We start from the raw sequence: 230,686 nt of genomic DNA, 5'->3' as shown, positions 1-230,686 counted from the left end.
GCATATCTCATTTGGATTTATCCTCCAATTCTTTAACTCTTTTAAAGAGCAGAGCCATCTCCTTGTAATTTTCATTGCGCATCGGTACGAATTTAATTTTACCACGTGTAAACATGGCCAGACCGGTGTCCGCATCTCTTAAATAATTCTTTGATTTCAAATTAAAATTAAGCATCATGCCCAATTCATACAATCTTCCGTTATCTTTCACTGTATTTAAAAAGCTGTCATAAAATAAAGCTATATCTTTTGCTCTGCCCTCCAGCTTTATTCCTTGCCGTTTAGCCATCCCACGCAGGCAATCCATTATTTTAGCTATGTCAATGTTGCGCGGGCATCTGGATGTACAGGTGGAACAATAGGCGCAGATCCAAATAGACTGGCTCCTTAACGCTTCGTCTTTTAAGCCAAGTTGAACCATCCGAACAATACTGTTTGGTGAATAATCCATATCTAAGGCAACCGGACAACCCGCTGTGCATTTACCACATTGGTAGCACTGCTGCACGGGTTGTCCGCTTTCACCACTGACATATTTAATGAAATCCTGGTTATCCTTTATTATGGTTGTTAAATTTATAGCTGACATAGTAGTACTCCTTTTACTTTAAATCTCTTATGCCAGTACACTAGTTTATTATCGCATATTTCGCTATATTTAACAACTGGCATTGATTGTAGGCTTGCCCATAATACAAGCAAATTTTATGCCAGTTTTCAGACAAATCTATATATTCGTACGTTTTAAAGGAAAATATCAATATAATATCAAGAGTTCAATTATTATCAAAAGACCTTTTTTTTCTACATGATGTATCATAAGAATACACTTGTTGTATTTATGATCAGTTGTATTATCTAAATGCAACAGTAATAAAAAACCGGGGTATGCTTAGCGCATACCCCGGTTTTTTATTCTATAGCTTAACTGGCACTATCGTTAATCTCATAAAACATACCTTCAACCTTACCGATTAACTGAATATCTTTATAATGCTGCAATTGAATAGCCTTATTAGGACACTCTCCAACGCAGGTACCGCAACCCTGGCACTGTACCGATTCAATTTGCGCCCTATGCCGCTCATTAATCTTAGGTACACCAAACGGACAGGTACGGACACAAGTCAGGCAGGCAGCACACTTATCTTCATCAACTACAGCTACTACACCACCTACCATTAAGTTCTCTTTAGATAAAATGGTGCAAGCTCGTGCAACAGCACCTTGAGCCTGGGAAATAGCTTCGCCTACAAACTTCGGCGAGTGGGCTGTACCGCAAAGGAAAATACCCTGAGACGGGAAGTCCACCGGAGCTAATTTGGCGTGAGTCTCTACAAAGAAACCGTCCTCGTTTAAGGTAAGTTTCATTAAGTTAGCTATACCTTCCACTCCTTCTGAAGCCTCTGTTGAGGAGGCTAAAGACAGGATGTCCGGATTCAACTTCAATACAGTACGAGAAGCCGCATCCAGAACCTGCAAACTCAGCTTACCATCAGCAGCAGAATTAACCTTAATGTCCTTCTTGCTGTCATAAGGAACAAAGATAACACCAATTTCTCTGGCTTCCTTATAATATTTTTCCATATATCCATAGGTACGCATATCACGGTGCAGTATAAATACCTGGGTATTCGGATTTTGTTTCTTAATCTGCAATGCATTCTTGACAGACTGTCCGCAACAAGTTCTGCTGCAGTATTTTAAACCGTCAATTTCCGGTGTTGTAACACACTGAATAAAGACTACTTGCTTGGAGGCAGGATCAAACTTACCTGTATTAAGCAAACTCTCTAATTGCTGGTTGGTAATGACTTTGTCATTTGCACCATACAGAAACTCTTGCGGTGTTTTCTCCTTACCACCGGTAGCGACAACAGCCACACCATGACTTAAATCTATCTTGGCACCGGCTTGGTTAATGGTTGAAACAAAGTTACCTTTATGACCATGGAAATCATATAATTCCGCTTCGGTGTAAATCTCAATCAACGGATTATTCTTAACCTTGTTAATGGTTTCATTAAGGTGTTCCTGCATATTTTCACCGGTCAAATTAGTGTAAATATGCTTCATTGTGCCACCCAGTTCTTTTTCTTTCTCAATTAAATAGCAAGGATAGCCCTGCTCAGCAAAGGACAGAGCAGCAGTCATACCGGCTATACCACCGCCTACCACCAGTGCCTTTTGTACAACAGGTGACGGCTCTAAATACAGAGGATCATGATACTTAACTTTACCGATAGCGCCTTTAACTAAGTCAATGGCTTTCTCGGTTGCTCTTTCCGGATTATCACGGTGCACCCAGGAGCACTGATCCCGAATGTTAGCCATTTCAAAGTAGAACTGGTTCAAACCACCTAATTTCAAACCTTCTCTGAACAAGGCTTGGTGAGTACGCACCGTACAAGAGGCTACAACAATACGGTTTAAGCCCTTTTCCTTAATGAGATCTCCAATGCTCTTAACAGTATCCTCTGAGCAGGTATACAGGTAATTATTCGCAAACTCAACCCCGGGCATCTTTTTAGCTGCTTCTACAACCTTTTCAACATCAACTACACCGGCAATATTTATACCGCAGTGACAAACAAATACACCGATGCGCGGTTCCTGTCCCAAAACATCAATTTCAACCGGATAGTCTTTTCCTTTAACCATAGTGCCTCGGGCACTGGCTATCAGACCACCGGCACTACCGGCTGCAGCACTGGCATTAACAACTGTTTCCGGAATATCACGCGGACCCTGGAATGCACCTGCAACAAAAACACCGTCGCGGGTTGTCTTAGTGGGAGTAGCCATGTCTGTCTTGGCAAAACCGTATTCGTTCAACTCAAAACCTACAGTCTTGGACAGAAGCTGGGCTTCCTTCGGCGGCAATACACCTATAGCCAGTACAACCAGATCAAATTCTTCTTCCTTAATTTCCCCGTCTGCAATATATTTAATAAACAGATTATTAGTAGCGGGATCTTCCTTGATTTTAGAAATCATACTGCGAACATAGCGAACGCCTGATTCTTTAGCAGAATTAACGTATTTGTCAAAGTTTTTACCATAAGAGCGAATATCCAGATAGAAGATAGTCGCCTCAATACGATTGTCATGCTCTTTTGCAATAATAGCTTCTTTGGTCGAATACATGCAACAAATGGAAGAACAATACTCAGAGCCATTGTTGCAATCTCTGGAGCCAACGCACTGAATAAAGGCCACTCTAATCGGATCCTTATGATCAGACGGACGATAAATATGTCCGCCCTTCGGACCGGTTGGACTCATGAAACGCTCAAATTCAATACTCGTGATCACGTTTGGATAGATACCGTAGCCATATTCACCTTTAAGCTTGGCATCAAACAGATCAAAACCAGGCACCAGTACGATGGAACCTACATTCAAATCAACGATCTCTTCCCTTGCATTGTGGTCAATAGCATTCTTTTTACAAACATCCACACACTGCAGGCATTCGCAACAACCACCGCAATTTAAACAGCGCTCTGCTTCAGCCACAGCCATATCTTCAGTATAACCCAACTCAACCTCATCAAAATTAGTCTTTCTCTTCTCGGCAGAGATCATGGGCATTTTCGGACGATTTTCAAACGGTATATCTTCCGGCATAACAAAAGGATTTTCAGACGGAGGAACCTCCTGGAAGAACTCAAACTTAAATTCTTCCGGCTTGCCGCCCTCCAGATAGTAATCTATAGCGTTTGCAGCTTTATTACCGGCAGCAATTGCCTCAACAGCTGTGGCAGGACCGGTAACAACATCACCGCAAGCATACACACCCGCCATACCGGTAGCCATGGAGTTTTTATCAACTACAATCTTACCGGAACCTACGATACTGTCACTGACACCGTTCATATCGGCAGCCTGGCCAATAGCCATAATCACAGTATCAACATCCATCAGATACTCGGAACCTTCTACCGGAACAGGTCTGCGTCTGCCGGAAGCATCAGGTTCACCCAGCGCTTGCTTTTGCAATTCAATCTTAACTACGCTGCCTTTATCCCCAATAAGTTTTGTCGGGTTAGTAAGAATAGCAAGATTAATACCCTCTTCTAAGGCATGTTCAATTTCTTCATGATCAGCGGGCATTTCATCCTGAGAACGACGATAAACAATAGTAGCTTCCTCAGCTCCCAAACGAATAGCTGAGCGAACAACGTCCATAGCCACGTTACCGCCACCGACAACAACAACTTTTTTGCCAACAACAACCGGCTCGCCGAGGTTAACCTTACGAAGAAAGTCAACACCGTTCATAACACCGTTTAGATCAGTGCCTTCTATATTCATAGTGGTTCCTTTTTGGCAACCTATAGCCAGCAGAACCGCTTCATAACCCTGTTCTTTCAAACTTTCCAAAGTAAAGTCTTTGCCTAAAGCCTGGCCATACTTGATTTCCACACCCATCTTCTGAATGCGGGCAATCTCAGCTTCAATAATATCCTTGGTTAAGCGGTATTCGGGAATACCAACTCTTAACATACCGCCGCCAACCGGCAAAGCTTCAAATATAGTAACTTGATAGCCTTTTAAGGCCAGGAAATTAGCGCCTGCCAAACCACCGGGGCCAGCACCGATAATGGCAATCTTTTTATTTTTCTTAACGGTAATTTCAGGAGCGGGATTATCACCTAACAATATGCGGTCAGCTAAGAACCGCTTAATATTTTTAATGGCTACCGGATCGTCTGCTTTTCCTCTATTACAAGCAGACTCACAGGGACGTGTACAAATGCGTCCACAAATAGAAGCCAGGGGGTTCTTTTCATGTACCAGAGCCAGAGCCTCGTCAAACTTTCTAACCTTGGTTAATTGAACATAACCCTGCACATTAATTCCTGCCGGACAAGCTTCGCGGCAAGGAGGTGTACCTTTTTTATCAATTAAATATTTGTTTGGCACAGCCTGGGGGAATAACTTATAAACAGCTTTAACGGTACCAATCCCCTGATTGTACTTATTAGGAAGCTCCACGGGACAAACCTGTTCACAATCACTACAAGCTGTACACTCCTCAACATCAACATAGCGAGGTGCTTTCTTTATTTTTACCTGGAAATTGCCCGCTTCCCCTTCTACGTCTATTAACTTGGACACTGTATGAAGTTTAATATTTGGGTGAGACATTGTCTCATTCATTACAGGACCTAACATACACATAGCACATTCATTGGTAGGGAAGGTTTTATCAAGTTGGCCCATTTTACCGCCGACAGAGGGACTGTCTGTTACCAGGTGGACAAGATAGCCCGCGTTAGCTAAATCCTGGGCGGATTGCATTCCGGCAATACCAGCCCCAAGGACTAGAGCCGCGCCTACTGTTTTTTCTTCATTCTTCACGCTATCTCACTGCCTTTATTCAAAATTTTTGACAAGTCATATTTTACAATAAATTGGCTGACTCAAATACAGATACGCTTTCAACCAGGTGCGTCTTTAACCAGCCCTGGGCATCCTTGAGACCCATAGCAAGTCCCATAAGCTCAGTAAAATAAAGTATCGGCATCGGTTTCTCAACAATCTTTTCTTCTATGGCTTTCTGCTGCCTGGTATCCAGGTTGGTAAAACATAACGGACAGGCACAGGCTATCACATCAGCACCGGAAGCTTTGGCCGAAGCAATAATGTTCTTAACCAAGTCTAAAGCAACCTCGGTCTGTGATATTGAAGCGCTTCCGCTGCAGCATTCCGTTTGGGCAGACCATCTAACCGGCTCTGCACCTAATACAGTCATTAGCTTATTCATTTTCTTTGGCTGCTCTGGGTCGTCAATGGCAACCATTTTAGAAGGGCGCAGCAATAAGCAACCGTAATAACAGGCTACTTTTAAGCCTTTTAGAGGGTTAACTACTGTCTTTTTGATATTTGCCAGCATCTCATCAGTTGCAACTATTTCCAGGGCATGCTTGACATTAATAGTAGCTTGATAACTCTTTCCCAGAGTCCAGAGCATCTCACTGTTTATTTCTTTAGCTTGCTCATGACCGTTTCTAACCAGGTAATCAGTTATTTTAGTATTGTTATAGCAAGCGGCACAAGGTATAACCAGATCATTTTGTGCACTTTCCGCAATCGTCAGGTTGCGTAAATTTAAACCGATATTTAGACTTTCACTGGTAGAGTGAGCTGAAGTTGCTCCACAGCAGTTCCAATCAGGAACTTCCTCTAAGGTCAGCCCGAGGCTATTGAAAACTGCCTTAGTGGATAAATCAAATTCTAAAGCCGTGGCATGCAGTGAACATCCAGGATAGTAACTGTATTTCATGCATCCTTCTCCTTTGCCATTTCGAATATTTTCTTAATCTGTTTGGTGCCTCGTATTCTTTCCGGAAGTATTTTAAATTTGCCGCGTTTAAACATTTCTAAACCCATTTCCAGATCATCCGTGTAAGTTTTGGTTTTATGCTTGTACAGGCCGACCATCCCCAATTCATGTGTACGACCCAGCAATTTAACAGCGGTAAGGAAAGAATTATGGAAATGACAGATTTTATTTTCCTTCTTAACCCTGTTTTCTTTAATAGCGATGGCTTTTAAAGCATCCATTATGGCAGACGAATCAATATCATTGGGACAACGGTTTTTACAGGTTTTACAAGCCGTACATACCCAATAACTGTTAGCAGCTAAAAGTCTTTCCCGGTCACCCAGTTGAATGGCCCTAACAACTTCATTGACTTTTAAATCCATAACAAAATTTACACTACAACCGGCGCTGCACTTTTTGCACTGATAACACCTGCTGATATTCTGGTGCGTCATCTGTTGGATTTCCTGCAACAGGGACCCCGAAGGAGAGAATTCTGTTCCGGGGGCCGTACTGCAAATTTCATTTTCCATCAAAGCTTGCTCCCTCCAGTCCGTAAATATATTGGCTCAGCATATCATAAACTTAAATAAATTAAGTTATAATCACTCCCTTCAATTTTTTCATCTGGCAAAAAACTGATACTACAAATTAATTTTTTAAGATTAGTATAACATAAAGAGGATTATTGATTAACAATTGTTTTTGTTTTAAAAAGTTCAAAAATTCAGCCTATTGAAACTATAAACAAGTACTGACTAATTTCTTTTCTATATCGAGAGTTAAAATTCCTCTAAAATTGAGAAAGTTTTTAATAATTAAACTAAAAATAAAAACGGCAAGCCCTTGGCCTGCCAAAATCTATTCTACTTCCAAAACCTGAGTAAAAAAGTTCTTAAAAAAGACGGAAGTTTTACATAGTATACCTTCATGATGATAACCACCCCTTTTATCTATGATTAAATCCCTATATCCTATTAACCATACCACACAAATGTGCATAAGAAAGTCGCTGAAGCGACTTTCAAGCAGCCATAGGCACTCGTACTCGTCGGAAATTATGCATTGCTTACCTTACTAATCCACTGACTCAACATAAGCATAATTTCCTAGAGTATAAAATAACAGCTATCCTGATATCAGCCTTGTCAACATGATCACCGTCTCACGATACCACTTTTATATTTTCACCGTGCTCTTTTTTTTGCCCAACCAATCAGTCATCTGAGTCAGCAGGTTTTCCATATCCCCTCTCTGGTGGTGCTTCAAGGGAAGTGAATTAAGGAAATAACGCCCGTATTTCTTCTGTATAATTCTTTTATCAAGTACAATTACTGCTCCGTAGTCTCGACTGCTTCTAATTAATCTGCCAAAGCCCTGTTTAAAACGAATTACTGCTTGAGGCAGGCTGAATTCCCAAAAACCGTTTTTACCCTGCTTGATCAGGCTTTCCAACCTGGCTTCAATAATAGGGATACTGGGCGCCCAAAACGGCAGCTTAACTATGATCACAGAACTTAAACTGTCACCCGGGATATCAATCCCTTCCCAAAAGCTTGCGGTTCCAAATAAAACAGCTTTCTTGTTTCTAACAAACTCTTCAATTAAAGCTGAACGGGATCCGTCAATATTGTGGCCTAATAACAATATCTCCTTATCTTCCAATACCGGCTTTAGCCGTAAATATGTTTGTTTTAAGCTTCGGTGTGAAGTAAAAAGCACCAGGGTTTTCCCCTGCGAAACATTTACCAATTTCTCTATTATATTCGCCAGTTCCGTATGATAGAATTGCTCAGGCACTTCGTTTTGACTTGGCAAATCGGAAGTAAGAAAAAGTTTGGCCTGCTTTCCGTAATTAAAAGGGGAATCTATTTGCAATTCACTTATTTCTTCTGTGTACAAATTCAATCCTACGCGTTCTTTAAAATAATCAAAAGAACCGGCAATGGACAATGTGGCTGAAGTTAAAATTACCGCTTTTTTAGAAGCAAAGAGTTTTTCATAAAGCAGTTTTCCTATGTCAATGGGAGAAGAGCGCAGGGTTATATAAGTGTTGCTTTGAAAATAATTTTTTTCCATCCAATAAACAAAATTTGGATCACTGTGGGTTAGAATAAACTCTATGGAAGCAAAAAGCTGCGTTCCCAGGTTTAAATGCAGTGAAAATATTTTCGCCGTGTTAACCCACTTCTCATACTGTGCAGCCCAGATTTCAAGCTTCAACATTATTTTCTTCAGATTATCCATGAGAATTTTAAATCCGGTTAATAAGTTGTCCTCTTCGACTAACAATTGTTCTTGACCGGCTTCTTTATAAAGTCTGCTGACGCATAAACCGCCTGCATTTTGGTTTGCCGCTTCTACAGGTTCTTCAGCATAATCATTGATACTATGTTCGGTTCTTAATAAGTTAAAATATACTCCGGACGCATGACGGATATCCTCAACAGACTTACGAACAGCATAAATTTTCTGGTCGAAGTTATTATTTGCCTCCGCAGCCGGATTGTGAGAAAGCTTAATTGCCAGTTTATCTGTACTTTCCAGCCAGCGCTTGATACTGCTTTCGGAAATCATATAGCCAAAATGCTCTGTGGCAACATTCTCTAAGTGATGTGCCTCATCAATTACCAGCGGCCCATAAGACGGTAAAATTCGATTTTCCACCTGCAAATCAGAACATAGAAGAGAGTGATTGATAATTATCAGGTCCGAGTTTTCCGCTGTCTTTTTAGCTCTGCTGACAAAACAGGCTTTTTGAAACCAGTGACATTGATTGCCTTTACACCTGTCACTGTCAGCCGAAATTTTTGACCAGTAATCATATTCCGCACCGTTTAAATTAATCTCACTGCGATCTCCGGTCTGTGTTTTTGTCAACCAAACCAGAATACGGCTGTAAAACAAGGCTTCCCAGCGACTATGATTATCCGTGCTTGAAAATACTTCAGACCACCGGCTAAGACACAGGTAATTTTGTCTTCCCTTGACCAAGGCTGCCCGGAAGCTTTTCCCAAACATCTGTTGCAACATTGGAATATCCTTAAACCATAGCTGTTCCTGGAGGTTTATCGTGTGAGTTGAAACGACTACTCTCTCCCGGTTTTGTGCGGACCACAATACAGCGGGCACCAGGTAAGCCATTGATTTACCGGTACCGGTCCCTGCTTCGGTAAGCAGCAGGGACTGCTTGTTAAGTGTTTGGGCTACTGCCACAGACATTTGCAACTGTTGGGGACGGTGCTCATAATGAGGGTGCTGTTTGGCCAACTCCCCTTCCGGGCCCAGGATATCAACTACTTGTTTTTGATTCAAATTAGAGACATACACTTGTACAGTTTCATTTGAGGACTCAAAGAACGAGCTCTGTTCATCTTCAAGCACTGCGTTAGTCTGTAAATCAGTGCCGACCAACGGCCTGCCAGACAGGAAGTAGTTTTTTACTACACCGGCGGTTAGGCCTTGCATAAAGTTGATTAAAGGGCTTTCCGGAGTTTTATTTAAAATATTATTTAATTTTACTAACAGCTCAGGTTCCATTCCTCGAAAACCCTCACGGAGCTTTAGAAAAACCCTGGCCGTCAACAAAGCCATTTCTCCGGCCAAAATATTATCAGACGAAGATAAAATGTCATCCGTATTAAATAAATACTCATAGAGATTAGCCAGCCGGTAATTAATTAAAGTAGGGTATAATATCTGAGCCAATTGTACAACATCCAAACAAAGATTAGGCAGTGGGTAACCTGCCGCGGCCGAAAAAAAGATATATATTAAATCCGCTTCACAGCTGACCAGGGTTGAAGCTCCGATAAAACTCAGTATTTCCGGCAGCAGCTCGTTAAAAAAAGGTTTATCTGCCAGAGTCTCATCAGAAAGTCCGGTTATATTTTTAACCCTTACAGGCAGTTTACGGGCAGGCTTGCTGTAAAAAGAAATTGTTTCCGCTATTTGAGAGCCGCTGACTCTGACCAGGCTTGTTTCGATAACGTCTTCTTTTAGGGGGTCATTACCAGTGGTAATTATATGGGCTACGACAAAGTTTTCCAACAACTAATTTCACTCCATAAATATTACTTTCTATCAATATAATTATTCTGGTCGGAGAATACAATTCCTTTATATTTTTTTTAGTTGCAGGAACATAATAGTAAACAGCGAAAAATTAATAATATAGAACAATAAGAGCATAACGGGGGTTATATTTTGACCGTAAAACAAGAACAACTGGAAGATGTTTTAGCAAAAATAGAAGCTGCAGTCGGAACCGGCTGGCTGGAGAAATGGGTACATGAGATCAAGGAATTAGAATTTGCCTCTACACCTGTTAAAAGTTACCGGGAACTGGCGGAAAAAGTTCCGCCGCTGGCCGTAATTTGGTGCTTGGCAAGCGATGAGCTAATAATGATTGCTTTAACAGGGCTTGTAAAAATGACAGGCATACTAAGTGCCGCTTACGAAATCGGCATTAATATGCATGACTGTGCACATCTGGAGGGATTTGCCGAGCACTTAAAAATGTTAAAAAGCCGTAATCAGAGTATATTTCTACAAAGACGGTATTTACAAGCAATAGCCGCAGGTTATTCCAGATTGGGCTACCAACCTTTGCTGACAGACCAATTATCCTTAAAAGAGAAAGACACGCAGATAAATATTATCTGCCGGGTTATTGAGAGCAATCCAAATGATCAGGTAAAAACCGATCTCAGCGTCATATGTTCAGAAATAAATCTTATCAATAAACCTGCCATTCTCTATATTAATATTCCCCGGAAGGCAGGGGAAACCGGTGACCTGTTAACATGTTATACAAAGCATATTGCCTCTCTGGCCGCGGAATACAAAAATATTTGCCAATTCATATTGACAAGCGGCTATGATACGCCTGGCAAGAACAACCCGGTTTATTACAGTATCAGCATAGAAAATATAAATTCTACTTTAAAGTTGCCGGAGTGTTTTAAACTCTACCTTCCCGGTTAGTAGATTTGGGAGGCTAAAGATGGCTATTTTTGCAATCAGTGATTTACACCTTTCCTTTGATCGGCCTGTTAACCCCAGGGACTGGAACAGTGCTTCTCAGCATAAACCAATGGACATATTCGGCAAGGATTGGGCAGAACACTACCGAAAAATATATGAGAACTGGAATAAAACTGTAACTGACCAAGATACTGTTTTAGTGCCCGGAGATATTTCCTGGGCTATGCGCCTTACAGAGGCGGTACATGACTTTGAGTTTCTCGGTTTTTTACCCGGTAATATTATAGGTGTACAGGGAAACCATGATTACTGGTGGCAGAGTATCTCTAAAGTTCGCGCCGGGCTGCCGGTCAACACCCGGCTGCTGCAAAATGACCATATAATTATTGATAATATCGCCATATGCGGCACAAGAGGATGGATCTGTCCCAATGATTCATTTTTCGGAGAAAGTGATGAGAAAATTTTTCGCAGAGAACTAATGCGCCTGGATAATTCCTTAAAAAGCATAACATCCTCGGTGAAAGACATTATGGTTATGATGCATTACATGCCAACCAACGATAAGCATGATAAATCAGCTTTTATAGAATTATTGCAGCAATATGGAGTTAGTACGGTAGTTTACGGCCACTTGCACGCTAAAGCCAGCAAATATAGATTACCCGAGCAAAAATGGGGCTTAAATTTTCAACTTGTAAGCGCTGACTATCTAAACTTTACACCTCTGCTGATCAAATAAAAAATTACAACCGGCAACTTTTACCTGGCTTCAGAATTACCACCTGGGACATGGTTTCTTTTTCTACATTATTTTTGAAGAGACCGGCATCCTGTTCTATGAGAGGCCAGGTATTATAATGCATAGGTATAACAGTTTTAGGGTTTAAAAAGCGCACTGCCTCAAGAGCGTCTTCCGGGCCCATGGTAAAATTATCTCCAATAGGCAGTAATGCCAAGTCTAAATCATTAAATTTACCTATCAAACCCATATCGGAAAATAATCCTGTGTCACCGGAATGATAAATGGTCTTACCGTTCATGTTAATGATAAAACCACAGGGATTGCCCAATGTTTCAACCCTTCCGTCTTCAGTTACAACCGAACTCCCATGCAGGGCAGGAGTTAACTTAATTCTGATATCACCGAAGCGGTGACTGCCTCCTATATGCATAGCATGGGTTTTTGCACCGTGTCCGGAACAATAAGCGGCCACTTCATAAACCGAAACAATAACTGCTCCTGTTCTTTTCGCTATTTGCAGGGCGTCGCCCAGGTGGTCACCGTGAGCGTGGCTGAGCAAAATATAATCCACGTTAAATTCCTCTACTGACTGTACTGCTGCCGGATTACCTGATATAAAAGGATCAATTATTATTTTAGCCTGACCTTCCAAATAAAAGCAAGCGTGGCCAATAAAATGAATATGCATACTTATCACCTTTTTTAGAAAATTTTAATGCTTTTGAATTCACTCAAAAACCACTATTGTATCTCCTTGATTAACAAACTGCCCCTTGCTCACAGTTATATGATTGATTTTACCGCTTCGATGAGCTCTCAATTCATTCTCCATTTTCATTGCTTCTAATACGGCAACCAATTCCCCTTTTGCCACTTCCACCCCGACAGCTACAAACAAATCAACCACTATTCCAGCCATGGGTGCTTTAATCTTATTTCCGCTGTCTATTACCCAGCTATCTTGCCCTGAACAAACTTTCTGACTGTTTTCATCAATTGTTTTAACAGAACTTTCAGCTTCTTTATTTAAAGTTTCGTCTTCTAATTCTTCGACAGTCACTCTGTAATTTTTCCCGTTAATGATGACTTGAAATATTCTCGTTTTCGGTGCGTCAGTGAGTGTTTTATCATCGCTAAACAATATTTCTAATAACATTACTAATCACCTCGTTAAAGGGGAATATTGCCGTGTTTTTTGGAGTATCTGAGCTCCCGTTTATCCGATAATACCTCCAAACTCTTGGTAAGCTTTGCCCTGGTTTCACGCGGGTCAATTACCTCATCAACCAAACCGCGGGCACAGGCTATATAAGGATTAACAAATCTTTCCCGGTATTCTCTGGTTTTATCCAGCAAAATTGCATCAGGACTGGCAGAGTTTTTTATTTCCTCACGATAGATAATACTGGCGGCTGCTTCAGGTCCCATTACAGCTATCTCAGCAGTAGGCCAGGCATAAACCATATCCACACCAAGAGAGCGACCGGACATAGCCATATAACCGCCACCGTAAGCTTTACGCAGTATAACGGTGATTTTGGGTACAGTAGCTTCCGCATAGGCATATAGGATTTTTGCACCATGCCGAATAATACCGCCATGTTCCTGATCGGTTCCCGGTAGAAATCCAGGAACATCTACAAATGTAATCAAAGGTATGTTAAAGCAGTCACAAAACCTTACAAAACGCGCAATCTTATCCGATGCCTGAATATCTAAACAACCGGCCAAATAGCAGGGCTGGCTTGCTACGATGCCAACCGTTGCGCCGCTTAAACGGGTAAAACAAGTAATGACATTGGGAGCAAAGTAGCGGTGTATTTCCATTAACTCACTGTTGTCGGCAATGAGTTTTAACAGTCTGCGAACATCGTACTGTTTCTGGGATTGTATGGGAATTATTTTTAAGATTTCCTCCGGATTTCCTTGCGGTGTTTCCGGCGCGATGAGAGGTGGTTTTTCTCTGTTATTAAGAGGTAAATAACTGTATAGCGCTCTAACCATATCTAAACAAGCCTTTTCATCCGGCGCAAGAAAATGAGCCACTCCACTTGACTGGTTATGAGTCATAGCCCCACCCAATTCCTGGTGACTTACTTCTTCACCGGTAACACATTTTACTACCTGCGGACCGGTAATAAACATGCGGCTTTTTTCGGCAACCATAAAAACAAAATCAGTCAGGGCAGGCGAATAGACAGCCCCCCCGGCACAGGCACCCATAACTACCGATATTTGAGGCACAACACCCGAGGCCAGGGTATTTTTGTTTAATATATTGCCGTAACCAACTAACCCATAGATGCCTTCCTGTATCCTGGCACCACCTGATTCGTTTAAGCCTATAATTGGCGCGCCAGTTTTTAAAGCCAAATCCATTATATTACATATTTTTAAGGCCTGCAGTTCTCCCAGAGAACCACCGCGCACGGAAAAATCCTGAGAAAAAATATATACCGACCGGCCTCCTAATTTGCCTGTTCCGGTGATTACACCTTCTCTGCCTACTTTTTGGGCTTCTGACCGACAGTTTTCCCAGTCGGAGCTAACAAAGGTTCCAATTTCCATAAAACTTCCCTGATCCAGTAGATATTCAATGCGCTGTCTGGCAGAAAGAGAACCGTTTTTATCTTTGAATTCCTGATTCTCTGGCTTAAATTGTTTTCTATAGAATTCTAGTTCATCTAAATATTTTTGCATATCCACTAAACATTCTCCTGTATGTCAATGAGTTCGATAAGCACACCGCCCGCGCTTTTGGGGTGCATAAAAGCAATTTTGCTGCCATTTAAGCCGTAATGAGGATAATCAATTATACTATATCCTTGCTGCTGCAATTTTTTCACTGTTTTATCCAGATTCTTAACAGAAAAAGCCAGGTGATGAACTCCCTCCCCGTTATTGGCTATAAATTTAGCTACCGGCCCGCTGGAATCAAGCGACTCCATTAATTCCAGCGTTACACCACCGGTAGAGATATTAGCAACTTTTAAACCGTGATTTTCCAATAATTCCGCGGGAAGAATATCAAAACCCATATCCCGGTAGACAACTAAAGCTTTTTCTAAATTTTTTACTGCAATCCCAACATGATTTATTTTTGGCACATCAGGCAAAGAAAGAAACCCCCGTTCACTTATTACCCAATGAATCACAGTTCTTCCAAGTACTTTTCCGCAGCTACCGCGGCAATAGCACCGTCAGCCACTGCTGTAACCACTTGTCTTAAGGTTTTTTGCCGCACATCACCGACTGCAAATATTCCCGCGTGGGAGGTTTTCATATCCTCATCTGTCATAATATACCCCCGGCTGTCCAATTCAATCAAATCTTTAACCAGTTCGGAACTGGGCCTGGTTCCCACATAAACGAAAACCCCTCCGACCTCCAAATCAGAAAACTCTCCGGTACGAACATCCTTTAATTTTACAGCATCAACCGCAGATGAACCGCTAATTTCTTCAACCACTGAGTGCCAGATAAACTTTATTTTGGGATTATCTTTAGCTCTCTGCTGAATTATTTTAGCAGCACGCAGTTCACCGCGCCTGTGGATGATAAATACTTCCTCAGCAAACTTAGTTAAGAAGAGCGCCTCTTCGACCGCAGCGTCACCCCCCCCTACAACGGCTACTTTTTTACCTCTGAAAAAAGCACCGTCACAAGTAGCGCAATAAGATACACCCCTGCCGTGCAATGTGCTCTCACCCCTGACACCGAGCAGTTGCGGGCTGGCACCGGTAGCTAAAATTACAGCTCTGGCATATAATTCACCGCTGCCTGTTTTTACTGCAAAATTATTGTTCAAGGGTTTTAACTCTTCTACATAGTCATAAATTACTTCCAGGCCAAATCTTTTAGCCTGGCTTTCCATATTCATAGCCAATTCCGGACCACTGATACCCTCTGAAAAACCAGGGTAATTCTCAATAAACTCTGTAGTGGCAGCCAATCCGCCCGGTACACCTTTCTCGATTAAAACAGTTTTCAAATCAGCCCTGGCTGCATAAATACCGGCAGCCAAACCGCCGGGTCCTCCACCGATAATAATTAAATCTTTTAAATTGTCCATATATTATACACCTCACTGCCCTAATTATCTTAAGTTATTGATATTTAGTCAAGCAAATGTTTATAAATCAAACATTTAAAGCGTAAATTATTATACTATAAATGTTGCAATCTCTATGCCATCTTTTTTGCTACATAAAAATGTCTTCTGCTATCATACTTGATAGTCTCAATACTAAAAGCGTGATAGGCAGCCAACAGTTCCAGCCCGGCTTCTCTCAAAGCTGTTTCTATCTCTTGTGGCGTATAAGCCTTTTCACTATGTCGCTCCTGAAACTTACGATACAAGTCCCCTTCTCGAAAGAAACCTGTTAAATCTATTGTCCATATATCCTTTTCAGGCTCATAGGAAGTCTGCCAAATCAACGTCAGGTCGTCTTCCTGAACTACAGTGGTTTCCTGACTGCTGTCAGCTAGCCACCGAACAGCATTCAAATCAAAAATAAACAGCCCGCCAGAAAGCAAATTATCAAACACTTTTTTGAAGGTTAATTTGATATCTTCATAATTAAGCAGATAATTCAAGCCGTCATGAAAACAGGTTATCAGTTCCACCGGTTCAGGCAATTTCAAACAGCATATATCTTGAACAAAGAAATTTATGTTTAAATTCTCTTTTTCAGCTTTTTTTCTGGCAATATCTATCATTCTGGCAGATAAATCAACTCCGGCAACACGATATCCCCTACGGGCAAAAGGAAAAGCCGTATTTCCGGTACCACATGCCAGGTCAATAATTGTTTTTGGGCTATATTCAAACTTTACCAATAATTCTTCTATGTAATCAATCCAACCTTCAAAATCAACTCCCTGTACCAGATAGTCATATATTCCGGCTAATTCATGATATTGTGTCAAAATCGATCACCTCCCCTAAGCCGATTTGAAAAAGCCCCCCGTTAACCGGGAGGCTTTTTGTTATAGATTTACTTAACTGCAGCAAGAATATCAGCCAATACTTTCTTAATATCCTGATCCCCGTCGATATTTTTCAACAAACCTTGCTTGCCATAGTAATCAATCAGGGGCTGGGTCTGAGCTTCGTACACATCAAGCCTGTTGCCAACTGTTTCTTCATTGTCATCACTGCGCTGGTAGGTTTCGCCGCCACAGGAATTGCATTTATCAGCTTCTTTGGTCGGATTAAATATTACGTGATAACTGGCACCACAGTTACGGCAAACACGACGGCCGGTTAAACGGGCCATCAGCTTTTCCCTGGCTACTTCAACATTAATAACGCTGTCAATCTTAATGCCCATTGCACTTAATGTTTCGTCCAGAGCTTTAGCCTGATCAACTGTACGCGGAAAACCGTCTAACAGAAAACCCTTGGCACAGTCAGGCTGTGAAAGGCGGTCTTTAACCATACCGATTACGACTTCATCAGGAACAAGTTTACCTTGATCCATAAATTCCTTGGCCTTTTTACCCATTTCAGTGCCTTCCTTAATTGCGGCACGGAACATGTCACCTGTTGAAATATGAGTAATAGCCATTTCCTTAACCAAAACTTCCGCCTGAGTGCCTTTACCTGCACCCGGAGGCCCCATAATTAAAAGATTCACAAACTATCCCTCCTGCACTTGTCTTTATATAATAAGGCAATACTCCCATTAAATTTTATTATAACATATATTATCTGCCAGAGGAAGCAGAAATGATAGACATGCTAAATTTTAAAGCACTAAGAAGATCATATCCGGATTACATAATCAATCAATTTCATTCACTCATTACTTTTTCGTATAGGCATATAGATCATAGCCTTAAATAAATCTCCGTCTACTTGTACATCAAATTTTCCACCCTGAATATCAATCAAGCTTTTCGCAATCGATAGTCCCAGTCCACTGCCTTGACTGCTTCTGGATTCATCACCTCTTTTGAAACGCTCCATTAATTCATCTGCCGAGATATTTAACTCATAAGCTGATATGTTTTTAATGGTGAGCAGTATTTCGTTGCCTAAATCTTCGATATCTATATATACTCTCGACCCTTTAAGGGCATATTTAAATATATTGGATATTAAGTTCTCTATAGATCTCCATAATAACTTTCCATCGGCTGAAATATATATATTTTTTTGAGGATAGTTTATCTTAAATTCTAAATCTAAGACTTCAATTTTATCATTAAGTTCACCTAAACCCTGGTTTAGTAGAGATACAATATCTATTCGCTCAAGATTTACCGGAATATTCCCACTGGAGGCCTTTGCCGCTTCAAATAAATCATCTGTAAGTATTTTTAACCTTTGTGATTTTTGATCAAGTACTTCTATATATTTCTCCACCTTTGATGGGTTCTTTTCCTTTTTCAATAAATCTACATAGGTAATAATGGAGGTCAATGGTGTTCTTATATCATGAGACACATTTGTGATCAGCTCCGTTTTTAACCGCTCACTTTTGAGTTCGTTATGGACTGCGCTTTTTAAACCTTGTGTGATACTGTTTATATTAGCAGCAAGTCTTCTAAACTCTCCACTGCCATCTACATCTATGGTATGATGAATATCTCCACCTTTTATTCTCTCCACTCCTTCTTTGATTGCATTAAATGACTTGATCTGCTTAAAGGCAAACCAAGCAGCAATGCCCAGGGTTACCGGGAACATAAAAAACGTCATAGCAACCAATGCCGGATATGCGACTACAATTAATACTATCTTTACGCCAACGCTTCCGCTGTCATATACATCTCTTGCAAATTTGAACACCTTATATAGAATGCTATAGACCAAGGTATGCTTTATAATCGTTTTATTTTTAAAATGCCTTACCAGTGAAAGAACAAGCACTAATCCTACTGCAGCAACAGGGATAGTTACTGGAATTATCATTCTATGGATGTTTTGAGAATTTACCGCACTCAACAATCCAACCCACAGTATTATAAGTCCTATACACAACAATAAATTAATGTCATTATATAATCTATCTGCTACGTTTAATTGTACCTCTTGATCCTTAAATGATTTTCTCCCTACAACGAGAATCAGATATACAAATGACAGTGCTAATCCCAGTAAAAATCCCGCTAATCTATATAAACTATTAGTAGCTGTTACCTTGTCTTCCTTCCATTCCTTTATACTCGGATCTAAAAACTCTTTCGTATAAGCAATGTAAATAACATTGCTTGCCGGGTCAAAATCATTAACAATATTTGTGAATTGATATAAATACTGATTATCTTTTAATTCCGTTGGATAAAACTCTTTTTCATACTTATCAAATATAATAAAAGAAGGATAGCTTTTAAAATGCTCTTTTTTTAGCTCAGTACTATTGGTATATACATTTACACCATTACTGGCATAATATAAAACACCCTTGTGCTCTTTTAATCTTTGCAGCAGTAAATTATATTCCCTTAAATCATTCTTGATCACCCTATCCCTTGCTTGAGTGAGTTTATCTGCATATACTTCTTTAAATTTTTTATAGTTTTCCTCCTCATTTAAGTTTGGATTATAACTTCTGAAATTATATTGAAATTCTGAAAATAGTTTTTCTTCTTCTCTTCTCATTTCATCTTCAGTAACAGTCCCGCCATTTAATATCTGTTCTTCATTCTTATACTCGCCTATTAGTCTTGTTAGATCATTCAAGATATTCTCACTTTCCCGCATATATGACCTGCTAAGATAGTAGTTATCTTCATAAACGATACCAAAGTCACCATCATTTAGTACTGCTATATTCACAAATGCTGTAATAAATCCGGTAAAACATAGGATTACCAGGATAAAAACAATAGTTTTCGTTGTTATCAAATGGCTATAATTTTTCAACTTTGTATCCAATTCCCCACACCACCTTCAGATATTTTGGCTCTTTGGGATTTATCTCAATTTTTTCTCTGATTTTTCTTATATGTACTGCTACTGTATTTTCCGGACTAAAGGCTGTTTCATTCCAAACCTTCTCATAGATCTCATCTATGGAAAATACTCTCCCGGCGTTTGCAGTAAGAAGCTTTAATATCTTATATTGTACCGGCGTAAGATGAATCTCATCTCCGTCAACGGTTATGATTTTACTTTCATCATCGATCGCCAGTCCTCCTGTGCTATACACATTACTTTTGCTTTCCAGACTTCCTAATATTGTAAATCTCCTCAGTTGGGATTTAATCCTTGCAATTAACTCTAAGGGATTAAATGGCTTGGTTATATAATCATCCGCTCCTAAATTTAATCCTATTATTTTGTCCGTATCCTCAGATTTAGCTGAAAGCATTATTACCGGTATATTTTTCTCCTCTCTGATTTTCATGGTAGCTCTTAATCCATCCATTTTAGGCATCATAATATCCATGATAATAAGATGTATCTCATTTCCTTCAATTAGTTCCAAAGCTTCTATTCCATTAGAAGCTTTGAATATTTTATAGCCCTCGTTTTCCAAGTAGATTTCTATAGCTTCTACAATTGTCTTATCATCATCACAGACCAGTATATTCACAAAAATCACTCCTACATGTAAATTTGCACATATTATATCGCTCCTTTATTATCTGTTGTGAAGATAATGATATCAAACAAATCTTAACAAATTCTTTATACAAATCTTAAGATTTTCTTAGTGTTGTTATTGGTACACTTTTAGAGAATTTTCATAATACAAATATATTGTATAAAACCTTACAATAAGTTATAAATTACAAATAATAAGCTATTAAACCTCTGGGTATATATACCCAGAGGTTTAATAGCTTATTATTTATTCAGTTCCATCAAAACTACAAAACATAAGATAATACAACAATGAATAAAAATACAAATCTCATACCCTTAATATAAACGCTGATATCTCAAGATTCATTCTATATTTATTATGATCTTAACTCCTCGGTCGTAGAAGGTTTTCTAAAAGGTATGACCTTACCTTTATTCTTTTTAGTTGGCAACTTATTGCAGCAAGATTCACATCCTCCACCACAGCCGGTTTTATTGCCAACAAAAACCTTACGCCAAAGCACCTGCCATTTTCCTTCTACTTTCTCTATTTTTGTCTCCACTTCATACTGGGATCCACGTTGTTGATTAGCTAACCTTGCTTCTGTAGTGGCAACAATACTTGCAGTTAATTGGGCTTTCTCCTCAGAGTCATATAAAGTCTGTACCTTTACCCATTGCATAATGGATCACTCCCTTGGCAAATACTTCTATTTTTCTTTATGCTAATTATTTTACATTGTTAGGATATAATACCCTTATCTTGTTCTGTATTATTTTATCATTTCCTTTATTAAGCGTAAATATTTTTCTCATAATTAGAGTGACTGAAATTTCATATTCAATTACCTCACTACTGGCTAAATACCATCCACCTTTTTGATACTCTACCCCATCATTCGCCTCTATGTGAATGACATTCCTACAATTCCCAAAATAATCATACTCTAGCTATCCGCCTAAAAGCTTCAGAATTTTGACCTGGCACTTAGAAAAGAATAATTTCAGAATATCTACCCCGACATTAATTAACCCTTAAGTCCTACAGGACGATTAATTCATAATCTCGGCTGCCCATACCGATTTCTTCACCATGACGCATTTGGATAGTACCGTCTATATAAGAGCGCAAACCTTTAAACTTATCCGCACCGGACTCATGATTGCAAGAAAGAAAAGACTCAGAGAACCCACACTGTTTATTTACCAGATCATAACTTGCCTGATCAATAGCTACAGGATCAGTAGATGCCAAAAAACCGATATCAGGAACAATAGGTGCATCGCTCCACGAAGCGCAATCACAATCAGGCGTAATATTTATTAGAAAGTTTATATAACCGATACGTTTCTCATGTGCCTTGGCAAAGCCATATCCGTATTCGGCCATCCGTTCAAGAAAAGCTTCTAAGTCTGTCTGCCAGTCGATCCCGTTAGCCTTTACTGGACAAACGGTTAGGCACTCACCACAGCCGATACATTTATCCAAGTCAATATTTGCCTTCATTTCACTCATAGTTATAGCCTGTTCTGGACAAACTTCGCTGCACCCACCACAACCAATACATTTATCTTCATCAACTACAATCTTAGTACCATGCTGCTCCTTTTTACCAATGGCTGGTGCTCCACCCATGGCAAGATTTTTTATTGCCCCACCGAAGCCACCCATCTCATGCCCCTTAAAGTGAGATAATACAATTACGCTGTCAGCATTAACAATATCTTTAGCCAGTTTCACTTTCTTAAAGTGTTTTTTATCAATCTCTATTTCAGTAATATTATCACTGCGTAGTCCATCGGCAATGATAATTGGCGCACCTGTAACCGTATAATCAAAACCATGCTCCAATGCAGTCAGTAAATGGTCAACCGAATTATGCCGACTTCCAGAGTAGAGCGTATTAGTATCGGTTAGAAAAGGTTTAGCACCCTTTTCCTTAATTTTATCCACCACTTGCCGAACAAAAAGAGGGCTAATAAAGCCATCACTTCCACGTTCACCGAAGTGCAATTTAATAGCTGTAATATCATCTTTCTTAATAAGCTCATTAAAACCAGCCTGATCAAATAAGTTTCTTATTTTGCTAATTTTATTACCCTTATCTGTCCTCGTGCGCAAATTTACAAAATATACTTTGCTGGACATGCTTCCTTTCCCCTCTCTACATAAATTAAAATGTTGAATCATACTCTATGCTACAACTTTGAGTTAACTCCAAGTCAATAAGTTTTTATAAATATCTTTATAAAACTAAAATCAACCAAGTCCCGTGTCACCATGTGATTGACTGCAGAGCAAATCAGAATTGCCGCCTTTTCTTGGACTCGCAGATAATATTAATACATTTTTTCCATAGAATTAATTTTCCGGTCTTCTTAGTTCCTTTTCTTTTTCAACTACTGACTTTTCATATACATTAATTTTATAATCCAGTCGTTCCAGCGTTTTCTTCATATCTTCCATTTTTGCTGTGAGCTGTTTACGCTGCTCGATTAAAAGTTCTTTTCTTGCCTCAATGGTTTCATCACCCTGCTGAAATAGCGCAACATACTCAATCAATACTTCAATGGGAAGACCTGCGCCGCGCATACATTTGATAAATTCGACCCACTTACAGTCTTCTTTTGTATAATCCCTGACCCCATTTTTATTACGGTTCACATGAGGTATTAGTCCGATGCGCTCATAATAGCGGAGTGTATCCTGTGGGATATCAAATTTTTCACTTACTTCTGTGATTTTCACGAGATTTCATCCCCTGATATCGGATATTTTAATACTTAGAGTTAACCCCAAGTCAAGAGTTTTAAAATAGTAGCAAAATTTTATGCTGCTATTCTAAATACATAGTGTAATGTGCGTCTACTCAGGTATTGCTTCATTCAAACACCTTATTGCATTTAATGTCCCTTTAATTGTGGCTCACATCCTAAAGATAGAATCATAGGGAAGGTTAAAAATTCCCATGGTTTTACATTAGGACCCTTTCTTGTATAGTAATCACCAAAGCAATTGGCCGATAAGTATTTTTGAATATGAATTTGATTTTCCGGTGATTCTTCATACATCTTATCAATCATTTCTCCAAATATTGCTTTTTGTATTTCTAATCCTTTTTCGTACCGTGTTTCTGGCATAGTTTTGGACTGTCCTTCTAAAGGCAGCTTGATTCCTCTACCTTCTAAGATTTCATTTGTGGCGTGTATAAAATCAAAGGAGTTGTTGATACCAGTATATGGTATTGACTGATAAACAATTTCTTTCACTTCAATGGCCAGGTGAACAAAGCAACTATCAGGTGCTGCACCATACCAGCGCTTTACATCTGCTGGTATCTGTACAACATCTCCCGGATGTAATTCCTGTGCAGGTTTGCCCCATTCCTGATAATAACCTCTGCCTCCGGTAACCAGTAGAATCTAACCGCCTGCATGTTTATGCCAACTATTACGGCGGCCCGGTTCAAATGTTACATTACCAACAGGGCATGCCGTATCAAAGGAAGTCAGCATACTCAGCCATACTGTACCTTTAAAATTTTAACTTTCAAACTTTTTACCTATTGGGAAAATCACACTATTGCTTAAATCAAATATCTCACTAATTTTCTGTTCTCCTTTTCTCTTTATTTATTGACTTATCCACATGATATATTTCCGGTACTATGTATAGGGTACTGCTTAGAGTTAACTCCAAGTCAATACCTTTTTTCTTTTTTACTAAAAAATATCTCCATTTAGATAATATTATTAAAAAAAGCATGACTACAAGTTTATACCCTTAAAGTCATACCTTTATCCTATCTATGGCTTTTTTCACTATGTTTGATTCAATCTATTAATAGTCAAGTATTTCACCATTACGCCATAACCAATAACTTACCTAGCAGATCAACGGTTAAATTTCGCGAAATCTAATCCATTCTCCACTTACAGTCAGTTAACACAAGACAGGTTAAGTCCATTGCGCTGCCGGTTCCGCCACTTTCGACTTGCTCTTGTGTGTTTCAGTTTCACGTTATGCTTATCTACTTGATTCACATATTATTTAATAAATAACTGAATTTTTTAATACTATACATGTTGTTTATATATAAACAACATGTATAGTATCTTATTTATGGACGTTAATCCGAGATAGTTGAGATAGGTGTCAGGATGCTGGTACTACCCCTAAAAGTATTACCGTAAATAAAGTTCTAAAATGCCGAAAAATTACGCTTATAGGAATACTTTTGGTATATAATATCTTGTGGCCGCAAAATTCACTAATCATGGTCATATGCCAAGTAGCAATTTCAATTTTGCAAGAAAATATTGACAATACCAGGCTGTATCAGCTGCTCCATCTTATTATCAAGGTTTCCCCGGAGTTGACGGAATCCACTGACTGATACCGGGTTCGGTCCTTCCGCCCGGGCCAAGAACCATATCGTAGTTCATTGTGAATAGTGAACGCCACTGATCAACTGCTAATTTCGCTGCATTTACTCCGGTTTGCGGCTTGTTAAGCAATGGAGTTCCGTCCGGGTTGTATATATCCAGCCGATACACAGAGTTGCTTTGCTGCTTCAGCACGGACAGTACGTAAACATACCCCTTGCCCTCAACTGCAATGTCAAGATACGAAATGCCTGCCTGACCTTGCTCACGCAAAGGCATCACGGAAACTACACGCTGCACGGTGAGGTCCTTATCCGATCCTGTTATTTCAAATACCATTGCATTGGTGGTGTCTGTGAGACGCCACGCCTTGCTCCTGACTTTGACCTCCACATCAAAGGTAAAGCTATGATATATTGTTAGAACTCCTTTTATCATCCGGACGTCATATACCGCTTTGGAAGTATTATCCGTTACCAACCATAATTCACCCGTTTTTGTAACTGATGCACTGAGATCGATACTATCTCCCGAGGTATAGCCATTGGTCTTAAAATCATTTTGCAGAGTTGCGTCAACAACTCCCTTGTTCAAACTGTCCACCGAGGAGGTGTGACCGGTAAAAAGCGGTGCCAACTCCGGCTTGACGTTTTGCTGAAATTCCCGGACCAAATCAGTTTCCGGGGATTTGGCATCAAGCTCTTCTTTGTATTGGGTGCCAATTTTAAAGGACGGCTGGCCTACTGAAAAACAAGAAACCGGATTACCACAGATGTCAAATGCCTGAATCCTCTGATTTCCCTCTTCCAGGATGAGAATCCTGCCATCGGCAGTAACTGTCAGTGCTACCGGCTTGTTCAGCAAACCTTCACGCAACCCCTGCCCGGAAAGAGGCATTGCATAAGGCGACTGCTCATCGTCAACGGCATCTGACGGCAAACGCAGGGTTACAAGCTTATGATTGTCATAATCAGCTCCCACAACATAACCCAAAGGATGTACGGCCAGTGCCTTGATCGTTATGTCCTGAAAACGTCCCCAACTTTTTTTGGTATCGTATTCAAATGTAGACTGACCCTGTTTAAAAGTAATGCCGCGGAGGTAATAAATCCGGTTGTCCGGGGTATAGCTTCTGGAATCCAGGTAGAAATTATCCACATGAGGCATGGGCCAGCTGTATACATTTATCGTATCCTGCCAATTTCCTTTTTTGATTTCCTTCATTAACTTCAGTGTGTAAAGCAGGTCCTTGCCGGGCTGCCCAATATTCCATTCCTGACTTTTTGCAACCACAGTCACTTGCGCATCATCGGGAAGAGCCAGACCGTATTTTGCAAACTCGGTCTTAATACTTACCGGTACCGCCCCACCCTGATTCAACAGAGACATATAGGTCTGCGGATCAAGATCAAAAAGAACAGTCAGTCCAAACTGATCAAAGGCTATATACGAGGGATTGGAAAATCCGCGGCCGGGCTCAATAATAGAGTCCTGAGGCTCTCCCAGCGTGGATATACTTTGGAAAGTATACATCTGGTTATTATCGGGAGCATTTCCGAAATCCCTGGGCAGGTTTTGTCCTGAGGCTCTCCATGCGTAACCCAGCTGATATTCCCGGTTATTATATGTTATATTCATGCGCTCGCATATTCTGTGTCCATCATTGCCGCAGTCATTGACAACATTAGGAGCAGGCGGCGAGGCATGGGTGAGGTTCTGTACTTCCAGCTCATACAGAGTTGTCCCGTCGCTGCTGTAAATCATCTTTTCCCATATATTATAGCTAATTCCGCTCTGATTATCTTTTAACGTCCATTGGCTTCCTTTAGTAACCACCGTAACCGTCACATTTGCCGACAACGGATTACCGTTATCCTGGAAGGCTTTTCTTACTCCGCTTCCGGCTGTCGCTGCATCCAATTCACTCTTTAATGTGTCATCTATTGAGAAAAGGGTTACTTCCCAGTAATGCTTCTGAGCCTCGGAATAATTAAGCCTCTGTTTTTGAGAGTAATTTGTGTCGGAATTAAGCGGAACCAAGTTTTCTTCTATGCTGCCTTCTATTTTAAGCTCATCGTTACTATCCGGATCTGCATTTATCCAACCGCTTTCCCATTTACCGGCCAGCCAGTCGTTATCCGAATAGATACCTGCGGTTACATCAATTTTCCCCCCCGCCGGTATGCCTGAAAATACTACTGTGATGGGATCATCATGTTTTCCGGGCATCGGTCCGGCCTTGATATAGGTAGTTCCGCCATCCTGGCTGTTTCCTTTGGGGTATTTTACCTGAATGACATAATGATCACTGACTGCCGGCCATACAGGCAGTACACCGGGTTTCCCGTGAGCAGGGTCCGGTTTGACCGTAACTGTCAGGTCCAAAGTATGCTGTATATCCAATTTGTAGGTAGCAGGAGAAAGGAGACATTCAACTGTAGTCGCTGAGATAGCAGCCAGATCTGCTGCAACGCTGGCAATTTTAAGGGCCCATCCGGCATACGGAATCTGCTCCAGCGCTTCCTCAGCAGTGATTTGGGCCACTGAAGCGGCAATAATCTCTGCTATGGCATCTTTCCATATCTTATTAGCTATTTGTTTAACTGCAACACCAAAAATAATACTTGCAACCTGATTTGCCAGTTTGGCCAAAATATATTTTCCTGCAGTGGTATCCTTATAATTAACAGCAAGAACCAGTGCCGTTGCTCCAATAGTACCTGCAATAGCCATCAAGCCGAAGAAAGCATCCTTGTCTAAGCTTTTTAGAAAAGGATTGACAATATAGACAGTTAGGGCCATGCTCAGTGCCGAAAAACCGTAACAGAGAAACGAAGTCATAAGGACTCCTACCACATCTACATCTGTATCCCAGTCAGTAAAGCCGGAAGCTACGCCAAGTCCTCCCAATAGGATCTGAGCTCTGGAAGCTTCCTGCGGCCAGAGAAATTCCAAATTAGTTTTATTTGTAAGAGGCGGCACCGGTACACCAAACACCGCATTTCCACAGCTGATATATGTGAGGAAGTTTTTCACATCACTTGGTTCAAGTACTTTGTCCAAGGGAGATGGCATCTGATTTTCCCACCCGGGTATATCACTTCGTTTTATTGGACTTCCATCCTCTTTGAAAAACTGCACATATGCTCCGAGATAGCGGGCTGGCCAGTTTTTAACCGGAACAGTTAGTTTATTGTTCTTATAGGCCATTTCGTCATCATATAAATAAAGACCATACTGCGAAGTGGTGTTTTTAATGGAAAAGCCTTTTGCAGACGTGTTCATAGCTTTAAATACCATTGGGGCGGGCGGAACATCGGCTTGCACCTTTTGAGTCTCACCTGCCTGCTTGGTCCAGAGCTGTCCATTTAAAAGGGCATCGTTTTTGGTGGATACCAGAACCTGCGCAACCACCGGCGCAGTTGCCTCAACCACCCCGTCGCTTCCGGTATTGTACTTGTCTGTCAAATCATACAGAGGAATGACCGGTACGCCATTCACCACCGGCCAGTTGGCTTTTGCACCGTTCTTATATGTCAGGTCCTCATTTGCAGGTATGGGTTCCTCCTTGCCGGTGGCGGGATTAACCCATGTGGAGTAGCCTTTTTTATACCATGACTGCCCCGATTCCGGTGGGTGATTTATAATATATTGCAGTAAATCCTGAAATGCCTGGGTGTATTTAACGTGATTATCGAAAACAATGCTCGCCACCTTCGGATTCACACTGCCTATCTCAGGATGCTGAAATATCAATGTCTTTGCGATCTCGTACGGTGGTTTGATCTGATCGGCATGCAGCCATATATCATCCATATCCTTGGTTGCTGCAAGACCCATGTCTACATTGTAATGTGCAAGCAGCATCGGATGCTGCACCGAAGCCAGGGAATGCTTATTTTCCAGAGAATGCTTATTCTCCAGGATGTGCTTTCTCCTCGCCTCAGTGGGAATATGCACAAAGAGCATAGCCAGCTCCGGCAGGGGATGGCCGTCCAGTGACGGATACGTAACCTGATACATGGCCGGGCGCTCTGCACTCAGTTCGGCATCCTCTATAAAGTGGGTAATCCGGTGGATCTGGCTGGAATGTATCATGGACAGAGCTTTGTTGGACTTTTGATGTGCCTTTAGCTTCTCCGGAGCATCCTTGTAGGAAGTCAGCAGCTTCCCCGTTCCTTTCCCTGTCAAAAGTTTAAATTCCACATCAGGCGGACAATGACTGAGATCAAAATGCAATGTTACTCTCTCTCTTTTTTTCATTTTACACTCTCCTTTTTTTAACAATTTTGCGTGGTCTTTTGTTTTTTATTTACTGAAATTATTGCAAGCACTTAGAATTATTCAGCCGTTACTACATACCGCCTTCCACGCTATTGGGACAATAATAGGTTCCGTCCAGAGACGGTATACATACGGGTGGCCGCGGAAGTACACGGGCACGCATCCATTGGCGAAAGGGCAGCATATTGGCTTTGTTTGTCCTGGTGAATGCACTGTTCGGACATACAGTTTGATCCGTCAATTCATTTTCAGACAGCTTGGTAACCTCACATATAATGTTTTTATATTCCTGCTGATTATCGGCACCGGTAGCCAAAATTCGAACAGCATACCCATAAACATCCAGAACATTACCATTTTTAATCACATTAAACCGTATATAACCATTTAGCGGATTGTACGGATTATTGCTGTCATTGTCAAGCATATATTTACCGGTTCCGTTTGCAGTTACCTGGGCACGCTGACTAAGCACCACTGAACGGGAGCCGAACAACGCCGTAACGTTTGAGAGACTAGGGCGGGCAAACAGGGCTAAAGAACAGGACATATCCAAACCGCGCCACAAAGTATAATTTATGTTGGAATCCACCACCTGCCATACAACAGATATCGGCTGTACGGTCAGCCAGGCCCGGTCGGTCAAATTAATAGAGCCGTATGTTTCGAAAGCAACTTTAATTAAATTGGACACAGGACCGTTCTTTAGATCACTTTTAAGGCTAAGAGGAATCGGAAAGCTCTCGGACGTAGAAATGACATCTACGATCAACGCAGGTGTATATTTTTGCTGATCGCAGCCTTCGTAAATAAGATATTGCTCATTTCCATCGGTTATCTGCCACTGAAAGCCTATCTCCTGACCGCAAACAAGCGCATCGGCACTCAATTCAACGTCATGCTGTGCAAATGCATCCCTCAGCTCCGGGCTCACCTTTCCCGGCTGCAAATTTTGTTCCATTTCTATCGGCATATTGAACAGCTTTTTGCTGTTTTCCAACTCTTGCAGGCAAACCTCGGTCTGGTCTGACGGGGCACTAAAAAGCCAGACACCGTCAGGTCTACCCATGCCATCATCACTGCCCACAGAAACAGCGGCATCGGTGAACATGGCATAATCAAGGGACGCATCCGAGAAATCCGCTCCCTGTAAATTGGAATTTTTCAAGGTAGCCTGCCCACCGTCGGAATCCAGCCCAAGCTTTGCTCCTTGAAGCTGCGCGCCGACCAGATTGCTATAGTTCAAATTAATGCCGTAAAGCAGGGCTTGTTTTAAATTAAGTCCGCTTAAATTTGAGGCGTCAAATTGGGCTTTTTCCAAAATGGCATTCCCGTCCAGCTTTGCTTTGGGTCCGAACAGCTGTATTCCTGAGGCTCTGACATTATAAAGATTAGCAGAGGTAAGCACCGCATTCATCATATAGGCATTTTCAATTATAGCGGCAGTAACTGTCTCATACACCACCATTGCCTCAGCGTTATTTATTATTTCCAGCCTGACCGTATAGGTTTTTGTTGCGGTACGGACCTCCCAGACCCTTTCCGGGGCATACTGGGATGAGTTTATTACTATATCTCCCTCTAAAGGTACACCGTTATCGGCAAATATCTTTTTCACCGTTACCGTATCGGAATTCTGCAGCGCTTTTTTAAACCCTGCAACCCCCGTTTGATCCGTAATACGGAACAACACGCTCAAAGAGCCCATTTGAGCACCCGTCAGGTTGGTTGAGCTTAAAACTGAATTGGAAAGATTTGCTCCATGCATTGGAATATTTCCGGTAATACTGACATTTGACAGGTTTGCATAACTAAGGTCTGCATGATTGAGCCTTGTATTGTCCATTGCCGACCCTGTCAGATCCGTATGGGCAAAAACAACGTTGTCCAGATTTTGACCTGTGAGGTTTAAATACTGCATTTGCGCTCCGGCAAAGTTGGTCTTTGAACTGATAACAGCATTTTTCATATAGATGGTCCATTGTCCGGGATCTTTGGGGTTGCTCATCTTAACCTCTCTGAGATCGGTATCGGTCAAATTGACCCCGTTGACTATCGCCTTGGTGAAGTCCGCTTTTCTTAGTCTGGCAGAAGTGAAGTCTGCATCATTCAACGAAGTCCCGCTAAGGTTCGCTTCTTCAAGAACTGCCTCCCGGCATTTTATCTGATTCATCACTGCATTTGAAAGGAAAGCACCGGTAAGGTCGCTGTTATTTAAGCAGGCATTATTTAAATTAGCACCTGTCAGCGCAGCTTTCTTAAAATTCGTATGATCCAACTGGGTAGTCTGAAAACGGGCATTGAGCAGAACGGCAGCTTCAAAATTACAATAGGACAATGTTGCATTGGAAAACCTGACCCCGCTTGAAAATTGTACTCCCCCGAAATATACCCATGTAAAATCTGCTCCTTCGCCCCCCCACTTCTGGATAAAATCCAAACCGTTTGTCACAACAGTTTGAGTAAATAGAGTGGTTGAAGGCGGATTGCTGTCTTTTTTGACACGCCCAAGGGTTTGACCGGAAACATTGAGATAATAAACGTCCGTTCCTTGTCCGTTTATACCGAAATCCACAATCCGGATCTTGTCATTTCCTGCATCCTCCAGCGCAAAGTTATACACCGCACCTTCACGCTCCAGAGAAGCCTGATAATTATCACCTGCTCCCTCCACATATTTTCCGGCGCCTGTTCCGGATAAAACGGCAGACTGAAGCATAAATTTGCTGTTGCTGCCATAAGCATTAAAATTCAACATTCCATCCACCGGTTTCGGATAGATTATCAGCTTTCCCCCAGAGTCAATACCTATAAAAGCATTATCCGGGGTGGAAAAGTTCCATTTTCCGATAAAGTTCATATTCCACTCTCCTGCATATCCATACTTATTAGATTTTTTAGAGTAATGTATTTTTATCGCACATCCAAAAACGGTTCGAAAACCTCAGGATATTTTTCTACAATCCGCCGCTGCCATCCCGGGGGCAGTCCGTTTTGGGACTTGTAATCCACCACACCGAAATTGGCTCTTTTTAAAATGCCCCGGTAAACCTTGGTCTGGTTGGAACAATCATGGATGGTAATACCTCTCCACCCCTCCTTTTCCGCCAGTTCCATCAGATCATAGGTATAATGCCGGCTTGTAACGGGAGAAACATATCCATACTTGTAGACATATAGCCCATCGTCAGAAAAGTCTTGTACATTATCCGAGTGGAGATGAAGCTCTGCACAATTTATAAATTTGATGCCGCTTTCCAGTATCTCCGTTTTGTTTTGCAGCAATGCTTCATAATACTCACGATACATTGGAGATTCAATCCCGACAGCCGGTACGTACTTTGCAGCAATACGCATGTTTTCCAGTACCGGCCTGCTGCAATGCGTAGCTGCCAGATTAAACCTGAGTTCGTCAAGCCCGCATTCAGCAAGTTTTTTTAATGATGTTTCGCTGCATAACGTTCCGTTAGTATACATCCACTGGTACAATCCCCGTTTATGGATATATTGGATCAACTCATAATGCTTCTCTATATCCGTAAAGGGCTCAAAATAAACCCAGGCAACTCCCCCGAGCTCCGCGCCCTGCTTGTCTATCATAACCTTGACGTCGTCTGTTTGCCTGTACATGGAGTTTACCTGAAAATGTCCGGGAAGAAGCTCCTCATACTCATCGTGCTCACTGCTGTAATAGCAAAACTTGCACCGCAGATTGCATTTTGTTACAGAGCGAATGGGTTGAAATCCGCGTTTGCCGTGAAGACATATCTGACAGCCCTTAGGCAATTCCCCGCCCCACCAAGCCAGCATACCGTGACCGTCCGTACGAAGACGGGCAATGCCCTCCTGCCTTTTTTTAATTTCTGCTAACGTCTTTTCCTGGAATACATATTCAATAATGCAAAGAATATAATTTGCCTTCCTGTCAAATCCACGCAGCAGTTTTTTATGTGACGCTTCAATCTCCTCAAGAAGCTGGGGAATAGAATAGATACCTTTGAACCGTGCCTGGAGCGTTTGTTGCCATTGATTTAGGTTCATGGGCCCCTCCCGAAATTTGTTTTTACATACACCGCCATTAATATTGATAATATGAAAAACTTAATATAGAAAATCAACTCTAAAAAGCGATTTTCCAACAAAATTTTGATAAAAGCAATTTATTTTTCGAAAAAACGCTTTTAGAGTTGGATCTTCATATCCTTTGCTAAACCGGAGCAGGAACCTGTTTCACTATTGCTTCGGCACTGCTCCCTGCTTTTCCGCCGGCACCCGCATCGCCACTTAAACCCGAAATCCCGTTTTGAGCAAATGTCCCGTCACTGTTAAATCCACCGGTACCCCCATTGCCCCCCGAAGCACCCTGGCCTCCCTTCCCTCCCGCACCTGCAACGCAAAGGCATTGAACCGGAAGCCCTTCTCCGCTATAATCAGTATAAAAAACAGACATATTGCCGCTGTTTCCTCCCGCGCCACCGGCGCCTCCGCTGCCGCCATGCCCTCCGTTTCCGCCTTTTCCGCCGGTCACAAAGGTTTCCTGGCACTTTGTGTCACTTTTACCTGCATTTCCTCCATTGCCACCCTTCCCGCCTTTTCCACCATCGCCGCCGTTACCGCCATTACCGGCCTGGCTGTGTATGACCACCTTTTGGGCGCTGTTAATTTGCATGGCATAGAAAATGAAGTCGCAGGAACTGCCTCCACTTACCCCAGGTTGTCCGTTTTCACCGTTTTCACCGGGTTTTCCGTCATCTCCTCCGGTAGGAGGAATACATTGATGCTTTTTTTTATCATAGCTTCCGGGTTTCCCGTCACCCGCAGGTTCCTGATCATATCCTGGCTGGCCCCCCACTCCGTTGGCACCATTTGCCCCGCCGTCAATTAGAATATCTACAAAGTCATCCATTTTCATCCCTCCGAAGCTCTGCTCCGGGAAAACATCCCTTTCCATCCGTTTTCCCGAAGCACAATATCATTAAATAGAGACTACGCAAGCATTATACGGGTATTCCATTGATAACAACTCCGCCCGCCCGGCCGGCTTCACCTATTGCTCCGGAATGCCCCGAACATCCAGGGCGTCCCATCGGGCGTCCTGTTCCACCCATTCCGCCTATTCCGCCATTTCCACCATTCCCCGGTATACTCGGACTGCAGCCCTCTCCATCCTTCGTAACCGTGCTTCCCGGCGTGAGAGTATTGTATTCCAAATAAATGAAGGTTCCGTCGCCGCCATTGCCTCCATCCCCGCCATTACCGCCGTCTCCGCCATCTCCGCCTGCTCCTTCCGAGACCGGTAGATTTCCGCGGCCGCCATTTCCGCCATAACCACCGCTGCCGCCGATACCTCCATCACCACCATTGCCTCCCCGGTTAGAAAGCTGAAGATCTCCTGTTACGGTATCAATACGAAGGGTAACCCAGTAAGCATGATCCCCACGGTTTCCATTGCCGCCCACTCCGCCGGGAGCTCCCGCTTGACCTGGAACTCCGGGAGCGCCGCCGGACTGACCTGCTGCACCGGGAGCCCCATTAGTACCTACAGCTCCATCCTGACCAATACTTCTTATATAAGACGGACTATTGCCTTCCGTCACAAGATTCCATATTCTGATGCCAGCATCCGAACAACAGATAATTTCAGAACCAGCCTCCATTGTCACATTTTTAAACCCTAATGCAACCGGCCTGTGTTCGGGGCTTTTTATTATAAGCGGATGGTCTTTTCGGACAACCACATCGGATATAAGAAATACCGGCAACTCAAAGGGAAAATAAAATTTATCAATGATATCTAAATAACTTGGAACGCGTTTAGAATTTCCATACAAATATACCTCATAGGCCCGGCATAGATTCCATCTGTTTGGCCCCTCTATCGATGAAACCTCAAGATTTGCATTTTTGGCAGGCCAGGGAACAGGAAGGGCAAGGTGCTCCTCTGCGCCGTTTTCATAAACCTCGTCGGCAATTCCACCTAACTTTTTCAGCTGTGCGGCAGAAGCAACAGTTACGTATGTTGGTTTCAATGCTGACGGATATTCGGGATCCACGGATAAGTATGTAGAACCATCTGTTTTTCCGGTATCCAATGCTTCTTGAAAATCCGAAGCCTTAAGCCCCATCTCCGTTAATGCCAGCATCAGCGTATTTTCCTGTGCGGCTGTAAGTTTTCTCATGTTTATACCTCCTCGTTAGTTAGCAAGATAGCCACGGCTACTACTGCCCATTGATATAAATCTTGCCTGATGCTCCTCCCTTACCTGCGTTGCCTGAATTACCGGGTTGTCCCCCCCCGCCCTTCGGGTTTCCGGGCCCGCCATTGCCGGCATTTCCGCCATCTCCCGCGCTTCCGCCCTTGCCGTAATCTTTATACTCATCGGGGGCAATCCCGATACGAATATCCGCATCCGGAGCCTTTTCGGTATATGTCACATATATATCACCGCCATTACCACCATTGCCACCGCTTCCACCATCGCCGCCATCGCCGCCTTTTCCCCCTTGACCCTGGGGACCGGGGCCTCCGCATCCGTCTCCGCCGGAGCCTCCTTCACCGCCATCTCCGCCATTGCCTCCTTTTCCGCCATTGCCACCCGGGCCCCCAATACTAGCCACATAGTAAATTCCTACCAGCTTACTCGTCACTTCAAAGTGAGTTTCCTTGGAAGGACCACCATCATTGCCATCCCCACCTTTGACACCATTGCCTCCGGTTATGCCCGTACCACCCTGACCGGCTTTCCTGGAGCAGCCACCCTTGTTGCTCTCACCCTCCTGACCTTTAGAACCCGGATCACCGTTTCCACCGTCACCGCCCTTACCTCCGCTGCCACCTGCACCGCCCACATTGACTACACCGCCCCAGGCATCCGGGCCACTGCCCTGAACCACAGTATTTTCAGCCTTAATTGTTGTATTTGAATAATTTGCAATATAGCCTCCCGGCTCAAAAGTTATTTGGTCATAACTCAAAAAAACAGGAACATTTTCATTGATTATTAGCGGTTTGACTTTTGTAACAGTAATACTACCTCCTACTGCCACCGACATTTCCATCGGAAAATATGCCCGGTTTATTAAATCACGATAACTCTGCGTCTTTTGTGAATTGCCGTATACATAATTTTTAAAAGCTTGCTGCAGATCCTGTTTGTCTTTTGTCCCTAGTTCTCCCAGAAAGATTGAGTTTTTACGGGCGGGCCACGGAACAGGATAGGCATGGGGATCTTCCATCCTGCCGCTCTCATAATGCTCATCATTTATACCCATAAGCCATTTATAACTGTCAACATCTTTAATAGTGACCAGGTGAATCCGGTATGCTGCATTATTGGATTCCGGATCTTTGGGAACAGGCTTTCCTGACTCCCCGGTGACAAAATCACCGGTATTGGCATGTGTTTCATTAAGCCCCAGTACTTTCAAAATATTATCCTGCGATTTTTCCATGAAAATAACCTCCTCAATTTTATCTCCTTATTTCGTTTTGATGGTGGTTTTCTAAACTAACTTTCTTTTGTAAAATTTACCGTCCAAAGCGATATCACCGTACCCCCCTGACATATAATCTGACCTCCGGCCTCCAAAGTAACCGATTCAAACACCACAACCATCGGTCTGCAGTCCAAGCTTTTTAATATAAGCGGTTTATCTTTTGATATAACAATATTTTCCTCAACAAAAGCATCCATCTCCATTGGAAAATAAAGGCTGTTAATTATACCATTATAGCTTTTAACCGAATCTCCATCCCCTGCCGCAATAAGCCTCATAGCTTTACGAACATTGCAATATTCGTTTGCTGTCAGGCCTTGTTCTGACACCCCGTTCCTTTCCTGATTCCAGTCATTCGGCATAGACAGCCGGGCGCGAATCTCGTTAGCATTTAAATTCCCCTTCGGAATCCCCATGTAACGGATATATGTCTCCTGATCTTTTGCTATTAAGGTACGGGATTTGACTGCCGAGGTATAATTCGGATCCGCCGTGATATAACACTCTCCCTTTCCATCACCAGTTTTAATGGTTCCCATCTGGACATCATCCCGGCTCAGATCAAGCTCCCCGACACGATACAAAAAAACCTCCGAAAGCTTTTCCTGGCTGAACATAGTAGCCATCGTATCCTTCCTCCTATACTATTGAATCTTTTTAATCCAACCTTTTCCTGATGATATAAGCCCAACAAATTGCTTTTATCTTGTTGAAATTTGTTAAAACTTCATGATTTATGCATCACAAAAAAAATTAGTTTATAATTGAAATATTTAATATCAAAAATTATTATTGAATACTTACAGTAAGCAAAGAAACTATCTCCTTTAAGGGGCGATCACTCAACAGCTCTCCGGCAGTTAAGGCCACACCTGTATCCTGAAATACTCTGACCCTAAGGTTTACAGCCATTAATGAATCAAGCCCCAATGCAGGAAGGGACTTTTCTTCATCCAATAAAGAACGGTCAAAATTCATTTTTTCCACAATCAAATCGAAAAGGTACTCACCTATAACCTTCTCTTTTGCCTTTGCGGAATTTGCAGCACTCAGTTTCTTTTGCAGCATTTCAGCACCGCTGCCCTCCAGTATATTTTGTTTGGAAACATCCTCTAACAGTTCGGAAAACATCGGAGGACAAAACGGCAATACCTGAAAAAGCCGATTCCAGTCAACCTGAAAAACTCCCAGTTGGTCAACACTTTGGGCAATAAGATGCTCCCACAGGCACAGCCCTTCCCCTCGGGAAAAACAAGCGATGCCCTCAGACTGAAAATGATCTATAAGGTTCAAATCCCGGGCCATTCCCAAGGTCCAAGGCCCCCAATGAATACATAGGGCGGGCAAACCAAGGCCTCTCCGATAAGATGCAAGGGCATCCAAAAATGTATTGGCTGCAGCGTAATTACCCTGTCCCGGGAAAGATATCAAGGATGATATCGATGAAAAAAGAACAAAATACTCCAACGGCTCCCCGCGCATAGCTTCGTGCAGCAGCCAGGCTCCCCAGACCTTGGGCCCGAGCACAGCATTAAATGTATCCTCATCCATTTGGTTTAAAAGCTTATCCCGTACAATGCCGGCACAATGCATCACTCCCCTAAACGGAAGCCCTTCATTTTCTCTGAACCGTGTCAGAAACTCGTTAAGTTGTTCCATATCCCCTACATCTACCGCAGCTATGTAAATTTTTGCACCGGCTTTCTCCAACTGCCGGATAAAAGCAACTTTTTTCCCAAGACTGCTGTTTTGGTCCGCCGAATCCCATTCGCAGCGGTCCGGAATATTGCTCCGGCTCATTAAAACAAGATGACGGGCACCACAGCGGACCATCTCTTTGACCACTTCCTTCCCCAGTGCACCGAATGCCCCCGTAATCAAATATGTACCGTCGGCACGAAACGAAGCCGGAAACGACGGATTAATCCGTGAAGCTCTTTTCATCCGAAGTACAAAACGCCCCTTATTACGCCAGGCAATCTGATCTTCTCCGTCCGGATTCAAAATTTCATTCAAAATCAAATCTGCCTCATAATTCCCCAAAGCATCTTGCGAAAGGTCAATCGCTCCTCCCCAGTTTCTTAGCATCTCCTGATGTCCGATAATGCGCCCCAACCCCCAAACCGGAGCTTGAAAAATATTCAAACCGGTTTTGTCATCTCCGGCCGGCCAAGCGTTTCGAGTGGTAATCCAAAGCTTTGCCGTAATATTCAGCGCCTCCATGGCTTTCATTATATAAAGAACCGACAGGCACCCCAACGTGCGGCTTTGCACATAATCAGCGTATCTTATCTTCTCACCGCCGCCCGCATCCAGGTTCCAAAGATGAATAATCCTGTGGCAAACCTGCCCCTCCCTGCTCTTAAGAGATTGGAAAAGGCTAAGATACTCCTCTTCCTTCTGAGGAGAAAGCTTAAATGCAGTGCCGTCTGAGGATGCAGACAAGGCTTCTCCGGGAAAAACCAAAACAGCAGCGCCGCCCCTTGCAGTAATAGAAAAAGCCAGCTTTTCACCAAGCCCCGAATTATCAGAAAAAATTACCCAAAGACTGTTGACAGGCGCTTTACGAAAACCAACTGAAGAATCCCCATGGAGATTTATATTGTTTTTATGAGTCCAGCAAACCGAATATACCCAGCTGTCCAATGTCTTCCGGTCGATATGCAATACGGCCATATCTGCGGTTTGCTTCAAAAAGCCACGAATTTCAGCTACCAAAAAGCCTGCATCATCATAAATCCACAAATCGCCGGTTGTGCTTGATTCATCACGGCTTACCACACGGGCATGGGCAAAGAGACGTTCAGGCGGGCGTCGAAGCACTCTCATGCTTTTAATTTTTACAGGGATCTGAATCTCTTTATTCCTGCAACCTGACTCCGGCCCCATATCTGCCAGCAGCAATGCCTGAAAGCATGAGTCCAGAAGAATTGGATGAAAGAAATAGGATGAGTCTACCTCTTCATTTCTACAAGGCATACGCACCTCTGCCAATGCCTCATCCAAACCAACACATGCTTCATAAATTCCCTGAAACTCAGGTCCATAAGCAAACCCAATATCCTTCAACCTTGTATAGATAACTGTTGAGGACAAATAAGAGGCAAGTTTTTCTCGTATAGCATTGATATCAACAATATTTAAGCAATCCGTCCCCGGTGTCTGCCGAATCCGTCCCGAAGCACGCAGGGCCATATCCGTCCTGCCAAAATCGGCAGAGGCAAAGATAGAAAAAGCCGCCTGCTCCCTATCCAGATAAAACTGTAGAATGTTCTGCCCCGTAACGGTAAGTCCCTTTTTAAACTCTATTTCCTCTAAAATATAGCAGCTCTTATCACAAAAAAGCGTATGCAGCGCTCCATATGCTGCCTCAATAAAGCATGCACCCGGGTACATGGTACGTCCTGTCACAACATGGTCCGCTAAAAAAGGCTGCTTCTCCAAGCTAATCTCATTTTCCCACATAGGAATTGCCTGCGGCATTCTAATACCCAGCAGCGGATGGTCCTTAAGCCCCAATCGTACACGCCTTCCCGAATCCGGTTCAACCCAGTAGCTTTCACGTTGCCAGGGATATGTAGGAAGGGAAGTTGTTTTTCCTCCCGGGTAAAGCTTACTCCAGTCTATAGCAAAGCCTCGTGTATAAAGAACTCCCAAAGACCTTATCATAGTCTGCTGATCATTTTCTCTGCGGTGAAGCGAATAGAGCACAGTCCCATTCTTTGTACCAAGGCATTCCGATATGGGTACCGAAAGCACAGGATGAGGACCGATCTCTAAAAATGTATCAAATCCCTCTTCAATCAATGACTGTATAACCGGAGCAAACCGGACAGGTTCACGCAAATTGCGCTGCCAGTACCCGGCATCCGCCTCAAACCCTTGAATTATTCCACCGGTGACAGTGGAGTAAAGCGGGCAAACAGCACTATGAGGAACAATACTTTTAAGACATTCCCCGAACTCATCCAATATCTCGTCCATACAAGAACTGTGAAAGGGAACGTTAACATTAAGCATTTTTGCAAAAATGCCTTTTTTCTCAAGGCTTAAAGCAATACTCTCAAGCTTCTCTCTATCTCCCGACAAAACCACCGAAGCAGGACCATTAACAACAGCTATCGATATGCGGGAAAATTCCCGGCATAGTATTTCGGCCTCTGTCGCACAAAGTCCAACAGCAAGCATCGTCCCCCGGCCCTCCAATCTTCTCTGTAGTTGGCTGCGGTGGTAAACCAATCTCAACGCATCCTTTAGCTCAAGACATCCTGCTTCATAAAAAGCAGCAATTTCACCCACGCTGTGTCCGACAATCACATCAGGTTTAATGCCCCACGAGCGCCATAGTGCAGCCAAAGCTATTTGCAAAGCAAAATTTGCAGGCTGTGAAACCCATGCCTCATTCATACGACTGGAAACTTCGTCCCGGGTTAGCTCTTCCAGTATCGACCAACCTGCAATTTCCTTAAAAATGCGGTCACAACGGGTAACAGCTTGTTGAAACACCTCTTCTTTTTCCAGTAAAACCCGACCCATTCCCCACCACGGCGCACCCATGCCCGAAAAGGCCCAGACAAGTCGTGGGCTGGGGTTTGCAGATGCATATCCGGAAACAATTGAAGATGAATACCCATCCCTAAAATATCCTTCCAATTGCCTTACCAACTCCGCTTGATGCTGAAAAACAATCCCCATCCGGTAAGAATGGTGATCCCGTCTCATACCCGCACTAAAGCACAGATCGAAAAGCTCATCGGAAGAATAAATTCCCGATGAAAGCTGTCCATATGCTTTAGTATATTCACGCAGGGAATCTTTACTTCGAGCGGAAATCGGCAAAAGAAACGGACGGGTTAGAACCTTATGCTTAGTCTCATTAGCTTTGCAATAACTATTCATTCTACTTAGAACAAGATGTGCGTTTGTTCCGCCATATCCGAAAGAATTTACACCACAGACAGCATCCTCAGCGTTTTCCGGCCATGCTGTCACATTGGTGGGAACCTTCATACGGTACTTTTCAAAGTCAATCTTAGGATTTGGCCGATTAAAGTGAAGATTCGGCGGTATTTTATTATGCTTAAGACATAAAACCGCTTTTATTAACCCGGCAACCCCGGCAGCTGCTTCCGTATGCCCGATATTGCTCTTGCAGGAACCAATGATTAGCTCCGCACCATCGGAATATGCACTGAAAAATCTCCCCAAAGTATTGGCTTCTATAGGATCTCCAACCGGTGTACCGGTACCATGAGCCTCGATATACCGAACTCGCGACGGCTCAACTTGAGCCTTTTGATATGCCATACGAAGCACTGCTTCCTGAGCTTCAGAATTCGGCACGGTAATTCCCTTGGTCCGTCCGTCTTGATTCACAGCACTGCCGAGTATCACCGCTTGAATCTGGTCATTATCGGCAATTGCACGATCAAGAGGCTTAAGCACGACAATACCCACGCCCTCCCCCCGGACATACCCGTCAGCACCGGCATCAAATGATTTGCATAGCCCGCTGGACGACAAAAATCCACCTTTGGCTTCGGCAATACTATGCTGAGGTGTAAACATAAGAGTAACTCCTCCGGCAACAGCAATTGAACACTCTCCCCGCCGCAGGCTTTCACACGCATAATGAACTGCCACCAGTGATGACGAACATGCAGAGTCTAAAGTAAGTGAAGGCCCTCTAAAATTAAAAATATAAGAAATTCTATTGGAAAGCATAGTTCCCATACTTCCTGTGGAGGTATATGGGCTCATATCATATTGAAGCATATCACTAAACTGTAGCGTATGATAATCCAGAGCAAGGGCACCCACAAAAACGCCAACATCGGTACCCTCAAGCTCTACAGGTTTTTGTCCCCCGTCCTCCAAGGCTTCCCATGTTACTTCCAGCAATAGCCTCTGCTGCGGATCAACCCAAGCAGCCTCATGTGGGGAAATCCCAAAGAAATAAGGGTCAAAAAGATCAATCCGATCAAGGAATCCACCATGAATAGCATTGATCTTCCCCGGCTTTTCCCGATCCTTACTGTAAAACAAATCGTTGCTCCAACGATCCGACGGTGTTTCGGTTATAGCGCATACACCATTACGTAAAAGCTCCCAAAACCCGGCAGGAGTATTAACACCTCCGGGGAACCGACACCCCATTCCTACAATAGCAATGGGTTCATAAATAGATTTGATATTTTTTTTCATATTTAAAAATTCCTTCCCAGTTCTTGTGTATAGTATTAGCAGCCAGCTACCCGGCGAAGGCGAATGGAATGGTGTGAAAATTAATTGCCTATGAAATGCCTACATGCCTCGGAAAGTGGCAGAGATTACGGCGACATGGAAATACGATCAGGTAACTTTGAAGAGTTAAGTGTTTAATTGACGAAAAAAAGGTTTCGGGGCTAAAGAAAGCAATAGCAAAGCAAGGCTCCCCTTCGGGGGAATAACGGGCAACCAAACATAGAAGATAAATAGTGCTATTGTTAACCCCCTATTAAATTAGGGTTCTCGTTTAAAGAAATATCAGGAGAATCCGTAACAAGAAGATTATCATTCATAAAGCTAACAGAAGTTTCGGAAACATTAGGCTCAGCATTAGAAATAATAGGAAAAGCAGCAAGCAAAACTTCAACTTTTTCCAGCATAGCATCATCACTTTCAATAGCTGATTCTAAGAGATCAGATACACCGAAAAGATCAGTTATCTCGGTAGATTCATTCTTTAGAAAATTGGAGACGGCTGTGTTTTTGGTATTTTGCTGAGTACCCCTAAACTTTTTTTGATCAAATTCTTCGTTTTTTGAAAGACAAGCATATATAATTCTCAAAATTTTGTGAGCTAAAGCCACAATAACTTTGTTTTTACCTTTTTTCTCAGCCATTCGAAAATAATAGCCGGAAAAAGGAGTATCTTTTGTATGTAAAGCCGCCCAAGCAGCTTGAACTAAGATGCGGCGAAAATACTGATTAATCTTTGATTTTTACACTTTTTATCATTATATTTTAATATTCTTCATTAATCTAATTATTCCTTCTATTGGTAAATATTTTTATCAAAAAAATTCAAATCATAAAATTTCTCCACAGTCCTCACATATGTATGTTGTATATCCGTTTTCTTCGTCCGTGCATCTAAGCATCTAAAAAGCAAGGGGTCTGGGTGGTTTTTTTTGCGTCTTTAGCGGTAATCCGTAACTTTAGTGGCTCACCCTAATACATATTGATACTACCCTATTTTTACAGTTCGTAAACTTTCTAATATATCATACCAAATAGTTCTCAATAAATATGTCAAAGCATGTCGGATTAAAAAATAAAAACCCTTCCCGAAGGGAGGGCAAGAAGTTAATTTGCTTTTTCAGTTCTGCAGGTTCACTGGTAAATGTCCTTAACAGGTACTATTGAGGTATATGACTTATTGTTACGGCTTCGCCCTTCGGTTAAACCTGCATGAATCCAGTTGGCAGCCTGGTAGCAAGTCCCATGGAAACGGTGCAATTCAACAAAAGTCTCTAACATATAGACGGGATGTCCATATTTTTTTACCCAGTCTGAACTTATACGCCGCAAGATAATCCTAAAATGTGACTGGCCAAGTATAGGACTTTAACCCAGGATAATATCAGAAACCGCGTATTGTTAGTCAGAAATTTGAGGTTTACCTTTCTTGCATCTTCACTCCAACCGATAAAAATATCCCGGGAGGCACAATACCATGCTGCAGAACCAAAAAGAAAACAACATAAAGTGTAGAAATCATGCAATATATCTACCGGCCGGCCGTCAATGACAGTCGAAGAAGTCTTGTGTGAAAGGCACCAATTATATGAGACTAAGCCCTTGTTTTCCGGTGAAATAATACCTATCTTAGTCATGTTATCTTCCCACGGCACAACAGCTTAAGCAATTTTAAACCGAATCACTCACAAGACTCAAAAACCACCGCCTGCTCAATATTACCAACTGGCAGTCTCTCCTGCCCACTTGGACCATAAGAAGCCACCACATAACGGACAGGTTTTATAAGCCTCTTCACCTTTTGCTCATCTACAGCTCTTTTCAGCCAATCCTGAATCTGCACAGACCGGACATTAAACATTTCTGCCAGCTCTTTTTCAGTTTTCTGACTTTTTTCTAATACCTTTTCAATGTACGGCCAAACTACTGTAAATAAATCATTACCTGCGAAAAGTTGTTCTGGATTATCCAATATCTGGTGAGACACAGTTGAGTCATCAAATCTAAAAGCCAATTGGTGATCCTTCTTAGGCGAGCTTATGTTATTTTCATTTCTTTTGCTACTTTCATAGTTAACTATTACCTGAATGTTATCGCTCAACCAATTACGTAGTATAACAGCCTCATCTGCCAGGACTTCCGAGTCAAAGGCAATTGCGCCCTTCTCCAGCAAACGATTATTACCCGCAGGAACCTGTCCCCCTACACGAACAAACAGCGGAACCCAGCCTGCTTTCAAGTTTTCCGTTGCCCCAGTCCATGTCCCGCCTTTATTTTCCTCAGAAGATACAACCACAGCATAGTGGGAGAGAGCATATATATATTTATTTCTGTCCATAGCATTATAAACATTAAAAGGTGCTTTGGGGTGAGTTGACGACAGCAGTAAAAGCCGCCCGGCAACAATAGCTTCTCTGTTTTCCCTCTGTCTGATACTTGTTTCCATACTGTTAGAAAGAACAGAAATAACTTTGCCTCCCGAGCGAAGGGCTGAATTCTGTGCAATCATATCAACCCCACGGGCACCCCCGGAAACCACTGTCAGACCTTCTGTAACACATCGCCCGGCCAGTTTCTCTGCAAAGTAAGAACCAATCTCATCAACATTTCGCGAACCTACAATAGCAACACCTTCAGATTGAAAAAGTGACGCATCACCTGCCCCGAACAGTACTACAGGTGATTTCTGCCTCAAAACTTTTTTAAGTCGCGCCGGGTAACTTGCCTCTGCTCTTGTTGTCACCCATATTCCCAGACTGCTCAGTCTTTCTAATTCAATTCCCAGTTGCCCGCCCTCTGTTAGCAAATTTTGTATGCGTTGTATGTTTTCGGGAGTTAAATTAAGACATTCCCGCCACTCTTCAGGAGTCGTGTAAAAAAAGGCACCTGGTCTTTTCATTACCGATTCAATTATCTTATGGGAAAGACTGTCCCATTCTTTTAGTGTAAATGGTTTAAAGAAACTTCCCGTTTTACCGTAAGTCGCTAGGTTAGAGCACAGCAGCAATATAGCCAGACTGTCTTCGGAAAGATTATTTTTCATTATTCTATGTCACCTCCGCCAGCAGTATTGGCAATGGCGAACGGGTATACAAGCCCGCTGCCACTCTTACTCAACAACATCCCACAAACAGTAAATGTCCAACGGGAATCTACCATGTCATCTATTAGCAAAACCGGGCCTTCAGGGCAACCGAACTGAATTTCAAAGCAATCTATTACATTATCAGCTTGAAGAAAACTGTTTTTCATAGTTTTTTGCTGAGGAGTACTTTTTACCTTAACCAAAACCGGATTAAACGGAATTCCAAGCTTTTCAGCCACTTTCTTGGCAAAATCAGGTACAAGGTTAGGGTGACGCAGCGAAGGAACTGCAGTTACCCAGACCGGGAACGGGTAAGGGTTCCATTGATTCTTTATGAGGTCAACAGCTGCAAAAACAAGCTCATCACGAAAATAACCTTGCTCATATTTATCCTCCCTGACCAAACGCCCCCAACCTGCATCACCATACATACAAAGTGAATACCCTTCCTGGTTACGATGCTCACCAGATATTTTTCCCTTCATATCGCCGACTCCCCCAGGCGGCCATTGTTTTCTTGGCTCAATCACCAGGAAATTCCCACGCAAAAACTGAGTCGCTTCCAAAATATTTTCTATACCTACCTGCTCAGAGAAAAATCCTTCCCCACAACAGTTTTTACACCGCCCGCAATTACCGGCATACGGATCACCTAATTCTAAAGATACAAATTTCATAAGGCACATATCGGTATTAACATAATCCTGCATTCTGCGCAGTTCATGCTTTCTCTGTGCCGTTACTTGCTCACTTCTGGCAATATCAGGCTGCCACGGGTTTAAGGTTCTACTGTAAACTGTGCCATTCTTAGAAATAGCCTCATCAATTTGTAACATTTTTAAACATTTCTCAAGCCTGATTTGAGAAATATTTAATAAAAGCATTATCTCAGAAGCTTTTAATCCCCTTTGTGAACTGTTCAAAACCCGAACTACACGATCCATTTCATCTGCACCGGGAAATGCAGTATTTATAAAATAGTCTTGAATCTCATCATCTTCACGGCCATTCAAAAGAATAGCATAAGCATTGTCAAGCGCCCGACCTGCACGGCCAATTTGCTGGTAATATGCAACTATTGAACCGGGTCGCTGGTAGTGGACAACAAAACCCAAATCGGGCTTATCAAATCCCATACCTAATGCAACCGTCGCTACAAGAGCTTTAATTTCATTATCAAGAAGTTTCTGCTCTCTTTCTTTTCGCAGATCGTTTCCCAATTTTCCATGGTACTCAAGAGCGTTAATTCCTTTCTCTTGCAGCCATCTGGCTACTCTATCGCAATCAGCAACCGTTAAACAGTAAATTATTCCGGAACCGTTCATCTTCGGAATATTTGCGACAAGCCAGGCTAATCTTTCGGACTGATCTGCCAATCGTATGGTTTGTAATCTCAAAGAATCCCTTTTTAATGGACCTCTAAATATGCTAAGATTTTGCCCAAGTTGTTCTTTAATATCATTAACTACACGATCATTAGCTGTAGCGGTAGTAGCAATTACAGGAACATTCGATGGCAAATTATTGACAATCCGGACAATTCTCCGGTAATCTGGACGAAAATCATGCCCCCAGTCAGAAATACAGTGAGCTTCATCAACCACAAAAATACCAATTCCGCTACTAATTAAGGGCAAAACTTGATCTAAAAAATAAAAATTGGCCAGGCGCTCCGGCGAAACAAGTAGCACATCACATTCACCCCGTACCAAAGTACTTTTCACATGCTCCCAGTCTTCTTCGTTTTGGCTGTTTATTGATTCGGCTCTAATACCGATACGAGCAGCATTTTCTATTTGATTCCGCATTAAGGAAAGCAATGGACTAATCAAAATTGTTGGGCCTGCACCCTGATCTCTCAATAATTTTGTTGCGATAAAATAAACAATACTCTTCCCCCAACCTGTGCGCTGGACAACCAATGTGCGTTTCCTATTAATAATTGATTCTATTGCTTCCCACTGGCCTTCCCTGAAAACTACTCCAGCACCCAGCATAGCTTTCAACAGTCTCACTGCTCGTTCTCTCATAGATTTGTCCCCCAAGCAGGTCAATTTCCAATAATATAAATATTTCGCCGGTAACAAAAATTTTCCTCTATGGGTGACAAATAAAGCTAAAGTACTGTTGACTATATTTACACTTCGGATAGAGATCACGACTACAATTAAAAGCAGCAGCCACAATACCCCGCTGGCCAGCCAGCGGTATAATAATCGACGGTTCATAAAAACCTCCTTTACACCAACATTACATTTCTAAACACATTTCTCAAAATAAATATTTGATTGCATTTGTTCACTTTGCAGTATTACTGTATTACATAGCCGCGTGAAGTAAGCCTCAGTTTCCATATATCATCTTCTTTGCTCATAGGCATTTCAGAATCGTAAGTTGTCTCCTTTCCATCAGGTTTAGCTGTTATTTTAACCTTTGCTACAGCTTTGGTGACGTCTATTTGTTCTGATATAACTTTTACGCTTGTCCACCTACTGATGCTATCAGGGTTTCCCCCCTTAGACATTAAAGTCAGAAAGGATGGTATATCTGTTTGGTACTCAACTGCCGTCTGTGAAGATACATACTGGGCCGCTTGTGTATAGTTACCTTCTTGTATTTTTCCCCAAAACAATAAAAAGGTTTGACCGGGACTGTTTGAGGAAGAATTATTACAACCGGCTAAACAAATTATTAAACAAGCAGCAAAAAATATAATGCTCCTGGTTTTAAAAATAATTACCAACCCCTGTCTGTTTGTTTTTGCATTCCTACAACATCACCTCCGAATTTTAAAATTAAGATTGATGAAATTCCCTTATGACAATATTTTTTGTTGGATAAATTCATCAAAAAATTTTTTGACTCATTGTTTTTTAAAACCTTAAACACCTGTGATAAATCCAACTCCCTAAAGTAAAAAATTAATATTTACAATTAAGACACTATTATTTTGGTTTATTTGACATAAATATATATTAAATTCCACCCGCCTATAGATATATACCTAATTCAAGTTATTTTTTATGTTTCACTTCAACAAAATTAGATAAAAATAAATTAAATATTTTAAACCTTTATATAAGAAAAAAAGCCAGTTACAATTTAAGTAACCGGCAAACGAGTTATATTATTCAGAATAAACTTCTTGTCTGCATTTTTGTCTGCACCCTGTCTGCATGCTGTCTGCATAGTTCCGGTAACCAACGAAAATCAAGGGATACGCATGGAGCTATATAAACTGTCTCAAAAAATCAAGAAACCCGTGAGCCCTTGTATTTCAAGGATTCACGGGTTTTAACTGGTCGGGGCGACACGATTTGAACGTGCGACCTCTCGGTCCCGAACCGAACGCTCTACCAAGCTGAGCCACGCCCCGATATAAAATTAATCTTGACTGACAAAATATATTATGCAACATTAGATATAAAAAGTCAAGAATAAATGTTATACAAAACAGAATATAAAAAAGCCCACCGGTTAGGGTGGGTTATGAGGGAGATAGAAAAGATGAGGAGGCCAGATTGATTGCTTACACAATTATTTTCCCCACTTCAAATGCATATATGTATATAGCTTGAATTATTTTATTAAGAAATATTAGTTTTAGCAGGTATTTTATTAAAACTTGCCGAAAAGACTTTAATTATAATGATAATTTTGTGAAATAATTTATGATATAGCTGGTAAGGTGGTATTTATTTATGACAGAAGATCATTCATATAAAAAGAGTCAAAAGATTCTCCCGATAAGAGAAGGTATTTCTATAAATCAAACCATTGATACAATGAAACCCTTTTTAAACTCACCTTCAACTTCATTTAAGCTTCAGAAGAAAAAGGTCACTAGCTGTAAGGAATTATACAGCAGGAAAAACAACTCCAGAGCGCTAGTAACCGTTACCTCATCTTTTATTAATTTGCTGGAACAAACTTTAATAAACCAGTCCTACGCCATTTTTTTAATTGATAAAGAAGGATATATTCTTGAATTTCGCGGTGATCCCGATACAAAGCGTATTTATCAGAATAATGAGTTAAATATTAGCTTAAGTAACCAGACTGATGTTTCCACGCCTTTTAACATGTCTGCCAACAATGCTCAAGGACCTGTTTTTGTAGATGAATTAGAACATTACACAATCAATATTGATGGCGGTTGGGTTTGTTGCGGGGTTCCAATTAGAGACGCTGATCAAAAATTAATCGGGTTGTTAGAAGTTGTTGTTCCCAATGACGCTGTACCTCCCCATATTCTAGCCGTTCTCCTGGGCATTTGCAGAACAGTTGAGTATGAATTTTCAAAGCTTAAGAAATCAAAAAATAGAGTCTTTAAATTAAAAAAACCGGAAAGCCTGGTTTTAAATAATATGCAGCAAGCTGTCCTGGCGTTGGATAAAGATCTCACTATAATATACATTAATAAATTCGGACTGGAAATGACCGGGTTAGCGGAAGAAGAAGTGTTGGAAAATTCTCTTTTCAGAATTTTCCCCTTTGACTCGGCTGCCAAAAGCCTGCTAGTTTCAATGCTGGCAGGAGAGCAGGAAAATATCCAGCATAAAGCAAGTATCCTTCTGAGACAGGAAATAACAGATGTTTTTCTCCAATTAAACCAACTACTAAACGAAAAGGGAAATTTTATTGGTTTGGTATTGACAATAAGCTATTAAATCTAACACCGTTATGAGTCCATAATGGTGTTTATATTTCACCGCAAATTCTGATGTGATTTCCTGGAGTATAAAAAATTTATCTGGTATTAAAAAATGTTCTTACTAATACTAATTACTAAAACCATAATTGGAGGGATCTTATTGAGATGGTGCGCATAATTGTCTTAACGTTATTTTTTTTTCTAGGGGGGATATTAGGAACCGGTTTCTGCGAGGCTGCTGTAAATACAAAGATAATCATAAATAAGCAAAATAATAAATTAGCTTTTTATCAAAATAATCAATTAGTTAAAATTTTTCCGGTGGCTACAGGAAGAGAACCTTCTTACACTCCTGAGGGGTCATTCAAGATAATAAACAAAATAATCAATCCTTATTATATCAAACTAAAAATTGACGGTGGCGCACCTGACAATCCTCTGGGTAACAGGTGGATGGGACTTAATGCGGGTGGCGGCACTTATGGCATTCACGGTAACAGCAATCCCGCTTCCATTGGCACCTATGCTTCCGGTGGCTGTATCAGGATGAGTAATAACGATGTAATCTGGTTATACGAACGTATACCAATTGGTACTCCGGTGGAAATTATTAATTACTCTATGGATTTTGACAACAATCTATTAGATGGGGAACGACGGGATATTATAGTTAAACTAAACGGGGAAGAAGTTAAGTTACCCAGAGGGGCAGGACCACTTATTCGCAGTGAGCAAGTATTTTTACCGATTACTGTACTGGCTGAGCAGCTTGGCTTCCAAATCCAGTGGGACGGACCTAACAGCACGCTGGTGCTGGTAAACCAGACAAAGCAATTATTCTTTATAGTAGACAGCAAAACTTACAGTCTGAACCTGGTCAAAAGAGAAGCTCAATTTGCACCGTTAATCCATAATTCCTACATTTACCTGCCCCTGTACTTCTTTGAAGACTTGCTGGGTGCAAAAATCAACTGGGATAAAATAAATGAAGGTATAGCCTGGCTTGAAACAGACAACCTCACTAATGTTGGCAAACCGGTTCCTTACCCCATAGGTATTAACGTAGGTACGAAAAATGTTGCCCTAAATGACAAACAGACACCGCTTTTATTTGGCAAGCATATTCTAGTTCCCGTTATTGCTTTAGAAAACCTGCTGGGCTTAGAGTTGAGTTGGGATGAAAGCAGAGTTGCCGTGAAAATAAAACATAATGAAGACATTCTAATACTACCTATTGAAAGCAACAACGGCTCATTAAACGAAAATGACTTTACCATTTATCCCCAGATAGTATTTAATAACGGTATCGCCTTTGTTTCTGTCGATGATTTGGCGAGAGCCTTCAATTTAACATCATCTTTTGATTATAATACAGGCATTCTAACTATCAACCCTCAGTAAAAGATTTTATCAAAAACAAAACCCACAACCTTAGCGGTTTGTGGGTTTTGTTTTGGGCAGGTATTTTATACCCTCCCTTAACTGCACCGGCTGAAAGCCAAAATACTTCTCAACGGCATCTGGATCGGTTACATTACTCAATTTCATTTGTTTTAATTCCACCGGTGTTACCGGAGGATCTTTTAAAAAGCATTGAATTATCGGTACAACAATTTGTAAAATTATTGTTGGTATATAAACTTTAATACGTTTTAATTCAAGATGTTCCAGCAGTATGTCAAGTATCTGCCGGTAATTTAAATGCTCCGGCCCACCGATTTCATATACCTTTTTCCAGTAAACATCGTTAATCAAGGCTTTTATGATACAATTAACTAAGTCATGAACGGATATTGGCTGAAACAAGGTTTTCCCACGGCCAGGAACAGGCACCCAGGGAGGTGTCATATTCACAGACTGCAGCATACGATCCATAAAACCGAAACCCTCTCCATATATAACCGAGGGTCTCAAGATAACCCAATTTAGTTTGCTGTTTTTAACAAATTCCTCACCCTGCCACTTTGAATATGCGTATTTGTATACCGGATTATCACAGGCTCCCAGGGCACTCAAATGCAAAAATTGACTAACCCCGCTATTCTCAGCTGCCTCGACCAAATTTCTGGTTCCCTCAACATTAATTAGCTCAAAGGTATCCTCACCAATCTCTCTAATTACGGCAATCAGGTGAATAACCGCTGAAACGTTCTGACAGGCCTCTATAAGAGATTTTTTGTCATTAACATTACCCACTACTATATCAACAGGATCGGGTAATAAGTTAACAGCAGCATCAGTTGAACGGACCAAGCAACGAATCTTACATCCCCTGTCTAATAAAGCTTTTACAACATGACGTCCGACAAAACCTCCGGCCCCTGTTACCAAAATCAAAGCATTCCCCCCTTTATATATGGTCGGGGTGAAGTAATAAATCTCTTAATAACACAGTATAACATGCCTGCCGGACTATTACCAGTAATTTGCAAATAAAATAGCACTCTTTTTTATAAATCGTTTTAGGGTTTTCAATTACTGCTATATAGTGTAATATACCATTAAACGAGTTTAGAAGAAAAGGAGTGTATCTCAGGTGGCTATTTCTCAAAAGATAGAAAAATTTCTTGCCAATGCTTCTTTTATCAGGAAAATGTTTGAGGAAGGTGAACAGCTTCGTAAAATACACGGGTCTGATAAAGTCTATGATTTTACCCTGGGCAATCCGGTAAATGAACCACCGAAAATTTTCAAGGAAGAGTTGAAAAAACTTGCCCTGGAACCGGTTCCGGGGATGCACAGGTATATGAGCAACGCCGGTTACATGGAAACCCGTCAGGCTGTGGCGCAGCTGCTCGCTGAACAGTCAGGACTGGATTTCAACGAAAAGCATGTAGTGATGACCTGCGGTGCCGGAGGGGCTTTGAATGTTGTCTTAAAAACCCTTCTGGATCCTGGCGATGAGGTAATAATTCTGAACCCTTTTTTTGTAGAGTATAAATTTTATATTGACAACCATGGCGGGGTATTCAAAGAAGTGGCAACCAAAGAAGACTTTACGCTGGATCTCAACGCGATCGACCAGGCTATATCCGAAAAAACCAAAGCCATTATTTTAAACTCTCCTAATAATCCCACCGGGGTTATTTACAGTGCTCAATCATTAGACAGCCTGGAACAGGTTCTCAGTAAAAAAAGAAAACAATACGGGCATGATACTTTCGTTATTTCTGATGAACCTTATGCCAAAATAGTTTATGACGGTAACCAAGTACCAAGTATTTTTAAACATATTACCAACAGCATCGCTGTAACCTCACACAGTAAAGACCTGGCTTTACCAGGCGAACGTATAGGTTATCTGGCAATAAATCCTCTTATCGATAATATTGATTTATTAATTGACGGCTTGATTTTTTGCAATCGCACACTGGGCTTTGTCAATGCACCCGCTCTTATGCAGCGTTTGGTTACTCACTTGCAGCGGGAGAGTGTAGATATTGAAGAATATAAAGAGAAGAGAGACTTGTTGTATAACCATCTGACAGCGCTTGGTTTTGAAATGGTTAAACCACAGGGGGCCTTTTACCTTTTTCCTAAAAACCCAATTGGCGATGATATGAAGTTTCTTGAGACAGCAAAAAAATTCAATATTCTGTTGGTACCAGGCGGTGGCTTTGGCTGCCCGGGCTACTTTCGTTTAGCTTATTGTATTGACAAACAAACTATTATTAACTCGCTGCCGGCTTTTGAATCTCTGGCCAGGGAATTGGGCATGGCTGTAAAATAAAAAAGGAGGGATTTATCCCTCCTTTTTTATGTGTCCTCTTTTGTGTAATCGCCTGTATCTTGCCACTCAGATAACTCCGGAGATGTTTCCTTTTGTTCAGTATTTTGGTAGTTATCATAAGCTAGAACATCTTTTTGGTATTCCTGGGCAGGATAGTCATTTTTTTTTTGCTGATTCATATTAATACTCATATTTTTATGAAATTCTGCTGTACTGGCATGAAGATTATTTAGACTGGTTTTCAACCCACCTACCGATTCACGCATAGCTTTGACAAAAACGCTCAGTGTTTCCAAATCATTTTCTATTCTGGGGTTCTGGCAGCACAAAAGCAACAGAATACTCCTTAACGGCACTCCGGTTCAACTCCTTTCCAGCCAAAAATAACTAAAATATAAATATAATTTTTATATCAGGTTACGCAGTTTTAACAGGTTTTGTGACAAATATAAGGAATAGAATAATGACAAGATAGGAAAACCTATATATGCAGCTATTATTCTGCAAAGGAGGAAGGCTAAGTGAGTAGACGTCAAGGTATTATGTCCGATAGGCTTAAACTCGAGTTAGCCGAAGAACTGGGTGTTGCCGATGTGGTCAGCAGGGAAGGTTTTGGCGGGGTTTCTTCCAGAAACTGTGGCAACCTTGTGCGACTTGCCATTGAACGGGCTGAGCGGCAAACTATGCAGAATAATTAGCTGTACTGGATGTACCTTTTGGTACATCCTTTTAATTTGCAGGGATAACCTTTTTATTTTCCTTGTTTGTCAGCGAAAATCTGATTATAATAGAATAAACTCTTAGACAGGACGGTGCTAATATGGCTCATCAGTTGCCCACTCGATTTGAGGACGCGGTAGAAGGCTTTGGAGAAACCAGCAACAACTTACCTAATACTTTTTGGAAAGTAAAATCTATTAGTTTTGAAGAATGGCTGGCAGTTTACAGTGTCAAGGGAGTTGGTGAAGAAAAGCTGTTTCCCACTCTGCCGGACGCAGAAAGATGGGTTAAGGAAATGGCTTACAACAAAGCCTTCTCTTTAGGAGGGTTCTAAACTGCAAAACTGACCTGTTTGGTCGGTTTTGCAGCTTTTTTATTTAACAAGAGATTGCAGAAAAGGGGTGGCTAAACCGATGATTAAGCCCAGCAGGCCTCCAAACCAGGTTATATAAGACAGTTCCTTACTGGTTATGCCCAGCAGAACATTTTCAATTTCGCTGACATCCAACCCTTCCACGCTTCTTACAATGGTGCTTTTAATATCTATTGTTTTTAATATTAATGGCGAATATTTAGGTATCAGACTCTGACTGTTTTTGACCAGGTATTCGCTTAACTCAAAAATTTCTTTATTTTTAGCACCGGCAGTCAGTTCACAGATTTTTTTGGTCAAAAAATTATCCACCGCTGACTGCACTGTCCTGTTCACAGCTATCTGAAATTCCGGTTTATTTAGCAAGCCATATACTAAGTTAGTCAAAGTACTGTCAATAATGCCATTTTGGGGGAGGCTGTCTCCCAACAACTCATTCCAGGTAAGATTTTTACAGCCCATCAGATAGTTTTCAGCAAAAGAAAAGGCGCTGTCTATTTCTCTTTCTCCCAGCAGTTGTTCATATATTACATTCACCCATTCCTGTCTGGTAGCTTGCTGATCGAGGTGAAGTTCTTTTACTATCTCGCTTATTTTTTTGTCAAGTGCTGAATTAAGCATGTCTTGAAGGAAACGCACCAGTTCTTTTTGCAAATTTTCATCCAATAAAAAGTTACCTATAGTTTCGTATATTTTTTCGGCCAATTTGGGTATACTTTTTTTTATAAAACCAGAAAGCATACCTATTATGCCATTATTCAAAAAACCCTCAAAGAACTTTTCCAGTCTCTGAGTTATGATTGATTTTACTTCCGGTGATTCTAAATACTTTGTAAAAATCCCGATGATTTCCGGCCCCTGCCTGGAAATTTGATCTTGCAGTTCCTGAATAACTGTTGCAGGTAAGTGACTGCGCAAATTCTCTTCACTGGCAAATAGTTTTATTAATTTCTCTTCAAGATAGCCTTTGATGCTGCTTGCAATATCCGGACCGGATAAAAATTTTTTTACAAAGTTCTTTATGATAAAAACATATTCAGTTACCTTCTCTTCATTGAGGGTTTCTTCAATCTCTTTATCCAGAAAATCACGAACAGCGGTTTGCACGTAAGCAATAAGTGTATCTTGAGTGCTTTTGTCCAGTATCACTGAATAAACCCAGGCTGACAGCTGTCCGGTAAGAATTTTGATGATATTCTCCCCACCAGCGCCGGCAATCATATTACTCACAGTTGCTTCACTTTTCAGCAAAAGGTATATTCTTGTACGGATAAATCTCCTTAAAGCGGTTACTGTTTTCCTATCTAAAAGAGTGCGTGTAATCTGTTCTTCAGTCAAAAGATGAGCACTTACTGCTTCACCAATACTTACCGCAATCCTATCCCTTTCGCCGGGAATCACCCCAGGGGTAAAAGGAACTCTTATGCCAAAAAGTTTTTTTTCTTCCAGAGGACGAAAAAGCATTTTTATGGCTATCCAGTTTGTACTGTAACCGATTACAGCTCCGGTTATTGGACTGATTATATATTGCCAGTTCACTTCTTCACCCCTTCAAATTTCAAGAGTTGGTTTTATTATTATTTTCCATGATGGATGAATTGATTCCCAAAGACACTGACATATCTTGAAGAGCTTTTTCCAGTTCCCCGGTCCCGGGCAGGTTAATTGCGGCAATATTCTTAGCGCTAACTGACAGCAGGTTTTTCCTTGTTTTCTTATTGTCCCATAGTTCTACTTTTTCCAAACGAGCCATCTTCTGAGCTTCACGGGTGAATTTGCTATTTACGGCAATAACCACCCCTGCACATTTGTATTTGACTTTTGCCTGCACTGACTGCTGAACAATTTGATGATCCAACTCAAGAGGACTTGTCCTCCCAAGCAACAAGGTTTTCTGTCCGTTTTTAGCGAGAATCATTAAAACAGTATCAGCGTCCGGCTTCTGTAAAACTTCAACTGTATAATTTTGTTCCCGAAAAAACAGGTAGAGATTTTTTTCCAAAAACCACAGATCCATTGGTTCAGTCTTTCCTTTTAGAAAAAAAATTGGTCACCCCTCCCAAATCACTTAGCATGATAATTAAAAACTTTTTTTACCGCTTTAATTACATCTTCGATATCCTGCTCTTGCATGGCAGGGAATATTGGCAGTGATAGCATATTATTATACACTTCTTCGGCTCTTGGGCAGAGACTTCCTTCCAGGGTACATACGTCAGGATGGCCAAGCCATTTATAATAGGGATGCAGGAAGATGGGCAGGTAGTTTACATCTACCCCGATATTTTCTGCCCTGAGCGCTTGATATATCCCCTGGCGGTCTGTGTTTAAAGCTTCCGGTTTGATTCGTATAATATAATGGTGCCACGCCGATTCTACGCCGGACAATTGTCCAGGCAGCACCAGTCCTGCTAAGCCAGACAATGCTTCATTGTAACAGGAGGCTATTTTCTTTCTGGCAGCCAGGAACCAATCAAGCTTAGCTAACTGACTTAGTCCCAATGCCGCCTGCATTTCAGTTATATTATAGTTAAAACCAAGATCTTGCATTTCATAATGCCAGGGTCCAATCTGTTCTACCAGTGAGGCCTGTTCTCTTACAATGCCCAGGTTGCTGAATATTTTAAGCCATTTATAAGTTTCCTCAGAACCGGTAGTAACCATTCCTCCCTGACCGGTAGACAGGCTCTGGTTCGCATGAAAACTAAAAACGGTCATATTCTCAGCACTGCCTATTTTTTCACCTTTATAGACGGCACCAAGTGCCTGTGTAGCATCTTCAATAACAATCAAATTATTTTTTGCGGCTAATTTATTAACCTCATCCATGTCACAGGGTTGACCGGCAAAATGGACAGGTATAACAGCTTTTGACCGGTAAGATAACTTCTGAGCTAAAATTTTGGTATCCATATTATAGGTAGCCGTATCAATATCTACAAAGGTATGAATAGCCTGCTGGTAAAGAATGCAATTAGAGTTTATTGGGAAGCTCAGAGGAGACGTTAATACTTCTTCCTGGTGCCCGATAGCAGCAGTTCTTAGCGCAATGTGCAAACCGGCACTGCCGCTGGATACTGCTACTGCATATTTGGCCCCTGTATACCTGGCAAAGGACTGCTCAAAGGCCTCTGTCTGCGGGCCTTCTGATAAGATCCCACTTTTCAGAACAGCCGCTGCAGCTTTAATATCCTCCTGATCAATAAATGGCTTGCTTACCGGCAAAAAACTCTCCCTGACCGGCAAACCCCCATCAATAGCAAGTAGTTTTGTCATGCTTACACTTCCTTATCAAAACATTAATACAATGATAATAATACCATAAAGGAGATTCAAGTGGAATTAGCATAAAAAAGTAACCTTCGTACAGTGTAGACTCAATATACCTCTTTTTTACCCAAATAAGTACGATATTTATGCATATCCGTAATTAAACCAGCTATTTTATCAAGGGTTTGCTTCCTGCTGCAATAATCCATGGGTTTTTTACATTCAGCCAGACACCCGTAAAGCACGCTTAATCTCATATGCATTCGCCTGGGCAATAATGCTACGTCGGCTCCTAGTTTATGCCATGCATCAGTATATATTTTTATTTCCGGGTTATCCTGGTTTAAATCCTCTGTTAATTCTAATCTAGCTTTAATTTGCTCTATCATTCGCCGGTTTTTTTTCAGTTCTGCTATCAGTTCATCTATTACAAAAAACTTTCTTTCTATTAGCTCTTGTTGTCTGGTGGAATAATAATACCAAACGGTAACAATTACCCCAAAAAGAGTTAACAAGCCGCTTAGCGCGGCACTGTTAAAATAATAGATAAAATTCTCTTTAACGACATCTTCTCGTAAAATACTTGAAACGGAGGGAAAATAATACTTAAGCCAGGGAGAGCAGGCTAGATATTGCAGCAAATTTCGGTTTATGACCAGAATAAACCAGACAATTAACGGGCTTAAAGGCACTGCAATATACAATAATATTTTTTTAAGCAAATGCAGGCAATACTTGCCAAAAAACCGACTGCTAATCCTCAACCTTCTCACCACACTTGCTGGCTTTATATCTTTAAAAATTATCCCACTATATTACGATTTAATACGAGCCAATTTTTTATGACTTATAATTAATTGAGTTTAGTTGCACACTATATAATGTTTAAATTGTTTTTAAGCTATTACATTTTATACTTCGGAGGTGTGCCGATTGAACAATTTGCAACCCTATACTTACTCTGATCAGATTTACGGTGTACGAGTAAAGCCTATAACTGAAGACGGCAATAAGGTCAGCGTTCTGTACGACGGGCTTCTGGCACGCGCGGGAGCTGAGAAAGTCATTATGCATGCAGGTTTTGGAGATTTAAACAACTGGCGAAATGTTAAAGAAATAGAAATGCTCAAGGGCCAGTCAGGATTTGAAGTATCTCTGGACATGAAGGATAAACAATTAAATTTTTGTTTTAAGGATAATCTCAGCAACTGGGACAACAACAGCGGTAATAACTGGGTTTATAAAATTCAATAAGAAAATAGCCTATAGCGACTTTCGATCAGCCACAGGTACCTATACTACCATGAAAATAAACTCAAAAGTACCATTTTCACTCACATTAAACAATGATTCATCCACAGATCCATAATGAGAAAAATTTCCTGGAGTATAAAAAGGGTAAAGAGCCGGTTTAACCCGGTTCTTTACCCGTATCAATTATATTAATCGCGGTCAATTCGTATCTGCTTTTACCATGCAGAAGGCACATAATGCCTAAAGTTACATTAACTAAAGCGAACAGCAAATAAATTATACTGAAAAAACTTATATTGTTAATTAGATAATACATAAACCCGAGTATGGAAGCCGCAGTAAAATAGCCTGCAGCTTTATGACGGTCACCTATCAACCTGCTGCTTAAGGGTATTAAATCTGCACTTTTTTGTTCCTGGCGTTCCGTTATCAATTGCTCAACAATATGTGGAGCAGGAAAAATCTTATGATTGGCTTTGCGCGCGTATTCGATCAAATTATATCGATCAATAAGAGTAATAGCATAGTCCTTCTTATATTTTTCAGCCGCGGCCCTGCTCTTATTGCCAAAAATACCGTTAGTTACAATAATTCCATTCTTCATACCCAGCTTATCCAAATCATCTACCATTTCATGCAGGCATTGTATTGAAATTTTATTTTCCTGGTCGGTTGTTTTTTCACAACGAACAACTACCGGCAGATTTTTATATTGAGCTGTTAGGTCTATGCCATGAGTTTTCACTTTCGATTTATTAACTTTAACTTTTGAGAAATGGGAGGTATTTTCCAGTATTTCCTGGACTAATTGCTGAAATTCCCCGCTAGTTGCTGTTTCATCAATACTCTGCTGACATTTCTTGCCGGAAAGCCAGATTTTATAGCGGTTAAGTCTATGTTCCAGTTTTATTTGCCTGATCAAACTAAGTAGTTTATATTCTCCCAAAAGTATTATGAAAGTAAGCGCCAATACAGTTAAATCGTAACCCCAAATGCTAAGCATGATTAGGGCTGTGCATATCCAGAGAACGAGCAGAACGCTAACAAACTCAATCTGTCTGGCCAGAGCAGTTTTTTGATTTTCTCTGTAATGGATATAGTTTTTGATATAATTGTCTCTCTTCATAATTATGATACCTCCCTCTATTACAATTATTACCATATTAAATTAAATTTAATCACAGTATGAAGGTTAAAAGTCAGGTTAAATAAATAAAAAACCCCGTATTAAAACGGGATTTCTTATCTTTTCTTGCCACTTCTCGATTTTTTATTTATCTGCTGGCTTTTCTCGTTTTTCGTGTTAACAGCAGTATGAGAAACAATATTTTTATTGTATCCGGGCTGCCGCAGTACAGTCTTAAGGAGGTAATTGTGGAAATATATTTCTCCAAAAACTATGGCCAGAGTTGACAGCAGCATTCCTACCAGGCTGAATCTGGCCCAACCCGTGACGAAAGTTATCTCCCAGTAAACAACCAGGGCAATAATGGCATCCCCTATTAGAGCCGGTATCTTACCCATTCGTGGGAGCAAAATTAAATCAGCACTCAAATAAGTGCCCAGTGTAATAATTGCGGCTGCAATAACAGCTATTTTATAATTCATACCGCTGAAAATCGGTCCCACCAGGCCTATAACAGGGGCAATAAATAAAAATTTTGTAATTAAAGCATTTATATGCTTTTTCATATTTATCTCTCCAATTTTACTAAAGCTTAAGATTCACGATTCCTCATAATTTTCTTCGCCAATTCTATACCTAGAACCCAGAGGGAAGCAGTTGATAGATGCAGAGGGGCTGTTTCATCAAATAAGATATTAGACTTGGCCGGAAATTCATCATCTGCCATCCATAGAGCAACTACCAGAGGTATTTTGGGCAGTGCCTGTATCACTACGGCATGATCCCCTACCTCAATAGGCTCAGCTCCATATTTGCGACTCGCTGAGAAAAACGCTTTAGCATCTTCACCAAACATTTTGGCCAACGGAAACAGAGCATCATTTTTAAAAGGCAGAAGGTGCATCTCACCACCAGGCAGCTGCAAAAAATTAATCCATTTTTCTCTTGCAGGAATACCGCTGCTCTGCGTTAAATATTGCAAAATCAAAGTTTCATCATTATAGTCCAACTTTTCTGCTTTATCCAGCGGCGTAATAATGCCACCATCCTGGTTAACGGAATACTGCATGCCGCAATAGTTTATTTTATATAATCTTGCGTCCTGGTCATACTTAGCTCCGCTCGGTAAAATAATTTCTTCAGGTGTTTTGCTTAAAAACGCATTAAGCGCTTCCTGGTAAGCAGTAATTTTTGGACCTGCCAATAAAATCCCTCCCTTAATGTAAGAAATATAATATAATAGCAGTTATAATGACCATAGCCACTAAAACAAAGCTAAGACCTCCAAAATTAACCAAGGGCTTTAAAGCCCGTCCCTCAATCTCTGAGCGCTGTCGTAAAACCTTGTACACTTCCAGTCTGCCGATAACATCCATCAGCAAACCGTCAATAATAGCTGATTCTCCACCCTTAGCCAGCAAACTATCAACAGTGGCAACTAACCAAAAATGACGATCTTCCTTGTTCAATTGCTCGTATTTCTCTTTTAAAAATATTTTAAACTCTCTTTCTCTCGGCTTGAGAGTTTCGAATAGGATCCGTCTTTCATTACGTCCTAAGGCACTGGGGGTCTTAGATAAAATATCTTCCTGAACCCTGGTAAAATTATATTTTTCACTTAATATACTAATAAACTGCTGGCACAAAATTCCTACCCCCATCAGAATCTATTTAATTCTTTATAATACTTTCGCTAATATGTTTTAAATTTCCTGCTTTTTCTTAAACGAAAAAGTTTATCTACTTACATTACGGCCTGATCTCCGGATTATCAGGTAATTGTATTAAATTATCCTGCAATAAAGAATAGCAGGGTGTTTTCGGTTCAGTTCCCTTGATAAAAGCTGCGTGAATAGCTCTCGGATCACCGGGTGCGGCTAAAAGACCGTCTTCCGGGCAAATATCCGTAAAAACTATTCCATCAGGGACTGTAAATTCATTGGTTTCCTGGCCTTTCAGGCCTTCCCGGATAAAATCCGCCCATATAGGCGCTGCTATTACTCCACCTGTATTGCCTGCTTTTTTATTTTTATCATCATAGCCGGTATAAACAGCTGCCACTATGTCAGGAGTATAGCCAACAAACCAAGCATCCTTAAGATCTTCGGTGGTGCCCGTTTTTCCGGCTGCCGGGCGGTTAATTATACCTGCCACCTGTGGGGCCGTGCCACCGGGATAAAGCACTGATTTCAACATATCGGTAACTATATAGGCGCTCTTCGGATCTATGGCCTGCTCCTGAAAAGGCCTATTGTTTTCTAATACCCGCCCATACCTGTCCGTTACTCTTAAGATAAAAAACGGCTTGGTTTTTATCCCGTTGTTGGCCAACGGCCCATAGGCCCGGGCCATTTCTATAGGCGTCACCTCCGAAGTGCCGAGCACTAAAGATAGATATGAACGCAAGGGACTATCTATACCCATTTTAGCGGCATAAGAGGCTAAAACGGCCGGACCAATCTGATTGTTGAGATTTACAGATACCACATTGTCAGAAATATAAAGGGCTTCTTTGAGAGTCATCGGACGATAATGATAATTGCCGTGATAATCTTTCGGTATATAATTCTCGCCTGTATCTAACCTGTAAACCGTAGGTTCACATTTAATGGTTGTCGCAGCCGTATAGCCGGCATCAATAGCCGCTGCGTAAAGAAAAGGCTTGAAGGCTGAGCCAGGCTGGCTGCGGGCATAAACTCTGTTGTACTGAGAACGGTTAAAATCGCGCCCCCCTACCATAGCCTTGATATAACCGTTATGCGGGTCGAGTGCTACCAGCGCGCATTCCAAATCCGGCGGCGACTTAGCTAAATTAGACTGTACAGCTTTTTCCGCTGAATCCTGCAGTTTCACATCCAGAGTGGTGTAAATTGATAAGCCCTGGGTAAAAATCATTTCCCAGTTTTGCGGGTAATGCTCTTTAAAATAATTAACAACCTCAGCAATAAAATAGGGAGCCTTTTGATTCCATTTTTTTTCTTTTACAGGTATCAAAGGTTCATTCTTAGCTGCCGCAGCCTGCTCAGTACTGATATAATTTAACTCCGCCATGCGATCCAGAACAACAGTCTGTCTTTTTTTAGCAGCATCCCAGTCATTAGCAGGTGAATAATTTTCAGGTGAACGAGGTATACCAGCCAGCATAGCGCCCTCCGCTAAATCTAAATCCTTGGCCGGTGTATCAAAGTAGTACCTGGATGCTGCCTCTATCCCATAGGCACCCTGGCCAAAATATATCGTATTCAAATACATCTGCAATATTTCTTTTTTACTGAAGCTTCTCTCTAATTGAACAGCATAGACCATCTCTTTTAATTTTCGGGAAAAAGTGCGTTCATTACCCAGATACAAATTTTTAGCCAGCTGTTGTGTAATGGTACTGCCGCCTTCCACTACACCGCCTGCTAAGAGATTTCTATACAAAGCTCTTAACATACCCAGAAAATCCAGTCCATGATGTCTATAAAATCTGCTGTCCTCAACAGCAACTATTGCGTCCTGCACGTGCGGGGATATTTCATTCATAGTCACAGGATTTCTGTTTTGCCTGTAAACAGTTGTGATCAGTTGGCCGTTTACATCATATATTTTTGAGGCAACCGGAATTTCAGGTTCCGGCAAAGACTTTAAAACACTACAGCCTGACATAAAAACAAGTGATAAAATAATCAAGATTGCGGAGATCTTTTTCAACATTCTACCTCCAAATGAGTTCTTTACACTATTATTCCCATAATTATGAACAAAATAATTAGAGGCCTTCTCGAAAGAAGGCCCGGTGCTGTATAAATATTTTATTTTAATCGGACATGCACTAGGCTTGTGTGGCAAATACATGCCGACCTATTCGGTTTAACACAGGCAGGCTTTTTATCCACCTGTCTCTGGCAATGCATGGATTATAAAAATATAGTGCCCCGTTTGTAGGGTCCTGGCCTGTGAAAGCAAGCTCAGCTGCCAGTATTGACTGTTCGTCCGGATCAAGATTTATTGAACCGTCTGCCACAGGTGAAAACTGGTATACACCATTACAACTCTGCCAGATAACATCACGAACTGTTTTAGGAAAATAGGGACTCCCCAAACGGTTGATAATTACAGCTCCAACAGCAATTTTTCCGTCTAAACACTCTCCTCTGGCTTCCGCGTGAATTATTTTAGCCAGTAAGATTAATTCATCACGCGGTATATCTCCCCTTGAAGTATAGATAAACTTTTTCCTGGGTATTACCAGCAATTCTTCGGGATAGATCACAGTATTTGTTATATTATTGGTTCTAATTAATTCTTTTAAAGAAATATTGTAACGACGCGCTATTCCGTATAATGTATCACCCTTTTGTACGGTATAGCGATCGTTTTCCGCACGTGCCGTCTCCAGTTCTTCTGACTTTGCCCCTGCTACGGACAACACCAGCAGCAACACCGTAAGAAAGCATGTAAAAATTTTTTTTAGCTTAAACATTTTTCCTCCTTTCTATCCCAGCAAATATTTTGCTCATGTTTAGTATTACCTTAAACATGAAAATTTATCCAATTGGCATAGTAAAAAAAAAACCGCTAAGAAAGTTAGCGGAATTAAACGAGAATATTTATACAACCAAGCCTGCTAAACACACAATAAACTACCTTTTCTTAAGCCAGATAGAGCAGTGCGTTAACTATTGCAGCGGCTATAGTACTTCCCCCTTTGGTGCCGGGAACAGCAATATGAGGTATATCCATCTGCATTAACAAATCTTTGGATTCTTTAGCTCCTACAAAACCTACCGGTGTACCAATAACCAGTGACGGTTTTGCCGCACCGCTCTTTATTAAATCACACAGAGTAAAGAGCGCAGTTGGTGCATTGCCAATGGCGATTATGCCGTCCTTGGCTTCTGCTGCAGCTAACTTCATGGCAATCATGGCTCTGGTTAAACCGGTTTTCTTAGATTCTTCAATTACTCTTGGCTCGGCTATATAGCAATAAGCAGTAATACCCAGTTCCTGCAAGCGATTTTTATTAATTCCTGTCTTTAGCATATTTATATCAGTAACTATCGGCCGGCCCGCACGAAGTGCTGTCAGACCGCTTGCCACAGCCTCAGGGTGGATATAAACTAAATTTACAAATGTTAAATCTCCTGTTGTATGAATAACCCGCTTGATTATTTCCTTATGTTCACGGGGCAGCTTATGTAGTTCAGGTACGTTATCCTCTATAATCTGCATGCTGTTTTTTTCAATCTCACGGGGATTGGTGATCACCGGGTGCAAAATAATACCTCCCTGCTGATATAAAGATTTTTAGCTCTGTAGATGTTTCTCCAATTCCTGAAATAAGGTATCCACGGAACTTATCGCCCCGCTTAAGACCGGCCTGGGCCTGTCAACTATTATTACCGGAACCTGCAGTTCCAGCGCGGCTTCAATTTTTGAAGGTAAGCCACCGACTATACCGCTGTTTTTGGTTACCAGCACGTTAGCCTGGTAATGGCGCAGCATTGCAATATTCATTTGCTTAGAAAAAGGTCCCTGCATAGCCACTATATCTGCCGGAGTTAAACCCAAATCCAAACAATGCTGCAGTACCCTGGGATGGGGCAAAACTCTGGCTATGATTCTTCTTTTCCGGAGCAGAGCAGCACGTAAAAAAATACCCAATGTTTTACTGCCGGTAGTTAAGAATATTGACTCCCCGAGCATAACAGCCTTATCAGCCGCAGCCAGGTAGTCAGCAGCATGCATTATCAATGGGTGCTCAGGAAGTTTTATTTCCTGCCTCTCAAATCTGATATATGGCAGATTCATCTCGGCACATACTTTAAATGCCATTTCGGAAACCGCTTCCGCATAAGGATGAGTTACGTCTACCAGAGCTTTAATCCCCCTGCCGGCTATTAATTCCAGCAGTTCCGGTTCGCTTAGCGGGCGGCCTAGGGTTTCCGCCGCTCCAGTTTCATCTAATAGCTGTCCCCCGTAAGCTGTAGCAGCAGCAGCCAATACCTGGTAACCTTTTTGAACCAAATCCTTAATAATACTTCTGCCGTCACCTGTACCGGACAGAACAAGGATCATACATTGTACCCCCTGGGTGTAACCATATATTGTCCCAGCTTGGCAGTAGTTTTATTGCCTATTACAACTGTCGAAAACATATCCATCGGATGCTTAAGCATATTTTCCAGATCTGTAATTATGATTTCCTCACCATCCCTTTCCGCATTGCGTACAATACCAACAGGCGTCGATGCGGGCTTATATTGGAGGAGAATCAACCTGGCAGTTACAATATGCTCCTTTCGCTTGCGGCTGGACGGATTATACAGAACTACTACAAAATCCCCTTCACCGGCTGCGTGTAATCGCTTTTGTATTAATTCCCAAGGAGTAAGCAGGTCACTCAAACTTATTACAGTAAAATCATGCATTAAAGGGGCGCCTAAAAGAGCCGCCGAGGCCGTTGCCGAAGTTACCCCCGGTATAATCTCCAATTCGATTTCCTTATGAGTATCATCTCTGTACAAGAGTTCCAGTATCAATCCGGCCATACCATAAACACCCGGATCCCCACTGGAAACTACGGCTACTTTACTGCCGGCAACTGCCCTGGCAATAGCCAGTTCACACCTTTCTACTTCTCTGGTCATGCCGGTACTGAGCACCTCTTGACCGTCAATTAAATCATTGATCAGTTCAATATAAGTCTTATAGCCGACTATTACCTCCGCCTCAGCTATAGCCAGGCGGGCCCGCCCGGTCATGTGTTCAGGGCTTCCGGGACCGAGCCCGACCACCGCCAGTCGTCCTCGGCTATAGCTATGGTCACCCCGTTTTGCTTCGTCTTGGGACTGATTAACCTGGCCTGAGGACAGGCCAGCAGGGTCACTGGTTCGCATACTCCACCAACTCCTATTTTTTCTTGAACGAAATCAGAGTGCTGAAAAACACCGGGATATTTACTGTATGCCTGTCTGATTTCCTCGCGGGAAAAAACCAGCAAAGGGATTTTAAAATCGGCAGCCAAACCTGTCAATCCAGGTTCATTAGCCCGTATATCTACCGTAGCAAAACATTTTATACTGTAGATACTTTTACCTGCTTGTTCCAGCACCTGTTGCAAAACCTTTTCTATTTGGTTTTTCTCTGTCCCCTGGCGACAACCAATCCCCACTACCAAGTTGCCGGGACGCAAAAATAAAGTATTTCTTAAACCTGGTAAGACTTTGTTAGTCAACAAAACCTGGCGGTCATTTCCCGCCGGTAACTGATATTGGAAATCCTTCATAGCGGAAATTGCAAAATTCGGCATTGCTTTTATATTTAGCCGGTAATCTGTATATAAAGTCACCTGATCCCCGTTGACTAAAGCTGAGTTGACCTCTTTAACCATAGCCTGAGGCTCAGGTATCAGATTATACTCCTGAGCAACAAGATCTATAGCGGGTCGATTTTGCACATCTGTTGCTGTTGTAATAACAGGACAGGCACCAAGTTCTGCCGCCAAAAGAGAAGTCAATCGATTGGCACCACCTAAATGACCGGATAAGGCGGAAATCACATGCTGCCCTTTCTCGTCCAAAACTACAACTGCCGGATCGCTTAGCTTGCTTTGTATATGGGGAGCAATCATCCTGATTACTATTCCCAAAGCCATAACCATCACTATAGCCTGTCTTTCAGAGAATATATTTTTTATCAAGAGAGACATGGGTTTTTCATAAGGAACAGACCCGGGGATAAGCTCAGCATATCTGGCAGGCACATACAAATCAACCTGGTAATTGTCATATTTTTTTAGAATTGCGGATAGCTTTTGCCCCAGCAGTGATCCTTCTCTGGTCACAGTAACAACTGCTGTTTTCACTGCTAACCCCGGTATCCATGAGCAAAATTCTTGTCATACAACTTGGAAGGCTGATAATCAGCCCCAAAAGCCTGCCCAACCAGAATCATAGCTGTCCGGGTAATACCCGCTTCTTTAATCAACTTGGAAATAGTCGAGACAGTTCCCTTGATAACTCTCTCCTCCGGCCAGGAAGCTCTTTCAACAATTACTACAGGTGTATCAACACTATACCCGCCATCCAGTAATTCCTGCACAACCGTATCTATCAGATGCACGCTTAAGAAGATACACATAGTACAGTGGTGTCTAGCCAGTTCAGACAACTTTTCTGACTCCGGTACAGGAGTACGGCCTTCAATTCTGGTTAGTACAACAGTTTGTGATATGCCCGGCAGAGTCAGTTCACGCGGGATTGCCGCAGCAGCGGCAAAAAAGGAACTGACCCCGGGAATTACGGTAAAAGGTATATCTACAGCGTTTAAGGCATCCATCTGCTCCTGTATTGCACCATACAAACTGGGATCCCCTGTTTGCAGCCTGACTACTTTTTTCCCTTCTTGCACAGCCTTTTGCATAAGACTTATTATTTCACTTAAATCCATACCCGCACTGTTATATATTTCAATACCGGGGCGGCAATATTGCAATACCTGAGGATTAACCAGTGAACCGGTATAAACAACCATATCGGCCTCCGATAACAGTCTTGAGCCTTTGACGGTAATCAACTCCGGATCTCCTGGCCCGGCCCCGACAAAATATATCATATCTAATCCCTCCGTTTTTGCACGATAATCAAGGACATATAATCAAGTTTTTTACCTGCCAGGCTGTCCAAATCTCGGGTGGCATACTGCTCAGGATAACCTACCCGGCTGATAAATACCGCCTTATCTTTAAGTCCCAGTTTTTCCAGTTCTGCCAGAACATCATCAAAGCGCCGGTTTACCTTCATCAGTACAATATTATCGAAACTGTCTAACACATCTCGAAATTTATCTAAACCATAGGCAGCAGGGATAACCGCCACAGTTTCTTCCGCTTCTACCAGGGGGATTTGCAAATAAGAGGCACAGGCGGAAAATGCGGTAATACCGGGAATGGTTTGCGTTTCTACATCTGGGTGGTTGTTTTTGAGGTAACGCAGCAAATAGCCGTAAGTACTGTAAAACATGGGATCACCAATGGTGACAAAAGATACTGAGCGTCCTTGCAGAAGGCATTCAGCTACAGCCTGACCTGCTTTATCCCAGCTTTCCTTGAGCACTTTGGCATCCATTGACATAGGAAAATGCAATTCCAGGTAATTAAACTCTCTGGACAGCATTTTACTGACTACAGACAGGGCTAAACTTTCTTTGTCACCTGATGACTTAGGGATACAGAGTATCTCCGTCTGCTCAAGTGCTTTATACGCTTTAAAGGTCAGCAGTTCCGGGTCACCGGGGCCTACTCCTATGCCGAAAAATTTACCCGGCAATATTGTCCCCTCCTTTTTCCGCAGCGATTATGTAAACAGGATTGAGTCCTTGCATGAGATGCATATTTTTTATACCTAATGCACGTGCCGCAAAAATTTGACTGGTATCCGTTCGGAAGTCCAGCTTATGTAAGATTTCCACTGCACGGCCGGGAGTTTCCAGAGTTACTGCATTTATCACAATACGCCCGCCGGTCCTTAACCTACCGGCCAAATATTTTAATATCCATTCTAACTGGCCGCCGCTGCCGCCGATAAAAACACGATCAGGATCTGGCAAATCATAGAGAGCTTCCGGGGCCAGCCCTTGAATAATTTCCAGATTGTCCAAAGAAAAATTATCACGGTTTTGTCTAATCAAATCAATTCCCTGAGCCAGTCTTTCCACAGCGTATACTTTGCCCCGAACAACCTGCAGAGCAGCTTCCACTGATAAAGACCCTGTCCCCGCACCTATATCCCAAACTGTTTGTCCTTCTCTCAGCCTGGCTTTAGCTACGGTCACAGCACGCACCTCTTCTTTAGTCATCGGTACGTTGCCGCGTATAAACATTTCATCCGGTATTCCCGGGGTTCGAAAAGGCCATTTATGCGTCATCTAAAATCACCATAACATTGTTAGAATATTGAGTCACTTCCAAATCGGCTAATTCCTCAAGACTAAACATGCTTATTTGTTCATCAGGATAAGAAAGGTTCCGGCAAAGATATACCACTCGTTTATCTATACCTTCAGCTATCAGCAACCTGGCCAGGTCAGAAGGAGAAGAATTAGGATTAGTCAAGGCTATTACCTTCTTATTGGTTCTTACTGTATTAATCAAATGCCGGTAATCACGACCATGCGTGCTGGTTAATACAGCATCATGCCAGGGCAAAGCCAGACGGGAGCAGGCCAGTTGGATTGAGCTGATACCTGGCAACACCAGTAAGCTTTCCGGAGGGAAATGACGACGCAAAAAATTCAATATGCCAAATATCCCCGGATCACCTGAAGCCAGAACAGTTACGGTAAAATTACAGTCATCTTTTTTCTTAATAAAATCAAGCATATCTTGCAAATTGTTTTTTATTATGAAAGTTTCCTTACACAGGTAGGCAAACAAATCCAGATTTCGTTGACCTCCTATTAAAACCTCGGCCTTTTCTATAGCTGCCAGAGCTGCAAAAGTGAGATATTCTTTACCCCCAGGGCCGATGCCGACAACAGTAAGAGGATTCTTCATAACATAAACAGTTTCATCGGCAGCATTAATTGTTGTATTTTGGTATTCCTTATCGGCTATTACAGACATAAATTGCACCCCAACTTTCTGACAACTATTCTGGCCTGCTCATCTAAACCTAAAATTTGGCCCTCCATATCCAGCAATACGGTACCGGCTCTAAGACGCCCCTGGGTATAATACTGAGCTCGCTGACTGGCACGATGAGCCAATCTGGCAAAAACCTCTTCCACTATATTGTTATCCTTCAAAACCTGCAGGGCCGCTTCAGCAGTAATACAGTCTAAAATAGCAGCCATGGTTTGGCTGCTGGCACCGGCCAAACCTGCATATGCCGCCAGAGTCTCCAAACGGCCGTCAGCAATTCTGTTATGAGTGTGAAAAATTCCCGCGGCAACTTTAACAATTTTACCGTGGTGACCCCAGAGTAGAACCTGCTCTATACCTTTTTCCACGCAGGCATCCAGCATATACCCCACGAAATTACTCATTTCTACAACAGCCGCTTCCGGCAGGCCATATTTTTCTACAGCATTTTTTATGCCCATCCTACCTGGGCTTAAAACAATATCCTTATAACCTGCAGCTAAAGCCATTTCTATTTGCGGAACCAGTGAATCTTTAAAAGCTTCTTCCGACATTGGGCGAACAATCCCGGTAGTACCCAGTATAGAAATCCCCCCGGTGATGCCTAACCTGGGATTGAGAGTTCTGGCGGCAACACCTTCCCCACCAGGTACACTCACAGTAATTTTCAGTCCCTGCTGCTCCGGCAGCAAATCAGATACAGCGGCTATAATCATTTGTCTGGGAACCTGGTTGATAGCCGGCTCACCTACCGGTATTTGCAAACCTGGTTTGGTTACCCTGCCTACTCCTGCACCACCATTAATAATAATACTGGACGGACATTTTTCGACCTGGACTACAACCGACAGACCGTGGGTAACATCCGGGTCATCCCCGCCGTCTTTAATTACCGTAGCAGAAGCAGTGCACTCATCAATAATTACCTGTGAGGCCACGGGAACTTTTATAGCTTCTCCCGCCGGATTGTATACAGTAGTTTCAACCACTGTTTGTCCTCTCAAAAGAAGCAATGCAGCAGCTCTTGCAGCCGCTGCCGCAGAAGCTCCGGTGGTTATACCAAACCGGAGCTGTTTTTTTCTAAATTCATTCACTAAATACACTTCCTGACCTGGTTATGCCCTCTAAAAAACAGACTGTTTTTTTCGTATAACTATTCTGATATCCATATCAACCAGTAAACGGTAAGGATTACACATTTGAATAATACGTGAGGTTGATCTGGCGCCTAGATATTGCTCTAACTCTGCCAGGCTGATATTAGTAGTAATAACAGTCGGCAAATAATTATTCAAACGATAGTTTAAAATTGAGTAAAGCTTATTTTGAGCCCATTCCGTATAATTATGGGCACCCAAATCATCTAATACCAGCAGCGGAACTTGCCTGGCAGTTTCGACCAGATCTTGCTCTGAATATTCCACCTGGCGCGACGAGTCATAAGTAAATCTTATTTGATCAAGCAAATCAGGAACAACCGAAAATAATACAGCTTGATTTTCCTTAATGAGAGCATTGGCTATACAGCAAGCTAAAAAGGTCTTACCGCTGCCCACTTGCCCTGAGAATAACAAACCGTCAATTTTATTATTTTTCATAAAATCTCTGGTGAAATTTTTTGCTGCTTGAAAGGCTATTTGTGCTGACTCATAATATGATATATTTTTTACCGGGTCAAAACAGTCTTTAGCATAATAACCAAAATTAAAGTTCTCAAAAGTCTGATTAAGCATTCTCAAGGTAAGTTTTGCTTGCTTAAAACGATTCCAAACAGCCTTTTGTTTTATGCATTGACATGGTACAGCCAGCTGACTATCAGCATCAATAATAATACCACGATTTTGACACAAACTACAGTTACTGTCCACAGTCAATAGCCCCTTTATCTTACCCAAAGTACGCGTTATGCTTCAGGCAACTCAACTCATATAGAGTGATTCAATCATAGCCTTCTTTTTAGCATCGCTGCTTTGGGTCTTCGATGCGTTGCCGGAATATACTTTTGTATTGCGCCTGCGCTGAAAATTGATATCATAATTATTAATTGCCTCTAACGTGCGAAGATTATTCTTTTGCCATTCCATAATAATACTGTCAATATACTTAAAATTATGTTTGCCCAGCAAGACAGCCCGTTTCAAAGCTTCGCGAATTAATTGGCTGTTCATCTCCGCTACCCATTTCTGAATCTGCTCAATTTCCATAGGAGAAAGAGGTCGGGCAAATTCATTCTCAAAGGTTTTATACAGCTGGGCTAATTCATGGTTAGGCTCAGGAAAATTATTTTTAACTGATTGCTGCTCTTGTTCTTCCAACATTTTTTGAGTTTTTTCCAGTTCCTTCACTTTTGCACAGGCCCAGATTTCAGAAACTGACTCAAAGAGTGGTTCAAAATCATAGCCGGATATAATCATATCATGAAATTCATCATAATACTTGGTTATAGCAAGAATATCTTTTTCAATTAGACTGGCTAAGACATCCTCAATTAGAGAGATATCACTTTGCATACAATTTGCCAGGGTTTCAGTAGTGGGGAAAAAATCTTTTTCCTCTGAATGTATTCTTAATAATTGAACCAGAAGCAACATTTCTATATCTGAAATACCCATTGCTTTGTAATGCTTCAATAATATATTAGGTATACTGGTAAAGCCCTGCATCATTAAATCTGTACCAAAAGCAGAGGTGACATTTCCTGCACGATACTTTTTTAATGCTTTTCTGTCAAGATTCATTATAATATCCACTCCCATGTTTTATTTTAGGTGAAGGTATATAGTTTGTCCACCCTTTTCCTTAGCCTAAAATAAGTTTGTCTTGTTGTTCTTTACTTATTGTTCGAGGGAGGTCTTGGTCTCAGCATTTTTAAAGCAGTTGATGTTTGTCCGAATATAAATAGTTAAAAACATGTCTCATAAAAGAGTTTATATACCCTAGTAATATTTCTTCAGTCAAGTAGTATATTCCTTCCCCTGAATATTAAAACATTTCGGCGATGAGACAAGTGGTTTTCTTTCAAATTGTTGGGAGAATTGATTAATCATATAGCTAAAAAATTTTCGGATTCCATCCCATAAACAAAAGAAACCCGTACCACACATTGATACGAGTTTCTTTGAGATCCAATATGTTCATATTTTAGTTTCTTTTGAACCAATTTTTTAAATATTTCTGAAACGTTACTTCAAAACAACTGCTGTTCCGCTGGCTGCTACCATGAGCATACCTTCTTTGATTACCTCATAGTCAAGGTCTATGCCGACTATTGCGTTTGCACCCAGTCTTAATGCCTGTTCAGACATCTCTTGCATAGCAACTTCCCTGGCATGCGCCAATTTAGATTCATAAGCACCTGAACGTCCACCTACGATATCTGTTATGCTGGCTAAAAAGTCACGTACAACATTAGCGCCCATTATTGCTTCACCTGTAACTATCCCTAGATATTGACTGATTTGCCTGCCATCTACAAAGGGAGTTGTGGTTAAAAGCAAAACATCACCACCTTTTTCTTAAATATACTGTAATAATAATTATAATCGGAAACTTAGATATTGGCAAATTTTTATAATTTGATTTTGCAGGCAATTATTATGCTTCTAAATATATTTCATAAACATGGATATAATAATTTTGAATACTTATAAGGGATGTGAAATTTATGCCTATAAAAATTGGCATTAATGGTTTTGGGCGAATTGGGCGTAATGTATTTCGAACTGCTCTTAACAACCCGGAGATAGAAATAATTGCTGTCAATGATTTAACCGACTCTAAAACTCTGGCTCACTTATTAAAATATGATTCAATTCACGGAGTGCTAAATGCTAATGTCAGATCAACTCCCAAAGGCTTTACGGTAAACGGTAAGGAAGTTACAGTCTTTGCGGAAAAAGATCCTGCCAATATCCCCTGGGGTAATCTGGGCATACAGATGGTTGTTGAATCCACAGGGAGATTTACTAAAGGTTCGGATGCAGCAAAACACATTCAAGCAGGAGCGAAAAAGGTTGTCATCAGCGCTCCCGGTAAAGAAATAGATGCTACCATTGTAATGGGTGTTAACCAGGACATATATGACCCGGCAAAACACAATATAGTTTCTAATGCCTCCTGTACTACAAATTGCCTGGCTCCTGTGGTCAAAGTATTAAATGATAATTTTACTGTAAAGAGAGGTTTAATGACTACCGTTCATTCCTATACCAATGACCAACAGATATTAGACCTGCCACACAAGGATTTAAGACGTGCCAGAGCTGCTGCTGAATCTATTATTCCCACCACTACCGGTGCAGCCAAAGCTGTTGCACTGGTTATTCCTGAATTAAAAGACAAACTTAACGGTTTTGCTATGCGGGTACCCACCCCCAATGTTTCAATTGTTGACTTTGTGGCAGAGTTAAATAAAAGTGTAACAGCAGAAGACATAAACAGTGCCTTGAAAAGCGCCTCCGATAATGAATTAAAAGGCATACTTGCCTATACTGAGGCCCCCCTGGTATCAAGAGATTATTATAGTGATCCTCATTCCTCCATTGTTGATGCTCTTTCAACAATTGTATTGGATAAAACAATGGTAAAAGTCTTAGCCTGGTATGACAATGAGTGGGGTTATTCCTGTAGAGTACTGGATTTATTGATTTACATGGCTAAAAGAGAACAAGGAGCAGTGCCTGTAATTACATGGACCGGTATTACTAACAAAAATCATTATGAAAACGTATCAGCAGCATATTCTGAATAAAAATAACGGAGAAGCAGTTATTCTGCTTCTCCGTTATTTTTATTCTAATTTATTCTTTTGAATTTATTCTTTTAATGCAGGTCTCGGATACAAACCGGATTCTTCAACCAATCTTGGAACAAGCTCTTCCCAGGCAATAGCCATGATGTGAACCCCGGCTACACCTTCAATTTCCTTAAACATCTTAATTTGTTCGATGCAAATCTGGATGCCTTCTTCTCTAACAGCATCTTTACCACCGGCTTTATTGGCAGCTTCCAACCTGGTGATTAACTCATCAGGTACAGTAATACCGGCAACGTTGTTCTTCATATATTTAGCTGCGCCGAGTGCTTTGATTGGGGTAACACCGGCCATTATCTTACATTTCTTATGTAGGCCGCGTTCCTTCACCATATCCATAAACTTAACAAAACGATCCGTATCAAAGATACATTGTGTCTGTATAAAACGAGCTCCGGCAGCTATCTTCTTTTCTAACCGGGCAACACGCCATTCAAACGGATCTGCAAAGGGGTTTGCTACTGCTCCCACAAAAAAGTCTTTTGGAGCATGATTCTTAAATTTTTCACCACAGCAGAATTCTTCTTCATCCTTCATTCTTTTTACCATATTAACTAACTGCATAGAATCAAGATCATGAACGTTTTTAGCAGTTGGATGATTACCAAACTTCTGGTGGTCACCAGACAAGCAAAGTATGTTTCTAATACCCATACTATAAGCGCCCAGCAAATCAGACTGCATGGCAATACGGTTGCGGTCACGGCAGGTCATCTGGATAATAGGTTCCAGACCTTCCTCTAAACAGTGCCAGGCAGACGCAATACTGGAAATACGCACGATAGCTGTTTGACAGTCGGTAAGGTTAGCAGCATCAACGTGATTCTTCAACATTCTGGCATATTCTCTGATGACTTCAGCATCAGTTGACTTCGGAGGACCAATCTCACAAGATACGACAAATTCGCCCTGATCAAATAGTCTTTCTATTTTACTCTTACTCATCTATCTTCACATCCTCCCTAACCACTTTACGCGGCCCGCCATCACGAGACGTAGACCAGTCTTTCGGCGGTTGAACTTCCATAAGCATGTCCAATCTACCCAGTTCTTTCATATGCTCAACGATTAAATGCCAAGCACAGGGAACGTCCTTACTGATTTCGCACACACCGTCTTGTGAACCGCCACACGGTCCGTTAAGGATACTCTTGGAACATCGAATAATCGGGCAGATACCACCGGTTTTATGCAGAATACAGTCACCACAAAGACCACAACGCTCTTCCCAGACACCATGTTCAACAGTACCACCGGCAAACTTCGTGTTCAGAGCTGGAAAAACAATCTTATTTCTGTACTTCTCAGCAACAAACTGAACACCTACACCACAGGCCAATGAAACAACACAATCCACATCTTCAACATAATTGGCAATTCCGTCTACGTATTCGGGATCACACTGGCGAGTAGCCGTATAAGTAACGGTTTCCAGCGGATTTCCTTCTAATTCCCGTTTCATACGTAATGATGTGGCTAACAGATCAGTTTCTTTTTCACCACCGGCAAGACATACAGTAACACATCCGGCACACCCCAGGAATAAAACCTTTTTATAATCCTTAATAAATTCCTCAATAGTTTCCATGGGCTTTTGTTCAGCTATGATCACGCCACGTCACCTCCCTTGGAGCTTTTTACAGATTTATTTAAGGGGCTGGGCCCCAGATTTCTAATGCGTTCGGTAAACTCGTCAGCTATTTCTTTAAAACGAGGTCCCATTGCAGCTGAAAGGTTATAAAATTCAACCCTGTCAGCACCAAGACCAATCTGGTCTAAAATATTCTTAAGCTGTTTAACCCTTTTCTTGCCTCTAAAGTTGCCTTTTAAGAAGTGACAGTCACCTTCCATGCAACCGGCAACATAAACCCCGTCGGCTCCTTCTTCAAAAGCTCTTAGTAGTACATGCTGGTCAGTTTTACCCGAACAGGGCATCTCAACAATTCTGATATTGTCGGAGTACTGTAACCTCATGGAGCCAGCTAAGTCTGCTGCAGAATAAGCACAGTAGTGACAGCAGAATGCAACTATTTTAGGTTCAAAATCTCCCATACATTAACACACCTCCGTAAATAAACTCGCTGTCACATCAGATATTGCATTCACAGATATAATAATAGTAGTCCGACAATCTTCCTGATAAGCTTTATTTTTATATATCTGAGATTGCAATAAATAGGATGAGTGAATTTTGCGACAGTTCTATCTTTAATGAATTAATATACTATTCAACATCTTCATTTAAAAATCCTTTTTTATAATAGGAGCATTTCTACCTAAATTTATTAATCCGACAAGCCAATTTTAGCAATAATCATTTTTTATTGTCAATTTGCATAATTCCGAAAATTTAAATTGTAAAAATGCTGCTTCACATATGCTTTTCCGCCAATACCTAAAATTGCGAATAAACTTTACGAGGCAGTGCAAACCTAAAATAAACAGGCCTAGTGCCGCATATTTCAGCGGCACCGGCTGTTTTGAACCTATTTTTCATCTAATATTAAAGCTTCCGCTATTAGAGCACAAAGGTGTTCGTTCTTAACACCAAGCTTAAATTCTTTATTAATATCATTAAACTGGTCCATGCAGTTATGGCAGGGAACAATAACAATTTTAGCACCGGTTTTAATAACTTGATCAGCTTTCAGCCTTCCTTTGGCTAAACGCTCAACTTTATATTCCGGAGTAGCCAAGGCTCCACCACCACCGCCGCAGCATAAATTCCACTGCTTATTGGGGTACATTTCGTTAAAGTTCTTGATAAAACTGTTAATTACATAACGAGGTTCCTCATAAACTCCCTCTTTACGGGCAGTATTGCATGGATCATGGTAGGTAACAGTTTCAGTAATTTTATCCGGATCCAGCTTAATCCGGCCTTCTTTAATCCACTCAGCCATTAATTGCAGGATATGCCTGATGGGGAACTTATAATCGCTCTCCTTATCCCAGAAATTCCTGTAGCCCATACGGCAGGAACGGAAAGCATGTCCGCACTCAGTAACGATCAACTCTTTGGCCTTTAAGCGTTCCATTTCTTCAAAGAGCGGTTTGGTAATTGTCCAAAAGTCCTTATCATTACCGCTGAAAAGTGCTAAATTTGTAGCATCCCATTTTTTAGAGCTAATAGTATAGTTAGCTTTTGCGGCATAAAAGATTTTTAAAATGCTTTGCAGTTCCTGAGGGTAATATTTAATTTCCCGAGCGTTGAACCCGAACATAAAATCGGCACCTTCAACATCAAGGGGAATTTTATAATCAGGATCGTCAAGTTCTGCCTGCAATTCTTCTTCAACCCACTCAATTGTATCCATAAAATCTTCCTGGGATACATTCATCTGGTTGCCTGATTCAATAGTTTCTTCAACAACCTTGACCATAAAGCCGGGTCCTTTTTTTGCAGGATCATCACTGAATGCTTCGTTAGTAGTCCCTCTTATGCCTCTGACTATAGCAGCTACATTAATACCCATCGGACATTCAATTGTGCAGCGCTCACACATTGTACACAGCCAGTAATAAGGATCATTCATTGCTTCCTCGCGCATGCCTAAGATAAGTTTGCGCAAAAACTTGCGTGGATCATTGTTCGCATGAACATCAGAATAAGCACAACCGGCAGTACACATACCGCAGGCAAGGCAATTTCCGAAATCAAAACCCTTAACTAAATTGGCAACCTCGGCTCTGAATGCAGGATCAAATTTTGCTGCCTTAATAACTTCTGTACTCATATTCGGGATTACTCCTCCCTTCTAAAGCCAATTAAACTTTTATTTTAGAACCGGGGCGAATTTTAATATTCGCCCGGCAGTTTTTGTAATTGTGCCAGTGTAAATACCGGACCGTCTTTGCAAACAAACTTATTTCCGACATTACAACGGCCGCACATTCCGATACCGCATTTCATTCTGTTTTCCAGCGAGTTGACAATTCTCTCTGGGGGGAAACCTAGCTTTTCCAATACCGGCAAAGTAAACTTAATCATAACCGGCGGGCCGCAAACAATTGCGTAGGAGTTTTCCGAGCTGGGTGCTACCTGTTCGGTAACTGCGGGTATAAAACCAACCCGACCTGTCCAACCGGGAACTTCACGGTCAATAGTGGTAATAAACTCAATGTCATCCCGCTTTTGCCACTCGGCTATTTCATCTTTATAGAGGAATAAGCCAGGGTTTCTGGCACCATAAATAACAGTCAACTTACCAAAACGCGCTCTGTTTTTTTCATTGAGTATATAAGCTATTGTTGAACGAAGAGTGGTATATGCAAAACCACCGCCGACAATAACCAAATCCTTCCCCTCAATTTCCTCTAGGGGATAATAATTACCTAATGGGCCACGCACACCCAAAAGAGTTCCTTCAGGCATATCATGAAGAGCAGTAGTAACTTTACCTACCTTCATAACAGAAAAAACTAGCTTGCCGGGTTCTGTCGGCGAACTGGCAATACCGAATGGTGCTTCGCCCTTGCCATATACACAAACTTCAGCAAATTGACCGGGCATATACTGGAATTTTTCCTCATCCTCTTTATTAACAAAAGTTAATGTAAAGGTACGAATATTTTTATCTTCGGTTTCAATGAAGTTTTTCTCCAGCCTCATCGGCAGCGGCAGATAAGGATTATTCATTATTTTGCCACCCCCGCTTCAATGTTCTTAGCTTGAATTGAACTTATTACTTGACGGATATCCAGATTAACAGGACAGTTCTTAATGCATCTGCCACAGCCAACACAAGCAGTTTCATTTACGTTTTCTACGAAATACCTGAACTTGTGCATAACACGCTGGCGATAGCGTTCCTTACCTGAGGTTCTTGGGTTATGACCTGATCCATGTAAAGTAAAGAGCGGGAACATGCAGGAATCCCAGTTTCTTACGCGACAACCGTTTACATCAACTGCCTCGTCAATTAGATCAAAGCAGTGGCAGGTCGGGCAGAAATAAGTACAGGTTCCGCAGCCCAGACATTTCTCGTGAATAGAACTCCAGATGCTGTCTTCAAACATATTGTCGAGTTTTTCCTTAAGACCGGAAATTTCCACCTTGCTGGTGATCTTAGCGTTTGCAGCAGCACTGGCCTTCACAATTGCATCCTTATCGGCATCGCATTCTTCGGTAAGAGAAAGCTTAGCTACAAATTCTTTGCCCTTTTCGGTAACTGTTTGCACAATATAATCATCACCGATATCCACCAGCATAACATCGCTGCCATCAGTAGAGAAAGGCCCGATACCGAAGGAAGTACAAAAACATGTACTTGCCGGATCGTTACAGGCTAAACCTACTACAATCAAATTGTTACGCTTATTGAAATAATAAGGATCTTGATACTTATCATTATCAAACACTTTATCTAATAAGGAAATGCTTTTGGCATCACAGGGACGCACACCGAAAGCAACAATCTTCTTATCGGCAAAATTCTCTTCCACCCTTACACCGTCATTTACCACAGCATAACTAAATAGTTTTTCGGACTGAGGAAAAAGGATTTCTTTGGGTGGCTTTTTAGTATTACTGTAATCTAATTTGGCATCAGCACCTGATTTGATCGGTAAAAAACGCATATTACCCAACTCATCAACAGGAGCAAACACAAGATAGTCACCTAGCAAGCTGTCCAATAAACTGGCAACCCCGTTTTTGCTAATTTTCATCCTTTTCACCTCATTCCTTCACCAAGAATTCTTCCGAATCATCCCCGGTAAATGTGCTTAAAGCGCATTTCTCTTCCAGACTTACACCTGCTTCATAGTCAAACAGCACTTTAACATCTTTGGCAAGCTTTCTGGTTAATTTACCGATATCTACACCCATGGGACAAGCTCTTGTACAAGCACCACAATCAACACAGCGACCACCTAAGTGAAGTGCACGTACAGCGTGGAAAATCAAATTGTCGCCTGCATCAATACTCTTGCTGATCCACTCAGGAGTGTTGCAGTCAACAAAACACTCGCTGCAATAACACATAGGACAAGCATTCCGACAGGCATAACAACGGATACACTTGCTCATTTCAGCAGCCAGATAAGCCTGACGCTCAGCAGGAGACTTTGCTTCAAACTCATCTATTTCAGCATAGCTGACATTATCCTTGCCGACAATTTTTTCACCTATTAATTCGTCGAAAATAACCGGAGTAGGATATTTGCAGTCATTACAAAAATCATGAATCATATCAGCAAGAGCAACAGTCGTTTCAAACCCCTCGCCCTTAATTACCACTTGATCACCGTTTACAGCAGCCTCGCTGATTTCTTTCCCATTTACCGCTGCGTTAACTTTATTTTGATCAATCATGCCGCTGCAGGGGATACCTATAATATATAAATTATCCCTATTAATCTGGTTTTCTTTTACCAGAACAACTATTGATCTTACATCGCACCCTTTAGCAACAACAGCAACTTTGTCGCTTCTTTTGCGAAGATAATTCGCTAGGTTATTCTCACAACCACTGTTCCAAATCAAATTTGCAGTTTCTTCCGGTGTCCTAGCGAAATAAGGGGTGCTGCGGAGAGGTAGACTACCTTGCTCAAAGCCAATAACCACGTCTACTTTTTTCTCCTCCAACAGTTTCTTGGCAGCGTCTTGAATTTTATTTGATAAATTTTGCATCCGCTACACCTCAATCCGCTTTTTCATTATCCCGTTATTGGGACCAATTTCTTTTACCCTGTCGGTAACTTTAGTAACCAACTCAGCAAATCTTCCACCTTCTGCCGCAGATACCCAGGAGAAGTTCACCCTATCTTCTTCAACACCCATGAAATCCAAAAGGCTTTTCATAAGCGCAAATTTCCTACGTGCTACAAGATTGCCACTAACATAGTGACAGTCACCAGGGTGTCACCCAGATGTTAAAATCGCGTCTGCTCCGCTTCTTAACCCGGCAAAAATGAAGAGGGGATTAATTCTACCGGAACAAGGTATACGAATTACACGAATGTTGGGAGGATACTGAATTCTGCCAACACCAGCCAAATCTGCACCGGCGTAACTACACCAGTTGCAGAGAAAGGCAATTATTTTGGGTTCAAATTCCTTTGACTCCATTTACATAACCCCCTTTAACTAAAGCGCACTGATCATAGCTACGATTTGCTCATTAGTAAATCCCTTAATATTTAATGCACCGCAACGGCAGGAGGAAGCACATGCTCCACAACCTTTACACAAAGCTTCGTTAACCACGGCAATCATTTTCTCAGTGTCAACGGCAATGGCCTTCGACGGGCATACCAATTCACAAACTCCGCAGCCTGCACATTTTTTATTATTAATATTGGCAATTTTACCTTCTGCCTGTACATTTTCTTTGCTTAAAGCAGTACCGGCTCTGGCAGCAGCAGCCTTGGCCTGAGCAACGTTTTCTTCAGTTGATTTCGGTCCATGGCACAAACCACACATAAACACACCGTCAGTACTAAAATCAACCGGACGAAGCTTTAAATGTGCTTCAAGGAAGAAGCCATCAGCATTTAAAGGCACCTTAAAGAACTGAGATAATTTTCCGTTATCCTTTTGCGGCACTATAGCAGCTGCTAAACAGATAATATCAGCTTCTATTTCAAGCGGCTGTCCTAGTACATGATCAGTTACAGTAACTTTTATAACGTCACCGACAGCCTCTACTACAGGTTTATTGTCAACAGAATAACGAATGAAGATAACTCCTTTGCATCTTGCTTCACGATAATTATCTTCAAAGAAACCATAAGATCTGATGTCACGGTACAAAACAAAGACATTGGCATCAGGGTTCTTTTCTTTAATCTTCAGAGCTAATTTAATAGATTTATTACAGCAAACACGACTGCAATATGGTCTTTCATTATCACGTGAACCAACACAGTTGATCAGAACAAAGTTTTTGGCATCTTTCACCTTAGCATCGCCGGAAACCATAGCTTCTTCCAGTTCCAACTGCGTAATAACTCTATCATTTTCACCATACAGATACTCTGTAGGTTTGTATTCCATACCACCGTTGGCAATAATAGTTACGCCGTGTTTAATTTCCTGTCCATCGGTCAGTTTAGTCAAATAATTACCCAGATAACCATGAACATCAGCTAAATCACTGTTCAGATAAACATCTATATTTGCGTGGTTGTTTACCTTACTTGCAAGATTAGCCACAAAGCCTTTAATATCCTCGCCTTTAAAACCAGTGGTTATACGATTTGCTATGCCACCCAGCTTTTCAGTTCTTTCCACTATGCTTACTTTATAACCTTGCTCAGCCAGATTTAACGCGTTAGTCATTCCAGAAACACCGCCACCGATAACAAGAGCACCGTGATCCATATCAAGTTCTTGCTCATATAACGGTGTTAGCAATTGGGCTTTAGCTACAGCCATTTTCACCAAGTCTTTGGCTTTTACAGTAGCTTTTTCCGGCTCATGCATGTGTACCCAGGAACACTGATCACGAATGTTGGCCATTTCGAATAAATACGGGTTAAGACCAGCTTCATGTAAGGTTTTTTGGAAAAGCGGCTCATGAGTTCTCGGAGTGCAAGAAGCTACAACAACACGGTTTAAATTATATTCTGCAATCTTTTCTTTTATCTGCACCTGAGCATCTTGTGAACAAACATACAGACTCTCCTGAGCATAAACTACACCAGGTAGTGTTTTGGCATATTCAACAGCACTCGGAACATTTACCACGCCACCTATGTTAATACCGCAGTGGCAAATAAATACACCGGTTCTAGGTATCTCACCATATACATTTATTTCCTCTGGATATTCCATAGTTTTAATCAATGTACCACGGGCTGATGCAAGTTGAACTGCGCATGCTCCTGCAGCAGCACTGGCTTCAATAACTGTCTCCGGAATATCTCTGGGGCCACTGAAAGCACCGGCTACATAGATACCTTCTTTAGATGTTTCGACTCCGGTAAGTTCTTTTGCCTCACAGAAATTGTACTTGTTAAGCTCAATACCAACTTTATTAGCCAGTTCCACCATATCTGAATTTGGTTTTAGTCCAATTGAAAGAACTACCATATCAAAAACGTCAGTGGTAATAGTACCATCTTCATTAGAATATCTGATAACTAAGTTTTTGTCTTCATTTTCGGTAACTTCATAAATTCTGGAGCGAACAAATTTTACGCCATGCTCTTCTTTAGCTCTGTTATAGTATTTTTCGAAATCCTTACCATAGGTACGCATATCCATAAAGAATATTGTAGTATCCAACGGATAATGAGCATGCTCTTTGGCAATTACAGCTTCTTTAATAGCATACATACAGCAAACTGCAGAACAGTAGCCGCAACCTTCTTTTTCATTTCTGGATCCAACACACTGGATCCAGGCAACCTTTTTAGGTTCCCTTTCATCAGCAGGTCTGATTAAATGACCGCCGAAAGGACCAGAAGCACTGAGCAAACGCTCAAACTCCAAACTTGTAACAACACCGGCAAATTTTCCATAACCATAGTAGGATAAAAGTTTGGCATCAAACTTTTCAAAACCAGGGCATAAAATAACGGAACCGACATTAATTTCTACTATTTCGTCTTGCATTGTGTGGTCAATAGCCCCAGCCTGACATACTTCCAGACATTTACCGCAAGCTTTTGGTTTTTTAATCTTCAAACAACTGCTGCCATCAATTGCAAAAGCATTTGGAAATGCTTGCGCATAAGGTTTGTAAATTGATCTGCGATCACGTAATCCTTGATCAAATTCGTCAGTAACTTTCTTCGGGCATACCTCAACACAAGATCCACAACCGGTACATTTTAATGGATCAATGAATCTTGCCTTTTTTAAGATAGTAACTGTAAAATTACCCGGTTCACCTTTAATGTCTTGAACTACTGAGGTGGTCATTACATCCACATTCAAGTGCCCACCACACTCAACCAGTTTGGGTGAGAGAATACACATTGAACAATCGTTGGTCGGGAAGGTCTTATCCAGCATAGGCATAACCCCACCGATAGCAGGTGTTTTCTCAACTAAGTAGACATAAAAGCCTGACTCAGCCAAATCAAGCGACGCCTGAATCCCGGCGATACCGCCACCCACTACTAATACAGACCCGGTTACTGGTTTTGATGTACTCATGTAAGCATCACATCCGTCCTCCTAGTATCAGCGTCTCATAAAAAAGATAATTTTGGTTACCGGCTATCTCATATTTAAGAGACATAACCGGACAGCCAAACTTTTTATTACTATAATATCTTTTGACACTTTTTACTTAGAATAATTTAAACTTTTTACTTAGAATAATTTAAATTAAGTCCAGCAGCACACAACCCCTAGCTGACTGTTTAGGGTCTTTTAGCCGTTTCACCTCCGTCTTAAACTAAAATCCCCTTAAGAATTCTCTAAATGTCAAAGCTTTTCCTTCATTTATTTTTAAAAAATTATAAATTTTTATGATGAAATATTTTAGAAAAATGTTATCCTTTCAAGCAATAAATAATTATTGACTATTTTGTCAATAAGTTATACTTATAATTAATGAGTATTTATTTGCCGACTCTTAAGGGGGACATACCTAGGCATTAGTATAATATTTATCATAATAGCTGTCAATTGCTTATAATTTTAAACATTAAAGGCGGTAACTGTAGTTACCGCCTTTAATGGAGAACATAAAATCTTAATAATGATTATCTTTGACGGAAAGTCTTCAGATAAGAATCACAATAAATATCCTTGTTCAGAAGAACATTAGCTGCAGCTGCTGCATCTACCAAATCATTGTCATTGGCATCAACAATAGCTGAATCAAGACCGCAAGCCATACACATTACTAAGAAAGTACGGTTAATTAACGGACGGTTAGTACATCTCTGAGATACGTTGCTCAAACCAAGAGTGGTCATCGGTGCCGGACTGGCTAACATTTTAATTTGACGTAAAGCAGCCAGAACTTCAGGAGCATGCTCTTGAGCTACGTTGCAAGGCAATGCGAGCGGATCAATAAAGAGATCCTGCATAGGAATTCCGTTCATATCAGCGTTAACAACCAATTCCATTGCTAAAGCAGCGCGATCATCAGCTGTTTTGGGAACGCCTTTTTCGTTCATAGCTAAACCGATGATTTGTGCATTGTATTTAGCAGCCATTGGCATATAGAGATCCATTTTAGCTTGCTCAGCAGTGGTAGAGTTAATCATAGCTTTACCTCTAGCAGCTTTTAAGCCAGCCTCAATAGCTATTGGATTAGTTGAGTCAATAGCAACAGGAAGTTTAGAAACTTCTTGGGCTAATTTAACCAGCCATTCCATAACAGCAGGCTGCTCATCTTTCATAACTGAAGCACCGGTGTTAATATCAAGAATGTGCGCACCGGCTTCTTCTTGCTTAACAGCCCACTCTTGAATGGGTTTAGGATCCTTAGCCTGAATAGCCTCTCTGATGTCAACAAACATACCATTAATCCGCTCGCCAATAATAATCATGCTTTTTCCTCCTTTATTCTGGTTTTATTTTCTAAATATAATATTTTAATAAGCGTTTGATTCCATCATTTTAGCAAAATGTACCCTCAACTGTTTTAAGGACTCAGGGTGACGCAATACAAATATTGCAGCACCTGCTTGTGCTAAAGTACATGCGGTAACAACTTCCCAGAGAATAGAGCGTTTAGCCTGCTCGCCCCACTCAGGAAACTCTTCTACAGAAGCTTTTGATTCTTTAGCCTTCCAGGTTTCTTGGCCTACATAAGCTATTACAGGGTTGCCAAGCATTTTGTCGCCCATAAGAGCACCAAGGCGCGCTCTTTCCATGATAGAGTAAGCATATTCAATACCGTAGCCAACAGCACCGCTCAGCGGATCCATTACAATACGCTCATTGGGAAGACCCATTTCAGTCATCAAAATGTTCATTTGCTTGGCCAAGTTAATATCCAAAGGACTTTGAGATACTACACTGTGACCGTAAACCATGCAAGCACCGGTTATTGACTTGAAATTTTCATTAGTTGCATTACCGAGTATACAGGTCTTACCTGCTAATGCTTCGGCTACTGCTTCCAGAACTTTTGCATCTTTCTCTTCAACACCACAACCCACAACAATCATGGGAACACTTATAGCGTCAGCTACAGCCTTAGCTGTTTTAGCGGCATCTTCAGGAGATGTATCACTGTTGTCAGGATGAGCGCTCATTAAACGCAGAGCTACCATATCAGCACCATATTCCACACACTTTTTAGCCCAGGCAACAGGATCGCTCATTACACCCTCATATGCAGCAGTAAGGTTTTCCGGCCATCCTTCCGGTACCATATCGAATACTTCTAAACAAAGAACCTGCTTATTCGGCATTTCGCCTTCAAAGTGCAAAAACGGTAATGTAGAATCTCCACCAATTTTTATGGCATTTGCTTCTGTACCTACGGTTATTTCTACGACTTTACTTTTATAGCTATCTTTAACGATATTAACAGCCATGTCTCCCGCTCCTTTCCGTTAGTTAACCATAATATGGGGTTTAAAGTATACTGGCTTTTTTTAATATATCAGTAACGGCAGCTACTACCGGTGAATCATCCGGCAAGGATACAAGCGCTTTACTGTGTAAATCATACTCACGTACCTGTGCATCCAGAGGAATTGTGCCTATTAACTCAATGCCTGTGCGATCAATTTCTGACTGCAAGGCCTCAATAGAACCTTCTTCAACTTTGGTAACAATCAGATACATTTTTTTAACAGTCAATTTTATTGAATCCACCAAATCCTTAACACGTTTTGCTGATCTAATTCCACGCGCACTTGAATCACTAACTACAAATAAAACATCTATATTTTGTGTGGTACGACGGCTCAAATGCTCCAAACCGGCCTCGTTATCCATTACCACGTAATCATAATCTTTGCTAAGTTCCGCAGTAAAACCCTTTACCAGGTTATTAGCAAAACAATAACACCCTGGGCCTTCCGGTCCGCCCATAACCATTAAATCCACATCATCACCTTCACTCAGTGATTGATGCACCTTATATTCAACAAATTGATCTTTGGTCATGCCGGCTGGCATAGGCTCCAAGTTATTATTAATTCTAGCCAGTAACTCTGACAGGGTATCTTTCACATTCAACCCTAAGGCCTCACCCAGATTTGCATTAGCATCGGCATCAACAGCCAATACTGGACCCTTGCCGTTTTTTATCAACTGTCGGATAACCAGTGATGAAAATGTAGTCTTTCCTGTACCGCCCTTGCCGGCTACTGCGATTTGAAATGCCATTATCCCACATCCTCTCAAAACGTTTACTGCAGTTATTATTCGCTCAGTGAAGGAAATAGTGTCATATCTGTATGTGGTATAAATAATGCAGAAACATACTCGTCCATAAAATCATTGCCTATACTAAGTTCCAGATAAGTCATTTTTGTAGCTAACTGCACAGCCTCATCACGTGCCGTTTTTGATAAAAGCACCATCTTGGCACCTTTGACTGAACTGTTACCGATATATTTATATTTTTCGAATTCCGCATCCGGCAACAAGCCAATGCTTATAGCGTCCTTGATGCTTATATGTCGACCAAAACCACCGGCGATTATAATTTCTTCAATGATCTCAATTGGCAGATCCATTTTTCTCAGCATGGTACGGATACCTGCAAAAACAGCACCTTTTGAACGTATAAGGTTTTTAATATCAACTTCCGATAATGCAATATCCTGACCGTTACCGGAATTCTCTTTTGAAACTATAACATATTCGGGTCCGTCGTCACCATTACGGATACGCTGGTTTGTTAAGTTGGATGAAAATTGACCTGTACGATCAATTATACCTGCTTTATGCATACCTGCGATACAGTCTATCAAACCCGAACCACATACACCCACGGGTTTGGCTCCTCCAACAGTTGAATACTCCACATCAAGTGTATCGCTTATCACATCTAATCGTTCAATGGCCCCGCGCATAGCCCTCATACCACATTTAATTCCACCGCCCTCAAAAGCGGGTCCGGCAGAACAAGCACAAGCCATCAACCAGTCCTGGTTACCCAAAACCATTTCTCCATTGGTGCCGACATCAATAAACAGAGTAACTTTTTCTGTTTTATCAATCCCGATAACCTGTGCTCCTGAAGTAATATCCCCGCCAACATAACTGGCAATACCAGGTATACAGTAGACCCACGCAGTTTTACAAATTTGCAGTCCGACCTCTTCTGCTCTAATCGGCTCAGGTATATTGATTGCCGGGGTATAAGGTTCCAATCTAATATACTTGGGGTCAATACCCAAGAAGAGATGCACCATAGTTGTATTACCTGCACAAACCGCATAGTTAATGACATTTATATCAATATGATTTTCCGATGCCAATTGAGAAATAAGCTCATTCAACGATTTGAGAACAGCATTTCTCAAATCTTCCATACCATTCTTCTCTTCCGTGGCATGTACTATTCTGGATATAATATCATCACCGTAAACAGCTTGCTGGTTATAGCTGCCTTTTTGAGCTATAGTCTGACCGCTTTCCAGGTCAACCAGATTTACCACAATGGTTGTTGTACCTATATCTATAGCCAGGCCATAATATTTCTGATAGTCCCAACCAGATTCAACAGCAGCAATTTCTGTATAGCCTAAAACATCGGCCAGAGACACTGTAACCTTCCACTTTTCTTTCCTTAGTATTCCCGGTATATTGCTGACAGTATTTAAACTTACACGCAAATTTTCAATCCCGGTCTCTTTGCGGACAGCCATTTTTAATCTCTCAATATCATCCATACTATCAGTAAGGCTAGGTTCAGGAAGCTCTACTTTAATCTTTTTAAACAAGGGATCAACGCTTGTCTGGCTAACAGCCTCACCCACTGTTTCTTCTTCTAAAAGCACCTGATGTTCACTCAGTCTTGATGCTTCAGGAACCTCAACAACAAGATCACTCTCTGCGGTAGTCTGGCATGCCAGAACATATCCCCCGGCTAATTGTTCCTTTGTCAACTTGCCGGTCTGCTTTGTTGTATAATTGCCTTCCTTGATAATTACCTTGCAGCGCCCGCAGGTTCCGTCTCCTCCACAGGAACCTTTTACTAAAATTCCTGCTTCGGCAGCAGCTTGCAAAAGATTAACTTCTTCTGTAATAAAAACCTTCTTTTTATCAGGAAGAAAGCTAATATTAAATTTTTGCATGTTATCGGACCCTTTCATCAATAAAATTAAAGCTTACACCCAGCGTTGCTTCAGGAATGAGGGAATCCCGCCGGAATCATATGGACCTACCAACACTTCCCAACCGGATATCTCAGCAAGTTTACCGCTCAAAACTGCTACACCACCGGGGAGGATAAGCTTCTTATGATTAACTTTATCTTCAATGCCACTCTTCTTAATTAATTCTGTGATTGAATCCGGAGTAAGTTTACCAGCTGCCCAAGCAGTCAATACTGAGGTACCGTCAGAGTCAACCGGCAATATATAGGCCGGGATTCTGGCAGCTTCAACATCACCCTGTACACAGAAATAGGTTAATGAGAAGTTCGTTGTAACAAATACAGGAGCATCCGGTCCCGGTTCACCAACTGCGTAGAGCTTGGACTCAACAGCAATCGGCTTTTGCGGGTCAGTATAAATATTCAGGCGCAGTGTAATTAACGGTAAGATTTCAGCCGGATCAGCAGTTGACAGCACAACTACACCTGCATACTTGGAAATATACACACTGGCATCCAAAACAGCTTGAACCGGATCTTCGCTGGTAACGATAGCGATAGTTGGGTAACCAAACGGGCGGAAACGCTTATTAATAGCAAGACGCCTGATTTGTGTTTGGTCAGCCAACATTTTATTAACTTCACGAGCACCTGAATCTAAGATTAATTGCTTGCAACCCAGAGCACTTACCTTTTCAGAAAGGTCAGCTAATTCATTTATGTCAGCGCCTTTCACAGCTAACGGACATTCATATTTCTTAGCCAATTCAGCCATAGCTTCATAGTTAGCAGCTGTAGCAGCATAAATTAAAGGTTTCTTAGAACCGGCAACTTCCAGAGCCGCTCCCATTGCTGCAGCGTCTTCAGTGCAAAGAGCCAGAGGGAACTCAGTGTTTTCTTGTGCTGTTTTTACTGCATCTGCAAACTTAGCAGCATCACCGGAAGCATTTATAACAGCAACCATGTTAACGCTGAATAACATGCCTACGCGGTCAAATACAAGCTTATTAACAGCTTGAACCTTAGCAGCAACATCTTCAGTATCATTTACGGAAATAGTTATAGCTGTCGGATGTTCAAAACGCTTGTCATGACGGAACAGTACAGTTTCATTACCTAGCTGAATCTCTTTTTCACCGGTACCAATCTTAACCAGTGCAACCGGCGGTGCTGAAGCAGCTTCCAAAGCCTCTTTGGCAGCTGAACTTACATGAGGACATCCGTCTAATCCCGCTTTACCTGCAGCAATTTGCATGGCAAAAGCCAAGCAGGTAGCCTGACCACAATCCTTACAGTTCGTTTTTGGTAATTGTTTAAAAATGTCTAAACCTGTTAAACCCATTTTCCCGTCTCCTTTCGTGATTAATATACAGTTACGGTTTTATAGTTATGTCAGAAAGACACTCTGCGTTTTTATTTATTACAGAGTATCTTTCCGACAAATATATAACTGATTAATTTATATAAATATTATTTAAAAGAGTGAATCCATTGTTAATGCCGGGTGTCCTTTTTCTTCAAGAAACGGCAGGATTTCTTCACCGGATGAACCAATGGTTTCATCTGCAATCTTATCAACGAAATCTTCACCAAGTCCTTCTTCTATAGCTCTTTCGGTGAGGCCTTCGCGTAATAAATCCTTTAAGGCCTTAGGCATCCAAACAAGGCGAGCCATTCCGCCGTCAGCCGGTACAAATTTCTTGGAGAGCAGATAGGATTTACCGATACCCATGAAACCGGGCATTTGAGCGCCGCCACCCATCATACCTGCTAAGGTGGAGAAGGTCATGCCGGACGGAGTCATTCCGCTGTGCTCACGAGGCACCACCATAAAGCCGTTGCACTCGGGCACCATGGCCATGATAGCTTCAAAGCAACCGCAGGAGGTCATCGGGTATTCCATAATGGTATAGAAATTAACCTTCTCTACGCTGCGCTGTGAATTTGAGAAAGTATACTCGTTAAAGGATTCCCATTGACCCTTAACCGGATCGATAACCGCGCCTTTAGGAATCGGCTGGTTAGCGCCATGCGGGTTAATTTCATAGGCAGCCTTACCGTCTAGCCAGCTTACTGCACCGCAAAGACCAACACGCTCAGGAGCTACCACGCAAACGTGGGTCGGAGCAAAGGTCTGGCAGAGCAGGCAGGAGTAGAAGGTGTCAACGCCTTCGTCAGTTAATTCTTTAAGACGTGCGTCACGCTTAGCATAGTAACCGCGGGCTACATCACGCATTTCCAAAACTTTTGCTTCATCGGTGATAAGGGTTATCTTAATCCTGTCTACAATAGCGGAGAACTCGGACTTAAACTTGGCATAAAGGATATCTCCGATATGTCTCATGCGGAAACCTTTAGCATAAGCATCTTTACTGATCCTGACCCACATCAAATCACGCTGGGCCACGTGCCAGAGTCCTTCACCGTAGTTGGTAAAGTAGTGTACCCGGCGTTCCAGAACAGGCTCGAAGTCTTCCTGCATTTTACGGCCGTATACATCAACTACAATACCTATAGGCAGTTGAGTTCCCGGCTCCAGCCCGTCAATATCAGGACCGATTAGTTCAATAGTTCCGTCTTCGATGTCATCTCCGGCCATACGCACCAGTTCAAAGCCAGGTGTTCTCTGTCCGCCGAATTCAACGAACATATCTTTCTTACGCAGGCTCTCACCTTCAAAGGCGGGACCAACCATAATCGGCACATCAATATCAATAGCTGTAATTTTGACGCCGCGAACTTCCAGTGCAACTTGAACAATTTTATCATAATCTGGTTCTGAAATAAACCATTCAGGAATTTGCTTGTCTTCCGGCAATACCTGGTCGGTAATAACCGGGAAACCAACGTTGATGGCACCCATAGCGGCTGCCGTTTTAACCATGTCATGCTCACCGAGATATAGAATAAAGGCCAAAACACGGCGGCGCTGGTAATCTTTTTGAGCTTCATAATCGCCCGGCTTAATGCCGCCGAACATCATACCTGCACGCAGAGCATAGTTAGCAGCATGTACAACCTGGGTGAAGTTGCCCAGAGGGTAGGCAATATAGTCAATACCCAACTTTACATTTTCTTCCATACACTGTTCGATGATTTCATCGCTGAGGAAGAGCATCAGGCCTTTAGCCATTAAACTTGTAACGATTTTTTTAGCTGAGGCACTGTCTTTAGCACGACCCAGTATAACTGCTTCACCGGGAATGGTCCAGTCAACCATCTTGGTACCGTAGGAACGAACTACCGGGTCACCGACAAAGCCAGTCCAAGGCTTAACGTGCAAGGGGCTTTCCGGTGTATTTTGGATATAACGAACTGCTTCAATGATATCAGCCGCATACCAAGTAGCCTCACCCCAGAAACGGGCATTTTCAAAGGTTTTGGCCTCTTTAATTTTGGCCCGCATTCTGTTTAATACGGGGACACAGTCACCCAGAGTTTTAATTTCCTCACCGCTTAAGCAGCGAATTACCGGGAGATAGTAGGCAGTATCGGGATAGCCTATCTGCTTATCCTTCCCATATGTCCGAATAGCCTGATTCAAAAGAATCTCAGCATAACTAAGTGCAGTAATTGTACCTTCATAAGCCTCTTTGAAAAGCTTTTTAGGTTCCTTTCCCGGCTCTATAGCGCCTTCAAAGATTTGATCAAAATTGATCGCTTCAGACATTCTGAATCCTCCTTTCAATTTAGAGATATATATTTAATAAAGCTGACAAAGCTCTGTTTCAAGGTCTTCTGCAACACTCTTGTGCAAACGAAGTTTCCAGGTTCTGTATTCTAATGCAGCAAGCATCTTCTTCCAAGAAGCTTCAATATCCGTTTCCAGGATGAAGTATCCACCGAATACATCACCGGCAACCTGGGTGAGAACGCTGTAAATTAAGTCACAACCTTCAACCGGCGGCATTGTACCAACTTGAGTCGGTAAGCCAAGTGCCACACACCAGGTACCGATACTGGTAGCCTTACCACTCATGGCTTCCGGCGCAGAACCAATAAACGGAACCTTCGGCACATCGACACCAAGATCATCAGCCATCCTACATACCATTTCAGCCATACGTGAATAATCCACACAAGAACCCATATGCAGTACCGGAGGCATACCATACTGCAAATTAGCCTTCTCAGTTATACGCTTGAAGAAGCTCTTTAAGCCATCTCCACAATATTCATCAATGCAAGCCGGATCCATTAATCCAAACTTCGCACAAGCTTGAGCGTTACATCCACCTGAGACTACAAATACGTCATTTTTAAGCATTTGCTTGACTATTTCAATATGTGCCTCATCTTGCATGGTTTTTAAGTTACTGCAACCAATTACAGCGGCTACACCTTTAATTTCACCACTCAGAATAGCATCATTTAAAACACGAATTGGATTTTCCGGATTAACACTGGCAAATACATCTAATATAGCTTCCAAACTCCAACCAGCAACAACTTTTTGCTTAAACTGAGGAATATTAACCGGACGATCGGCACGCTCGTTAAAAGCTTCGATTGCCATTGCAATAATTACTTTGGCATCTTCCATAGCCGATTCTTCTCTTAGTTCAATATGAGCAGTACCAGGAATCTTAACAAGATCAGTTGTTGTGATTAATTTTGTATGGAAACATTCAGCTACTGGAGCTAAACCAGGCATAATGCACTGTACGTCTACTATCATAGCATCAACAGCACCGGTGCAAATAGCTAATTCTTGAGATGAGAAGGAAGTACAAATAGGAACTCCCTGACGCATCAGAACCTCGTTACCTGTACAACAAATACCTGAAAGCTGAATACCTTCAGCACCGGCAGCCTTAGCTTCACCTTCCATCTCACGTGCTGCAGCAACAATCATTTCACTCAGTAACGGGTTGTGGCCATGGAGAATAATATTAACTTTATTTTTGTTAAGCACACCCATATTGGCTTCACTTAGCACCGGTTTAGGAGTTCCGAAAAGAATATCGGACATATCTGTGCAAACCCATTTGCCTTGCAGGTCGGCTAATCCAACACGAACCGCGCTGAATACCAGGTTAATAGGATCATTGTCCATACCTACGTGAGCCTGAGTTACCAAATCAGAAATACATGCATGAACACCATGAGGCATAACATTGTGGGTTTTATATTTATTAATACGTGCTGCAGTTAAGTTTTTAGTTAACCAGAGACTGTCGCCTTCACCTTTAAGCCTACTGAACTCTTCCAGAGCCAGTTCAGAAAGCTCTTTGGCCAGTTGCATATCGTCTTTACTTTCAAGAGCGATACCATATCTTTCGCAGAGTCTACGTAATTTAGCAGAATCTTTAATGCTATAATCCGGGGCATGGCCTTCGGCTACCATATGCACAGTATGAGAAATATGATTACCATGTTGTCCATGAGATGCACAACCGGTTAAGATCATAACACCTACACTACGAGCAACAATTGTCCAGGAACTGGCACCGCAAATACCTCTGCTTCCGGGACCCTCATCTGATTTAATACGGCAGGGACCCATCATACAAATGCGGCAGCAAATACCTTTGTAACCAAATTGGCATTGGGGCTGCTGGGCTACAACCCGGTCAAAAGCAGTAATGACGCCTTTTTCTTTAGCTACATCAAACATTTCCAAAACTGCCGGATCAACGGACCGCCTAAAATTCTTGGGGTCAACAACCCTCGGCGCTTTGTCTGACGGCCGACAAGTAAGACTGGTGTCTTTAAACCTTGGCATTAGCTTTAACCTCCTTAAATATAGAGTTAAGTAAACAATACATGCTGCTAGTGATGGATGATAATAAGGTTCTGGGCAAAAACTTATTGATAATCCACACTAAAATTTAAAAGTTTAAGGACAATCCTTACCCAGCTACTTCTTTAATTATTTTTTGTTGAATTTTTTCCATATCAGAAAGCAGCTTTTGGGATGAAACACTAACTTGCTCTTGCATGGCATTGTCCCAAACATTTTCGTCAAACTCAATAAATCCAAGTATTTCATTATTTGTAAAACTACCGGCAATAAACTCCTTGTCTTTTTCTGTTCTAATCTTATTACCGATAATCATAACCCTCTTAATTCCCAAATCAGAAGCCATCTTCTGCACAGATTTGGCTGTGTTGACACTGTTTCTGCTGGGCTCTACCACCACCAGCATCATGTCCACACCTTTGGCAGTACCACGGGAAAGATGTTCAATTCCAGCACTCATATCTAAGATTACAACATCGTTATGATCCAGAAGAAGTGAGGTAACAATAGCATACAAAAAGGTATTTTCTCTACAATAACAGGAAGAACCGCCTTTCTTTATTCCTCCCATTCTCAAAAATCTTATATTATTGTGTTTAATGCTGTAGTCGTCTATTACATCATCAACCTTGGGATTAAGATTATAAAAAACCCCTTCTCCCGTTTTCGATGTTATCACATCTTTCATTTCCACCATAGGCTTAAGGTTATTAATAGCCTCATCCGGAATTCCCACAGCAGCAGCTAAACAAGCGTCCGGATCAGCATCAATGGCATAAACATTCTGATGAGTCTTGGAAAATAATTTGACCAGGGCCGAGGATATGGTTGTCTTTCCTACTCCGCCTTTGCCTGAGATTGCTAGTTTCAATATTATCACCTCTTATAGTGTTATATTAATTAGTCAGTATTTTTTGCAGAGTTTATTAAAAACAATTACCCCGGTGGGACATTTTATCTTATAGGTAGGAGTCAATGAAAAACATCTTATAGCATTATAAGAATTTTGATTTTAATGTTTCTACAAAGCCTATAAAAAATCCTTCTTAAGTTTAAGAAAAAGTTTAAAAAATCTGATAAAACTGAAATTGCAAATTTGTAAATAATTCTGAATATAGCTTTTCCAAATATTATTGTAGCTTATTTGCTTGAACATTACAATATATATATCTTACGCAATTTGAAATTATGAAAATTATTCTCGAGAAACTTAATATAAGAATCAGCAGCCGGATCTCTACATATAGATATTTGCTATTAAGATATCACTAAATATGGTGGTTTTCATCAAAAGCTCATTATTAACTGAATCTTATAGTTCAAAATCTTAACCCACATGTTAAAATAAGAAGAGTTGGCCAAAACAGACTATTTTTCTCTTTAATGCCTCTGAGTGAAAAAAAAGTAAAACACAATAAAACAAATAGTATGGAAAATTTACCATTATACACAGTTTTAATATGTTTCGATGTATATATTATATTTCTTCGGGAATAATTGTAATACTCCGCTTTGGTGAGTTCTATCTCTCCCCGTCCAGCTGTACTGCTGGACATTTTTTTTAATACTTATTCCATTAAACCTTGACTTAGAGACATATTTTAGTTATAATATTTCTTGCATCAAATAAACGGGATGTAGCGCAGTTTGGCTAGCGCGCCTGCCTTGGGAGCAGGAGGTCGGGGGTTCGAGTCCCTTCATCCCGACCATTGGGGTGTAGCCAAGCGGTAAGGCAGCGGTCTTTGGAATCGCCATTCGTTGGTTCGAATCCAGCCACCCCAGCCAAAAAATGAGAGGCATACGCCTCTCATTTTTATTTTAGCTTATCTAAACTAAAGCTTGTATTGGTTCTAAAGCCTTACCCGGGTTCTCTTTATCCAAAACTATTTTAAAAAATAATATTTTAAACACTAGGCCTGTTAGGACCGTTTAAAAGTTGTCTCTTTTTATTGTCAGGAGCTCTCCCAGTCTTCCATACCGGTCTATATCCGGCAGTTGAAGGGTTTCGTGTTTCCTGCTCTTCGCGAAGAAAACCTTGCACGCGTTTAGCCATTTATTATTACCTCCTGGTCTTTTTATATTTGTTTTTCTTTATATATTTTGTGTTATCAGAAAACATTTTATTTTTAAAAAATTAGGCAGGATTTTAGTGCTGTCTGTAGAATTGACTGTATATTAATAAATTTAAAAGATTGAGGAGGTTACACTCATGACTGCTGAAAAAAAGACCTACAAGTTTGATTATGTTATCAATGCTGCTGATTGCTGGGCCTGCGCCGCCTGCGAAATGGAATGCGCTGACAACAGCGTGTACGTTGACGACAATGCAAACTATGCTATTAACAGTAATAGCTGTGTGCGCTGCGGTAAGTGTTTCAGAGCATGCCCGGTAGGTGCTATCGCCCGGGTAAAAAAATAATTAGGCATCTTCATTTTTAGCATGGCAGGCTTACGGTAAAAACGTAAGCCTGTTCTACATTTATAATTTTTAATTTTGATATAACTTTTTCTTGCAAAACACAAGTAGCTGAGTTATAATTATGATCGTTGATTAAGAGTTTGCGGTAGTGGCGGAATCGGCAGACGCGCTAGATTCAGGATCTAGTGAGCAAAAGCTCATGGAGGTTCAAGTCCTCTCTACCGCACCAAAAAGAGAACGACTCCCTTAGGCTAAGGGAGTCGTTCTCTTTTTACTTTTTAAGATTGGATTAAGCACTTTAAAACTCAAACTTCTTTCCTTTTTCTAAAAATTCTTTCAATAAATCACTTTGCTTGTTCTCCAAATACTCTTTCATAACATCCGGTTTCTTTTTATTTGCTCTCAAACCAATAACTGTATCGGTAAAATGCTTGTAGAAAGGTATGTAGTTATCATTATCCATAATAATTTCCAGTGAGAACATTCTCCTTTCTACAGCAATTAATTTATTCATAATTGAAGTAATGTTTTTTAAACCAAGTTTTTTACCTTGCAAGGGTTGTACTTCTTCACAATAATATGGCTTAAACTTCATAACCTCATCAGGAATTATTATTCCATGCTGCCGCCAGTAATTTTTTACTTGTTCAAAAATACCTTTTGTGAAATCCATTTCAAATTCTTCCTTTGATTTATGACCAAAGACTCTACAATTAAAAGGTCTTATCTGATAAATCATGCATTGATTATCCTCACCTAAAAACGGGCAATTGAGAGAAGGTTCAACCAGATCAAGAAAATAATTTGTAATACATTTATCTACGATTTCTGCCCAATGAAATTTTAAACTGTCTCTGACATACTTATAAATATTAATGTATTCAAGCAAGGAAATTCTGGGATTATCTGCGCAACATTGACCGCACCTGCCGCATTTTAACGAAGGTATTTCATTATATACCTCTTCTAGAGCTTTAAAAACCTGGTTTTCATCAGCAAAGCCAATACCGTTATAAATTTCAATTTTTGTTAGATGCAAAATTTTCACTCCTCTTTTTCTTAATATCTTCTATGCCGAATCACAAATACCTCTTGTATTCCGTGAACCGGGCGCTAAAAAATCAAATTCTTTACTAAACAGCAAAATCACCCGGTTTTCACAGGTGATTAAAATTTTCTTATTGATTTGGAGGCGGCACCCAGATTTGAACTGGGGAATGGAGGATTTGCAGTCCTCTGCCTTACCACTTGGCTATGCCGCCGGGCAATTGGCTGGGGTGGCTGGATTCGAACCAACGAATGGCGATTCCAAAGACCGCTGCCTTACCGCTTGGCTACACCCCATTAATAGTGGTGGTGGAGGAGGTAGGATTCGAACCTACGAAGGTGTCTACCGGCAGATTTACAGTCTGCTCCCTTTGGCCGCTCGGGAACTCCTCCAAGAATGGTGACCCCACCGGGATTCGAACCCGGGTTACCGCCGTGAAAGGGCGGTGTCTTAGACCGCTTGACCATGGGGCCGCTTGGTGACCCATCCGCGACTCGAACGCGGGACACCCTGATTAAAAGTCAGGTGCTCTACCAACTGAGCTAATAGGTCATAATAAGTATTTCTTCTCAATGCAGCGACATTTATTATGTTAACATATTATTTTATTTAAAGCAACACCAAATTTGTTTTTCTAAATAATTTTTATAGTTACATTTCATTATTATTGCAATGCAAAAGATCCCGGGCAGTAGAACCCGGGATCTTTAAAAGACTCCCACCTTGCCGTTAACTCTTATTGTTTTTAGAAAACCCACCCTCATAGGTGGGTGCCTGGCTGATTTCCTTTGTCTTCCTCAAAACCACAAGGCCCGACATACTTTATCAGACCAAGGCTCCCTTTTGTTTTCTGTAGGTTAAAAACTAACAAGATCACGCACAGAGCAGGATGTTTACAGTCTATAAGTTTATTAAATTTTTTTATTTATCTTACAATATGAATTATAATCCTAAAAAGCAACCTTGACAATAAATAAATTATCCCATCCAGATAAATTTTTAACTTACTTTCTATATTTACTTCTGCCAATATCAGACATAATACCTAACTCAGATACATATAATTCTTTCAGGAGGTGTTAGAATGAGTATAACTTATGTACGGTTATCTACTTCATCAACTATCAAAGAAAAGTTGGATATATTGATACAAGAAAGCGGTAAATCAATTGATGAAATAGTAAACCTGGCACTGGAAAATTACTTGAAAAATGGCTGCAATCTACCTTCAAGAACTATAAACGAAACAACTAATCTAAACGACGGCGATGATGACAAATATTTAAATGCCGTCATAGATTAGCTGCAGCCAAAAATTTTTTAAAATATTCTCTGCATTGCCGATTCTAACTGTTTAAGATTGCGACACTCAAACACATACTGGCAATAGGGCTCATAAATATTGATTATACAGTCTTCTGTAGACCATTTTTCCTTGGGTGAAGGATTCAACCAGATTAGTTTCCGGCAAACTTCACTTATTTGAGCAAAGTATTCCTCGTTTGCTGGGTTCCAATTATTGCGGGCATCCCCAAGCACCAATACAATAGTTTCGCGTGTAATTATATTAATATATTGTCGTGCAAACTGCTGCCATACTTGTCCGTAATTTGAGAAATTAGTTTTTGCTATTTTGGTTTTTTCTAATATTTGTCTTATTTCCCAGTTAATATTTTCTCCTTTTATAAACGAGGTGGTTTCTGCTATGCAATCAATAAAAGCAAAGGAATAGACCTTGTTAAAACTCTTGTGCAGCGCATAAACCAATTGCAAAATGAATTCACTAAAAAGCGCCACAGAACCGGACAAATCATAAATTACTACTATTTCCGGCCTATCCGGTATCCGCTGTCTGCAGCAGAGCAGCAGCGGTACTCCTCCGGTCTGCACAGCCTTTGATGCGGTACGCCTTAAATCAATCATACCCCGGCGTGCTCTGGCATATCGATAGCTATTTCGTGTTGCTAACCTGTGTGCCAATCTCCTCAAACTGTTTCTTATTTCTTCTACCTGCTCTTCATCGAGCAGGTTAAAATCCATTTCTTTTGCATTAACATGCCTGGCCACCTCTTGGATACTCTCCTGTGGCCATTTTTTCATCAATGCCTCTTCAAGTTCCCTACGCATTATTTTTTTCAGCAGCTTTTCATTTTCCTGCCAAACAATTGATTCTGAATCCTTTGATAATTCTTTTTGTTTAGACAACCGGTGCCGCACTTCCGCCAATCCAATGATGACTTTCAGTTCTTGCAAAGCAACTGAAAACTTCGGTAAATTCTGTTCCTTAAGAGCTTTCAGCTGATCAACCTGCCCTTTAATAAAAGCTTTAAGAAAATCTGGTTCACCCTTCTTCAGTAATAATAGCAACTGATCAGCAGTTGAAAGAGCAGGTTTTAGTGGCCGGCCGCTGCCGGATCCGCCCATCCCCTGGCCACCCAAACTATTGCATTTTTCCTGATATTGGGCCTTCTCAATAGTTATAGTATTTTTTAGTTTGATAAAATTCTCAATAAATTTACCCGGTTCCCAGCAAGGAGGCTTATTCATCATTTCTTCCCTTTGAAAAACCACAGCGTCTTCCTGCTCAAGCCGAGTATAAAAGAATAAATTAAATAGTTTTTTTAAAGCTGCAAGATCCTTTTCCTCTTTTACTATAGTTGCTGACATGTTAAAAAAAAGCCTTTCCTTCTGCCAGCCTAACAGCTCAATGGAAGTCAACAAATCTACAATTTCACTGGAGGCTATTGTAAGACCTGCGGAACGGCATAAATGTATGAACTGCGTTATTTTATACAGCACAGTCTTTCACCTTGCTTAAAAATTCTCGCATCTGACCGTGAATAGCTATGATAGAATTAACAACAAACTCCCTATCCACATTTAATTCAGTCAGATCAATATTTTTTTCTAACTGCAAAAGGCCTAATTTAATATTGTAAACAACTCGGAAACCATTGTTCCTTGAGAAATGATAAAACTCATGATCTTTTTGAAAACCCAGTTCTTTAACCAATTGGTTAGGATCAATAATGATATTTTGCATTTGTGCTTTGATTTCCAGAGTGGTCAAATCAAGAAATTCGCACAATAAGCTAAGAAGCTCAGAAGTCAGAACCCTGGCTTCAAAAAAATAAACATTATAACTGCTTTCACCGCTTTGTTCTCTGAAAGAAATATAATTGTTTTGGCTGAAGACCAGTTTAATTTCATCTGTTTCAGGCAAATATTCCAAATTGGCCTGAATATTAACATTATTTATGAGTTGAGAACATCTCAGTAAACTAATTTTTCCTGAGGACTCAATATACGGCCCGCTTACTGAAGGCTCTTCCATCCTTATAAAATCTGCGCAAAAGGGCATTAAAACATGATGAAAGACAATATTTTCAATACATTCACGGGCATAATATTCAGTTTCCCTATTTATAGTTTCAAATTTGACCCGGCAAACTGCCACCTCACCCTCAACCATTAAATAGCACCTTGCCAATACTGCTACATCGCGAGAACGCCATTTAACTTCAAAATTACCCGCCAGCTCAGAATTTTCTAGATTCAAATGCTCAATAGCCGAAAGCTCCGGGATAATATCAGTTATGGGTCTAGCCCGGGTCGTAATCAATAATTTTTGCTCTGAGTAGGGCTCATAGTAAGTAGGAGAATAAACATTCGGTCTGATTGAAAACAATAGCGGGACTATTTGATCAGCTCGATCCCATGAACGAATTTCAAAGAGCAAATAATCATTGCTTATTTCTAATCTCAAACCAGGTACTTCCACAACTGTCCCACTTGCCTGCACACCTGACTGATTGGCCAAGAAGGTTAATATATCGGCTTTTTTACTTACATTTCTGGTCAGCAATTCAATCTTCAACAATCTCTCTCCCTACTGGTTTTATTACATGATTGATTTTATGATATAAAATCTTTGTTGCCACAATATTCACAAATTTATGTTATCATAAAGAAGGGGGTGTAGGAAGATGGAATTGTTTCAGAATCATGATTTAATTAGGGACAGCCTGGCTCGCCAGTCCTATCTTGCCAGCGAAAAAACTGCTGTTGCCGTTTACTTAGCCTGGCACCTGCGAAAACCTCTTTTAGTTGAAGGACCCGCGGGAGTGGGTAAAACGGAACTAGCAAGAGCAATTGCCCAGGCTATGCAAACAGAACTGGTGCGATTGCAATGTTATCCGGGTTTGGATGAGGCTAAAACACTGTATGAGTGGCATTATCAAAAACAATTATTGTACATTCAATCCAACCGACAGGAGGGTAAATTTTGGCAAGAGGTTCAAAAAGATATTTTTTCTGCCGAGTTTTTGCTGTCAAGGCCATTATTAAAGGCATTTATGGCTAAAAAACATGTGGTTATGCTGATAGACGAATTAGATAAGAGCGACGACGAATTGGAGAGCTTTCTTTTGGAGGCACTTTCCGACTACCAGGTTTCTATACCCGAATTAGGTACAGTAAAGGCAAGGCATATCCCCCTTGTAATACTTACCAGCAACAACACCAGAGATTTCAGTGATGCTATGAAAAGGCGCTGCTTGCATCTCTATATACCTTATCCAACTATTGACCAGGAGATAGCCATCATTTTAATGAAAATTCCACAAATAAAGAAAAAACTAGCTGCCAGGATGGTCGAATTTATTCAAACCTTACGGAAGATGCCTTTAAAAAAGACACCCAGTATAGCCGAAACTCTGGATTGGGCAAAAACCCTAATTCTACTCAACAGCGAAATGGATCGTAAGGCTGTCGCTATTTCCTTAAGCGTATTACTTAAATACGAACAGGATGTAGCTACGGTGGAAAAAAAATTAGACAGCTTGCTGCCTGACAACCCCGACACAGAAGAAGATGAGGCTTTTGCAGAAGAACCGCCTGTTAATGAAAAAAAACACGAGCAACCAGAATGGCTGTCCCGCTTTGAATTTTGATTATATTTTTATTTAAGTATATCTTTTTATTTGTTAATTTTGGCCTGTGATTTTTAATAAAATCTTGCGCTGGCGCGGGCCGTCAAATTCACAGAAATAAATACCTTGCCAGGAACCCAGGATAAGCCTGCCTCCGTAAATAAATACTGTCTGAGATGCCCCCATGAGACTGGCCTTAATATGAGCGGCTGAATTGCCTTCCAGATGACTGTAGTTATCGTTAAAGGGAATCACTTTATTTAATTCCCTGATCATATCCTTTACAACCGATGGATCTGCATGCTCATTAATTGTAATGCCGGCTGTTGTATGGGGCACAAATATGTAGCAAATGCCTTCACTAATAGTTTGTTCATTGATAATCGTATTGATCTGAGAAGTAATATCTAAAAACTGAATTTGCTGCGAGGTTTTAAGTTCCAGAACGTGCATACTACCCGTCTTTGCTGACTGGTCCTGCTGCAAAACCAAACCTCCTTCTTATATACTGCTATTTTTTTCCGATCTTAGCCCCAAATTAAAGGTAAGTATTTCCAGTTTAACCGAAAGATCGACATTACGCAACTCTATATGCTCAGGAACATTAATAGTTACAGGTGCGAAATTCAATATAGCTTCCAGCTTATTTTTCACCATTATATCGGCAGTCTCCTGCGCATTTCTAGAAGGTACTGCAATAACACCAATCCTGGCACTATACTTCTCAATAATTTCAGGCATTTTTTCCAGCGGGTAAACTTCTAAATCTTGAATTTGCTTACCGATTTTGCTTAAATCGTTATCAAAGACTCCGACTATAGTGAAACCTCTGGCATTAAAACCCTTGTGTGTACACAAGGCATAACCCAGATTTCCGGCACCGACCAGGATTAAGGACCAGTTATGATCAAGACCCAGTATTTTTTGGGTATAACGCATTAAATCTTTCACATTATAGCCTACTCCTCTGGTGCCAAACTCGCCAAAGTAAGCCAAATCCTTACGAACCTGGGCTGGGCTAACCCCAACACCTTCAGCTATATCTCCTGAAGAAACAGTTGTAATTCCTTTTCTGTCCAATCGTTCCAAAAATCTTGAGTACACTGACAGTCTGGTAACAGTTGCTTCCGGAACTCTTAAACTCTTCACCTCCAGCCCCTCCTCACTCTCTCTGTATATAGCTTCGACGTATCGTTATTCATTTCACAAAATCCTACATAGATATATATCATTTGTCGCAACCTATGTCAAACACACTTTTTCATCGATTGATGAAAAAATTAGGTTAGAATAAGAAGTAGCTTTGACATACTACAAATTCCTTCATGTTACAATTAATTAATTATAGTGCTATACTAATAAAAATATCCATCTATAAAGTATCACAGATCTCTTAATATTGCCCTCACCGGTGAACCGTCAGCGTTAACCAAATTAAGAGGCAAGCAGATAAGCTCATAACAAGCAGGCTTGATCTGGCTTAAATCTATACCTTCCAATATGATTATTCCTTTACTTAGCAAAGTTTTATGCACTGCCAGGCTATCTACAGCATAATTTTCATCACTGCCAACAAAGGGATCAACAGAAAAATAATCAATACCAACCAGTATTAATCCTACTTCGGCTATATACCCCGCTGCTTCCGGAGATAAACAGGTATAATCCGGGCAAAATTTATCCCTGGGTAAAAATGAATTATCGGTTTTAAATAATACCCTATCACCTGCTTTTAAAGGTAAATTTTGCAGATGACTTACCTCAATCCGCCGCAATTTCAGAAACTCATATACTGTTACCGGCCCAATAAGAACTTCTAAAGGGATTCTGTCTATTCCCTGTGCATGACTGAAAAGATGCTTGGGAGCATCTATATGAGTAGCCGTATGCGTGCTTAAGGTTATCTCTGATATATTTATCAAATCACTTTTATTTATATCCGATACCCGCCTGACGGTAACCGGCGGATCCCCCGGATAAATAACTGTATCCTCACACACAGGTAAAGATATGTCATATATTTTTTTCATAATTTCACCCTGGCTGAAGACATATGTAAATCCAAAAACACGCAACACCCATTCTTAAGCATTAACCTCATAGTTACTTTGCATGAAGAAACCTCTAAATTGCTGTTCTGAAGGCCTTACTGGCTGCTTCAACAGTTTTGGCTATGTCCTCTTCACTATGGACTAATGACATAAAGGCAGCTTCAAATTGTGACGGGGCCAAATAAATTCCTTCCTGCAGCATAGCCCTAAAGAATTTAGCATACTTGCCGGTATCCGCTGTTGCCGCGGTAGCATAGTCAGTTACCTTTTGATCCGTAAAAAAGCCGCAAAGCATGGAACCTACCCTGTTGAAGTTTACCCTGGCGCCGCAATCCGCAGCGGCTTCGGCCAAACCGGCAGCTAAAGCAGCTGACTTTTTTTCCAGCATTTCATAAACACCCGGCCTCTGCAACACCCTCAACGTTGCTATACCGGCAGTAACTGCCAGTGGATTACCGGAAAGTGTACCGGCTTGATAAACCGGACCTGCCGGTGATATCATCTCCATGATTTGCTTTTTCCCGCCATAAGCGCCTACCGGTAAGCCACCGCCAATAACCTTGCCAAAACAAGTCAAATCAGGTTCAATGCCATAAAGAGACTGCGCACCCCCGTAAGCCACCCTAAAACCAGTCATAACCTCATCAAAAATTAAAAGACTGCCATAAGACATAGTTATATCCCTAAGGCTCTCCAAAAAACCCGGCTGTGGAGATACGACTCCCATATTTCCGGCAACCGGTTCAACAATTACTGCAGCAATATTTTTTCCTTCCAGAGCAAATATCTCTTTTAGCATATCTGTATTATTAAAAGCAGCCGTTATGGTATTAGCGGCGGTGTTAGCGGGTACCCCGGGACTTGTAGGCACGCCCAGAGTCAAAGCTCCGGAACCTGCTTTAATCAGCAGGAAGTCAGCATGACCGTGATAGCTGCCTTCAAATTTAACAATCTTATCTCTGCCTGTGTAGCCGCGGGCCAGGCGCAAGGCACTCATGGTAGCCTCAGTGCCGGAATTGACCATGCGCACCATTTCCACTGAAGGAACAGCCTCTATAATCATTTTTGCCAGCTCTGTTTCTAATTCTGTAGGCGCTCCATAGCTGGTGCCCGACTCGAGATAATCACGCAGCGCGTTAATGACTTCCGGGTGACGGTGTCCCAGAATTAGAGGGCCCCAGGAGCCAACATAGTCTATATAGATATTCCCGTCTGCATCAGTTATTTTTGAGCCATTGCCTCGCTCTATAAAGGGTGGATCTAAATTAACTGATTTAAAAGCTCTTACGGGGCTGTTCACTCCACCGGGAATATATTTCTTTGCATCTTCAAACATAGCTTTTGATTTGTCAAAACCTTTGTGCATGGGATCACCGGCCTTTAAAGATTATTAATCTATTAAACAAAATACTTCATAGTACTTTTCTTCAATTCCGCCGTACTGAACAATAACTTATATTTTTTTATACCGGTAGCTTGAGAGAGCCTTTCAGCTATTTTTTGACAAGCTGCTTCATCCTGCCCGTGAACCATAGTAAATAAGTTATACGGCCAGTCGGCATAAACCGGTCTTTGATAACAATGGCTTACTTCCGCAAAATCGGACATAGTCTGACCTGCCTGCAATACTTGCTCTCCGGGCACTTCCCAGACAATCATGGCATTAGCAACATAACCCAAATCCTGGTGACGTACAGCCGCGCCAAGACGACGGAGCAAACCTCGCTCCAGAAACTCTTTAATTTTTTCCATTAGCTCAGTTTCACTCATACCCAATCGACCGGACAGCTCTAAGTAGGGCTGGCTGACCAGAGGCAAACCCTTTTGCAATTCCCGCACGATTTGTTTTTCTAACTCTGTAAGCATAATTCACACCTCAGTGTCAAAATTCACCTTTATCTTAAAAATATTCTCGGCGGGCAGAACGATTAATTGTTTAATAGCGGTAACATCTTTAATTTCCAACAATATTTCCTGAATCCGCTCTTTAGATTCCGCCAGCAAGGTAAACCACATATTATATTTATGTTCTCTCAAATAATTATGAGTAATCCCGGGATAGGAGTTAATGACCGCCGCTACTTCATCAATCCTATCCTCAGGCACCTGCATAGCACATAAGGTACCGGTATAACCTAAACTGCGGGAATCAAATATACCGCCCAGACGACGGATTACACCTATTTTTTGCAGGCGCTCAATACGGTTAATTATATCGGCTTCCGAGGTAGCCAGCTTTTCAGCCAATTCCCGATATGGCCTGGTTGTAATAGGAAAACCGGTTTGAATAATATTGAGCAATTTTTTATCCAATTGATCGAGTTTTTCTAAATCCATGTTAATAGCCCTTTCGTCCGTGATAAAGGCACCAGGGTTCTTCCGCCATATAGTCACCATGGTAAAAGTAAGCTCTGGCCCTGCACCCGCCGCATACCCTTTTATATTCACAGACGCCGCATCCGCCGCTGTATTCCATAGTTCTTAACTTTTTCAAGACCTCATTGTTGTGCCAAATTTCACTAAATGGAGTTTCTCTAACATTGCCAAGAGGTAAGTTAAGATAGGCACAGGGCTGAACATCACCCTTGGGACTGATTATGCAATAGCCGGTTCCGGCCAGACAGCCTCGCTGAAAACGAAGTTTAAGTCCCATCTGTCCTGCTATGCGCATAAACTGAGGAGCACAGGTAGGCTTTAGCTCAATATTAACCTCCTGCTGCTTTTTCATAATTCTGTGCAGCAGTTTCTCGTATTGTTCTGCTTTCAGGGACTCTGCTTCTATATTGACTGCACGACCGGTAGGCACCATAAAAAATATATGGTGCGCGACAGCTCCCTCGTTCACAGCAAAATCAGTGAGAGTCTCTACCTGATCATAATTCCAATCCATAACGGTGGTGTGGATTTGAAAAGGCAACCCGGCAGCACGGCAATTTCTCATTCCTTCTACGGCAGATTCCCAGGCTCCCGGAGTTGCCCTAAACCGGTCATGTTCAGCCTGTTTTATACTGTCCAGACTGATACCCATGCCCAAGGCACCGCAAGCCTTTAGTTTTTCGGCTGTTTCCCCGGTAATCAGGGAACCGTTGGTGCCGAAAACAGGACGCAGACCTTGAGAAGCAGCATATTCTACCAATTCAAATATATCCGGGCGCATTAGCGGCTCACCGCCGCTAAAAATCATTATCTTAAAACCAGCTTTTACTATCTCATCAATCAGGCTCTTACCTTCAGTTGTATTCAATTCTTCTTCAACTGCCGCGCCGGCGTCGCGGTAGCAGTGCTTACAGTACATATTACAAGCATTAGTGGTATTCCAAGAGACCAGCATTGGCTACCCCTCCTTTAACCACCTCGCTGCATCTTTAGCGTGATAGGTGATAATAATATCTGCTCCGGCCCGCTTTAGACCGGTCAGCGTTTCCAGCACAATTTTTTTCTCATCAATCCAGCCTTTTTCAGCTGCAGCTTTAACCATAGAATACTCGCCGCTGACATTATAGGCAGCCAAAGGATAAGGAAACTCATCTTTAACCCTGCGTATGATATCCATATATGCCAGGGCAGGCTTTACCATTACTATGTCAGCCCCTTCTTCAATATCAAGTGCAGTTTCACGGATAGCTTCAAGAGCATTGGCCGGGTCCATTTGGTAAGTTTTACGATCGCCGAACTGAGGAGCAGAACCGGCGGCTTCTCTAAAAGGCCCGTAATAGGCAGAAGCGTACTTAGCGGAATAAGCCATAATAGGAATATGGCAATACCCCGAATCATCGAGAGACCTACGGATAGCTGCCACCCTGCCGTCCATCATATCGGAGGGTGCCACGATGTCAGCACCGGCACGGGCATGAGAGACAGCTGTACGGGCCAGTAATTCCAGTGTCGGGTCGTTTAAAATCCGGCCGTTTTGAATAATGCCGCAATGGCCGTGATCCGTATATTCGCAGAGACAGACATCTGTGACAACCAACAAATCAGGGTATGACCGCTTGATAGCCCGGACAGCCTGCTGAACAATTCCCTCCTCAGCATAAGCCCCGCTGCCTGAGGCATCTTTGATTTCCGGTACACCAAAGAGAATTACCGCAGGTATGCCCAGTTCAACGACCTCTTTAATTTCTTCCAGAAGCATATCAATAGAAAAATTATATACCCCCGGCATAGCTCCCACAGGCCTTTTTATGCCCTGCCCATAAGTTGCAAAGAGTGGGTATATTAAGTCTGCTGAATGAATCCGGTTTTCCCTCACCAAACCGCGTATACCGTCTGAAGCCCGCAAGCGTCGAAAACGTGTAATCGGAAAAGACATTAAATGCTCCCCCCAGATTTTAAACCTATTTCCTCATCTGATAAATAGCAGGCCGGATCAGATGCCCAGAAATCCCCTGTAACAGCCTCTGCCCTTGCCCGGAAATTACCATTGCAAACCTGCAGCCAACGGCAGCCGGCACAGCGCCCTTTAAGCAGCGGCTTGCGATCCTTCAACCCAGCCAGCACCGGTTGGCTCATATCAGTCCAGATATCCCCGAATTTGCGTTCACGCACACTGCCAAAACTGTGATTCTGAGTAAATTGGTCAGGATGCACATAACCATGCCAGTCCACTTCTCCTATTGCAATACCTGTACGGTTGCCACCATTTCGCTGCAGCAATTCCATAACTTTTTCAGCCCTGTCAGGGTCTTTTTCTAAAAGCCTCAAATATATATAGACTGCATCTGCATGATTGTCTACTGTAAGGATTTCTTTCTCCAGTCCTCTTCTTTTAAAATCAAGGGCTCTTTCCATAATTAAATCAAGAGCAGCCCTGGTTTGCAGGTGGGATATATCCTGATCAATCATTTCCTCCCCGCGCCCGGAATAAACCAGATGATAAAAGCATACCCTTGGTATATTTTCTCTCTCAATTAAATCAAAAATATCGTTTAACTCCAGGTAATTATGTTTATTAATTGTAAAACGCAGGCCTACTTTTTGGCCTACCGCCAAACAATTTCTGATACCCTTGAGAGCAGCCTCATAGGCCCCGCTCCTGCCTCGAAACCGGTCATTATTTTCACCTATGCCATCCAAGCTGATGCCTACATAGCCTACCCCTATATCCTTTATTTTTTGAGCAACGTCTCCGGTAATCAAGGTTCCATTGGTAGATATGGTACAGCGTATACCTAAATCACTCGCACAGGCGGCTAATTCAAAAAAGTCTTTGCGAATTAAAGGTTCACCACCGGAAAATAGAATCACCGGTACTTTGAACTCGGCTAAATCTTTGATAAAATTTTTGGCCTCAGCTGTAGTGAGCTCGCCCTCATATTTTTTATTATCAGAATTTGAATAGCAATGAATGCATTTTAGATTGCAGGTACGTGTTATATTCCAGACTACCACCGGCCCGTGCCCCGCCGCAGCCCCGTGTATTTGTCCCCGTGAACCACTGCTGTAGCGCAGGCTGTCTCCAAAGTTTTCCGAATCGCATAAAAGCTTAGTTATACTGATCATCTGCAGCCCACACTTTCTACATGGTATTTTGGAGTTTATGATCAACTACTGAAAATATGCTAATAATTCCTGCACAAGACCGTTAATAGTATATTCTTTTGCTTCAATATCTATATTAAGACCCATCTCAACGGCGGTTTGTGAAGTAACCGGGCCAATACTGGCCAGTACTACACCATTTAACAGCTCAACCCGGTTTTCTTTACCCAGCAAATCCACAAAGTTACGCACTGTTGAAGAACTGGTAAAGGTCACTGCGTCGATTTCTTTATCCACCAGCATCTGTTTAAGCAATTCCGAGCTGCTGCTGCCCTGCAGAGTTCTATAGGCAACTACCTCCGTTACGTCTGCCTTCAATTCTCTCAGTGCTTCCGGCAAAACCTTTCTTGCTATATCCGCTCTGGCCAGCAGTACTTTTGTGCCGGGAGAGACCTTATCTTTCAGGCCTTCTATAATCTGTTCGGCTCGGTACTCGCCGGGAACATAGTCCACCAGCAGGCCGTATTGCTCTAGCGATTCTTTTGTTTTCGGCCCAATAGCACAAAGCCGGATACCTTTTAATTCCCGGATGTCTTTTTTATGTTGCTTAAGCCTATCCATGTAATATTTTACGCCATTAACACTTGTAAATATTAACCAATCAAATTGCACTATATTTTCAATAGAAGAGTCCATGGCTGTATAATCTTCCGGCTCCTCAATTTTTATGGCGGGAAATTCCCATGATTCACCACCTAAAGCCTCAATCGCCTCAGACAGTACGCTGGCTTGCTCCCTGGAACGTGTAACCACAATTCGTTTCCCGAACAACGGTTTATTTTCAAACCAGGCCAGCTTTTCCCTGAGTTTGACTACCTCACCTACTATGATTATGGCCGGGTTTTTAAAATCATCCTGTTTGGCCAGGTCTGCTATATCCTCCAGTGTTCCTGTCAAAGTACGTTGTTCCGGTCTGGTACCCCAGCGAATCAGTGCAACAGGTGTCGAAGCCGGTCTGCCCGCTCCCATAAGCCTGTCCGTAATTTTAGGCAGATTACCCATGCCCATTAAGAAAACCAATGTGCCGGCAGCAGTAGCAATTTTATCCCAGGCAATACTGGAATCCTCTTTTGCAGGATCTTCATTGCCGGTGATAATGGCCAGAGTTGAAGTACAATCTCTATGTGTAACCGGTATGCCGGCATAAGCAGGAACAGCTATAGCTGAAGTAATACCGGGAACAACTTCAAACGGAATACTGTTTTGCACCAGAACCTCCGCTTCTTCCCCTCCCCGTCCAAAAACAAAGGGGTCGCCCCCTTTTAAGCGGGCTACCACCAGTCCTTGTGCTGCCTTTTTCACCAGCAGCTGATTAATTTCCTCTTGTCTCAAAGTATGCCGGTCGGGTGATTTGCCTACATAAATCATTTCCGCGTGTGGAGCTGCATAACCCAACAGCCTGGAACCGGCCAGGCGATCATAAACTACCACATCAGCTTTTTTTATACATTCCACGCCTCTAACTGTGATTAACTTGGGATCTCCAGGCCCGGCACCGATTAAATAAACAATACCTTTTTTCATTAACAATTCTCCTGTCGTACAGCCCGCAATATTTCCCTGCCGCCTTTTTTCAACAGGCTCTCCGCCAGCTTAACTCCAATCTTGGCAGCTTCATTAACAGGCCCGGCTATAACATCACGAACCAGATGCTTGCCATCTAAACTGGCAATCAAACCTTCGAATTTAATTTCATTACCGATTACCAGGCCATATGCCCCGATTGGCACCTGACAGCCGCCTTCTAATCTTTTCAGAAAATTTCTTTCAGCACTAACAGCGATCCTAGACGGTCTGTGCTCTATAGTTTCCACAATATCCATAATTTCCTCATCTAAATGACGAATTTCAATGCCTATGGAACCCTGACCCACTGCGGGCAAACATATTTCCATAGGAATCCGCTCTGTGATTCTATCCTTCAAACCAAGTCTCTGAATCCCGGCATAAGCCAGTACAACACCATCCAGCTTTTCTTCATCCATTTTTCTTAAACGGGTATTCAGGTTGCCTCTGATATTAACTATTCTTAAATCCTGCCTGTAGTGAAGCAGTTGGGCTGTACGTCTCAAACTACTGGTACCAATAACAGCTCCTTCAGGCAACTTATCCAGAACATAACCCTGTGATGATACCAAAACGTCACCCGGATATTCCCTTTCACAAACTGCGCCTACAGCAAGCCCGCCAGGAAGATCTGTGGGCAGATCCTTCATGCTATGAACCGCTAAATCAATTTCATCACTCAGTAACGCCACTTCCAGCTCTTTAGTAAAAAGACCCTTATCGCCTATTTTGGCCAGGGCCACATCAAGAATATTATCACCATGGGTTTTAATACCCTGAATGCGAAAACTATAACCGGGGTTACGCTCACGCAATCTGTCCACAACCCAGTTAGCCTGCCAGAGAGCCAGTTGACTATCCCTGGTTCCGACTACAATTTCTCTCATTATTGATATCCTCCCGTAAAAAATCGCAATTAATATCACTTGCTGCAGCAGCTAACATTTGATTAGAAGGCCAGATATTATTTTCAGAACGCTTGCCTTCAACATTCAGGCTAAATAGATTTTGTAGAATTTCCGCATATAAATGTCCCTGAGGAGTAACAGCATAGGCCTTCAACTGGGTAACCGGCTCATGCAGAATCTGACTGACAATAGCTCCGGCTAAAGTGTTGATTATTTTCTTATCATGTTCCGATAACTTACCCAAGCGGTTAAAAGCTTTTTGTAATTCACTTTCTTTAATCGCTTCAGTTTTATTTTTAAGAGCAATAATAGTAGGCACCACAAACTGCGTAGACAACCATTTCATAAATTCATCCAGCTTGTCCTCAATTATTTCTTCTGCAGCTACAGCTGCCAGTTTTCGCTCAGCCAAATTGCTGTCCACTACATTTTGCAAATCATCCACGTCATACAAGGTAACGCCGGGTAAATTAGCAATATTCGGGTCAATGTCGCGGGGAACTGCAATATCAATAATAAAAATTTTTTGTTCGATCCGCTTTTCCATTACTGAGCGAAACTGATTCAACTTGACCACATAATGAGAAGCTGCTGTACAACTTATTACAATATCAGCCATAGTCATATATTTGTATAATTCGGTAAAGTTAACGGCCTGCCCGTTAAACTGCCTGGCTAAACTAATAGCCCTCTCATAAGAACGGTTTGATACCACAACACCTGACACACCGTTAGCCACCAGATGCTTAACAGTCAATTCACTCATCTTTCCGGCGCCGATAACCAGGACAGACTTACCGTTCAGACTACCCATACTCTGCTTGGCTAATTCAACCGCTGCATAACTGATAGACACAGCATGACGATCAATACCTGTTTCGCTGCGCACCTTTTTGCCAACAGCCAGAGCCTGCTGAAAAAGGGTGTTAATTACCCGGTTGGTTGAGCCCTGTTTACGTGATAATTCATAAGCATCCTTAATTTGTCCCAAAATTTGAGTTTCCCCTAATATCATAGAATCCAAGCCGGATGACACCCTGAACAAATGTCGAACAGTATCATAAAGACTATGTGAATAAGTATAATTTTTAATTTCAGAAATATCTACACCCGAGCGGTTGGATAAAAATCTCCAGATATCATACAAGCCATCATTAAGCTCCATTGTGGCCGCATATATCTCAGTGCGGTTGCAAGTTGAAACTATTACACACCCGCTAATAGCCGGAAGCGCATTGAGCTTTATCAAAGCTTCTTTAATAGCACCTTCAGAAAAAGACAGCCTCTCTCTTATTTCAACCGGAGCTGTCCTGTGATTAACCCCTACTACGATAATAAGCATCCTTGACCAGCTCCTTTGCCCGGTCATATTGACCTTCCCTTAATAATTGCATTAAATCCCCGTCTGCCATTTGCTTTAATATCTGTGCCTTCTGCTGTTCATCGGCGATTTCATTAATTACCTTGCTGCGCAGTTCACCGACAAGTTCAACTAATTCACTATACTCCGGCGGGTATAAGCCTTCCAATTCCTCCCGTATACGCCGGGCAAACATAGGACTCTTACCGTCAGTAGAGACAGCTATACTTAAAGAACCGCGGCGTACCTGAGCCGGCACAAAAAAATTTCCACTTAGCGGATCATCTACCACATTAACCAAGATGTTTCGTTCAAAACAGTCTTTGGCCACCTTTTGATTAACCTGATCACTGTTTGTAGCTCCTATAACAAGAAAAACACCTTGCAGGTCGTCAGTATCGTATTCTCCCTGCCTGTACACCAAGTGCCCGGCAGCAACCAGATTCTCAAGTCTTTCTGTCAGCTCAGGACTGACCACAGTAACCCTGGCACTGCATTCAAGCAGAGAAATAATTTTTCTTTCGGCTACCCGTCCACCACCTATAACCAGACACTTTTTACCACATAACCGCACAGATATCGGATAACACTTATCCAATAATACCATTCCTCGCTAAAATATATTATTGTTCTTTCCTTATTCTAAAACTTCCTGACTTTAATAAACTCAGCTGCTAAGTTCAGCGTTGATTTAATGGTATTATCGGGTAACTTGGCTAAATGAATCCTGGCTTTATGAATATATTTATCAGCAATATCAAAAGAGTACTTTATGCCGCCGCTTTTTTTAATGATTTCAATAGCTTCATAAACTTCTTTATCTGATTTAACCTCTTTAACAATAAGATCTCTAAGGCGTTCTTTGCGGGGGCTTTTTTCTAAAGCGTAAATAACAGGCAAGGTAATGATTCCCTGACGCAAGTCACCGCCGATAGGTTTACCAAGCTTATTTTTATTGGCTACCATATCCAAAATATCATCGGTAATCTGAAAGGCCATACCAATATAGTGACCATATCGATTAAGCGGCAGGTAGATTTCCTTAGGAGCACCGCAGGCAACGGCACCCAATTGACAGCTGGCTGATATCAGCAAAGCTGTTTTGCGCTTAATTCTATAAAAATAATCCTTCAAATATTGATTAACGTTAAAAGAGGTGGAAATCTGCTGTATTTCACCCTCAGACATCTTAACACTGGTATCGGACAGAACCCTTGTTATCAGGGGTTCTTTATAAGAAGATATTAAAATAAGCGACTTGGCAAACAAGTAATCGCCAACATGCACAGATATACGATTGCCCCATTTAGCTTTCACAGTCGGCATGCCCCTGCGCGTCATGGATGCATCCACCACATCATCATGCACCAATGAAGCCATATGAATTAACTCTAAAGCAACAGCCAGCGGCAATAGCTTTTTTATGTCATAATTATAAAACTTACCGCCTAAAAGACAAAAAGCCGGGCGAAGCCGCTTACCTCCGGCATTCAAGAGATGAACAGAGGTCTCCGTCAACAGTGCGTCAGGTGTTTGCACAACTTGGTACAGCTCTTGTTCTACAATTTTTAGATCGTCTTTTATCTCATTAAACAGCTTGAGCAGTTGACGCATTATTTCTTCACCTACTAATATTTTTGCACTTAAAGACCATTCCTTAAAATATGCAACAAATAATAAATATTCGCTGGTATGGGGGAAATTCCTCCAATACCTTACTTCTAATCGCAACTTTTATTTTATATGATCTGGATTAATTAATACAATAGTAATATGAAATAATTTTATCTCTGGTAATTAACTTGTCTCGGATAAGGTATTTCAATACCGGCACGGTCCAGTTCTATTTTAAAACGACGTCTTAGATTCCTCTCAATATGCCACTGCTGGCCGGCAACAGTTCGTGCAACAATCCTTACATTAACCGAAGAATCGGCAAGCTCTATTATACCCTGTACAGTGGGAATTTCCACAATATCCGCTTCTTCATGAAAAGCCTTTTCACACTCCTGATTAAGGACTCCTATAGCCCTGTCAATATCTTCCTCATAGGCTATACCAATAATTATGACAGCATACATATTTCCCCTGTTATAGTTGGTTACCTTAGTAATCTCACCGTTAGGTATAATATGCAACTGGCCCGTCCAGTTGCGGATTTTTGAAGTACGCAGTCCAATACCCTCCACAGTACCTATGGATCCTCCTACATCAACATAATCACCAACAGTAAACTGATCCTCAAAAATTATGAAAAAACCGCTTATTATATCTTTAACCAGGTTCTGTGCACCAAAACCCACGGCCAAACCCAGTATCCCGGCACTGGTTAAAATGGCGTTAGTATTGACATTAAAGATTTGCAAAATCATTATGCCAGCCATAAAGAATATAAAATATGTTAAAATACTTTTCAGTAATACCTTTAGCGTTTTGGCCCGCCTGTTTTCAAAAAAACCATGTCTAATTTCCTTATTATTAAATACCTGTTCTATAATCACCTGACCCAGATTAACAATCAGTTTCGCACCTATTATAATCCCGATAATCTTTAGAACTATAAAACCCAACCCTTTCAAGTCTTCGGGTGTTATAATTCTTACATTAAAAATTTCCAAAATAATAACAGTTGCAATTAATATACCGCCATAAAAGATTAATGACTTCAATAAAACACGCATAGCCTGCAAAACATTATTAGATATTAGTTGATTTTCGTCGGTTTCATCCTTATTTTTTAATACTTTATCCAAAAGCTTATTGGTAAACTTGATCAGGATATATGTGAACAGGATAACCAATAGAGCAGCCGCTAAATTTAAAAGAAGTGCCTCCATTACCTTTGGTTTGCTTAACGCCTCTATTTTTGTCTGAAGAATATTTAACTGCTTAAACATTGCCTAATCACCACCGTAAAATACAACATAATTAAAATTAAAGCATTGGCGACAATATACGAGCGCCTGATTCTTTAAATTTACTCCAAAGAGGTTTATTTAGAAATTGTTCATACGTAACAAGTCGACTGCAAGAAATATCAGCAATAAAATCCTTTTCCAGACGACTGACCACTTCCCTGTCATAGATTAATGCGTTCACCTCAAAATTCAAGGCAAAACTTCGCATATCCATGTTAGCAGTACCTACAGAAGCCACTACCCCATCCACCAGCAATATTTTAGCATGGATAAAACCCTTCTGGTATAAATATACCTTGACTCCGGCTTCCAATACCTCTTTAATATACGACATAGAAGCCCAGTGAACCAATCTTTTATCGGGAATGGCCGGGAAAACAAGCCTTACATCTATACCGCTTAAAGCCGCTGTTTTAAGAGCCGTTATAATGCTCTCATCCGGCACAAAATACGGTGTGGTGATAAATATTTTTTCTTGAGCAGAAGAAATTGTGGCAAAATAGACTTGCTGTATGCTGGCTCGTTCCGAATCCGGCCCACCGGAAGCTATTTGAATAGGCTGATTGGCCTGAAACTTCTGAACCGGAAAATATTGCGGCGAAACAATCGAATTCCCTGTAGCAAAATGCCAGTCCAAAAGAAATATACGCTGCAGAAAAGCCACTGCTTCTCCCTTAATCTCCAGGTGCGTATCACGCCAAAAGCCCAGTTCCCCCTTACTCAAATACTCGTCACCAATATTTAAGCCGCCTACATAGCCGGTTCTACCATCAACGACCAGTATTTTCCGGTGATTTCTATAATTCATCTTACTATGAAAAAACGGCAGCTTAACAGGTAGAAATACACCCACCTCGGCTTTTGCTCGCCAAAGAGGCTCCAGGAATTTTCTATTCAAACTGCGACTGCCAACTGCGTCATAAAGCAGCCTTACCATAACTCCTGCTTTTGCTTTTTCTATCAACAAATCTCTGATTTTATGGCCGATACGGTCAGGGCGTATAGTATAATATTCCAGATGTACATGATGTTCGGCCTTGTTTATAGATTCACAAATTGCATCAAAAGTTTCCTGGCCGTTTGTTAAAACTTGAGAAGTATTGTGAATAGTAAAAGGTTCTTCAAAATTATTTAAAATTAAATTTACCAATCTCTTTTTAGCATAGATATTCTTATCTATTGCATGCTCAGGGCCATCAAGCATTTTCAATTGTTTGTCCAGCAGAGATTTTAACTGAAGCAAATCGTCAGCCTGCAAATGATCCTTAACTTTTTTTCTTTTCCTTGGTTTTTGCCCAATAAGTATATATAAAACAAAACCCAATATAGGAAAAGCTAGCAGTACCAGCAACCAAGCTACAGTTCTGGACGAACTGCGGTTTTCAAAAACTATTAAGATAGCTATTAATAAATTAGACAAGCCGAAAAAAACAGCTACTAATTCGGTAGCCAATTTCCAGTACTGCGCTTTACCGAACTTAGTATAATTTGGCATGAATAAATTAACGGTTTGATTAGTATCTGCTATATAGTGATAACCAGTATTAAGAATACTTACGCTATAGGCAAAACCATTAGTTTCCAACAACGTAAGAAAAAGAACCAGCAGACATGCAACAAGAAGTAATTTCAAATTTCTCATAATCACCACTATGCTGTTTTTAAAATTAAATGCTTTAAATACTTTAATTAGTCACCGATACTAATTTATCAAAAAGATCCTTAGCATAAGGGTATAAGTTATTCTTATCCTTATCTATTTTTTCCATAAACAGTTTGCTTGTTTCTTGATTCAGAAGTGCAGTGGAAATAGATAATTTCAATATCTCTTTTAAGCAGTGCTGAGAAGCTAATACACCATGGGATAAAACTTTAATAACTGCTGTAGGCAAAAGATTAAATCCGCTGGTATCCAATAACATATCCTCAGCCAGTATAGCTAAAGCCCTCGGGTCACGTGATAAAGACAGGAGCAATTCCTCAGCCAAATCTTTATCAGACATGTATTCAGAAAATTTATTCCAAAGGTGCTCGCCGCCAGGCCCATTAATGCACCTGATAATTGCGTCAGCACCGGCTACTGCAGTTTCATATAATGCAGCTTCTAACACAAACTTACTGTGTATAGAAATATTTTTCTGTTGACCCTTGAGAGTCAGTTCTCCTTCGTTATGCTCAGATGAATTTTTCATTTCAGTATAAACTTTAATTAACCAGGCTAAATGAGCAGGATCTCCGGCAACAGGCTCCCACCTGGTTAAGGCGGATCTTAGATATAGTGCCAGCGGCAAGTAGTGCTCTTGCGAAATAAATTCAGCAACAACCTCATCTTTATCCGGATAATGTTCTAATTGCAAAAAATTAAAGCTATTGGCCTCTTTACACAATAATACTATTAGAGACAATCTTTCAGCAACCGGTTCGGGGGCCTCAGCAATCGAAGCCAAGCGCTTTAAAAACCATGGTCTTTGATTAATATAATCAGGCTCTTCTTGCAGTAGGAGCATCCCTGCTTCTTTACATATTTTTAAGCTATCACTTAGAGCTGCAGCAAAAATATCTTCTCTCAATATGTTAATTAATTCAGGATAGGCTTCTTTTAAAAGTTTCAAGGCCGCACTGGCTTGCCTGCTGAAACCATTTAAACCATTTTTCAACAATTCAATAACAGTTTCCCGATTAAGAAAGCTTAAAAATTCCGCTTGTTTAGCGCTGGGTGCTACCCAAAAAGCACCGGTCACAGCTTGATCAAGCATTTCTAAAGAGCTTATGTTGTCCAGGAAACTTCTTAACTCCAGTTTGTTAATCATCTTGTCTCCGTTAAAATATGCGTGAAACGCATCATTATATTTTAAATCTATATTCGACAAACCATTCATTGTACTTCACCTCTTAATTAATATTTGCGAAAAGTTTAACTATAAAACTTTCTACAAATAGACTGTCTTTCCTGCTTCATTTTATAAGTATTTATATAAAATATTACAACTTGAATCTTTATAATAGCCACAGGTACTCATACTCGTCGGAAATTATACAGTACTAACGCCGCTTATGCAATATAAATTTGCATTTCATTATACAATAACTTATCCACATATCCAGCATAAAAATAATTTCCTAAAGTATAAAAAGGCGAGCATAATGAATATAAAAAAACGCCAGTGGCATTAATTTTTTGGCCAAAGGCGTTAAACTCCAATACTTGATTCACTAATGCAGCTGCTTTGCTAAAAAGTTAGCAGCAGTTTTGGTTAGATTTATTTCCAGGCCACCCATTTCCTCATCAGCAATCATTATTATCGCTCCAACCGAGTGCTCATTTAATTTAACCGGGGTTACTAAAATATATGGAAATCTTTCACCGCCTTCAATAACAATTTTATCTCTTTCTAAGGTAGGTTCATCTCTCTTAATTAAACTTTTAATATCGTCGGAAATGTCTTTATTCATACTCTGCTTAGCCGGTATGCCTGCAGCTGCAATAATATTCTCCTCATCACAAATAAATGTTTTGCGTCCCAATGATTCAAATAAAGAGGCAGCATATTCTTTTGCATATTTACTCAAATCTTGTATAGGTTCATATTTTTTTAATATTACTTTACCTTTACCGTCTACAAATACTTCCAGGGGATCCGCATTATTTATTCTCAAAGTTCGTCTGATTTCTTTGGGTATCACAACTCGGCCCAAATCGTCAATCCGTCTGACAACTCCCGTTGCTTTCATAAATTTAACCTCCAAAAAAAGTTTATATATATTTTACTCAATAAGAACTGAAAAATACCTGGATAAATGTTAATTTTTATAACATAAATAACTGGTTAACGAGATATATGTGATACTTTTAAAAATAAATGTTCTTAGTATTCGTCAATAAATTAGTACTTAGCACTTATCTAACATGGTTATTCATTATTAAAACCTCCTTTTTTTTATCTATGCTGTTTTATATTACATATTCTGCAGAGGTGTTGCATATCCATGATGGTATTTATTTCAAATTATTTATAATGGAAATATTTAAACCAATATTTTGTATAAATTTCTAAAATAAGAACACAATATTCCTAGTATGAAAAATAAATCGGGAGGGGCAGAAATATGAAAAAGGGTATTCACGAAGCCATGGAAATGCATGAAGTATTAAATGACGAAGCCTGTACTATTGAACATTACAGCATGTATACCAGCCAATGTCAGGACCATGAATTAAGAAATATTCTGGAGAGACAACAGCGCCACATGATTGAAGATTATCATCGCAAGCTCAGTGTAATGCAGGGTCACGGGTTAGACGTATCAGCAGCATCTCGGCTGAATATGGAGCATATGGGGGCCGGGCAAAACACACATTCATACCCAAGTACTAATACCGGAACAAAGCATCTAAATGACAAAACAATAGCTGCCGGTGCACTATTGTTCCACAAATGTGGTGCCACACGCTCAACTAATGCTGCTTTAGAATGTTCTGAGCCACATTTGAGAAATCTTCTTGCCGGTTCAGCCAGATCTTGCATGGAAATGGCATACGAAATATTCCAGTTTATGAGTCACAAGGGCTGGTACCAACTACCGGAAATACCGCAAAGATTTATTAATCACATGCCCTCACAGCAGCAATATGCTCAGCATCAATATACACAGCAACAATAGTATTAACACAGTGCTAAATATTTTGAGCCTCTTTTTCTCATCCTAATTCATAATGGGAAAAGGGGGTTTCTTTGTGAAAAAGAATCAATTTGCCGCCGGTAATTGACGACAACACCCACAATTTCTCGGTGAAGCAGTACTTGATACGGCTTTACACAACATAGCGGCATTAATCGTAAACTTCAAATTCGTACTTAAGCCAACTCATCATATGTCTCCACATAATATTTTTGTCACAAATAATTTTAACCTTGTACAATTGTCGAAGTTTTGGTAGAATATCATTGCTATAGATGCAAAGTTTGAAAGGTTTATTTTATATCAATTACAATATATGCGAAACCAATCGTTTTAATAGTATGCAAACGGGGAAATGTCTATAGATACGGGGGTGGATGGTACCTGGTGGTGCTCCCGGTCTTCAAAACCGGTCGTTGGGCGGCGTTCCCGTCCATGGTGAGTTCGATTCTCACACACTCCCGCCAATAATATTAAGACTTCCGAAGTGCGGAGGTCTTTTTGTTTTGCATCAATAAGAAATGATTACGATGTGACAATAAAAAATAACGATGCAGAGAAACCGAAAAAATAACAAATTTGCTCATAAATAAACCCTCCCGAGGAGGATATAACTGTTACTAGAAAACTAAATTAATATCAAAAAACCTGCCATAATATGATATAATTTTGACAAGTGATTAGGATGGAAAACCATATAAGTATTGGCAAAGCAGCTAAATATTTAGGGGTTAGTATTAATACTTTACGTGTTTGGGAAAAGAAAAAGATATTAGTTCCAGAAAGAACTCCTACTGGCCATCGCCGCTATAAAATATCCCAAGTAGAATCCTTTGAGGGCAAAAAATATAGCCGAATTCAAAATACCGTATTTCTCTACGCCAGGGTATCTACGCAAAAACAGGCTGATGCCGGGAATCTGGATCGACAAATAGGAAGGCTTACTGAATATGCATCAAATAACAAATATGCTATTCAGGCTGTTTTTCGTGATATTGCCAGTGGTTTAAATGAAAACCGTAAAGGTCTACAAAAGTTACTTGAGGCTGTAAAGGAGACTAATAACGCCTTAGTAATTATTGAGCATAAAGACCGTTTAGCACGGTTCGGTTATGCCTACTTAGAGAAATACATTAGCGACTTTGGCGGGCATATTGTAGTAATAGAAAAAAAAGACGTCGATGAACAGCAAGAGTTGGTAGAAGATTTAATTGCTGTTACAACGTCATTTTCTGCTCGTATATATGGAAAACGTGGCGGCAGAGTAGCAAAAAAGCTGTCAAAGGTCATTGAAAGCGAGGTGACTGCCAGTGAAGACAACGGCGATGGGGATAATCCCGGAACTGACACCTAAACAGAAAGAATACATTGATAACCTCATGGATCGTTACTGTGCCGCAGTTCGTTGGGCATTTAAAAGACTGCTGGACGGATGTCAACTACCGGCAAATGGTTTTGGATTATCTTAAAACAGGCAGTGCCTATCAGGTAGAAATCCTCCGCAGAGACGGTAAATATTACGTCCATGTGAGTATTGAAGAAGAAGTTCCGATGCCATATAACCATAAGGGTGCGTTTGGTGTAGACACCAACCCGGACGGATTAGGCGTAACCCAGGTAGACTGTCTGGGGCAATACCGGGGCAGTGAATGGCTGGGTCAAGGCGAATGGACTTATGCCAGAAGAAACCGGAGAGATAACCGGACCTGCGAAATGGCTAAGAAAGTGATCCTCCAGGCTAAAGAAAAAGGTTACGCCCTGGCGGTAGAGGACTTGAAGTTTAAAAATGACAAGTCCGTAACGGCCAAGTTTAACCGAATGAGTCACAGTTTTGTCTGGTTGAAGTTTCTAAAAGCAGTTGACCGGTGTGCTGCCCGTGAGGGAGTGCCGATATTAAAGGTAAAACCGGCTTTTACTTCGGTCATAGGCATCCTAAAATACCAGCACATGTACGGCATAGCTGTTCACGAAGCGGCAGGCTATGTCATAGCCCGGCGTGGCTTGGGCTTTGATCATGAGAAGATACCCAAGATGTTGCTTGATAAACTGGTTAAAAAGAAACCTGAATTTAAACAAATGACAAATTGGAAACAATGGTCAGCAGTTAAAAAGTCTGTGCTGGCCAAGATTAAAAAAATCACGAAAAGGAAGAAGGTGAATAGCCTGGTTTCATGGCAGATTCACCGGAAAAATGTGTTAGATATAGGTTAATCCCTTTGCTATAAATTTTGCGGGCGGCACAGTACACGCAGCGAAAGGCTGTTGCCGCAAGTCAGAACCCAGGCGGAGGTAACACCTTCTCCGGGTAGTACGCTCGCTTTAAGCAGTGGCGGGGAACTCTTTTAGAGGAGACCACCCGGAACATAGGCGAGAGCCTATGGCCTAGCAGTTGAATCCTGTGACACTGCCACCCGTTTGTCGGACGGGTGAAAAAACTACTTGTAGTTTTTAGTAGGTTTTAGAAACCAGGGAAAGCAAACTAACCGCATTAAATAATTTACCTAGGAATACAGATATTTTGACCGACATAGAGCTCTCTGGGGTTTATTCCGGGATTAGCCTGCCTGATTGCTCTAACCGTAGTATTAAATCTGTCGGCCAGACTATAATAAGTATCACCGCTTCTGATGGTATAAGGAAACGTTCCTCTAGGGCATTGCCCGGAACCTGCACCAGGTCCGTATCCCGAACCAGGCCCATACCCAGGACCAGGTCCATATCCAGGACCAGGACCGTATCCAGGACCAGGACCGTATCCCGAACCAGGACCGTATCCCGAACCAGGAATACAGATTCTTTGCCCAATTTGCAGGTTATTGGGTTCAATCCCGGGATTTGCTCTCATGATTGCATCTACAGTCGTATTAAATCGACGGGCAATACTTGATAAAGTATCACCGGAACGAACAGAGTATATGGTACCGCCAGAGCAAGGCGGCGTTTGGCGCATTCCTTTTCTTATATTCATTTATTTTCCACCCCCCTATTAATTTATAATATGCATAGTGTTTGTAGAAGGGAACTATTGTCATTAAACATTTATACGATTTTAAACCGATATTAATTTAATCTATTCGGCTTTAACCGCTTATATATAATTTTATTTTAGCTGTTCCCTTCTTGATTCATCTTGCATAATCTATTAATAATTATGGGGGTGACAATAAGTGAATGATACAACATTAAATCACCAGTTACCGCCTTGCACCGGCGGAACGGTATATACTATCCGCCCGGGAGACTCCTTGCTAAGTCTGGCCAGCCGTTTTAATACTACAGTAGAAGCTATCACTAATGCTAATCCAGGCATCGTTCCTACTAACCTACAAATTGGTCAGCAAATCTGTATTCCCGTAAAACCGGTTCCCGGAAAATGTCAGGGCGGTTTTCTCTACAGCATCAAACCTGGGGATACCTTTTATAATCTTGCAAATCGTTTTGGAATTGCTGTAGACTCTTTAATCGCAGCCAATCCAGGAGTAGATTTCAATAAACTGGCAGTCGGCCAGGAAATATGCATTCCTTCCACTCCTCCAACCCCGACAAAATGCCCGAGTGGAACATTTGCCTACACCATACAAAGCGGTGATACTTACTTCCGCCTGGCCAAACGATTTAATACAACTGTCAGAGCTATCAGAGAAGCCAATCCAACGGTAGATCAGAACAATCTTCAAACAGGACAGAGCATCTGCATTCCCAGGTAAAACAAATGTGACTAATAAAAATCCCGGGAATTCCGGGCTTTTTATTAGTCAATATATTTTATAGATTCCATGACTATTGATCAGCTAATTCTATCCATTCATCTAAATATACTTCCAAGGACAGCTTCTTGCTCTCCAAATTATTATTTTTTTCCAACAATAATGAAATGTTTTGATTAACCTCCGGTAAATATATTTCTTTTTCCAGCAGAGCAATTTCTGACTCTGTTTCTCTGATTAACTCTTCCAGTTCATATTTACGGCGATTTAATTTTTCTTTTTGACGCTGCGCCTCTTTTTGGAACTGGTAATTATGCCTGGCCGCTTCTTTCTTTATCTCTTCCTCCCTGTTGACAAGCTCCACAATATTTATACTGCGGCTTTTTCTGTTTTTGAGATAATAATCATAGTTGCCGATATAATCAATAATTCCAAATTGAGTCAATTCAAGAACACGTGTGGCAATTTTATTTAGAAAATACCTGTCATGAGAAACAAACAATAAGGTTCCCTGATAATCTGCCAAGGAATCTTCCAGCACCTCTTTACTATATACATCCAGATGATTGGTGGGTTCGTCCAGGAGCAAAAAATTAGCTTTTTTCAACACCAATTTAGCCAATGAGAGCCTGGATCTCTCTCCCCCGCTTAAATCAGACGCATTTTTAAAAACATCGTCACCCCTGAATAAGAAATTGCCTAATAAAGTTCTGACATATTTTTCATCAAGATGAGGATACTCATCCCACAACTCATGCAAAACCTGCTTGGTACTAATAATTTTAGCTTGTTCCTGCTCATAACAGTTTAATTTTACATTTATGCCAGTGAAGATAGCACCATCTAAAGCTTTTATTGTACCCGAAAGAGTTTTCAGCAAAGTGGTTTTCCCTACACCGTTTGGCCCAACCAATGCCACTCTTTCTCCTTTCTCAATTTCAAAGTTTATGCCACTGGCCAGAGGATTATCTTTATAGCCTATATCAAGGTTTTTAACCCTTAGCACCTCATACGAGCTTTCTACAGATAGACCAAAAGAAAAACTTACATTTTTTTGCATCATGGGTTTCTCTGCTTTTTCCATACTCTCCAACCGTTTGCGACGGCTTTGAGCCCGCTTGGTGGTTGATGCACGTACAATATTACGTCTGATAAAGTCCTCGGTCCGGGTGATCTCCTCACTTTGTTTTTTGTACTCCTTTAATTGCTGCTCTACCTGCCCGGCCTTTATCTCAACAAACTGCGAGTAATTACCGGCATACCTGACCGCTCTGCCATTAACCAGTTCATAGACAACACGCACCAGTGAGTCCAAAAAGTACCTATCATGAGAGACTACTAAAACGGCACCCGTATATTCTTGCAAATACTGCTCCAACCAGGACATTGTCTCCATATCCAGGTAATTGGTAGGCTCGTCTAAAACCAGAACATCCGGTTGTGAAAGCAAAAGCTTGCCTAAAGCAAGACGAGTTTTCTGACCTCCGCTCAGAGATCTGACAAGAGTATGATAATCATCAACCGTAAATTTCAAGCCGTGCAATACACCCCTTACAGAAGCCTCATAGCCATAATAGTTTTTTTGTTCCAGTTCCTCAGCTAAACCGGCATACTCCTCCATAAACTTCTGCTGCTCTCTGATATCTACGGATAATCTACCGTTGCCCATCTGCTTTTCCAGCTCTCTCAAGACAAGTTCTTTTGCAATCAGCTCTTGAAAAACACTGATCATTTCATCCCATATTGTCCGCTCTGATACTAAGCCACCGTCCTGCGCCAGATAACCTAAGGAAACTTCCCTGGGTTTTATAATATTGCCACTGTCACAATTCATGCTGCCCGTTAAAATCTTCAGCAGTGTAGACTTGCCGGCACCGTTTGGCCCGATCAGACCTACCCTTTCTTTTTCCTGAATATTTATATTTACATCATTAAGTATGATACTCTGACCAAAGGCTTTGCTGACGTGTGCTGCTTGCAACATAATCATACCATTTCACCTCACACGCTGAAATTTTACCCGATATAAAGAAAAGTTACAATAGGCAAAGGATCTTTTTATTTACATGTTGACATATGTTCATAACTATTATATACTGATAATAAAATTATGCTTAATAACAAAGGGGTGTTATTATTATGAGAGAGTTTATATGTACTCAATGCGGGCACAAGTTTACTGTAGCTTTGTGCAACGGTCAGAAAGGCTGGCAAATATCCTGCCCCCAATGCAGCAGCCGGGTGATGCGAGTCCATAGTTCAGGAAACGCTCAGATCACCGGACAGGGAGGCTCTTTCAGTAGAGGCGGAGGTCAGAATCAGGGTAAGAACGGTTGTGGTCGCGGAGGAAACAATGGTTTCGGCGGCGGAAGAGGCCAGGGAGCGGGCAAAGGATTCTGTCGTTATAATGCAGGCAGCAACAACCAAATTAACAATACAGGTACAAGTAACCAAAATATTTAGCCAGGAGGCGTTAAAATTATGAAAATTGCTGTATCAGCTGAAGGTCAAGAATTGAATTCCCCGGTAAATCCACGATTCGGCAGATGTGAGTACTTTGTAATTTATGACCAGCAAACCGGCAGTATTGAAGCTATAGCCAATCCCGGAACAAGCGGGGCAGGAGGAGCGGGAATAAAAACTGCACAGGCTCTGGCCAACAAAAAAATCGATGTCGTACTGGTAGGAAATGTTGGTCCAAACGCAGTAGAAACCCTTAATGCAGCTAAAATAGACATATATTCAGGTATAACAGGTACTGTGCAGGAATCTATTGATTTATATAAAAAAGGTGCTTTAACCAAAACAAACCAACCTTCCGTAGATTCCCACTTTGGTCTGAAGTAAAATGTATTTTTTGTTACAAAGATAGTGGGATGTTAAACATCCCACTTAAATAATTTTTTTACAGGTGAGTGATATTATGATTATTTCAGTAGCCAGCGGCAAGGGCGGTACAGGAAAAACAACTGTTTCCACATCTTTAGCCCTGGCTTTAGACAGGATTAGGCCTGTGCTGTTTCTGGACTGCGATGTTGAAGAACCCAACGCACACATATTTTTAAAACCTGCTATAGCAACTACAGAAAAAGTGCATAGACCTATACCAATGATAGATTACGACAAATGCACTTATTGCCAAAATTGCAGTGATATATGCGCATTTAATGTTCTGGCTGTTCTGGAGAAGACAGTTTTAATTTTTGGCGAGTTGTGCCACTCCTGCGGCAGCTGTTGGTACCAGTGTCCGGAAAAGGCCATTACACAGACAGATAAAGAAATTGGTCTCATTGAAAGCGGTAAATCTCAAAATATGGACTTTAGTAACGGAAAATTGAATATAGGGGAAGCAATGAGCCCCCCTTTAATAAAAGCTGTCAAAGCCAAAATCAGTCCTAAAAAGACTACCATCATTGACGCACCCCCGGGAACTTCCTGCCCGGTCATAACTTCAGTTAAAGATACTGATTTTTGTATTTTGGTAACGGAACCAACTCCGTTTGGACTCAATGATTTAAAGCTATCTGTTGAAATGCTTCGCGAAATCGGTGTTCCCTGCGGAGTAATTGTGAATCGTGCAGATATTGGCAATGACGATGTGCTGAGATACTGTACAAGAGAAAATATTCCTCTGCTCATGCAGATACCCTTTGATAGAAAAATTGCTTCATTGTATGCCAAAGGAACACCTATTGTGGTCGAGATGCCGGAGTACATCGAAAAGTTTCAAAATGTATATTTTGAAATTGAAAGGATGGTTCAATCTTGAAAGAACTGCTTATAATAAGCGGTAAAGGTGGAACCGGTAAAACCAGTATTGCCGGTTCTTTCGCCGCCTTGGCCGCTCCCGTGGTTTTAGTTGATTGCGACGTAGATGCAGCCAACCTGCATCTGCTGCTCAATCCTGAAATTAAAGAAGAACATGAATTTTTTGGCCTGCCCAAAGCAACAATAGATAAAGATAAATGTACCGGCTGCAATTTATGTCAAGAGCTTTGCCACTTCGATGCAATATCTGAGGGTATGGTAAATCCGTTTCTCTGCGAGGGATGCGCTTTTTGCTTTTATATCTGTCCGGAACAAGCAATAAGCCTTCGGGATAATGTATGTGGACACTGGTTCATCTCCAATACCAGATATGGTCCAATGGTACACGCCAAGCTGGGCATTGCCGAAGATAACTCCGGAAAACTGGTAGCAGAAGTAAGAAAAAACGCTCGTGAAGCAGCTAAAGAAAAAAATTTAGAAATAATTATAACTGACGGTCCTCCAGGAATCGGTTGCCCGGTAATCTCCTCTCTTTCCGGTATTGATTTGGCTCTGATAGTAACTGAGCCCACGCTTTCGGGCATTCATGACTTAAAAAGAGTTGTTGGCCTATGCAAACATTTTGGGGTTAAAACAGCGGTCTGTATCAATAAATACGATCTTGATGAGAAAAACACCCGCACTATAGAAGAATATTGCGCTGAGGAAGATATACAGGTAGTAGGTAAAATTTCTTTTGATCCTTCTGTTACAAAAGCTATGCTTAACGGAAGACCTGTAATTGAACTGGCTCAACTCAATGTTTCACAGCAAATTAATGCCATGTATAATCTAATATACAGACAAATCTCAACATAAAAAATATTATTGACATGAGTTCATATATGAAATATCATGTTTTATGTAGCTTGGCAGATAATAGTAACACTTAGACGATGGGGGGAATTTAAAATGGCTAAGCAAAACCCTGACTGCCAGTCATGCTCTGAGAAAGACAGCGGCTCCTGTGATTCTACCACTTGCTCCAAACCCCAAAAATTACCGCAAAATCCATCAAACAATATCAAACGTGTAGTAGCGGTAATGAGCGGCAAAGGCGGTGTCGGTAAATCTTCGGTAACAAGCCTCGTGGCGGTCAGCCTTGCTAAACAAGGATATAAAGTAGGTATTTTAGATGCTGACATTACCGGCCCCAGTATTCCAAAAATGTTTGGTATAAGTGACCGGCCGGTATCTGACGGAAAAGCTTTAATGCCTATCTGGAGCAAAAAACTCAATATAAAAATAATGTCGCTTAACCTGCTTTTGGACAATGAGGACGACCCGGTTATTTGGCGGGGGCCGATTCTGGCAGGAGCGGTCAAACAATTCTGGAGTGATGTTGCCTGGGGCAATTTAGATTACTTAATAGTAGACATGCCTCCCGGAACCGGTGATATACCGCTCACTGCCATGCAGTCTCTGCCCATAGACGGCATTATCATAGTTACCTCTCCACAGGAACTGGCTAATATGGTTGTCCGCAAGGCAATTAAAATGGCTAAAATGGAGGAAGTCCCGATTATAGGCTTAATTGAAAATATGAGCGGTATTGTTTGCCCTCATTGCGGTGACCATTTCAACATATTCGGTGAAAGTACAGCACAAAAAGCAGCCCAACAAAACGCTATCCCCTTGCTCAAGGTATTGCCTCTGGATCCCAAGCTAAGCGCTTTATGCGACCAGGGTGATATTGAGAAATATGAACAGCTTTTAGATGATATAACTCCATTGCTAAAAAATTAACATTAATAAGAAAAACTTAACTATACTTTTTATCTGTTACTATGTATAATTTCTATTATATAATAATATATTACAAAGGGTGATTTTTATGAAATTAGCTATACCAAATGATAACGGTCAAGTCAACCAGCATTTTGGGCGCAGCAAAGAATTTATTATTCTAGAAATGGAAAACCAAAAAGTAAAAACCGCTACCCCTGTTTCCGCTGCCCAGTTAGCACATAACCACGAAGGTCTGGCCGGCTTAATGAAAGACAATAGCGTAGAAGTGGTTATTCTGGGCGGTATTGGCCCGTATGCTCTGCAAGCACTGGAACAAGCAGGCTTGAAAGTTATTACCGGGGCTTCCGGAGACATCATGACCATTGCTGAAACTTATGCAAGGGGCGAATTAACCTCTAAAAATGTAGTTTGCAACCATCATCATGGTGATCATGATCATGATCACGGGCACGGACACGGCCACAGTCATGAGCATAGTCACGGTGATGAAAAACATTCTCACCCGCATGATCATCACAGCCACGACCACGGCCATAAAGAAGGCCATGACCACAAACATAATCATGATCATTCCCAAAAAGGCGGATGCGGTGGCGGTTGCGGCCACTAAGTGATATTTCAAGGGAGGGAAACTTTTGTCTACTCTGGTTCCGATTGTAGTTGAGCAAACTAACCGCGGTGAAAGATCTTATGATATATACTCACGTTTGCTCAAGGACAGAATTATTTTCATCGGCGGTCCTATTGAGGATTATACTGCTAACTTAATTATTGCTCAGCTTTTATTTTTGGAGGCTGAAGATCCGGAAAAGGATATTCACCTGTATATTAATTCACCGGGCGGGGTTGTTACAGCAGGTATGGCCATTTATGATACTATGCAATACATTAAACCGCCTGTATCTACAATTTGTTTGGGGCAAGCCGCCAGTATGGGTTCTTTCCTGTTAGCTGCCGGGGCACCTGGTAAAAGATTTGCTCTTCCCTATGCCAGAATAATGATTCACCAGCCGTCAGGCGGTATGCAAGGACAGGCCACTGATATCGGTATTCATGCTAAAGAAATATTGCGCATGAAGGAGATATTAAATAAATTACTATCTAAACACACCAAACAACCTTTGGATAAAATAACCAGAGATAGTGAGCGAGATTTCTTTATGTCAGCAGAGGACGCTAAGGAATACGGCATTATTGATCAAATAGTTACCAGAAAATAATCTGGAATTAATGAATAAGGTGACTCAGAAGGCCTTGCAGCCTCTAAGTCACCCTTTTTATTTTTCTCCGGTTTTAACGTGCATAGATATAGTTTTGCTTAATATACTGATTGAGCAACTCATTCTCCGACAGATCCTTTTCACCAAAACTCTCGGTACTACTGGTAAGGATGACCTCATTAAAAGAAAAGTTCATTCTGATAGATAAATCAGCAGCAGATGTCTGGTTGATTAGAGAAGAAAAAGCATATGTATAGCACTGCAACCATGGCCAAGGAAATTGATCCTGTATGTTTTCCGGGAAGCTTTCTGCTATAATTACTGCTTCTACCCCATTGGCAGCATTCAGTAAATTACGCAATGTCTCAGGGTTAATACTCTTTACCTCTTGTACAATTTTCAACCTTTTGTTCAATAAATAATAAGATATTAATTCTCTTTGCTTTATTACATTGCATATTGCTTCTTCACCGGCAGCTTCTTTGAGGACTGAAAACACCACTAAATCTTTGGATTTCCGGTGTCTGGCGAGAATATCCATGCAATATTCAGCTAACTGGAACTTTTCTTGCAAAGGTTCCAGAGAAAAATGTTTAATTAAATGCTGCATCAGGTATTGAATCAAATCTTCTTTATTGAAATCAATATTAATTTGCATAACGACACCCCGGCTTTGGGTTTTATATACAATATGCCGGTAAAAATAAATTAATCACTACTGCTGAAAATATTTATCTACCCAAACCTCTTCCGGGCAAACACAATAAAAAAATTAATAAAAGAAAAAACCACAGGTTTTTTAGCTGTGGTTTTTTAGACTACTGTTGTTTTAATCTTGCCAATTCATCAAGCAATCGATCATTTAGTACCCTGATATAAGTCCCCTTCATACCAAGAGAACGTGACTCTATAACGCCTGCGCTCTCAAATTTTCGAAGCGCATTTACTATTACAGACCTCGTAATACCCACTCTATCTGCAATTTTACTAGCCACCAAAAGGCCTTCTTCACCGCCCAGCTGTTCAAAAATATGCTGGACAGCATCTAATTCAGAATAAGACAGAGTCCCTAACGCTACCTGCACGGCAGCTCTCTTACGAGCTTCTTCTTCCATTCTGTCTGCCCGTGCCCTCAATATCTCCATACCAACGACCGTAGCACCATATTCAGCTAAAACAAGATCCTCATCATTAAAATTCTCGTTAATTTTAGCCAGTACCAGTGTGCCTAAACGTGATCCTGCACCAACTATGGGAACAACGGTAGATACCTTATTATTAAATTTGCACCTACATTCATAATCAAATACACAAGCATTGGCTGTTTGGCAGAAATTAGAGTGTGTTTCTGTAAGCTGCAACAAATTATCGTTGTATTCGGTTGGAAAACTTTCCTTGGCTTCCACTATATCTACCATGATTTCACAAGTAAAACCTTGCAAGTAAGAGTGTCCAAGCGGTTTTCCTCTGCGATCGATAATATAAACGCTGCAACCTAAATTATCACTGAGAGACGCTGCAATTTCCTTAAAATCTACAGGGTATCCGGCTGATTTTTGAAGTAGTCTGTTGATTGATCTAGTTTTTTCAAGCAGTGCTCGCATATTACCGCCTCTTTCCCCTCTTTTACAAAATGTAGCGACTCAAGTCCTCATTGAGCAGAACATCTTTTAATTTATACCGCACATAATCTTCATCTATCTCTATGCTCTGACCACTTATCTCAGGTGCCTCAAAGGAGTAGTCTTCCAAAAGCTTCTCTAATATCGTGTGAAGACGACGTGCACCGATATTTTCAGTTTGCATATTAACAGTATAAGCGATTTTTGCAATTTCGACAAGTGAATTTTGTGAAAATTTTATCTTGACACCTTCTGTAGCTAAAAGCTCGGTATATTGTTTAATTAAAGCATTTCTAGGTTCCGTAAGAATCTGTAAAAAATCAGCTTCCGATAGACTCTCCAACTCAACCCTGATAGGAAAGCGTCCCTGCAATTCCGGCAGCAAATCCGATGGTTTGCTGATATGAAAGGCTCCGGCTGCAATAAAAAGCATATAGTCTGTTTTAACCGGACCGTATTTTGTCATCACTGTGGATCCTTCAACTATTGGAAGTATATCCCTCTGGACACCACCCCTGGAAACATCCGGACCACCTGAGCTATCCTTGCCGGCAATTTTATCAATTTCATCTAAAAAGATAATGCCCTGCTCCTCGGCTCGTTTGATAGCTTGAGAAGTTACTTCATCCATATCGATTAAATTTTGCGCTTCCTGTTGAGTTAAAATTTTTCTGGCCTCAGCTACAGTAACCCTTCGCTTCTTTTTTTTCTTGGGAAAAAATCCACCTAACACATCCTGAACATTAATCCCGATTTCCTCCATACCACTGCCGGAAAATACCTCCAACATAGGAGAACCGTTATCCTCGACCTCAATATTCACAAATTCCTGCTCAAGTTCACCGCGGCTTAACTTTTCCCGCAAGGTCTCTCTTTCAAAACCAATGCGCTTTTTATATTGCTGCTGCGATTTGCTTTCTTCCTCATTTTGTGTATTCCCGCCAAAAAGCATCTCCAACGGATTACGAGGCTGTTTCTCCTGAGCCGGCATTGGTGCCAAAAGTTCCACAATTCTTTCTTCAGCTATCTTTTGAGCCCGTTCTTCTACTAAACTCATTTTCTCGCGGCGTACCATACGGATTGATATCTCCAGCAAATCACGAATCATCGACTCAACATCTCTTCCCACATAACCAACTTCAGTGAATTTGGTAGCCTCAATCTTAATAAATGGGGCCTGCACCAACCTGGAGAGACGTCGGGCTATTTCAGTTTTACCTACACCTGTCGGCCCAATCATAAGAATATTTTTGGGCAGTATTTCATCCCGCATATCTTCAGACAGCTTGCTGCGACGGTAACGATTGCGCAGCGCTATAGACACTGACTTTTTGGCCTTATTTTGTCCTACTATATATTTATCCAGTTCAGCCACAGTTTGACGAGGAGTAAGATCCTGCATGATATTCCCTCCTATATCTCTTCTACAATGATGTTGTTGTTAGTATAGACACAAATATCTGCTGCCACAGCCAGTGCTTCACGTACGATTTCTTTTGGCTCCAATTGGGTATGCTTGGCCAGAACCCTGGCTGCAGCCAGAGCATAAGGGCCACCGGAGCCCACTGCTATTACCCCGTCATCAGGTTCTATTACTTCGCCTCCCCCTGACAGTACCAACATGGTCTCTTTGTCAGCTACAATCAGCAAGGCTTCTAAACGCCTTAAAATTTTATCCATACGCCATTCCTTGGCTAACTCTACCGCAGCTCTTTGTAAATTGCCGTTATATTCTTCAAGCTTTGCCTCAAATTTCTCAAACAAAGTAAAAGCATCCGCTACCGAACCGGCAAAACCCGCCAATATCTTATGGTTATACAAACGGCGTATTTTACGGGCTTTGTGTTTAATTACGGTCCTATCACCAAAAGTAACCTGACCGTCCCCGGCTATAGCTGTTTTCCCATCTTTTTGTACAGCTACTATGGTTGTGGCGTGAAACAATTCTTCCCACTCCCTTTTTTATATTATGATCTTGGATGATATTTTTTGTGAACACCTTTAAGCTTTTCCACTGATACATGAGTATAAATCTGTGTAGTGGAAAGACGAACATGGCCCAAAAGCTCCTGTACCGAGCGCAAATCAGCCCCGTTGTCCAGGAGATGTGTAGCAAAAGTATGCCTTAAGGTGTGGGGACTGATAGCTGATTTCAAACCCGTCTTTTCAATATATTTATCTATAATTTTGCGTATGCCCCGGTCAGATAAACGAGTTCCTGAATTATTGAGAAACACTGCCTGTTCAGATTGAGAAATTTTCGACAACTTATGCCTGCCGTCTTTGATATATAACTTTAAAGCTGCCGCGGCATAAGTCCCAAAGGGTATCATGCGTTCCTTAGAACCCTTGCCGTAAGCCTTGAGCATACGGCTGTCAAAGTCTAAAGCACTTAAATCCAGATTCACTGCTTCCGATACCCTGAGGCCGGCGGCATAAAGAATTTCCAAAAGTGCCGCATCACGCTGACCCAGCGAAGTTGTACTGTCCGGCGCCTCCAAAAGAAGTTTGAGCTGTTCTGTTTCCAGAAAAAGCGGCAATTTACCGTTTCCTTTCGGAGTTGCTACGCCGGCCAGATGGTTTTGCTGAAGATAGTCTTCTCTGCATAAATATTTATAAAAGGAACGCCAGGAGGCTAACCTGCGGGCCACAGTGCTGCGGGCCAAACCCTTTTGCTGCATTTGGGCCAGATATCTTCGCATCAGGTTGTGGCTAACATCCATTGGCAGCAATTCATTGTCTTTCTTATTTAAAGCGGCACTAAAAAAATCTATCCCGTCAAATAAGTCCTTCTGATAACTTTCTACTGTTTTCGGGGAAGCATTTTTCTGCAACTGCAGATATATGATAAAATTATCTAATAAGCTGTACATAAACCCACCTTCAAAAATCCACTATACTCTCCTGCCAGGCATCCAACGCCGATAAAGCCCGCTCTGCCAGCATTCTGTTCCTGGTTTTCTTGTCCCTAACCCTTTCTTGCAAAGGTGGGATTAAACCAAAAGTAACATTCATAGGTTGGAAATTACCTTTCCCAGCCGCAGTTATGTAATTAAAAAGAGAGCCATGGGCTGTCTCTGCTGGAAATACCAGAGGTGCTTTTTCGCAAGCTAAACGGCTTGCGTTTATACCTGCCAGAAGCCCCGCCGCCGCGGATTCAACATAACCTTCTACACCTGTCATTTGTCCGGCAAAAAAGAGTTGGGGACGTATTTTACATTCAAGTGTCGGAAGAAGCAAAGCTGGAGAATTAATGTAGGTATTGCGATGCATTACTCCCATACGAACAAAGTCAGCCTGCTCCAAGCCCGGAATCATACTGAATACACGACGCTGCTCATCCCACTTGAGATGTGTTTGAAAACCCACGAGGTTGTATAGAGTTCCTTCAGCATTGTCCTGCCTTAATTGAACTACCGCATAAGGCCTTTTTCCGGTACGCGGGTCTGTCAGGCCTACAGGTTTCATAGTCCCAAAAAGAAGCGTCTCCCGCCCTCTTTTAGCCAGCACCTCCACCGGCATACAGCCCTCAAAGTTAATCTCCTTTTCAAATTCTTTTCGTGGCGCCCTTTCAGCAGATGCCAGCTCTAACCAAAAAGCCTCGTACTCTTGCTCGGTCATAGGACAGTTTATATAGTCAGCTTCACCTTTATCATAACGAGAAGAACGAAAAACCCTGGACTGGTCTACCGAATCCAAACTTACAATAGGCGCAACCGCGTCATAAAAATACAAATATTCCTGGCCGGTTAAGGCCTTTATACTTTCAGCCATATGATCAGAAGTCAAGGGCCCGGTAGCCAGAACAATAATTCCATCTCCAGGTATTTCTTTAACTTCCTCCCGTATAACTGTTACCATCGGGTGATTCTCCAATACCTCCGTTACCGCGCGGGCAAAGTTATGGCGATCTACTGCCAGGGCGCCCCCGGCGGGGACACTATGACTATCGGCACACTTCATGATTAAGGAATTCATGCGTCTCATTTCTTCCTTTAAAAGGCCGACAGCATTTTCTATGCTGGCAGCCCTCAAAGAGTTACTGCAAACAAGTTCAGCAAACGCCCCCGTATGGTGTGCCGGAGTGTTTTTCTCCGGTCTCATCTCATAAAGATCAACTGTCACACCGCGTTTAGCTGCCTGCCAGGCCGCCTCTGCACCTGCTAAACCCGCTCCAATCACTGTTATATTACTTCCCGTCAAAGTACCACCTTCTACTGCTGGCTAGCATTATTTTTTATCTTCGCTCATCTCAATTTTCAACTTGCATTCCTGATTCACACAGCTGAGCATTTGCTTATTTTTAGAGCTTTTCTTCACCATCATACTGTTGCAAGAGGGACATTTCTCATTGGTGGGCAAATCCCAGGTCACAAAATCACACTCCGGATACCTGCTGCAGCCATAGAATTTTCTTCCCTTCTTAGTTCGGCGCAGCACTACCTCCCCGGAGCACAGGGGACAGGTCACACCCGTGGGTTCCAGTAAAGGTTTGGTATTACGGCAATCAGGAAAACCTGGACAGGCCAGGAATTTTCCAAACCGACCGAACTTAATTACCATGTTTCTACCGCACAGTTCGCAGATTTCTTCTGTAACTTCATCCTGAAGTTCTATCTTTCCTATAGCTTCCTCAGCCTTCTCCATCGTCTCATGAAAAGGCCCATAAAATTCCTCCAGTATTTTAATCCAGTCAGTATCTCCCTCTTCTATGTGGTCTAACTTTTTTTCCATATCAGCAGTAAACTCTACATCAATAATCTCAGGAAAATGCTCTTTTAACATTTCCACAACAACAAAACCTAACTCGGTTGGGAAGAATTGCTTATTTTCTCTGCTAACATAACCGCGTTTCTGAATGGTCTCAACGATTGGAGCATAAGTACTGGGCCTACCGATACCGTTCTCCTCCAGTAATTTAATTAGAGACGCATCAGTATAACGAGGAGGCGGCTGTGTGAAGTGCTGTTTGGGTAATAACTCCGTTAATTCAAGTTTTTCACCTTCAGCCAGCTCCGGCAATGTTTTAATCTCCTCTTTCTGACCGTCATCATTGCCTTCAGTATACACCTTCATAAAGCCGGAAAATTTAACAATGGAACCGGCAGATCTGAAAGTATACTCACCTGCAGCTATATCTACACTTGTTGTATCAATGATTGCGGGACTCATTTGACTGGCAACAAAACGCGACCAGATTAGGCGATATAGTTTATATTGCTCTGGCGTTAAAAATTTTTTTACCTGGTCAGGTTCTCTGAATACTGAAGTAGGACGTATTGCCTCATGAGCGTCCTGTATTTTCCTTTCCTTCTGCCCTTTGATTTCCCCATCTTGTTCACCGGTATAAGCTTGGCCAAATTGTTTATCAATATATTCTTTGGCTTCCTCTTTAGCCGTACCAGAAACCCTGGTTGAATCAGTTCTAATATATGTAACCAGACCGGTGGAACCTTCCTTGCCTAAATCCAGGCCCTCATAGAGCTGCTGAGCCACCACCATCGTTTTGCGGGCTGTAAAATTTAGTTTACGGTAAGCCTCCTGTTGCATACTGCTGGTGGTAAAGGGAGCGGCAGGACGACGACTTCTCTCACGACGGCTAACCTTTTCTATCACATAGGAGGATCCTTCTAATGCCTGTAGAATCTTCTGCATCGACTCTTCATCAGACACTTCTAATTTTTCGCCGCGGTATTTAAGCAGTTTTCCCTCAAACCCGGCTTTAGCCTTGAGAAATTTACCGGTTAAAGTCCAATATTCCACCTGCTCAAAGGAATCAATTTCTTCCTCCCTCTCACAGATCAAGCGTACAGCAACTGATTGCACACGACCTGCGCTTAAACCTTTTCTTACCTTCCGCCAAAGTAAAGGACTTAAATTATACCCAACCAGACGGTCCAAAATACGCCGGGCCTGCTGGGCATTTACTCTGTTGTAATCAATCTTACGCGGGTGTGTTACCGCATTTTGGATTGCCTGCTTAGTTATTTCGTTAAATTCTATCCGGCAAGGCTGGTTATCCTCAATTTTTAATAGTTTCTGCAGGTGCCAAGCTATAGCTTCCCCTTCACGATCAGGGTCGGAAGCAAGCAGCACAGTATCTGCTTTTTTTACTGCTGAACGCAGTTCCTTTATAGTATCGCCTTTTCCTCTGATGGTAATATACTTAGGCATAAAACCGGCCTCTACATCCACTCCGAACTGGCTTTTCGGCAAGTCACGAACGTGCCCCATTGAGGCCTTGACTGTGTATTTTTTGCCTAAAAACTTACCGATACTTTTTGCCTTAGCTGGTGATTCCACAATAACCAAGGTTGTTGACAAAATAGTCCACCCCGATTTCCTTTACACCGAAATTTCAATTGCCTATTAGTATTAACTTTTAATCTTATTTTTAACCATTGATAAACTTACACAGGGCATACTGCCGTCCCGGCAGCTGGCGTACCAGGTTTTTTAACTCCAAAAACATCAAGGAAGCTAAAACCTTCTGAGCCGGCAGATTAGATTTATCAACTATCTCATCAAAATGGACAGGATTAACAGAGATTAGACCGAAAACAGTCTCTTCATCCCTGTTTAATGCCACAGAAGCGTTGGTACTTTCTTCGACCGGGAATAAAGTGGTAATACCTAATTCATCAAGAATATCACCTGCATTTTCCACCAATTTAGCACCCTGTTTGATTAATTTATGTGGCCCGCGACTCAGTGGGCTGCCGATGCTGCCAGGCACTGCCATAACATCTCTGCCCTGCTCTAAAGCAAAGTCGGCTGTAATTAAAGCACCGCTCTTTTCCCCCGCCTCTATCACCACAACGGCACGGGAAAGCCCGCTGATAATACGGTTGCGCATGGGAAAATGCCAGGCTTCCGGTTGGGAGTCCAACGGAAATTCGCTGATTACCGCCCCTGAGGCAGCAATTCTCTCCATTAGCTTACGGTTTTCTCTAGGGTAGATAACATTTAAGCCGCTTCCCAATACCGCTATTGTTCTACCGTAGGCAGACAAACAACCTTTATGTGCAGCGCTGTCTATGCCACGAGCCATCCCGCTCACTATGCTTATTCCTGATTTAACCAATGCCACGGACAACTGTTCGGCAACAGACAATCCATAGGAAGTAGCTTTTCTGGATCCGACCAGGGCCACGGCCAGTTGATCAGCATTTGTTATTTGCCCCATAACAAAAAGAGCAGGTGGCGGGTCATAAATCGCTCGCAGGTTTTCGGGATAATTGTGATCCTTATATGTTATGAAATCTGCCCCGATATTATTTAGTTTTTCTTTCTCTCTAACCGGATCAAAAGTATTCCTAGCCCTTAGCAAAGCATCTGCCGCGTCGACTTTAGTTCCGAATAATGAACGTATTTCCTTTTCCGGTGCTTCCCAAGCAGCTTTTAAAGAACCAAAATGATTATCCAACTGCCACACCCGCCTGGCTGATGCCGGGGCTATAATCTGCCAGAATAAACAATACATCCTATCATCCAATTGCTTACACCCCTAAATAAATGTTCACATATAGAACCATAATCAGTAAAAAACTAATTAAGTGGTCATTCGTTGAAAATTTCGATTCTCCTGCTTTTAACAGATAACATTTTAAAAACATTAGAAAATTAATCCCTGATAAAATAATTTTTACAATACTTAAATAAATTATTGTATCAAGAGTTGGTAAGAATAACAAGCCTTCCGCAAAAACTTTACCTACTTTTGAATCGACAAACCTTTCAAATCCCCCAAAACCGCCTTAAGCAATTTTCAGGCAGCCACAGGCACTCATGCTTACTGGAAATTATGCAGTACTAACCTTTCCTTATCCGCAGATCCATTATAAGCATGATTTCCAATGAGTAAGAAAAAAGCCGGCAGCTTTATCTCCGGCTTATAAACAGTCAAATATAAATTTAGTATTAATATATAATCCGCTTTAACCATGTATATAACCGGGCAGACACTTAACACAAATCCAGATACTATCACCTTTGAGTCTAACCGGCAACAAAGGTATTTCATCCCCCCGACCACATGACTTACAAAAAACACTGCTGGCATCAACCGGTCTGCTTTTTAAATTTTCTTCTACCGCTTTATGGTTAAAGTCAACTGTTTCCCTCTCTTCAATTGACAAAGCTCCTTCGGGACAAATACCCAGACAAAAACCTGCGCCATCACAGAGTTCTTCCCGTAATACTTTAGCTTTACCGCCAACTAAAACAATAGCACCCTCCGCGCACGGTGAAACACATAAACCACAACCTGTACATTTTTCCTCATTGATCTTAACAATTTTCCTTTTGGCCATTAAATACACCCCACTTTTATTGGTTACTGTTGATATCATAACAAGAAATAAATAATTAAACCGTTGAACACATCATAATCTTTTGTGATTTATATCACTTATTTTAGTTAAATTAATGTCAATATAAAATATTACTGTTTGACAATAAGACGAGCTGCGGCTCATTATTGCTTATTTTTCATATGATATTAATTCTGTTAAAATTGCACTTCATGACTTTTAACTTTTTTAGATTATTGGCAGGAGTATGGTTAACACATATAGAAATTTAACTATAATTAATTAAAGTAAATTTTCGGTAAAATTGATATAAGGTGATTATTATGCTTTCAATTATCAAAAGCACTGCGCTTATAGGACTTGACGGCCAGGTCATTCAGGTTGAAGTAGATGTATCGTCCGGCCTGCCTGGATTTGATATTGTAGGTTTGCCTGATGCCGCGGTACGCGAGTCACGTGACAGGGTTCGTACGGCTATAAGGAATTCAGGATATGATTTTCCTGTAAAAAAAATCACTGTAAACTTGGCCCCGGCTGACATAAAAAAAGAAGGGCCGATTTATGATCTGCCCATAGCTGCTGCCATACTGACTGCTACAGGACAAGTTAAGCAGGAAAACTGTGACGCATATATTTTTTTGGGTGAGCTCTCTTTAGATGGTTCAGTCAGAAGTATCCAGGGTGTGCTGCCCCATACTATGGTAATCAGAGAGAATAATTTCATTAAAACAATAGTTCCTGCAGCAAATGCCATGGAGGCAGCACTAACAAGCGGCATTGAAATATATCCGGTTAACAGCCTTCATCAACTTGTGCAATTCTTACGAGCAGAAATAGAAATTCTACCCTCTAAAGTTGATTTAGAATCCATGCTTAATAATACTCAACTTATATATCCTGATATGGCTGATGTATATGGACAGCATGAAGCACGCAGGGCACTGGAAGTGGCTGCAACGGGTGGCCACAATTTACTTATGCTGGGAAGCCCAGGTTCGGGAAAAACTATGCTGGCCCGCCGTTTACCTGGCATAATGCCCAATCTGACCATAGATGAGGCTATGGAGGTTACCAAGATATACAGCCTGGCAGGTCTAATTAAGCCTGAAAAACCTATGATTTCACAACGGCCCTTCCGTTCCCCTCATCATACAGCAACCATTAACAGTTTAACAGGAGGCGGCAGATATCCGCGCCCTGGAGAAATAAGCCTCTCACAGCACGGTGTTCTGTTTTTGGATGAGTTTCCAGAGTTTCATAAAGAAGCTCTGGAATGTTTGAGACAACCTATGGAAGACGGTATTATTACTATATCCAGAGTAAACGCCACAGTCACCTATCCGGCTCAATTTATGCTGGTAGCTTCGATGAACCCATGTCCCTGTGGATTTTTTTTCGCTGACACGAATAATAGAGAATGTACTTGTACCCCTCACCAGATACAAAAATATATAAACCGTATATCCGGTCCATTACTGGACCGAATAGATATTCAGATAGAAGTTCCCCGTATCAATTATGAGGAATTGTTAGGGAAGAATAAAGGAGAAAACTCACTTGAAATTAAACGAAGAGTAGAAGCAGCCAGGTTCTTACAACATAAGCGTTTTCACAGACCGAATAACAAAACAACAAATATAAGATGTAATGCACAGATGGGGCCATCAGAGGTAAGAGCCTTCTGCGGATTAAGTAAGGCGGCGGCTGCTCTTATGAAATCAGCTTTTAACCAACTTCGTTTAAGCGCCAGGTCCCACGACAAAATTCTAAAACTGGCCCGCACCATTGCTGATTTAGCAGGAGTGGCTAAAATTGAGGTGGAACACCTGGCCGAAGCTATTCAATACAGAAATCTGGACAGAAAGTATCAGTAGCTTCTGGCTTAGTCTAAACAGAATCCTATTTCCTGGCGCATATTAACTTAAAGCATCTCGCTTTATGATGACTGTTTTTTTACCGGAGTTGTAAACCCCTGCCCCAACACTTCGCTGGCGTCGGAAATATAGACAAATGCGCCGGGATCTACTCTGGTCACAATATCCTTTAAATGCGCCAATTCAAAACGGTTAATAACACTGTTTACAACTGTTTTATTCATTTTTGAATAGGCACCCTGGGCCACAAAATAGGTTACCCCCCTGTGCAATTCATTGATAATACAATTTCCTATCTGAGTAGGTCTGTCAGATATTATAATAACAGACTTTTTGGTATTAACCCCGATTATCACTGTATCCATTATATTACTGGCAACATACATAGAAATAATAGTGTACAAGCCAACATTAACCGGAAAAAAAATAAGAGAAACTAAAATTACGATTAGATTAAAATAAAAAGTAACCTCTCCCAAGCCAAGGTTTTTTTTCTTTCTCAAAACTATGGCTATTATATCAGTTCCACCGGTACTGCCATTGCCCCTAAAAATAAGTCCGAAGCCCGCACCGTTTAATGCACCGCCAAATATAGCCACAAGAATCAGGTCAATTTGAGGTACCGGAAAGAGGTTCCTGGTTATGCTTATCATGATACTCAGAGCAAAGGTCCCAATTAAGCTGTAAATGAAAAATGTTTTATTTATTTCTCTATATCCCCAGACGAAGATAGGTATATTTAAGAATAATATCATCCAGGCTACCGGAGTCTTAATCAGATATTTAAGAATAATAGCGATGCCTGTTATCCCACCGGTTAGCAGGTGATGTGGAATTATAAGCATATTCAAGCTAAGAGCAACAACAAAAGCACCGGTAAAAATCAGAAACAAATTAGTCAAAATTCGCCTTATGCTACAGGTTTTTAGATTATTACAGAGTAAAACCAGTTTATCCTTCACACTTTCACCTCTCACAACCTGCAATTATACTGTAAAATTTAGCCACACCAGGTATTCTTCTATTTTATTAGAATCAGGTTTTACTGTTCTATATAAATTTATGAATAACTATAAATTACTGTATATGTAATTTATGTTTTAGACAACACAATTGACAACGATTAATGCCGTTTTACCTCTTAACATCCTGATTAAAAAGCATTCCTGAAATGCTCAATAAGCTTTATAGAGTTATCCTGTTCAAACATAACAGCCACGACATCAAATCTAAAATCACCAGTTAGAGCATATCTGGCTATGTAATACTGAGCAAGCTTGCGAAGCTTAACTTGTTTTTTTATAACCACGCTCTCCTGAGGCAAACCATAAGAACTGCCGCACCGGGATCTAACTTCAACAAACACCGTAACACCTTTTTCTCTTGCTATAATATCAATTTCACCTAACCTGCAGCGAAAATTCTGATGTATTATTATAAAGCCTTTTGAATACAAGTATCGTGCCGCTACAGACTCTCCTAAACGCCCCAGAAGCTGTTTTTTAACCGTCATTATCCTCACCACTTTGTTTAGCAGTAGGCCTTTGAGCATTTTTAATGCCCAACCACAGCATTAAACCGGCACCTGCCAATCCACCCAGTAAGAGAATAATCAATATGTATTTCATACTATACACTCCTCACAAATGAGCACGCTCATAAACTGAACATGCTCATTTTGACAAATCTAAAGCTTACTTACTATCCCAGAAAGTCCGCAGCATGCAGCGCAGCTACGGCTCCTTCACCTACCGCCTTGGCCAATTGATAAGGGCTGCCTGTACAGTCACCCGCAGCATAGATTCCTTTTATACTAGTTTCTAAAGAACGGTTAACCTTAATTGCACTACCTTCTATTTCTAATCCAGGCACTAATTGATCTGGCAAGATTGTCTGGCGATATATGAATACACCGTTAACAGCAATTCTGCGTCCTTCTGTTTGAAGTTCCGTAACCGTCTGCTGGCCGTTAATCCGTACCGGCTGATCTTTAATTATCTCGACATTTTGCTGCAGACTACCAACTTGCTCCTCAAACAACGGGAGAAAGTACACTTTGTGGCACAGTTCAGACAAGTATTTTGCTTCTTTCAGAGCATCCTTTATATAACCTATTATAGCCACCGTTCTACCTGAATAAAGCGGCCCATCGCAAGTGGCACAATACCCTACACCACGACCCAGGTATTCTTTTTCGCCCGGAAACAGTTTTGCAGCGGTTACACCCGTTGCAATAATCACCGACTTTGCGTTATAATTATGCTCTCCGGCCACTAATTCAAAACCTTCTGCCTGCGGGTATACTGCGCTGACCCTGACGCTATTAATATTTATTTCCATTTCCTTTACATGTCGCAGAAAGTGCTTCCGCAAATCTTCCCCTTTAACTTTCGGAAATCCCAGATAATTATCCACCTGTGGAGAACTATGCAGTTTAGGAGTACAAAATTCCCCTCCAAAAATAACAAAAGTCTTTCTGCGAATCCTGGCATTTACTGCGGCAGACAAACCTGCCGGCCCACAGCCGATTATGGCTATTTCGTAGCTATTGTTTTCGCCGGGCATAATCAACTCTCCTTCTTCCTAAAAATGTTTTACCATTATTTTTTGTAGGAAGCAGGTATATATACTATAAATGGAGCCTATTAAAAAACAAGGCCCGCACTCTTTCAAAAGAGTACGGGCCTTAAATACATCTTTATGGTAAAAAGAAGAACGAGTGTGCTGCGGTATTTGAAATTTCAGCAACCGGTCCCGGATATACACCAAGAATAACGGTAATAACCATGGTGATAATTAATGTGATAGCCACCGAACTGGATACCGTAATAGGTGTTTCATCAAGCGGCTTGTCACGGTATATAACCAGAGCAACTCGCAGATAGTAATAAACTGAAATCATGCTCATTACCAAGCCGATGAAAACCAGCCAGAGATAATTATCAACTATTGTAGAGAAAAGGTAAAACTTGCCTACAAAACCGGCCAGAGGCGGAATTCCTGCCATAGACAGCATAGACATTGTTAGAACTGCCGCCAGTAACGGAGCACGCTGCGATAAGCCGGCATAGTCCTTGATTTCCTCACTGCCTATAGCATCAAAAACAGAACTGACAACGGTAAAAGCACCCACCGTGCTAAAAACATAAAGCAACGCATAAAACATTACGCCTTTAATACCGGCCTCTGTAGCTGCTACCAGACCAACCAGGATATAACCTGCTTGACCAATACTGGAGTAGGCCAGCATTCTCTTAATATTTGTTTGCGGTATGGCAACCAGGTTACCAATTATAATTGTAACAGCAGCAAGTATAGCCACTACCATAGACCAACTGCTGAATATACCCGGCAGAGCACCGACAAATACACGCAGAATGATGGCAAAGGAAGCAGCCTTTGAGCCCACAGCTAAAAATGAAGTAACAGGTGTAGGAGCACCTTCGTAAACATCAGGTGACCACATATGGAAAGGAACTGCGGAAATCTTAAAACCAAAACCTGCAATCAGCATGACCACGCCCAGCAGCAATAAAGGTGAAGCAGTACCCTGTTTAACAATTCCTGCTATCTCATTAATTTGTACCGTTCCGGTCAAACCGTAAATCAAACTCATACCGTATAACAATACAGCAGAGGACATGCCAGCAAGGAGAATATACTTTATACCTGCTTCAACTGATTTTGTCTCCAATTTACGGAAGCAAACCAATATGCAAAAGGCTATGGTCATTAATTCTAAACCAAGATAAAGTGTGATGAAATCACCTGCTGAAGCCATAACCATCATGCCCAGAAGGGTGAAAACCAGCATGCTGTAATATTCAGACTGGCTTCCCATTTCATTAACATAACGCATGGAACCCATAACAACCAGTATTGCTGCAATTATAAAGATCTGTTTAAAGAAAATTGAATACTGGTCAACAATATACATGCCGCCAAACACTGTGCCGACATTGTCCCAAGTCAATATGCTTGCTCCCAGAATACCCAGCAAGAACAAGCAAGTTACATAACCTACACCACGGCGGGCATTACTGGGTACCACTAAACCCAATACCAGTATAGCCAGCCCCAGTATTGCAGTAAGGATTTCTATGCTAAGCAATGATAAATTAATACCCACTAGAAATTCCCTCCAATCTGCAGGACGCTGTCAATACCGGTCATTAAAGGAACAACGCCACTGTTAATCATATCAAAAAGCAGGGAGGGTAAGAAACCGCCCAGTACCAGAACAAAACCCAGCACTACCAACGGTACTAATTCAACACCTTTAATATCCTGCAGGTGATTGTATTCAGGCCGCGGTGGTCCAAACAAGGTATTGGCACCGGCACGCAGTACATACAGAGCAGTAATAATAATACCTGCAATAGCAATTACAGCCAGACCCCCGAATACCTTAAAACTACCAACAAAGATGGTGAATTCAGGAATAAAGCTTACTAGCCCCGGAAGCCCCAGAGAGGCCATAGCAGCCATCATAAAACCAACTGCCAGTCGCGGAGTCTGTCGGGCTAAACCGCCTAAATCCGGAATCCAACGAGTATGAGTTTTTTCATAGATAAAACCGATCATAGAAAAGAAGAGAGCAGCCATAACACCGTGACCGAACATGTTGGCTACAGCGCCGTTTACACCTATGATATTTAACGAAGCTACCCCTAACAGAACATAACCCATGTGACTAACACTGGAGTAACCGACAACATACTTTAAATCCTTTTGTGCCAGAGCACCCATAGCTGCATATGCAACACCGGCTACACCCATGATAGCAATATAGGGAGCCCAGAATTTTGCACCTATCGGTAAGGCAAAAAGAGCAATCTTAATTAAACCGTAACCACCGATTTTCTTCAATACACCTGCGTGAATCATACTGACAGCTGTAGGAGCACCCGCATAACCATCAGGTGACCAGGAATGGAAAGGCCACATGGATATTAATGAACCGAAACCAAAAAGCATCAAAGCAAACAACCATATTTGATCAAAGGGTGATAACTGCTGCGCCGCCATACTTAACCCGGCAATACTAAAGTCAGGCGCACCTGTAATAACAATCGACTTCATAAATAAAGCAATTACGCCAACCAGAAGAAACGCACTACCGATTAACAGGTAGATTGTCAGCTTCATAGCTGCATATTCCTTGGTTACACGCTTGGTGCTACCCCAGATAATAACCAAAATATAAATGGGTATTACCACAACTTCATAGAATAACAGGAAGATGAATAAATCCTGTGCGACAAATGTACCCATAACACCGGCAATCAGCACCAGAAGAAGTATAAAGAACTCCTTCGAGCGATCTTTTATGCTCCAGGATGCAAAAATTGATGAAAAACCGATCAGGTTAGTCAGAAGAAGCATTGGTAAACTAATCCCGTCTACCCCCAGATAAAAGCTGACACCCAAATCTTTAATCCAATCCTGAATACGGAACACATACTGAACACCGCCAAGAGTCTGGTTATACCCGAAATATACTAACACGCTGATAACCAGTGAAACAAAGGTCCCTAAGGCAGCAACAGCTTTTACTGTACCATGTTCATTTTTAGGTATGAATACAATAATCAGCGCAGCTATCATAGGCGCCAGCAAGGCAACCAACAAAAGCGGAGATTCCATTATTTAACACCTCCCAGGATCAGGCCGGCTGATGAGGGGTTGCTAAAAGCCATAACAATGGCAATTACCAGCACTCCCAGGAAAAATATCAACACGTAGTTCTGCATTCTACCTGTTTGGAATATCCGGAAACCATCGCCTGCCAGCTTGGTTATTGCTCCCAAGGCATTGATAAACCCGTCAACTATAAACAAATCAAACAGGTAAAAGACTTTTGCCGCTCCGTCAACCAAATTATGGTTAATCCAGAGATATAGCTCATCAACATAGAACTTATTATAGGACAAAGCATGCAAACCGGAGAAACGTCTGGCCAATTCCTTAGCGGTTGCTTTTTCAGAATCAGCAAGATAAAGCCTGTAAGCCAGGCCGATACCGCACAAGGCCAGCACGACCGATCCTATCATAACCATATAGTTGGGCTCACCGTGATGAGCATGAATATGAGATCCACTAAAGAATATCCACTCACCCCAGTAGTTTTTCCACGGGGTACCCATTAAACCGCCAACCGTAGCCAGACCTGCCAGAACAACCAGGGGCAGGGTCATATTCCAGGGAGACTCGTGCGGATGGTTTTCCGGCTTTTCTGCACCGAAGAAAGCCAAAAAAATCAATCTCCACATATAAAAGGCTGTCATAAAGGCGGTTAAAGCAGCCATCAAGAAGAGGAGGGTATGGCCGGAATCAAGAGTAACGGCTAAAATTTCGTCCTTACTCCAAAACCCTGCAAAAGGTGGAATACCGGCAATCGCTACGCCACCAACAACAAAAGTCCAACCGGTAATAGGCATTTTCTTTAACAAACCGCCCATTTCCCAAACATCAGCCTTGTGATGCAGGGCATGCAGCACACTGCCTGCACCCATAAACATGAGGGCCTTAAAGAATGCGTGAGTCCACAGATGAAACATACTGGCTGATAAACTGCCGACACCTAATGCCAGCACCATGTAACCTAACTGACTGACAGTTGAATAAGCCAGTATACGTTTTATTTCTCTTTGAGTAAGAGCAATTGAAGCTGCAAAAAGTGCTGTAAAAGCGCCTGTAAAGGCTACCAACTCCATCACGGAAGGAACCTGCTCAAACAAAAACATGGTTCTGCCGACAAGGTAAACACCTGCTACAACCATGGTGGCAGCATGGATTAACGCGCTGACCGGTGTAGGTCCTTCCATAGCATCCGGCAACCACACATGCAACGGAAACTGGCCTGATTTACCGACAGGTCCGATAAAGACAAGAACTGCGATCATAACCAGAATACCTTCGGAAGTATAGGCTCTAAAATTAGGTATAATCTCAGCCAGCTTAACCATATCCAGGGTTCCGAAAACTATCTGTATCGACAGCAAGCCCAGCAACAAACAGAAGTCTGCTATACGACAAGTTACAAAAGCCTTTTTGGCAGCCTCACGAGCTGACACCTTATGTGTAAAGAAGCCGATTAACAGGTATGAGCAAAGACCGACTAACTCCCAAAAGATAAACATTTGCAGAAGATTGCTGGAAAGCACCAAACCGAGCATGGAGGCTCCAAACAGCGAAACATAAGCAAAGAAAGTAGAATAACCAGGATCGCCCTCCATATACCCAGTAGCATAAATAAAGATCAACGTAGACACCATTGAAACCATGAACATCATCATGGCCGATGTCGGGTCTAACTGAATACCGAAGTCAATATGCAATCCCGGCATGGAAAACCAGCGGGTAGCATAGACCATTGAATGTTTTGTGAATTCCTCATTGGTAAACACTCCGTAAGCAGCTAAAGCAGCAAAAACAAACGCCCCGACCATACCGGCAATACATACTAAAGAACTGAGCCTTTGCCATGGCCGCGTCAAAAATACAATTATCAGAAAGGCGATTGCCGGTAGGAGTGGGACCAACCAGGCATTATGCATAGCAAATTCTACCATACGCTATTCTACACCCACCTTCATAATCGAAATACTACCATTTAAGCCAATCAAAATCATCCAAATTAACAGTAAGCTTATTCCGGTAGATGGATATAATAATCGCCAATCCTACCCCTACCTCAGCCGCAGCAACAGTGATGACAAATATTGCAAATATTTGACCGATAAATTCTGTCGGGGTAATATACTTACTGAAGGCAATTAGATTCAAATTGACCGCATTTAGCATTAATTCAATACAAATCAACACTGAAACGGCATTTCGTTTAACTAAAACACCAAATAAACCTACGCTAAAGAGAATGGCCGACAAAACAATATAATGAGAAGGTCCTATTGGTCCTAATGTCATTTGGCCTTCACCTCCTTAGCCAAAACAACTGCTCCAATAAGTGCAACCAATAAAAGCAAGGCTGCTACTTCAAAAGGTATCATGTACTTACTGAGCATCAATACAGCAATGTTGCCTACCGTATCGTGAGGAACCTGCTTAGCACTGATCTGCCATTCGCCGGCATTAACACCCAAATAAGCAATTACAGCTATCAGCAGGGCAACCACACCACCGGAAGCGAAAATCTGCTTATTAAAGCCGTTGCTGCCTGACATACCACCCTGCTGGGTAAGCATAATACCGAAAACAACCATGATACAAACAGCACCGGCGTAAACCAGAATTTGTACCATAGCAATAAAGCTAGCGTTTAACATTAAATAGAACCCGGCCACACCTAAAAATGAAATAGCCAGTACCAGCACACTGTGCACCAGATTCTTAAATGCAACCACTAAAACAGCTGAACCAACGGTTACTGCAGCCAGTATATAAAAGGCGGCTATGGAAACAATACTGTCCATCTCATCAACCCTCCGTTCCTTTGGCCTTCGCAGCCGCGGTCTTTTTGGCAGCTTTATCTGTGGCATCTGCCGGAGCCTTCGACTCGGCATCTTCCGGAGGTGCCTCCGGAGCTACTCTATCTACAAGTACCAGGGGAATATTTTTATAAAAATACTGAGTCATGCCAAAATCATCTGAAAAATGTATGGCATCTTTATTACAGGCTTCAACACAAAGACCGCAGAACAGGCAATATTGAATATTCATTACATAATTAGTCAGATATTTCTTAGTGCCTACCTTGGCAGTTACAATATTAATTACCCTGTTCGGACAAGCATTGGCACATAGATTACAGGCAATACACTTGTCTGCATCTAATACAAAACGACCGTGAAAACGTGCCGGTACGGGGTGTTTTTCTTCCGGGTATTGCACAGTAAATTTGGGAGTCCAAAATTCCTTCCAGGTTACCTGCAGACCTTTTAATAAGCCTCTTCCAAACAATCAAATCACCACCCTAACGCCTGGTATATCTTCACGGCTATACCAGTAATAAAGATGTTAGCCAGGGAAAGGGGCACAAGCACCTTCCAACCAAAACCCATAAGTTGGTCAACCCTGAGACGCGGGTATGTCCAGCGGAACTGCATTACAATAAATACCAAGGCATACATCTTCAAAAAGAACCAAATCCAGGAAGGTATAAAGGTTAAACCAAAGGGTGCATGCCAGCCACCCAAAAAACATACCGTAAACATGCCGCAAATTAACATTATGTTGGCATATTCAGCTAAGAAGAAAGTAGCAAAAGTCATGCCGGCATATTCGGTAAAGGGACCGGCAACAATTTCAGATTCACCTTCCACCAGGTCGAAAGGTGTCCGGTTACACTCGGCCACACCGGCTATAAAATAAACCAATGCAGCAATAGGCTGGGTAAAGATAAACCAGGTATGTTCCTGGGACGCCACTATATCCTGCAAATTCATAGTTCCTGTGATCATGACTACTCCCAGAAGAGCCAGAACCATGGGAAGTTCATAACTTACCATCTGCGCAACTACCCTCATAGAACCAAGTGTGGAGTATTTGTTATTAGAAGACCAACCACCCATCCAAAAAAGCATCGTTGACAGTGAAGCCACGGCAAAGAAATAAAACATACCAACATTCATATCTATGGCAGCCATATCCTTACCAAAAGGCAGAACCGCGTATACCATTAGAGTGGGGGCAAATATTAGAACAGGTGATAAAATAAAGATAATTTTATCTGCATCCTTGGGAATTACAATTTCCTTACTGATTAACTTTCCTATATCAGCAAATGACTGAAGTAAACCTTTCGGCCCAACCCGATTGGGACCAATCCTCGCCTGCATAAAAGCACATACTTTACGCTCCATATATACCAACCATAAAGCATTGAGTAAGATAAACAGCAGAATCCCCACAATCTTTACCAATGTCAATACTACACCGTTTACCAGCAAGGGGACTCCAGCACTGCTTAGAGCGCTGCTGAGCGAGTCAGCTATATTAACGAATAAGTTTTCCATACTCTTCTCCCCTATGACCTGTTTTTCTTAACAGTCCACTTCACCCAAAACAATATCAATGCTACCCAAAATTGCTACTACATCGGCAACCTTCCAACCCCGGCACATTTCGTCAATATAACCCAGGTTAATAAAGGAAGGACGTCTTACATGCACCCGGTAGGGTTTGTTACTGCCATCGCTCACTACACTATAACCCAGGATACCCTTAGAGCTTTCGATTTCATGATAGACCTCACCTTTCGGTGGCTTAAACATTTTGGGTACTTTGGCCATAATAGGCCCGTCTATTTCTTTGATTTGCTCAATGGCCTGCTTAATAATACGCAGCGATTGGCGCATCTCCAATACACGACAACGGTAGCGGTCAAAACAGTCTCCCCGCTCCCCTAAAGGCACCTCAAAATCAAAGCGGTCATATATACTGTAAGGGTGGGCCTTGCGCAAGTCATAATTTACACCGGTAGACCTAAGAACCGGACCACTCAGACTGTAACTAATAGCCTGCTCCTGAGTAAGTACACCCACATGCTTGGTTCTGGCCTGGAAAATTTCATTGCCGGTAATTAATGCGTCATATTCATCAATATAACCCGGCATTTCATCCATGAATTTATCTACTTTATCCAGCCAGCCCTCTGGAGCATCATCGGCCACACCGCCTATGCGCATGTAACTTACGGTCATGCGAGAGCCAGATATTTCTTCCAACAAGTCCATCATCTTTTCCCGCTCACGGAAGCAAAGGAAAAAGCCTGTTATACCGCCGATATCCAGTGCATAAACACCGGTAGTCAAAACGTGACTGGTTAACCGCGACAGTTCGCCGGTTATCACACGCAGGTATTCAGCTCTCTCCGGCACCTCTATTTGCGCCAGCTTTTCCACCGCCTGAACATACCCCATATTCATCAGCATCGCCGCCAGGTAATCCAACCTGTCAGTATATGGAATTACCTGAGTGTAGGTACGGGCTTCAGCAAGTTTTTCAATACCCCGGTGCAGGTAGCCGCAAATTGGCTCTGCCTTAACAATTGTTTCCCCGTCAAGGGTCAGTAAAATTTGAAATACACCGTGGGTGGCGGGGTGCTGCGGGCCAAAGTTAAGCGAAAACGTTTGTGTTTTTAACATTTGCTACACCTCTTATCCCTTAAATCAGGTTATTTCCTGCTGGCAACCTCCCACTTAAAATCCCTGCGCAGCGGATACCCGTCAAAAGCATCGTCCAGCAGGATTCTCTTTAAGTTTGGATGATCGGTAAACACTATACCCAGCAGGTCATACACCTCTCTCTCCTGCCAGTTTGCCCCACCCCAAACAGGAAATATTGAAGGTATTTCCGGATTCTCACGGTCAACCTCGGCTTTCACAAACAAGCAATCATGATAAGTCGTCGAGTTTAGATTATATATAACTTCAAATTTCTGCTGATCCGGATAATCCACCGCTGTCTCGTTAGTCAAGAAATCAAAGGCATAATTATCTCTCAGATCAAACATAAAATCCAACAAAATATATATGGGAACAGTAATAATTTGCTGCTCGGAGACGCTTATTTGGGGGTATTTACCTTTTAGTTCCTCAATAGCTGCAGTAACTCTATCCAATGCTGCCAATTGTTCAGCGGCATCTTCAACTGCAGTTTCTTCTACCACGATTTCCTCGGTGTGATGTTTCTCTTCCATAGCTAGCTCGTCACCACCTTAGGATTGAGAATCTTATTCTTCAGCATAATAAACCCGTCAATAACAGCTTCCGGGCGGGGCGGGCAACCGGGAACATAAACATCCACCGGAATCAACTTGTCAGCACCGGGCACAACATAGTATGAGTCTACAAACGGCCCGCCGGAGATGGCACAACTACCCACGGCAATAACCCACTTGGGGTCAGGCATTTGCTCATAAAGACGCACAACAAAGGGGGCCGATTTTCTTGTAATAGTACCTGCCACTACCATAACATCTGCCTGTCGCGGCGACGGGCGTAAAACTTCGTAACCGAAACGCGCCAAGTCATAACGGGGACCGGTAGCACCCATTAAAGCCTCAATGGCACAGCATGCCAAACCAAATGCCATAGGCCACATAGAATGGGCACGGGCCAGGTTGAGTATTTTTTCCAGCGGCCCTATTTGAACAAGCCTTCTAACTTCGTTAACAATAACCGGGTCTTTGGTCAACTCCTCGATGGGGTGACTATTATTTAACTCCATTCTAACGCTCCTTCCTTCCAGGCGTACCACAGACCTAGCACCAGTATAAAGATGAAAATAATCATTTCAACAAAAGCAAACATGCCCAGGCTCTGAAACTTCACTGCCCAGGGATAAAGGTAAATTGTTTCCACGTCGAAAATAACAAACAACAAAGCATAAACAAAATACTGAACCTTAAACTGGACCCAACTGGACCCGATAGTTTTCACCCCGCACTCATACGGTTCAAACTTCACCGGGTTTTTTCTTCTGGGGTGAATGAGAAAACTGGTTGCTATACCACCGGCACCAAAAATAATTCCAACAATCAAGAAAATGGCTATAGCACCTCCATCTGTAAGCATAATTTCCCCCCTTTCATAAAATTTATTTTAAAAATATATTCTTAATACTGCCTGAGTATGTCTCCGTTGGCAACACAGTCCACTATCATGGACAGTAAGGACATACTAATACCCCTAAAATATAGACACATAAAAAAACTATTCAGGCAGCATATAAGCCAATGTTATATGACACTACTCGAATAATTATTCGACTGATAAACTATTCGACAACAGTTGATCAAAATCCTTGACCGGTTTAAAATCTCTGCGATGAATTCTGCACGGACCGTATCTGGTTAAAGCCCGCAGGTGCTCAACAGTGGGATAACCTTTATGCCTGTCAAAACCGTATTCGGGAAATTCATCATGATACTCCAACATAATCTTATCCCTGGTTACCTTGGCCAGAATTGAGGCTGACGCTATTGAAGCACTTAAGGTATCTCCCTTAACCAGAGAATATTGCGGTAAAGGTAAATTTAATCCATTCGGCCCGTCAACCAAAACAAAATCAGGTTTAACTTTTAAGGAATCAACAGACCGGCACATTGCCAGAAGACTTGCCTGCAAAATATTCAACTCGCATATTTCCTCAACCGATGCCATACCCACAGCCCAACTCAGAGCAATTGGCTTAATTGCAACAAATAAACGCTCCCTGGCTGAAACCGGAAGTTTTTTAGAATCATTTAAACCAGGCAAGCAGGCATTCTCAGGCAAAATAACCGCCGCAGCCACTACCGGGCCGGCTAACGGGCCACGACCGGCCTCATCAACACCTGCAATCAAGCCAAAACCTTTTGATCGGTATTTAGACTCTTGCTCATACAACTTCTCAATCCTACTCTTCTCAGCTTCATTTTTTTGTCGCTTAAGCAACCACTGTTCATATAACTTTCGGACACCGGCCCTGTTATCCCCAGACATTGCCTGCAATAATGACTCATCCGGTTTAGAATTGTCAGATAAAACACTCTTTAGTTTATTTATACTTAATACCGAGATATCCATAACGGCTTTTACCTCTAATCAAAACAAAGATGTGCATATAGTTTTTTTCGCGGTCAAACACCAAATCCCTGCATTAATATAAATAAAATTTGATCTTTTTTATTAACTATGCATGCAATAAGCTCTTAATTATTCACTATTAGGCAGATCAAGTGTAAATCTTCCAAGCAAACCATCTCGAAACTCTTTCAATAGCAATACTGCTGCCTTATGGTTATCCACTATTCCGCCGGATACAAGGAACCCTCTGCTCCTACCGATAGCTGATAATAACTCCTCGGCTTTATTGGGTAAATTAGATAGTTTATACCTTTCCAACAGCACATGAGGATGATTATCTCTCAGCCATAAAGCCAGTCTAAAAGATAGTTCTTTTATATCCAGTACTTCTGATTTAATGGCACCTGTCACAGCAAGTTTATAAGCAACTTCCTGGTCATCAAACTTGGGCCAGAGAATACCGGGCGTATCGAGCAATTCCAAATCTTTAGCGACTTTAATCCATTGCTGGCCTCTGGTAACTCCCGGCTTATCACCTGTTTTAGTAATTTTTCGTTTGACCAAAGTATTGATAAAAAACGATTTGCCAACATTGGGTATACCAACTACCATGCAACGCACCGCTCTGGTTCTCCTACCCTTATTTTTCAGCTTATTCATAACTTCTTCCGCTAGCTTGTTTAGAGCCGGAGTTATAGCTTTTATACCGCTTCCTTTGACTGAATTGACATCAACTACCATTGCGCCTGGTTCAGCCAGTTCCCTTTTCCATAAAGCAGTATAATTGGGATCTGCTAAATCTGACTTATTTAAAACTATAAGTCTTGGCTTCTTGCTTAACAAATCGTTTATTACGGGGTTCCTGCTGCTGCAGGGAATACGTGCATCTAACAACTCCACCACTACATCAACCAGCTTCAAATTCTCCAACAGCAATCTTTTTGTCTTGGCCATATGACCGGGATACCATTGAATATCCATTAATATATTCACCACTGTATTTATAATCTGACCCGATACGACAAGTTGAAAGTAATAATATCTAAACGAAATGTATTGGCAATCACAGTTTTTTCAGGTGATTCAAAGGCCAATAAACGAATATCGCCTTACCTATCATCAAGTCTTTAGGCATCTTGCCCCATTCCCTGCTATCCTTACTATTATTACGGTTGTCACCCATCATAAAATAAGAATCGGCAGGAACCTGGTAAGGACCAAAATCACCAATCATATGAAGATCAGGCGGCAAATAGTTTTCCTGAGTTTCCTTACCGTTAATATAAAGCTTGCTGTTTTTAATCTCAATTGTCTCACCGCTGAAACCAATCAACCTCTTAACAAAACGCTCTTCTTGATCCAATGGATATTTGAATACTACTACATCACCGCGCTTGGGCTCGGTAAAATAATAATTAAATTTACTGACAATAATGCGGTCATTGATCATTAGTGTTGGAATCATTGAACCCGAAGGAATATAAAAAGGCTCTAAGATAAAAATTCGGATTATCGCAGCGAGTAAAACTGCGATCGCAATTGATTCTATAATTTCTCTAAATGCTGATTTCTTACCAGCCTTTATAGTCGGATCACTATTTAATACTTCCTTATTTCCGTCCACCGGAAAGCCCCCTCAATTTCATTCCTTCTATTGTTATTCCACAATTATACGCAAATTACTTCAATAAGGCAAAAAGGGACTGTCAAATGACAAGTCCCATAATAGCTATTATCTTCTGGCACGTTCTTTAATCCTGGCCGCCTTACCACGCAATTCGCGCAAGTAATAAAGCCTGGCTCTTCTCACGCGCCCGTATTTAATCACTTCAATACGATCAATTTTCGGCGTATGAAGAGGGAAAGTTCTTTCTACACCTATACCGTAAGAAACCCTACGTACCGTAAAGGTTTCGCTCAGTCCACCTCCACGGCGCCTGATTACGACTCCCTCGAAAACCTGAATTCTTTCACGTGTTCCCTCAACAACCTTGACGTGAACTTTCACCGTGTCACCCGGTCTAAAAGCAGGGATTTCACTTTTCATCTGTTCTTTTTCCATTGATTCTATAATATTCACTCTGTTCCCCCCTTCCGCCTGGACGTTCGTATCTATTTTAAACAGCGGACCGTCCGTAATCAAGAAACGTACAACAAAATTAATTATACCATATATTTAAGTGACGGGCAAGATTTTACCACAGCTTTAAGTATTCAATATTTCTGCAAGATCAGCATGTATTTCTTTTAAGAGCTTTTTTTCTTCCGCGGTTAATAATTTTTCTTTGAATAAATCAGGTCTTCCGGCCAAAGTACGCAGCAGAGACTGGCGCAAACGCCATTTGCGAATGTTTTCGTGATGACCGCTCAAAAGGATTTCAGGTACTTCACAGCCCTTATAATTCCTGGGACGGGTGTAGTGAGGATACTCCAACAAGCCGTTATAAAATGAATCTTCCTCTGCCGAAGCCTTGTCACCCAAAACTCCGGGAATCAATCGGACTACTGCATCCACCAAAACCATAACCGGTATCTCTCCACCTGTAAGAACAAAATCACCTACAGAAATCTCATCTGTAACCAGATGCTCCCTTACTCTATCGTCAATTCCTTCATAATGCCCGCAAATAAAGATCAACCTTTCTTCTTGGGCCAATTCTTTAGCATAACCCTGTGTAAAAGTCATACCCTGTGGGCACATAAGAATTATTCTGGATTTGCTTTCATTACTGTTTTTCAGTTTTTCCACTGCTTCAAAAACAGGTTCGGCATGCATAACCATTCCAACCCCGCCGCCAAAAGGTGTGTCGTCTACAGTATGGTGCTTGTTGCGAGAAAAACCACGTATATTATATGTATTTATCTGAACAATATTTTTGTCCCGGGCCCTTTTAATGATACTGCTATCAAAAGGGCTCGCAAACATCTCCGGAAAAAGAGTCAATATATCAATATTCATAATTTCGCTCCATGCTTGCTATAAACCCTCTGGTAGATCAACCACCATCTTCTTGTTTTCCACATCGATTAATTTTACTACCTGCTTTAAGGCAGGTATCAGCAAATCCCTTTTCTCAGCTTCATACCAAACTATGTACACATCATTGGCGCCGGTTGTCAGTATGTCCTTTATCCGGCCATAATGCCGCCCTTCACTGTTATAGACATTCATACCCATTAAATTAAAAACATAATAAGAGCCCCTGGGCAGTGGGACAATATCCTTTGGTTCTACCTGCAGCAAACCTCCCTTTAAGCTTTCGGCTGCAGTCATATCAGGTATTTCCTTAAACTTTATCACCACAAACTTCTTATGATTATAGACATCCTCAGGGTGCATTAACCGGTAAGCACCCTTTGTATAAACTGATACCTGTTTCATCCCCTTAAAACGCTCAGGAAAATCTGTCAGGGGCAGTACCCGTACATAGCCGCGATTTCCCTGTGTATTTACTATTTCACCAATTGTAATATAATTCTTTGAGCTTTCCTTATCCATAAAATATCCTTTCTTTGCATAAGGATTAGATACTACAAGGGGGCAAATGCCCCCTTTTTTACTGGAAATTATGCTTATGATGGTTCTGTAGATAAGTTATGGTTTAATGTAACACAAATTTATATAGCATAAGCAGGATTAGTACTGTATAATTTCCACCAAGCACGAGTGCCTTTAGCAAGAAAGTCGCTTTTAAGCGACTTTCTTGCTAAAGGATTTCTACTGTTACCTTTTTGCGCTGCTTAGTGGCGGCTGCTTTTACCACAGTACGAATTGCCTTAGCAATTCGCCCCTGTTTACCTATAACTTTTCCCATATCTTCCGGAGTTACCCTTAATTCAATCAATACCGATTTGTCGCTTTCCACCATATTTACAGCAACCTTATCAGGCTGATCCACGAGGGCTTTGGCTAAGACCTCAACCAATTCCTTCATTACGGTACCCCCTCATAGCTACTTACCAGACTCAGCGATTCTCTTCATAATGCCGACTTTAGAAAATAACGACTTTGTGGTATCGGTAAGCTGAGCACCTTTTTGCAGCCAACTGATCGCCTTTTCTTCATCAATTTTGATTGTTGCAGGCTGTTTCAGGGGATCATAATAGCCAATCTCTTCTATAAAACGACCGTCCCTGGGAGACCGGGAATCGGCCACAACTATGCGATAAAAGGGATCTTTCTTGGCCCCCATTCTTTTTAACCTGATTTTCACTGCCACTGTATTCACCTCCTTATTAGACTACAATAGCACATATGAATTTTATCAATAACTTATTGAAAAAATGGAATCTTTGGCATTTTGCCGCCTTTTTTTATGGTTTTATCTATATCGGAAAACTGCTTCATCATTTTCTTGGTTTGTTCAAACTGTTTCAACAACCTGTTTACCTCTTGGACACTGGTTCCGCTGCCCTTAGCTATTCTGCGCCTGCAACTTCCATTAATGATCTCCGGTTTTTCTCTTTCCTTATGAGTCATAGATTTGATTATTGCTTCCACATAGACTAGTTCTTTTTCATCGAATTCCAGGTTTTTGATTTTTTTTAGCCCACCCATTCCAGGAAACATGCTTAATACCTGTTCCAGCGGGCCCAATTTTTTAACCTGCTGAAGTTGTTCAAGAAAATCATCCAGAGTAAATTCCATACTACGTATTTTCTTGTTTAATTCCGCCACTTTCTCAGCGTCAAAATTAGCTTGAGCCTTTTCAATCAATGTTAGCACATCACCCATACCTAAAATACGATCCGCCATGCGATCTGGGTGAAAAGTCTCTAACGCATCCAGTTTTTCACCTATACCGGCAAATTTGATGGGACAACCGGTTACAGCTTTAACAGAAAGTGCCGCCCCGCCCCTGGTATCACCATCAAGTTTGGTCATTATTACACCGTTTAGCTGCATGCGCCTGTTAAAAACTTCTGCAACATTAACCGCATCCTGACCTGTCATGGCATCTACCACCAGCAGTATTTCATTAGGCTTAACTTCAGATTTAACAGCTTCCAACTCATCCATCAGTTCTTCGTCTATATGCAATCTGCCGGCCGTGTCAATAATAACCAGATCGCGACCGCTGTTTGAAGCATTTTCTATAGCGGCTCTGGCTATCACAGCGGGAGCTTGCTTATCGCCCATGGTAAAAACAGGTATATCAAGCTGTTCCCCTAATACCTGAAGCTGCTTAATAGCTGCCGGACGGTGAATATCTCCTGCCACCAGCAACGGCCTACGCCCTTGTTTTCGCAAGAAATTGGCCAGTTTAGCTGAAGTTGTGGTCTTACCTGCTCCGTGTAACCCCACCATCATAATAACTGTTGGTGGTTTGGGAGCTAAATTAATCTTACTGTATTCACCACCCATCAGGTCCATTAACTCCTGGTGAACAATCTTAATTACCTGCTGGGCCGGTGTCAGGCTGCTTAATATGTCCTGGCCTATAGCCTTTTCCTTGACTTTGTTTACAAAGTCCTTGACCACCTTGAAGTTTACATCAGCTTCCAATAAGGCAACCCGCACTTCACGCAAGGCTTCCGAAACATCAGCTTCCTTGAGGCTACCTTTATTTCTAAGCTTCTTAAAGGTTTCCTGCAGCCTTTCTGCAAGACTAGAAAAAACCACAGTATGACCCCCTTAACGTATATTTGCTATTATTTTTTAACTGTTTCCATGATTTCCAATAATAATTCCTTGATCTGTTTTATTTTTTTAAACCCGTCTACCGAATTTGGACTTAGTAAAAACTCTTCCGCTAATGCCAGTGCCTCTGCCACCTTACTTCTTTGTTCTGTAAAATTAGCCGCCAATCCCAGTTCTTCTTCGTATTTAACCAGTATCTGCACAGCTCTTTTTAAGGAGTCATGCACGGCTTGCCTGCTGACGGTAAATTTGTCCGCTATTTCTCCCAGTGACAGGTCATCTTCATAATACAGTTCTAAAAATTTTTGCTGTTTTTCAGTCAGCAATTGACCATAAAAATCGTACAACAGAGTAACCCAGGCAACTTTCTCCAACAAATAAGTCACCTCATGAGTATAAAGGTAAAATACTTTACACCCCATTTTAGCTGATGACAGTTTAATTGTCAAGGTTTATAGTTATGTTAAGATATTCTTGACAAAAGGTGTATTATATAATAAATATTAATTTAATCTTTCAAAAAACAATATTTTCTATTTAGAGTTGGAGGTTTTTTCTTGTGATTGAATCAACTCCGGAAAGCCGCTTACCAGAAGGCTTTATAACAATAAAGGATGCTTTAGCAAAAGGACAGCCGGGCAAACATCTACATAAAGAATATTTAAATGCCAGCCTTGTGACCATGTTAAGCCTGCTTAATTTTGATCATAACTTCGTCTCAGCCAGAGGGTGCAGTGTTTGGAATGATCAAGATGTTGAATACCTTGACTTCCTGGGTGGATACGGAGCACTTAATTTAGGGCATAATCACCCGGATGTAGTCAGTGCTGTACAAAGTGTTTCCTCACTGCCCAATCTTCTGCAAATTTCTCTTGGTATTCTAACAGGAGCGCTGGCCAAAAATCTGGCCGATGTAACTCCTGGTGCATTACAGCGTTCATTTTTTGGCAACAGTGGCGCAGAAGCCGTGGAAGGGGCTTTAAAACTGGCCCGTATGGCCACCAAGCGACAAGGTCTGGCCTATTGTCATGGCTCTTTTCACGGCAAAACTCTCGGTGCTCTCTCTGTAACCGGGCGTCTTAAATACCAAATCCCGTTTCAGCCACTGTTGTCTGATTGTTATGCCGTACAGTTCGGCGATATTGCATCACTGGAAGAGGTATTAAAAGAAAATAGCATAGCTGCTTTTATCGTAGAACCTATTCAGGGTGAAGGAGGTATTATAGTTCCGCCTGACGGTTATCTGTCTCAAGTTAGAAAGCTATGTTCAAAACACGGTACACTGCTAATTATGGACGAAATTCAAACGGGCCTGGGCCGAACAGGCCAGCTCTTTGCCTGCGAATACGAGCAAATTGAACCGGATATTCTCTGTCTGGCCAAATCACTGGGTGGGGGTATAATGCCTATCAGTGCTTTTATAACTACACATGAAATCTGGAAAAAGGCTTATGGCAGTATGGAAAAAGCTGCTCTGCATACATCAACTTTTGGTGGAAACACCTGGGCTGCCGCAGCCGGGCTGGCTGCTCTGGAAGTAACTTTTCGAGAAAACCTGGTACTGCAGGCAAAAGAAAAAGGCGAGTACTTTCTGAAAGGCTTGAAACAATTACAGCAAAATTATCCTTTACTAAAAGAAGTGCGGGGCAGAGGTTTAATGATCGGTCTGGAATTTAACCAGCCAGTCGGGTTGGCCAGAAAAGCACTGCCCGGACTAAATAAACTCTCTCAGGAATATCTGGGCAGTTTGATTGCAGGGGAACTGCTCAATAAATACCGTATAATCACCGCCTTTACATTGAATAACCCCAATGTAATCCGCATGGAGCCTCCCCTGACAGTTACTTATGAGCAATTAGATAGAGTATTGGAGGCTCTGAAAGAAATTTTTACACGTCATAAAGGTTTTTTCAGTGTTGCCAGAGAAGGAGCGAAGACAATTATTAAGGCTTTGAGAAAAAAATAATTTGATTGCTTAAAAGGATAGCTTACATTAGAAGCATTATCTTTTATAAAGTTACCTGCTCAAATATAAATCATGTCCTTTAGAATATTTCCTAATCTCTTTATTCCTGTTCGAATAGTATCCTCATCGGCACAAGAGAAATTCAACCGCATGGTATTGGCATTTTTTTCAGCAACATAAAATGGGAATCTCTCGAATAAAAGACCTCGGTACACCTGCTATTCTATCGGAAAAAGAATTTTGCATCAAAGATACTCCTTTCACTTCAACAACTTCTCTGATATGTGAACTACCCCCGCTTACGTTCCACTAAGAAGCGGGGGCTTCCAAAGGAACATCAACGAGCGTTTCCTGATTCATCAGCCACGGCCTACCGTTACAAAGAGCAATAGGTCTTACACGGCCTCCAGCAGGCATGATTTCGGGCGGTCCCCGCCCTACAACTATATATCTAAGCCGCTAGCATTTCTAAGCCACGACGTTCTATCAATATGGCTGGACACCAAATCCCTGGGCATAACCATTCCACAAGCAGGACACAGGTGCACTCTGACACTCAAATCCTTTGGCACATTGGCACCACAAAGACATGTCTGGGAAGTGCCATGAGGAGGGACAGGAAGAAATATTTTACCATATCTGTGACATTTATACTCAACAAAGTTTCTGAATGTACCCCATGAAGCATCATGTATGCTTTTAGCTAGGTAGTGGTTTTGACCATGTTCTTGATCTTTAGATCTTCCATGAAGACAATATCATGGCTCTGAACCACGTCTAGACTGGTCTTGTGTAGAAAGTCTTTCCGTTGATTAGTTATCTTAGCATGAAGTTTAGCCACTTTAGTTTTAGCTTTCCCTCGGTTGTTAGAACCTTTCTTTTTGCGAGAAAGTCTTCGCTGTTGTTTGGCTAACTTCCTTTCTGATTTACGATAGTATTTTGGGGTTCCTATTTCTGTACTATCAGACAATACAGCAAAATGTTCAAGGCCCACGTCTATTCCAATGGATTTGGTACTGTCGATAAGATTTTCGAGTACTTCCACTTCGGCAGTCAAATTAGCGTACCACTTACCACCGTGATACTTTATGTTAACCCTGGATATTTGACTGGCATCAAATTCCCGGTGAGTTGTCATTTTTACGAAACCTATTTTAGAAAGATAGATTTTACCCGGCTTAGAGAAAGTTTTCTTTACAGCATCCACCTGGGGATAGGTAAATGATGTGTAATGGTCACGGTTTTTGAACCGGGGGTATCCGGCTTCTTTGGCAAAAAACCGCTGATAGGCAAAGTCTACCCGGCGCAAAGTATCCTGCATTACCTGACTGTGAACTTGCTTGTATTCCAGATGTTCTTTTGTATAGCCCGGCAGCATATTCTGCTGTTTATTATATGTCAACCCTTGGCCGGTTTCTTTATACACACGCTGACGCTCAGATAAAGACCAGTTATAGAGTTTCCGGCAAAGTTTTAGTGTGTGAAACATTTTTTTCTGTTGCTCTTTGGTCGGACGCATTTCAAACCGGTAGACAATTTGCAAATGATTCACCTCTTTTCACCCTGGGTTTCAATGTACTTCTTAATTACTTCAATGGGTGCACCACCTGTAGTTAGAAAACAAAAACTTTGCGACCAAAAATATTCTTTCCACAGCTGCTTTCTAACTTCCGGAAACTCCTTTTTAATAAGTCTGGATGATGCACTTTTGAATGCATTGATGTACTTAGAAATTTCCGTATTAGGGTGAGCCTTGAACAATATGCGTGTGTGATCTTTGTCATGGTTGTATTCAAGAAAACTAATATTATATTTTGGTGCAATATACTCACCAATTTCTTTGATACGGTTTGCTATTGTGTCGTTTATAACTTTTCTGCGATATTTTACTACCAAAATCAGATGATATGTGAGTAAGAAGACCGAGTGGCTATTTGTATCAAGTTTGCTCAATAATAATCAGCCTTTCGTTATTGCGTCTGATTATATTTTGCCACATCATAGAGGCTTTGGCAAACATTTTATTAGTACACAAACCAAACCCCGCCATTCATCCCACCGCCTTAGAGGTGGGATGAATGGCGGGGTTTGGTTAAAACCCGAAAACTATCCCTACAGCTGACAAGGATATCTCAGGGAGTTTTTAAAAGAAACTCCCCGCTCCTTGACTTTTTCTCTGACTGCTTTATAAATACTTGAAGAAAGTTTTACCCCAACAAAGACAATATGGCTTTACAAAAAGCTGGCAGATCATCGGGTATCCTAGAGGTTACAACTTTGCCGTCAACGATTACTTCTTCATTTATGTACTCGGCACCAGCATTTTTTACGTCGTCCTTAATATGAGGACAGCAGGTCGCTTTCTTACCCTTGATAATGCCTGCTGATATAAGCATCCAGGCACCATGGCAAATTGAAGCCACCACTTTACCCTGCTCGTAGGCTTCCCTCACAAGAGTAATCATTGGTTCACTCAAACGCATTAAATCAGGAGCATAGCCACCAGGAACAATAACTGCCGTAAATTGCTCTGCTTTGACTTTATCAGCGGAGAAATCCTCAGCTACCGGCATAGCGCCGCTTTTTCCAAGATAAGATTGCTTACGTCCTGATCCTATTATATTCACCTGAAAACCGGCCTCTTGAAAACGGAAGTATGGATACCAGAATTCTAATTCATTGTAATTATCTTCTACCAATAAGGCTATTTCTTTGGACATATTTTAAACCCCTTTCTTTTAACCTGTATTTACAACTGGTTGGCTTTATCTGCATGAGCATACTTCAGAATTTAAATTTAACAGAAACTATTTTAAGGAAGTTAATCTTAAAAGCATATAAGTATAAGAGCCACTTGTCTAAAGGTTTGCTATTTCTTCCCTACCAAGCGCTCGGCTATTTCCTGTACTTTGCTTAGAACTTCTTCTTCATCAATTGTCAATACACGTCTGTTTTCCATAACTACTTGGCCATCAATCAATACTGTCTCCACATCAGCGGACTGAGCCGAATATACCATATGGGCAATCAAATCATGTTTGGGGTAAAGATGCGGTTTATGGAAATTGAGCAAAATTATATCCGCTTTCATACCTTCTTTGAGCATGCCCACTTCGTTTTCCAGGCCCAGTATTCCCGCACCGCCGCAGGTAGCCATTTTTAATGTTTCATATGAGGGCAAAACCACGGGATCCATACAAGCAACCTTTTGCAGCAGGCTTGCACTGCGCATTTCTTCTATCATATCCAGGTTATTATTGCTGGCCGCACCATCTGTGCCTAAACCTACCTTAACACCTTTTTTCAGCATTTTATACACCGGAGCTATACCGCTGGCCAGCTTCATATTGCTTTCCGGATTATGAGCCACCCCAACACCTTTTTCAGCCAAAATATCAATATCCTCATCGGTCAGATGCACACAGTGGGCAGCCAGAACCCGCCTCTCCAGCACCCCTGTATCCAGCATCAATTTTACCGGAGACTTATTATAATCACGGGTTATATCTTCTATTTCTGTTTTCGATTCAGCCAGGTGAATGTGAATGCCTACAGCTAATTGATCGGCCAATGCCATAACCTTTTTTAAATAGTCCGGTGGACAGGTATAGGGAGCATGCGGCCCCAGCATAGTAATTATCCTGCCGTTGGCTGCACCGTGCCAATCCTGAACAAACTGCTTGCTCTGCTCCAAAGCTGTCTCGGCTTCCGGGCCTACTCCTATCAACCCCCGGGACAGGCAGGCCCTTATCCCGGACTTCTCAACAGCGCGGGCCACTTCCGGCATGTGAAAATACATATCGGCAAAGGTGGTCGTACCTGATTTAATCATTTCTAAACAACAAAGAAGACTGCCCCAGTATATATCGCCAGGCTCTAATTTAGCTTCCAAAGGCCAAATTTTCTCTGAAAGCCAGTGCATTAGAGGCAAATCATCAGCATAACCACGCAGCAAGGTCATGGCAGCATGCGTATGACAATTAATCAGGCCCGGCATGGCTACAAAACCCCGCCCATCAATCAGCCGATCAGGTCTAAAATCCGGCTTGACTGTGCCAACAGGGCCAACTCCGATAATTTTACCCTTGTCAATAGCAATTTCAGCATCACTGATAATCCGATCATGTCCCTGCATGGTAACGACATTAACATTTTTTACTAATATTCCGGACAAGCTTATCCCTCCTCCCAAAATCAGATCACTTATTCTTATTTGTTGGCCGACGATAACACGTCAAATAGTAATTATGATGGGATTTTACATCTTCCGGGGTTAAAACATGCGGCGTTCCTAATATTCCGGATAAAATATATACCTTGGCCGTTCTCTCAACAATCTGGCAAACCTGAAAAGCTTCTTCCAATTCTCTGCCCACTCCAATCACACCATGGTTGGCCAGAAAAACCGCATTTAATTTACCGAGTGCATGGGAGCAATTTTCCGCCAATTCTGCTGTTCCGGCAGGCGCATACTCGGCTACAGGTACAGGCCCTCCTACCAGTTGGGCCATGTCCTCCAGAATAGGCGGCAAAGCCTGACGGGATACAGCCATGGCACAACCGTAAGTGCTATGCGTATGAACTATCGCGTTAACATCCGGCCTGGATTTATAAACTGCCAAATGCAGTTTTAATTCAGTTGAAGGCTTTAGATTACCTTCAACCACATTTCCCTCCAAATCAACGGTAATTAGGGCATGGGCATGCAGGTTATCGCAGTTAACCGCACTGGGAGTAATAATAACCAATTTATCTTTCTTGACCAGAGTAGAAATATTACCCCAACTGCCCACCACCAGCCTGCTTTGAGCCATACGATGGCCGACCCTAACCACGTTATCTTTTGCTTCTTCTGTTGCCAAAGACATTTTTCAGTTACTCCCCCAAACTCCTGTTCACCTGATATATTTGCAAATAATTTTTCTCTTCACTAGTGTTTTTGCAATTAGGTTGCTTTCACTTTTGAAAATTTCATATTACAAATTATAGATATGGTTACCATATGGTAACTTACGGTATTACAAGCTCTTATATTTGATTATTCCACCAACCAGGAGTTTAAATAGTCTTCTTGTTCCTGTGTCAATTTGTCAATATTAATATCTAATGAACGCAGTTTTATCTCAGCCACCCTGCTGTCAATCTCTTTAGGTACATCATACACTTTTTTATCTAAAGCAGCGGCATTTTTCAAAATATATCTGGCTGACAAAGCCTGAAGGGCAAAAGACATATCCATTATTTCCGCCGGGTGACCGTCACCGGCAGCTAAATTGACAAGTCTCCCTTCCGCTAACAAGTAAATTTTTCTCCCGTCTGTCATCGCGTATTCTTCAATATCCTTGCGAACAGTACGATGGCTTACAGCTGTCTTTTCCAGGTCGGGCTTATTTACCTCAACATCGAAATGACCGGCGTTAGAAAGAATCGCACCGTTTTTCATCAGCTGGTAATGCTCTTTAGTGAGTACATCCTTGCAACCGGTTACAGTTATGAAAATATCCCCGGAAACAGAGGCCTCTTTTGCCGACATAACCTGAAACCCATCCATAAAGGCTTCAATGGCCTTAATCGGATCAATCTCACAAACAATAACCTTGGCTCCCATACCCTTGGCCCGCATGGCAACACCCTTGCCGCACCAACCATAACCTATAACAACAACAGTTTTTCCCGCAACAATTAAGTTGGTAGTGCGCATAATACCCGACCAAACAGACTCACCCGTGCCATACCGGTTATCAAACAGGTACTTGCAGTAAGCATCGTTTACCGCTACCATAGGAAACAATAGGCCGCCTTCCCGCTCTAAGGCCCTTAACCTGATCACACCGGTAGTAGTTTCCTCACAGCCGCCTAAAACATTTACAACCAGGTTTTTCCTTTCCGTATGCAATAGGTTGACTAAATCCCCGCCGTCATCAATAATAATCTGCGGTTTAGTATCTAACACCTGCAACAGGTGCTCTTTGTATTCCTCCGGCGTGGAATTGTACCAGGAAAATACGTTAATACCTGCCTCCGCAAGAGCCGCAGCTACATCATCTTGAGTAGAGAGAGGATTGGAACCGCTTATAGACACATCAGCACCACCGGCTTTCAACACCTCCGCCAAGTAAGCAGTCTTAGCTTCCAGATGAATACTAATCGCTACCCGTATACCTTTAAAAGGAAGCTCTTTTTCAAACTCAGCTCTGATTTCATTCAACACAGGCATATGCTCTCTGACCCAGTCTATTTTAAGCCGCCCGCCGGGTGCTAATTTAATGTCCCGAACAATATAATCTGTCATTTTATACCTCCTAAAACAATCTGTAACTTATTGCTCAAATGCTAACTTTCTTAAATTTTGCAGATAATCCGGCCTAACCACTCCCCGCTCAGTAATAATAGCTGTCACCAGCCTGTGCGGTGTAACATCAAAAGCAGGATTCCAAACCTTAACACCGGCAGGAGCTACCTGTATGCCGCCAAAGGAGGTTACTTCATCCTGTTCCCGCTCCTCAATAGGAATAGCCCCGCCGTCAGGCAAAGACAGGTCAATGGTGGAAAGGGGAGCTGCCACATAGAAAGGAATCCCATGCTCTTTAGCCAGCACTGCAACACCATAGGTGCCGATTTTATTAGCTACATCCCCATTGGCCGTTATCCGGTCAGCACCCACTATTACTAAATCCACTTTGCCCTTTGACATCAAATAACCAGCCATATTATCGGTAATAAGAGTTACAGGAATATTATCCTGCATCATTTCCCAGGCAGTTAGCCTGGCACCTTGCAATAAGGGCCTGGTTTCATCGGCGTAAACACTAACCTGTTTACCTGCCTCGCAAGCAGCCCTTATAACGCCAAGAGCTGTGCCAAAACCGGCGGTAGCCAAAGCCCCCGCATTGCAGTGGGTCAGTATTCCTGCCTTATCCGGAACCAATTCTTGACCATACCGCCCCATTCTTCTGTTGCTTTCAACATCTTCACAGTGTATCTTATGGGCTTCTTCTAATAAGACTCTGCTTAAGTCTTCAGCACCTAATGCACCTGCCTGCGTCATTACCCCCAGCATTCTGTCTACCGCCCAGGCTAAATTGACTGCAGTAGGACGTGTAGCTTTTAAAAAACGACCTGCTGACTCGACTTGCTTAATATACTCTTTTTGTGTTGCTTGACCTGCGGACAAAGCCGCCAAAACTATACCGTAAGCAGCAGCTGCCCCAATAGCCGGCGCGCCGCGCACTCGTAAGCACTTAATTGCTTCCGCCACCTCATGGTAATCGCAACAAGGCTTATAGTAAATTTTCCCTGGCAACAAAGTCTGGTCCAATAACATTAATAGATTGTTTGCCCAGTGCATGGATTCCATAACATAACACCGCCACTTTCGCAAATTATACGGGATCAACATGGGAGATCTGACAACTGCAAGTTCTGCCCTCCTCCAAACTTTCAATGGTTTCCATAATTAAACGGCGCAAATTTGCCACATTTTTACTCATTACCTCCACTACTTCCTGATGAGATAATTTGTACTCGGCGATACCGGCTGCATAGTTAGTAACCATGCAGATTGTAGCATAGCACATCTGAACCTCTCTGGCCAAAACTACTTCAGGAACACTAGTCATCCCCACCAAATCGCCACCCAGCCTGGCAAACATACGGATCTCGGCCGGAGTTTCAAAACGAGGACCTTCTGTACAAACATATGTGCCGCCGTTATGGGCTGTTAACCCCAAATTACCCGATACCTCCATGAGCAACCTGCGCAATTCCGGGCAGTAAGGATCGGTTACATCCAGGTGGACAACACCATTTTCGCCGCCTTCAAAAAAAGTATGCTTGCGTACTTTAGTAAAATCAAGAAATTGATCTACAAAAACAAAATCCTCAGCTTTCATAGACTGGTTCAGAGAACCTACTGCAGCTGTGGCAAAAATATTTTTCACTCCCAGTTGCTTTAAACCCGCAATGTTAGCCCGGTAATTTACCAAATGCGGGGGGACCGAGTGATCCGCCCCATGGCGGGCCATAAACGCCACCTTTTTCCCCTTATATTCACCTATTTTAACCAGTGTGCGGCCATATTCGGTTTCTAGCTGCTCCTCATGGATATTCTCCAAAATATTGGGATCATAGACACCGGTACCACCAATAATAGCTATTTTTACTGTCATCTCTTCCCCTCCGGTTACCGTTTTAATTATATTCCTGCCAAGCATTCCTGGTATGGCTATCTTACTGGATGATCTCTGCAGAGAGAACGGTCAATGAGAAAAATTCCTAGCGGATTACTAATTATATAAGATATCTCCTGCCATACATTTATTATACCCCCTGATTTTTCTTTTTGCATAACATATTTATACAATGAATAAAAAAGTTTTATTTATATATTCTTATATTTCCCATTGTAAAATAAAAGACCGTACGAATACGGTCTTTTTAAGCAGACTCCTTATTAACCGGAAACAATGCTTCAGCAAAAACTTCCGGTTCAAACGGTCTCAAATCCTCTATACCCTCGCCAATGCCGATAAGTTTAACCGGAATTTTCAGAGCATTCTTAATAGAAATCACCACACCGCCCTTAGCTGTACCATCCAGTTTTGTCAAGGCAATGCCTGTTACATCCGCAGCCTCTCCAAAGAGTTTGGCCTGACTAACTGCATTCTGCCCAGTGGTAGCATCCAAAACCAGCAGGATTTCCTGTGGCGCCTCCGGCATATCTTTGTTGATCACACGTTTTATTTTCTTTAGTTCATCCATAAGATTGCTCTTAGTATGCAGCCTCCCGGCAGTATCCACAATCAGCACATCTGACCTGCGGGCCCTGGCTGCCTGAATAGCATCATAAGCCACCGCTGCAGGGTCAGCACCCTCTTTATGCTTAATCATCTCTACACCAACCCGATTAGACCATATTTCAAGCTGATCAATGGCAGCAGCCCGAAATGTATCCCCGGCAGCCAGCAGTACCTTCTTGCCCAGCTCCTCCTTAAAGTAGTAAGCCAGCTTGCCGATGGTAGTGGTTTTACCTACCCCGTTTACGCCGACCACCAGGATTACAGTCAAACCGTCTTCATTTATATTTAAAGCAGTGCTTGCACCACCCTCACCCAGGATGTTACAAATGAGTTCTTTTAACACCTCTTTAAGTGTCTCAACGTCATCTATTTTACGTTTCTTCACTTCGGCCCTTAAGTTTTCCACTATCTCTACAGCTGTGTTGATTCCAATATCGGCGCCGATTAGTATTTCTTCCAACTCTTCGTAAAAACCTTCATCGATAGCCCGACGCCTGGTTACCAGTGTTTCTATTTTTTCTACAAAATTTTTTCTTGTTTTGGTCAGACTTTCTTTTAAACGACTGAAAAAACCCATGGCTAACCTCCTACCGCTTGCACTTTTGCATAGGTCTTCTTCTGGCTCCCGTATGCAGATGAGAACGAACCCGCAAATTGATTTCGCCGTTAGACGGCAATTCCAGCAAGGCTATTTTAGCTGCCTGTTGTTCAGCTTCTTTTTTAGAGCGTCCTGTCCCTTGCCCAATTATTATTCCACAATAAACAACACCAGCTGTAAATAACTTCTGGTGATCCGGTCCTTCTTCATTTAATATCACATAGCTAATCGGTTCCGGTGATTTTTTCTGCAGCATTTCCTGCAATTCCGTTTTATAATCCCGATCCACCCTACCTTCCAGCACATCATTTATAACCGGAGCCAAAAATTTGAGAGCGAACATCCTTGTTTTTTCCAGACCCTGGTCCAGATAAACCGCGCCCAACAATGCCTCAAAAGAATCAGCCAGAATAGATGGCCGTTCCCTCCCGCCGGAGCGCTCCTCACCTTTGCCCATCCTGAGACAGTAACCCAAATTAAGCTGACGGGCTACTTTAGCCAGCGAAGGTTCACATACTATGGCAGCCCTTAATTTAGTTAACTCACCCTCGGCACATTCTGGATAAGAACTATATAGATAGCCACTTACCAAAAGTTCCAAAACAGCATCACCTAAAAACTCTAGCCGCTGGTTATTGGTATGGGCGGCAGAGCCACTCTCATAAACATACGAACTGTGTGTCAAGGCTTGCCAGAGAAGGTTTTCATCGTTCCACGCAACTCCAACCTGTTGCATCAATTGCATTATATTATCCTGATTTTTTTTCATTAACGATCCCCTGCTCAGGTTGATCAATACAGACCCTATAATTTTTTGTTATATGATGAAAATATCAAAGTTGCATTATGACCGCCAAAACCAAAAGAATTTGACATGGCGATATTAACCCTGGCTTCCCTGGCCTTGTTAGGTACATAATCTAAATCGCAATCAGGATCCGGGGTATGATAATTTATTGTCGGGGGAATGATGCCTCTATTAATGGCTAAAAAACAAACCAAAGCCTCTATACCGCCGGCGGCGCCCAACATATGACCAGTCATAGACTTAGTTGAACTCACAGGTATCTTCCCGGCACTCTCACCAAAAATAGTTTTGATAGCTATTGTCTCCAATTTATCATTTAATGGAGTGGAAGTACCATGCGCATTAATATAGTCAACTTGTTCCGGCGCAATTCCTGCATCTTCCAGAGCCATACGCATAGAGGCAGCAGCACCGGCGCCTTCCGGATCAGGGGCTGTAATATGAAAAGCATCACAGGTAGTACCGTAACCGGCTACTTCACCGTAAATGCGTGCACCTCGTTTTAAAGCATGCTCTTCAGTCTCCAATACCAGTATGGCAGAACCCTCACCAATAATAAAACCGTCTCTGTCGGCATCAAAGGGGCGGCTGGCTTCTTCAGGCGCATCGTTTCTGGTAGACATTGCCTTCATAGAAGCAAAACCACCTACACCTAAAGGAGTAATCGGCGCTTCCGTTCCACCGCTAATCACTACGTCAGCTTGTCCTCTCTGTAAAAGCTTAATCGCATCTCCAATAGCATTAGTACTGGAGGCACAGGCTGTCACAGTCGTTATGTTCGGTCCGCGCAACCCAAAAGCTATAGCTACCTGTCCTGCTCCCATATTAGCAATCATCATCGGTACCAGGAAAGGACTGATCCGGCCAGGGCCCTTCTCCACCAGCACTCTGGTCTGTTCTTCCATAGTTGACAATCCACCGATACCACAACCCAGCACAACACCCACACGATTTTTATCAAGTTGACCCAAATCCAAACCTGCATCTTCTATAGCCATTTTAGAGGCAGCCACGGCAAACTGGGTAAATCTGTCCATCCGCCTGGCTTCCTTTTTATCAAGGTAATCGTGAGGATTAAAACCCTTGACTTCTGCGGCTATCTGTGTAGCAAACCCTGACGGGTCAAAATTAGTAATTCTCTTTATTCCGGAAACTCCAGCAGTCAAAGCTGACCAAAATGGCTCAATTCCAATGCCTACCGGAGAAATTACACCCATACCGGTTGCAACAATCCGTTTTTGCAAAACAGCACCTCCTGTCACACCTAAACTATAACATTCTAATTCCAATAAAATTTTCAAAAAGTCCCGAAAGCTTATCTCCGGGACTTTTTAATATTCTAAGAAATTATGCTTATAATGGCTCTGTGGACAAGCTAAAACTAACATCGCATAATTTCCGACGAGCACGAGTGCCTGTGGCTGCTCGAAAGTCGCTTAAAGCGACTTTCTTGAGATAATTATTGATGATCCTGAATATACTGAACTGCCATACCGACAGTACGAATCTTCTCGGCATCTTCATCGGGAATAACTATATCAAACTTCTCTTCCAAAGCCATGACCAGTTCCACGATATCCAAAGAATCTGCACCTAAATTATCGATAAAAGATGATTCCATAGTAATTTCGTCTTCTTCAACACCTAATTGTTCAACAATAATAGGTTTAATTTCATCAAAAATTGACACTCACATTCACCCCCCTTACCCAGTATTATTAACCACTGTCAAATTATATAACCAAACCGCCGTCAACAGCAAGCACCTGACCTGTAATATAGGAAGCCTGCTCGCTTACCAAAAATACAACTGCTGCTGCAACATCTTCCGGTTTACCTAAACGCCCTAAAGAAATCTTATCTGACATACTCTTTTTCAAATCATCAGGCATAGCAGAAGTCATATCGGTTTCAATAAATCCTGGAGCTACAACATTTACAGTAATATTTCGAGACCCTAATTCCTTAGCTAAAGTTTTGCTAAAACCAATCAAACCGGCTTTACTGGAGGCATAATTGGCCTGCCCCGCATTGCCGGAAATACCGACCACCGAACTGATATTTACAATCCGACCATACCTGGCTTTTAACATTGATCTAGTGACGGCCTTGGCACAGTTGAAAGAACCTTTTAAATTAACCGATATAACCGAATCCCAATCATCTTCAGACATTCGCATAACCAAATTATCTCTGGTAATACCGGCGTTATTAACCAATATATCCAGGCGGCCCAACTCTGACAAAACAGTCTTCACCATCTCGTTGACTTCAGCAGGATCAGCCACATTAGCTTTAACCACCAGGGCCCGCCGCCCTATAGATCTAATCTCCCCTGCTACTTCTTCAGCAGCTTCAATCCGCCCGGCACAGTTAATTGCTACATCGGACCCTGCCCCGGCAAGAGCCAAAGCAACAGCCCTGCCGATACCTCTGGAAGCGCCGGTCACCAGAGCAACCCTACTTTCAAGTAACATTTTAGCTAACCCCCTTCAAACTTGCAAGCGCTTTTTCCAAAGAAGGTTGGTCTTCAACATTATAAATATTTACCCTTTTATCAATTTTCTTAATCAACCCGCTTAAAACCTTGCCGGGACCAACTTCCACAAAGGTATCAATACCGTCATTAATCATTTTTTGTACAACTTCTATCCACCTGACCGGCCCATAGACCTGTCTAACCAGACAATCTTTTATCTGCTCAGCTGTAGTAACATAGTCAGCAGAAATATTAGCCACCAATCTTAGTTTAGGCTCAATAATACTGATCTGCTCTAATTCCCGGCCCAGTTTTTCCGCAGCCGGGAACATTAAAGCAGAATGAAACGGTCCGCTCACAACCAGCTTAATCGCCCGCTTAGCACCCGCCTCTTTGGCCAATACAATGGCTTTCTCCAGGGCCGCCGCGGAGCCCGCTATTACCAGTTGCCCCGGACAGTTATAATTAGCCACTTCCACCATACCCAAATCCGACGCATGCTTACAAACCTCCTGCAACATACCTGCATCCAAACCTAAAATAGCTGCCATAGCCCCACCGCCGGGGGGAACGGCCTGTTGCATTAATTGGCCGCGCTTGCGCACAATTTGCACCGCATCTGAAAAGCTCAACGCACCGGCGGCCACCAGTGCCGAGTATTCTCCCAGACTGTGCCCGGCTAATGCTTCAGGGGCAATACCAGCCTCCAATAAAACAGCCTGGCAAGCAATGCTGGCAGTCAAAACAGCCGGCTGAGTATTTTCAGTCTGTCCTAACAATTCTTCCGGCCCTTGAAAACACAACTCACTGATGCTGAAAGCAAGCGCTTTATCCGCCAAATCAAATATGTCTCTGACAACCTGGTAATTATCATAAAACTGCCTGCACATACCGACATATTGCGAACCCTGTCCCGGAAAAACAAAAGCCAAAGACATTACTTGATCACCCCTCCTTCGTACAAATGGCGCAAGACCTTTTCAGCACCAGCTATAACATCCTGCACAATATCCTGGGCTGACTCAATTTGCCGCACCATAGCCGATACCTGACCGGCCATAACTGAGCCAAATTGCACATCCCCGTCCACCATAGCAGCCTTCAACCGACCTACACCAAGCTTTTCAAATTCCTCAGCCGGGGCACCACGACCTTCCAACTCCTCAAACTGCCTTACCAGCTTATTCCTAATAACCCGGACAGGATGTCCTGTCGGCTTACCTGTAACAACAGTATCTCTGTCCTTAGCCTTTAAAATAACTTCCTTAATATTATTATGCACAGTACATTCAGTTGCGCACATAAAACGGGTGCCCATCTGCACACCAACAGCCCCCAGACTTAAGGCAGCAGCCAAACCCCTGCCGTTAAAAATACCGCCGGCAGCAATAACCGGAACATCTACAGCATCCACCACCTGAGGTACTAATGCCATGGTAGTTAAATCACCCACGTGTCCTCCTGATTCAACTCCCTCGGCAATTATTGCATCCACACCGTTTCTGACAAGTCTTTTAGCCAGTGCTACAGAAGCCACTACCGGAATCACTTTGGTCCCTACTTCCTGCAGCCAGGGGACATATTTTCCCGGGTTGCCGGCACCTGTTGTCACAACGGCCACCCGTTCTGCTCTAATGATATTTAAAACTTCCTCAGCGTAAGGAGATAACAACATAACATTTATCCCGAAAGGTTTGCCGGTTAAGATTTTCGCTTTACGGATCTGTTCTTTCAACCAATCGGGCGGAGCCTGCCCGGAAGCGATAATTCCCAAGCCTCCTGCCTCAGACACAGCAGCAGCCAATTCAGCAGTAGAAACCCAGGCCATACCTCCCTGCAATATAGGATATTCTATACCCAATAAATCACATAACTTGGTATGAATCAAATAATATCACCTCTTTTGGCGTAATATATAACAAATATCTTATGGGCCAACCTACAACACCCAACGAATAAGCACCGCACCCCAGGTAAGACCGGCACCGAAACCCACTAGAACAACATTCTGCCCGTTCTTAATTCTACCGTCGTCAACAGCCTCTTTCAGTGCCAGAGGGACAGAAGCCGTAGAATTGTTACCATAACGGTCTACAGTGACAACCACTTTATCCATAGGCAATTTTAAACGTTTAGCCGCTGATTCAATAATTCTTGTGTTGGCCTGATGAGGTACCAGCATACCCAGATCCTCGGTCTCCAAGCCTACTCCCGCCAGTACATGCTTGGTTGCATTACACATGGCTATTACTGCAAATTTGAATACGTCCCCACCACTCATTTGTATAAACTGCAAATTGAGATCAAGAACTTCTTGAGATAAAGGCATGCGCGACCCTCCGGCAGGAACCAGCAAAGTACCTGCACCTGAACCGTCAGCCCCCAAATGAACCGATAAAATACCTTGGTCCTGCTCCACCGGTTTGAGGACAACAGCTCCCGCTCCGTCACCAAAAAGCACGCAGGTACCACGATCCCGCCAATTGACTATTCTGGACATCACATCTGTTCCTATCACCAAAACAGTCTTGTATATTCCACTTGCGATAAATGCCTGTGCTACAGACAAACCGTAAATAAACCCACTGCAGCCAGCCTCAAGATCAAAAGCGGCAGCCTTTTTAGCACCCAATCGATCCTGTACTATGCAACCGGTGGCAGGGAAAAACATATCGGGGGTAAGAGTAGCGCATATAATCAAATCAACTTCGCTGGCAGAAACTCTGGCATTTTCCAGTGCGGCACTGGCAGCTGCCAAAGCCAAATCCGATGCAGCCTGCTCTGGAGCGGCAATCCGGCGCTCTTTGATTCCTGTTCTGCTGAGAATCCACTCATCACTAGTTTCCAAACTACTCTCCAGTTCTATATTAGTGAGAATACGTTCCGGCACATAAGTGCCCAGACCGACAATACCGGCATTATACTTCTTCACTGTACTCTACCCCCTTAGTATCCTGACCCTTTTCAATATCAGCCCTGATAGATGACACCAAACCGTTTTCTACAGCATCTGCCGCAACCCTAATGGCATTCTTGATAGCTTTAGCCGTAGAACTGCCATGACTGATTACGGAGATACCATTAATTCCAAGGAGAGGCGCACCTCCATACTCAGTATAATCAATACGCTGTCTGAATCTTTTGAGAGATGGTAAAGTCAGCAGTATCCCCAGCTTAGCCGTAATACTACAGGATATCTCCTGTTTAATCATACTCTTTAATGCCATAGCCAGGCCTTCTGATGTCTTCAAAACAATATTACCTACAAAGCCGTCACAAACTATCACATCAATATCACCGCTAAATACTTCCCGTCCCTCAACATTTCCGATAAAATCAATACCTGATTGACGCAGTAAAGGAAATGCAGCTAAAGTCAATTCGTTTCCTTTGGTTTCCTCCTCACCGATATTTAGCAATCCGACACGCGGTTTTATTATACCTAAAATTTTACTTGCATAAAGATTACCCATTATTGCAAACTGCAATAAGTACTGGGGTTTACAATCGACATTGGCACCGACATCTAAAAGCACAGTGCCTCCTTTCATAGTTGGCAGTACGCTGGCTATAGCCGGTCGATCAATACCTTTTATCCTGCCCAGATACAATAAAGAGGCAGCCATAGCCGCACCGGTACTGCCGGCAGAAACAACAGCCTGCGCACTGCCCTCTTTTACCAGCAGGTTTGCCTGAACAATTGAAGAACCTTTCTTTTTTCTTACAGAAGAGGCCGGGTGTTCATCCATTGCGATAACCTCTTTAGTATGTACAAGTTCAATTTTGTCCCGTGGAAAAGAACCCAGCTCAGCTGTTATCTTTTCTGTGTCACCGACCAAAATAATCTGAAAGCCATACTCCTGCACGGCTTGCACAGCACCCTGGACAATTTCACGCGGAGCAAAATCTCCTCCCATAGCGTCAACAGCTATTTTCATCTACCGGCCAAACCTCCTTAGACATGACAAAAACCAGGAAATCTCCTTCAAGGACTATTTCATCAAAAACTTGGGATATAACCCTTACCAAATATTTCTGACCCTTTTTTCGCTTAACCACTGCCCTGGCAACTACCAATTCTCCTATATACACAGGTCTTTTAAAGCTCACTCTGGCTGTACCTGTTAATACTACTTCCGCATCTATAGCAGCTACGGCCAGAGAATTAGCCTGAGCAAACAAATGATGTCCCCTAGCAATCTTTGTTTTTTGAAAAGCCATATCCTCACTGATACTAAGATGTGAGGAAGCATATTGATCAGCTTCCATTTCTATTAATTCACCGACTAATTCATCGCTGCTTAATGATCTTAACTCTCTGTCATTACCCCTGGCTATTTCTTTAAGTCTCTGTCTCAACTCAGGAATATTCAACTCACCTCTGTCTAAACGCACAGTTTGAATGCTAACACCCAGAATCTGAGCCAGTTTCTCATCCGTTAGAAAAGGATTATTAGCCAGATATTTCTCTAACACTTGTTGCCTCTCCGATTTTTTCAAAACAGCCTTAACCATTGAGGATAACTCCCGAAATTTATTTAGTACCAGGTACCAAACTAAGTATAAATTACTTGGAAATTAAATGCAACCTGAGCAATAAAAAAACTTTGGCTAAGTACCAAAGTTTTAACAGCAAGCTATTTTTCAACTACTTTTTTTGCATCATAATATCCACAAGCAGTACAAGCATAATGAGGCTTAACCGACTCATGACATTGGGGACACTTGACCAGCACAGGGGGAGTAATTTTTTGTTGGGCCCTGCGGGATCTCTTTTTTTGCTTGGAAGTCCTGTTTTGCTGCAATCCCATAATTCCACCTCCTTATAAAACTTAATATAACTTTAATGGGTTATCAATTTTTTAACAGATTTTTTAAAACAGCCAAACGAGGGTCAATATTAATCGCAGCACAATCACATTTTGCTTGATTTAGATTATTTCCACAGGTAGAACACAATCCCCTGCATTCAGAATTACATATGGTTTTCATCGGCAAGGCCAAAAAAACACTCTTAACCAATTCCGGAGCAATATTAATGTAGTCACCTCTAAAGCCTGTAATATCCTCATTATCGAGCTCATCAGCAACCGGTGCTTCTGAAATCAACCGATAAATTTCACTTATTTCTGTCTCTACAGGGAATAAATATTCTTCCAGACAACGATCACATTTCAACAAAACCCTGGCTTTTACCTTTCCTTGCAATACAAAATTTCCGTTTAAATTGGTAATATCTACATCAACCATAACCGGTCCGCTAAAAACAACTGAGCCAGTATTAACATCACCAACGGGAATTTCTTCATCCCAAGTATATTTTTCAGTTAAGCCAGGAGAATTTTTTAAAGGCCTGGTATCCAATAAAAACATAACGTCACCTCTGATTTCAACAACCCTCATTATATTAAGCCATTGATTTTTTGTCAAGTTTTTTCATGCGCTGCCAGTTTTCTTAATTTTTCAATAAATCTATTTTTTTATTCTAATACCTCTACCCAGAACATAAATATTTTATTATAATAAATTTTAACACAACTGGTGATAACTATTATGCTTATTTTCATTACTATTTTTGCCATAGCTGTGATGTCCGTATTGACAATTAAATATGCTTTCCCCAGCAGGAAATACACCAATCACTCAGGCAAAATTTTTTGGACAGCATGCAGCATTTTTTTTATTATAGCCATGATACTACAACCGCAAATAGTTTACGAGGGTTCAGTAAAAGGGTTAAAGACCTGGTTTGAAATTGTTCTGCCATCTTTACTGCCCTTTTTCATTGCCTCGGAGTTGTTAATGGCCTTCGGTGTAGTTCATTTCATGGGTATTCTTCTGGAACCTGTGATGCGTCCGGTATTTAACCTGCCGGGTTCAGGTTCATTTGTACTGGCCATCGGTTTTACTTCCGGATTTCCTATCGGTGCTATGGTTACAGCCAAACTGCGCCAGGAAAAACTCTGTACCAGGATTGAAGCTGAGCGTCTTATTTGCTTTACTAATAATTCCAGCCCACTTTTTATGCTGGTTGCTGTTGCAGTAGGAATGTTTAATAAGCCGGAACTGGGACTTGTTATAGCCGGTGCTCACTATTTAGCCAGCTTAACTTTAGGCATATGCCTTAGATTTTACTCAAGAAATGATCGGGAAGCAATTGCCCCGGCTTTTTCGGCAGGAAACATCCTAAAAAGGGCCATTCGCCAGATGTTAACTGTTCAAAGCAGGGAAAACCGTCCTGTAGGAAGAATAATGAGTGACGTAGTAAAAAATTCAGTTTCTAATTTGTTAGCTATCGGTGGATTTATAATTTTGTTTGCTGTTCTCATTCGCATATTTACTAACACAGGGCTCATTCATTTAATGGGAGATTTTTTTGGTATTTTATTGATTCCGTTAGGTATTTCACCGGAACTATTGCAAAGTTTAGGAACCGGTTTTTGGGAAATGACATTAGGAACCAAGTCAGTCTGTGAGACTACAGCGCCCTTATTGCAAAAGCTTGTTGCGGTTGCCATAATTCTCGGTTGGGGAGGGCTTTCAGTTCACGCTCAAGTTGCCAGCATGATCGCTGAAACCGATATCAGAATTTTACCCTTTGTTCTTGGACGTATAGCCCATGCTTGTATTGCAGGTCTCTACACTTATATACTGGCCGGCTACTCCTATGGCGAAACACTGGCTCTGGCAAAACCCGTTATAGCCGCTTACGGGCAGCGGACAGTTTCTCTTACCGCCAACTTACTGTTCTCCTTCTCATTATTAACACTGCTTATCTTGCTACCGATAGCATTGGCTATATTGCTGCAGCTGTTAAAAAGCATGAAATCTTTTGTTTATAAATAAGAGGAGCGCAAGCCAAATATCAAGAATATTCAGGCAAACTAGAAAATATATGCAATTCTCAAATATTTTGATAGTCTCACATATCCTGTTGACATTAAATATCACTAAACATTGTGTTATCATTAAAGTTAGCCATATAAATATTATATGGTAATAATATGGATATTATAATGGGTTAAATTAACTTTATATTTAGCCCCCAAATTAAAATAAAAGTCTACTAAGGAGGTAATTAACCGTGAATCTGTTGGATCAAATTAAAGCCAGAGCCAAAGCTAACCCACAGACTATTGTACTGCCCGAATCAGAAGATGAAAGAACAATTAAGGCAGCAGAAGCCATTATCAAAGAAGGTATTGCCAAAGTAACATTATTAGGTAATGTTGATACTGTAAAAACATCAGCCGCCAGCCTGGGCGTAAGCTTAGATGGCATTGGCATTGTAGACCCGGCAACCACTGATAAAATGACCGAATATGCCGAAAAACTGGCAGAAATCCGTAAATCAAAGGGTATGACAGCTGATGAAGCCAAAGCCTTACTATTAAATCCCCTTTATTTCGGAGCCATGATGGTCAAGCTGGGTGAAGCTGACGGTATGGTGGCAGGCGCTATAAACACTACAGGAGATGTATTAAGACCGGCTTTACAAATAATTAAAACCTCCCCAGGCATCTCAACAGTATCAAGCTGCTTTGTTATGATTATGCCTACTGCAGAATATGGACAAGAAGGTGTAATGATTTTTGCTGACTGTGCTGTCAATCCCAACCCTAATGCGGAACAAATGGCTGAAATTGCTTATGCCTCAGCTCAATCGGCCAAGTCTATCGCTAACATAACTGAACCCAAAGTAGGCATGCTTTCCTTCTCTACAAAAGGCAGTGCAAAACACGAACTGGTAAGCAAAGTCCAGGAAGCTACCAAAATTGCTAAAGAAAGATATGCTGATCTGGTGGTGGACGGTGAATTCCAGGCTGACGCCGCTATTGTCGCTAAAGTTGGAGCATCCAAAGCACCTGGCAGTGAGGTTGCGGGGAAATGCAACGTGCTGGTATTCCCTGATCTGCAGGCAGGCAATATTGGCTACAAATTAGTCCAGCGATTAGCCGGCGCCGAAGCTATCGGACCTGTTTTACAGGGTATTGCCAAGCCGGTAAACGATCTGTCACGCGGTTGCAGCGTTGAAGACATTGTTAACGTAACAGCTATTACAGTTTGTCAGGCACAGGCAACTAAATAATCCATCATATATATGATATAAACAGGCCGCAAGCCTATCCGCACCTTATACCAGGTGTGGGCTTATACAAAATGATAAAAATATTCACAATAATTTTTAAGGAGGAAATTTAAATGAAAGTACTGGTAATGAACTGTGGTTCCTCATCCTTAAAGTATCAACTACTGGACATGACTACCGAAAACCTGCTGGCTAAAGGCCTGGTTGAAAGAATTGGAATCGCCGGTTCTTTTTTAACTCATGAACCCACCGGTAAAGATAAGGTGCGAATTGAAACGGAAATGCCCACCCATACAGTAGCTATTAAGCTGGTGCTGGATGCATTGATTAATGCAGAGCATGGTGTAATCGGCGATATGAAAGAAATTGACGCAGTAGGTCACAGGGTAGTACATGGCGGAGAGACTTTTACTGATTCAGCAATCGTTACTGAAGAAATTATGAAAGCTATAGTTGACTGCAAAGAACTGGCTCCTTTACACAACCCGGCTAATATCATGGGAATTGAAGCCTGTCAAGAATTGATGCCCGATACACCGCAAGTTGCAGTTTTCGATACTGCTTTTCACCAAACTATGCCAGAAGCTTCCTACATCTACGGCATTCCTTACGAATATTATGAAAAGTATAAAATACGCCGTTACGGTTTCCACGGTACCTCGCATAAATATGTGGCTCAAAGAGCGGCTGTTATGCTGGGAAAAGACCCTTCCGAAGTCAAGGTTATTACCTGTCACTTGGGCAACGGCGCCAGTATTGCTGCTGTGAAAAATGGTAAGGTAGTTGACACTTCGATGGGCTTCACCCCACTGGAAGGACTGGTTATGGGTACCCGCTGCGGTTCCATTGATTCAGCTATACTGCCCTTTTTGATGGAAAAAGAAGGTCTTTCCGGAAAAGAAATCGATAACATCTTGAACAAAAAATCAGGTATGCTGGGTATATCGGGTATTTCCTCAGATATGAGGGACATCGGTCAAGCTATGAGTGATGGCAACCACAAAGCCCAAATAGCTCTGGAGGTTTATGCCCACTATGTACGTAAATATATCGGTTCTTACGCAGCTGTTATGAACGGCGTAGATGCTATCGTATTCACCGCTGGTATTGGTGAAAATGCTATAGACCTGCGTGCCATGATTTGTGAAGGACTTCAATTCTTAGGAACCGAACTGGATCCGGTTAAAAACGATGTAAGGGGTAAAGAAGTAAACATGGCCAAGGACGGTTCAAAAGTAGCCATTCTTCTCATTCCTACCAATGAGGAGTTGGTTATCGCCCGCGATACCAAAGTATTATGCGGCTAGAACTGGTTTTAAATTAACCAAATAAGTAAATTTACAAAGAAAGTCGCTTAAGATTACTTTCAAACATATCTATCATAAGCATGATTTTTTAGGGTATCAAAAAAGAGACGGGTTAATAACCCGTCTCTTTTTTGATACCCTGCAGTTCCAACCTACCTTGTTGTATCTCGTTTAACAACTTGCCCAAATTGTCTTCTAAACCTTTTAATATATCATCCGCATAAATACGGGCACCTTCTCTCATTTCCTGTGACACCATTTTTGACTGCTCCACTATTTCCTCTGCTATAATTCTTGATTGTTGAACAATTTCACTTTCATCAGCCTGCTGCATTACTTGTTTTTGCGCGTTTTCTATAAGCTTACTGGCTTCTTTTTTTGTATCTGACAAAACTTTCTCCCGTTCTTGTACAACCCACTTGGCCTGCCGTACTTCCTCCGGCAAAACAGCCCTAATACGATCAAGATAATCCAGCACTTTCTCCTCATCCACCAGTACCTTTCTGGAAAAAGGTATCTTAGTACTGCTCTCGATTAATTCCTCTAACTCGTTTAAAACATTGAAAAGCTCCACCGAGCTATCCCTCCCCTTTAACTTTGAAAGCAAACTTCTCTCTAAGTTTCTGCTCAACCAGCGGGGGAACCATGGTTTCCACACAACCACCAAACGAGGCCAGTTCTTTTACCGCTGACGAACTAATAAATGAATACTCTGCTCTCGTCATCAAAAACACAGTCTCCACAGAAGAAACAATTTTTTTATTTGTTAAGGCCATCATAAACTCTGTCTCAAAATCTGATATGGCTCGCAATCCTCTTATTATAGCTTGCGCCCCCTGCTGTCTGGCATAAAAAGCTGTAAGCCCGTCAAAAGAATCCACCACCACATTATAATAAGGTATGAGCACCTGCTGCAAAGTCGCGACTCGCTCGGAAACGGTAAAAAGAGGATTTTTACTTACATTCCTAGACACAGCAACAATTACACGATCAAATAGCAAAGCTGCCCTTTCAATAACATCCAGATGGCCGTTGGTTACCGGATCAAAACTGCCCGGATATACCCCAATCCGCAAAGGAAATCCCCCCACATTGTTAGATATCCATATAAAAGCCTAATATCGTATCTCCGTATTTTTCCTGTCGTATTAGCCGCAATTTATTAACCTCTAGGGGTAAATCCTCCAGTTTACTGCACTCCACAATAGCCTGTCCACCTGGAAGCAATAAATCATATTCATCTATTCCAGATAAAGCACAATTTATTAAATCCTTCAAATAAGGCGGATCCATAAAAATCAAATCATATTTATAAGACATTGCACCCAAACTGCTAAAACAAGAAGGAATGTTTCCCTTTAACAAGGTAGCATAATCATTGAAACCAGTCAAACCCAAATTTTCTTTTATCAGCTGTATGGTTTTATAGTGCTGCTCAACAAAAACAACCATAGAAGCCCCACGGCTTAATGCCTCAATTCCTATATTTCCTGTACCTGCAAATAAATCAAGAAAAATACTGCCCGGTACCCTGTCTCTGATTATATTAAAAAGTGCTTCTTTTACTCGATCAGCTGTCGGTCTAATTTTCAAATTTCCTGGAGATTTTAAGCGTCTGCCCTTAACTGATCCTGATATAACACGGATTTGAAACCCTCCCCGTAAGACAAGATTCAAAACCATACTGATTACATTATAACATACAAGGAAAAAAAAATCGAATTTTCCATTTTACAAATATTAATATTTTTTTATAAACTTTATATAAAAATTTGCATAAATTAACCTCTGCGGGTAAGCATATATGTTAGTAACTTAGGGGGGTAAAAAATTGATTTCAGAGTGCTGTAAAACTTTCGGCATCAATTTAGATCTGGCCGTAGAAGCTCATGAATTGCTGCGTGGACAAACAGGGCAAGAAATTCCAGGAGTAACGGTGAACAAAGAGCAATATACCTTTGCATCGGTAACAACTGTAAAAATAACTGAAAAATCAGCGGAAGCATTAATGGGCAAACCCTGCGGTAACTATATTACCGTAGAAGCTCCTGTTATACGCGAAAACAACCGCCAGGCTCACCATGAGGTAGCTAAGATTCTGTCTAAACATTTAGGACAAATAATTAATTTATCTCAAGACGCATCCGTCTTATTAATTGGATTGGGCAACTGGAATGCTACTCCCGACGCCCTGGGGCCAACAGTTGTAAAATACAGTCTGGTGACCAGACATCTCCATAACTATGCGCCGGAAGAACTGCACGGGGGCATGCGATGTGTTAGTGCTTTGGCACCGGGAGTCTTAGGTATCACAGGGATTGAAACAGCGGAAATAATTAAAGGCGTGGTAGATAAAATTAAACCTGATTTAATAATAGCTATAGATTCTCTGGCCGCTCGCAATGTGAACAGAATCAGCACTACCATTCAACTGGCAGATACAGGCATAAATCCAGGTTCGGGTGTGGGTAATACAAGAAAAGGCATCAACCAGGAAACAATGGGTGTACGCGTTATAGCAATAGGGGTACCTACAGTTGTTCATGCAGCTATCATAGTTCAGGACACCTTCAACCAGATTTTTGAGAGTATCAGTGAAAACCCCGGTCTAGCGCAAAACTTCAACATTAACCCGGAAATTGTGCAACAAGCAACCGGCAAAGTTTTAGAACCTTTTGCAGGCAATCTTATGGTAACACCTCGAGAAGTAGATGATTTAATTAAGGAAACAGCTAAGATAATTGCAGGTGCAATATCTATGTCACTTCATTCCTCCATAACCGCAGATGACTACAGTTTATATCTTCAATAAGAGTATTAAATTGAGCAAGCGGGGTCTCCCCCGCCTGCATAATACCAATGTTTATTAAGTTGTACATTTTTATAGTTATTGACTTTGTCCCTGAGTTTGCGGGGTTTCCAATTGTGCAGACTGTACTACCTGTGGAGTAGCACCGTTCTGCAGGGCTTGCTCGGCAAAAGCAACCAACTTCTTAGTCATATTTCCACCAACATAACCGTTAACACGACTGGGCAATGACCCCTTATCCATATTTGCATAATCATTTATACCCAACTCATTGGCAATTTCAAATTTCATGTTGTTTAAAGCGGACTTAGCACCTGGAGTTACTGGCTGATTTCTATTACGCGACATTTCTTGATATCCCCCTTTAAATTTTTTTTTGTTGTGAAGCTAATCATAGTATGGTTCAAACGGAAAAATAAAATGTATGAAAAATTATAGGGTTATATCGTGAAATAGGTAACTTAAAACCTAATTGCCATTAACCCCGAAAATGAATCTCATCCTATATGAGCAAACTGCACACTATCCGGGAATCTGGTTCTGATTTCTCTCAACAAGGCTTCATTTTCCGGTTTTTTCAATTCTGGGTCAGAGGCTAATAAATCTATCGCTTCTTGTCTGGCAACCTCAAGAATTTTCCAATCGCGAATCAGGTCCGCAACCTTTAAGTCAGGCAGACCTGATTGCCTCGTACCGCAAAATTCTCCCGGACCGCGTATTCGCAAATCCTGCTCAGCCAGATAAAAACCATCCTCAGATCTGTGCATTGCGGCCAACCTGGCCCTGGCTTCATCGGTTTTGGGGTTGGCCACTAAAATACAATAAGACTGCTCTAATCCCCTGCCTACTCTTCCCCTTAACTGATGCAATTGTGCTAAACCGAAGCGATCCGCATCCAAAATTACCATAACCGTTGCATTGGGCACATCCACCCCAACTTCGATAACAGTGGTAGTAACCAGTGCATCTATTTCACCTAAACGGAACTTTGTCATTACTTCTTCTTTTAGTTCTGATTTCATTCTACCATGCAGCAAACCAACACTAAAATCAGCCAGTTCACCCTCAGACAATTCTAAGGCTAAATCAATAGCGGCCTGGCTTTCCACATGCTCAGACTCTTCCACAAGAGGACAAATAATATAAGCCTGGCGTCCGATTCTTATCTGTTTACGCATAAATTCATATGTGTCAGGCAGTTTATTTTCGTAAATAACATGAGTTTTTATTGGCTTTCTGCCAGGTGGCAGTTGATCAATAACCGAAATATCCAAATCCCCGTAAAGAGTCATGGCCAGAGTTCTGGGTATGGGGGTAGCAGTCATGACCAGCATATCCGGGCAAATCCCTTTGTCTTGCAAAGTGGCTCTCTGGCGCACCCCGAAGCGATGCTGCTCATCTATTACTGCCATTGCCAGATGTTTAAAGGCTATATTTTCTTGAATCAAGGCATGTGTTCCTATGACGATTTGCATTTGACCTGACTCAATCAATTGAAAAGCCATATTCTTTTCGGCTTTTTTCATCTTTCCTGTAAGCAACCCTACATTAATACCCAGAGGCTCCATATAACGTTTTAAAAATAAATAATGCTGCTCAGCCAGGATCTCCGTAGGAACCATCAGAGCGCCCTGCAAACCGTTCTCAGCTGCCTTTAATAAAGCCAAAGTACTAATAACTGTTTTGCCCGAACCCACGTCCCCCTGCAGCAACCGGTACATAGGCACAGACCTGTGCATATCAGTCATAATCTCCTGCCAGACTCTGGACTGAGCCGGTGTTAGTCCAAAGGACAAATTATTTAAAAATTTCTTCAGTATTTCATTCTTATCTGAATAAGTAAAAAACTTTAGTTTTCTGGTAATTGTTCTTTTACGGGCAGCAAGCAACAGCTGTAACAAAAATAATTCTTCAAAGATTAATCTCCTTCTGGCTTTTTCTGTTTCTAAAATATTTTGCGGCTGGTGCATCCATAGCAAGGAACGGTTTAAGGGCAGTAATCTATATTTCTTGATTAAATTTTCAGGTATAAACTCTTCTTGTTCAGAAGTATACTCTTCCAGGCAGGTTTTTATTAGTCCGCGCAAAAACTTTTGATTAATTTTTTCTGACAGGGCGTAGACAGGAACTATACTGCACCAGTAATTTTCAGCAACCGAGCTGTTATTTAACTCAAAATCAGCAACTCTTATCTGTACTGCTCCATACCTTTGATCTACCTTACCGGTTACCGTTATTGTCAAACCAGGAGCAATCTGTTTTTTTATATGAGGCTGATTAAACCATACAGCATAAAAGATATTCATACCATCACTTAGAGCTACTTTTGTAGCAGTTAAGCCTTGACGAAGCTTTAGATCCTGAGAACCTAAAACTGTACCCCTGACGCTAACAGTATCATCCTGAGAACATTCATTAACAAATTCAATTAATTTTCTTTCCTCGTAGCGGCGGGGGAAATAATACAACATATCCCGAACAGTATATATGCCTAATTTTTGCAGCATTGAGGCACGCTGCGGGCCAACAGTTTTTACATATTGAATAGGTGTACTGATTTTTTGTATGAGATTCATGCGATAACCACCCCAACTTATTACTAAAAAAATTATCTGACATTCTTTGCCCACAATCAAGCATAAAAAAACAAATCCTTTCTTGCAACATAAAAATATTTTTGATAAAATATATAAGTGATGTTAGAAGGAGGTGTAATTAATGGCCAGGAAATGTGATATTTGCGGTAAAGGCGTTGTAACCGGCATGAAGGTAAGTCACTCCCATATTCGTACTAAAAGGACCTGGGCGCCGAATCTACAACGAGTTAAGGCCATTGTTAATGGCTCACCGAAAAGGATAATGGTTTGTACCCGTTGCCTGAGAAGTGGAAAAGTTCAACGCGCTGTTTAATACTAATAATGCTTCAAACAAAAGCGGCTAATAGCCGTTTTTTTATTTATTCAAAATTATTTTCCGTAAGAACTGATCCATGTATATTACCGCAGCTTTTTAGATACCTTAATCAACTACTCAGTTAAATTATAGATATTACTCAAAGCTGTATGAGACAAAAAAACACCTGTACAACTGGGTGATTGTTGTGTAGATGTCTTTGAGCTGCCTTATATTACTTATTGTTAAAATATTTTATCACACCGGCTGCAATTTTATCTGCCAACAAATCTCTATATTTGCTTTCCAGGAGCAATTTGCGTTCTCTCGGGTTGCTCAGATACCCAACTTCAACTAATACGGATGGCATTTTACTGTATCTTAACATATAGCACATACTTATTTTAGCACTTCTCTTGTTCATATCAGGTATAGTGATAAACTCCTCTTGGATGGCCAGCGCCAGCGTCTTACCTTCTCTCGATATGGGATAATAAAATGCTTCTGCGCCCTGGTAGGACGTTTTTTTCACACTGTTCACATGCAAGGTAATAATGATATCTGCCATTGCTTCCTGTGCTATTTCAACCCTTTTTTTCATATCATAAAGCTTTGCTTCCCTCCCATGTATACCTTTAATCGCATGATTATAATCACCTGTTCTGGTTAAAATAACCCTATAATTATTAGCCTCCAAAACTTTTTTTAATTTTTCACAAATAGACAGGTTAATATCTTTTTCCAATATACTTCCATGTACTGCTCCGGGATCATATCCTCCGTGACCGGGATCAATAACAATAATTTTCTGTTCAGCCTGTTTATTATTTTCGATCAGCTTTTCTGCAACGGTTGAAACAGGTTGACTTACCCAAAATATTGCTGCAACTATTGAAACAAATATTAAAACAAATATTGTCCTCATAATTTGTTCCATCACCGTCCATATCCTATAAAATATATGGTCTTATTTGATTAATGCACCAACTTTGAAAGATAAACAAACTCAATACCCTGCTCCTCCATTACAGGTATCATCTCACTTATAGCTAAAGCCATTTTTTTATCTCCTTGACCTACATGCCCAATGCCTATAGCTGTACCTTTAGTTAAGGCTATAGTGCTTAATACTTTTAGCTGCTTTTTCATATGCTCATAATTTTTAACTTCATCCAAGAATACATCTCTTTTAGCACAAGGAATACCCAAACTTTTTGATATAGAGACAACCTTCGAATCTTCAGTAGTCCTGCTATCTAAAACAAAAAAACCTTTTTCTTTAGCTACCTCAAGAATAGGGGACATAAGTTTTTCTTTGCTTGTAATTAAGGAACCCATGTGGTTGTTAAATCCAACAGCAAAAGGTACTTGATCAAAATCTTGCAATACTCTCTGACGAATTTGCTCGACTCCCATATCAAAAGTGATACCTCCGGGCCCCATCCATCGGGATTTTCCGCTGATTGGCTGCATTGGTAAATGCACAATAATTTCGAAACCTTTTTCTTTAGCCATTGCAGCGTCCTTAACACTATTCTCTAAATTCGGCATTACAGCAAACGTAAGTGGTCTGTTAATTGAGAGCATTTCCATAACACCTTCTCTATTGCTCTGCCCGAAATCATCTATAACAATTGCTACCTGTGCCTTTTTCACTTTTTTAGAAGCACTTTGATCATTTTTATTCATTCCCACATTTATATCAGAACTGTTCCAAAGACTGCTAAATGTCGCTCCGTTATTACCCAATAAGATAGAGTTATAGTCATATTTAGCTTGCAGAAAAGTCACAATACCTATTACCAAACACAAAGCAACGGATATCCAAGCAAGCTTATATTTATATTGCTTCAACATCAAATCCACCTCCACTTTAAGAATTGGATTTAGTTTTTACAATAATTTAATAAACATTCTCCACTTAAGGCTACAGAAGATATTCCCATAAGTTAATAATAAATGTATAATAAAATAGTTATTGTTTATTATAAAGGAGGTATTTTAGATGCCAAAGTATACAGTAAAAGCTACAGTTATTGAAATTCGTGGGGAAGGCGTTTGTCCCTACGGACATAAAGTGGGAGACAGCTTTCAATTCGGTGGTCTGACACCTGGAGGTATGTGTCATTTTGCCCATGATTCACTGCACGCGGCAGCTTCAGTAATTCTTTACGGAGGAAAGTTTCCCTGGGCAAAAGAAGGACAACCAACAACCTGGTCCTGTCCGGATCCTGATCGGCCTGTAATATTTTCATTGGAACGTGTTCCAGTTGTTAAAGATTGATTTGCAACAAATTTTAAATAGCTTAATAAATTTAGAAAGAAAAAAGACATCCATAAAATTAGGTTGCTTATATCATTTTCCTTAATAAATGGAGTATATCTTCTTATTAGCGAATAAGCCTGGTAATGCGCTTTTTCTTCCAGAACCATCGGTAGTAAGAATATTGCAAAAACAAGCTGGCAATAAACGCCGCCGGGTACCCTACCCAGATTCCCAGGATACCAAGACTGCTATGATGGGACAGTAAATAGGCGACGGGAACCTCAATACACCAAATAGAAAAAACAACCATTATCGTTGGCCACAATACGGTTCCGCTGGCACGCATGGTGGCTGCAACAATCTGCGCATGTCCGAAAATCAAATAACTCCACAAAGTAATCATTAAGAGGCTATGCGCAATATAAAGTGTATTTTTACTGGCAATAAACCAGGATAAAATATCCTGGGAGAAAATATAGACCAGTATGATCAGTGTTCCACCTATAATATAATTGAGCACCAAACCCGCCTTAATCACATCTTTTAGTCTATCAAACAGTCCTGCTCCGATGGATTGTGAAGCAAATATTGACACGGCAATGGCCAGACTGACCGCCGGCATCTGAACATAACTCACAACCTGGTTTACGGCTCCATAAGCCGCGGTAGCATCAGATCCAAACCGGTTCACAAATGCAATAACAGCAATCTCCGAGAGTGAAACAACTATCATACTGATGCTGGAAGGAATGCCTAGGCGCAACAACAATTTTAGCAGACCAAAATCCAACCGAAGGTGTTGCCGAACAGATGTATCAAATTGTAAAGGGTGTTTAGTTTTGCTGAGATAAATGAGCATCAATACAAAGGTAAGAACGGTAGAAATTACTGAGGCATAAGCCGCCCCGTATATGCCAAACCTGGGTATACCCAACCACCCGAAGATAAGGAAAGGCAGTAAAAACAGGTTCAACAAAGTACTCACTATAAGAGAGTAAAATGGTGTTCTAGAATCACCTGTGCCCCGCATAAAGGTTGTGTAGGCAAAGTACAAAAACATTACCGGCATGGACCAAAATAAAATCCTTGCATAGTGAACACTGACATCAATAATATTGGCCGGTGTTCCGATTAAATTTAAAATATTCCGGGTAAAGATACCGCCAATTACGGCCAACAAAAAACCCAGGATAAAGGTAAAGGTCAGTGTTGTCCCAACGATTGCCTTCATCCTCTCCTCGTTACGCGCACCATAGGCCTGTCCAATGAGAATTGAACTGCCTGATCCTATGCCTATGGTAAAAGAAACTAACAAAAAAAACAGTGGAAAGAAGGCTGATATGGCAGCTAATGCGGTTACACCAAGCCATCTACCTACAACTATGCTGCCAACCAGCTGTCCCACTGACTGCAGCGCATTACTGAGCAACAGAGGTACAAGAAAAATAAGCATGGATTGCCATACTGGTTGATTCATAAATTTTGCTTGTGATTTTTTTGGTTCTTTTGGTTCGAAAGTTAATTTTTCTTCCGGGAATGTTTCCGTCAAGGTTTCGTCCATATTGTTATCTCCCTTTATAATAAGTTAATCTGATTGCCGCACATAAGAATCTTTTTCTTGCAGTAGTATCTACTAAAACACCCTATCCATGCCCTAATATCGGATAATTTTTTATTTATGTCATTACAACTTAATCTTAAAATAACAATAAATTTTCGAAGACCTTCCAAAATAATGGAAGGTCTTCGTTTAAATCAATGTTTTTTATTATAATGAAAAATAGTTTGTTCTGCACTAATTATCTATTTCATTTGCAAATTAATTTTTAAATCATAAGAGCTACATATACTTTCTACTATGCTTATCGCCGTTATAACTGTGCAAAACTGCCTTATTATCCAGAACCGTCTCTAAATGCACCGGGCGACCCCAGATTCTAAATAGGTGAGGAAAAGTTTTTTCCATGTAATAGACATCCAGTTCCACACCCTCATAACAATGCTTTAAGTATAATTCACCCTGTTTATTATAATCACCATCTTCTACTACTATATATGGAAATGAGCAGTTAGTCAGATTATTTACTAGACCATCCCTAACATCTTCCCAGTTCTTGTCAGTTATTTTCCAATCATATCCGATACGCCGAAATAAATATAGATCCAGTTCTTCCACCAGTTCTTTGGTCAAGTAATTGCGTAAAAAAGATTGGTCATTTTCCGTAGCACGTACTTCAAAAATCTTTTGCTTACCTTGCCCACCTGGACGTCCATACTTTTCTTTCTCTTCTTCGCCAGGACTATCCCAACGTTTCTCAATGTCTTCAAATATTTTAAGACCTAAATAATAGGGATTCAAACTAACTCTAGAATGTGCCAAAACACCCGCATTCATTTTCGCGTATTCAATTGCTTCGGCTTCATCAAGATCAATCTCTCTCATAATTCGAGTGTGCCAATAACTGGCCCATCCTTCGTTCATGATTTTGGTTTCCATCTGAGGCCAAAAATACAACATTTCATCCCGTATAATGGAGATAATATCCCTTTGCCAGTCATCCAATTCCTTAGCATTGTGCAAGAGAAACAGCAACATGTCTTTTTCCGGTTTTTCAGGGAATTTTTTTACATTTTGTTCCCTTTTACATTTGCCGCTACAACTCTCATTATCATTCTTTTCCAGGGACCAAAGATCATCATACGGAGAATCTTTTTGCTGCATCTCCTTTATGACGCATTTGCCGCACCCGCCGCTACAGTTTTTCTTTTGAGTTTTCACTTGTTTCTTTTCTTTTTTAATATAGTGATTAGGGTCAATGTGTTCCTGCAGAGATATTACAGAGTCCAAAAAAGACTCAACCTGATCCCGTCCGTACTTGAATTCGTAGGAACGAATGCGTTCTGCAGAGCTAGACATAGATTCTACCATATATCGGGAGGTATGCTTAAAGCGAGCATTATTTTTAAAAAAATCACAATGTCCTAGAACATGGGCAATGACCATCTTATTCTGTACCAGTGAGTTGCCTTCCAGTAAAAAAGCATAGCAGGGATCAGAATTTATCACCATTTCATAAATACGGCTTAAGTTATAATCATACTGAGTTTTCATCTTGTGGTAGGCTTTGCCAAAAGTCCAGTGTGAGAAACGGGTCGGCATACCATAAGCCCCAAAAGTATAGATTATATCTGCAGGACATATTTCAAAATACATATCGTAAAAATCCAATTTAAACTCTTTCGCCTTAGAAATAATTTTTTCTATGGCTTCTTCAACGAGTATCAAATCATCAGCCACCGGTCTCCCTCCTTTGCTCAGGAGTATGCTCAAGAAGATTGTTTAAAGAACTTTTTCAAGGCAGGGTAGACACCGCTTTTATCACGAATACTAACCGTAACAAACTCGGGATTGTTAATTTTATTAAAAGCCGTCCGCAAGGTGCTGGTATAATAATATGGCCCTTCAATTTCCCCGTAGCCCACCATGTTACAAACCTTAAGCATCTCTTGCACCAACCTCACACACTTTTCATTGTCTGAAGAAAGATTATCACCGTCTGAAAAGTGAAAGGCGTAGATATTATAGTCTGCCGGGCTGTACCTTTCTTGAATTACCTTAAGTGCCAGTTCATAAACTGAAGAACATTTTGTTCCACCGCTGTTACCCTTTGTGAAGAATTCTTCCTCGCTTGTTTCATGAGCCAGAGCATGGTGAGCCAGAAATAAAATCTGTACATTTTGATATTTGGTTCTTAAAAAGCGAACCATCCAGAAAAAAAAGCTGCGGGCAATATATTTTTCAAACGGGCCCATACTACCACTGGTATCCATCATCGCCAGTACAACGGCGCTGGACTCATATTTAACAGTCATATCCCAGGTTTTGTAGCGCAGGTCTTCCTGGGTAATAGAACGAAGACCGGGTTTACCGGACAAGGCATTGCGCTTTAAGGCCTCATATAACGTTCTCTTACGATCTATATTACTGGAAATACCCTTCTTGCGTATATCCTTAAATTCCACGCTGTCAGAAGAAAGCTCCGGTTTTTTCTTGGGATCAAGATTTGGGAGTCCCAAGTCTTCAAAAATCATTTCCGCAAGTTCATCAATAGTAATATCAGCTTCATAGTAATCGTTGCCCGGCTCCTCCCCGGCACCGCCTTTTTCTTTGCCCTGTTTTGCACCCTGGGGATCAGAACCCAGCACGTCACCCACTTTACTTTTTCCATTACCTTGACCGGCATGCTTTTGCTTTTTAAAATTAAAGCGGAAATGATATTCATCGAGAGATCGAACCGGCACCTTAATAATGTTTTGTCCGTCGGACATGATAATGCTTTCTTCGCTGACTATGTCAGCCAGATTTTTCTTGATGGCTTCGCGAACTTTCTCCCTATGGCGCTGCCGGTCAATTTCTCCCTTACGATGTAAGGTCCAGTCATCACGTGATACAGTATATTTTGTTCCGGACACAGCGCATACCCCCTACCGGTTCAATAAACTACCGACATACTTTAACAACTCATTGGCACAGACAGGACAGTAACCATGCTCTTTAATCAATCTGGCACTGACTAAATTTATCCGCTTAAGCTGTTCAGCGTCAGGAGTCTTTGTAGAAGTAGTTATTTTAACTACATCCTTCAAATCAGCGAATAATTTTTTCTCGATAGCTTCCCTCATACGTTCATGTGAACCATAATCAAAGCGCTTACCCTTACGTGCATAAGAAGACAATCTGATTAAAATCTCTTCTCGGAAAGCTTTTTTGACATTTTCAGAGACACCAATCTGCTCCTCAATAGAGCGCATGAGTTTCTCATCCGGATCCATTTCTTCATCAGTTATCGGGTCGGTTAATTTAACTCCGTTACAATAGGCTTCTACGTTATCCAGATAGTTTTCAAACAACACTCTGGCTGACTCTTCATAAGAATAGACAAAGGCCTTCTGAACCTCTTTTTTAGCCATTTCATCAAATTCCTTACGTGCCACTGAAATAAAATTCAACAGTCGATCACGCTCCTCTTTTGAGATAGAGGGGTGTTGATCCAACCCGTCTTTTAAGCCACGCAGAACATCTAAAGGGTTAATACATTTGGTCTGAGTACGAATCAAGGAGGAAGACAATCGGTTAATCACATAACGAGGATCAACTCCGCTCATACCCTCATCAATAGCCTCAGTCTGAAGTTCATGCAAATCTTTTTGCTTGAATCCTTCCACATCTTCCCCATCATATAACTTCATCTTTTTAACTACATCCATACCCTGCTTTTTTGATTCTTTTAGTCTGGATAGCACAGAAAAAATACTGGCTACTCTAAGAGCGTGCGGCGCGATATGAATATCATTTAAATCACTCTGCTTAATTAATTTTTCATAGATTTTAACTTCTTCACTAACCTTGAGGTTATAGGGTATTTTCATCACAATAATCCGTGACTGCAGGGCCTCATTTTTCTTGTTGCTGATGAAGGACTTATACTCAGACTCATTAGTATGAGCTACAATCATTTCATCAGCATAAATTAATGCAAAACGACCTGCTTTAAAATTACCCTCCTGTGAGAGGGATAACAGGTTCCAAAGAAATTTCTCATCACACTTCAACATCTCCTGAAATTCCATAATACCCCTGTTGGCAATATTCAACTCTCCGTCAAAGCGGTAGGCTCTTGGGTCTGATTCTGAACCGTAATCAGCAATGGTTGAAAAATCAACACTGCCTGTTAAATCAGCAATATCCTGTGATTTAGGATCGGAAGGAGTGAAGGTACCAATACCTACCCGGTCATCCTCTGATAAAATAACTCTTTCCACTGGAAAATTTTCTATCTTGCCATCAAACTCAGTTTCCAGCCTCATCCGGCAGGAAGGGCATAATTCCCCTTCAATATGAACCTTGTACTCGTTCTGAAATTCTTCTCTTAGTTCCCTGGGAATTAGATGCAGTGGTTCTTCATGCATTGGGCAGCCTTTAATTCCGTATACCGCTCCTGCTTCCGTCCGGCTGAATCGCTCAAGTCCATGCTTTAACATGGCAACCAGTGTTGATTTGCCGCCGCTGACCGGACCCATTAAAAGGAGAATTCTTTTTCGCACATCCATGCGGCGTGCAGCTGGATGAAAATATTCCTCAACCAGGTTTTCCAAGGTTTTGTCCAGACCAAATATTTCCTTACTGAAAAATTTAAACTTCTTGGTACCGTTAACCTCTTCCACACCTTCCGACATAATCATCTCATAAATCCGTGCATGGGACAGTTGTGCAGCCGTAGGCTGTTTCTTAAGCAATTCCAGATAATCTTGAAAAGTACCTTGCCAGGTTAATCTCTTTTCAGTAGCCCGGAATTCCTCCAATCGTTCTAAAAAACTCACTTACTTCACTCCTTTCACATGATAAAACAATAAAGGCGAGTTGCCGTTAGTGACTGAGTAGCTACGTAGTATTACATTATATGCAAAACTGTGAATAAGAATTAGTATACTTTTACTAAAAATACTGCCGTATTTAAGATATCGACAGCAAATATTTCCTACATCTAAAGACTATTCTATTTTCAAAACCACAAAAGGTTACTAAACTTACACAAAAACACGGAAAATATACTGTATTTATGACTTAAAAAAATATCGGCTTTTTTATCTGTTTTTTTTATTGTTTAAAGGAAAATAAGTACATAATCCAGAAATACTATAGTTGTAACACTATATACCACTCAAAAAGGAGATGAGCTTTAAATCGTGACTGCAAATGAAAGCAATACAGAACAACGTTGGGAGGGTTTCTTTCCCAATACTAAAGTAATTGCTATCGGCAGCGGCAAGGGTGGTGTAGGCAAATCCACCGTAACTGCCAACCTGGCTTTTACCCTGGCTAATATGGGTTATAAAGTGGGTGTAATAGATGCTGATATTTACGGTTTTAGCCTTCCCAGAATCATGGGTATGACCGAACAACCGGAACTAATTGATGGAAAATCTATTAATCCTCCAGAAAAAAATGGGGTTAAAATGGTCTCAATGGGCAGCTTCGTCAACGAGGAACAGCCCCTAGCCTGGCGTGGACCAGTACTACACGGCATTCTCGAACAATTTTTCCGTGACGTCAACTGGGGTGAACTGGATTACTTGTTACTTGACATGCCTCCCGGTACCGGTGATGTAGCCCTGACTGTTTTTCAGCAACTCCCCAAAGCATATTTTGTGCTGGTTACCACACCACAGGCTACTGCATATAATGTATCTATTCGCCTGGGCTTACTGGCTGCTCAAACTAAAAAGGACAATATTGGAGTTATTGAAAATATGGCTTATTTTATCTGCGACAAATGCAGTGAAAAACACTATATCTTCGGTGACACCAAGGACGCAGTTAAGAATATGGCTGATAAGCTGGGCATCCCGGTATTGGGCAGTATACCCTTGAGAACTGAAATACGCAGCTTGAGCGACTCAGGTACCCCGGTAGTTTTGGAGAATGAAGAGATCGCAGAAGATTACAAAACAATTGCCAATAATATGCTTGAGCAAATTAAAAATATTGACATGATGAGAATGCTCCGACCAACTGAAGAGAAAACTTCATGTTCCATTTCTGGCGGCAGCAGTGGCTGAGGCCCCAGGCATTAAAGCCGGTGGCTTTAATTAATTTTATTAATAAATCATTGCAAGATAGTCATTTTATATGAGCGTAAAACTCTGTTTAGGGGTTATTAAAAAAAGGGGCTAAGAGAAAATTCTCTTAGCCCCTTTAGCTTTTTTCACCTATCATTAACCAGTATTCTTAAGCAATCTTTCCAACATAACAGCATTGGCCCGTTCCTCCAAGGCATCCTCCAAAGGCTGCAGATCTCCCGATATACCTCTTCTTCTCATAGCCAGGGTAATAAGGTAATCCGCTAAAACAGTGTTTTTGGGAAGCAAAGGACCGTGCAGGTACGAACAAAACACATTTTTATACCTTGCTCCCTCCTGTTTATCTCTACCATTATTGCCAAAACCGGCTAGCACCTTTCCTAAGGGGGAAACATCTCCTAAAAAGGTCTGGCCGGAGTGGTTCTCAAAACCTGTGACTTTAACTGTTATGTTATCCAACAACATTTCCACAGCTACATTACCAATTAACCGCCTGGCACCTGCTTCTGTGTATAAATCCAATATGCCTAAGCCGGGTATTTCCTCTCCCTCATGGGTTCGGTAGTAGCGACCAAGCATTTGGTAACCGCCACAAATAGCCAGCAGCACCAGTCCATCTTCAATAGCCTCCCTCAATCCGGCTGTTCGGCTTGTCAAATCTTTGTTCAATAGAGTTTGTTCTCTGTCTGAACCACCACCCAAAAACAAAAAATCAACTTCTGCAAAATCCAGGGTCTCACCAATATTCACTTCCTTCACCTGCACGGGAATATTGCGCCAACGGCAACGTCGCACAAAGGCCATAACATTACCGCGATCTCCATACAAATTAAGCAAATCAGGATACAGATGACATACGGTGAGCATCCAATTCCCCCTTTTCAGCCTGATTCAGCAATATTTTTTGCACTGGCCAAAGGGCTGTATAGGTAGACAAGAGATAAACAAAACTACCCTGCCCCTCCAGTACTCTGCTAATTGCCTGTCCCAGATCTCCGGCCACAAAAATCTTCTCCCCCGGCACACCTGCATATTTTAAGCGAACTGCCATCTCCTCAGCCCGCTGACCGGAACATATAAAACTGCCGAAGGACTGGTGATTGTCTTCAAGAATTTCAAAATCAACATCCCAAAGCCAGGAGATGTCTCTCCCGTCAGCATCATTATCATTAATAGCTATAAAAAGATCCTTTTGTCCCGGCACTGACAGTACAGCAGAAAGACTTTCATTGAAACCGGTCGGGTTTTTGACCAGGTTAAGCATAACCGGTTTTCCCCTGTAAGAAAATCTCTCCATCCTGCCAATGGCAGGGGAAAATTGGCGCAAAGCGGCAGCCGCCTGAGCCGGATCCAATTTTAATAGCTGACCGGCTGTAAAAGCTGCCAGTGCATTGTAAACATTATAAAAACCGCCTGTGGGGATATGAAGCATGGTACTGCCCCCGCTATACCTGACCAAGCAGTCGGTTCCATCCGGCAATGATTGCAGATGGCTCACCTCTACATCAGGGTCAGGCCTTCTGTAGCTGCAACCGGGACAATTATAAAGCCCTAATTGGCTATAGTGATAATATGCGTAAATGAGAGCCTCACCGCAAAAAGGACAAAATTTGGCTTCACGGCTATAGGAACCGGCAGAAAACACTCGCCCACTGCCGGATAAACCGTAATAAACAGCAGGCCAGCCTGTTTTTCTCTGAAACTGAGCAACCAGCGGATCATCAGCATTTAATACCAGTTGCACCCCCTGGTCAGTTACCTTTTTATTGCCCATAAGCCCGTTCAGGCTTTTTTGCACAAAAGAAATAGTCGTGTCCAGTTCCCCGTAACGATCCAGTTGATCCCTAAAAAAATTTGTCACAATAACAACCTTTGGCATCACTTCATTAACCACCCTGGGAAAAGAAGCCTCATCTACTTCCAAAAGTGCATAATCACAGTTAGTTTTTCCTTTGATACTGGCTGCCTTGATAAAACCAGCTGTCACCCCGGTAATCAAATTAGCTCCCTCACTGTTAAGCAATATCTTATAACCGCTGCCGGAAACCATGCAGGCCAGCATATTATTAGTAGTTGTTTTACCGTTTGTACCGGTAACAATCACCACACCCAGCCTTGGTTGTTTACCCAGTTCCTCCAGAACCCGAGGGTAGATTTTCCTAGCCACCAATCCGGGCAAAGAAGAACCCTTCCACCCCATAATCCGGCTGACAATTGCAGTAACTTTACCGGCCATTATAGCAATACTTAGCCTTAAACCCAAAACAAACTTCCCCCTAAAATGCGACAGATAATTGCAGTTAAAATATTAATCACAAAGAGAATATCTGTTATATTATGCTGCATACAGAGTATACCACTTTTTACTCTTGCAAAACAATTAAACCTGTGAAAAAACATTAAAAGGACGAACAGTATGAAAACATACTGTTCATCCTTTTAAAAAATATCTCAAAACACTTTGGAGTGCCGACCTAACGCAATTCAAATACCAGACTGATTGCACACAAAGAAAGCAATCTAAGCCATACATCAAGAGACTCTTATTTCAGTTTCTAAAATATAGTCCTTAGAACATCTGAAGTTTAGAAAAGAAAATAAAACTATTTAAAGATACCTGCACAACAACATTCTCAGTTATCTACCTTACTCCCATAACAACATAAGTAGCCCTACGACCCTCACTGGTCACTGCAAACATCCAGTGGCCTTTTTCCGGAAAAATAAATTGTGCCCGCCCGCTAGCGTCAGCAAAAAAAGTATAAGGATAATCATTACCGTCATAAAAATGATAAGTTGCCTTAATAGACGCATCTGCCAGAGGATTTCCGGCAGCCGACACGCTAATCTTGATCATGTCCTTTAAATGATATTCCTGCACAAAATCAGGAGTTACTTCCAGATCTTCTCCAACCGGATTAACTGGACCCTGAAGGTGATGACCTACCGGAACAATTATTTTAGCATAGCAACCATTTACGTCCCTGGCAGTAAGAGTATAAAAACCCTCCGTTTCAGGTTCAAAATTAATTAAATAGTAGTCATCCTTAATTTCTCCTGAAATAAGTCTTTCTTCTGTACCGTCAGGTTTGTACAGCTTCAATTCTGCTTCCACGTCTGCCAGTGGCTGAGGCTGCATCATTTCTCCCCGGTACAGCTTAATTTGAGCCACATGCCCGGTGTGGAAGTGCATATGGGTAGGCTCCATCCAAATATGACTGCTCATGATTACCTCTCCTGTTTACAATAAATTTCTTTGATTGTTTCGACCGCTTCCTTAATTGTCAGCGGCAATTTACTTAAACCCAGTTCAGGCAGCTGCCTGAATATCTGTGCAACAACAGGGTATCTAAGCTCAGCTGCCTGAACTATATCGTCTCTGTTTAAGAGCGAATTATCACCTGCAGCTAGAGTAACACCATTTTTAATTATAATTACCTGACTAGCCCATTCCGCCGCCAAATCCACATCATGCGTAGCTATCATTACGGTAGTTCCCGCAGCATGCAGGCCATCCAGTATTTCCATTAAAGTTTCCTTACCTTTTGGGTCAAGATAGGCTACTGGTTCATCCAGAACTATCACCTGAGGTCGCATGGCCAGCACCCCGGCTATAGCAACTCTCTTTTTCTGCCCGTAACTCAAGTGATAAGGAGGCTTGTCCCGGAAATCATACATACGCACAGCACGTAAAGCCGTTTCCGTTCTTTCATCTACTTCCGACTGACTGAGCCCCATGTTCACGGGACCAAAAGCTACATCCTCCCAAACAGAAGCTGAAAACACCTGATCATCCGGATCCTGAAAAACCAGACCTACCTGACTGCGCACCCACTTCTCAGTTTTTTTATTAATCTCACTTCCCAGCACTCTGATTGCACCCTTTTGAGGTAAATGGATACCGTTTAAATGCAGCAAAAAAGTTGACTTACCCGCTCCGTTAGGCCCCAGCAGGGCAACTTTGGAGTTTTCTTCAATATTTAACGACAAACCCTTTAAGGCCTTAGTACCATCCCTGTAGCAGTAAAACAAATTCTCTACTTCAATAATGTTGGCCATACAACTCCTCCAAACTCCACCAGCCTTAAGCATAAACCGGCTGCTGCAATACTCAAACTCCAGCACCAGTCAGCAGTTCTCATTGATAACTGTTCATTCGTCCTAACATGACCTGCATAACACCTGGCCAGCATTGCATTGTATATGCGCTCGCCACGCTCGTAGGATCTGATAAAAAGTACAGCAACAGAATTGCCTAAAGTCTTGAAAGTGTGCCTGCAAAAAAGTGATCCGCCATTTTGAAAGTTCCTTGCCCGCCTGGCAGTTTTCATGCGGGCAACTTCATCTGTCAAAACAAAAATATATCTTATGGTAAACTCAATAAGTTCGACAAAAATTGTCGGTACTTTTAAACTAATCAGAGCACGGGTTATTTCATTAAATTTGGTGGTACTCACGAGCAAAGTAACAGCCATAACAGCCACAAAAACCCTCAAAGACAACATAACCGCATGAGATATTCCCTGGTCAGTGGCAGTCAGAATAAAAAGTCCAAAGTTCAGTTGAAAGACAGCATCTCCGGGAATGATAAAAGGGAAAAATACAATCATACCACCGGCAAAGGGTATAACCCAGAACAATCTTTTTAAAATTATCCCAGGAGTAATTTTAGCCGCTGCAGCCAGACTCAGCATAAATACAGCAGCGGCACCCAAAACGGGTAAGGCCCGAAGAGTAGAGGTAAAAGCAATAAATATCAGAATAGCTACAACCTTTGCCCTAGCATCAACTTTATAAAGAGGGGAATTTTCTTTTACTTTTCCCAACAGTATATCCAAAACTACCACTCCTTTATAGCATAACAACAAAAAAGACCATAGTTAACAAAAGGGGCTCCTGCCGCCTAAATAACCTTCATGGTCCTGTTTTAAAATATGCAATTGTACTAAAATCTTTTTATTTCATCGTGCAAAGGCCTTCATGACCTTTAGTTAACCTTATTATAAGGCAATTGTGGCAATATTACAATTGTTTTTTGTAATTATTCAGATATAGATTTTAGCACTTCTCAAATAATAAAAATAAGCCGTGAAATATTTCACGGCTTATTTTTATTATTTTATTTATTTTTCAACCACTCATTTTACCCTGGTTATCTTTTTTTGCTATCATTCTTCCAAAACCATACAAAAAGCCAAATGTTATCAGGGTTCCCGCAATACCTGCAGCAGAGGTAGAAAGCCTCTCGTCACTGATGCCGGGAATCAAGTAGTCAGGTAGAGGAGAAGAGATAAGGTTATGCCCTTCCCCTTTTTCCAGAAACCCTTTATCCTCAGCTACTCTCTCCAGGCCGTCCGGACTTGACGAAGCAAAGGGCGATAAAAGGGCAGCCACTAAGAGGGCTACAATAAAACTAGCCAACAGAAGTTTTTTCATAAGAATTATTCCCCCCTTCCAGGCTAAAACCATAAGCTGAGACAACTGAAACTACAACTGCGGTAATCATGCCCTCACCGATACCTATAAGCACGTGCCAGCTAAGCATAGCTGGGATCACGATATTCAGAGGGGCTGTGCCTGATACAGCTAATTCCAAACTTGCAGCCAGGCAAGCAACTACCACAGAAATCCAGGCAGCGGCAAAAGAAGCTATTATTTTAGTTGCTTTAGAAGAATTAAGCAAAGTTATACCCCGGTAAACCAGATATGAAGTCAACACTCCTACCACGGCCATATTAAAAATATTGCCTCCCAAGGCTGTCAGACCGCCATCCTGGAAAAAAAGGCACTGGATTATTAAAACAGAGGATAGTATAATTGAGGCGTTCCAGGGACCGAGTAAAATTGCAGCCAATGCGGCCCCCAGCAAGTGACCGGAAGTACCTCCGGCTACCGGAAAATTGATCATCTGTGCGGCAAAAATAAAAGCAGCCATAACTCCTAATAAAGGCACCTGACGATCGTTTAAGGATTCTTTGCTTTTCTTAATGCTGTAACCTAAAGCCCCGGCACTTATCACTCCGGTGCTTACCCATGTCTTCACATCTAAAAACCCGTCCGGTATATGCATTTTCATCCCCCTTAATATATTTTTTAAGACTCTTTTTAAACCCTAATCAAATAAATACATGATGCCTTTAAGCTAACTAGCTGCAAAATACCATTAATGAATATAAAAAGCCACGAAGAAGCTTAATATTTAAGCTTGACCTTCATGGCCTGTTTATCCATATTTAAATTAAAAAATTGAAATAATCAGAACTGTAAATAACTTAGCTTAGTACCTTCATGATACAATTAAAAGCTATTTACTAAAATTATTCGACACTAGTTTGCTTATTCCTGCTGCACAAAATTATTTTTCCATTAAATCCTTAACTTTTTTTAAGATATGATCAATCAGATGAGGCAAAGGCTCTGCATATACACCTACCACATCAATACCACAACGATTAAGGGGCAAGAGTATTTTAGGCGCCTTGCTCATTGCAATGGCTTCGGCCATCGCCGGAGTCAATTCCCCCATCATAGCATGAGGTACGATTATAGCCAAAGACCCAATTATAACATCTGTCTCAGCAACACTTCGAACCACAGCATTTTCACCACTGGCCCCGTCATTTGCACCGGCTTTCAACATCAAAGCAGTAGCCAGAGCATTAGTACCTAAAGCAATAATTTCCGTTTCCTTGGGCAGGTTTTTTCTCAACTTTTCTGTAATTGCTTTCCCTATGCCGCCTCCCTGTCCGTCGATAACCGTAATCCGCAAAACAGCAACCCCCATACTTCGCATCATTAAACACCTGCAGTAAAATGATTATATCATATCAGAATTATCAGGTAAATAGCCCTGACAACTCTTACTGGATTCCTAGTCGTTTTTCTTGGCAGCAACCCTATGTAAAAATTTTTCTTTTTCCACAATAAATCTCTCATGAGTACCTTCTCCAATAAGCTCTTTTTGATCAAAAGCCTCTATTTTAAAAAGGAGCCTTTTCCCTTCCACCGCAGTCAATTCCGCCTTGGCTGTTACCTTCATTCCAAAGGTGTTGCGGCAATATGCGTGGTTTCAACCCTGGTTCCCACCGTTGTCCGCTCAGGGTATAGATAAGTCTCAACTGAGTTCATGGCAGCGTTCTCCATTAAAGCTATCATAGCCGGAGTAGCAAAAACCTGTATGCTGCCGCTGCCGTAAGCCTCTGCAGTATTGTCCTCACTAACTGTTATAGAGGCTTCACCTTTTATTCCTATATTCAGATCAAGCATTCCTATCCCTCTCCTCATTTTTAATTAGCTCCCGCCATAATTTTTCCGGACAAATGTCCTTCAAAAACACCTCCTGGTAGCCAACTCTCCCGGCAAAAGGAGTGGAAGGCCAGTCCCGAAGATCCGGTTTAGCACGATATCCCTCATGAATAAGAGGGTTTCTTTTACTGGCTCTAGCTTCCCATAACCACTGCCTGACCAACTCATCTTCACCCTTATTCACAACAGCCTCCCGCAATAGCTCGGCCCGCCGGGAAAGAGCACAGCAAATAAATGTTTGGCAGACCAGTGGGCGAAACATATAAGCGGCACAGAGCTTGGTTTTTCGATCCAATAAAATACAGCGATTATCCTGTCCTCTTTTCAGCATAATATCAACTACCGGGCCATCTACTACCACATAACCAAATCTATCCAATAAGGCCTGCACTGTGGCAGAACTGTCTCCCGAATATTCCCGCAGCCGGCATAAATCCACCCAGGTCAAAGGAGCTCTCTCAGCACAACACAAATCACAACCGGCACAATCAGTTATAGATACCGCCCTGCTCCGGTAAAAGCAATTGTTTTCAATAGCTTTATTAACAGCATCCAAATAATCCTGAACGGTAGCCGTATTTGATAATATTCTTATGTCATAGCCTTTTTTGCCGTTAATATTCTCCGGTAATATTTTGACTTTAAGCCTGCTCATGATCTCTCCTTATAAATTATTCGATCAAACCATGCTCTAATAATACAAGAAATAGGGAAAAAAGAAAACCGGAATATCAGAAGTTTCCGGTTTATTTACTATATATTTAATTAGTTAAACCATTCAATTTCGTTACAATTAACCCATAAAAATTCTGCGGTAAATATCAAAGTTCCTACCCTGATGGTTGCGGCGTTAAAAACAATTATTCTGTTAAATATACCGACCAGAGTGCCGGTTACCGTTTGATCGTTTCTCAAACCTATTCTAATCAGGTCACCTGTTTTATTAAACAACGCTTGACAAGGATTTGAACAGGACATGAATATTCCCCCTTTATTTTCAACTTTTACATATGAGCAGTATTTCTACAAGAAGCGGCAACTATCTCCCACCTACTATAAAACGGCAGTAACTGTTGTACTCGTCGATGCCGTGACAGCAATATTTCCGGTTGAAGCGGCAATTATCTCTCCACAAAAGACCTCCAGCCAAGGAATCGGTGTACCGATGACAGCATTAGTAGTGTTGGCAATAGTATTTGTAGTAAGAACATTGGTGCCTGAGCTGTTATATACAACCAGAGGGAATCCGATTTGCACCTTATTCTGGAAATTACCGATAATAGTCCCTGTAATCACGCTGCCGTTTCTCAAACTCAAGAATGCTCTTTGACCAACGCTATACCTGAGCAGCCTATCACATATGTTAGACATACAACTTACCTCCTGACATTTTTACTACATATTATTACCTTTGCTACAATTTTGTTACTTAATAGGGTGTTTCCTTTTTCAATGTCCATACAAATTTTTTATTCTAATATGTAACACTGATTTTAACATCTCAATAATATATATCTAAATCAATAATGAAAGACTGATCTTAGGAGGCATTGCCTTGAATACAAACGACCTCAAACAAATTTTGAGAAAGCGAAAAAACAGCGGTACCACGGTTAATATAAGAACGCTGTTTATTCAGGAGGATGTTCGCTACGAAGACATGGTCATCGATAGCGTCAGTGACGAACTAGTTAGAGTTCATTTCTCCTCAGGTGGAAGATCAATATTTATACGTCTGGATCACATTGTAGCCATTGAAGATGTATAGGAGGCAAAACAGTGACATATATTAACCAGTTTAGAAAATATCTCTACAAAGTTGTAACCCTGATTGTAAACGGAAATTCGCAGGAGGTAGTCATAACCTCAGTAAATGCTGACTGGATAAGAGCTGTCGGCTTAGATGTTAACAACAATCTAGTCGTTAAAACTTTTCAGTTAGACAACAAAAACTCAATTATTATAAAAGAAATAACCAGTTAATTTTTTAAATCAACACATTCTATGCTTAAAGGAGGTGACAGACTTTGCCTGAAAAAAGAAAATCCGGCTTGCCGGTGAGTTTGCTGGCAAAAGGTTCCATCAGTCAACTTGTTAAAGCTACCCGCAGTTCAGCCTGTGGACCTGTTATGACGGAAAAAGAAGATCATCTATGGCTGGAATTGGACAACAACCTGTCTTACAGTAAAATACCAACTGTAACAGAACAAAATGAGGCAGATAAAGCCTTAACAGAACAACCTGATGCCAACGGCAATGAGCCAGCGGATATTAAAAAGAAACCGACCGAAACTGTTAATACCGGTACGAGACAAACAGAGCCTTTAACTTTACTGAGCCAATATGCTAATACCGGCAGCCAGGCAGTCAAGGAGAACCAAGTATTGCCCGTAACTATTAAAAATACCGGCAATAACACTAATCCAAGCCACTTAAAAAAAATTGCTGCCGATAAAAATAATAATCATACAAATAAAACTTCTCTATCCGGAACAGTTATAAACAAATCAACTTTGCCAGCGTCAAATCCCAACCCCCTAACTGAAAGAACACCTAATGACGCAAAAACAAGAGGACACAGAGAAATAGTCAAAACTTTACCTTGTCCGGTTATAAATATTGATAACAACCCGGAGCAAGTCTCAAATGCACAGGAGCAACCACAGCAAACAAATTCTTCCCAGACAAATACCAATAATAATGAAGCAACAGCCAGCCTCCTATATCAACTAAGAAAGTCCTATTATAAAAGGATGATAGTAAACACACCCTTCTCAGTATTTTTTGACGGAATCATGACCGGAGTCAACGAAGATTTCATCGTTTTAATTACAGATCAGTTAAACATAATCTCTATTCCATTTTCATCCATTACTAGTTTTTCTATAATAACTCCAGACTAGTATGCAATTTCCTTTGCACCCCATGCACAGTTAAGGAATCTTTTGCATACATTAGTTTAAGTCTAAAACCTGCTCTAGCAAGGTCTACCATTTTTTGTTTCAGAGGGGATAAGTGAAATGATAGGAATTGGCTTAATCGGCTGTGGTGCCTGGGGATTAAACTATTTAAAGACTTTTGCAGAAATCCCGGAAGCAAATATACTTCATGTTTGCGATCAAAATGAAAATATCTTGGAAGAATTGAGCTCAAATTATCCCCAAATCAGAACAACCACTAATTACCAGGATTTACTGGATGATGAACAAGTATCAGGCGCGGTGATTGCTACCCCTCCTCAATCACATTTTGCTATTGCCGCCAACTTTTTAATGCGTAATAAAGCAGTTCTGGTGGAAAAACCAATAACTCTCTCCTATATCGACACGGACAGGTTAATAAAACTGTCACAAAAAAACAATACCCTGTTAATGGCTGGCCACATTATGGAATATCACCCTGCTGTTGTAAAACTACAGGACTATATCAACCAAGGCATACTGGGTGAACTGAGATATATTTTATTGGAACGGGCAAATCTGGGAAAGATTCGAAGTGATGTCAGCGTTCTCTGGGATTTAGCGGTACACGATCTCTCCATTGTCAGGTATTTAGTCAATCAAGAACCTCGCTGGGTATCAGCTCACGGGGAGAGTTATCTGCAAGACGGTATTCATGATATAGTTGCCATTAATATGGGTTTTGCCAATAATTTATTTGTAAAATTACACTGCAATTGGATGTATCCCTTAAAAAGAAGACAAATTATTGTTGCCGGAGGCAGGACAATGGCAGCACTCGATGATACAAGAGATGATTTTAAACTGCAGATCATTCCTTATAACGGCGATATAACTATGCCAAAACTGGAACGAACTCCACCCTTAACCAGTCAGTGCAAGCATTTTGTTGACTGTTTACAAACAGGCGATGAACCCAAAACTGGTGTGCGTGATATGGCCTGGGTTATGAAAGTAATGGATTTGATTGAACAATCCTTATTTAGCAATAGTGCAAGACTACATTTCAGGTAAAGACCGGTGATAACAGTGAAACTAAAGAATTATACCGAAGAAGAATACTCACAGTGGGATGCTTTCGTGCGCAATTCCGCTAACGGTACTTTTATGCAAGAACGCAACTTTTTAAACTATCACCCAGCGGGAAGATTTAATGATTGCTCCTTATTAGTTTATGATTCCCATGATAAACTCTTGGCGGTTATACCCGCCGCACAGCAAAGGGCAGGTGAAAAGACTGTTTTTTCCTCTTACCCCGGGGCCTCGCACGGGGGAATAGTAATCCATCGAAAGTTTAAGACAAATAATGCAATGACTCTTATCCCTCTGCTGATTAAACACTGTCAGGATAACGGTTTTAAACAAATTGAAATTAAGCTTGTTCCCCGTATTTATCACTGTAGAAACTGTGATGAGTTGGATTTCGCTTTACGTTACTACGGTTTTTATGCCAGCAGCACGGAGCTGGCTACTGCCCTACACCTGTTGGATGATACCAGGTCTGCCGCAGGAGAAAATGCGCAAAGAAATATACGCAAAGCTGCCAAACTAGGCGTATATATAAAAGAAAGCCAGGAGTTTAAGGAGTACTGGGATATCCTCTCCAATAACCTGCAAGCACGACATCAAGCTCATCCAACTCATACGTTAGAAGAAATTTATGTTTTAAAAGACAGGTACCCTCAGGGCATTAAACTTTTTGCTGCATATTATGAAGAAAAAATAATCGGCGGCGTATTGATTTTTTTACTCAACAACCGTGTAATCAATTGCTTTTATATAGCACATGATGAAAAATACCAGCAATTGCGGCCGTTAAATTTGCTTTTTTACGAATTGATCAATTGGGGGAGAAAAAAAGGCTATCACTATCTGGACTGGGGCATTTCTACCGAAAATAAAGGTAAATACGTCAATAAAGGTCTGTTTCGCTTTAAAGAAGGTTTTGGCGGACGTGGTGTTCTGCGGGAAACCTACCGCTATGATCTTAACTAAAATAATCATGGTCAGGGTGAATTTATGAAAATCCTGTTTATTGAATCAGATTGCCAGTATTTGCTGGGATTGCCGTTTGGCCTGCAAAAACAAGGCTGCCAGGTAAAAATCCTCCGGGATATTATCGAAGAAGAACTGGATCAATTGATTGATGAATACCGCCCGGATTTAATATTTACCACCGGCTGGACAAAGATTCACACAAAAGCCAAGCTGGCTATATTAAAAAATCTGGCTGAGAAACACAAAGTCAAGCAGGCTTACTGGGCTACCGAGGATCCTCGTTGGACCAATGAGTGGTCATTGCCTTATATTGAGGCTACCGGACAGAACTATATTTTTACCATAAACAGGGGTTCCCTCCCCTTCTATCGCAAAAGAGGGTATACGGCTCACTATTTGCCTTGGGCCTGCAACCCGGAGTTTCACAGACCGCACATGCGGCAAGAAGCTTACCATTGTGACATAGCAATAGTAGCTACAGCCGGTGTAACCTGGAATTCTTACCGTAAAAATAGTGTGCAAATTCTCTTGCAACCACTGTTAGAAAAAGGTTATAACATAAAGATTTGGGGCAGCAGGTGGGATAAAGTAGACCCGAGTATAGTCGGCTTCAAGGTTGACACGGGCCCTCTAATGGGGAAATTGCCTTACGAGGAGACTAACTATGTCTACAGCAGCGCCAAGATTATACTGGGCTTACAAAATACTAACAGGGAATTGACTGCCCGGACCTTTGAAGTTTTAGGTGCCAGAGGTTTTCTTCTCAGCCCGACAACACCCGCTGTCCTGGAGACATTTACGCCAGGTAAACACCTGGAAGTCACCAGGTCTGCCGGTGAAACCCTGGAAAAGGTGAACTATTATCTGGCACATGAGGCTGAGAGAATAAAAATTGCAACAACCGGTCAGGCTGAGGTTTACGCCAAACACACTTATGAACACCGGGCTGCAGATATACTCAGAGTAATAGGTTGATGCAAAAAACCATTAGCTGCTCAGCCAGGTGTACAGGAATAAGCATTGACGGCAGAGTACCCAGTACCGTAACCTTTATGCCGGCACTACCCGGCACAGGCATAGTTTTTATCAGGCAGGATTTGCCCGGCAGCCCAAGAATTGAGTGCTGTACTCAATATGCCCGGACTGATTCGCGTTGGACTTCTCTGGTCAAAAATGAACTGCGCATTGAACATACCGAACATCTCCTAGCTGCGGTAATTGGCCTGGGTATTGACAATATCAAGGTTTGTCTGGACGGACCTCATATCCCGGTTGTAAGCAATTTCAGCAGCCTTAACTTTGTTGAAGCCCTGCAGCAGGCTAAAATTATTGAGCAAGACAAACCCAAAAAACATTTTGTTGTTAATCAACCGCAGTGGGTTTTTGACTCCTTTAGATATAACGGAAGGGAGTATGAATCTATCTTACTGGCACTGCCTTCCACTGAATTAAAGGTAACTTACCTGCTCGACTATCCAGGACGCCAGGTCCCCACACAAGCAGCACATTTTCGCCTGAATAACCGGCAATTTGCCGAACAACTGGCACCGGCTAGGTCATATATAATGGATTTTGAATATGACCTGGTGGCCGCTCTAATCGGTCAAAGTATTAAAGACTGCCTGGTTATCGGTCAGTCAGAAATAAACCTCAAATGGGGAAATGAACCGGCCAGGCATAAGCTATTAGATTTAATGGGTGATCTGGCAACCCTGGGCAGTCCTATAAAAGGTCATTTTATCGGCATCAGGACAGGACACAAAGTTAATATAAAAATGTCTCAAAAATTACAGGGTTTTTAAGGAGGAGCATTTTAATTGATTCCACACGCTAAACCGCTTTTGGGTCAAGAAGAGTTTGATGGAGTAAAAGAAGTAATGGCCAGCGGTATGCTGGCGGCCGGTAAATATGTACTGGAATTTGAAAAATCATTCCAAGCTTATATCAATACGCCTTATGCATTGGCTACATCTTCCGGCACAACAGCCCTGCAGGTGATTATGTCCGCATTGGAAATAGGCCCGGGAGATAAGGTCCTTACCACTCCTTTTTCATTTATAGCATCTTCAAATGCTCTTTTATTTACAGGTGCGGTTCCCATTTTTGTTGATATTGATCCAATAACATTTAATCTCTCACCTACCGGCTTGGAAAAAGCCATAAAAAATCACCCGGAAGCTAAAGCAGTGCTGGTAGTACATCTCTTCGGACTGCCGGCTGATATGGAAGAAATTTGCCAACTAGCTCAAAAGAACAATCTGCTCCTTATTGAAGACTGTGCGCAAGCACACGGTGCTCTCTATAAAGAACGCTATGCCGGTACTTTCGGCCATGCGGCGGCTTTTAGTTTTTATCCTACCAAAAACATAACTTCCGGGGAAGGCGGTATGGTTGTTACCGGAGATAGTGCTCTGGCAGAGAAGGTACGCCTGCTGGTCAATCAGGGGCAACAGCGACGTTATTACCATGAAGTAGTTGGCTACAACTACCGCATGACCGATATTCATGCCGCCATAGGCCTGGCTCAATTAAAAAAATTAACATCATTTAATCAAAAAAGAAACCAAAACGCTCAATTCTACAATACCCATATAAATAACCCTTTGGTGAAAAAACCACAGGCACCACCGGACAGAAGCCATGCTTATCACCAGTATACGCTTACCACGGACTGCCGGGACGCTCTGGCTGCCTGGCTGACAGATAATCAAATCGGCTATGGTATACATTATCCCATGACTATACCGTCTCAACCCTGTTACCGGAACCTGGACTGCAGTAAAGGAACCTGGCCGGTAGCAGAAAAGCTGGCTGCATCCTGTATTTCTATACCAGTGCATCCAGGTCTTAATATAGCTGATCTTAAAACAGTGGCTGATACAATTAACAGTTTCACCGATTAAAGGGGGTCGCAAACGGTTGATTATAGCTATCCATCAGCCGAATTATCTGCCCTGGCCAGGATATTTTCATAAAATGCTTTCCTGCGATCTTTTTGTTTTTCTTGACGATGTGCTTCATTCCAAAAGGGCCATAACCAGCAAAAATAAAATCAAGGCTCCGGAAGGTGTACGATTGCTTAGTGTGCCATTGGCTAACAAAGAGGTCCTAATTAAGGATCTAATCATTCATAATGGCCAAAATTGGCATCAAAAACACTGGAATTCCCTAACATCCTGCTACTCCCGCAGTCCCTTCTGGAAAGAATACAGGGATAAATTTGCACCGGTATTTGCCCATCCCGGGACAAATCTGGTCGAATTAAATTTAAGCTTGCTTTCGGTTATTAAAGATATTTTGGAAATTGCCACGCCTGTAGTGCGATCTTCTCAAATACCTGCGCTTGACGGAAAAAAAGGCACCAGGATTATTAATATATGCCGTCACTTTGGAGCCAGCACATACTTGTCGGGAACAGGAGCCCGTGCTTACAATGATGAACTTGAATTTACCGAAAATAATATAAGACTGGTATACCAGTCCTATAAAATCTCTGAGTACCCCCAGTTATGGAATAATTTCATACCCAACCTGTCCGTAGTTGACCTGCTTTTTAACTGCGGACCGGAAAGTAAAAAATATTTAGTCAAACAGGTGATTTAGTGGATAAAATTAAGGTATTAATTACTGGATCCGGTTCTCTATACGGAGTCGCAGTAATTCGAGCACTGTTAGCCTCTCAACTGAATTTAAAACTGGTAGCTTGTGACATGGAAGCAAGAGCACTGGGCTTACACCTGGCCCACAGTGCTTATTTAGTCCCGGCAGCCCAATATGAAACAGCTTACCTGGAGCGATTACTGGATATTTTAATCAAAGAGGATATTCAGGCAGTTTTTATTGCCTCCTCTAAGGAATTGCATTTTTTCAGTAAGTACAAAGCTGAAATTGAAGCTAAAACCAAAGCAAAAATTTTTACTAATTCTCCTGAAGTATTGAATACCTGTGACGACAAATGGTATACCATTCGTTTTTTACAAGAAAACAATTTTTATTTTCCTCTGACCATACGCTTTCCAGAGGACGCTGAACAACTCTGCTCCTTTATAAAAAAAGTAAACTTTCCCGTCATTATAAAGCCACGGCGGGGAACCGGCTCCAAAGGTTTATGCAAAATTGAGAATTTTACCGGGCTGCGCACACTGCTCAAAGGACAAAAGGATATGATTATCCAGCAATACCTCCCTGATCATCAAGGCGAGTACACCACCGGCATCTGTGCGGGTAAAAACGGAAAAATTCTTTCCGGTATTACCTTAAAGAGATATTTACATGACGGCATGACTGTTTCTGCTGACTCAACTGGTTATACTGAGATAACTGCTTACTGCCAAAAAGTTGCAGCGGTTTTGAAGCCCTACGGTCCCTGTAATTTTCAACTAAGACTGCGAGAAGGCAAACCATTCATCTTTGAGATTAACCCGCGTTTCAGCAGCACGACCGGCATGCGCTTTCTACTGGGTGTTAATGAGGCTGAAATTATGCTCAAAGCCGAACTGCTGAATCAAGCAATTCCGGAGTTTAAAATAAAAAAATGCAGTGTAATCAGGCAATACGCAGACTACCTGGTCCCTACAGAACAGCTTGAGCAATTGGAAAATAAAAGCTGCTGCATATTTCAACCGGGCTAATTATTTATGGCCTGGTTTTTGATATGAGTTAATTTATTACTTTGCTAAAGGAGAGTTGACCAATGTCAAACTTTCGTTTTGTAGTTATTGGTGACAGTCAGGGCAGTCACCACGGAATCGACAAAAAAATATTGGAAAAGATACTCTATAGGGTTACTTCTTTAGATCCCCAACCTGAATTCCTTTTGTTTACCGGTGACTTAACAGAAGGAGATGGGGACGGTTATGATGACTTGCATTACTGGCGTGACAATGTTACAAATTTCTATCCAATATCTATGATTTTTCCGGCTATGGGCAATCATGAACCGGATGAAGAAACTTTTGCTGAGGTTTTCAGTCACTTGCCTGATAACGGGCCCTCCGGCTTTAACCGTACAGCATATATGTTTGACTATGGGAATTCCCGCTTTTTTTGTCTCAACTCAAACCGCAGCCACAAGATTAGCGGAAATCAAAGTGATTGGTTAATTAAACATTTGCAATATGCACTGCGGGAAGGAAAAGAACACTTCTTTGTATATTTCCATCACCCATCTTACCCGGTAGGACGACACCTGGGCAGTTCCCTTGACTATCATCCCTACTATAGAAATACATTTTGGAAAATTATTGATAAATATAATGTTGATCTGGTCTTTAACGGACATGAACACAACTACAGTCGTCGTTATATTAACTCAGCCATGAATACAGAAATGGACGGTAAAGAATTTGTATTTAAAAATAGTATTTACCAAATAATCTGCGGTGGTGGTGGAGCAAAACTCAACGATGAAGCTTACTCTACTAAAAATGTTAAAGTTGGACCGGTTAAATCGTATCATTTTGTAGTTGTCGATATCGAAAGTCACACTGTTAAGATTCATGTCTATGATCCAGACGGTGATGTGCTGGATTCTTTTTCGGTCAGCAAATCACGGAAAATTGATCTATCAACTAAACAACGTTTTGTGCGCAGATACTTATTGAGGTATTGACCTGCACTAGGACTCATCCTCATCACTGTCCTGATAAACAAATACTCTTAGCTTTGTTTCACCGAGCACCTCTACGTATACTCCCAATTCAATTTCTATCCGGACAGTATTACCACTTTGCAAAGCTGCAGATTTACACTGGGGACTTTTAATTAACATCACCTGAACAGAAAATTCTTTCGAGACATGACCCTCAAAATCATCTTGTGGAATTACTTCCGCCAGCTTAACGGGTTCTCTGATAACATCTGTGAAATTGCCTTGATCGAAGGAATACCAGATATTTACTTCAAAGGAACCTCTGATCAGTACACCGGTCTGATTATGATCAATTGTTTCCATTACTGCCGGTTGGAGCTCAAATTTATGAATAGAGGTACCGAGAACCTTGGTTGGGATACGTTTTTCTTGTATTTTTATAAACTTGGTATAAACAAAATTTTTGCTCACCGAACCGCAAACAGCTTTAGTAATAATTTCCCGGTAAGGGCCTTTAGAACCCCACATATCTCTATTCTGGTTTTGCACCATGTCACCCATTACCATTCCTCCCAAGCAAAAGTATTTATTATTCATTTTCAATAAAATAGCATTAGCGGTTTTGTACACCTGCAAGACATAATAATCCCATTGCCATATTATATGAGAGTTAATTACTATCTAGTACAATTCTTAACTTGTAAAATAAACCTTAAGATATTCTAACAGCAAGAAAGTCGCTTAAAGCGACTTTCGAGCAACCACAAGCACCTGCGCTCACCGGAAATTATGCAATACTAACCTTGCTTATGCTACAAAAATTTGTACTTCATTGTACAGTAACTTATCCACAAATCCATTATAAGCATAATTTTCCGGAGTATAAAAAGGGGGATTTTTATTTAATACTCCCCCCGTTCTCCCATTATATCCTGAAAATCTTTCCACATATCTTTTTTAGATTTCTCAAATAAGATAGTCTCATGTATTCGCTCAATGTTGTAGTTGGCAACCTGCACAGATTCTGTATAATATTTATTTAAAAGACTGTAAAAAAAATGAGGAAACATTAAATCAATAAAAACAACCTCCCATTCCCTGTCCAACAACGGGTTAACAGAATTATAAAAGTTGACCACACTTTTAACAATTTCCACATCCCATTTGCCTTTCTCTTTGCAGCAGGTATTAATTAATTTGCGCAAATCCATGGCGGGAATATCCATAGTCAAGGTATCGAAATCAAAAATACAGAGCTCACCGGCACCGGTCAAACTCAAATTCTGAGGAATAAAATCCCTGTGACAAAGCCCTGTTTTTGCACCCTTTCTTCGCAGCCAGACATGGTAATAAGAATTTTCCAGTGAATTTGCTGCTGATTTAGATTTCTTTAGGAAATAATCGATGCTCTTTAATAAACCTCCGGATACCTCATTGTTTCCCCTCAGGGCTTGTTTTATCTCAGACAACCTCTTTTGTCTCTTTTCATAGGTAGCAGGCCAAATACCTCTCCAATCAAAAACACTGGACGGGTTAGCCTCTATTTTAGCAGTATATTTATGAAATTTAGCCAGAGTTATCACAATTTCTTTCAGGTGATCATTAAAATTTGGCTTTATACCGTCAACCCAATCAGTTAATAAATATATTTCCCCTTGAGAGGATAAATAATAATTTTTATTGAAACGGGTTTTTATTACTCTGGGAACTTTTATACCTTTACTAATTAGATACTCCATCACTCTGATCATAAAGCCGGCTCTATCATTTGAAGAAGGGATTCTCTTCCACACCTTTTTCCCCTTCGAAGTCTGCAATCCCCATACTTTTTTTCTACCTTGTTCTGCAAGCACATTAACTTCATATATATCTAGGCCATAGACATCCTTGAATACTAATTTCATATTATCTTTCTCCATATTATGGCACACACCTCCGCGCTCTTCCTCTAAAATATAATATGCTGCAAGATTTAAAGAGTGTGATTATTACTAAAACTTTTCACACTTATTTAAGTCGATTCATATAATAATTTAACGACGAATAAAATTAAATGTGAGGTGACCTGTCATTAATAAAGATTATCTGGAGGACTTGTTGCTGGATTCAAAACAATTTCAGAAAGGAGGGAATAATGTGGTAGGAACTTCCATGGAAGATTCTTTTGCCCTACCTGATAACAGGTCGGAGAGAAAAAAGATAACCAGCACCAAAAAATCATCCGTGCGTGAGATAATAACCAAAGCAATTTGCGGTTCGGCCCAAAAAAATTTCTTATATTGTTGTGAAATTGAATTCGATCAAGAATTTATACCAAACCAGATTTTAGGTACCTCAATTACCGCTTTCACTATTCATCCAGTGTCAGTTAAATTTGAGCACCAAAGGCCAATCGTGATTGTTTCCGGTTCTTTTGATGTAAATGTGTGGTTTTCTTTTAACAACGGAAAAGATACCGAAGTAGCCCGCGAGGTGGTAGAATTTTCGGAAACTTTGGAAATTGATGACTTTGATCCGGCAGCTATAAATGATATGGAAGGCCGAGCTGTGCTAACCAAAACACCTCAATACAAGGGTGCAATCATTCAAAACAACAATACTATTAAAGTTGATATCGAGATTGGCATCTATGCAGAAGTTATTAGTGAGACAAAAATCAGGGTTCAATGTTATAAATCAGAATATGAAGAGGACAGCTAAAAAAACCAGGCGCTCTTTAATGCGCCTGGTTTTCTTTTTATACTTCGGGAAATCATGGTTATGATAGATCTGTGGATAAGTTAAGGTTAGTACCGCATAATTTCCAACAGGGACAAGTACCTGTGGCTGCTCGAAAGTCGCTCAGAGCGATTTTCTTATTACAGCACTAACAAACTGTATCCTGCTTTTTCAGATTCATGCCTATACGGGATATTCTCCTTAAATACCAATTAAGACAAACAAACTCACTCCTGTGGTATAATATGATGGCCGCAGCTATAATGTATTTTCTCCCTCTTTCTAAGGTTTTGCGGCTGATTCCGGTTAGACTGATTAATTGCATCAGAGGCAGTCTCTTATTTTTTTGCAAATAATGCATTAATTCGTTATTCGAGGCCAGGGTATTAGCTGTTTTCAGCAATAACGCCCTGCTGTCAAAGTGCTTGGGAGAAGATTTGATTAAATTATCCAGAGATATTTTATACTGCTCGAGTTTTTTTTCATATTGTTCCAATTCACCTCTCCGCTCGCTTGTTGTTTCCGTTATTAGATATTGTTCCCAGGACCTTATAATCTCAAAACAACATTGCTCACCGGTTTCTCCGAAGGAATGAAGCAGATTAGACATGGCATACCTATTTTCCAGCCTAAAATAGTCAATCAATCTTCCCTTAATAACCATCCTGGCAAAAGCAAAAAATGGCACCCGGTAGTTTTCCTTATACTTGTCAATAGCTTCATTCATAGCAATCAAACCTATACTTAGTTCATCATCCTGTCCCCATGATAAAACCCGGCGGCATATTTTACTCACAACTTTACCGATAAAAGGTTTGCAGCTGCTTAAAAAATCTTCTCTTACTTCATTATCTCCTGCCTTGGCTCTATATAGTTTATGTTTCAATACTTCCGCATCCTCTATATACAGCAGCAATATTTCCACCTCATTCATACATAACTTAGTTTTTTATACGTATATTAAACTTCTATTACAATTTTTCTCTATTATTAATTTTCGACATTTTTTTCTTTTATCCTGCCGCAAAACAGATTATCTCTGCTTCATATTTTTGTTCCCGGAATAAAAAAACCGGTTAGCCCGGTTTTTTTGTATTCTAAGCGTCTTCTTGTTTTTGAGCCCAACAATTAGCACATTGCCCCGTTTCACTTAAACTTCTGTTGATAATTATAGACTTACCCGGATCAATCCGGCAATCTTCACACTTTTCCTCACAGGGTTCAATATGAATCAATACTTCTTCTATATGAGGCAACTTTGATTTAAGTTCTTTTTCTATTTGGTCACACAATTCATGGGATTTTATAATTACACTGCATTTGGGAACAACCAGATGCAAGTCAATGTACCGCTGAGCACCAGACTTACGAGTACGCAGGTGGTGATATTCCAGGTATTTATTTGAATATTGCCCCAATACCAGTTGAATAGCTTTCTCTTCTTCCTCAGGTAGACTGGCGTCCAGCATACTGGCCATAGATTCCTTGATTAAATCCCAGGCTGCTTTGAGTATCAAACCGGCAACAGCTATGGCTACCAGGGGATCAATGATTTTTATACCGGTTAATTTTATTGACAGAATTCCGGCAAACACCCCTAATGAAGTATATACATCGGTTCTCAGATGCCAGGCATCTGCAAATAAAGCCGGGGAGTCGGCTGCCCTGGCTACTGACATCAGTTTGGAGGATATAAAATAATTTACCAGAGAGGAAACAGCCATGACCATTAAACCTAAATCCAGTGAATATATTTCTCCCTGACCGGATAATCTGGGCAAAGCCTGCTTAATAATCATAACTGCGGCTGCAATAATCAGCAAGGCCTCGACTATAGAAGCCAGGTTTTCATATTTACCGTGACCGTAAGGATGTGATTCGTCTGCAGGTTGGCTTGATTTCCTCACAGAATAAAAAGTAACCAGAGCAGCCACCAAATCCAATCCTGAATGTATTGCCTCGGAGATTACACTGACTGAATGCATGGAAAAACCAACTGCCAGTTTACCTAATGTCAAAAAGAGATTAGAAATTATCGATAACCGGGCTACTTTCACTTTTTCATCCATCTTTATCACTCCCCGCATATATTATAGCATACTGAGGAAAAACGGTTATATTTATTATATAGTGTGCTTGTTAATTAGCTATTAATATGAGAAGGATTATACTGCTATGAATAAAAGCCGCATTGTCTGAGGAATTCATAAAACAGTGCGGCTTGCCAATTATCTTAGATATCCTTTGTTCTTAATGCAACAGGCGAGTCCTCGTCATCTGTACCTACAAAGTCCTGGTAAATCACACCGTCTGTACCTTTTACGCAGGGTATGTCCTCTACTGACTGCACATAGCCCCGATCCTCGTCCAGCAATTGATCGCCGCCATAATAGGAACCGCTTTGCGCGTTAGGAGCATGGTCAGAGGCCCGGGCAACATCCTGCCAGGCGTCTTCACCATCATAGCCTATACCCGCGTCATCACTGACACGGTCATTGAAACTTCTTTCAAAAGGAGGCTGCAGAATGTCTTCCTCCGCCGGCCGTATGTTTCGGGAAGGGATTCTTTCCTGCGCTTCTTTGCATTCCTTGCACAGTGTGGTGCGGGGCAAAGCAGTCAGACGAGCGTAACCTATTTCTTTACCGCAAATGTCGCAAATCCCGTATTTACCCATCTCAATATTTTTCAGAGCATCCTCTACAGCTCTGATTTTTAACATGGCATCATCTCTTAACGCAAAGTCTTTACTCCTTTCAAATACCTCGCTGCCGACATCCGCCGGGTGATTGTCGTAAGTTGACAATTCACTGGTCGCTTGTGACAGAGATATGCCTAGACCACGCTCGTCAAAAGAATGAACAGAATCCTCCAGTTCTTTTTTTTCTTTCAACAGTGTTTCTTTGAATGCCTGCATTTTCTGTCTGTCCATGATTACCTCCATCTTTAGCTGCCTAAACGAAGCTGCACTATTTTTATGATTTCAGCGATAAAGCCTCCTATTACAGGAATATTGAGCACTAAGAGCCAACGCAGCAGATAAATCAAAAGTGCACCCAAAACGGTAAAACCTACTGCTATGCCCAGGCCTCTGGCCACCCCGGAAATAAAATTTATATATAACAGTTTTTTGGTATGTTCGAGCAAATCCACGTACTCGGCCAGTTTCATTTTCTCCATATCAAGTGATAATTTATCCAACTTTTTTTCCAGGGATTTAATTAAGGTATTTTCTATGTGCATTCTCTCAACTCCGTATTGCTTTGATATTATTATTTGGCATTTTAAATATTTTATAACGTAATTAGGATTTACCAAATCAACTATCCATCCCCAATAATTACCTGATAAAAAAATCATCCCATATCGCTTAACCGTACCAAGACAAAATGAGAAGCGTGCAGGCTTTGCTGCACGCTTCTCATTTTGTCTTGGTATCTCTATGCCGCGGCTTTTTTCTTATTGCCCTCCATTAATTTCAGATCGACCCAAATCTGGCTGGCGTTAAATATTGAAGAATAACAACCGCTGAAAACACCTATTAAAAGTGCCAATACAAAAATCTTTATCGTACTGCCACCCAGGAAAAAAAGCGCCAGCAATACAAATATAACTGTCATTACTGTATTAATGGAACGAGCCATGGTCTGCCAAAGACTGCTGTTCACCAATTCCTCCAGGGATTGGCCTTTCTTACGGCTCAACATGTTTTCTCTGATACGGTCAAAAATAACGATGGTATCATTAATTGAATAACCTATAATTGTCAGAATGGCAGCCACAAAGTAACTGTCTACTTCTAATTGGAACAGAGAAAAGATACCTGTCACTACAAATACATCGTGTATCAGTGCCAGCAGTGCCGCAACTCCCTGTTTAAACTCAAACCGCCAGCTTATATAGCCCAACATCAACATAAAGGCTACCAGCAAAGCCAGCAAAGCATTGCGGGTTAATTCCTTGCCGATGGTCGGCCCCACCTGAT

Annotated in this window: 224 protein-coding genes, 10 tRNA genes, 1 other RNA gene and 3 pseudogenes (2 of these 238 cut by a window edge); 48 read left to right on the top strand and 190 right to left on the bottom strand. The window is 41.5% G+C overall.

Features of this window, described 5'->3' with window-relative positions:
* The 6 genes from DTOX_RS06560 to DTOX_RS06535 all read right to left on the bottom strand — a co-directional run.
* A protein-coding gene (locus tag DTOX_RS06560; protein ID WP_015756944.1) for a CoB--CoM heterodisulfide reductase iron-sulfur subunit B family protein crosses the window boundary here: on the bottom strand, positions 1–11 show its 5' end (the start). 847 nt of this gene lie to the left of the window's left edge; the window shows 11 of its 858 coding nt (coding positions 1–11); the start codon lies at positions 9–11; the stop codon falls past the left edge of the window.
* On the bottom strand, positions 8–589 hold the full coding sequence (locus DTOX_RS06555; protein WP_015756943.1) for a 4Fe-4S dicluster domain-containing protein: 582 nt from the start codon (positions 587–589) through the stop codon (positions 8–10). The genes DTOX_RS06560 and DTOX_RS06555 overlap by 4 nt, the downstream gene beginning before the upstream one ends.
* A 335-nt stretch (positions 590–924) precedes the next feature.
* Positions 925–5,367 carry an NAD(P)-binding protein gene (locus DTOX_RS06550; RefSeq protein ID WP_015756942.1) on the bottom strand — a complete coding sequence of 1,481 codons (4,443 nt, stop codon included), beginning with the start codon at positions 5,365–5,367 and terminating at the stop codon, positions 925–927.
* Positions 5,368–5,410: 43 nt separating this feature from the next.
* Entirely contained in the window at positions 5,411–6,292 is an 882-nt protein-coding gene (locus DTOX_RS06545) for a CoB--CoM heterodisulfide reductase iron-sulfur subunit B family protein (protein ID WP_015756941.1), read from the bottom strand.
* Positions 6,289–6,867 (bottom strand): 4Fe-4S dicluster domain-containing protein, encoded by a 579-nt coding sequence (locus DTOX_RS06540; protein WP_015756940.1) that lies wholly within the window; start codon positions 6,865–6,867, stop codon positions 6,289–6,291. The genes DTOX_RS06545 and DTOX_RS06540 overlap by 4 nt, the downstream gene beginning before the upstream one ends.
* A 646-nt stretch (positions 6,868–7,513) precedes the next feature.
* The gene (locus DTOX_RS06535) at positions 7,514–10,387 is read right to left on the bottom strand and encodes a helicase C-terminal domain-containing protein (protein WP_015756939.1); all 2,874 of its coding nucleotides are present in this window, start codon (positions 10,385–10,387) and stop codon (positions 7,514–7,516) included.
* Positions 10,388–10,540: 153 nt separating this feature from the next.
* Between DTOX_RS06535 and DTOX_RS06530 the strand changes: the two genes are divergently transcribed.
* Positions 10,541–11,320 carry a hypothetical protein gene (locus DTOX_RS06530; RefSeq protein ID WP_015756938.1) on the top strand — a complete coding sequence of 260 codons (780 nt, stop codon included), beginning with the start codon at positions 10,541–10,543 and terminating at the stop codon, positions 11,318–11,320.
* 19 nt (positions 11,321–11,339) lie between these two features.
* Complete coding sequence (locus DTOX_RS06525) at positions 11,340–12,062, top strand: metallophosphoesterase (protein WP_015756937.1); 723 nt, start codon at positions 11,340–11,342, stop codon at positions 12,060–12,062.
* 4 nt (positions 12,063–12,066) lie between these two features.
* Here the strand turns inward: DTOX_RS06525 and DTOX_RS06520 are convergent, their stop codons facing one another.
* From DTOX_RS06520 to DTOX_RS06390, 28 genes and pseudogenes are all read right to left on the bottom strand, one after another.
* Positions 12,067–12,753 (bottom strand): metal-dependent hydrolase, encoded by a 687-nt coding sequence (locus tag DTOX_RS06520; RefSeq protein WP_015756936.1) that lies wholly within the window; start codon positions 12,751–12,753, stop codon positions 12,067–12,069.
* A gap of 39 nt (positions 12,754–12,792) precedes the next feature.
* On the bottom strand, positions 12,793–13,221 hold the full coding sequence (locus DTOX_RS06515) for an acyl-CoA carboxylase biotin carboxyl carrier protein subunit (RefSeq protein WP_015756935.1): 429 nt from the start codon (positions 13,219–13,221) through the stop codon (positions 12,793–12,795).
* Positions 13,222–13,235: 14 nt separating this feature from the next.
* Positions 13,236–14,771, bottom strand: coding sequence for an acyl-CoA carboxylase subunit beta (locus DTOX_RS06510; RefSeq protein WP_015756934.1), 1,536 nt, complete (start codon positions 14,769–14,771; stop codon positions 13,236–13,238).
* Positions 14,771–15,172, bottom strand: a complete 402-nt coding sequence (gene mce, locus DTOX_RS06505) for a methylmalonyl-CoA epimerase (protein ID WP_042316838.1) — start codon at positions 15,170–15,172, stop codon at positions 14,771–14,773. Before mce ends, DTOX_RS06510 begins: the two co-directional genes overlap by 1 nt.
* Before the next feature lie 44 nt (positions 15,173–15,216).
* On the bottom strand, positions 15,217–16,137 hold the full coding sequence (gene trxB / locus DTOX_RS06500) for a thioredoxin-disulfide reductase (RefSeq protein ID WP_015756932.1): 921 nt from the start codon (positions 16,135–16,137) through the stop codon (positions 15,217–15,219).
* Positions 16,138–16,250: 113 nt separating this feature from the next.
* Positions 16,251–16,994 (bottom strand): class I SAM-dependent DNA methyltransferase, encoded by a 744-nt coding sequence (locus tag DTOX_RS06495; protein ID WP_015756931.1) that lies wholly within the window; start codon positions 16,992–16,994, stop codon positions 16,251–16,253.
* A gap of 68 nt (positions 16,995–17,062) precedes the next feature.
* Positions 17,063–17,704, bottom strand: coding sequence for an adenylate kinase (locus tag DTOX_RS06490; RefSeq protein WP_015756930.1), 642 nt, complete (start codon positions 17,702–17,704; stop codon positions 17,063–17,065).
* A 161-nt stretch (positions 17,705–17,865) separates the two neighbouring features.
* Positions 17,866–19,950 (bottom strand): HAMP domain-containing sensor histidine kinase, encoded by a 2,085-nt coding sequence (locus DTOX_RS06485; protein ID WP_015756929.1) that lies wholly within the window; start codon positions 19,948–19,950, stop codon positions 17,866–17,868.
* Complete coding sequence (locus DTOX_RS06480; RefSeq protein ID WP_015756928.1) at positions 19,925–20,611, bottom strand: response regulator transcription factor; 687 nt, start codon at positions 20,609–20,611, stop codon at positions 19,925–19,927. Before DTOX_RS06480 ends, DTOX_RS06485 begins: the two co-directional genes overlap by 26 nt.
* A 370-nt stretch (positions 20,612–20,981) precedes the next feature.
* The gene (locus DTOX_RS06475) at positions 20,982–21,287 is read right to left on the bottom strand and encodes a hypothetical protein (protein WP_015756927.1); all 306 of its coding nucleotides are present in this window, start codon (positions 21,285–21,287) and stop codon (positions 20,982–20,984) included.
* Between the two features lie 359 nt (positions 21,288–21,646).
* Positions 21,647–22,753: a DUF362 domain-containing protein gene (locus tag DTOX_RS06470; protein ID WP_015756926.1), complete on the bottom strand. Its 1,107-nt coding sequence runs from the start codon at positions 22,751–22,753 to the stop codon at positions 21,647–21,649.
* A gap of 213 nt (positions 22,754–22,966) precedes the next feature.
* Positions 22,967–23,353, bottom strand: a complete 387-nt coding sequence (locus DTOX_RS06465) for a MerR family transcriptional regulator (protein ID WP_015756925.1) — start codon at positions 23,351–23,353, stop codon at positions 22,967–22,969.
* Positions 23,354–23,508: 155 nt separating this feature from the next.
* The gene (locus DTOX_RS21335) at positions 23,509–23,874 is read right to left on the bottom strand and encodes a carboxymuconolactone decarboxylase family protein (RefSeq protein WP_162013515.1); all 366 of its coding nucleotides are present in this window, start codon (positions 23,872–23,874) and stop codon (positions 23,509–23,511) included.
* Positions 23,872–24,144, bottom strand: a pseudogene (locus DTOX_RS24150) (cupin domain-containing protein); the annotation flags it as partial. The pseudogene DTOX_RS24150 and the gene DTOX_RS21335, both read right to left, overlap by 3 nt.
* Before the next feature lie 819 nt (positions 24,145–24,963).
* Positions 24,964–29,253 carry an NHL repeat-containing protein gene (locus tag DTOX_RS06455; RefSeq protein ID WP_015756924.1) on the bottom strand — a complete coding sequence of 1,430 codons (4,290 nt, stop codon included), beginning with the start codon at positions 29,251–29,253 and terminating at the stop codon, positions 24,964–24,966.
* A gap of 91 nt (positions 29,254–29,344) precedes the next feature.
* A complete protein-coding gene (locus DTOX_RS06450; protein WP_015756923.1) occupies positions 29,345–32,134 on the bottom strand; it encodes a pentapeptide repeat-containing protein in 2,790 nt (929 codons plus the stop codon).
* 53 nt (positions 32,135–32,187) lie between these two features.
* Positions 32,188–33,315, bottom strand: coding sequence for a radical SAM protein (locus DTOX_RS06445; RefSeq protein ID WP_015756922.1), 1,128 nt, complete (start codon positions 33,313–33,315; stop codon positions 32,188–32,190).
* A gap of 166 nt (positions 33,316–33,481) precedes the next feature.
* Positions 33,482–34,180, bottom strand: a complete 699-nt coding sequence (locus tag DTOX_RS24735) for a hypothetical protein (protein WP_015756921.1) — start codon at positions 34,178–34,180, stop codon at positions 33,482–33,484.
* Positions 34,181–34,271: 91 nt separating this feature from the next.
* Positions 34,272–35,453, bottom strand: coding sequence for a hypothetical protein (locus tag DTOX_RS21330; RefSeq protein ID WP_015756920.1), 1,182 nt, complete (start codon positions 35,451–35,453; stop codon positions 34,272–34,274).
* 40 nt (positions 35,454–35,493) lie between these two features.
* Complete coding sequence (locus DTOX_RS06430) at positions 35,494–36,726, bottom strand: hypothetical protein (RefSeq protein WP_015756919.1); 1,233 nt, start codon at positions 36,724–36,726, stop codon at positions 35,494–35,496.
* A 56-nt stretch (positions 36,727–36,782) separates the two neighbouring features.
* Positions 36,783–37,397 carry a hypothetical protein gene (locus DTOX_RS06425; RefSeq protein WP_015756918.1) on the bottom strand — a complete coding sequence of 205 codons (615 nt, stop codon included), beginning with the start codon at positions 37,395–37,397 and terminating at the stop codon, positions 36,783–36,785.
* A gap of 163 nt (positions 37,398–37,560) precedes the next feature.
* Complete coding sequence (locus DTOX_RS06420) at positions 37,561–42,975, bottom strand: type I polyketide synthase (protein WP_015756917.1); 5,415 nt, start codon at positions 42,973–42,975, stop codon at positions 37,561–37,563.
* A 281-nt stretch (positions 42,976–43,256) separates the two neighbouring features.
* Complete coding sequence (locus DTOX_RS06415; protein WP_042315483.1) at positions 43,257–43,655, bottom strand: hypothetical protein; 399 nt, start codon at positions 43,653–43,655, stop codon at positions 43,257–43,259.
* 675 nt (positions 43,656–44,330) lie between these two features.
* Positions 44,331–44,648, bottom strand: coding sequence for a Druantia anti-phage system protein DruA (locus DTOX_RS25260; RefSeq protein ID WP_052292912.1), 318 nt, complete (start codon positions 44,646–44,648; stop codon positions 44,331–44,333).
* A gap of 44 nt (positions 44,649–44,692) precedes the next feature.
* Entirely contained in the window at positions 44,693–46,054 is a 1,362-nt protein-coding gene (locus DTOX_RS06405) for a DNA-processing protein DprA (RefSeq protein ID WP_015756916.1), read from the bottom strand.
* Positions 46,054–48,324 carry a RecQ family ATP-dependent DNA helicase gene (locus tag DTOX_RS06400; protein WP_015756915.1) on the bottom strand — a complete coding sequence of 757 codons (2,271 nt, stop codon included), beginning with the start codon at positions 48,322–48,324 and terminating at the stop codon, positions 46,054–46,056. The genes DTOX_RS06405 and DTOX_RS06400 overlap by 1 nt, the downstream gene beginning before the upstream one ends.
* A gap of 83 nt (positions 48,325–48,407) precedes the next feature.
* The gene (locus tag DTOX_RS06395) at positions 48,408–48,839 is read right to left on the bottom strand and encodes a nuclear transport factor 2 family protein (protein ID WP_015756914.1); all 432 of its coding nucleotides are present in this window, start codon (positions 48,837–48,839) and stop codon (positions 48,408–48,410) included.
* Positions 48,840–49,395: 556 nt separating this feature from the next.
* Positions 49,396–49,472, bottom strand: a tRNA-Pro gene (locus DTOX_RS06390).
* Positions 49,473–49,797: 325 nt separating this feature from the next.
* On the opposite strand from DTOX_RS06390, the gene DTOX_RS06385 reads away from it, so the two are divergent.
* Together DTOX_RS06385 and DTOX_RS21320 are read left to right on the top strand one after the other, a co-directional pair.
* Complete coding sequence (locus DTOX_RS06385; protein WP_015756913.1) at positions 49,798–50,766, top strand: PAS domain-containing protein; 969 nt, start codon at positions 49,798–49,800, stop codon at positions 50,764–50,766.
* A gap of 149 nt (positions 50,767–50,915) precedes the next feature.
* Positions 50,916–52,151: a stalk domain-containing protein gene (locus tag DTOX_RS21320; RefSeq protein ID WP_015756912.1), complete on the top strand. Its 1,236-nt coding sequence runs from the start codon at positions 50,916–50,918 to the stop codon at positions 52,149–52,151.
* Between the two features lie 30 nt (positions 52,152–52,181).
* On the opposite strand, the gene DTOX_RS06375 is transcribed toward DTOX_RS21320, so the two are convergent.
* Positions 52,182–53,087 carry an SDR family oxidoreductase gene (locus DTOX_RS06375; protein WP_015756911.1) on the bottom strand — a complete coding sequence of 302 codons (906 nt, stop codon included), beginning with the start codon at positions 53,085–53,087 and terminating at the stop codon, positions 52,182–52,184.
* 199 nt (positions 53,088–53,286) lie between these two features.
* Here DTOX_RS06375 and DTOX_RS06370 point away from each other — a divergent pair, with 199 nt between their 5' ends.
* Positions 53,287–54,480 carry a pyridoxal phosphate-dependent aminotransferase gene (locus tag DTOX_RS06370; RefSeq protein ID WP_015756910.1) on the top strand — a complete coding sequence of 398 codons (1,194 nt, stop codon included), beginning with the start codon at positions 53,287–53,289 and terminating at the stop codon, positions 54,478–54,480.
* A 26-nt stretch (positions 54,481–54,506) separates the two neighbouring features.
* On the opposite strand, the gene DTOX_RS06365 is transcribed toward DTOX_RS06370, so the two are convergent.
* Positions 54,507–54,836: a hypothetical protein gene (locus DTOX_RS06365; RefSeq protein WP_015756909.1), complete on the bottom strand. Its 330-nt coding sequence runs from the start codon at positions 54,834–54,836 to the stop codon at positions 54,507–54,509.
* A 165-nt stretch (positions 54,837–55,001) separates the two neighbouring features.
* Between DTOX_RS06365 and DTOX_RS06360 the strand changes: the two genes are divergently transcribed.
* Together DTOX_RS06360 and DTOX_RS06355 are read left to right on the top strand one after the other, a co-directional pair.
* Positions 55,002–55,178, top strand: a complete 177-nt coding sequence (locus tag DTOX_RS06360) for a spore protein (RefSeq protein ID WP_015756908.1) — start codon at positions 55,002–55,004, stop codon at positions 55,176–55,178.
* A 122-nt stretch (positions 55,179–55,300) separates the two neighbouring features.
* The gene (locus DTOX_RS06355) at positions 55,301–55,534 is read left to right on the top strand and encodes a hypothetical protein (protein WP_015756907.1); all 234 of its coding nucleotides are present in this window, start codon (positions 55,301–55,303) and stop codon (positions 55,532–55,534) included.
* Between the two features lie 39 nt (positions 55,535–55,573).
* Here DTOX_RS06355 and DTOX_RS06350 read toward each other — a convergent pair whose 3' ends face one another.
* From DTOX_RS06350 to DTOX_RS06335, 4 genes are all read right to left on the bottom strand, one after another.
* Positions 55,574–57,112, bottom strand: a complete 1,539-nt coding sequence (locus tag DTOX_RS06350; RefSeq protein WP_015756906.1) for a DUF445 family protein — start codon at positions 57,110–57,112, stop codon at positions 55,574–55,576.
* Positions 57,113–57,131: 19 nt separating this feature from the next.
* On the bottom strand, positions 57,132–57,590 hold the full coding sequence (locus tag DTOX_RS06345; RefSeq protein ID WP_015756905.1) for a restriction endonuclease: 459 nt from the start codon (positions 57,588–57,590) through the stop codon (positions 57,132–57,134).
* 47 nt (positions 57,591–57,637) lie between these two features.
* Positions 57,638–58,849 carry a DegT/DnrJ/EryC1/StrS family aminotransferase gene (locus DTOX_RS06340; RefSeq protein WP_015756904.1) on the bottom strand — a complete coding sequence of 404 codons (1,212 nt, stop codon included), beginning with the start codon at positions 58,847–58,849 and terminating at the stop codon, positions 57,638–57,640.
* 101 nt (positions 58,850–58,950) lie between these two features.
* Positions 58,951–59,607: a hypothetical protein gene (locus DTOX_RS06335; protein WP_042315480.1), complete on the bottom strand. Its 657-nt coding sequence runs from the start codon at positions 59,605–59,607 to the stop codon at positions 58,951–58,953.
* A 169-nt stretch (positions 59,608–59,776) separates the two neighbouring features.
* Here DTOX_RS06335 and DTOX_RS06330 point away from each other — a divergent pair, with 169 nt between their 5' ends.
* A complete protein-coding gene (locus DTOX_RS06330) occupies positions 59,777–60,097 on the top strand; it encodes a carbohydrate-binding protein (protein WP_015756902.1) in 321 nt (106 codons plus the stop codon).
* 157 nt (positions 60,098–60,254) lie between these two features.
* Here the strand turns inward: DTOX_RS06330 and DTOX_RS06325 are convergent, their stop codons facing one another.
* The 18 genes from DTOX_RS06325 to DTOX_RS06240 form a co-directional block, all read right to left on the bottom strand.
* Positions 60,255–61,223 (bottom strand): restriction endonuclease, encoded by a 969-nt coding sequence (locus DTOX_RS06325; protein WP_015756901.1) that lies wholly within the window; start codon positions 61,221–61,223, stop codon positions 60,255–60,257.
* A gap of 116 nt (positions 61,224–61,339) precedes the next feature.
* Positions 61,340–61,789 carry a YndM family protein gene (locus DTOX_RS06320; protein ID WP_015756900.1) on the bottom strand — a complete coding sequence of 150 codons (450 nt, stop codon included), beginning with the start codon at positions 61,787–61,789 and terminating at the stop codon, positions 61,340–61,342.
* Positions 61,790–61,815: 26 nt separating this feature from the next.
* Positions 61,816–62,427 (bottom strand): DUF3786 domain-containing protein, encoded by a 612-nt coding sequence (locus tag DTOX_RS06315; protein ID WP_015756899.1) that lies wholly within the window; start codon positions 62,425–62,427, stop codon positions 61,816–61,818.
* Positions 62,428–62,440: 13 nt separating this feature from the next.
* The gene (locus tag DTOX_RS06310) at positions 62,441–62,869 is read right to left on the bottom strand and encodes a hypothetical protein (protein ID WP_015756898.1); all 429 of its coding nucleotides are present in this window, start codon (positions 62,867–62,869) and stop codon (positions 62,441–62,443) included.
* 103 nt (positions 62,870–62,972) lie between these two features.
* Positions 62,973–64,919, bottom strand: coding sequence for a transglycosylase domain-containing protein (locus DTOX_RS06305; protein WP_015756897.1), 1,947 nt, complete (start codon positions 64,917–64,919; stop codon positions 62,973–62,975).
* Between the two features lie 118 nt (positions 64,920–65,037).
* Positions 65,038–65,688 carry a cell wall hydrolase gene (locus DTOX_RS06300; RefSeq protein WP_015756896.1) on the bottom strand — a complete coding sequence of 217 codons (651 nt, stop codon included), beginning with the start codon at positions 65,686–65,688 and terminating at the stop codon, positions 65,038–65,040.
* Positions 65,689–65,858: 170 nt separating this feature from the next.
* A complete protein-coding gene (locus DTOX_RS06295) occupies positions 65,859–66,473 on the bottom strand; it encodes a precorrin-8X methylmutase (RefSeq protein WP_340140017.1) in 615 nt (204 codons plus the stop codon).
* 39 nt (positions 66,474–66,512) lie between these two features.
* Positions 66,513–67,283, bottom strand: a complete 771-nt coding sequence (cobK, locus tag DTOX_RS06290; protein WP_015756894.1) for a precorrin-6A reductase — start codon at positions 67,281–67,283, stop codon at positions 66,513–66,515.
* Positions 67,280–68,002, bottom strand: a complete 723-nt coding sequence (gene cobJ / locus DTOX_RS06285; protein WP_015756893.1) for a precorrin-3B C(17)-methyltransferase — start codon at positions 68,000–68,002, stop codon at positions 67,280–67,282. Before cobJ ends, cobK begins: the two co-directional genes overlap by 4 nt.
* Positions 67,966–69,072 carry a cobalt-precorrin 5A hydrolase gene (locus DTOX_RS06280; RefSeq protein WP_015756892.1) on the bottom strand — a complete coding sequence of 369 codons (1,107 nt, stop codon included), beginning with the start codon at positions 69,070–69,072 and terminating at the stop codon, positions 67,966–67,968. Before DTOX_RS06280 ends, cobJ begins: the two co-directional genes overlap by 37 nt.
* Positions 69,073–69,074: 2 nt before the next feature.
* Complete coding sequence (gene cobM, locus DTOX_RS06275; RefSeq protein ID WP_015756891.1) at positions 69,075–69,821, bottom strand: precorrin-4 C(11)-methyltransferase; 747 nt, start codon at positions 69,819–69,821, stop codon at positions 69,075–69,077.
* A 2-nt stretch (positions 69,822–69,823) separates the two neighbouring features.
* The gene (gene cobI / locus DTOX_RS06270; protein WP_015756890.1) at positions 69,824–70,534 is read right to left on the bottom strand and encodes a precorrin-2 C(20)-methyltransferase; all 711 of its coding nucleotides are present in this window, start codon (positions 70,532–70,534) and stop codon (positions 69,824–69,826) included.
* Positions 70,524–71,132 (bottom strand): precorrin-6Y C5,15-methyltransferase (decarboxylating) subunit CbiT, encoded by a 609-nt coding sequence (gene cbiT, locus DTOX_RS06265; RefSeq protein WP_015756889.1) that lies wholly within the window; start codon positions 71,130–71,132, stop codon positions 70,524–70,526. The genes cobI and cbiT overlap by 11 nt, the downstream gene beginning before the upstream one ends.
* The gene (gene cbiE / locus DTOX_RS06260; protein WP_015756888.1) at positions 71,122–71,829 is read right to left on the bottom strand and encodes a precorrin-6y C5,15-methyltransferase (decarboxylating) subunit CbiE; all 708 of its coding nucleotides are present in this window, start codon (positions 71,827–71,829) and stop codon (positions 71,122–71,124) included. Before cbiE ends, cbiT begins: the two co-directional genes overlap by 11 nt.
* Positions 71,820–72,941 carry a cobalt-precorrin-5B (C(1))-methyltransferase CbiD gene (gene cbiD, locus DTOX_RS06255; RefSeq protein WP_015756887.1) on the bottom strand — a complete coding sequence of 374 codons (1,122 nt, stop codon included), beginning with the start codon at positions 72,939–72,941 and terminating at the stop codon, positions 71,820–71,822. The genes cbiE and cbiD overlap by 10 nt, the downstream gene beginning before the upstream one ends.
* A 30-nt stretch (positions 72,942–72,971) precedes the next feature.
* Positions 72,972–73,715, bottom strand: a complete 744-nt coding sequence (locus tag DTOX_RS06250; protein ID WP_015756886.1) for an ATP-binding protein — start codon at positions 73,713–73,715, stop codon at positions 72,972–72,974.
* 51 nt (positions 73,716–73,766) lie between these two features.
* Positions 73,767–74,585 (bottom strand): DnaD domain-containing protein, encoded by an 819-nt coding sequence (locus tag DTOX_RS06245; RefSeq protein ID WP_015756885.1) that lies wholly within the window; start codon positions 74,583–74,585, stop codon positions 73,767–73,769.
* Positions 74,586–75,029: 444 nt separating this feature from the next.
* Complete coding sequence (locus DTOX_RS06240) at positions 75,030–75,344, bottom strand: YbjQ family protein (protein WP_015756884.1); 315 nt, start codon at positions 75,342–75,344, stop codon at positions 75,030–75,032.
* A 167-nt stretch (positions 75,345–75,511) separates the two neighbouring features.
* Here DTOX_RS06240 and gap point away from each other — a divergent pair, with 167 nt between their 5' ends.
* A complete protein-coding gene (gap, locus tag DTOX_RS06235; RefSeq protein ID WP_015756883.1) occupies positions 75,512–76,597 on the top strand; it encodes a type I glyceraldehyde-3-phosphate dehydrogenase in 1,086 nt (361 codons plus the stop codon).
* A gap of 63 nt (positions 76,598–76,660) precedes the next feature.
* Here the strand turns inward: gap and DTOX_RS06230 are convergent, their stop codons facing one another.
* The 17 genes from DTOX_RS06230 to DTOX_RS06150 all read right to left on the bottom strand — a co-directional run bounded on the left by DTOX_RS06230 (position 76,661) and on the right by DTOX_RS06150 (position 98,474).
* Entirely contained in the window at positions 76,661–77,605 is a 945-nt protein-coding gene (locus tag DTOX_RS06230) for a methylenetetrahydrofolate reductase (protein ID WP_015756882.1), read from the bottom strand.
* Positions 77,598–78,272: a methylenetetrahydrofolate reductase C-terminal domain-containing protein gene (locus DTOX_RS06225; RefSeq protein WP_015756881.1), complete on the bottom strand. Its 675-nt coding sequence runs from the start codon at positions 78,270–78,272 to the stop codon at positions 77,598–77,600. Before DTOX_RS06225 ends, DTOX_RS06230 begins: the two co-directional genes overlap by 8 nt.
* The gene (locus tag DTOX_RS06220) at positions 78,269–78,712 is read right to left on the bottom strand and encodes a hydrogenase iron-sulfur subunit (protein ID WP_015756880.1); all 444 of its coding nucleotides are present in this window, start codon (positions 78,710–78,712) and stop codon (positions 78,269–78,271) included. The genes DTOX_RS06225 and DTOX_RS06220 overlap by 4 nt, the downstream gene beginning before the upstream one ends.
* A gap of 434 nt (positions 78,713–79,146) precedes the next feature.
* A complete protein-coding gene (locus DTOX_RS06215) occupies positions 79,147–80,397 on the bottom strand; it encodes a (Fe-S)-binding protein (RefSeq protein ID WP_015756879.1) in 1,251 nt (416 codons plus the stop codon).
* A 62-nt stretch (positions 80,398–80,459) separates the two neighbouring features.
* A complete protein-coding gene (locus DTOX_RS06210) occupies positions 80,460–81,299 on the bottom strand; it encodes an FAD/NAD(P)-binding protein (protein WP_015756878.1) in 840 nt (279 codons plus the stop codon).
* Positions 81,299–82,330 carry a 4Fe-4S dicluster domain-containing protein gene (locus DTOX_RS06205; RefSeq protein WP_015756877.1) on the bottom strand — a complete coding sequence of 344 codons (1,032 nt, stop codon included), beginning with the start codon at positions 82,328–82,330 and terminating at the stop codon, positions 81,299–81,301. Before DTOX_RS06205 ends, DTOX_RS06210 begins: the two co-directional genes overlap by 1 nt.
* Positions 82,331–82,340: 10 nt before the next feature.
* Positions 82,341–83,294, bottom strand: coding sequence for a Coenzyme F420 hydrogenase/dehydrogenase, beta subunit C-terminal domain (locus DTOX_RS06200; RefSeq protein WP_015756876.1), 954 nt, complete (start codon positions 83,292–83,294; stop codon positions 82,341–82,343).
* 3 nt (positions 83,295–83,297) lie between these two features.
* Positions 83,298–83,732 (bottom strand): hydrogenase iron-sulfur subunit, encoded by a 435-nt coding sequence (locus DTOX_RS24140; RefSeq protein ID WP_015756875.1) that lies wholly within the window; start codon positions 83,730–83,732, stop codon positions 83,298–83,300.
* Between the two features lie 18 nt (positions 83,733–83,750).
* Positions 83,751–86,768, bottom strand: a complete 3,018-nt coding sequence (locus DTOX_RS06190; protein WP_015756874.1) for an FAD-dependent oxidoreductase — start codon at positions 86,766–86,768, stop codon at positions 83,751–83,753.
* 554 nt (positions 86,769–87,322) lie between these two features.
* Positions 87,323–88,117 carry a methyltetrahydrofolate cobalamin methyltransferase gene (locus tag DTOX_RS06185; RefSeq protein ID WP_015756873.1) on the bottom strand — a complete coding sequence of 265 codons (795 nt, stop codon included), beginning with the start codon at positions 88,115–88,117 and terminating at the stop codon, positions 87,323–87,325.
* A 45-nt stretch (positions 88,118–88,162) separates the two neighbouring features.
* Positions 88,163–89,113 (bottom strand): acetyl-CoA decarbonylase/synthase complex subunit delta, encoded by a 951-nt coding sequence (locus DTOX_RS06180; protein ID WP_015756872.1) that lies wholly within the window; start codon positions 89,111–89,113, stop codon positions 88,163–88,165.
* A 40-nt stretch (positions 89,114–89,153) separates the two neighbouring features.
* Entirely contained in the window at positions 89,154–89,912 is a 759-nt protein-coding gene (locus tag DTOX_RS06175) for an ATP-binding protein (protein ID WP_015756871.1), read from the bottom strand.
* Positions 89,913–89,947: 35 nt separating this feature from the next.
* Positions 89,948–91,831 carry an ASKHA domain-containing protein gene (locus DTOX_RS06170; protein ID WP_015756870.1) on the bottom strand — a complete coding sequence of 628 codons (1,884 nt, stop codon included), beginning with the start codon at positions 91,829–91,831 and terminating at the stop codon, positions 89,948–89,950.
* A 33-nt stretch (positions 91,832–91,864) separates the two neighbouring features.
* Entirely contained in the window at positions 91,865–93,193 is a 1,329-nt protein-coding gene (gene acsC, locus DTOX_RS06165) for an acetyl-CoA decarbonylase/synthase complex subunit gamma (RefSeq protein ID WP_015756869.1), read from the bottom strand.
* Between the two features lie 132 nt (positions 93,194–93,325).
* Positions 93,326–95,521: an acetyl-CoA decarbonylase/synthase complex subunit alpha/beta gene (acsB, locus tag DTOX_RS06160; protein WP_015756868.1), complete on the bottom strand. Its 2,196-nt coding sequence runs from the start codon at positions 95,519–95,521 to the stop codon at positions 93,326–93,328.
* A gap of 33 nt (positions 95,522–95,554) precedes the next feature.
* On the bottom strand, positions 95,555–97,576 hold the full coding sequence (gene cooS, locus DTOX_RS06155) for an anaerobic carbon-monoxide dehydrogenase catalytic subunit (RefSeq protein WP_015756867.1): 2,022 nt from the start codon (positions 97,574–97,576) through the stop codon (positions 95,555–95,557).
* Between the two features lie 127 nt (positions 97,577–97,703).
* A complete protein-coding gene (locus tag DTOX_RS06150; protein WP_422698393.1) occupies positions 97,704–98,474 on the bottom strand; it encodes an ATP-binding protein in 771 nt (256 codons plus the stop codon).
* Between the two features lie 751 nt (positions 98,475–99,225).
* Here DTOX_RS06150 and DTOX_RS06145 point away from each other — a divergent pair.
* Both DTOX_RS06145 and DTOX_RS06140 read left to right on the top strand, forming a co-directional pair.
* A tRNA-Pro gene (locus DTOX_RS06145) sits at positions 99,226–99,303 on the top strand.
* Position 99,304: 1 nt separating this feature from the next.
* A tRNA-Gln gene (locus DTOX_RS06140) sits at positions 99,305–99,379 on the top strand.
* A 118-nt stretch (positions 99,380–99,497) separates the two neighbouring features.
* Here DTOX_RS06140 and DTOX_RS23615 read toward each other — a convergent pair.
* Positions 99,498–99,647 (bottom strand): hypothetical protein, encoded by a 150-nt coding sequence (locus DTOX_RS23615; RefSeq protein ID WP_015756865.1) that lies wholly within the window; start codon positions 99,645–99,647, stop codon positions 99,498–99,500.
* Positions 99,648–99,803: 156 nt separating this feature from the next.
* On the opposite strand from DTOX_RS23615, the gene DTOX_RS06135 reads away from it, so the two are divergent.
* Entirely contained in the window at positions 99,804–100,013 is a 210-nt protein-coding gene (locus tag DTOX_RS06135; protein WP_015756864.1) for a 4Fe-4S binding protein, read from the top strand.
* Positions 100,014–100,155: 142 nt separating this feature from the next.
* Positions 100,156–100,242, top strand: a tRNA-Leu gene (locus DTOX_RS06130).
* 69 nt (positions 100,243–100,311) lie between these two features.
* On the opposite strand, the gene DTOX_RS06125 is transcribed toward DTOX_RS06130, so the two are convergent.
* From DTOX_RS06125 to ssrS, 7 genes are all read right to left on the bottom strand, one after another.
* Positions 100,312–101,052 carry a YkgJ family cysteine cluster protein gene (locus DTOX_RS06125; protein WP_015756863.1) on the bottom strand — a complete coding sequence of 247 codons (741 nt, stop codon included), beginning with the start codon at positions 101,050–101,052 and terminating at the stop codon, positions 100,312–100,314.
* A gap of 148 nt (positions 101,053–101,200) precedes the next feature.
* Positions 101,201–101,275, bottom strand: a tRNA-Cys gene (locus tag DTOX_RS06120).
* Positions 101,276–101,282: 7 nt separating this feature from the next.
* Positions 101,283–101,357 (bottom strand) — tRNA-Gln (locus DTOX_RS06115).
* A 10-nt stretch (positions 101,358–101,367) separates the two neighbouring features.
* Positions 101,368–101,453: transfer RNA gene (locus tag DTOX_RS06110), tRNA-Tyr, on the bottom strand.
* Positions 101,454–101,458: 5 nt separating this feature from the next.
* A tRNA-Glu gene (locus tag DTOX_RS06105) sits at positions 101,459–101,534 on the bottom strand.
* A 3-nt stretch (positions 101,535–101,537) separates the two neighbouring features.
* A tRNA-Lys gene (locus DTOX_RS06100) sits at positions 101,538–101,613 on the bottom strand.
* A gap of 160 nt (positions 101,614–101,773) precedes the next feature.
* A non-coding RNA gene (ssrS, locus tag DTOX_RS22035) (6S RNA) lies at positions 101,774–101,955 on the bottom strand.
* A gap of 190 nt (positions 101,956–102,145) precedes the next feature.
* On the opposite strand from ssrS, the gene DTOX_RS06095 reads away from it, so the two are divergent.
* A complete protein-coding gene (locus tag DTOX_RS06095; protein ID WP_015756862.1) occupies positions 102,146–102,364 on the top strand; it encodes a hypothetical protein in 219 nt (72 codons plus the stop codon).
* A gap of 17 nt (positions 102,365–102,381) precedes the next feature.
* Here the strand turns inward: DTOX_RS06095 and DTOX_RS06090 are convergent, their stop codons facing one another.
* Together DTOX_RS06090 and DTOX_RS06085 are read right to left on the bottom strand one after the other, a co-directional pair.
* Positions 102,382–103,860, bottom strand: coding sequence for a VWA domain-containing protein (locus DTOX_RS06090; RefSeq protein ID WP_015756861.1), 1,479 nt, complete (start codon positions 103,858–103,860; stop codon positions 102,382–102,384).
* Entirely contained in the window at positions 103,850–104,938 is a 1,089-nt protein-coding gene (locus tag DTOX_RS06085; RefSeq protein WP_042315467.1) for a hypothetical protein, read from the bottom strand. Before DTOX_RS06085 ends, DTOX_RS06090 begins: the two co-directional genes overlap by 11 nt.
* 109 nt (positions 104,939–105,047) lie before the next feature.
* Between DTOX_RS06085 and DTOX_RS06080 the strand changes: the two genes are divergently transcribed.
* Positions 105,048–106,013: an AAA family ATPase gene (locus DTOX_RS06080; protein WP_015756859.1), complete on the top strand. Its 966-nt coding sequence runs from the start codon at positions 105,048–105,050 to the stop codon at positions 106,011–106,013.
* A gap of 33 nt (positions 106,014–106,046) precedes the next feature.
* On the opposite strand, the gene DTOX_RS06075 is transcribed toward DTOX_RS06080, so the two are convergent.
* The 18 genes from DTOX_RS06075 to DTOX_RS05990 all read right to left on the bottom strand — a co-directional run bounded on the left by DTOX_RS06075 (position 106,047) and on the right by DTOX_RS05990 (position 124,068).
* Complete coding sequence (locus DTOX_RS06075) at positions 106,047–106,478, bottom strand: secondary thiamine-phosphate synthase enzyme YjbQ (RefSeq protein ID WP_015756858.1); 432 nt, start codon at positions 106,476–106,478, stop codon at positions 106,047–106,049.
* 15 nt (positions 106,479–106,493) lie between these two features.
* Positions 106,494–107,141, bottom strand: coding sequence for a redox-sensing transcriptional repressor Rex (locus DTOX_RS06070; protein WP_015756857.1), 648 nt, complete (start codon positions 107,139–107,141; stop codon positions 106,494–106,496).
* 233 nt (positions 107,142–107,374) lie between these two features.
* On the bottom strand, positions 107,375–108,022 hold the full coding sequence (locus DTOX_RS06065) for a cyclase family protein (protein WP_015756856.1): 648 nt from the start codon (positions 108,020–108,022) through the stop codon (positions 107,375–107,377).
* A gap of 94 nt (positions 108,023–108,116) precedes the next feature.
* Positions 108,117–109,409 (bottom strand): glutamate-1-semialdehyde 2,1-aminomutase, encoded by a 1,293-nt coding sequence (gene hemL, locus DTOX_RS06060; protein WP_015756855.1) that lies wholly within the window; start codon positions 109,407–109,409, stop codon positions 108,117–108,119.
* A 32-nt stretch (positions 109,410–109,441) separates the two neighbouring features.
* A complete protein-coding gene (ahbB, locus tag DTOX_RS06055; RefSeq protein WP_015756854.1) occupies positions 109,442–109,909 on the bottom strand; it encodes a siroheme decarboxylase subunit beta in 468 nt (155 codons plus the stop codon).
* 3 nt (positions 109,910–109,912) lie between these two features.
* Positions 109,913–110,380, bottom strand: coding sequence for a siroheme decarboxylase subunit alpha (ahbA, locus tag DTOX_RS06050; RefSeq protein WP_015756853.1), 468 nt, complete (start codon positions 110,378–110,380; stop codon positions 109,913–109,915).
* Between the two features lies 1 nt (position 110,381).
* Positions 110,382–111,374, bottom strand: a complete 993-nt coding sequence (gene nirJ2 / locus DTOX_RS06045; RefSeq protein ID WP_015756852.1) for a putative heme d1 biosynthesis radical SAM protein NirJ2 — start codon at positions 111,372–111,374, stop codon at positions 110,382–110,384.
* A gap of 3 nt (positions 111,375–111,377) precedes the next feature.
* Entirely contained in the window at positions 111,378–112,355 is a 978-nt protein-coding gene (gene hemB / locus DTOX_RS06040) for a porphobilinogen synthase (protein ID WP_015756851.1), read from the bottom strand.
* Positions 112,355–113,545: a putative heme d1 biosynthesis radical SAM protein NirJ1 gene (gene nirJ1, locus DTOX_RS06035; protein WP_015756850.1), complete on the bottom strand. Its 1,191-nt coding sequence runs from the start codon at positions 113,543–113,545 to the stop codon at positions 112,355–112,357. Before nirJ1 ends, hemB begins: the two co-directional genes overlap by 1 nt.
* 45 nt (positions 113,546–113,590) lie before the next feature.
* The gene (gene cobA, locus DTOX_RS06030) at positions 113,591–115,108 is read right to left on the bottom strand and encodes a uroporphyrinogen-III C-methyltransferase (protein WP_015756849.1); all 1,518 of its coding nucleotides are present in this window, start codon (positions 115,106–115,108) and stop codon (positions 113,591–113,593) included.
* Positions 115,108–116,040 carry a hydroxymethylbilane synthase gene (hemC, locus tag DTOX_RS06025; protein ID WP_042316804.1) on the bottom strand — a complete coding sequence of 311 codons (933 nt, stop codon included), beginning with the start codon at positions 116,038–116,040 and terminating at the stop codon, positions 115,108–115,110. Before hemC ends, cobA begins: the two co-directional genes overlap by 1 nt.
* The gene (gene hemA / locus DTOX_RS06020; protein WP_015756847.1) at positions 116,006–117,400 is read right to left on the bottom strand and encodes a glutamyl-tRNA reductase; all 1,395 of its coding nucleotides are present in this window, start codon (positions 117,398–117,400) and stop codon (positions 116,006–116,008) included. Before hemA ends, hemC begins: the two co-directional genes overlap by 35 nt.
* Positions 117,375–118,025 carry a precorrin-2 dehydrogenase/sirohydrochlorin ferrochelatase family protein gene (locus DTOX_RS06015; protein ID WP_042315462.1) on the bottom strand — a complete coding sequence of 217 codons (651 nt, stop codon included), beginning with the start codon at positions 118,023–118,025 and terminating at the stop codon, positions 117,375–117,377. Before DTOX_RS06015 ends, hemA begins: the two co-directional genes overlap by 26 nt.
* Positions 118,026–118,060: 35 nt before the next feature.
* A complete protein-coding gene (locus DTOX_RS06010) occupies positions 118,061–119,032 on the bottom strand; it encodes a polyprenyl synthetase family protein (protein WP_015756845.1) in 972 nt (323 codons plus the stop codon).
* A gap of 170 nt (positions 119,033–119,202) precedes the next feature.
* On the bottom strand, positions 119,203–120,315 hold the full coding sequence (locus DTOX_RS06005; RefSeq protein ID WP_015756844.1) for a mechanosensitive ion channel family protein: 1,113 nt from the start codon (positions 120,313–120,315) through the stop codon (positions 119,203–119,205).
* 37 nt (positions 120,316–120,352) lie between these two features.
* The gene (gene cls, locus DTOX_RS06000) at positions 120,353–121,978 is read right to left on the bottom strand and encodes a cardiolipin synthase (RefSeq protein ID WP_015756843.1); all 1,626 of its coding nucleotides are present in this window, start codon (positions 121,976–121,978) and stop codon (positions 120,353–120,355) included.
* 43 nt (positions 121,979–122,021) lie between these two features.
* Positions 122,022–123,215 carry a hypothetical protein gene (locus tag DTOX_RS05995; protein WP_015756842.1) on the bottom strand — a complete coding sequence of 398 codons (1,194 nt, stop codon included), beginning with the start codon at positions 123,213–123,215 and terminating at the stop codon, positions 122,022–122,024.
* 334 nt (positions 123,216–123,549) lie between these two features.
* Positions 123,550–124,068: a stage V sporulation T C-terminal domain-containing protein gene (locus tag DTOX_RS05990; RefSeq protein ID WP_015756841.1), complete on the bottom strand. Its 519-nt coding sequence runs from the start codon at positions 124,066–124,068 to the stop codon at positions 123,550–123,552.
* 375 nt (positions 124,069–124,443) lie between these two features.
* Here DTOX_RS05990 and DTOX_RS05985 point away from each other — a divergent pair, with 375 nt between their 5' ends.
* The 4 genes and pseudogenes from DTOX_RS05985 to DTOX_RS05975 all read left to right on the top strand — a co-directional run.
* Entirely contained in the window at positions 124,444–124,998 is a 555-nt protein-coding gene (locus DTOX_RS05985; protein ID WP_015756840.1) for a spore coat protein, read from the top strand.
* 387 nt (positions 124,999–125,385) lie between these two features.
* A tRNA-Sec gene (locus DTOX_RS22870) sits at positions 125,386–125,483 on the top strand.
* A 218-nt stretch (positions 125,484–125,701) separates the two neighbouring features.
* Positions 125,702–126,370, top strand: coding sequence for an IS607 family transposase (locus DTOX_RS05980; protein ID WP_015756839.1), 669 nt, complete (start codon positions 125,702–125,704; stop codon positions 126,368–126,370).
* 80 nt (positions 126,371–126,450) lie between these two features.
* Positions 126,451–127,227, top strand: a pseudogene (locus DTOX_RS05975) (IS200/IS605 family accessory protein TnpB-related protein); the annotation flags it as partial.
* Positions 127,228–127,513: 286 nt separating this feature from the next.
* On the opposite strand, the gene DTOX_RS05970 reads toward DTOX_RS05975, so the two are convergent.
* Positions 127,514–127,984 (bottom strand): LysM peptidoglycan-binding domain-containing protein, encoded by a 471-nt coding sequence (locus tag DTOX_RS05970; protein ID WP_015756838.1) that lies wholly within the window; start codon positions 127,982–127,984, stop codon positions 127,514–127,516.
* A gap of 199 nt (positions 127,985–128,183) precedes the next feature.
* Here DTOX_RS05970 and DTOX_RS05965 point away from each other — a divergent pair, with 199 nt between their 5' ends.
* A complete protein-coding gene (locus DTOX_RS05965; protein WP_015756837.1) occupies positions 128,184–128,723 on the top strand; it encodes a LysM peptidoglycan-binding domain-containing protein in 540 nt (179 codons plus the stop codon).
* A gap of 73 nt (positions 128,724–128,796) precedes the next feature.
* Here the strand turns inward: DTOX_RS05965 and DTOX_RS05960 are convergent, their stop codons facing one another.
* Positions 128,797–130,713, bottom strand: a complete 1,917-nt coding sequence (locus DTOX_RS05960) for an ABC-F family ATP-binding cassette domain-containing protein (RefSeq protein ID WP_015756836.1) — start codon at positions 130,711–130,713, stop codon at positions 128,797–128,799.
* Positions 130,714–130,862: 149 nt separating this feature from the next.
* On the opposite strand from DTOX_RS05960, the gene DTOX_RS05955 reads away from it, so the two are divergent.
* The 7 genes from DTOX_RS05955 to clpP all read left to right on the top strand — a co-directional run bounded on the left by DTOX_RS05955 (position 130,863) and on the right by clpP (position 135,499).
* Positions 130,863–131,186 (top strand): FmdB family zinc ribbon protein, encoded by a 324-nt coding sequence (locus tag DTOX_RS05955; RefSeq protein ID WP_042315459.1) that lies wholly within the window; start codon positions 130,863–130,865, stop codon positions 131,184–131,186.
* Positions 131,187–131,204: 18 nt separating this feature from the next.
* A complete protein-coding gene (locus DTOX_RS05950) occupies positions 131,205–131,570 on the top strand; it encodes a NifB/NifX family molybdenum-iron cluster-binding protein (RefSeq protein WP_015756834.1) in 366 nt (121 codons plus the stop codon).
* Positions 131,571–131,646: 76 nt separating this feature from the next.
* A complete protein-coding gene (locus DTOX_RS05945; protein ID WP_015756833.1) occupies positions 131,647–132,492 on the top strand; it encodes an ATP-binding protein in 846 nt (281 codons plus the stop codon).
* The gene (locus DTOX_RS24730; RefSeq protein WP_015756832.1) at positions 132,489–133,349 is read left to right on the top strand and encodes an ATP-binding protein; all 861 of its coding nucleotides are present in this window, start codon (positions 132,489–132,491) and stop codon (positions 133,347–133,349) included. Before DTOX_RS05945 ends, DTOX_RS24730 begins: the two co-directional genes overlap by 4 nt.
* Positions 133,350–133,442: 93 nt before the next feature.
* Positions 133,443–134,276: an Mrp/NBP35 family ATP-binding protein gene (locus DTOX_RS05935; RefSeq protein ID WP_015756831.1), complete on the top strand. Its 834-nt coding sequence runs from the start codon at positions 133,443–133,445 to the stop codon at positions 134,274–134,276.
* A gap of 88 nt (positions 134,277–134,364) precedes the next feature.
* On the top strand, positions 134,365–134,889 hold the full coding sequence (locus DTOX_RS24725; RefSeq protein ID WP_015756830.1) for a NifB/NifX family molybdenum-iron cluster-binding protein: 525 nt from the start codon (positions 134,365–134,367) through the stop codon (positions 134,887–134,889).
* A 25-nt stretch (positions 134,890–134,914) separates the two neighbouring features.
* Positions 134,915–135,499, top strand: a complete 585-nt coding sequence (gene clpP, locus DTOX_RS05925; RefSeq protein ID WP_015756829.1) for an ATP-dependent Clp endopeptidase proteolytic subunit ClpP — start codon at positions 134,915–134,917, stop codon at positions 135,497–135,499.
* Between the two features lie 73 nt (positions 135,500–135,572).
* Here the strand turns inward: clpP and DTOX_RS05920 are convergent, their stop codons facing one another.
* The 9 genes from DTOX_RS05920 to DTOX_RS05880 all read right to left on the bottom strand — a co-directional run bounded on the left by DTOX_RS05920 (position 135,573) and on the right by DTOX_RS05880 (position 145,433).
* The gene (locus DTOX_RS05920) at positions 135,573–136,157 is read right to left on the bottom strand and encodes a hypothetical protein (protein ID WP_015756828.1); all 585 of its coding nucleotides are present in this window, start codon (positions 136,155–136,157) and stop codon (positions 135,573–135,575) included.
* 160 nt (positions 136,158–136,317) lie between these two features.
* On the bottom strand, positions 136,318–137,103 hold the full coding sequence (gene codY / locus DTOX_RS05915; protein ID WP_015756827.1) for a GTP-sensing pleiotropic transcriptional regulator CodY: 786 nt from the start codon (positions 137,101–137,103) through the stop codon (positions 136,318–136,320).
* A 22-nt stretch (positions 137,104–137,125) separates the two neighbouring features.
* On the bottom strand, positions 137,126–138,523 hold the full coding sequence (hslU, locus tag DTOX_RS05910) for an ATP-dependent protease ATPase subunit HslU (RefSeq protein WP_015756826.1): 1,398 nt from the start codon (positions 138,521–138,523) through the stop codon (positions 137,126–137,128).
* Between the two features lie 11 nt (positions 138,524–138,534).
* Positions 138,535–139,065, bottom strand: a complete 531-nt coding sequence (hslV, locus tag DTOX_RS05905) for an ATP-dependent protease subunit HslV (RefSeq protein WP_015756825.1) — start codon at positions 139,063–139,065, stop codon at positions 138,535–138,537.
* Between the two features lie 23 nt (positions 139,066–139,088).
* Positions 139,089–139,994, bottom strand: a complete 906-nt coding sequence (gene xerC / locus DTOX_RS05900) for a tyrosine recombinase XerC (RefSeq protein WP_015756824.1) — start codon at positions 139,992–139,994, stop codon at positions 139,089–139,091.
* A gap of 10 nt (positions 139,995–140,004) precedes the next feature.
* On the bottom strand, positions 140,005–141,324 hold the full coding sequence (trmFO, locus tag DTOX_RS05895; RefSeq protein WP_015756823.1) for an FADH(2)-oxidizing methylenetetrahydrofolate--tRNA-(uracil(54)-C(5))-methyltransferase TrmFO: 1,320 nt from the start codon (positions 141,322–141,324) through the stop codon (positions 140,005–140,007).
* Between the two features lie 27 nt (positions 141,325–141,351).
* On the bottom strand, positions 141,352–143,445 hold the full coding sequence (topA, locus tag DTOX_RS05890; protein ID WP_015756822.1) for a type I DNA topoisomerase: 2,094 nt from the start codon (positions 143,443–143,445) through the stop codon (positions 141,352–141,354).
* Between the two features lie 70 nt (positions 143,446–143,515).
* A complete protein-coding gene (gene dprA, locus DTOX_RS05885) occupies positions 143,516–144,616 on the bottom strand; it encodes a DNA-processing protein DprA (protein ID WP_015756821.1) in 1,101 nt (366 codons plus the stop codon).
* Between the two features lie 442 nt (positions 144,617–145,058).
* Positions 145,059–145,433 (bottom strand): ATP-binding protein, encoded by a 375-nt coding sequence (locus DTOX_RS05880; RefSeq protein WP_015756820.1) that lies wholly within the window; start codon positions 145,431–145,433, stop codon positions 145,059–145,061.
* A 323-nt stretch (positions 145,434–145,756) separates the two neighbouring features.
* Between DTOX_RS05880 and DTOX_RS05875 the strand changes: the two genes are divergently transcribed.
* The gene (locus DTOX_RS05875; RefSeq protein WP_015756819.1) at positions 145,757–147,307 is read left to right on the top strand and encodes a YifB family Mg chelatase-like AAA ATPase; all 1,551 of its coding nucleotides are present in this window, start codon (positions 145,757–145,759) and stop codon (positions 147,305–147,307) included.
* Positions 147,308–147,369: 62 nt separating this feature from the next.
* On the opposite strand, the gene DTOX_RS05870 is transcribed toward DTOX_RS05875, so the two are convergent.
* From DTOX_RS05870 to ylxM, 25 genes are all read right to left on the bottom strand, one after another.
* The gene (locus DTOX_RS05870; RefSeq protein WP_015756818.1) at positions 147,370–148,269 is read right to left on the bottom strand and encodes a YitT family protein; all 900 of its coding nucleotides are present in this window, start codon (positions 148,267–148,269) and stop codon (positions 147,370–147,372) included.
* A gap of 191 nt (positions 148,270–148,460) precedes the next feature.
* On the bottom strand, positions 148,461–148,820 hold the full coding sequence (locus tag DTOX_RS05865; RefSeq protein ID WP_015756817.1) for a YraN family protein: 360 nt from the start codon (positions 148,818–148,820) through the stop codon (positions 148,461–148,463).
* On the bottom strand, positions 148,810–148,935 hold the full coding sequence (locus DTOX_RS24720; RefSeq protein ID WP_015756816.1) for a hypothetical protein: 126 nt from the start codon (positions 148,933–148,935) through the stop codon (positions 148,810–148,812). The genes DTOX_RS05865 and DTOX_RS24720 overlap by 11 nt, the downstream gene beginning before the upstream one ends.
* A gap of 73 nt (positions 148,936–149,008) precedes the next feature.
* Positions 149,009–149,872, bottom strand: a complete 864-nt coding sequence (locus DTOX_RS05860) for an NAD(P)/FAD-dependent oxidoreductase (RefSeq protein ID WP_015756815.1) — start codon at positions 149,870–149,872, stop codon at positions 149,009–149,011.
* Between the two features lie 133 nt (positions 149,873–150,005).
* On the bottom strand, positions 150,006–151,436 hold the full coding sequence (locus DTOX_RS05855) for an NADH-quinone oxidoreductase subunit N (RefSeq protein WP_015756814.1): 1,431 nt from the start codon (positions 151,434–151,436) through the stop codon (positions 150,006–150,008).
* Positions 151,436–152,953 carry a complex I subunit 4 family protein gene (locus tag DTOX_RS05850; RefSeq protein WP_015756813.1) on the bottom strand — a complete coding sequence of 506 codons (1,518 nt, stop codon included), beginning with the start codon at positions 152,951–152,953 and terminating at the stop codon, positions 151,436–151,438. The genes DTOX_RS05855 and DTOX_RS05850 overlap by 1 nt, the downstream gene beginning before the upstream one ends.
* Complete coding sequence (gene nuoL, locus DTOX_RS05845) at positions 152,953–154,881, bottom strand: NADH-quinone oxidoreductase subunit L (RefSeq protein WP_015756812.1); 1,929 nt, start codon at positions 154,879–154,881, stop codon at positions 152,953–152,955. Before nuoL ends, DTOX_RS05850 begins: the two co-directional genes overlap by 1 nt.
* A gap of 34 nt (positions 154,882–154,915) precedes the next feature.
* Complete coding sequence (nuoK, locus tag DTOX_RS05840) at positions 154,916–155,236, bottom strand: NADH-quinone oxidoreductase subunit NuoK (RefSeq protein WP_015756811.1); 321 nt, start codon at positions 155,234–155,236, stop codon at positions 154,916–154,918.
* Positions 155,233–155,742, bottom strand: coding sequence for an NADH-quinone oxidoreductase subunit J family protein (locus DTOX_RS05835; RefSeq protein ID WP_015756810.1), 510 nt, complete (start codon positions 155,740–155,742; stop codon positions 155,233–155,235). Before DTOX_RS05835 ends, nuoK begins: the two co-directional genes overlap by 4 nt.
* A 4-nt stretch (positions 155,743–155,746) precedes the next feature.
* A complete protein-coding gene (locus DTOX_RS05830) occupies positions 155,747–156,229 on the bottom strand; it encodes a NuoI/complex I 23 kDa subunit family protein (protein ID WP_015756809.1) in 483 nt (160 codons plus the stop codon).
* A 5-nt stretch (positions 156,230–156,234) separates the two neighbouring features.
* On the bottom strand, positions 156,235–157,284 hold the full coding sequence (nuoH, locus tag DTOX_RS05825) for an NADH-quinone oxidoreductase subunit NuoH (protein ID WP_015756808.1): 1,050 nt from the start codon (positions 157,282–157,284) through the stop codon (positions 156,235–156,237).
* 27 nt (positions 157,285–157,311) lie between these two features.
* Positions 157,312–158,415, bottom strand: coding sequence for an NADH-quinone oxidoreductase subunit D (locus DTOX_RS05820; RefSeq protein ID WP_015756807.1), 1,104 nt, complete (start codon positions 158,413–158,415; stop codon positions 157,312–157,314).
* A 29-nt stretch (positions 158,416–158,444) separates the two neighbouring features.
* A complete protein-coding gene (locus DTOX_RS05815) occupies positions 158,445–158,969 on the bottom strand; it encodes an NADH-quinone oxidoreductase subunit C (protein WP_015756806.1) in 525 nt (174 codons plus the stop codon).
* Between the two features lie 2 nt (positions 158,970–158,971).
* Positions 158,972–159,499, bottom strand: coding sequence for an NADH-quinone oxidoreductase subunit B (locus tag DTOX_RS05810; protein ID WP_015756805.1), 528 nt, complete (start codon positions 159,497–159,499; stop codon positions 158,972–158,974).
* Positions 159,490–159,846 carry an NADH-quinone oxidoreductase subunit A gene (locus DTOX_RS05805; protein ID WP_015756804.1) on the bottom strand — a complete coding sequence of 119 codons (357 nt, stop codon included), beginning with the start codon at positions 159,844–159,846 and terminating at the stop codon, positions 159,490–159,492. Before DTOX_RS05805 ends, DTOX_RS05810 begins: the two co-directional genes overlap by 10 nt.
* Before the next feature lie 186 nt (positions 159,847–160,032).
* Entirely contained in the window at positions 160,033–160,839 is an 807-nt protein-coding gene (locus tag DTOX_RS05800) for a ribonuclease HII (protein WP_015756803.1), read from the bottom strand.
* 129 nt (positions 160,840–160,968) lie between these two features.
* Positions 160,969–161,820 (bottom strand): ribosome biogenesis GTPase YlqF, encoded by an 852-nt coding sequence (gene ylqF, locus DTOX_RS05795; RefSeq protein ID WP_015756802.1) that lies wholly within the window; start codon positions 161,818–161,820, stop codon positions 160,969–160,971.
* A gap of 82 nt (positions 161,821–161,902) precedes the next feature.
* Positions 161,903–162,463: a signal peptidase I gene (gene lepB, locus DTOX_RS05790; RefSeq protein ID WP_015756801.1), complete on the bottom strand. Its 561-nt coding sequence runs from the start codon at positions 162,461–162,463 to the stop codon at positions 161,903–161,905.
* A gap of 108 nt (positions 162,464–162,571) precedes the next feature.
* Positions 162,572–162,919 (bottom strand): 50S ribosomal protein L19, encoded by a 348-nt coding sequence (gene rplS, locus DTOX_RS05785; RefSeq protein ID WP_015756800.1) that lies wholly within the window; start codon positions 162,917–162,919, stop codon positions 162,572–162,574.
* A 126-nt stretch (positions 162,920–163,045) separates the two neighbouring features.
* Positions 163,046–163,798 (bottom strand): tRNA (guanosine(37)-N1)-methyltransferase TrmD, encoded by a 753-nt coding sequence (gene trmD / locus DTOX_RS05780; protein ID WP_015756799.1) that lies wholly within the window; start codon positions 163,796–163,798, stop codon positions 163,046–163,048.
* Positions 163,799–163,816: 18 nt separating this feature from the next.
* On the bottom strand, positions 163,817–164,338 hold the full coding sequence (rimM, locus tag DTOX_RS05775) for a ribosome maturation factor RimM (RefSeq protein WP_015756798.1): 522 nt from the start codon (positions 164,336–164,338) through the stop codon (positions 163,817–163,819).
* 208 nt (positions 164,339–164,546) lie between these two features.
* Entirely contained in the window at positions 164,547–164,774 is a 228-nt protein-coding gene (locus DTOX_RS05770) for a KH domain-containing protein (protein WP_015756797.1), read from the bottom strand.
* Between the two features lie 18 nt (positions 164,775–164,792).
* Positions 164,793–165,059: a 30S ribosomal protein S16 gene (rpsP, locus tag DTOX_RS05765; protein WP_015756796.1), complete on the bottom strand. Its 267-nt coding sequence runs from the start codon at positions 165,057–165,059 to the stop codon at positions 164,793–164,795.
* Between the two features lie 53 nt (positions 165,060–165,112).
* Entirely contained in the window at positions 165,113–166,462 is a 1,350-nt protein-coding gene (ffh, locus tag DTOX_RS05760; RefSeq protein WP_015756795.1) for a signal recognition particle protein, read from the bottom strand.
* A gap of 29 nt (positions 166,463–166,491) precedes the next feature.
* Entirely contained in the window at positions 166,492–166,854 is a 363-nt protein-coding gene (ylxM, locus tag DTOX_RS05755) for a YlxM family DNA-binding protein (RefSeq protein ID WP_042316784.1), read from the bottom strand.
* Between the two features lie 185 nt (positions 166,855–167,039).
* Here ylxM and DTOX_RS05750 point away from each other — a divergent pair, with 185 nt between their 5' ends.
* Complete coding sequence (locus DTOX_RS05750) at positions 167,040–168,446, top strand: aspartate aminotransferase family protein (RefSeq protein WP_015756793.1); 1,407 nt, start codon at positions 167,040–167,042, stop codon at positions 168,444–168,446.
* 443 nt (positions 168,447–168,889) lie between these two features.
* Here the strand turns inward: DTOX_RS05750 and DTOX_RS24115 are convergent, their stop codons facing one another.
* From DTOX_RS24115 to DTOX_RS05650, 21 genes are all read right to left on the bottom strand, one after another.
* On the bottom strand, positions 168,890–169,075 hold the full coding sequence (locus DTOX_RS24115) for a transposase (RefSeq protein WP_242652604.1): 186 nt from the start codon (positions 169,073–169,075) through the stop codon (positions 168,890–168,892).
* 74 nt (positions 169,076–169,149) lie between these two features.
* On the bottom strand, positions 169,150–169,998 hold the full coding sequence (locus DTOX_RS05745; protein WP_242652553.1) for an RNA-guided endonuclease InsQ/TnpB family protein: 849 nt from the start codon (positions 169,996–169,998) through the stop codon (positions 169,150–169,152).
* Positions 169,995–170,399, bottom strand: a complete 405-nt coding sequence (gene tnpA / locus DTOX_RS05740) for an IS200/IS605 family transposase (protein WP_015756792.1) — start codon at positions 170,397–170,399, stop codon at positions 169,995–169,997. Before tnpA ends, DTOX_RS05745 begins: the two co-directional genes overlap by 4 nt.
* Positions 170,400–170,653: 254 nt before the next feature.
* Positions 170,654–171,166, bottom strand: a complete 513-nt coding sequence (locus DTOX_RS05735) for a type 1 glutamine amidotransferase domain-containing protein (protein ID WP_015756790.1) — start codon at positions 171,164–171,166, stop codon at positions 170,654–170,656.
* A 149-nt stretch (positions 171,167–171,315) separates the two neighbouring features.
* Positions 171,316–172,620 carry an amidohydrolase gene (locus DTOX_RS05730; protein WP_015756789.1) on the bottom strand — a complete coding sequence of 435 codons (1,305 nt, stop codon included), beginning with the start codon at positions 172,618–172,620 and terminating at the stop codon, positions 171,316–171,318.
* Positions 172,621–172,645: 25 nt separating this feature from the next.
* Positions 172,646–173,314: a class II aldolase/adducin family protein gene (locus tag DTOX_RS05725; RefSeq protein WP_015756788.1), complete on the bottom strand. Its 669-nt coding sequence runs from the start codon at positions 173,312–173,314 to the stop codon at positions 172,646–172,648.
* A gap of 170 nt (positions 173,315–173,484) precedes the next feature.
* Positions 173,485–174,738, bottom strand: a complete 1,254-nt coding sequence (locus tag DTOX_RS05720) for an adenosylhomocysteinase (protein ID WP_015756787.1) — start codon at positions 174,736–174,738, stop codon at positions 173,485–173,487.
* Between the two features lie 27 nt (positions 174,739–174,765).
* Positions 174,766–175,803 (bottom strand): S-methyl-5-thioribose-1-phosphate isomerase, encoded by a 1,038-nt coding sequence (gene mtnA / locus DTOX_RS05715; RefSeq protein WP_015756786.1) that lies wholly within the window; start codon positions 175,801–175,803, stop codon positions 174,766–174,768.
* Positions 175,804–175,828: 25 nt separating this feature from the next.
* Complete coding sequence (gene mtnP, locus DTOX_RS05710) at positions 175,829–176,614, bottom strand: S-methyl-5'-thioadenosine phosphorylase (protein ID WP_015756785.1); 786 nt, start codon at positions 176,612–176,614, stop codon at positions 175,829–175,831.
* A gap of 268 nt (positions 176,615–176,882) precedes the next feature.
* Complete coding sequence (gene ftsY / locus DTOX_RS05705) at positions 176,883–177,821, bottom strand: signal recognition particle-docking protein FtsY (protein ID WP_015756784.1); 939 nt, start codon at positions 177,819–177,821, stop codon at positions 176,883–176,885.
* Positions 177,822–177,831: 10 nt separating this feature from the next.
* A complete protein-coding gene (rnc, locus tag DTOX_RS05700; RefSeq protein ID WP_015756783.1) occupies positions 177,832–178,611 on the bottom strand; it encodes a ribonuclease III in 780 nt (259 codons plus the stop codon).
* Between the two features lie 35 nt (positions 178,612–178,646).
* Positions 178,647–179,894 (bottom strand): beta-ketoacyl-ACP synthase II, encoded by a 1,248-nt coding sequence (gene fabF, locus DTOX_RS05695; protein WP_015756782.1) that lies wholly within the window; start codon positions 179,892–179,894, stop codon positions 178,647–178,649.
* A gap of 215 nt (positions 179,895–180,109) precedes the next feature.
* The gene (acpP, locus tag DTOX_RS05690) at positions 180,110–180,340 is read right to left on the bottom strand and encodes an acyl carrier protein (protein WP_015756781.1); all 231 of its coding nucleotides are present in this window, start codon (positions 180,338–180,340) and stop codon (positions 180,110–180,112) included.
* Positions 180,341–180,383: 43 nt separating this feature from the next.
* Positions 180,384–181,127, bottom strand: a complete 744-nt coding sequence (gene fabG / locus DTOX_RS05685) for a 3-oxoacyl-[acyl-carrier-protein] reductase (RefSeq protein ID WP_015756780.1) — start codon at positions 181,125–181,127, stop codon at positions 180,384–180,386.
* Position 181,128: 1 nt separating this feature from the next.
* The gene (fabD, locus tag DTOX_RS05680) at positions 181,129–182,067 is read right to left on the bottom strand and encodes an ACP S-malonyltransferase (RefSeq protein WP_015756779.1); all 939 of its coding nucleotides are present in this window, start codon (positions 182,065–182,067) and stop codon (positions 181,129–181,131) included.
* Positions 182,067–183,017 (bottom strand): enoyl-[acyl-carrier-protein] reductase FabK, encoded by a 951-nt coding sequence (fabK, locus tag DTOX_RS05675; protein ID WP_015756778.1) that lies wholly within the window; start codon positions 183,015–183,017, stop codon positions 182,067–182,069. The genes fabD and fabK overlap by 1 nt, the downstream gene beginning before the upstream one ends.
* A 51-nt stretch (positions 183,018–183,068) precedes the next feature.
* Entirely contained in the window at positions 183,069–184,061 is a 993-nt protein-coding gene (locus DTOX_RS05670; protein ID WP_015756777.1) for a beta-ketoacyl-ACP synthase III, read from the bottom strand.
* On the bottom strand, positions 184,048–185,067 hold the full coding sequence (gene plsX / locus DTOX_RS05665; RefSeq protein ID WP_015756776.1) for a phosphate acyltransferase PlsX: 1,020 nt from the start codon (positions 185,065–185,067) through the stop codon (positions 184,048–184,050). The genes DTOX_RS05670 and plsX overlap by 14 nt, the downstream gene beginning before the upstream one ends.
* On the bottom strand, positions 185,051–185,644 hold the full coding sequence (fapR, locus tag DTOX_RS05660; protein WP_015756775.1) for a transcription factor FapR: 594 nt from the start codon (positions 185,642–185,644) through the stop codon (positions 185,051–185,053). Before fapR ends, plsX begins: the two co-directional genes overlap by 17 nt.
* Positions 185,645–185,766: 122 nt before the next feature.
* Complete coding sequence (gene rpmF, locus DTOX_RS05655; RefSeq protein WP_015756774.1) at positions 185,767–185,940, bottom strand: 50S ribosomal protein L32; 174 nt, start codon at positions 185,938–185,940, stop codon at positions 185,767–185,769.
* A 43-nt stretch (positions 185,941–185,983) separates the two neighbouring features.
* A complete protein-coding gene (locus tag DTOX_RS05650; protein ID WP_015756773.1) occupies positions 185,984–186,502 on the bottom strand; it encodes a YceD family protein in 519 nt (172 codons plus the stop codon).
* A 180-nt stretch (positions 186,503–186,682) separates the two neighbouring features.
* On the opposite strand from DTOX_RS05650, the gene ylbJ reads away from it, so the two are divergent.
* The 3 genes from ylbJ (at position 186,683) to DTOX_RS05635 (ending at position 190,525) form a co-directional block, all read left to right on the top strand.
* The gene (ylbJ, locus tag DTOX_RS05645; RefSeq protein WP_015756772.1) at positions 186,683–187,975 is read left to right on the top strand and encodes a sporulation integral membrane protein YlbJ; all 1,293 of its coding nucleotides are present in this window, start codon (positions 186,683–186,685) and stop codon (positions 187,973–187,975) included.
* Between the two features lie 238 nt (positions 187,976–188,213).
* Positions 188,214–189,218, top strand: a complete 1,005-nt coding sequence (gene pta, locus DTOX_RS05640) for a phosphate acetyltransferase (protein WP_015756771.1) — start codon at positions 188,214–188,216, stop codon at positions 189,216–189,218.
* A gap of 113 nt (positions 189,219–189,331) precedes the next feature.
* Positions 189,332–190,525 carry an acetate/propionate family kinase gene (locus DTOX_RS05635; RefSeq protein ID WP_015756770.1) on the top strand — a complete coding sequence of 398 codons (1,194 nt, stop codon included), beginning with the start codon at positions 189,332–189,334 and terminating at the stop codon, positions 190,523–190,525.
* A 112-nt stretch (positions 190,526–190,637) separates the two neighbouring features.
* Here the strand turns inward: DTOX_RS05635 and DTOX_RS05630 are convergent, their stop codons facing one another.
* Genes DTOX_RS05630 through rsmD form a run of 3 tightly spaced genes read right to left on the bottom strand, consistent with a single transcriptional unit; the run spans position 190,638 to position 192,208 of the window.
* On the bottom strand, positions 190,638–191,099 hold the full coding sequence (locus DTOX_RS05630; protein WP_015756769.1) for a hypothetical protein: 462 nt from the start codon (positions 191,097–191,099) through the stop codon (positions 190,638–190,640).
* Positions 191,100–191,103: 4 nt separating this feature from the next.
* A complete protein-coding gene (gene coaD / locus DTOX_RS05625) occupies positions 191,104–191,601 on the bottom strand; it encodes a pantetheine-phosphate adenylyltransferase (protein ID WP_015756768.1) in 498 nt (165 codons plus the stop codon).
* A 19-nt stretch (positions 191,602–191,620) separates the two neighbouring features.
* Positions 191,621–192,208: a 16S rRNA (guanine(966)-N(2))-methyltransferase RsmD gene (rsmD, locus tag DTOX_RS05620; RefSeq protein ID WP_083773376.1), complete on the bottom strand. Its 588-nt coding sequence runs from the start codon at positions 192,206–192,208 to the stop codon at positions 191,621–191,623.
* A gap of 148 nt (positions 192,209–192,356) precedes the next feature.
* On the opposite strand from rsmD, the gene gpr reads away from it, so the two are divergent.
* A complete protein-coding gene (gpr, locus tag DTOX_RS05615; RefSeq protein WP_015756766.1) occupies positions 192,357–193,337 on the top strand; it encodes a GPR endopeptidase in 981 nt (326 codons plus the stop codon).
* A 75-nt stretch (positions 193,338–193,412) separates the two neighbouring features.
* Here gpr and DTOX_RS05610 read toward each other — a convergent pair whose 3' ends face one another.
* A complete protein-coding gene (locus tag DTOX_RS05610) occupies positions 193,413–193,682 on the bottom strand; it encodes an alpha/beta-type small acid-soluble spore protein (protein ID WP_015756765.1) in 270 nt (89 codons plus the stop codon).
* Positions 193,683–193,831: 149 nt separating this feature from the next.
* Positions 193,832–195,910: an ATP-dependent DNA helicase RecG gene (gene recG / locus DTOX_RS05605; RefSeq protein WP_015756764.1), complete on the bottom strand. Its 2,079-nt coding sequence runs from the start codon at positions 195,908–195,910 to the stop codon at positions 193,832–193,834.
* Between the two features lie 142 nt (positions 195,911–196,052).
* Between recG and rpmB the strand changes: the two genes are divergently transcribed.
* Positions 196,053–196,244: a 50S ribosomal protein L28 gene (rpmB, locus tag DTOX_RS05600; RefSeq protein ID WP_015756763.1), complete on the top strand. Its 192-nt coding sequence runs from the start codon at positions 196,053–196,055 to the stop codon at positions 196,242–196,244.
* Positions 196,245–196,461: 217 nt separating this feature from the next.
* Here rpmB and DTOX_RS05595 read toward each other — a convergent pair whose 3' ends face one another.
* Both DTOX_RS05595 and DTOX_RS05590 read right to left on the bottom strand, forming a co-directional pair.
* Complete coding sequence (locus tag DTOX_RS05595) at positions 196,462–197,151, bottom strand: N-acetylmuramoyl-L-alanine amidase family protein (RefSeq protein ID WP_157862864.1); 690 nt, start codon at positions 197,149–197,151, stop codon at positions 196,462–196,464.
* 50 nt (positions 197,152–197,201) lie between these two features.
* Positions 197,202–198,083 (bottom strand): divergent polysaccharide deacetylase family protein, encoded by an 882-nt coding sequence (locus tag DTOX_RS05590; protein ID WP_015756761.1) that lies wholly within the window; start codon positions 198,081–198,083, stop codon positions 197,202–197,204.
* A 148-nt stretch (positions 198,084–198,231) separates the two neighbouring features.
* Here DTOX_RS05590 and DTOX_RS05585 point away from each other — a divergent pair, with 148 nt between their 5' ends.
* Positions 198,232–198,510, top strand: coding sequence for a TIGR04076 family protein (locus DTOX_RS05585; protein ID WP_015756760.1), 279 nt, complete (start codon positions 198,232–198,234; stop codon positions 198,508–198,510).
* Between the two features lie 106 nt (positions 198,511–198,616).
* Here DTOX_RS05585 and DTOX_RS05580 read toward each other — a convergent pair whose 3' ends face one another.
* The 4 genes from DTOX_RS05580 to DTOX_RS05565 all read right to left on the bottom strand — a co-directional run bounded on the left by DTOX_RS05580 (position 198,617) and on the right by DTOX_RS05565 (position 204,873).
* The gene (locus DTOX_RS05580) at positions 198,617–200,053 is read right to left on the bottom strand and encodes an MATE family efflux transporter (RefSeq protein ID WP_015756759.1); all 1,437 of its coding nucleotides are present in this window, start codon (positions 200,051–200,053) and stop codon (positions 198,617–198,619) included.
* 279 nt (positions 200,054–200,332) lie between these two features.
* Positions 200,333–201,790: a SpoVR family protein gene (locus DTOX_RS05575; RefSeq protein ID WP_015756758.1), complete on the bottom strand. Its 1,458-nt coding sequence runs from the start codon at positions 201,788–201,790 to the stop codon at positions 200,333–200,335.
* A gap of 29 nt (positions 201,791–201,819) precedes the next feature.
* Positions 201,820–202,965 (bottom strand): sporulation protein YhbH, encoded by a 1,146-nt coding sequence (gene yhbH / locus DTOX_RS05570; RefSeq protein WP_015756757.1) that lies wholly within the window; start codon positions 202,963–202,965, stop codon positions 201,820–201,822.
* 12 nt (positions 202,966–202,977) lie between these two features.
* Positions 202,978–204,873: a PrkA family serine protein kinase gene (locus DTOX_RS05565; RefSeq protein WP_015756756.1), complete on the bottom strand. Its 1,896-nt coding sequence runs from the start codon at positions 204,871–204,873 to the stop codon at positions 202,978–202,980.
* 366 nt (positions 204,874–205,239) lie between these two features.
* Here DTOX_RS05565 and DTOX_RS05560 point away from each other — a divergent pair, with 366 nt between their 5' ends.
* Entirely contained in the window at positions 205,240–206,112 is an 873-nt protein-coding gene (locus tag DTOX_RS05560) for an Mrp/NBP35 family ATP-binding protein (RefSeq protein WP_015756755.1), read from the top strand.
* Positions 206,113–206,268: 156 nt separating this feature from the next.
* On the opposite strand, the gene DTOX_RS05555 is transcribed toward DTOX_RS05560, so the two are convergent.
* From DTOX_RS05555 to DTOX_RS05500, 12 genes and pseudogenes are all read right to left on the bottom strand, one after another.
* A complete protein-coding gene (locus tag DTOX_RS05555) occupies positions 206,269–207,000 on the bottom strand; it encodes a type 1 glutamine amidotransferase (RefSeq protein ID WP_015756754.1) in 732 nt (243 codons plus the stop codon).
* A complete protein-coding gene (locus tag DTOX_RS05550) occupies positions 206,972–208,396 on the bottom strand; it encodes a MurT ligase domain-containing protein (protein WP_015756753.1) in 1,425 nt (474 codons plus the stop codon). The genes DTOX_RS05555 and DTOX_RS05550 overlap by 29 nt, the downstream gene beginning before the upstream one ends.
* 378 nt (positions 208,397–208,774) lie before the next feature.
* A complete protein-coding gene (locus tag DTOX_RS05545; protein WP_015756752.1) occupies positions 208,775–209,359 on the bottom strand; it encodes a DUF4198 domain-containing protein in 585 nt (194 codons plus the stop codon).
* Positions 209,360–209,361: 2 nt separating this feature from the next.
* The gene (locus DTOX_RS05540; RefSeq protein ID WP_015756751.1) at positions 209,362–210,192 is read right to left on the bottom strand and encodes an ATP-binding cassette domain-containing protein; all 831 of its coding nucleotides are present in this window, start codon (positions 210,190–210,192) and stop codon (positions 209,362–209,364) included.
* On the bottom strand, positions 210,171–210,971 hold the full coding sequence (cbiQ, locus tag DTOX_RS05535; RefSeq protein ID WP_015756750.1) for a cobalt ECF transporter T component CbiQ: 801 nt from the start codon (positions 210,969–210,971) through the stop codon (positions 210,171–210,173). The genes DTOX_RS05540 and cbiQ overlap by 22 nt, the downstream gene beginning before the upstream one ends.
* Before the next feature lie 292 nt (positions 210,972–211,263).
* On the bottom strand, positions 211,264–211,569 hold the full coding sequence (locus DTOX_RS05530; protein ID WP_015756749.1) for a PDGLE domain-containing protein: 306 nt from the start codon (positions 211,567–211,569) through the stop codon (positions 211,264–211,266).
* The gene (locus tag DTOX_RS05525; RefSeq protein WP_340140009.1) at positions 211,547–212,209 is read right to left on the bottom strand and encodes an energy-coupling factor ABC transporter permease; all 663 of its coding nucleotides are present in this window, start codon (positions 212,207–212,209) and stop codon (positions 211,547–211,549) included. Before DTOX_RS05525 ends, DTOX_RS05530 begins: the two co-directional genes overlap by 23 nt.
* A 279-nt stretch (positions 212,210–212,488) precedes the next feature.
* The gene (locus DTOX_RS05520; protein ID WP_015756747.1) at positions 212,489–212,929 is read right to left on the bottom strand and encodes a DUF3842 family protein; all 441 of its coding nucleotides are present in this window, start codon (positions 212,927–212,929) and stop codon (positions 212,489–212,491) included.
* Positions 212,930–213,004: 75 nt separating this feature from the next.
* Positions 213,005–213,399 (bottom strand): annotated as a pseudogene (locus tag DTOX_RS25255) (thioesterase family protein).
* Entirely contained in the window at positions 213,392–214,093 is a 702-nt protein-coding gene (locus DTOX_RS05510; protein ID WP_015756746.1) for a YkgJ family cysteine cluster protein, read from the bottom strand. Before DTOX_RS05510 ends, DTOX_RS25255 begins: the two are co-directional and overlap by 8 nt.
* Before the next feature lie 110 nt (positions 214,094–214,203).
* Complete coding sequence (locus DTOX_RS05505; protein WP_015756745.1) at positions 214,204–214,416, bottom strand: hypothetical protein; 213 nt, start codon at positions 214,414–214,416, stop codon at positions 214,204–214,206.
* A 75-nt stretch (positions 214,417–214,491) separates the two neighbouring features.
* Positions 214,492–214,809: a hypothetical protein gene (locus DTOX_RS05500; protein ID WP_015756744.1), complete on the bottom strand. Its 318-nt coding sequence runs from the start codon at positions 214,807–214,809 to the stop codon at positions 214,492–214,494.
* 184 nt (positions 214,810–214,993) lie between these two features.
* On the opposite strand from DTOX_RS05500, the gene DTOX_RS05495 reads away from it, so the two are divergent.
* From DTOX_RS05495 to DTOX_RS05445, 11 genes are all read left to right on the top strand, one after another.
* Positions 214,994–215,206: a hypothetical protein gene (locus DTOX_RS05495; protein WP_015756743.1), complete on the top strand. Its 213-nt coding sequence runs from the start codon at positions 214,994–214,996 to the stop codon at positions 215,204–215,206.
* Positions 215,207–215,217: 11 nt separating this feature from the next.
* Positions 215,218–215,421 (top strand): hypothetical protein, encoded by a 204-nt coding sequence (locus DTOX_RS05490; RefSeq protein WP_015756742.1) that lies wholly within the window; start codon positions 215,218–215,220, stop codon positions 215,419–215,421.
* Between the two features lie 44 nt (positions 215,422–215,465).
* Positions 215,466–216,341, top strand: coding sequence for a hypothetical protein (locus DTOX_RS05485; RefSeq protein ID WP_015756741.1), 876 nt, complete (start codon positions 215,466–215,468; stop codon positions 216,339–216,341).
* 117 nt (positions 216,342–216,458) lie between these two features.
* Complete coding sequence (locus tag DTOX_RS05480) at positions 216,459–217,412, top strand: Gfo/Idh/MocA family protein (protein ID WP_015756740.1); 954 nt, start codon at positions 216,459–216,461, stop codon at positions 217,410–217,412.
* Positions 217,413–217,427: 15 nt separating this feature from the next.
* A complete protein-coding gene (locus tag DTOX_RS05475; RefSeq protein ID WP_042315450.1) occupies positions 217,428–218,393 on the top strand; it encodes a GNAT family N-acetyltransferase in 966 nt (321 codons plus the stop codon).
* Positions 218,394–218,417: 24 nt separating this feature from the next.
* Complete coding sequence (locus DTOX_RS05470) at positions 218,418–219,371, top strand: CgeB family protein (RefSeq protein WP_015756738.1); 954 nt, start codon at positions 218,418–218,420, stop codon at positions 219,369–219,371.
* The gene (locus DTOX_RS05465; protein ID WP_015756737.1) at positions 219,371–220,198 is read left to right on the top strand and encodes a UDP-3-O-acyl-N-acetylglucosamine deacetylase; all 828 of its coding nucleotides are present in this window, start codon (positions 219,371–219,373) and stop codon (positions 220,196–220,198) included. The genes DTOX_RS05470 and DTOX_RS05465 overlap by 1 nt, the downstream gene beginning before the upstream one ends.
* Before the next feature lie 15 nt (positions 220,199–220,213).
* Positions 220,214–221,299 carry a DegT/DnrJ/EryC1/StrS family aminotransferase gene (locus tag DTOX_RS05460; protein ID WP_015756736.1) on the top strand — a complete coding sequence of 362 codons (1,086 nt, stop codon included), beginning with the start codon at positions 220,214–220,216 and terminating at the stop codon, positions 221,297–221,299.
* A gap of 16 nt (positions 221,300–221,315) precedes the next feature.
* A complete protein-coding gene (locus tag DTOX_RS05455; protein ID WP_015756735.1) occupies positions 221,316–221,999 on the top strand; it encodes a WbqC family protein in 684 nt (227 codons plus the stop codon).
* Positions 221,999–223,027, top strand: a complete 1,029-nt coding sequence (locus DTOX_RS05450) for an ATP-grasp domain-containing protein (protein ID WP_015756734.1) — start codon at positions 221,999–222,001, stop codon at positions 223,025–223,027. Before DTOX_RS05455 ends, DTOX_RS05450 begins: the two co-directional genes overlap by 1 nt.
* Positions 223,028–223,089: 62 nt before the next feature.
* Positions 223,090–224,007: a metallophosphoesterase family protein gene (locus tag DTOX_RS05445; protein WP_015756733.1), complete on the top strand. Its 918-nt coding sequence runs from the start codon at positions 223,090–223,092 to the stop codon at positions 224,005–224,007.
* A 6-nt stretch (positions 224,008–224,013) separates the two neighbouring features.
* Here DTOX_RS05445 and cotE (DTOX_RS05440) read toward each other — a convergent pair whose 3' ends face one another.
* Both cotE (DTOX_RS05440) and DTOX_RS05435 read right to left on the bottom strand, forming a co-directional pair.
* Positions 224,014–224,547: an outer spore coat protein CotE gene (gene cotE, locus DTOX_RS05440; protein WP_015756732.1), complete on the bottom strand. Its 534-nt coding sequence runs from the start codon at positions 224,545–224,547 to the stop codon at positions 224,014–224,016.
* A gap of 341 nt (positions 224,548–224,888) precedes the next feature.
* Positions 224,889–225,905 (bottom strand): CotS family spore coat protein, encoded by a 1,017-nt coding sequence (locus DTOX_RS05435; protein ID WP_042315445.1) that lies wholly within the window; start codon positions 225,903–225,905, stop codon positions 224,889–224,891.
* A 217-nt stretch (positions 225,906–226,122) separates the two neighbouring features.
* Here DTOX_RS05435 and cotE (DTOX_RS05430) point away from each other — a divergent pair, with 217 nt between their 5' ends.
* On the top strand, positions 226,123–226,686 hold the full coding sequence (gene cotE, locus DTOX_RS05430; RefSeq protein WP_157862863.1) for an outer spore coat protein CotE: 564 nt from the start codon (positions 226,123–226,125) through the stop codon (positions 226,684–226,686).
* A gap of 166 nt (positions 226,687–226,852) precedes the next feature.
* Here the strand turns inward: cotE (DTOX_RS05430) and sigI are convergent, their stop codons facing one another.
* The 5 genes from sigI to secF form a co-directional block, all read right to left on the bottom strand.
* Positions 226,853–227,620, bottom strand: coding sequence for an RNA polymerase sigma-I factor (gene sigI / locus DTOX_RS05425; protein WP_015756729.1), 768 nt, complete (start codon positions 227,618–227,620; stop codon positions 226,853–226,855).
* Between the two features lie 181 nt (positions 227,621–227,801).
* Positions 227,802–228,773 (bottom strand): cation diffusion facilitator family transporter, encoded by a 972-nt coding sequence (locus DTOX_RS05420; protein WP_015756728.1) that lies wholly within the window; start codon positions 228,771–228,773, stop codon positions 227,802–227,804.
* A gap of 164 nt (positions 228,774–228,937) precedes the next feature.
* Positions 228,938–229,633: a TraR/DksA C4-type zinc finger protein gene (locus DTOX_RS05415; RefSeq protein WP_015756727.1), complete on the bottom strand. Its 696-nt coding sequence runs from the start codon at positions 229,631–229,633 to the stop codon at positions 228,938–228,940.
* Positions 229,634–229,647: 14 nt separating this feature from the next.
* On the bottom strand, positions 229,648–229,944 hold the full coding sequence (locus DTOX_RS05410) for a DUF5665 domain-containing protein (RefSeq protein ID WP_015756726.1): 297 nt from the start codon (positions 229,942–229,944) through the stop codon (positions 229,648–229,650).
* 197 nt (positions 229,945–230,141) lie between these two features.
* Positions 230,142–230,686: the 3' portion of a protein translocase subunit SecF gene (gene secF / locus DTOX_RS05405; RefSeq protein ID WP_015756725.1), read on the bottom strand. Its footprint extends 331 nt past the window's final position; only the last 545 of its 876 coding nucleotides appear in the window; its start codon lies beyond the right edge, outside the window; its stop codon occupies positions 230,142–230,144.

Source organism: Desulfofarcimen acetoxidans DSM 771 (assembly GCF_000024205.1).
Classification (GTDB): domain Bacteria; phylum Bacillota; class Desulfotomaculia; order Desulfotomaculales; family Desulfofarciminaceae; genus Desulfofarcimen; species Desulfofarcimen acetoxidans.
This window is presented reverse-complemented; position numbering and strand designations above follow the sequence as displayed.

Bases quoted from the DNA above. Each gene is read 5' to 3' on its own strand.
- DTOX_RS06555 (WP_015756943.1), bottom strand. From the start codon at position 589: ATGTCAGCTATAAATTTAACAACCATAATAAAGGATAACCAGGATTTC.
- DTOX_RS06545 (WP_015756941.1), bottom strand. From the start codon at position 6,292: ATGAAATACAGTTACTATCCTGGATGTTCACTGCATGCCACGGCTTTA.
- DTOX_RS06540 (WP_015756940.1), bottom strand. From the start codon at position 6,867: ATGGAAAATGAAATTTGCAGTACGGCCCCCGGAACAGAATTCTCTCCT.
- DTOX_RS06525 (WP_015756937.1), top strand. From the start codon at position 11,340: ATGGCTATTTTTGCAATCAGTGATTTACACCTTTCCTTTGATCGGCCT.
- DTOX_RS06520 (WP_015756936.1), bottom strand. From the start codon at position 12,753: ATGCATATTCATTTTATTGGCCACGCTTGCTTTTATTTGGAAGGTCAG.
- DTOX_RS06515 (WP_015756935.1), bottom strand. From the start codon at position 13,221: ATGTTATTAGAAATATTGTTTAGCGATGATAAAACACTCACTGACGCA.
- trxB (WP_015756932.1), bottom strand. From the start codon at position 16,137: ATGGACAATTTAAAAGATTTAATTATTATCGGTGGAGGACCCGGCGGT.
- DTOX_RS06475 (WP_015756927.1), bottom strand. From the start codon at position 21,287: ATGCAATGGGTAAAGGTACAGACTTTATATGACTCTGAGGAGAAAGCC.
- DTOX_RS06470 (WP_015756926.1), bottom strand. From the start codon at position 22,753: ATGTCCAGCAAAGTATATTTTGTAAATTTGCGCACGAGGACAGATAAG.
- DTOX_RS06455 (WP_015756924.1), bottom strand. From the start codon at position 29,253: ATGAAAAAAAGAGAGAGAGTAACATTGCATTTTGATCTCAGTCATTGT.
- DTOX_RS06450 (WP_015756923.1), bottom strand. From the start codon at position 32,134: ATGAACTTTATCGGAAAATGGAACTTTTCCACCCCGGATAATGCTTTT.
- DTOX_RS06445 (WP_015756922.1), bottom strand. From the start codon at position 33,315: ATGAACCTAAATCAATGGCAACAAACGCTCCAGGCACGGTTCAAAGGT.
- DTOX_RS24735 (WP_015756921.1), bottom strand. From the start codon at position 34,180: ATGGATGACTTTGTAGATATTCTAATTGACGGCGGGGCAAATGGTGCC.
- DTOX_RS21330 (WP_015756920.1), bottom strand. From the start codon at position 35,453: ATGAGAAAACTTACAGCCGCACAGGAAAATACGCTGATGCTGGCATTA.
- DTOX_RS06430 (WP_015756919.1), bottom strand. From the start codon at position 36,726: ATGGAAAAATCGCAGGATAATATTTTGAAAGTACTGGGGCTTAATGAA.
- DTOX_RS06425 (WP_015756918.1), bottom strand. From the start codon at position 37,397: ATGGCTACTATGTTCAGCCAGGAAAAGCTTTCGGAGGTTTTTTTGTAT.
- DTOX_RS06420 (WP_015756917.1), bottom strand. From the start codon at position 42,975: ATGAAAAAAAATATCAAATCTATTTATGAACCCATTGCTATTGTAGGA.
- DTOX_RS06415 (WP_042315483.1), bottom strand. From the start codon at position 43,655: ATGGCTGAGAAAAAAGGTAAAAACAAAGTTATTGTGGCTTTAGCTCAC.
- DTOX_RS25260 (WP_052292912.1), bottom strand. From the start codon at position 44,648: ATGACTAAGATAGGTATTATTTCACCGGAAAACAAGGGCTTAGTCTCA.
- DTOX_RS06405 (WP_015756916.1), bottom strand. From the start codon at position 46,054: ATGAAAAATAATCTTTCCGAAGACAGTCTGGCTATATTGCTGCTGTGC.
- DTOX_RS06400 (WP_015756915.1), bottom strand. From the start codon at position 48,324: ATGAACCGTCGATTATTATACCGCTGGCTGGCCAGCGGGGTATTGTGG.
- DTOX_RS06385 (WP_015756913.1), top strand. From the start codon at position 49,798: ATGACAGAAGATCATTCATATAAAAAGAGTCAAAAGATTCTCCCGATA.
- DTOX_RS21320 (WP_015756912.1), top strand. From the start codon at position 50,916: ATGGTGCGCATAATTGTCTTAACGTTATTTTTTTTTCTAGGGGGGATA.
- DTOX_RS06355 (WP_015756907.1), top strand. From the start codon at position 55,301: ATGGCTCATCAGTTGCCCACTCGATTTGAGGACGCGGTAGAAGGCTTT.
- DTOX_RS06345 (WP_015756905.1), bottom strand. From the start codon at position 57,590: ATGGATCTGTGGTTTTTGGAAAAAAATCTCTACCTGTTTTTTCGGGAA.
- DTOX_RS06340 (WP_015756904.1), bottom strand. From the start codon at position 58,849: ATGACAAAACTACTTGCTATTGATGGGGGTTTGCCGGTCAGGGAGAGT.
- DTOX_RS06325 (WP_015756901.1), bottom strand. From the start codon at position 61,223: ATGAAGAGAGACAATTATATCAAAAACTATATCCATTACAGAGAAAAT.
- DTOX_RS06320 (WP_015756900.1), bottom strand. From the start codon at position 61,789: ATGAAAAAGCATATAAATGCTTTAATTACAAAATTTTTATTTATTGCC.
- DTOX_RS06305 (WP_015756897.1), bottom strand. From the start codon at position 64,919: ATGTTGAAAAAGATCTCCGCAATCTTGATTATTTTATCACTTGTTTTT.
- DTOX_RS06300 (WP_015756896.1), bottom strand. From the start codon at position 65,688: ATGTTTAAGCTAAAAAAAATTTTTACATGCTTTCTTACGGTGTTGCTG.
- cobK (WP_015756894.1), bottom strand. From the start codon at position 67,283: ATGATCCTTGTTCTGTCCGGTACAGGTGACGGCAGAAGTATTATTAAG.
- cobM (WP_015756891.1), bottom strand. From the start codon at position 69,821: ATGATATATTTTGTCGGGGCCGGGCCAGGAGATCCGGAGTTGATTACC.
- cbiT (WP_015756889.1), bottom strand. From the start codon at position 71,132: ATGACGCATAAATGGCCTTTTCGAACCCCGGGAATACCGGATGAAATG.
- cbiE (WP_015756888.1), bottom strand. From the start codon at position 71,829: ATGTCTGTAATAGCCGATAAGGAATACCAAAATACAACAATTAATGCT.
- DTOX_RS06245 (WP_015756885.1), bottom strand. From the start codon at position 74,585: ATGAATCTTGACAGAAAAGCATTAAAAAAGTATCGTGCAGGAAATGTC.
- gap (WP_015756883.1), top strand. From the start codon at position 75,512: ATGCCTATAAAAATTGGCATTAATGGTTTTGGGCGAATTGGGCGTAAT.
- DTOX_RS06230 (WP_015756882.1), bottom strand. From the start codon at position 77,605: ATGAGTAAGAGTAAAATAGAAAGACTATTTGATCAGGGCGAATTTGTC.
- DTOX_RS06220 (WP_015756880.1), bottom strand. From the start codon at position 78,712: ATGGGAGATTTTGAACCTAAAATAGTTGCATTCTGCTGTCACTACTGT.
- DTOX_RS06215 (WP_015756879.1), bottom strand. From the start codon at position 80,397: ATGAGTACAGAAGTTATTAAGGCAGCAAAATTTGATCCTGCATTCAGA.
- DTOX_RS06210 (WP_015756878.1), bottom strand. From the start codon at position 81,299: ATGAATAATCCTTATCTGCCGCTGCCGATGAGGCTGGAGAAAAACTTC.
- DTOX_RS06205 (WP_015756877.1), bottom strand. From the start codon at position 82,330: ATGAAAATTAGCAAAAACGGGGTTGCCAGTTTATTGGACAGCTTGCTA.
- DTOX_RS06200 (WP_015756876.1), bottom strand. From the start codon at position 83,294: ATGCAAAATTTATCAAATAAAATTCAAGACGCTGCCAAGAAACTGTTG.
- DTOX_RS06190 (WP_015756874.1), bottom strand. From the start codon at position 86,768: ATGAGTACATCAAAACCAGTAACCGGGTCTGTATTAGTAGTGGGTGGC.
- DTOX_RS06185 (WP_015756873.1), bottom strand. From the start codon at position 88,117: ATGATTATTATTGGCGAGCGGATTAATGGTATGTTTGTTGACATCAGA.
- DTOX_RS06180 (WP_015756872.1), bottom strand. From the start codon at position 89,113: ATGGCTGTTAATATCGTTAAAGATAGCTATAAAAGTAAAGTCGTAGAA.
- DTOX_RS06175 (WP_015756871.1), bottom strand. From the start codon at position 89,912: ATGGCATTTCAAATCGCAGTAGCCGGCAAGGGCGGTACAGGAAAGACT.
- DTOX_RS06170 (WP_015756870.1), bottom strand. From the start codon at position 91,831: ATGCAAAAATTTAATATTAGCTTTCTTCCTGATAAAAAGAAGGTTTTT.
- acsC (WP_015756869.1), bottom strand. From the start codon at position 93,193: ATGGGTTTAACAGGTTTAGACATTTTTAAACAATTACCAAAAACGAAC.
- acsB (WP_015756868.1), bottom strand. From the start codon at position 95,521: ATGTCTGAAGCGATCAATTTTGATCAAATCTTTGAAGGCGCTATAGAG.
- cooS (WP_015756867.1), bottom strand. From the start codon at position 97,576: ATGCCAAGGTTTAAAGACACCAGTCTTACTTGTCGGCCGTCAGACAAA.
- DTOX_RS23615 (WP_015756865.1), bottom strand. From the start codon at position 99,647: ATGGCTAAACGCGTGCAAGGTTTTCTTCGCGAAGAGCAGGAAACACGA.
- DTOX_RS06135 (WP_015756864.1), top strand. From the start codon at position 99,804: ATGACTGCTGAAAAAAAGACCTACAAGTTTGATTATGTTATCAATGCT.
- DTOX_RS06095 (WP_015756862.1), top strand. From the start codon at position 102,146: ATGAGTATAACTTATGTACGGTTATCTACTTCATCAACTATCAAAGAA.
- DTOX_RS06080 (WP_015756859.1), top strand. From the start codon at position 105,048: ATGGAATTGTTTCAGAATCATGATTTAATTAGGGACAGCCTGGCTCGC.
- DTOX_RS06065 (WP_015756856.1), bottom strand. From the start codon at position 108,022: ATGAAAAAAATATATGACATATCTTTACCTGTGTGTGAGGATACAGTT.
- hemL (WP_015756855.1), bottom strand. From the start codon at position 109,409: ATGCACAAAGGTTTTGACAAATCAAAAGCTATGTTTGAAGATGCAAAG.
- ahbB (WP_015756854.1), bottom strand. From the start codon at position 109,909: ATGCTTACAGAGTTAGAAAAACAAATCGTGCGGGAATTGCAAAAGGGT.
- ahbA (WP_015756853.1), bottom strand. From the start codon at position 110,380: ATGGATTTAGAAAAACTCGATCAATTGGATAAAAAATTGCTCAATATT.
- nirJ2 (WP_015756852.1), bottom strand. From the start codon at position 111,374: ATGCTGGTCTCTTGGAATACCACTAATGCTTGTAATATGTACTGTAAG.
- hemB (WP_015756851.1), bottom strand. From the start codon at position 112,355: ATGTCTTTTCCGATTACACGTTTTCGACGCTTGCGGGCTTCAGACGGT.
- nirJ1 (WP_015756850.1), bottom strand. From the start codon at position 113,545: ATGATCAGTATAACTAAGCTTTTATGCGATTCGGAAAACTTTGGAGAC.
- cobA (WP_015756849.1), bottom strand. From the start codon at position 115,108: ATGAAAAAAGGTATTGTTTATTTAATCGGTGCCGGGCCTGGAGATCCC.
- hemA (WP_015756847.1), bottom strand. From the start codon at position 117,400: ATGCTTATTATCGTAGTAGGGGTTAATCACAGGACAGCTCCGGTTGAA.
- DTOX_RS06015 (WP_042315462.1), bottom strand. From the start codon at position 118,025: ATGGTATTATTGGATAAGTGTTATCCGATATCTGTGCGGTTATGTGGT.
- DTOX_RS06010 (WP_015756845.1), bottom strand. From the start codon at position 119,032: ATGCGTCAACTGCTCAAGCTGTTTAATGAGATAAAAGACGATCTAAAA.
- DTOX_RS06005 (WP_015756844.1), bottom strand. From the start codon at position 120,315: ATGTTTAAGCAGTTAAATATTCTTCAGACAAAAATAGAGGCGTTAAGC.
- cls (WP_015756843.1), bottom strand. From the start codon at position 121,978: ATGAGAAATTTGAAATTACTTCTTGTTGCATGTCTGCTGGTTCTTTTT.
- DTOX_RS05995 (WP_015756842.1), bottom strand. From the start codon at position 123,215: ATGAATGGTTTGTCGAATATAGATTTAAAATATAATGATGCGTTTCAC.
- DTOX_RS05990 (WP_015756841.1), bottom strand. From the start codon at position 124,068: ATGAAAGCAACGGGAGTTGTCAGACGGATTGACGATTTGGGCCGAGTT.
- DTOX_RS05985 (WP_015756840.1), top strand. From the start codon at position 124,444: ATGAAAAAGGGTATTCACGAAGCCATGGAAATGCATGAAGTATTAAAT.
- DTOX_RS05980 (WP_015756839.1), top strand. From the start codon at position 125,702: ATGGAAAACCATATAAGTATTGGCAAAGCAGCTAAATATTTAGGGGTT.
- DTOX_RS05970 (WP_015756838.1), bottom strand. From the start codon at position 127,984: ATGAATATAAGAAAAGGAATGCGCCAAACGCCGCCTTGCTCTGGCGGT.
- DTOX_RS05960 (WP_015756836.1), bottom strand. From the start codon at position 130,713: ATGATTATGTTGCAAGCAGCACACGTCAGCAAAGCCTTTGGTCAGAGT.
- DTOX_RS05955 (WP_042315459.1), top strand. From the start codon at position 130,863: ATGAGAGAGTTTATATGTACTCAATGCGGGCACAAGTTTACTGTAGCT.
- DTOX_RS05950 (WP_015756834.1), top strand. From the start codon at position 131,205: ATGAAAATTGCTGTATCAGCTGAAGGTCAAGAATTGAATTCCCCGGTA.
- DTOX_RS05945 (WP_015756833.1), top strand. From the start codon at position 131,647: ATGATTATTTCAGTAGCCAGCGGCAAGGGCGGTACAGGAAAAACAACT.
- DTOX_RS05935 (WP_015756831.1), top strand. From the start codon at position 133,443: ATGGCTAAGCAAAACCCTGACTGCCAGTCATGCTCTGAGAAAGACAGC.
- DTOX_RS24725 (WP_015756830.1), top strand. From the start codon at position 134,365: ATGAAATTAGCTATACCAAATGATAACGGTCAAGTCAACCAGCATTTT.
- DTOX_RS05920 (WP_015756828.1), bottom strand. From the start codon at position 136,157: ATGCAAATTAATATTGATTTCAATAAAGAAGATTTGATTCAATACCTG.
- codY (WP_015756827.1), bottom strand. From the start codon at position 137,103: ATGCGAGCACTGCTTGAAAAAACTAGATCAATCAACAGACTACTTCAA.
- hslU (WP_015756826.1), bottom strand. From the start codon at position 138,523: ATGCAGGATCTTACTCCTCGTCAAACTGTGGCTGAACTGGATAAATAT.
- xerC (WP_015756824.1), bottom strand. From the start codon at position 139,994: ATGTACAGCTTATTAGATAATTTTATCATATATCTGCAGTTGCAGAAA.
- DTOX_RS05880 (WP_015756820.1), bottom strand. From the start codon at position 145,433: ATGGCCAAAAGGAAAATTGTTAAGATCAATGAGGAAAAATGTACAGGT.
- DTOX_RS05875 (WP_015756819.1), top strand. From the start codon at position 145,757: ATGCTTTCAATTATCAAAAGCACTGCGCTTATAGGACTTGACGGCCAG.
- DTOX_RS05865 (WP_015756817.1), bottom strand. From the start codon at position 148,820: ATGACGGTTAAAAAACAGCTTCTGGGGCGTTTAGGAGAGTCTGTAGCG.
- DTOX_RS24720 (WP_015756816.1), bottom strand. From the start codon at position 148,935: ATGAAATACATATTGATTATTCTCTTACTGGGTGGATTGGCAGGTGCC.
- DTOX_RS05860 (WP_015756815.1), bottom strand. From the start codon at position 149,872: ATGCCCGGCGAAAACAATAGCTACGAAATAGCCATAATCGGCTGTGGG.
- DTOX_RS05850 (WP_015756813.1), bottom strand. From the start codon at position 152,953: ATGGAATCTCCGCTTTTGTTGGTTGCCTTGCTGGCGCCTATGATAGCT.
- nuoL (WP_015756812.1), bottom strand. From the start codon at position 154,881: ATGGTAGAATTTGCTATGCATAATGCCTGGTTGGTCCCACTCCTACCG.
- nuoK (WP_015756811.1), bottom strand. From the start codon at position 155,236: ATGACATTAGGACCAATAGGACCTTCTCATTATATTGTTTTGTCGGCC.
- DTOX_RS05835 (WP_015756810.1), bottom strand. From the start codon at position 155,742: ATGGACAGTATTGTTTCCATAGCCGCCTTTTATATACTGGCTGCAGTA.
- nuoH (WP_015756808.1), bottom strand. From the start codon at position 157,284: ATGGAAAACTTATTCGTTAATATAGCTGACTCGCTCAGCAGCGCTCTA.
- DTOX_RS05820 (WP_015756807.1), bottom strand. From the start codon at position 158,415: ATGTTAAAAACACAAACGTTTTCGCTTAACTTTGGCCCGCAGCACCCC.
- DTOX_RS05815 (WP_015756806.1), bottom strand. From the start codon at position 158,969: ATGGAAGAGAAACATCACACCGAGGAAATCGTGGTAGAAGAAACTGCA.
- DTOX_RS05810 (WP_015756805.1), bottom strand. From the start codon at position 159,499: ATGGAGTTAAATAATAGTCACCCCATCGAGGAGTTGACCAAAGACCCG.
- DTOX_RS05805 (WP_015756804.1), bottom strand. From the start codon at position 159,846: ATGCTTACAGATGGAGGTGCTATAGCCATTTTCTTGATTGTTGGAATT.
- DTOX_RS05800 (WP_015756803.1), bottom strand. From the start codon at position 160,839: ATGGATATCTCGGTATTAAGTATAAATAAACTAAAGAGTGTTTTATCT.
- ylqF (WP_015756802.1), bottom strand. From the start codon at position 161,820: ATGGATATTCAATGGTATCCCGGTCATATGGCCAAGACAAAAAGATTG.
- trmD (WP_015756799.1), bottom strand. From the start codon at position 163,798: ATGAATATTGATATATTGACTCTTTTTCCGGAGATGTTTGCGAGCCCT.
- rimM (WP_015756798.1), bottom strand. From the start codon at position 164,338: ATGGATAAGGAAAGCTCAAAGAATTATATTACAATTGGTGAAATAGTA.
- DTOX_RS05770 (WP_015756797.1), bottom strand. From the start codon at position 164,774: ATGAAGGAATTGGTTGAGGTCTTAGCCAAAGCCCTCGTGGATCAGCCT.
- DTOX_RS05735 (WP_015756790.1), bottom strand. From the start codon at position 171,166: ATGTCCAAAGAAATAGCCTTATTGGTAGAAGATAATTACAATGAATTA.
- DTOX_RS05725 (WP_015756788.1), bottom strand. From the start codon at position 173,314: ATGTCTTTGGCAACAGAAGAAGCAAAAGATAACGTGGTTAGGGTCGGC.
- DTOX_RS05720 (WP_015756787.1), bottom strand. From the start codon at position 174,738: ATGACAGATTATATTGTTCGGGACATTAAATTAGCACCCGGCGGGCGG.
- mtnA (WP_015756786.1), bottom strand. From the start codon at position 175,803: ATGGAATCCATGCACTGGGCAAACAATCTATTAATGTTATTGGACCAG.
- mtnP (WP_015756785.1), bottom strand. From the start codon at position 176,614: ATGACAGTAAAAATAGCTATTATTGGTGGTACCGGTGTCTATGATCCC.
- ftsY (WP_015756784.1), bottom strand. From the start codon at position 177,821: ATGGGTTTTTTCAGTCGTTTAAAAGAAAGTCTGACCAAAACAAGAAAA.
- rnc (WP_015756783.1), bottom strand. From the start codon at position 178,611: ATGAAAAAAAATCAGGATAATATAATGCAATTGATGCAACAGGTTGGA.
- fabG (WP_015756780.1), bottom strand. From the start codon at position 181,127: ATGTTACTTGAAAGTAGGGTTGCTCTGGTGACCGGCGCTTCCAGAGGT.
- fabD (WP_015756779.1), bottom strand. From the start codon at position 182,067: ATGTCTTTGGCTTTTGTTTTTCCGGGACAGGGTTCGCAATATGTCGGT.
- plsX (WP_015756776.1), bottom strand. From the start codon at position 185,067: ATGAAAATAGCTGTTGACGCTATGGGAGGAGATTTTGCTCCGCGTGAA.
- fapR (WP_015756775.1), bottom strand. From the start codon at position 185,644: ATGGTTAAGGCTGTTTTGAAAAAATCGGAGAGGCAACAAGTGTTAGAG.
- rpmF (WP_015756774.1), bottom strand. From the start codon at position 185,940: ATGGGATTGCAGCAAAACAGGACTTCCAAGCAAAAAAAGAGATCCCGC.
- DTOX_RS05650 (WP_015756773.1), bottom strand. From the start codon at position 186,502: ATGTTTTTATTGGATACCAGGCCTTTAAAAAATTCTCCTGGCTTAACT.
- ylbJ (WP_015756772.1), top strand. From the start codon at position 186,683: ATGCTTATTTTCATTACTATTTTTGCCATAGCTGTGATGTCCGTATTG.
- DTOX_RS05635 (WP_015756770.1), top strand. From the start codon at position 189,332: ATGAAAGTACTGGTAATGAACTGTGGTTCCTCATCCTTAAAGTATCAA.
- rsmD (WP_083773376.1), bottom strand. From the start codon at position 192,208: ATGGTTTTGAATCTTGTCTTACGGGGAGGGTTTCAAATCCGTGTTATA.
- DTOX_RS05610 (WP_015756765.1), bottom strand. From the start codon at position 193,682: ATGTCGCGTAATAGAAATCAGCCAGTAACTCCAGGTGCTAAGTCCGCT.
- recG (WP_015756764.1), bottom strand. From the start codon at position 195,910: ATGAATCTCATACAAAAAATCAGTACACCTATTCAATATGTAAAAACT.
- rpmB (WP_015756763.1), top strand. From the start codon at position 196,053: ATGGCCAGGAAATGTGATATTTGCGGTAAAGGCGTTGTAACCGGCATG.
- DTOX_RS05595 (WP_157862864.1), bottom strand. From the start codon at position 197,151: ATGAGGACAATATTTGTTTTAATATTTGTTTCAATAGTTGCAGCAATA.
- DTOX_RS05590 (WP_015756761.1), bottom strand. From the start codon at position 198,083: ATGTTGAAGCAATATAAATATAAGCTTGCTTGGATATCCGTTGCTTTG.
- DTOX_RS05585 (WP_015756760.1), top strand. From the start codon at position 198,232: ATGCCAAAGTATACAGTAAAAGCTACAGTTATTGAAATTCGTGGGGAA.
- DTOX_RS05580 (WP_015756759.1), bottom strand. From the start codon at position 200,053: ATGGACGAAACCTTGACGGAAACATTCCCGGAAGAAAAATTAACTTTC.
- DTOX_RS05555 (WP_015756754.1), bottom strand. From the start codon at position 207,000: ATGCTCACCGTATGTCATCTGTATCCTGATTTGCTTAATTTGTATGGA.
- DTOX_RS05545 (WP_015756752.1), bottom strand. From the start codon at position 209,359: ATGAGCAGTCATATTTGGATGGAGCCTACCCATATGCACTTCCACACC.
- DTOX_RS05540 (WP_015756751.1), bottom strand. From the start codon at position 210,192: ATGGCCAACATTATTGAAGTAGAGAATTTGTTTTACTGCTACAGGGAT.
- DTOX_RS05530 (WP_015756749.1), bottom strand. From the start codon at position 211,569: ATGAAAAAACTTCTGTTGGCTAGTTTTATTGTAGCCCTCTTAGTGGCT.
- DTOX_RS05525 (WP_340140009.1), bottom strand. From the start codon at position 212,209: ATGAAAATGCATATACCGGACGGGTTTTTAGATGTGAAGACATGGGTA.
- DTOX_RS05520 (WP_015756747.1), bottom strand. From the start codon at position 212,929: ATGATGCGAAGTATGGGGGTTGCTGTTTTGCGGATTACGGTTATCGAC.
- DTOX_RS05510 (WP_015756746.1), bottom strand. From the start codon at position 214,093: ATGAGCAGGCTTAAAGTCAAAATATTACCGGAGAATATTAACGGCAAA.
- DTOX_RS05505 (WP_015756745.1), bottom strand. From the start codon at position 214,416: ATGTCCTGTTCAAATCCTTGTCAAGCGTTGTTTAATAAAACAGGTGAC.
- DTOX_RS05500 (WP_015756744.1), bottom strand. From the start codon at position 214,809: ATGTCTAACATATGTGATAGGCTGCTCAGGTATAGCGTTGGTCAAAGA.
- DTOX_RS05480 (WP_015756740.1), top strand. From the start codon at position 216,459: ATGATAGGAATTGGCTTAATCGGCTGTGGTGCCTGGGGATTAAACTAT.
- DTOX_RS05470 (WP_015756738.1), top strand. From the start codon at position 218,418: ATGAAAATCCTGTTTATTGAATCAGATTGCCAGTATTTGCTGGGATTG.
- DTOX_RS05465 (WP_015756737.1), top strand. From the start codon at position 219,371: ATGCAAAAAACCATTAGCTGCTCAGCCAGGTGTACAGGAATAAGCATT.
- DTOX_RS05445 (WP_015756733.1), top strand. From the start codon at position 223,090: ATGTCAAACTTTCGTTTTGTAGTTATTGGTGACAGTCAGGGCAGTCAC.
- cotE (WP_015756732.1), bottom strand. From the start codon at position 224,547: ATGGGTGACATGGTGCAAAACCAGAATAGAGATATGTGGGGTTCTAAA.
- DTOX_RS05435 (WP_042315445.1), bottom strand. From the start codon at position 225,905: ATGGAGAAAGATAATATGAAATTAGTATTCAAGGATGTCTATGGCCTA.
- DTOX_RS05420 (WP_015756728.1), bottom strand. From the start codon at position 228,773: ATGGATGAAAAAGTGAAAGTAGCCCGGTTATCGATAATTTCTAATCTC.
- DTOX_RS05415 (WP_015756727.1), bottom strand. From the start codon at position 229,633: ATGGACAGACAGAAAATGCAGGCATTCAAAGAAACACTGTTGAAAGAA.
- DTOX_RS05410 (WP_015756726.1), bottom strand. From the start codon at position 229,944: ATGCACATAGAAAATACCTTAATTAAATCCCTGGAAAAAAAGTTGGAT.